The 230686-nt window shown below is 53.1% G+C and carries 213 protein-coding genes, 6 tRNA genes, 3 rRNA genes, 1 other RNA gene and 1 other annotated feature (2 of these 224 running past the window's edge); of the genes, 90 read left to right on the forward strand and 133 right to left on the reverse strand.

Going from position 1 to position 230686, the window contains the following annotated elements; all coding sequences use genetic code 11:
• A protein-coding gene (gene sseA / locus AC1MKH_RS18210) for a 3-mercaptopyruvate sulfurtransferase (RefSeq protein WP_276219400.1) crosses the window boundary here: on the forward strand, positions 1 to 437 show its 3' portion. 409 nt of this gene lie to the left of the window's left edge; the window shows 437 of its 846 coding nt (coding positions 410–846); its start codon lies off the left edge, out of view; the stop codon is at positions 435 to 437.
• 495 nt (positions 438 to 932) lie between these two features.
• Here the strand turns inward: sseA and sseB are convergent, their stop codons facing one another.
• The 11 genes from sseB to trmJ form a co-directional block, all read right to left on the reverse strand.
• Positions 933 to 1709, reverse strand: coding sequence for an enhanced serine sensitivity protein SseB (gene sseB / locus AC1MKH_RS18215; RefSeq protein ID WP_276219398.1), 777 nt, complete (start codon positions 1707 to 1709; stop codon positions 933 to 935).
• Positions 1710 to 1794: 85 nt separating this feature from the next.
• Positions 1795 to 3078, reverse strand: a complete 1284-nt coding sequence (gene pepB, locus AC1MKH_RS18220) for an aminopeptidase PepB (RefSeq protein ID WP_276219396.1) — start codon at positions 3076 to 3078, stop codon at positions 1795 to 1797.
• A gap of 53 nt (positions 3079 to 3131) precedes the next feature.
• A complete protein-coding gene (iscX, locus tag AC1MKH_RS18225) occupies positions 3132 to 3332 on the reverse strand; it encodes a Fe-S cluster assembly protein IscX (RefSeq protein WP_015963428.1) in 201 nt (66 codons plus the stop codon).
• Positions 3333 to 3343: 11 nt separating this feature from the next.
• The gene (fdx, locus tag AC1MKH_RS18230) at positions 3344 to 3679 is read right to left on the reverse strand and encodes an ISC system 2Fe-2S type ferredoxin (RefSeq protein ID WP_015963427.1); all 336 of its coding nucleotides are present in this window, start codon (positions 3677 to 3679) and stop codon (positions 3344 to 3346) included.
• A 1-nt stretch (position 3680) separates the two neighbouring features.
• Positions 3681 to 5531, reverse strand: coding sequence for a Fe-S protein assembly chaperone HscA (gene hscA, locus AC1MKH_RS18235; RefSeq protein WP_327621902.1), 1851 nt, complete (start codon positions 5529 to 5531; stop codon positions 3681 to 3683).
• A 15-nt stretch (positions 5532 to 5546) separates the two neighbouring features.
• The gene (hscB, locus tag AC1MKH_RS18240; protein ID WP_276219391.1) at positions 5547 to 6062 is read right to left on the reverse strand and encodes a co-chaperone HscB; all 516 of its coding nucleotides are present in this window, start codon (positions 6060 to 6062) and stop codon (positions 5547 to 5549) included.
• Between the two features lie 69 nt (positions 6063 to 6131).
• Positions 6132 to 6455, reverse strand: a complete 324-nt coding sequence (gene iscA, locus AC1MKH_RS18245; RefSeq protein WP_004104506.1) for an iron-sulfur cluster assembly protein IscA — start codon at positions 6453 to 6455, stop codon at positions 6132 to 6134.
• Positions 6456 to 6471: 16 nt separating this feature from the next.
• Positions 6472 to 6858, reverse strand: a complete 387-nt coding sequence (gene iscU, locus AC1MKH_RS18250; protein ID WP_004866383.1) for a Fe-S cluster assembly scaffold IscU — start codon at positions 6856 to 6858, stop codon at positions 6472 to 6474.
• A gap of 24 nt (positions 6859 to 6882) precedes the next feature.
• Positions 6883 to 8097: a cysteine desulfurase gene (gene iscS, locus AC1MKH_RS18255; RefSeq protein ID WP_015963424.1), complete on the reverse strand. Its 1215-nt coding sequence runs from the start codon at positions 8095 to 8097 to the stop codon at positions 6883 to 6885.
• Positions 8098 to 8232: 135 nt separating this feature from the next.
• Positions 8233 to 8724 (reverse strand): Fe-S cluster assembly transcriptional regulator IscR, encoded by a 492-nt coding sequence (iscR, locus tag AC1MKH_RS18260; RefSeq protein ID WP_015963423.1) that lies wholly within the window; start codon positions 8722 to 8724, stop codon positions 8233 to 8235.
• Between the two features lie 250 nt (positions 8725 to 8974).
• Positions 8975 to 9709 carry a tRNA (cytosine(32)/uridine(32)-2'-O)-methyltransferase TrmJ gene (trmJ, locus tag AC1MKH_RS18265; protein ID WP_276219385.1) on the reverse strand — a complete coding sequence of 245 codons (735 nt, stop codon included), beginning with the start codon at positions 9707 to 9709 and terminating at the stop codon, positions 8975 to 8977.
• Between the two features lie 121 nt (positions 9710 to 9830).
• Here trmJ and suhB point away from each other — a divergent pair, with 121 nt between their 5' ends.
• Both suhB and AC1MKH_RS18275 read left to right on the forward strand, forming a co-directional pair.
• Complete coding sequence (suhB, locus tag AC1MKH_RS18270) at positions 9831 to 10634, forward strand: inositol-1-monophosphatase (protein ID WP_276219383.1); 804 nt, start codon at positions 9831 to 9833, stop codon at positions 10632 to 10634.
• Between the two features lie 256 nt (positions 10635 to 10890).
• Positions 10891 to 11745 carry an alpha/beta hydrolase gene (locus AC1MKH_RS18275; protein ID WP_276219381.1) on the forward strand — a complete coding sequence of 285 codons (855 nt, stop codon included), beginning with the start codon at positions 10891 to 10893 and terminating at the stop codon, positions 11743 to 11745.
• Between the two features lie 3 nt (positions 11746 to 11748).
• Here the strand turns inward: AC1MKH_RS18275 and AC1MKH_RS18280 are convergent, their stop codons facing one another.
• Entirely contained in the window at positions 11749 to 12729 is a 981-nt protein-coding gene (locus AC1MKH_RS18280) for a nickel/cobalt transporter (protein ID WP_276219379.1), read from the reverse strand.
• Positions 12720 to 13358 carry a DUF1007 family protein gene (locus AC1MKH_RS18285; RefSeq protein WP_231826506.1) on the reverse strand — a complete coding sequence of 213 codons (639 nt, stop codon included), beginning with the start codon at positions 13356 to 13358 and terminating at the stop codon, positions 12720 to 12722. Before AC1MKH_RS18285 ends, AC1MKH_RS18280 begins: the two co-directional genes overlap by 10 nt.
• Before the next feature lie 122 nt (positions 13359 to 13480).
• Between AC1MKH_RS18285 and csiE the strand changes: the two genes are divergently transcribed.
• Entirely contained in the window at positions 13481 to 14758 is a 1278-nt protein-coding gene (csiE, locus tag AC1MKH_RS18290; protein WP_276219377.1) for a stationary phase inducible protein CsiE, read from the forward strand.
• On the opposite strand, the gene AC1MKH_RS18295 is transcribed toward csiE, so the two are convergent.
• Complete coding sequence (locus AC1MKH_RS18295) at positions 14755 to 15891, reverse strand: 3-phenylpropionate MFS transporter (RefSeq protein WP_276219375.1); 1137 nt, start codon at positions 15889 to 15891, stop codon at positions 14755 to 14757. The genes csiE and AC1MKH_RS18295 overlap by 4 nt on opposite strands.
• A gap of 128 nt (positions 15892 to 16019) precedes the next feature.
• Complete coding sequence (hcaR, locus tag AC1MKH_RS18300) at positions 16020 to 16904, reverse strand: DNA-binding transcriptional regulator HcaR (RefSeq protein WP_276219374.1); 885 nt, start codon at positions 16902 to 16904, stop codon at positions 16020 to 16022.
• Between the two features lie 133 nt (positions 16905 to 17037).
• On the opposite strand from hcaR, the gene hcaE reads away from it, so the two are divergent.
• The 6 genes from hcaE to AC1MKH_RS18330 all read left to right on the forward strand — a co-directional run bounded on the left by hcaE (position 17038) and on the right by AC1MKH_RS18330 (position 21764).
• Complete coding sequence (gene hcaE, locus AC1MKH_RS18305; RefSeq protein WP_231826503.1) at positions 17038 to 18399, forward strand: 3-phenylpropionate/cinnamic acid dioxygenase subunit alpha; 1362 nt, start codon at positions 17038 to 17040, stop codon at positions 18397 to 18399.
• Positions 18396 to 18914: a 3-phenylpropionate/cinnamic acid dioxygenase subunit beta gene (gene hcaF, locus AC1MKH_RS18310; protein WP_276219371.1), complete on the forward strand. Its 519-nt coding sequence runs from the start codon at positions 18396 to 18398 to the stop codon at positions 18912 to 18914. The genes hcaE and hcaF overlap by 4 nt, the downstream gene beginning before the upstream one ends.
• A complete protein-coding gene (gene hcaC, locus AC1MKH_RS18315; protein WP_276219370.1) occupies positions 18914 to 19234 on the forward strand; it encodes a 3-phenylpropionate/cinnamic acid dioxygenase ferredoxin subunit in 321 nt (106 codons plus the stop codon). The genes hcaF and hcaC overlap by 1 nt, the downstream gene beginning before the upstream one ends.
• Positions 19231 to 20043, forward strand: a complete 813-nt coding sequence (gene hcaB / locus AC1MKH_RS18320; RefSeq protein WP_276219368.1) for a 3-phenylpropionate-dihydrodiol/cinnamic acid-dihydrodiol dehydrogenase — start codon at positions 19231 to 19233, stop codon at positions 20041 to 20043. Before hcaC ends, hcaB begins: the two co-directional genes overlap by 4 nt.
• A gap of 9 nt (positions 20044 to 20052) precedes the next feature.
• Positions 20053 to 21255 (forward strand): phenylpropionate dioxygenase ferredoxin reductase subunit, encoded by a 1203-nt coding sequence (hcaD, locus tag AC1MKH_RS18325; RefSeq protein ID WP_276219366.1) that lies wholly within the window; start codon positions 20053 to 20055, stop codon positions 21253 to 21255.
• Positions 21256 to 21341: 86 nt separating this feature from the next.
• The gene (locus AC1MKH_RS18330) at positions 21342 to 21764 is read left to right on the forward strand and encodes a DoxX family protein (protein WP_276219364.1); all 423 of its coding nucleotides are present in this window, start codon (positions 21342 to 21344) and stop codon (positions 21762 to 21764) included.
• 102 nt (positions 21765 to 21866) lie between these two features.
• On the opposite strand, the gene glyA is transcribed toward AC1MKH_RS18330, so the two are convergent.
• Positions 21867 to 23120, reverse strand: coding sequence for a serine hydroxymethyltransferase (glyA, locus tag AC1MKH_RS18335; RefSeq protein ID WP_276219362.1), 1254 nt, complete (start codon positions 23118 to 23120; stop codon positions 21867 to 21869).
• 315 nt (positions 23121 to 23435) lie between these two features.
• Here glyA and hmpA point away from each other — a divergent pair, with 315 nt between their 5' ends.
• Positions 23436 to 24626: an NO-inducible flavohemoprotein gene (gene hmpA / locus AC1MKH_RS18340; protein ID WP_276219361.1), complete on the forward strand. Its 1191-nt coding sequence runs from the start codon at positions 23436 to 23438 to the stop codon at positions 24624 to 24626.
• Between the two features lie 120 nt (positions 24627 to 24746).
• Here the strand turns inward: hmpA and glnB are convergent, their stop codons facing one another.
• The 5 genes from glnB to purL all read right to left on the reverse strand — a co-directional run bounded on the left by glnB (position 24747) and on the right by purL (position 33109).
• Complete coding sequence (glnB, locus tag AC1MKH_RS18345) at positions 24747 to 25085, reverse strand: nitrogen regulatory protein P-II (RefSeq protein ID WP_003860685.1); 339 nt, start codon at positions 25083 to 25085, stop codon at positions 24747 to 24749.
• 67 nt (positions 25086 to 25152) lie between these two features.
• Positions 25153 to 26490 carry a two-component system response regulator GlrR gene (gene glrR, locus AC1MKH_RS18350; RefSeq protein ID WP_149464817.1) on the reverse strand — a complete coding sequence of 446 codons (1338 nt, stop codon included), beginning with the start codon at positions 26488 to 26490 and terminating at the stop codon, positions 25153 to 25155.
• On the reverse strand, positions 26487 to 27209 hold the full coding sequence (qseG, locus tag AC1MKH_RS18355; protein ID WP_276219357.1) for a two-component system QseEF-associated lipoprotein QseG: 723 nt from the start codon (positions 27207 to 27209) through the stop codon (positions 26487 to 26489). The genes glrR and qseG overlap by 4 nt, the downstream gene beginning before the upstream one ends.
• Positions 27206 to 28597 carry a two component system sensor histidine kinase QseE/GlrK gene (gene qseE / locus AC1MKH_RS18360; RefSeq protein WP_442961939.1) on the reverse strand — a complete coding sequence of 464 codons (1392 nt, stop codon included), beginning with the start codon at positions 28595 to 28597 and terminating at the stop codon, positions 27206 to 27208. The genes qseG and qseE overlap by 4 nt, the downstream gene beginning before the upstream one ends.
• Before the next feature lie 624 nt (positions 28598 to 29221).
• Entirely contained in the window at positions 29222 to 33109 is a 3888-nt protein-coding gene (gene purL / locus AC1MKH_RS18365) for a phosphoribosylformylglycinamidine synthase (RefSeq protein WP_276219354.1), read from the reverse strand.
• A gap of 256 nt (positions 33110 to 33365) precedes the next feature.
• Here purL and mltF point away from each other — a divergent pair, with 256 nt between their 5' ends.
• Positions 33366 to 34922, forward strand: a complete 1557-nt coding sequence (mltF, locus tag AC1MKH_RS18370) for a membrane-bound lytic murein transglycosylase MltF (protein WP_276219352.1) — start codon at positions 33366 to 33368, stop codon at positions 34920 to 34922.
• Here mltF and tadA read toward each other — a convergent pair.
• Positions 34916 to 35455: a tRNA adenosine(34) deaminase TadA gene (gene tadA / locus AC1MKH_RS18375; RefSeq protein WP_276219350.1), complete on the reverse strand. Its 540-nt coding sequence runs from the start codon at positions 35453 to 35455 to the stop codon at positions 34916 to 34918. The genes mltF and tadA overlap by 7 nt on opposite strands.
• A 27-nt stretch (positions 35456 to 35482) precedes the next feature.
• Positions 35483 to 36118 (reverse strand): phosphatidylglycerophosphatase C, encoded by a 636-nt coding sequence (yfhb, locus tag AC1MKH_RS18380; protein ID WP_276219349.1) that lies wholly within the window; start codon positions 36116 to 36118, stop codon positions 35483 to 35485.
• Between the two features lie 229 nt (positions 36119 to 36347).
• Here yfhb and AC1MKH_RS18385 point away from each other — a divergent pair, with 229 nt between their 5' ends.
• Together AC1MKH_RS18385 and AC1MKH_RS18390 are read left to right on the forward strand one after the other, a co-directional pair.
• Positions 36348 to 37196, forward strand: a complete 849-nt coding sequence (locus tag AC1MKH_RS18385) for a MurR/RpiR family transcriptional regulator (protein ID WP_015963399.1) — start codon at positions 36348 to 36350, stop codon at positions 37194 to 37196.
• An 85-nt stretch (positions 37197 to 37281) separates the two neighbouring features.
• On the forward strand, positions 37282 to 37542 hold the full coding sequence (locus tag AC1MKH_RS18390) for a YfhL family 4Fe-4S dicluster ferredoxin (protein WP_327621903.1): 261 nt from the start codon (positions 37282 to 37284) through the stop codon (positions 37540 to 37542).
• Here the strand turns inward: AC1MKH_RS18390 and acpS are convergent.
• The 12 genes from acpS to rseD form a co-directional block, all read right to left on the reverse strand.
• Positions 37539 to 37919, reverse strand: a complete 381-nt coding sequence (acpS, locus tag AC1MKH_RS18395; RefSeq protein WP_276223670.1) for a holo-ACP synthase — start codon at positions 37917 to 37919, stop codon at positions 37539 to 37541. The genes AC1MKH_RS18390 and acpS overlap by 4 nt on opposite strands.
• The gene (gene pdxJ / locus AC1MKH_RS18400; RefSeq protein ID WP_276223672.1) at positions 37919 to 38650 is read right to left on the reverse strand and encodes a pyridoxine 5'-phosphate synthase; all 732 of its coding nucleotides are present in this window, start codon (positions 38648 to 38650) and stop codon (positions 37919 to 37921) included. The genes acpS and pdxJ overlap by 1 nt, the downstream gene beginning before the upstream one ends.
• 59 nt (positions 38651 to 38709) lie before the next feature.
• Positions 38710 to 39417, reverse strand: coding sequence for a DNA repair protein RecO (gene recO / locus AC1MKH_RS18405; RefSeq protein WP_276223710.1), 708 nt, complete (start codon positions 39415 to 39417; stop codon positions 38710 to 38712).
• 133 nt (positions 39418 to 39550) lie between these two features.
• A complete protein-coding gene (gene era / locus AC1MKH_RS18410; RefSeq protein WP_276223675.1) occupies positions 39551 to 40456 on the reverse strand; it encodes a GTPase Era in 906 nt (301 codons plus the stop codon).
• On the reverse strand, positions 40453 to 41133 hold the full coding sequence (rnc, locus tag AC1MKH_RS18415) for a ribonuclease III (RefSeq protein ID WP_015963393.1): 681 nt from the start codon (positions 41131 to 41133) through the stop codon (positions 40453 to 40455). Before rnc ends, era begins: the two co-directional genes overlap by 4 nt.
• A gap of 216 nt (positions 41134 to 41349) precedes the next feature.
• Positions 41350 to 42324, reverse strand: a complete 975-nt coding sequence (gene lepB / locus AC1MKH_RS18420) for a signal peptidase I (RefSeq protein ID WP_149464830.1) — start codon at positions 42322 to 42324, stop codon at positions 41350 to 41352.
• 16 nt (positions 42325 to 42340) lie between these two features.
• Positions 42341 to 44140, reverse strand: coding sequence for a translation elongation factor 4 (lepA, locus tag AC1MKH_RS18425; RefSeq protein WP_276223680.1), 1800 nt, complete (start codon positions 44138 to 44140; stop codon positions 42341 to 42343).
• Between the two features lie 185 nt (positions 44141 to 44325).
• Complete coding sequence (rseC, locus tag AC1MKH_RS18430) at positions 44326 to 44802, reverse strand: SoxR-reducing system protein RseC (protein WP_276223682.1); 477 nt, start codon at positions 44800 to 44802, stop codon at positions 44326 to 44328.
• Positions 44799 to 45752 (reverse strand): sigma-E factor regulatory protein RseB, encoded by a 954-nt coding sequence (gene rseB / locus AC1MKH_RS18435; protein ID WP_015963389.1) that lies wholly within the window; start codon positions 45750 to 45752, stop codon positions 44799 to 44801. The genes rseC and rseB overlap by 4 nt, the downstream gene beginning before the upstream one ends.
• Complete coding sequence (rseA, locus tag AC1MKH_RS18440; RefSeq protein WP_015963388.1) at positions 45752 to 46402, reverse strand: anti-sigma-E factor RseA; 651 nt, start codon at positions 46400 to 46402, stop codon at positions 45752 to 45754. The genes rseB and rseA overlap by 1 nt, the downstream gene beginning before the upstream one ends.
• 31 nt (positions 46403 to 46433) lie before the next feature.
• Positions 46434 to 47009 carry an RNA polymerase sigma factor RpoE gene (rpoE, locus tag AC1MKH_RS18445; RefSeq protein ID WP_015963387.1) on the reverse strand — a complete coding sequence of 192 codons (576 nt, stop codon included), beginning with the start codon at positions 47007 to 47009 and terminating at the stop codon, positions 46434 to 46436.
• 56 nt (positions 47010 to 47065) lie between these two features.
• A complete protein-coding gene (gene rseD, locus AC1MKH_RS18450) occupies positions 47066 to 47161 on the reverse strand; it encodes a rpoE leader peptide RseD (RefSeq protein ID WP_144052231.1) in 96 nt (31 codons plus the stop codon).
• A gap of 270 nt (positions 47162 to 47431) precedes the next feature.
• On the opposite strand from rseD, the gene nadB reads away from it, so the two are divergent.
• Positions 47432 to 49051 carry an L-aspartate oxidase gene (nadB, locus tag AC1MKH_RS18455; RefSeq protein ID WP_276223688.1) on the forward strand — a complete coding sequence of 540 codons (1620 nt, stop codon included), beginning with the start codon at positions 47432 to 47434 and terminating at the stop codon, positions 49049 to 49051.
• On the opposite strand, the gene trmN is transcribed toward nadB, so the two are convergent.
• Entirely contained in the window at positions 49036 to 49773 is a 738-nt protein-coding gene (trmN, locus tag AC1MKH_RS18460) for a tRNA(1)(Val) (adenine(37)-N(6))-methyltransferase TrmN (protein WP_276223690.1), read from the reverse strand. The two genes, nadB and trmN, sit on opposite strands and share 16 nt — an antisense overlap.
• A 117-nt stretch (positions 49774 to 49890) precedes the next feature.
• On the opposite strand from trmN, the gene srmB reads away from it, so the two are divergent.
• The gene (gene srmB, locus AC1MKH_RS18465) at positions 49891 to 51219 is read left to right on the forward strand and encodes an ATP-dependent RNA helicase SrmB (RefSeq protein WP_276223692.1); all 1329 of its coding nucleotides are present in this window, start codon (positions 49891 to 49893) and stop codon (positions 51217 to 51219) included.
• Between the two features lie 48 nt (positions 51220 to 51267).
• Here srmB and grcA read toward each other — a convergent pair whose 3' ends face one another.
• Complete coding sequence (gene grcA, locus AC1MKH_RS18470; RefSeq protein WP_015963383.1) at positions 51268 to 51651, reverse strand: autonomous glycyl radical cofactor GrcA; 384 nt, start codon at positions 51649 to 51651, stop codon at positions 51268 to 51270.
• A 317-nt stretch (positions 51652 to 51968) separates the two neighbouring features.
• On the opposite strand from grcA, the gene ung reads away from it, so the two are divergent.
• On the forward strand, positions 51969 to 52658 hold the full coding sequence (gene ung, locus AC1MKH_RS18475; RefSeq protein ID WP_015963382.1) for a uracil-DNA glycosylase: 690 nt from the start codon (positions 51969 to 51971) through the stop codon (positions 52656 to 52658).
• Between the two features lie 43 nt (positions 52659 to 52701).
• On the opposite strand, the gene AC1MKH_RS18480 is transcribed toward ung, so the two are convergent.
• On the reverse strand, positions 52702 to 53760 hold the full coding sequence (locus AC1MKH_RS18480) for a tRNA/rRNA methyltransferase (protein ID WP_276223695.1): 1059 nt from the start codon (positions 53758 to 53760) through the stop codon (positions 52702 to 52704).
• Positions 53761 to 53964: 204 nt separating this feature from the next.
• Here AC1MKH_RS18480 and trxC point away from each other — a divergent pair, with 204 nt between their 5' ends.
• The 5 genes from trxC to AC1MKH_RS18505 all read left to right on the forward strand — a co-directional run bounded on the left by trxC (position 53965) and on the right by AC1MKH_RS18505 (position 59679).
• On the forward strand, positions 53965 to 54390 hold the full coding sequence (gene trxC, locus AC1MKH_RS18485; protein ID WP_108477201.1) for a thioredoxin TrxC: 426 nt from the start codon (positions 53965 to 53967) through the stop codon (positions 54388 to 54390).
• Positions 54391 to 54458: 68 nt separating this feature from the next.
• Entirely contained in the window at positions 54459 to 55157 is a 699-nt protein-coding gene (tapT, locus tag AC1MKH_RS18490) for a tRNA-uridine aminocarboxypropyltransferase (RefSeq protein ID WP_276223699.1), read from the forward strand.
• Positions 55158 to 55192: 35 nt separating this feature from the next.
• Positions 55193 to 57844, forward strand: coding sequence for a bifunctional acetate--CoA ligase family protein/GNAT family N-acetyltransferase (locus AC1MKH_RS18495; protein WP_276223701.1), 2652 nt, complete (start codon positions 55193 to 55195; stop codon positions 57842 to 57844).
• Between the two features lie 108 nt (positions 57845 to 57952).
• On the forward strand, positions 57953 to 59308 hold the full coding sequence (gene pssA / locus AC1MKH_RS18500) for a CDP-diacylglycerol--serine O-phosphatidyltransferase (RefSeq protein WP_276223712.1): 1356 nt from the start codon (positions 57953 to 57955) through the stop codon (positions 59306 to 59308).
• Positions 59309 to 59352: 44 nt separating this feature from the next.
• Positions 59353 to 59679 carry a YfiM family lipoprotein gene (locus AC1MKH_RS18505; RefSeq protein ID WP_276223704.1) on the forward strand — a complete coding sequence of 109 codons (327 nt, stop codon included), beginning with the start codon at positions 59353 to 59355 and terminating at the stop codon, positions 59677 to 59679.
• 2 nt (positions 59680 to 59681) lie between these two features.
• Here AC1MKH_RS18505 and AC1MKH_RS18510 read toward each other — a convergent pair whose 3' ends face one another.
• The 8 genes from AC1MKH_RS18510 to rluD all read right to left on the reverse strand — a co-directional run bounded on the left by AC1MKH_RS18510 (position 59682) and on the right by rluD (position 71154).
• A complete protein-coding gene (locus AC1MKH_RS18510; protein WP_276223706.1) occupies positions 59682 to 60980 on the reverse strand; it encodes an MFS family transporter in 1299 nt (432 codons plus the stop codon).
• Between the two features lie 341 nt (positions 60981 to 61321).
• Positions 61322 to 61437: ribosomal RNA gene (gene rrf / locus AC1MKH_RS18515) — 5S ribosomal RNA — on the reverse strand.
• 96 nt (positions 61438 to 61533) lie between these two features.
• Positions 61534 to 64440 (reverse strand): 23S ribosomal RNA (locus AC1MKH_RS18520).
• 191 nt (positions 64441 to 64631) lie between these two features.
• Positions 64632 to 64707, reverse strand: a tRNA-Glu gene (locus AC1MKH_RS18525).
• Positions 64708 to 64792: 85 nt separating this feature from the next.
• Positions 64793 to 66334, reverse strand: a 16S ribosomal RNA gene (locus tag AC1MKH_RS18530).
• Together the 16S, 23S and 5S rRNA genes with 1 tRNA gene alongside form the textbook arrangement of a ribosomal RNA operon.
• A gap of 409 nt (positions 66335 to 66743) precedes the next feature.
• Positions 66744 to 69317, reverse strand: a complete 2574-nt coding sequence (clpB, locus tag AC1MKH_RS18535) for an ATP-dependent chaperone ClpB (RefSeq protein ID WP_149461738.1) — start codon at positions 69315 to 69317, stop codon at positions 66744 to 66746.
• A gap of 128 nt (positions 69318 to 69445) precedes the next feature.
• Positions 69446 to 70177, reverse strand: a complete 732-nt coding sequence (gene yfiH, locus AC1MKH_RS18540; protein ID WP_276223342.1) for a purine nucleoside phosphorylase YfiH — start codon at positions 70175 to 70177, stop codon at positions 69446 to 69448.
• Positions 70174 to 71154: a 23S rRNA pseudouridine(1911/1915/1917) synthase RluD gene (gene rluD, locus AC1MKH_RS18545; protein ID WP_276223339.1), complete on the reverse strand. Its 981-nt coding sequence runs from the start codon at positions 71152 to 71154 to the stop codon at positions 70174 to 70176. Before rluD ends, yfiH begins: the two co-directional genes overlap by 4 nt.
• A gap of 132 nt (positions 71155 to 71286) precedes the next feature.
• Here rluD and bamD point away from each other — a divergent pair, with 132 nt between their 5' ends.
• The 4 genes from bamD to AC1MKH_RS18565 all read left to right on the forward strand — a co-directional run bounded on the left by bamD (position 71287) and on the right by AC1MKH_RS18565 (position 73545).
• Positions 71287 to 72030 (forward strand): outer membrane protein assembly factor BamD, encoded by a 744-nt coding sequence (bamD, locus tag AC1MKH_RS18550; RefSeq protein ID WP_015963371.1) that lies wholly within the window; start codon positions 71287 to 71289, stop codon positions 72028 to 72030.
• A gap of 268 nt (positions 72031 to 72298) precedes the next feature.
• A complete protein-coding gene (raiA, locus tag AC1MKH_RS18555; protein ID WP_015963370.1) occupies positions 72299 to 72637 on the forward strand; it encodes a ribosome-associated translation inhibitor RaiA in 339 nt (112 codons plus the stop codon).
• Positions 72638 to 72802: 165 nt separating this feature from the next.
• Positions 72803 to 73219, forward strand: coding sequence for a hypothetical protein (locus AC1MKH_RS18560; protein ID WP_327621981.1), 417 nt, complete (start codon positions 72803 to 72805; stop codon positions 73217 to 73219).
• Entirely contained in the window at positions 73219 to 73545 is a 327-nt protein-coding gene (locus AC1MKH_RS18565) for a hypothetical protein (protein ID WP_327621982.1), read from the forward strand. The genes AC1MKH_RS18560 and AC1MKH_RS18565 overlap by 1 nt, the downstream gene beginning before the upstream one ends.
• Positions 73546 to 74593: 1048 nt before the next feature.
• On the opposite strand, the gene AC1MKH_RS18570 is transcribed toward AC1MKH_RS18565, so the two are convergent.
• The 24 genes from AC1MKH_RS18570 to AC1MKH_RS18685 form a co-directional block, all read right to left on the reverse strand.
• Positions 74594 to 76273 (reverse strand): hypothetical protein, encoded by a 1680-nt coding sequence (locus AC1MKH_RS18570; RefSeq protein ID WP_276219181.1) that lies wholly within the window; start codon positions 76271 to 76273, stop codon positions 74594 to 74596.
• 2 nt (positions 76274 to 76275) lie between these two features.
• Positions 76276 to 76827, reverse strand: coding sequence for a baseplate complex protein (locus AC1MKH_RS18575; protein ID WP_276219184.1), 552 nt, complete (start codon positions 76825 to 76827; stop codon positions 76276 to 76278).
• On the reverse strand, positions 76799 to 77524 hold the full coding sequence (locus AC1MKH_RS18580; RefSeq protein WP_276219185.1) for a hypothetical protein: 726 nt from the start codon (positions 77522 to 77524) through the stop codon (positions 76799 to 76801). The genes AC1MKH_RS18575 and AC1MKH_RS18580 overlap by 29 nt, the downstream gene beginning before the upstream one ends.
• A complete protein-coding gene (locus AC1MKH_RS18585; RefSeq protein ID WP_276219187.1) occupies positions 77514 to 78029 on the reverse strand; it encodes a tail fiber assembly protein in 516 nt (171 codons plus the stop codon). The genes AC1MKH_RS18580 and AC1MKH_RS18585 overlap by 11 nt, the downstream gene beginning before the upstream one ends.
• A gap of 9 nt (positions 78030 to 78038) precedes the next feature.
• Entirely contained in the window at positions 78039 to 80057 is a 2019-nt protein-coding gene (locus tag AC1MKH_RS18590; protein ID WP_276219189.1) for a phage tail-collar fiber domain-containing protein, read from the reverse strand.
• Positions 80058 to 80062: 5 nt separating this feature from the next.
• On the reverse strand, positions 80063 to 80659 hold the full coding sequence (locus AC1MKH_RS18595; RefSeq protein ID WP_276219191.1) for a hypothetical protein: 597 nt from the start codon (positions 80657 to 80659) through the stop codon (positions 80063 to 80065).
• Positions 80652 to 81836, reverse strand: a complete 1185-nt coding sequence (locus tag AC1MKH_RS18600; RefSeq protein ID WP_276219193.1) for a baseplate J/gp47 family protein — start codon at positions 81834 to 81836, stop codon at positions 80652 to 80654. Before AC1MKH_RS18600 ends, AC1MKH_RS18595 begins: the two co-directional genes overlap by 8 nt.
• Positions 81833 to 82162 (reverse strand): DUF2590 family protein, encoded by a 330-nt coding sequence (locus tag AC1MKH_RS18605; protein WP_276219195.1) that lies wholly within the window; start codon positions 82160 to 82162, stop codon positions 81833 to 81835. Before AC1MKH_RS18605 ends, AC1MKH_RS18600 begins: the two co-directional genes overlap by 4 nt.
• On the reverse strand, positions 82162 to 84198 hold the full coding sequence (locus AC1MKH_RS18610; RefSeq protein ID WP_276219197.1) for a phage tail tape measure protein: 2037 nt from the start codon (positions 84196 to 84198) through the stop codon (positions 82162 to 82164). Before AC1MKH_RS18610 ends, AC1MKH_RS18605 begins: the two co-directional genes overlap by 1 nt.
• Positions 84195 to 84299: a DUF6890 family protein gene (locus tag AC1MKH_RS18615; RefSeq protein ID WP_488451008.1), complete on the reverse strand. Its 105-nt coding sequence runs from the start codon at positions 84297 to 84299 to the stop codon at positions 84195 to 84197. Before AC1MKH_RS18615 ends, AC1MKH_RS18610 begins: the two co-directional genes overlap by 4 nt.
• An 86-nt stretch (positions 84300 to 84385) precedes the next feature.
• The gene (locus tag AC1MKH_RS18620; RefSeq protein WP_202560984.1) at positions 84386 to 84643 is read right to left on the reverse strand and encodes a putative phage tail assembly chaperone; all 258 of its coding nucleotides are present in this window, start codon (positions 84641 to 84643) and stop codon (positions 84386 to 84388) included.
• Positions 84630 to 84818, reverse strand: coding sequence for a hypothetical protein (locus tag AC1MKH_RS18625; protein WP_276219199.1), 189 nt, complete (start codon positions 84816 to 84818; stop codon positions 84630 to 84632). Before AC1MKH_RS18625 ends, AC1MKH_RS18620 begins: the two co-directional genes overlap by 14 nt.
• Complete coding sequence (locus AC1MKH_RS18630; RefSeq protein ID WP_276219201.1) at positions 84790 to 85122, reverse strand: hypothetical protein; 333 nt, start codon at positions 85120 to 85122, stop codon at positions 84790 to 84792. Before AC1MKH_RS18630 ends, AC1MKH_RS18625 begins: the two co-directional genes overlap by 29 nt.
• The gene (locus AC1MKH_RS18635; RefSeq protein ID WP_276219203.1) at positions 85122 to 85463 is read right to left on the reverse strand and encodes a M15 family metallopeptidase; all 342 of its coding nucleotides are present in this window, start codon (positions 85461 to 85463) and stop codon (positions 85122 to 85124) included. The genes AC1MKH_RS18630 and AC1MKH_RS18635 overlap by 1 nt, the downstream gene beginning before the upstream one ends.
• Positions 85460 to 85756 carry a phage holin family protein gene (locus AC1MKH_RS18640; RefSeq protein ID WP_086626643.1) on the reverse strand — a complete coding sequence of 99 codons (297 nt, stop codon included), beginning with the start codon at positions 85754 to 85756 and terminating at the stop codon, positions 85460 to 85462. The genes AC1MKH_RS18635 and AC1MKH_RS18640 overlap by 4 nt, the downstream gene beginning before the upstream one ends.
• Positions 85757 to 85765: 9 nt before the next feature.
• Positions 85766 to 86221: a phage protein gene (locus AC1MKH_RS18645; RefSeq protein WP_148244191.1), complete on the reverse strand. Its 456-nt coding sequence runs from the start codon at positions 86219 to 86221 to the stop codon at positions 85766 to 85768.
• On the reverse strand, positions 86218 to 87345 hold the full coding sequence (locus AC1MKH_RS18650; RefSeq protein WP_276219206.1) for a DUF2586 domain-containing protein: 1128 nt from the start codon (positions 87343 to 87345) through the stop codon (positions 86218 to 86220). Before AC1MKH_RS18650 ends, AC1MKH_RS18645 begins: the two co-directional genes overlap by 4 nt.
• Entirely contained in the window at positions 87342 to 88046 is a 705-nt protein-coding gene (locus AC1MKH_RS18655) for a hypothetical protein (protein ID WP_276219208.1), read from the reverse strand. The genes AC1MKH_RS18650 and AC1MKH_RS18655 overlap by 4 nt, the downstream gene beginning before the upstream one ends.
• Positions 88043 to 88525 (reverse strand): phage tail protein, encoded by a 483-nt coding sequence (locus AC1MKH_RS18660; RefSeq protein ID WP_222200847.1) that lies wholly within the window; start codon positions 88523 to 88525, stop codon positions 88043 to 88045. Before AC1MKH_RS18660 ends, AC1MKH_RS18655 begins: the two co-directional genes overlap by 4 nt.
• The gene (locus AC1MKH_RS18665; protein ID WP_276219210.1) at positions 88522 to 88974 is read right to left on the reverse strand and encodes a head completion/stabilization protein; all 453 of its coding nucleotides are present in this window, start codon (positions 88972 to 88974) and stop codon (positions 88522 to 88524) included. Before AC1MKH_RS18665 ends, AC1MKH_RS18660 begins: the two co-directional genes overlap by 4 nt.
• Before the next feature lie 93 nt (positions 88975 to 89067).
• Entirely contained in the window at positions 89068 to 89259 is a 192-nt protein-coding gene (locus AC1MKH_RS18670) for a hypothetical protein (protein WP_276219212.1), read from the reverse strand.
• Position 89260: 1 nt separating this feature from the next.
• Positions 89261 to 89974, reverse strand: coding sequence for a phage terminase small subunit (gene gpM / locus AC1MKH_RS18675; protein ID WP_276219213.1), 714 nt, complete (start codon positions 89972 to 89974; stop codon positions 89261 to 89263).
• A 10-nt stretch (positions 89975 to 89984) separates the two neighbouring features.
• Entirely contained in the window at positions 89985 to 91013 is a 1029-nt protein-coding gene (locus tag AC1MKH_RS18680; protein ID WP_276219215.1) for a phage major capsid protein, P2 family, read from the reverse strand.
• A gap of 34 nt (positions 91014 to 91047) precedes the next feature.
• A complete protein-coding gene (locus AC1MKH_RS18685; RefSeq protein ID WP_240828239.1) occupies positions 91048 to 91884 on the reverse strand; it encodes a GPO family capsid scaffolding protein in 837 nt (278 codons plus the stop codon).
• Between the two features lie 186 nt (positions 91885 to 92070).
• On the opposite strand from AC1MKH_RS18685, the gene AC1MKH_RS18690 reads away from it, so the two are divergent.
• The 3 genes from AC1MKH_RS18690 to AC1MKH_RS18700 are packed head-to-tail and all read left to right on the forward strand — an operon-like array spanning position 92071 to position 95194.
• Positions 92071 to 93855: a terminase large subunit domain-containing protein gene (locus tag AC1MKH_RS18690; protein WP_276219218.1), complete on the forward strand. Its 1785-nt coding sequence runs from the start codon at positions 92071 to 92073 to the stop codon at positions 93853 to 93855.
• Positions 93852 to 94871, forward strand: coding sequence for a phage portal protein (locus tag AC1MKH_RS18695; RefSeq protein ID WP_276219219.1), 1020 nt, complete (start codon positions 93852 to 93854; stop codon positions 94869 to 94871). The genes AC1MKH_RS18690 and AC1MKH_RS18695 overlap by 4 nt, the downstream gene beginning before the upstream one ends.
• Before the next feature lie 53 nt (positions 94872 to 94924).
• A complete protein-coding gene (locus tag AC1MKH_RS18700) occupies positions 94925 to 95194 on the forward strand; it encodes an Ogr/Delta-like zinc finger protein (RefSeq protein WP_192575748.1) in 270 nt (89 codons plus the stop codon).
• A 27-nt stretch (positions 95195 to 95221) separates the two neighbouring features.
• Here the strand turns inward: AC1MKH_RS18700 and AC1MKH_RS18705 are convergent, their stop codons facing one another.
• The 6 genes from AC1MKH_RS18705 to AC1MKH_RS18730 are packed head-to-tail and all read right to left on the reverse strand — an operon-like array spanning position 95222 to position 99583.
• Positions 95222 to 95392, reverse strand: a complete 171-nt coding sequence (locus AC1MKH_RS18705) for a hypothetical protein (protein ID WP_276219221.1) — start codon at positions 95390 to 95392, stop codon at positions 95222 to 95224.
• 1 nt (position 95393) lies between these two features.
• Complete coding sequence (locus AC1MKH_RS18710) at positions 95394 to 98051, reverse strand: toprim domain-containing protein (protein ID WP_327621983.1); 2658 nt, start codon at positions 98049 to 98051, stop codon at positions 95394 to 95396.
• A 39-nt stretch (positions 98052 to 98090) separates the two neighbouring features.
• A complete protein-coding gene (locus tag AC1MKH_RS18715; protein WP_442961944.1) occupies positions 98091 to 98309 on the reverse strand; it encodes a ParE family toxin-like protein in 219 nt (72 codons plus the stop codon).
• Between the two features lie 2 nt (positions 98310 to 98311).
• The gene (locus AC1MKH_RS18720) at positions 98312 to 98881 is read right to left on the reverse strand and encodes a 3'-5' exonuclease (protein WP_327621984.1); all 570 of its coding nucleotides are present in this window, start codon (positions 98879 to 98881) and stop codon (positions 98312 to 98314) included.
• A gap of 9 nt (positions 98882 to 98890) precedes the next feature.
• Positions 98891 to 99226 carry a hypothetical protein gene (locus AC1MKH_RS18725; RefSeq protein ID WP_327621985.1) on the reverse strand — a complete coding sequence of 112 codons (336 nt, stop codon included), beginning with the start codon at positions 99224 to 99226 and terminating at the stop codon, positions 98891 to 98893.
• Positions 99227 to 99256: 30 nt separating this feature from the next.
• Positions 99257 to 99583, reverse strand: a complete 327-nt coding sequence (locus AC1MKH_RS18730) for a Cox family DNA-binding protein (RefSeq protein WP_327621986.1) — start codon at positions 99581 to 99583, stop codon at positions 99257 to 99259.
• A 95-nt stretch (positions 99584 to 99678) separates the two neighbouring features.
• Here AC1MKH_RS18730 and AC1MKH_RS18735 point away from each other — a divergent pair, with 95 nt between their 5' ends.
• The 4 genes from AC1MKH_RS18735 (at position 99679) to pheA (ending at position 102559) form a co-directional block, all read left to right on the forward strand.
• Positions 99679 to 99981 carry a helix-turn-helix transcriptional regulator gene (locus tag AC1MKH_RS18735; RefSeq protein WP_327621987.1) on the forward strand — a complete coding sequence of 101 codons (303 nt, stop codon included), beginning with the start codon at positions 99679 to 99681 and terminating at the stop codon, positions 99979 to 99981.
• Positions 99982 to 100080: 99 nt separating this feature from the next.
• A complete protein-coding gene (locus AC1MKH_RS18740; RefSeq protein WP_327621988.1) occupies positions 100081 to 101073 on the forward strand; it encodes a phage integrase in 993 nt (330 codons plus the stop codon).
• 168 nt (positions 101074 to 101241) lie between these two features.
• Positions 101242 to 101367, forward strand: a sequence feature (Phe leader region).
• A complete protein-coding gene (gene pheL / locus AC1MKH_RS18745; RefSeq protein ID WP_199538682.1) occupies positions 101243 to 101290 on the forward strand; it encodes a pheA operon leader peptide PheL in 48 nt (15 codons plus the stop codon). It overlaps the preceding feature by 48 nt.
• 31 nt (positions 101368 to 101398) lie before the next feature.
• A complete protein-coding gene (gene pheA / locus AC1MKH_RS18750; RefSeq protein ID WP_015963369.1) occupies positions 101399 to 102559 on the forward strand; it encodes a bifunctional chorismate mutase/prephenate dehydratase in 1161 nt (386 codons plus the stop codon).
• Here the strand turns inward: pheA and AC1MKH_RS18755 are convergent.
• From AC1MKH_RS18755 to aroF, 3 genes are all read right to left on the reverse strand, one after another.
• Positions 102556 to 103428, reverse strand: a complete 873-nt coding sequence (locus AC1MKH_RS18755) for an SMP-30/gluconolactonase/LRE family protein (protein WP_276223337.1) — start codon at positions 103426 to 103428, stop codon at positions 102556 to 102558. The two genes, pheA and AC1MKH_RS18755, sit on opposite strands and share 4 nt — an antisense overlap.
• A gap of 89 nt (positions 103429 to 103517) precedes the next feature.
• Positions 103518 to 104639 carry a bifunctional chorismate mutase/prephenate dehydrogenase gene (gene tyrA, locus AC1MKH_RS18760; protein WP_231826476.1) on the reverse strand — a complete coding sequence of 374 codons (1122 nt, stop codon included), beginning with the start codon at positions 104637 to 104639 and terminating at the stop codon, positions 103518 to 103520.
• 9 nt (positions 104640 to 104648) lie between these two features.
• Positions 104649 to 105719, reverse strand: coding sequence for a 3-deoxy-7-phosphoheptulonate synthase AroF (gene aroF, locus AC1MKH_RS18765; RefSeq protein WP_015963366.1), 1071 nt, complete (start codon positions 105717 to 105719; stop codon positions 104649 to 104651).
• A 436-nt stretch (positions 105720 to 106155) separates the two neighbouring features.
• Between aroF and yfiR the strand changes: the two genes are divergently transcribed.
• Genes yfiR through AC1MKH_RS18780 form a run of 3 tightly spaced genes read left to right on the forward strand, consistent with a single transcriptional unit; the run spans position 106156 to position 108437 of the window.
• Positions 106156 to 106725 (forward strand): regulatory sequestration protein YfiR, encoded by a 570-nt coding sequence (yfiR, locus tag AC1MKH_RS18770; RefSeq protein ID WP_276223336.1) that lies wholly within the window; start codon positions 106156 to 106158, stop codon positions 106723 to 106725.
• Positions 106718 to 107938: a diguanylate cyclase DgcN/YfiN gene (dgcN, locus tag AC1MKH_RS18775; protein WP_276223335.1), complete on the forward strand. Its 1221-nt coding sequence runs from the start codon at positions 106718 to 106720 to the stop codon at positions 107936 to 107938. Before yfiR ends, dgcN begins: the two co-directional genes overlap by 8 nt.
• Before the next feature lie 16 nt (positions 107939 to 107954).
• On the forward strand, positions 107955 to 108437 hold the full coding sequence (locus AC1MKH_RS18780) for an OmpA family protein (protein ID WP_276223334.1): 483 nt from the start codon (positions 107955 to 107957) through the stop codon (positions 108435 to 108437).
• Between the two features lie 3 nt (positions 108438 to 108440).
• Here AC1MKH_RS18780 and AC1MKH_RS18785 read toward each other — a convergent pair whose 3' ends face one another.
• From AC1MKH_RS18785 to ffh, 7 genes are all read right to left on the reverse strand, one after another.
• Positions 108441 to 109811, reverse strand: coding sequence for a PepSY-associated TM helix domain-containing protein (locus AC1MKH_RS18785; RefSeq protein ID WP_276223333.1), 1371 nt, complete (start codon positions 109809 to 109811; stop codon positions 108441 to 108443).
• A 56-nt stretch (positions 109812 to 109867) separates the two neighbouring features.
• Positions 109868 to 110266, reverse strand: coding sequence for a DUF2946 domain-containing protein (locus tag AC1MKH_RS18790; RefSeq protein ID WP_276223332.1), 399 nt, complete (start codon positions 110264 to 110266; stop codon positions 109868 to 109870).
• A gap of 132 nt (positions 110267 to 110398) precedes the next feature.
• Positions 110399 to 110746: a 50S ribosomal protein L19 gene (gene rplS / locus AC1MKH_RS18795; protein WP_002914145.1), complete on the reverse strand. Its 348-nt coding sequence runs from the start codon at positions 110744 to 110746 to the stop codon at positions 110399 to 110401.
• Positions 110747 to 110790: 44 nt separating this feature from the next.
• Positions 110791 to 111558, reverse strand: coding sequence for a tRNA (guanosine(37)-N1)-methyltransferase TrmD (gene trmD, locus AC1MKH_RS18800; RefSeq protein ID WP_276223331.1), 768 nt, complete (start codon positions 111556 to 111558; stop codon positions 110791 to 110793).
• A 30-nt stretch (positions 111559 to 111588) separates the two neighbouring features.
• Positions 111589 to 112137, reverse strand: a complete 549-nt coding sequence (rimM, locus tag AC1MKH_RS18805) for a ribosome maturation factor RimM (RefSeq protein ID WP_015963359.1) — start codon at positions 112135 to 112137, stop codon at positions 111589 to 111591.
• Positions 112138 to 112155: 18 nt separating this feature from the next.
• Positions 112156 to 112404: a 30S ribosomal protein S16 gene (rpsP, locus tag AC1MKH_RS18810; RefSeq protein WP_276223330.1), complete on the reverse strand. Its 249-nt coding sequence runs from the start codon at positions 112402 to 112404 to the stop codon at positions 112156 to 112158.
• Positions 112405 to 112519: 115 nt separating this feature from the next.
• Entirely contained in the window at positions 112520 to 113881 is a 1362-nt protein-coding gene (gene ffh / locus AC1MKH_RS18815; RefSeq protein WP_276223329.1) for a signal recognition particle protein, read from the reverse strand.
• A gap of 214 nt (positions 113882 to 114095) precedes the next feature.
• Between ffh and AC1MKH_RS18820 the strand changes: the two genes are divergently transcribed.
• Positions 114096 to 114887, forward strand: coding sequence for a cytochrome C assembly family protein (locus tag AC1MKH_RS18820; RefSeq protein WP_276223328.1), 792 nt, complete (start codon positions 114096 to 114098; stop codon positions 114885 to 114887).
• A gap of 20 nt (positions 114888 to 114907) precedes the next feature.
• Complete coding sequence (locus AC1MKH_RS18825) at positions 114908 to 116194, forward strand: HlyC/CorC family transporter (RefSeq protein WP_231826471.1); 1287 nt, start codon at positions 114908 to 114910, stop codon at positions 116192 to 116194.
• Between the two features lie 30 nt (positions 116195 to 116224).
• Here the strand turns inward: AC1MKH_RS18825 and AC1MKH_RS18830 are convergent, their stop codons facing one another.
• The gene (locus AC1MKH_RS18830) at positions 116225 to 117940 is read right to left on the reverse strand and encodes a sensor domain-containing diguanylate cyclase (protein WP_276223326.1); all 1716 of its coding nucleotides are present in this window, start codon (positions 117938 to 117940) and stop codon (positions 116225 to 116227) included.
• A 187-nt stretch (positions 117941 to 118127) separates the two neighbouring features.
• Positions 118128 to 118721: a nucleotide exchange factor GrpE gene (grpE, locus tag AC1MKH_RS18835; protein WP_276223324.1), complete on the reverse strand. Its 594-nt coding sequence runs from the start codon at positions 118719 to 118721 to the stop codon at positions 118128 to 118130.
• Between the two features lie 123 nt (positions 118722 to 118844).
• Here grpE and nadK point away from each other — a divergent pair, with 123 nt between their 5' ends.
• The 3 genes from nadK (at position 118845) to bamE (ending at position 121961) form a co-directional block, all read left to right on the forward strand.
• Positions 118845 to 119723 carry an NAD(+) kinase gene (nadK, locus tag AC1MKH_RS18840; RefSeq protein ID WP_015963352.1) on the forward strand — a complete coding sequence of 293 codons (879 nt, stop codon included), beginning with the start codon at positions 118845 to 118847 and terminating at the stop codon, positions 119721 to 119723.
• An 85-nt stretch (positions 119724 to 119808) separates the two neighbouring features.
• Positions 119809 to 121470, forward strand: a complete 1662-nt coding sequence (recN, locus tag AC1MKH_RS18845; RefSeq protein WP_276223322.1) for a DNA repair protein RecN — start codon at positions 119809 to 119811, stop codon at positions 121468 to 121470.
• A gap of 149 nt (positions 121471 to 121619) precedes the next feature.
• Positions 121620 to 121961: an outer membrane protein assembly factor BamE gene (gene bamE / locus AC1MKH_RS18850; RefSeq protein WP_015963350.1), complete on the forward strand. Its 342-nt coding sequence runs from the start codon at positions 121620 to 121622 to the stop codon at positions 121959 to 121961.
• A 63-nt stretch (positions 121962 to 122024) separates the two neighbouring features.
• Here the strand turns inward: bamE and AC1MKH_RS18855 are convergent, their stop codons facing one another.
• Both AC1MKH_RS18855 and AC1MKH_RS18860 read right to left on the reverse strand, forming a co-directional pair.
• A complete protein-coding gene (locus AC1MKH_RS18855; RefSeq protein WP_276223319.1) occupies positions 122025 to 122318 on the reverse strand; it encodes an RnfH family protein in 294 nt (97 codons plus the stop codon).
• Positions 122308 to 122745: a type II toxin-antitoxin system RatA family toxin gene (locus AC1MKH_RS18860; protein WP_015963348.1), complete on the reverse strand. Its 438-nt coding sequence runs from the start codon at positions 122743 to 122745 to the stop codon at positions 122308 to 122310. Before AC1MKH_RS18860 ends, AC1MKH_RS18855 begins: the two co-directional genes overlap by 11 nt.
• A 149-nt stretch (positions 122746 to 122894) precedes the next feature.
• On the opposite strand from AC1MKH_RS18860, the gene smpB reads away from it, so the two are divergent.
• The 8 genes from smpB (at position 122895) to AC1MKH_RS18900 (ending at position 143921) form a co-directional block, all read left to right on the forward strand.
• Positions 122895 to 123377 (forward strand): SsrA-binding protein SmpB, encoded by a 483-nt coding sequence (gene smpB, locus AC1MKH_RS18865; protein ID WP_015963347.1) that lies wholly within the window; start codon positions 122895 to 122897, stop codon positions 123375 to 123377.
• A gap of 827 nt (positions 123378 to 124204) precedes the next feature.
• On the forward strand, positions 124205 to 136486 hold the full coding sequence (locus AC1MKH_RS18870) for a BapA/Bap/LapF family large adhesin (RefSeq protein ID WP_276223315.1): 12282 nt from the start codon (positions 124205 to 124207) through the stop codon (positions 136484 to 136486).
• 77 nt (positions 136487 to 136563) lie between these two features.
• Positions 136564 to 137970 carry a TolC family outer membrane protein gene (locus AC1MKH_RS18875; RefSeq protein WP_276223313.1) on the forward strand — a complete coding sequence of 469 codons (1407 nt, stop codon included), beginning with the start codon at positions 136564 to 136566 and terminating at the stop codon, positions 137968 to 137970.
• A complete protein-coding gene (locus AC1MKH_RS18880) occupies positions 137967 to 140150 on the forward strand; it encodes a type I secretion system permease/ATPase (protein ID WP_276223311.1) in 2184 nt (727 codons plus the stop codon). Before AC1MKH_RS18875 ends, AC1MKH_RS18880 begins: the two co-directional genes overlap by 4 nt.
• 7 nt (positions 140151 to 140157) lie before the next feature.
• On the forward strand, positions 140158 to 141321 hold the full coding sequence (locus tag AC1MKH_RS18885; RefSeq protein ID WP_276223344.1) for a beta-barrel domain-containing protein: 1164 nt from the start codon (positions 140158 to 140160) through the stop codon (positions 141319 to 141321).
• Between the two features lie 117 nt (positions 141322 to 141438).
• Positions 141439 to 141802: a transfer-messenger RNA gene (ssrA, locus tag AC1MKH_RS18890) on the forward strand.
• Positions 141803 to 142006: 204 nt separating this feature from the next.
• The gene (locus AC1MKH_RS18895) at positions 142007 to 143248 is read left to right on the forward strand and encodes an integrase (protein WP_047358992.1); all 1242 of its coding nucleotides are present in this window, start codon (positions 142007 to 142009) and stop codon (positions 143246 to 143248) included.
• A 199-nt stretch (positions 143249 to 143447) separates the two neighbouring features.
• Positions 143448 to 143921 carry a hypothetical protein gene (locus tag AC1MKH_RS18900; protein ID WP_032724395.1) on the forward strand — a complete coding sequence of 158 codons (474 nt, stop codon included), beginning with the start codon at positions 143448 to 143450 and terminating at the stop codon, positions 143919 to 143921.
• Between the two features lie 88 nt (positions 143922 to 144009).
• Here the strand turns inward: AC1MKH_RS18900 and AC1MKH_RS18905 are convergent, their stop codons facing one another.
• From AC1MKH_RS18905 to AC1MKH_RS18915, 3 genes are all read right to left on the reverse strand, one after another.
• Positions 144010 to 144687, reverse strand: coding sequence for an inovirus Gp2 family protein (locus tag AC1MKH_RS18905; RefSeq protein ID WP_032733614.1), 678 nt, complete (start codon positions 144685 to 144687; stop codon positions 144010 to 144012).
• Positions 144688 to 144983: 296 nt separating this feature from the next.
• The gene (locus tag AC1MKH_RS18910; RefSeq protein ID WP_117380724.1) at positions 144984 to 146492 is read right to left on the reverse strand and encodes a DUF3987 domain-containing protein; all 1509 of its coding nucleotides are present in this window, start codon (positions 146490 to 146492) and stop codon (positions 144984 to 144986) included.
• A gap of 29 nt (positions 146493 to 146521) precedes the next feature.
• A complete protein-coding gene (locus tag AC1MKH_RS18915; protein ID WP_047358995.1) occupies positions 146522 to 146743 on the reverse strand; it encodes an AlpA family phage regulatory protein in 222 nt (73 codons plus the stop codon).
• Positions 146744 to 146841: 98 nt separating this feature from the next.
• On the opposite strand from AC1MKH_RS18915, the gene AC1MKH_RS18920 reads away from it, so the two are divergent.
• The gene (locus tag AC1MKH_RS18920) at positions 146842 to 148593 is read left to right on the forward strand and encodes a hypothetical protein (RefSeq protein ID WP_276223304.1); all 1752 of its coding nucleotides are present in this window, start codon (positions 146842 to 146844) and stop codon (positions 148591 to 148593) included.
• 565 nt (positions 148594 to 149158) lie between these two features.
• Entirely contained in the window at positions 149159 to 152095 is a 2937-nt protein-coding gene (locus tag AC1MKH_RS18925; RefSeq protein WP_181547652.1) for a DEAD/DEAH box helicase, read from the forward strand.
• A gap of 372 nt (positions 152096 to 152467) precedes the next feature.
• Here AC1MKH_RS18925 and AC1MKH_RS18930 read toward each other — a convergent pair whose 3' ends face one another.
• From AC1MKH_RS18930 to AC1MKH_RS18940, 3 genes are read right to left on the reverse strand one after another with little or no spacing between them, the layout of a single operon-like run.
• Entirely contained in the window at positions 152468 to 154663 is a 2196-nt protein-coding gene (locus AC1MKH_RS18930) for a DEAD/DEAH box helicase (RefSeq protein ID WP_047359258.1), read from the reverse strand.
• On the reverse strand, positions 154660 to 155976 hold the full coding sequence (locus tag AC1MKH_RS18935) for an ATP-binding protein (RefSeq protein WP_220439132.1): 1317 nt from the start codon (positions 155974 to 155976) through the stop codon (positions 154660 to 154662). The genes AC1MKH_RS18930 and AC1MKH_RS18935 overlap by 4 nt, the downstream gene beginning before the upstream one ends.
• Before the next feature lie 3 nt (positions 155977 to 155979).
• Positions 155980 to 158289 carry a tellurite resistance TerB family protein gene (locus tag AC1MKH_RS18940; RefSeq protein WP_047359256.1) on the reverse strand — a complete coding sequence of 770 codons (2310 nt, stop codon included), beginning with the start codon at positions 158287 to 158289 and terminating at the stop codon, positions 155980 to 155982.
• A gap of 636 nt (positions 158290 to 158925) precedes the next feature.
• Here AC1MKH_RS18940 and rdrA point away from each other — a divergent pair.
• The 14 genes from rdrA (at position 158926) to AC1MKH_RS19010 (ending at position 170987) form a co-directional block, all read left to right on the forward strand.
• On the forward strand, positions 158926 to 161613 hold the full coding sequence (gene rdrA, locus AC1MKH_RS18945) for an antiviral RADAR system adenosine triphosphatase RdrA (protein ID WP_220439130.1): 2688 nt from the start codon (positions 158926 to 158928) through the stop codon (positions 161611 to 161613).
• On the forward strand, positions 161613 to 164282 hold the full coding sequence (gene rdrB, locus AC1MKH_RS18950) for an antiviral RADAR system adenosine deaminase RdrB (RefSeq protein WP_047358926.1): 2670 nt from the start codon (positions 161613 to 161615) through the stop codon (positions 164280 to 164282). The genes rdrA and rdrB overlap by 1 nt, the downstream gene beginning before the upstream one ends.
• A 218-nt stretch (positions 164283 to 164500) precedes the next feature.
• Positions 164501 to 165364 (forward strand): GTPase family protein, encoded by an 864-nt coding sequence (locus tag AC1MKH_RS18955; protein ID WP_047358927.1) that lies wholly within the window; start codon positions 164501 to 164503, stop codon positions 165362 to 165364.
• A gap of 96 nt (positions 165365 to 165460) precedes the next feature.
• On the forward strand, positions 165461 to 166285 hold the full coding sequence (locus AC1MKH_RS18960; RefSeq protein WP_220439127.1) for a DUF932 domain-containing protein: 825 nt from the start codon (positions 165461 to 165463) through the stop codon (positions 166283 to 166285).
• Between the two features lie 208 nt (positions 166286 to 166493).
• Positions 166494 to 167204: a DeoR family transcriptional regulator gene (locus AC1MKH_RS18965; RefSeq protein WP_220439125.1), complete on the forward strand. Its 711-nt coding sequence runs from the start codon at positions 166494 to 166496 to the stop codon at positions 167202 to 167204.
• Between the two features lie 25 nt (positions 167205 to 167229).
• Positions 167230 to 167766 carry a DUF4339 domain-containing protein gene (locus AC1MKH_RS18970; RefSeq protein ID WP_181547644.1) on the forward strand — a complete coding sequence of 179 codons (537 nt, stop codon included), beginning with the start codon at positions 167230 to 167232 and terminating at the stop codon, positions 167764 to 167766.
• A 41-nt stretch (positions 167767 to 167807) separates the two neighbouring features.
• Positions 167808 to 168245, forward strand: a complete 438-nt coding sequence (locus AC1MKH_RS18975; protein ID WP_038434461.1) for a hypothetical protein — start codon at positions 167808 to 167810, stop codon at positions 168243 to 168245.
• A 66-nt stretch (positions 168246 to 168311) separates the two neighbouring features.
• Entirely contained in the window at positions 168312 to 168722 is a 411-nt protein-coding gene (locus AC1MKH_RS18980; RefSeq protein WP_220439124.1) for a hypothetical protein, read from the forward strand.
• A gap of 77 nt (positions 168723 to 168799) precedes the next feature.
• Entirely contained in the window at positions 168800 to 169036 is a 237-nt protein-coding gene (locus AC1MKH_RS18985) for a DUF905 domain-containing protein (RefSeq protein WP_181547640.1), read from the forward strand.
• Between the two features lie 85 nt (positions 169037 to 169121).
• Positions 169122 to 169580 (forward strand): antirestriction protein, encoded by a 459-nt coding sequence (locus tag AC1MKH_RS18990; RefSeq protein ID WP_276223291.1) that lies wholly within the window; start codon positions 169122 to 169124, stop codon positions 169578 to 169580.
• 8 nt (positions 169581 to 169588) lie between these two features.
• Positions 169589 to 170071, forward strand: coding sequence for a JAB domain-containing protein (locus AC1MKH_RS18995; protein ID WP_220439122.1), 483 nt, complete (start codon positions 169589 to 169591; stop codon positions 170069 to 170071).
• 8 nt (positions 170072 to 170079) lie between these two features.
• Entirely contained in the window at positions 170080 to 170301 is a 222-nt protein-coding gene (locus tag AC1MKH_RS19000) for a DUF987 domain-containing protein (protein WP_220439120.1), read from the forward strand.
• 18 nt (positions 170302 to 170319) lie between these two features.
• Positions 170320 to 170637, forward strand: a complete 318-nt coding sequence (locus tag AC1MKH_RS19005; RefSeq protein ID WP_220439118.1) for a type IV toxin-antitoxin system YeeU family antitoxin — start codon at positions 170320 to 170322, stop codon at positions 170635 to 170637.
• Between the two features lie 20 nt (positions 170638 to 170657).
• Entirely contained in the window at positions 170658 to 170987 is a 330-nt protein-coding gene (locus AC1MKH_RS19010) for a TA system toxin CbtA family protein (protein WP_181547632.1), read from the forward strand.
• Positions 170988 to 171305: 318 nt separating this feature from the next.
• Here the strand turns inward: AC1MKH_RS19010 and AC1MKH_RS19015 are convergent, their stop codons facing one another.
• The 5 genes from AC1MKH_RS19015 to AC1MKH_RS19035 all read right to left on the reverse strand — a co-directional run bounded on the left by AC1MKH_RS19015 (position 171306) and on the right by AC1MKH_RS19035 (position 174926).
• The gene (locus AC1MKH_RS19015; protein ID WP_276223288.1) at positions 171306 to 171896 is read right to left on the reverse strand and encodes a GNAT family N-acetyltransferase; all 591 of its coding nucleotides are present in this window, start codon (positions 171894 to 171896) and stop codon (positions 171306 to 171308) included.
• Between the two features lie 696 nt (positions 171897 to 172592).
• Entirely contained in the window at positions 172593 to 172982 is a 390-nt protein-coding gene (locus AC1MKH_RS19020; protein WP_276223286.1) for a hypothetical protein, read from the reverse strand.
• A 380-nt stretch (positions 172983 to 173362) separates the two neighbouring features.
• On the reverse strand, positions 173363 to 173959 hold the full coding sequence (locus tag AC1MKH_RS19025; protein WP_276223283.1) for a hypothetical protein: 597 nt from the start codon (positions 173957 to 173959) through the stop codon (positions 173363 to 173365).
• A 349-nt stretch (positions 173960 to 174308) separates the two neighbouring features.
• Positions 174309 to 174653: a DUF1294 domain-containing protein gene (locus AC1MKH_RS19030; protein WP_276223281.1), complete on the reverse strand. Its 345-nt coding sequence runs from the start codon at positions 174651 to 174653 to the stop codon at positions 174309 to 174311.
• Positions 174654 to 174695: 42 nt separating this feature from the next.
• Positions 174696 to 174926, reverse strand: a complete 231-nt coding sequence (locus AC1MKH_RS19035; RefSeq protein WP_231828420.1) for a helix-turn-helix domain-containing protein — start codon at positions 174924 to 174926, stop codon at positions 174696 to 174698.
• A gap of 107 nt (positions 174927 to 175033) precedes the next feature.
• On the opposite strand from AC1MKH_RS19035, the gene AC1MKH_RS19040 reads away from it, so the two are divergent.
• Complete coding sequence (locus AC1MKH_RS19040; RefSeq protein ID WP_015963335.1) at positions 175034 to 175288, forward strand: helix-turn-helix domain-containing protein; 255 nt, start codon at positions 175034 to 175036, stop codon at positions 175286 to 175288.
• Between the two features lie 75 nt (positions 175289 to 175363).
• Here the strand turns inward: AC1MKH_RS19040 and AC1MKH_RS19045 are convergent, their stop codons facing one another.
• Positions 175364 to 175999: an FMN-dependent NADH-azoreductase gene (locus tag AC1MKH_RS19045; protein ID WP_276223278.1), complete on the reverse strand. Its 636-nt coding sequence runs from the start codon at positions 175997 to 175999 to the stop codon at positions 175364 to 175366.
• Positions 176000 to 176097: 98 nt separating this feature from the next.
• On the opposite strand from AC1MKH_RS19045, the gene AC1MKH_RS19050 reads away from it, so the two are divergent.
• Both AC1MKH_RS19050 and AC1MKH_RS19055 read left to right on the forward strand, forming a co-directional pair.
• Positions 176098 to 177000 carry a LysR family transcriptional regulator gene (locus tag AC1MKH_RS19050; RefSeq protein WP_276223276.1) on the forward strand — a complete coding sequence of 301 codons (903 nt, stop codon included), beginning with the start codon at positions 176098 to 176100 and terminating at the stop codon, positions 176998 to 177000.
• 182 nt (positions 177001 to 177182) lie between these two features.
• Positions 177183 to 177539: a hypothetical protein gene (locus AC1MKH_RS19055; RefSeq protein WP_276223274.1), complete on the forward strand. Its 357-nt coding sequence runs from the start codon at positions 177183 to 177185 to the stop codon at positions 177537 to 177539.
• 119 nt (positions 177540 to 177658) lie between these two features.
• Here the strand turns inward: AC1MKH_RS19055 and AC1MKH_RS19060 are convergent, their stop codons facing one another.
• From AC1MKH_RS19060 to AC1MKH_RS19080, 5 genes are all read right to left on the reverse strand, one after another.
• Positions 177659 to 178645, reverse strand: coding sequence for an IS110 family RNA-guided transposase (locus AC1MKH_RS19060; protein ID WP_488450733.1), 987 nt, complete (start codon positions 178643 to 178645; stop codon positions 177659 to 177661).
• Between the two features lie 252 nt (positions 178646 to 178897).
• The gene (locus tag AC1MKH_RS19065) at positions 178898 to 180001 is read right to left on the reverse strand and encodes a fimbrial protein (protein ID WP_442961950.1); all 1104 of its coding nucleotides are present in this window, start codon (positions 179999 to 180001) and stop codon (positions 178898 to 178900) included.
• A gap of 11 nt (positions 180002 to 180012) precedes the next feature.
• On the reverse strand, positions 180013 to 182532 hold the full coding sequence (locus tag AC1MKH_RS19070; RefSeq protein ID WP_276222433.1) for a fimbria/pilus outer membrane usher protein: 2520 nt from the start codon (positions 182530 to 182532) through the stop codon (positions 180013 to 180015).
• Positions 182532 to 183194 (reverse strand): fimbrial biogenesis chaperone, encoded by a 663-nt coding sequence (locus AC1MKH_RS19075; protein ID WP_276222435.1) that lies wholly within the window; start codon positions 183192 to 183194, stop codon positions 182532 to 182534. The genes AC1MKH_RS19070 and AC1MKH_RS19075 overlap by 1 nt, the downstream gene beginning before the upstream one ends.
• Before the next feature lie 73 nt (positions 183195 to 183267).
• Complete coding sequence (locus AC1MKH_RS19080) at positions 183268 to 183852, reverse strand: fimbrial protein (RefSeq protein WP_276222437.1); 585 nt, start codon at positions 183850 to 183852, stop codon at positions 183268 to 183270.
• Positions 183853 to 184505: 653 nt separating this feature from the next.
• Here AC1MKH_RS19080 and AC1MKH_RS19085 point away from each other — a divergent pair.
• The gene (locus tag AC1MKH_RS19085) at positions 184506 to 185027 is read left to right on the forward strand and encodes a rhodanese family protein (protein ID WP_276222439.1); all 522 of its coding nucleotides are present in this window, start codon (positions 184506 to 184508) and stop codon (positions 185025 to 185027) included.
• Positions 185028 to 185109: 82 nt separating this feature from the next.
• Entirely contained in the window at positions 185110 to 185289 is a 180-nt protein-coding gene (locus AC1MKH_RS19090; RefSeq protein WP_276222441.1) for a hypothetical protein, read from the forward strand.
• Between the two features lie 42 nt (positions 185290 to 185331).
• Here the strand turns inward: AC1MKH_RS19090 and stpA are convergent, their stop codons facing one another.
• Positions 185332 to 185733, reverse strand: a complete 402-nt coding sequence (gene stpA / locus AC1MKH_RS19095; protein ID WP_276222443.1) for a DNA-binding protein StpA — start codon at positions 185731 to 185733, stop codon at positions 185332 to 185334.
• 637 nt (positions 185734 to 186370) lie between these two features.
• Here stpA and alaE point away from each other — a divergent pair.
• Positions 186371 to 186820 (forward strand): L-alanine exporter AlaE, encoded by a 450-nt coding sequence (gene alaE / locus AC1MKH_RS19100; protein WP_015963324.1) that lies wholly within the window; start codon positions 186371 to 186373, stop codon positions 186818 to 186820.
• Positions 186821 to 186852: 32 nt separating this feature from the next.
• Here alaE and AC1MKH_RS19105 read toward each other — a convergent pair whose 3' ends face one another.
• On the reverse strand, positions 186853 to 187197 hold the full coding sequence (locus tag AC1MKH_RS19105; RefSeq protein ID WP_276222447.1) for a DUF2002 family protein: 345 nt from the start codon (positions 187195 to 187197) through the stop codon (positions 186853 to 186855).
• A gap of 163 nt (positions 187198 to 187360) precedes the next feature.
• Here AC1MKH_RS19105 and AC1MKH_RS19110 point away from each other — a divergent pair, with 163 nt between their 5' ends.
• Positions 187361 to 187687 carry a DUF883 family protein gene (locus AC1MKH_RS19110; RefSeq protein WP_276222449.1) on the forward strand — a complete coding sequence of 109 codons (327 nt, stop codon included), beginning with the start codon at positions 187361 to 187363 and terminating at the stop codon, positions 187685 to 187687.
• A gap of 102 nt (positions 187688 to 187789) precedes the next feature.
• Here the strand turns inward: AC1MKH_RS19110 and pdxR are convergent, their stop codons facing one another.
• Positions 187790 to 189136, reverse strand: a complete 1347-nt coding sequence (gene pdxR / locus AC1MKH_RS19115; protein WP_276222591.1) for a MocR-like pyridoxine biosynthesis transcription factor PdxR — start codon at positions 189134 to 189136, stop codon at positions 187790 to 187792.
• Between the two features lie 90 nt (positions 189137 to 189226).
• On the opposite strand from pdxR, the gene AC1MKH_RS19120 reads away from it, so the two are divergent.
• The 12 genes from AC1MKH_RS19120 (at position 189227) to emrB (ending at position 202188) form a co-directional block, all read left to right on the forward strand.
• Positions 189227 to 189658, forward strand: coding sequence for a carboxymuconolactone decarboxylase family protein (locus tag AC1MKH_RS19120; RefSeq protein WP_276222450.1), 432 nt, complete (start codon positions 189227 to 189229; stop codon positions 189656 to 189658).
• A gap of 182 nt (positions 189659 to 189840) precedes the next feature.
• The gene (nrdH, locus tag AC1MKH_RS19125) at positions 189841 to 190086 is read left to right on the forward strand and encodes a glutaredoxin-like protein NrdH (protein ID WP_015963319.1); all 246 of its coding nucleotides are present in this window, start codon (positions 189841 to 189843) and stop codon (positions 190084 to 190086) included.
• Positions 190083 to 190493, forward strand: coding sequence for a class Ib ribonucleoside-diphosphate reductase assembly flavoprotein NrdI (nrdI, locus tag AC1MKH_RS19130; protein ID WP_149461698.1), 411 nt, complete (start codon positions 190083 to 190085; stop codon positions 190491 to 190493). Before nrdH ends, nrdI begins: the two co-directional genes overlap by 4 nt.
• Positions 190466 to 192610 carry a class 1b ribonucleoside-diphosphate reductase subunit alpha gene (gene nrdE, locus AC1MKH_RS19135; RefSeq protein WP_276222453.1) on the forward strand — a complete coding sequence of 715 codons (2145 nt, stop codon included), beginning with the start codon at positions 190466 to 190468 and terminating at the stop codon, positions 192608 to 192610. The genes nrdI and nrdE overlap by 28 nt, the downstream gene beginning before the upstream one ends.
• A 10-nt stretch (positions 192611 to 192620) precedes the next feature.
• Positions 192621 to 193583, forward strand: a complete 963-nt coding sequence (nrdF, locus tag AC1MKH_RS19140; protein ID WP_276222455.1) for a class 1b ribonucleoside-diphosphate reductase subunit beta — start codon at positions 192621 to 192623, stop codon at positions 193581 to 193583.
• Between the two features lie 354 nt (positions 193584 to 193937).
• Positions 193938 to 195140, forward strand: coding sequence for a glycine betaine/L-proline ABC transporter ATP-binding protein ProV (proV, locus tag AC1MKH_RS19145; protein WP_276222457.1), 1203 nt, complete (start codon positions 193938 to 193940; stop codon positions 195138 to 195140).
• Positions 195133 to 196191, forward strand: coding sequence for a glycine betaine/L-proline ABC transporter permease ProW (proW, locus tag AC1MKH_RS19150; RefSeq protein ID WP_276222459.1), 1059 nt, complete (start codon positions 195133 to 195135; stop codon positions 196189 to 196191). The genes proV and proW overlap by 8 nt, the downstream gene beginning before the upstream one ends.
• A 68-nt stretch (positions 196192 to 196259) precedes the next feature.
• Positions 196260 to 197255, forward strand: coding sequence for a glycine betaine/L-proline ABC transporter substrate-binding protein ProX (gene proX, locus AC1MKH_RS19155; protein WP_276222461.1), 996 nt, complete (start codon positions 196260 to 196262; stop codon positions 197253 to 197255).
• A 219-nt stretch (positions 197256 to 197474) separates the two neighbouring features.
• Entirely contained in the window at positions 197475 to 198656 is a 1182-nt protein-coding gene (locus AC1MKH_RS19160) for an MFS transporter (RefSeq protein WP_327622004.1), read from the forward strand.
• A 144-nt stretch (positions 198657 to 198800) separates the two neighbouring features.
• A complete protein-coding gene (mprA, locus tag AC1MKH_RS19165) occupies positions 198801 to 199331 on the forward strand; it encodes a transcriptional repressor MprA (protein ID WP_015963311.1) in 531 nt (176 codons plus the stop codon).
• Positions 199332 to 199460: 129 nt separating this feature from the next.
• Entirely contained in the window at positions 199461 to 200633 is a 1173-nt protein-coding gene (emrA, locus tag AC1MKH_RS19170) for a multidrug efflux MFS transporter periplasmic adaptor subunit EmrA (RefSeq protein ID WP_276222463.1), read from the forward strand.
• Positions 200634 to 200649: 16 nt separating this feature from the next.
• Positions 200650 to 202188 carry a multidrug efflux MFS transporter permease subunit EmrB gene (emrB, locus tag AC1MKH_RS19175; protein WP_276222465.1) on the forward strand — a complete coding sequence of 513 codons (1539 nt, stop codon included), beginning with the start codon at positions 200650 to 200652 and terminating at the stop codon, positions 202186 to 202188.
• A 115-nt stretch (positions 202189 to 202303) separates the two neighbouring features.
• Here the strand turns inward: emrB and luxS are convergent, their stop codons facing one another.
• The 14 genes from luxS to pncC form a co-directional block, all read right to left on the reverse strand.
• A complete protein-coding gene (luxS, locus tag AC1MKH_RS19180) occupies positions 202304 to 202819 on the reverse strand; it encodes an S-ribosylhomocysteine lyase (protein ID WP_015963308.1) in 516 nt (171 codons plus the stop codon).
• Between the two features lie 244 nt (positions 202820 to 203063).
• The gene (gene gshA, locus AC1MKH_RS19185; protein WP_276222468.1) at positions 203064 to 204620 is read right to left on the reverse strand and encodes a glutamate--cysteine ligase; all 1557 of its coding nucleotides are present in this window, start codon (positions 204618 to 204620) and stop codon (positions 203064 to 203066) included.
• 78 nt (positions 204621 to 204698) lie between these two features.
• The gene (locus AC1MKH_RS19190) at positions 204699 to 205127 is read right to left on the reverse strand and encodes a YqaA family protein (protein WP_108476423.1); all 429 of its coding nucleotides are present in this window, start codon (positions 205125 to 205127) and stop codon (positions 204699 to 204701) included.
• Positions 205124 to 205690 (reverse strand): fructose-1-phosphate/6-phosphogluconate phosphatase, encoded by a 567-nt coding sequence (gene yqaB / locus AC1MKH_RS19195; RefSeq protein WP_015963305.1) that lies wholly within the window; start codon positions 205688 to 205690, stop codon positions 205124 to 205126. Before yqaB ends, AC1MKH_RS19190 begins: the two co-directional genes overlap by 4 nt.
• A gap of 108 nt (positions 205691 to 205798) precedes the next feature.
• Positions 205799 to 205875, reverse strand: a tRNA-Arg gene (locus tag AC1MKH_RS19200).
• 32 nt (positions 205876 to 205907) lie between these two features.
• A tRNA-Arg gene (locus AC1MKH_RS19205) sits at positions 205908 to 205984 on the reverse strand.
• 31 nt (positions 205985 to 206015) lie between these two features.
• Positions 206016 to 206092: transfer RNA gene (locus tag AC1MKH_RS19210), tRNA-Arg, on the reverse strand.
• Between the two features lie 58 nt (positions 206093 to 206150).
• Positions 206151 to 206227, reverse strand: a tRNA-Arg gene (locus AC1MKH_RS19215).
• A gap of 4 nt (positions 206228 to 206231) precedes the next feature.
• Positions 206232 to 206324, reverse strand: a tRNA-Ser gene (locus tag AC1MKH_RS19220).
• Positions 206325 to 206661: 337 nt separating this feature from the next.
• Positions 206662 to 206847, reverse strand: coding sequence for a carbon storage regulator CsrA (gene csrA, locus AC1MKH_RS19225; RefSeq protein ID WP_000906486.1), 186 nt, complete (start codon positions 206845 to 206847; stop codon positions 206662 to 206664).
• 286 nt (positions 206848 to 207133) lie between these two features.
• Positions 207134 to 209761: an alanine--tRNA ligase gene (gene alaS, locus AC1MKH_RS19230; protein ID WP_276222486.1), complete on the reverse strand. Its 2628-nt coding sequence runs from the start codon at positions 209759 to 209761 to the stop codon at positions 207134 to 207136.
• Positions 209762 to 209891: 130 nt separating this feature from the next.
• Positions 209892 to 210392, reverse strand: coding sequence for a recombination regulator RecX (recX, locus tag AC1MKH_RS19235; RefSeq protein WP_276222489.1), 501 nt, complete (start codon positions 210390 to 210392; stop codon positions 209892 to 209894).
• A gap of 70 nt (positions 210393 to 210462) precedes the next feature.
• Entirely contained in the window at positions 210463 to 211527 is a 1065-nt protein-coding gene (gene recA, locus AC1MKH_RS19240) for a recombinase RecA (protein ID WP_276222491.1), read from the reverse strand.
• Positions 211528 to 211607: 80 nt separating this feature from the next.
• The gene (gene pncC / locus AC1MKH_RS19245; RefSeq protein ID WP_015963301.1) at positions 211608 to 212105 is read right to left on the reverse strand and encodes a nicotinamide-nucleotide amidase; all 498 of its coding nucleotides are present in this window, start codon (positions 212103 to 212105) and stop codon (positions 211608 to 211610) included.
• A gap of 199 nt (positions 212106 to 212304) precedes the next feature.
• Between pncC and AC1MKH_RS19250 the strand changes: the two genes are divergently transcribed.
• Positions 212305 to 212538, forward strand: a complete 234-nt coding sequence (locus tag AC1MKH_RS19250) for a hypothetical protein (protein ID WP_276222493.1) — start codon at positions 212305 to 212307, stop codon at positions 212536 to 212538.
• A 32-nt stretch (positions 212539 to 212570) separates the two neighbouring features.
• Here AC1MKH_RS19250 and AC1MKH_RS19255 read toward each other — a convergent pair whose 3' ends face one another.
• From AC1MKH_RS19255 to mltB, 4 genes are all read right to left on the reverse strand, one after another.
• On the reverse strand, positions 212571 to 213449 hold the full coding sequence (locus AC1MKH_RS19255) for a metal ABC transporter substrate-binding protein (protein ID WP_276222495.1): 879 nt from the start codon (positions 213447 to 213449) through the stop codon (positions 212571 to 212573).
• 9 nt (positions 213450 to 213458) lie between these two features.
• The gene (locus tag AC1MKH_RS19260; protein WP_276222496.1) at positions 213459 to 214322 is read right to left on the reverse strand and encodes a metal ABC transporter permease; all 864 of its coding nucleotides are present in this window, start codon (positions 214320 to 214322) and stop codon (positions 213459 to 213461) included.
• On the reverse strand, positions 214319 to 215005 hold the full coding sequence (locus AC1MKH_RS19265; protein ID WP_276222593.1) for a metal ABC transporter ATP-binding protein: 687 nt from the start codon (positions 215003 to 215005) through the stop codon (positions 214319 to 214321). Before AC1MKH_RS19265 ends, AC1MKH_RS19260 begins: the two co-directional genes overlap by 4 nt.
• 197 nt (positions 215006 to 215202) lie before the next feature.
• A complete protein-coding gene (mltB, locus tag AC1MKH_RS19270) occupies positions 215203 to 216282 on the reverse strand; it encodes a lytic murein transglycosylase B (RefSeq protein WP_276222498.1) in 1080 nt (359 codons plus the stop codon).
• 230 nt (positions 216283 to 216512) lie between these two features.
• On the opposite strand from mltB, the gene gutQ reads away from it, so the two are divergent.
• On the forward strand, positions 216513 to 217487 hold the full coding sequence (gene gutQ / locus AC1MKH_RS19275) for an arabinose-5-phosphate isomerase GutQ (RefSeq protein ID WP_276222500.1): 975 nt from the start codon (positions 216513 to 216515) through the stop codon (positions 217485 to 217487).
• On the opposite strand, the gene norR is transcribed toward gutQ, so the two are convergent.
• The gene (norR, locus tag AC1MKH_RS19280; protein WP_276222502.1) at positions 217484 to 219004 is read right to left on the reverse strand and encodes a nitric oxide reductase transcriptional regulator NorR; all 1521 of its coding nucleotides are present in this window, start codon (positions 219002 to 219004) and stop codon (positions 217484 to 217486) included. The genes gutQ and norR overlap by 4 nt on opposite strands.
• A gap of 186 nt (positions 219005 to 219190) precedes the next feature.
• Between norR and norV the strand changes: the two genes are divergently transcribed.
• Complete coding sequence (norV, locus tag AC1MKH_RS19285) at positions 219191 to 220639, forward strand: anaerobic nitric oxide reductase flavorubredoxin (protein WP_149463445.1); 1449 nt, start codon at positions 219191 to 219193, stop codon at positions 220637 to 220639.
• Complete coding sequence (gene norW, locus AC1MKH_RS19290) at positions 220636 to 221769, forward strand: NADH:flavorubredoxin reductase NorW (RefSeq protein ID WP_276222504.1); 1134 nt, start codon at positions 220636 to 220638, stop codon at positions 221767 to 221769. Before norV ends, norW begins: the two co-directional genes overlap by 4 nt.
• 206 nt (positions 221770 to 221975) lie before the next feature.
• On the opposite strand, the gene hypF is transcribed toward norW, so the two are convergent.
• From hypF to AC1MKH_RS19310, 4 genes are all read right to left on the reverse strand, one after another.
• Positions 221976 to 224192: a carbamoyltransferase HypF gene (gene hypF / locus AC1MKH_RS19295; protein WP_276222506.1), complete on the reverse strand. Its 2217-nt coding sequence runs from the start codon at positions 224190 to 224192 to the stop codon at positions 221976 to 221978.
• Positions 224193 to 224195: 3 nt separating this feature from the next.
• Complete coding sequence (gene fdhF, locus AC1MKH_RS19300; protein ID WP_276222508.1) at positions 224196 to 226346, reverse strand: formate dehydrogenase subunit alpha; 2151 nt, start codon at positions 226344 to 226346, stop codon at positions 224196 to 224198.
• Positions 226347 to 226382: 36 nt separating this feature from the next.
• A complete protein-coding gene (hydN, locus tag AC1MKH_RS19305; protein ID WP_015963289.1) occupies positions 226383 to 226928 on the reverse strand; it encodes an electron transport protein HydN in 546 nt (181 codons plus the stop codon).
• A gap of 144 nt (positions 226929 to 227072) precedes the next feature.
• A complete protein-coding gene (locus AC1MKH_RS19310; RefSeq protein ID WP_276222595.1) occupies positions 227073 to 228086 on the reverse strand; it encodes a LacI family DNA-binding transcriptional regulator in 1014 nt (337 codons plus the stop codon).
• Positions 228087 to 228309: 223 nt separating this feature from the next.
• Between AC1MKH_RS19310 and ascF the strand changes: the two genes are divergently transcribed.
• On the forward strand, positions 228310 to 229749 hold the full coding sequence (gene ascF, locus AC1MKH_RS19315) for a PTS cellobiose/arbutin/salicin transporter subunit IIBC (protein WP_276222512.1): 1440 nt from the start codon (positions 228310 to 228312) through the stop codon (positions 229747 to 229749).
• Between the two features lie 27 nt (positions 229750 to 229776).
• Positions 229777 to 230686 carry the 5' portion of a 6-phospho-beta-glucosidase gene (locus tag AC1MKH_RS19320; RefSeq protein ID WP_276222514.1) on the forward strand. 515 nt of this gene lie beyond the right edge of the window, so the window shows 910 of its 1425 coding nt (coding positions 1–910); the start codon lies at positions 229777 to 229779; its stop codon lies beyond the right edge, outside the window.

Genomic DNA, 230686 nt, shown 5'->3' on the forward strand with positions numbered 1-230686 from the left:
ATGTCGATATGGTCGAAGGCGACTTCGAGGTGAAATTCGACGCACAGAAAATTAAGCGCCTGACCGACGTGCTGCTAATTAGCCACGAAGGCACTGCGCAAATCGTCGATGCCCGCCCGGCACCACGCTTTAACGCCGAAGTTGACGAACCTCGCCCGGGCTTACGTCGTGGGCACATTCCCGGGGCACGTAACGTGCCGTGGGGCGATTTAGTCTTCAACGGTGAGCTGAAAACCGTTGATGAATTAACCGCGATTTTTGACCGCGCAGGCGTTGACCTCACCCGCCCAATCGTCGCCAGCTGTGGTTCCGGCGTAACGGCGGCAGTGGTTGTACTGGCTCTGGCGACGCTGGAAGCCGATGATGTGACGCTGTATGACGGCGCCTGGAGCGAATGGGGCGCACGCGATGACTTGCCGGTTGAGCCGGTGAAATAACCCGCATTGCAGCAATAAAAAAACCGCCCATAAAAAGGCGGTTTTTTTATTGCTGGTCTGGTTCGCGGCCTTTCCAGCGGGTTGTGTTGCGAAAGCAACGCAGGTACTCCCCAGTGGGGAAATAATCCGTTTTCAGAGCGCTGAAGTCAAGTCCACTTATGGAATAACCTTGCAAAAAGAGAGTATTATTTACTCGGCCCTTTCCGCCGTCTCGCAAACGGGCACTGGCTTAAGGGAAGGTCGTTCCGTGGCCGTATGCGCAGGTACCCCCAGTACTTGCTATCGCGTCATTATCGCCAGTGGTGCTGCCGTGATGCGGTCTTTGCATGGACCGCGCAATGAAACGATACGTTTGTATCGTGCTTATTGTAACCAGCACGCTGTTTGCTCACGTTAACGAAGACTGGGATCTTTCAGGCTACGCTTTTCGCAACGCAATCAATGTAATGGGCAGGTAAGCCAGGATGCCGCCCTTCGGGGCGGCCTTCCTCAAACTTAGATAATCCGATTCTGTTTAAAATCACGCAGGAATCCGCCCCAGCGGCGTTCGTAGAACGGGGTGATATGTTCGGTAATAAAGTGGCTGATACCCTTCTCCCCTTTTACCACCTGACAGATATCAATCGGTTCATCACCCGGTAGCGTATCCGTTGCCACGCTGCCTGCGGCGTGAATAATCTCTTCAATATCCCCGTCGGCTTCAATACCAATCAGCAGGTTCGCCTCGCCTTCTGCGCTCTCTTTGATTGAACAGATAAACGCGCGTTTCACCGGTTTAATGGTTTTAAACAGCGTGGTGAGCGAATCCACCATCTGCGCGGGCGGCTCCGCCACTTCGGAGAGAATCAGCGATTCGCCGCCTTCCAGAATTTCCTGGGTACTGAGCGGGTTTCCCTCTTCACCAATCAGATGGCTGATTTCGCGCGGAGTGAACTCTTTCCCGGTCGGCAGTTTGGCGTTGAGGAACAACGTTTCGCCGAGAGTCATTTCAAACAGCGTGCGAACGGGCATTACCACGAACGCCTGTTCCTCTTCCACAGCCTGCTGCAAGGCTTCCAGCGAGGTGAAAAACGGAATGACGGACGTTCCGTCATCTTTTTCCCAGTGCTGTAAATCGAGCGCGCTGTCTTCCACAATTTGCTCGCCTTCCGCCGCTGTGCCGGGCACCCAAACGGTGGATTCCAGCAGCGTGCGGAAGAACGCAGGGCGATGCGCCGGTTCGGTCGCCGCCTGTTCAAGCAGAGTTTCTAATTCGTTTTTGGTTTCGGACATAAGAATCACAGATAAAAAAACATGTAGGGCGGGCAAGCGAAGCGCCCCCGCCGTTATTTGCCGGATGGCGCTGCGCTTATCCGGCTTACGCTGTCAGCAGATTCGCAATCGTGCGCACGCCCAGCCCGGTCGCCCCGGCAGCCCACTGCTCTACCGCGCCTTTACGATAGGTAGCGGAGCAGTCGATGTGCAGCCAGCCCTGGTGATAGTTTTCAACGAAGTGAGACAGGAAGCCCGCTGCGGTGCTTGCACCCGCCGGATAGGTGGCGTTCGCGGTGTTGTTCAGCTCGGCAAAGTTGGACGGTAACTGATTACGGTGGAACTCCGCCAGCGGCAGGCGCCAGAACGGTTCGTTTTCCGCCGCCGCGCTCGCCATCATACGATTGACCAGGCCATCGTCGAAGCTAAACAGCGCGTGATAATCGTTACCCAGCGCAGTTTTCGCCGCGCCGGTGAGGGTAGCTGCATCAATAATCAGCTCCGGTTTCTGCGCAGAGGCGTCGATCAAACCATCGGCCAGCACCAGACGACCTTCCGCATCGGTGTTCATCACTTCGACATTCTTACCGTTGCGATAGTGAATGATATCGCCCAGTTTGAAGGCGTTGCCGCTCACCATGTTGTCGGCGCAGCACAGGTAAAGTTTCACACGTTTGTTCAGACCACGGGTGATCGCAAACGCCAGCGCGCCAGTGACCATTGCCGCGCCGCCCATGTCGGACTTCATCGAGTCCATGAACGCGCTTTGTTTCAGGCTGTAACCGCCGGAATCGAAGGTGATGCCTTTGCCGACCAGGCAGGCGTAGACCGGCGCTTCTTTATCGCCGGTTGGGTTGTAGTCCAGCGCCAGCAGCACCGGTGCGCGCTCAGAGCCACGGCCTACGGTGTGAATCCCCATGTAGTTCTGCTCGCGCAGATCTTCGCCTTTAGTGATGCGATAAGAGACGTGATCGCAAGCCACGCTGCACAGCAGATCAACCGCACGCTGCGCCAGTTGTGACGGGCCAACCTCTTCCGCCGGGGCGTTGATGGTGTCTCGCACCCAGTCGATGATAGTCAGGCGGTTATCCAGTTCCTGACGCTGTGCGTCATCCAGTTCCGGCCATTCCACTTTGCGCGTGCCTTTCGGCCCCTTATAGCCGGCCCAGAAGGCCCACGCGCTGTCGGTGCTCCAGCCTTCGCCGGTCAGCGCCACGTGTTTAATACCCAGACCATCAATTTTACGCGCCGCGCGCTGAATCAGGCCCAGGTCGTCCTTACCGGTCAGGTGCAGGGAGATTCCATTATCGTTAATGCTATAAGTCGCTTTTTCGCCCCAGCGCGCATCGGCGGGCTGCGTGGTAAGCGTAATGTTCATCGCTTCGGTCATTTTAGTTATCCTTATTAGTAAACGGGCCACCCGAAGGCAGCCCGATATGTGACTTATTCAGCTTCGTCTAACCAGACTAGCAGAATTGCCTCAAGGATTTTTTCATTTGATGCCTGAGGGTCATCATCAAAATCCTCAAGGTCGCAAATCCATTGGTGCAGGTCAGTAAAGCGCACGGTCTTCGGATCGGTATCCGGGAAGGTGTCGTAAAGCGCTTCGCCGATTTCACGGCTGTCGGTCCACTTCAGTCCCATACTATCCTCTGTTAGTGCTCGCGTGCGTGGTTAATAGTGTAACGCGGAATTTCGACCACCAGATCTTCGTCGGTGACGCGCGCCTGACAGCTCAGACGGCTATCCGGTTCCAGCCCCCAGGCTTTATCCAGCATATCGTCCTCGTCTTCAGTGCTTTCCGGCAGAGAGTCAAAACCTTCACGCACGATGCAGTGGCAGGTGGTGCAGGCACAGGATTTTTCGCAGGCGTGTTCAATCTCGATACCGCTACGCAGCGCAGCATCCAGAATGGTTTCACCGGTCTCAGCTTCCACAACTACGCCATCCGGACACAGGTCCTGGTGGGGCAGAAAAACAATCTTTGGCATATTAAACCTCGTCCACGGATTGGCCTTTCAGCGCAGTACGGACAGATTGGTCCATACGGCGAGCGGCGAATTCCTGGGTTTGTTTATCAACGTTTTTAATGGCTTGTTCTATGGCGTCAGTGTCATTGCCTTCAGCTACCGCGCTCAGATGCGCAGCGGCTTCATCAATCACCTGACGTTCTGCGGCGCTTAACAGCGCGGCATCGGCGGCCAGAGCACCGGTCAAACTCTCCAGTACGCGTGCTGCTTCTACTTTTTGCTCCGCGAGCATACGGGCTTTGACATCGTGCTCGGCGTAGCTCATGGAATCCTGAATCATGGTGGCGATTTCACCATCGGTCAGACCGTAGGACGGTTTGACCTGAATTGAGGATTCCACCCCGGTGGATTTCTCCATCGCGGTGACGCTTAACAGCCCGTCGGCATCCACCTGGAAGGTGACGCGAATATGCGCCCCACCCGCCGGCAGCGCCGGAATACCACGCAGCGCAAAACGGGCCAGCGAACGGCAATCCTGCACCAGTTCGCGCTCGCCCTGCATCACGTGAATAGACATCGCCGTCTGACCATCTTTAAAGGTGGTGAACTCCTGCGCGCGCGCCACTGGAATAGTGGTGTTACGCGGGATCACTTTCTCCACCAGGCCGCCCATCGTTTCCAGACCGAGCGACAGCGGAATAACATCCAGCAGCAGCATTTCGCTGTCTGGCTTGTTACCCACCAGAATATCAGCCTGAATCGCCGCGCCAATGGCAACGACTTTATCTGGGTCAATAGAGGTGAGCGGCGTGCGGCCAAAGAATTCACCCACGCGTTCACGCACCAGCGGAACACGCGTTGAACCACCGACCATCACCACTTCCAGCACCTCATCCGCTTCCACGCCCGCATCTTTCAGCGCGCGACGGCAGGCCATCAGGGTGCGTTTAACCAGTGCGGAAATCAGGTCGTTAAACTGTTCGCGAGTGATCTCGCCTTTCCAGCCTGCAACCTCAACCGTCACACTCTGAGCATCGCTCAGGGCGATTTTAGCGGCAATAGCGGCATCCAGCAGTTCGCGCTGCACGCGGTTATCGCTACGATCGGCAATGCCCGCCAGTTCACGAATATGATCGGCCAACAGGTGGTCGAAGTCATCGCCGCCGAGCGCAGAATCACCGCCCGTCGCCAGCACTTCAAACACACCGCGGCTTAAGCGCAGAATAGAGATATCAAATGTCCCGCCGCCCAGGTCATACACGGCAATCACGCCTTCCTGACCGGAATCCAGGCCATAGGCAATTGCCGCAGCGGTCGGTTCGTTAAGCAGACGCAGCACATGCAGGCCCGCCAGACGCGCGGCGTCTTTGGTGCCCTGACGCTGTGCATCGTCGAAGTAAGCCGGAACGGTGATCACTACGCCGTCGAGTTCACCGGCGAGCGATTCAGTCGCCCGCGCCGCCAGCGCTTTAAGGATATCGGCAGAGACGCGAATCGGGTTCAGCACACCGGCCTCAGTAACCAGCATCGGCAGGCCATTTTCGCTCGCCTCAAACTGGTACGGCAAATGCGGGTAACGCGCCTGAATGTCGGCCAGCGAGCGGCCCATCAGGCGTTTGACGGAACTGACGGTGTTAGCAGGGTCCTGCGCGGCATTGGCGCGCGCGTCATAACCCACGACGTGGCCCTGCGCCTGGTAATGGACAACAGAGGGCAGCAGGTGACGACCCTGGCTGTCAGCCAGTGTTTCCGCCTGACCGCTACGGACCGTCGCAACCAGAGAATTGGTGGTGCCTAAATCGATGCCAACCGCCAGACGACGCTGATGCGGCGCGGCACTCAGACCAGGCTCACTAATTTGTAATAAGGCCATATTGAGCTTCCGAAATTAATAGTCGAGCAGTTTTTCTTCGAGTTGTTCAGCACTGCTGCGCAGTTTATCGAGAAAACGCAGTTTACGCACGGTATCCGCCGCCGTCTCCCACGCTTCATCGTCTAATTCTTTCACCATCTGCTGATGGCGGGTGTCGAACATCGCTTTGACGCGTTTAATAAACCCTTCCAGACGCGCTTCATCCTTCGCCTGTTCAATCTCGTCCAGCTCTTCGCGCAGTTCCAGTTGTTCCATCAGAAAGGCGGTATCGCGCACCGTGTGCTGCTCGCTGGCTAAATCAAAACCGTGCAGCGACAGGAGATATTCTGCGCGCAGCAGCGGATGACGCAGCGTTTGCCAGGCCTGATTGATGGTTGCGGAACGTTGCACCGCAGCGAGTTGTTCGGCCGCGCTGGCGCTGGCGAATTTGTCGGGATGGTTCTGACGTTGCAGATCCTGAAAACGGGTCGCAAGGGCCTGAGTATCGACGTGATAGTGGGCGGGTAACCCGAAGAGGCTGAAGTAATCCATAACAATCTCAGGGTAAATAAAACAAAACCCCACCCACAGATGGCCTGCGGTGGGGTTGGTGACGTTCAGTTACACGTTAAAGCTTTCGCCGCAACCGCACTCATCTTTGACGTTCGGGTTAGTGAATTTAAACCCTTCGTTCAGGCCTTCTTTGACGAAGTCCAGTTGAGTGCCGTCGAGGAATTGCAGGCTTTTACCGTCGATCACCACCTTCACGCCTTTGTCTTCGAACACGGTATCTTCTGCCGCAGGTTCATCAACAAATTCCAGTACATACGCCATACCCGAGCAGCCGGAAGTTCTCACGCCCAGACGCAGACCAAACCCTTTACCGCGGTTGGCCAGGAAGGTATTGACTCGCGCTGCTGCACTGTCGCTCAATGTAATCGACATAACAAAACCTCAATTCTTATTTTGCTTCACGTTTGCTTTTGTAATCCGCAATGGCGGCTTTAATCGCGTCTTCTGCCAGGATAGAGCAGTGAATTTTCACTGGCGGCAGTTCAAGTTCGTCTGCGATGTCGGTGTTTTTAATCGCCTGCGCTTCGTCCAGAGACTTGCCTTTTACCCATTCGGTAACCAGCGAGCTGGATGCGATGGCGGAACCGCAGCCGTAGGTCTTGAAACGCGCGTCTTCAATGATACCTTCATTGTTGACTTTAATCTGCAACTTCATCACGTCGCCACACGCTGGCGCGCCAACCATGCCGCTACCCACGCTATCATCGCTGTTGTCGAAGGAGCCAACGTTGCGCGGGTTCTCGTAATGATCAATAACTTTTTCGCTGTATGCCATGATTGAATTCCTCTTATCTACCGATTAGTGATGTGACCATTCGATGCTGTTCAGATCCACGCCCTGTTTGAACATTTCCCACAGCGGAGAAAGGTCGCGCAGACGGCCAATGGAGTTACGAACCAGTTGAATGGTGTAGTCAATCTCTTCTTCGGTAGTAAAACGACCTAAAGAGAAACGGATAGAGCTGTGTGCCAGCTCGTCGGTCATGCCCAGCGCACGCAGCACGTAGGATGGCTCGAGGCTTGCAGACGTACAGGCGGAACCGGAAGAAACGGCCAGGTCTTTCAGGGCCATAATCAGCGATTCACCTTCAACAAAGTTGAAGCTGACGTTAAGAATGTTCGGCGCGCCCTGCTCGAGGTCACCGTTCAGGTAAACTTCTTCCATATCCTTCACGCCGTTCCACAGACGGTTACGCAGACCGCGCAGACGGGCCATTTCGGTTTCCATCTCTTCTTTCGCGATACGGTAAGCTTCGCCCATGCCGACGATCTGGTGAACAGGCAGGGTACCAGAACGCATGCCGCGCTCGTGACCGCCGCCGTGCATCTGCGCTTCAATGCGGATACGCGGTTTACGACGCACATACAGCGCGCCAATCCCTTTCGGGCCATAGATTTTGTGGCCGGAGAAGGACATCAGGTCAACTTTCAGCTGGCTCAGGTCGATAGGCAGTTTGCCCACGCTCTGGGTCGCATCAACGTGGTAAACAATACCGCGCGCACGGCACATTTCGCCGATGGTCGCGATGTCCTGTACCACACCGATTTCGTTGTTCACGTGCATGATAGAAACGAGGATGGTGTCATCACGCATCGCCGCTTCGAGTTCTTTCAGGTCAATGATACCGTTGCGCTGAGGGGCAAGGTAGGTGACTTCAAAACCTTCACGCTCAAGCTGACGACAGGTGTCCAGCACGGCTTTGTGTTCGGTTTTGCTGGTAATAATGTGCTTGCCTTTTTTCTGATAAAAGTTGGCTGCACCTTTAATTGCCAGGTTGTCAGATTCGGTTGCACCGGAGGTGAAGACGATTTCGCGCGGATCCGCACCGACCAGATCGGCAATCTGATTACGGGCGATATCTACCGCTTCTTCAGCCTGCCAGCCAAAACGGTGAGAACGGGAGGCCGGGTTACCAAAGGTTCCGTCCAGGGTTAAAAACTGCATCATTTTCTCGGCAACACGCGGGTCCACCGGCGTGGTTGCGGAGTAATCGAGATAAATCGGTAATTTCATTGCTCTTAAACTCCGTACATCGCTTCAATGCAAGGAATCAGGCTATCGGCTGGATGTACGACCGAGGAGACGGAGCGCGGTACGCTCCGGCCTGATTCTGAAATCTCTTTATTATCCGTCGCGCGGATATTTATATTACGCGCGCAGTTTGACGTCGATTGCGTCTTGCGCACGGGTGCTGCGCGTTGTTTCATGGGTGTGCTGGCGACCAGACACATCCAGTACTTCCTGGTTATTCACCAGTTCGCCCAGCGTAATGTTGTTCAGGAAGCCGGTCAGGCGATCGCTCAGGTCGCGCCACAGCGCGTGAGTCAGGCATTTATCGCCCCCCTGACAGCCGCCTTTACCCTGGCAACGGGTCGCGTCAACGGATTCGTCAACTGCGCTGATAACTTCGCCAACCGCGATGTGGTTAGCTTCTTTACCCAGCAGATAGCCGCCGCCAGGGCCGCGAACGCTGGATACCAGACCATTTTTACGCAGACGGGAGAACAGCTGCTCCAGGTAGGAAAGTGAAATTCCCTGTCGTTCTGAAATATCGGCCAACGGCACCGGGCCCGCTTCGGAGTTGAGTGCAACGTCCAGCATCGCGGTCACGGCGTAACGCCCTTTAGATGTCAGTCTCATGTCTTACTTAACCTCAAACTCGCCCCTGCCCGGGGTTTTTAATAATATATGTGTGGGTATTGCATAGCAGGACCAAGTCTGACATTCCCGAGTAAAATGGTCAACTATTTACTTGAGTAATTTAGTCAGGTATTTAACATTCAGTGCGGTCTGATGCCCTCACCCCGGCCCTCTCCCACAGGGAGAGGGAGAACACAATGCACAGTCTGTCCCCTCTCCCTCAGGGAGAGGGTTAGGGTGAGGGTGGCCCTTATGACTTCTTATTCTGCTGCTCAATCGACGCCAGAATCCCGCGCAGGATGTTCAACTCCTGGCTTTCCGGACGCGCGCGGGTAAACAAACGACGCAGTTTGTTCATCACCTGCCCCGGATGGTTTTCGCGGATAAAACCGGTACTCAGCAGCGTTTGTTCCAGGTGACCATAGAAACGCTCCAGGTCATCAACCAGCGGATACGGCGTTTCGTCGTGCTCAACGTTTGTTTCACCGTTTTCCTGCGCCGCCAGCCACGCCATGCGGACCTCATAAGAGATAACCTGCACCGCCATCGCCAGGTTCAGCGAACTGTATTCCGGGTTAGCGGCAATTGCGACGTGATAATGGCACTTTTGCAGCTCTTCGTTAGTCAGGCCAACGCGCTCACGGCCAAACACCAGCGCCACCGGCGCATGTTCAGCTTCAGCAACGCTTTTCAACCCGCATTCGCGCGGGTCGAGCATCGGCCACGGCAGCGTGCGCGAACGCGCGCTGGTGCCCACCACCAGGCTACAACCCGCCAGCGCTTCATCGAGCGTATCGACGATATTGGCGCTACCGATGACATCGCTGGCCCCGGCGGCCAGGGCGATGGCCTGGGAGTCAGGTTTTACCAATGGATTCACCAGCCAAAGATTGGTTAAGCCCATGGTTTTCATCGCGCGGGCCACAGAGCCCATATTGCCGGTGTGAGAGGTTTCAACCAGCACAATTCGAATATTTTGCAGCATTGTCTTTCTTCTTCTAAAGATTATTCGACCATATTACCATAAACCGAAGACAGAGTCTGAATTCGCTGTTATGATGTGCGCCGTTTTTCCCCGTTCTTTAACATCCAGTGAGAGTAACCTGATGCATCCGATGCTGAACATCGCCGTGCGCGCAGCGCGCAAGGCAGGTAACCTGATTGCCAAACATTACGAAACGCCAGATTCTGTTGAAACCAGCCAGAAAGGCAGCAACGATTTCGTGACCAACGTTGATAAAGCGGCTGAAGCCATTATCATCGAAACCATTCGCAAATCTTACCCGCAACACACCATTATCACCGAAGAAAGCGGTGAACATGTTGGCGACGATCTGGATGTTCAATGGGTTATCGATCCACTGGATGGCACCACCAACTTCGTTAAACGTCTGCCGCACTTCGCGGTCTCCATCGCGGTACGCATCAAAGGCCGTACCGAAGTTGCGGTGGTTTACGATCCAATGCGTAACGAACTCTTCACCGCGACCCGTGGCCAGGGCGCACAGCTGAACGGCTACCGTCTGCGTTGCAGCACCGCGCGTGACCTCGACGGCACCATCCTGGCGACCGGTTTCCCGTTCAAAGCAAAACAACACGCTCCGGCGTACATGAACATTCTCGGCAACCTGTATACCGAATGTGCTGACTTCCGTCGCACCGGTTCCGCAGCGCTGGATCTGGCTTACGTAGCCGCTGGCCGCGTAGACGGTTTCTTCGAAATCGGCCTGAAGCCGTGGGATTTCGCCGCAGGTGAACTGCTGGCACGTGAAGCAGGCGCCCTGGTGTGCGACTTCACCGGTGGCCACAACTACATGATGACCGGCAACGTGGTTGCAGGTAACGCACGCGTCGTGAAATCGATGCTGGCGAACATGCGTGACCAGTTGAGCGAAGCGCTGAAGCGCTAAGCGATTGTTGTGCCCGGTGGCGCTCGCGCTTACCGGGCCTACAAGATTGCTGCAATATATTGAATTAGCACTATTTTGTAGGCCGGATAAGGCGGTTACGCCGCATCCGGCAAGAACAAAGCGCACGTTGTCAGCAAGCTGAGCGATCCCCCGAGCGCTTTTCCTAAACTGGTTGTCCCCTCTTTACATTGCCACCCCCTTTTATGACGATCGTGCGCTGTTCACACAATCCCAAAGCAGCCAAAGGGAAATTGCGATGCGCTTTTTACGTGGGAAATTCGGCATAGAGTGCTTTTTCGTTCTCTGTATTATCGGCGTCTGTATTTATCTGCTGCCGCGCATTGCGATTAACGCCTTCTATTACCCGGATAACAAAGTTTACGGCCCGGAACCTTACAGCGTAGAGCCCGTCATTTTTACCGCGAAAGACGGCACAACACTCCACGGCTGGTTTATCCCTTCCGCAAAGGGGCCGAGCGAACACGCCATCGCCACGGTTATTCACGCCCATGGCAACGCGGGCAATATGTCCGCTCACTGGCCGTTGGTAAACTGGCTGCCGGAGAGAAACCTCAACGTATTTATGTTTGATTACCGGGGTTTTGGTGAGTCGCAGGGCACGCCATCTCAGTCGGGTTTGCAGGATGACACCCTCAGCGCCATCGACTACGTCCGCCACAGACCGGATATTGATCCGCAGCGTCTGGTGCTTCTGGGGCAAAGTTTGGGTGGAAACAATATTGTCGCCGCCATTACGCATGGCGATCGCTCGGGCATCCGCGCCGTTATTCTGGATTCCACCTTTTCGTCTTATTCGGCGATAGCCAATCACATGATCCCCGGCAGCGGCCTGTTACTTGACGATAGCTACAGCGCCGATCGTAACATTGCCGATATCAGCCCTATTCCACTGCTAATTCTGCATGGTACGGGCGACCACGTTATCCCGTCAGAACACAGCCAGACACTTTATGCGCTGGCGAAAGAACCCAAAACGCTCGAACTGATCCCGGGCGGGCAGCATATCGACGCATTCTCTACCCGCTATGGCGATCGTTATCGCGATGAGGCTGAGCGTTTTATTCTTAACGCCCTGAAAAAGCCGAAATAGCTTTTAAAACGGCCGCATTCCCCGCCCAACAGGTACCGCACTCAGCCACATCACCACCGCCGCCGCGATCAACAGCGCGCCACCGGCCAGGGCCAGCGTTGTCCAGCCCACCTGACGCCATAATACCGGCGCACGATTTCCACTTAGCCGCACCGCCAACTGGCGGAAACTGTGCACCAATAGCGCAAGTGACGAAATAGTCAGTGACGTTCCCGCCGCCATCGCCAGCGCCGATGCCATTCCCCAGGCAAATACGCCAATCACTTTACTGAACAACAGCACCATAATTGCGCCAGAGCACGGTCGCATGCCCATCGACAGCACCACCATCAGGCGCGCGCGCCAGTCATCGCCGCTGCGAATTTGCTCCGGGTCGGGCAGATGTTTACGCCCGCATCCGCAGTGTTCATCATGGATGTGAACCGGTTTAAACGCGGTGAAAGTGGGTTTACGCAACAGCCGTCGTAGCGTTTTCAATGCTCGCCAGCACAGCATCAGCCCCAACACGCCCACCAGCGCATAGCTGGCTTTCTCCAGCCAGAACCCGCTCACGTGAAGCTGTCGCGCGGGTAATTGCAGCAGCGTTAACACCACCACGACCAGCGCAATCGCCACCAGCCCCTGTAACAGTGACGAAGCCAGCGTTAGGCCAATACTTGATTTGAGCTTCGAGGGATGCGTAGCCAGCCAGGTGGCTATCACTACTTTGCCGTGCCCCGGCCCCAGCGCATGCAGCACGCCGTAGATAAAGCTAAACAGCAGCAACGAACCGCCTGCCTGGGTCGGGTTTTCCGCTACCGCTTTGAGCAGGCCGCTCATCTGCTGATTCACTTCGCGCTGCCAGATGATGCTTTTTATCATGATTTGCGGCCATGCCTGCCACAGCCAGAAACCCGCCAGCACGCTCAGCAGCAGAAAAATGGCCAACGGCCAGAGCGCCAGCCAGCGGCGCGACGGGCGTTTTACAAGAGCGTTCACTGACATGTTAACGTCACCTTCTGGGCAAATTGCTTACCCAGCTCCATGTCTTCATCCGGCGCGTCTTCTTTATCAAGCGACAACGCATAAGACATCATTTCGTCACTGGGCTGCGGCGTATGCACCGCCAGTTTGCAGGTCGATTTCAAACTCGCCGGTAACGAAACATCACCGTCGTTCTCATAGCGCATATCGACGTAATAGGTCGGGTCAAACGTCGAGAAGGTATAGGTCTGCCCGGCTAGCGTCTGGGGATTTGCCAGCGGCAGCGTGAACGTCAGCACCGCCTGATGCCCCTCCCGCGCAAGGCCATAGTCAGTGGGCAGATTGTCAAATTTCACCTTTTTACCGTTGTGCCAGAATTCCGTGAAGTAGTGCTGTCCCAGCACGTTGGCCATCACTTCCGCCGCCAGTTTTTTCCACACTTCATCGCCCGGTTTAGCCTTCCCGGCGTCATACAACAGATCTGCTGATGTTAATTCATCCATTACCCAGCGCATTTTCAGCCCGCTCATCTGCCCATCCTGCGCCACAACGTCCGTCGTCAGGGTGATAAAGCTATGCGGGTGCGCCTGGACGCTAAGCGATAAAACCGCGAAAAATACCAGACTTACGCTTTGTTTCACTCTCTTCATCCGTTCCTCAGTGAAAAATTCTGTGACCGACGCCGATATTCCTTACGTAAACAGGCTGAGCACGCGTACGAAAGACTATCCTTTAGCTATTCTTATCAAAAACGCAAACTGGAATCTTTCAGATGATGACGCTCATGGAACCTCCATCTGTGCTTTCCAGTCCACAGCGCCGCTGCCAGGTGCTGCTGATGTTCTACCTTCCCGGCCACACCATTACGCCCGAATTCATTGGCGAAGTGAATGGTGTCGATGCAAATACTGCCCGGCAAGATATAGCCGAGACCGGAGAGGAGATCCAGCGTTACCATCGTCTGGCGATTGCCAGCGGAGCGGACGGCAGCTATCGGATTGAAGGCACCACGCTTGATTTACGCCTGTGCTTGCTGCACTGGCTGCGGCGTGCCTTCCGTTTATGTCCGCATTTTGTCAGCCATCATTTTACCCCGGCGCTTAAAACGCAGCTTAAACAGCAGGGCATTGCCCGCACGCTGTATGACGATACCAATCTGCAGGCGCTGGTAAACCGCTGCGGGCGCAACCTGCAACGCCAGTTCGAGTGTCGCGATACGCAGTTTTTGCGCCTCTACCTGCAATACTGTCTGCTTCAGCATCATCAGGGAGAGAGCCCCACCTTCAATTCGCTGCAAAGTACCTGGACCCGTACCACCCAGGAGTTTCAGGTGGCCGCCGAGATTGTGCGCCACTGGCAGCGTCGCATTCACCGGCAGCCTCACTGTAGCGAACAACAATTTCTGGCACTGCTGTTTATGCTGATGCGCACGCCAAACCCCGTTTACGATGGCCATGCGCAGGACCGTCAGTTACACCTGGCGATTGACCAGCTTATCGATCGCTTTCAGCAACTGGCCGGGCGTCAGTTGGGTGATGAACAAAGCCTGCGCGATCAGCTCTATATTCACCTGGCGCAGGCGCTGAATCGCTGTATTTTCGGCATCGGTATTGATAGCCAACTCACCGAAGAGATTCATCGGCTATACCCGCGCTTAATGCGCACCACGCGTGAGGCGCTGGCCGATTTCGAGACGCGTTATACCCTGCAGTTCAGCCATGAAGAAGCGGCGCTGATTGCCATTATTTTTGGCGCGGGGCTCATGCAGGAGAGCGAGTTACATGAGAAAGAAGTGGTATTACTGACGGGCGATAACCCGACGCTGGAGCAGGAGATAGAGCAGCAGCTACGGGAACTCACCCTGCTGCCGCTCAATGTAAAATATCTGGCGGCGCGAACCTTCCAGAAAGAGGGTGCGCCGAAAAGCGTCAGCCTGGTGGTGTCGCCCTATGCGATCGCCCTGCCGTTGTTTTCACCACCGCTGATCCATGCCGATCGGCCATTAAGCGATCATCAGCGGCAGCATATCAGCAAGATCCTCGACGCTTAAGCGGTTACCGCTTTCGGACGCAGGATCAACGCTGGCAACGCAACCAGCGCCATCACCCAGAACACACCCTGATGCAAATGCTGGTACAGGAAACCGGCAAACACGGTCATCACCGCAATACTGCCGCCCATCGCCACCGCAGAGTACACCGCCTGCAGGCGAATCACTTCGCTCCCCTGACGCGCGGCGATATAGCGCATCGCCGCCAGGTGGCAAACGGTGAAGGTGCCGCAGTGCAGGATCTGCGCGACAATCAGCCACGGCAACTCCGTGGTCCAGCCCATGATTCCCCAGCGGATCACACCACATACGGCGGATAGCAGCAGCAGGTCGCGCGCACTAAAGCGGCGGAAAACTTTCTTGCTCAGGGCAAAAATGACCACTTCTGCCACCACGCCAAGCGACCAGAGATACCCAACCGCCGACGCCGAATAGCCCGCACCCTGCCAATAAATGGCGCTGAAACCATAGTAGGCCGCATGCGCGCCCTGCAACAGACACACGCAGGCGAGGAAGCGCCAGCTCTGCATCACCAGCGTACGCCATGCTGGCCACCCCGCCGCTTCCTGATGACGCGCTTCCCCCTGCGGCATAACGGAAGGTCGCAACAGCATGCCGAGCAGCATTGAAGCTATGCCTAAGCTCAGCAGCACAAGGATGGCATGATAATCAAACAGGCTAACCAGTTTGCCCGTCAGCGCCGAGCCAATCACAAAGGCAATTGAACCCCACAGACGCACGCGGCCATAATCCATGGTGATTTGCTTTTGCCAGGTGTTAGCAAGCGCATCGGTCAGCGGTACCAGCGGCGAGAAAAAGAGGTTAAAGCCAATCATTACCGCCATCAGCCAGGCAACGTGGCTACCGGCCCAGAAAGCCATCGCAAACAGTAGCGTCAGTAGCGCCAGAATGCGCAGCACGCTGATTAATCGGGAGGGATCGCTAACGCGCGGTGCAATCAGCAGGCTACCAAGAAAACGTGCTACCAGGCCCGCGCCAAGCAGAACGCCGATGGTTTCAGGCGTGAGCCCCGCCCCCTTGAGCCAGACGCTCCAGAAGGGCAGAAAAATACCGTAGCTGAAAAAGTAGGTGAAGTAACTGAGCGCCAGCCAACGCGTTGAGTGCAAGACCATGATTTCCTCCAGAATGGAGGCGACAGTCTGGCGGTAAAACGTTTGCCTGGCGCGAATACGGGTTAAAAATCGTGATCTCCATCACTTATTTTCGATGACCGCACACCGGATTCACAAAAATGTGAGAGCTACAGCAACTCACACCGCGTCTTCACAATATCGATAAAATCGCGCAGCGCCGGTTTCAGCTCGCCCTTTTTCCACGCCATCAGCAGGGCAATGGTCGGCGCATCGCCGGCCAGCGGGCGAAACACCACCTGCCCGGTGTTGAAACTCTGCATATAACCAGGGATCAGCGACACGCCGAGCCCCATGCCCACCAGATTCATGGTGACCAGTATATTGGTCGCCATCTGCACAATCTTCGGCTGACACTGCTGATCGGTAAGCCATTTATCGACGATCGACGCCAACGCGCCGGAATAAGCGGGATCGGTACTGATAAATTCGACGCCGTTCAGCTGTGCCGCGCTGATTTTGCGCTCACGCGCCAGCGGATGTGTGGCGGGCATCACCACCGCCAGCGGTTCATGGAACAGCTCCAGATAATCAATTTCCGGGTTGTAGATGGGATGGCGCATCAGGCCGACATCCAGCTCGCCGCTGCGCAATTTGTCTTCCTGCTGAGTGGTTATCAGGCTCACCAGTTCAATTTGCGTTTCCGGTTGACGCAAGCGCAGCAGCGGCATCACCTTCGGCAACAAATTGACTTCCGCCGAGGGCACAAAACCAATCACCAGATGATTCCCCAGAAGCGCGGCGTTGCGCGCGCGGGCTTTCGCCTGCTCCGCCTGGTCAAGGATCGCCAGCGCATCGGTCAGAAAGCATTCGCCCGCCGTGGTCAGCGTGACTTTGCGTTTATCTCTTTCCAGCAGCGAGACGCCCACGCACTGTTCCAGGTCGCGAATCTGGCTACTGAGCGACGGCTGCGAGGTATGCAGTTTTTCCGCCGCGCGCGTGAAGTTCAGCTCCTGCGCAACGGCCACGAAGTAGCGAAGGTGTCTCAGTTCCATGCCCTTCTCCCTGTCATAGATAAAACGTCTCAGCTGGTAGAAATTAAGTATTTCACATAACAACAACCAATTAGCAACATAGTAAAGACACAAAAACCAGAAGGTCAATACCTCTTACCCACGAGATAACGATATGACCACGAAAACACCTGTAGACATCTACTCTCTGATCGACACCCACAACGGGAGCGTCACCCCGCGCATTTACACCGATCCTGACATCTATCAACTGGAGCTTGAACGCATTTTTGGCCGCTGCTGGCTGTTTCTGGCGCACGAAAGCCAGATCCCGAAAGCGGGCGACTTTTTTAATACCTATATGGGCGAAGACGCGGTCGTTGTCGTGCGCCAGAAAGACGGCAGCATCAAAGCCTTTTTGAACCAGTGCCGTCACCGCGCCATGCGCGTGAGCTATGCCGATTGCGGCAATACCAAAGCGTTCACCTGCCCCTACCACGGCTGGTCTTACGGCATTAACGGCGAGCTGATTGATGTACCGCTGGAGCCTCGCGCCTATCCGCAGGGTTTGTGTAAATCCCATTGGGGATTAAACGAAGTACCCTGCGTAGAAAGCTACAAGGGGCTCATTTTTGCCAACTGGGATACCTCCGCCCCGCCACTGCTGGATTATCTGGGCGACATGAAGTGGTACCTCGACGGCATGCTGGATCGCCGGGAAGGGGGTACCGAAATCGTCGGCGGCGTGCAAAAATGGGTGATCAACTGCAACTGGAAATTCCCGGCAGAGCAGTTCGCCAGCGACCAGTATCACGCTCTCTTCAGCCACGCCTCCGCCGTACAGGTGCTGGGCGCGAAAGATGACGGCAGCGATAAACATCTCGGCGACGGCCAGACCGCCCGCCCGGTGTGGGAAACGGCGAAAGATGCCTTACAGTTCGGCCAGGACGGGCACGGTAGCGGCTTCTTCTTCACCGAAAAACCAGACGCCAACGTATGGGTGGACGGCGCAGTCTCCAGCTATTACCGCGAAACGTACGACGAAGCCGAACAACGACTGGGCAAAGTGCGCGCCCTGCGGCTGGCTGGTCATAACAATATTTTCCCAACCCTCTCGTGGCTGAACGGCACCGCCACACTGCGCGTCTGGCACCCCCGAGGGCCGGATCAGGTGGAAGTCTGGGCCTTCTGTATCACCGATAAAGCCGCCTCTGATGAGGTGAAAGCGGCCTTTGAAAACAGCGCCACCCGCGCCTTCGGCCCGGCGGGCTTTCTGGAGCAAGATGACTCGGAAAACTGGTGTGAAATCCAGAAGCTGCTGAAAGGCAACAAAGCGCGTAACAGCCAGCTCTGCCTGCAAATGGGGTTGGGCCAGGAAAAACGTCGCGAAGACGGCATTCCGGGCATTACCAACTACATCTTCTCAGAAACCGCCGCACGCGGGATGTATCAGCGCTGGGCCGATCTCCTCGCCAGTGAAACCTGGCAGGAAGTGGATGAGAAAACCGCCGCCTACCAGCAGGAGGTGATGAAATGAGCAATCCCGTCTCTTTAGAACTGCATCATCGCATCGCCCAGTTTCTCTATCTGGAAGCGTCCCTGCTCGACGACTGGCGTTTCCGCGACTGGCTGGATCAGCTTGATGACGAGATCGTCTACACCATGCGCACCACGGTAAACGCGCAAACCCGCGATCGCCGTAAAGGCAAACAACCGCCGACGACCTGGATCTTCAACGACAACAAAGATCAGCTTGAGCGCCGGATCGCCCGTCTGGAAACCGGCATGGCCTGGGCCGAGGAGCCACCGTCACGCACGCGCCATATGATCAGCAATATCCAGGTGAGCGAAACAGAGCAGCCGGATGTGTTTGCCGTTCGCGTGAATTATTTGCTTTATCGCGCGCAAAAAGAGCGTGATGAAACCTTTTACATCGGAACGCGCTTTGACAAAGTGCGCCGCCTGGATGGCGAACAGTGGCGTCTGCTGGCACGTGAAATCGTGCTCGATCAGGCGGTGATCACCTCCCACAACCTGAGTGTATTGTTCTGATGAGCCGTGTATTTGCCTGCTCCACTGCGGAGCTGCCGGAGGGCGAAGCGCTCCGGCTGGAAACGACCCCCGTTATCGCCCTGTTTCACGTCGGCGGGGAATTCTTTGCCATCAACGACCGTTGCAGCCACGGCAACGCGTCAATGTCTGAAGGGTATTTGGAAGACGATGCCACCGTGGAATGCCCGTTGCATGCCGCCAGCTTCTGCCTGAAAACCGGTAAAGCGCTGTGCCTGCCCGCAACCGATGCTATTGCCACCTATCCGGTGTATGTGGAAGGCGACGAAGTGTTTGTTGATATTCCGCAGGAGGCATCATGAGTGATTTAAAAGATGAGGTGGTTTTCATCACCGGCGGCGGCTCCGGCCTGGGGCTGGCGCTGGTCGAGCGCTTTATTGAAGAGGGGGCGAAGGTTGCCACACTCGAACTGTCGGGCGCCAAAGTTGCCAGCCTGCGCCAGCGTTTTGGCGAACATGTGCTGGCGGTTGAGGGTAACGTCACCTGTTACGCGGATTACCAGCGCGCGGTTGACCAGACGCTGACGCAGTTTGGCAAGCTGGACTGTTTTATCGGCAATGCGGGCATCTGGGATCACAACGCCTCGCTGGTGAACACGCCTGCCGACGCGCTGGAGAGCGGCTTCTACGAGTTGTTTAACGTGAACGTGCTCGGTTATCTGCTGGGTGCGAAAGCCTGCACCCCGGCACTGATTGCCAGCGAAGGCAGCATTATTTTCACGCTCTCCAACGCTGCCTGGTATCCCGGCGGCGGCGGCCCGCTGTACACCGCCAGCAAACACGCGGCGACGGGGTTAATTCGCCAGTTGGCCTATGAACTCGCGCCAAAAGTGCGCGTCAATGGCGTCGGTCCTTGCGGGATGGCGAGCGATTTACGCGGCCCGCAGGCGCTGGGGCAAAGCGATACCTCGATTATGCAGTCGCTGACGCCGGAAAAAATCGCCGCCATTCTGCCGCTGCAATTCTTCCCCGACCCGGCAGACTTCACCGGGCCGTATGTGATGCTGGCGTCACGGCGTAATAATCGGGCATTGAGTGGCGTGATGATTAACGCCGACGCGGGCCTGGGCATTCGCGGCATTCGCCACGTTGCCGCCGGACTCGATCTCTAAGGAGCCGCCATGAATAACGAAATTATTGCCATTATCGGTGGTGGTCAGGCAGCGGCAATGGCGGCTGCCTCGCTGCGCCAGCTGGGTTTTGGCGGCGAAATACACCTTTTCTCCGATGAACCGCAACTGCCCTATGAACGTCCACCGCTGTCGAAAGCCATGCTGCTTGACGATAACCCGCAGTTGCAGCCGGTCCTCGCCGCCGACTGGTGGCTGGCAAATAATGTGCAGTTGCATCTGGGCGTGACAATCCGCCAGCTCGACCGCCAGGCCAAAACGGTGGTGCTGGCGGACGGTCAACGCTACCCCTGGACGAAATTACTGATAGCCACCGGGGCGGCGGCGCGTCCTCTGCCGATGCTGGATGCGCTGGGCGAACGCTGCTTTACGCTGCGTCATGCCGGGGATGCTGAACGCCTGCGCCCGGTGCTGGACGCCGGTAAATCACTGGTGATTGTCGGCGCGGGAACCATTGGCCTTGAGCTGGCGGCCAGCGCCACCCAGCGCGGTTGTCAGGTTACGGTCGTCGAGCTTGCGCCTACCGTGATGGGCCGAAACGCCCCGCCGCCGGTACGCGATTATCTGATTCATCGCCATCAGCAGGCGGGTGTACGTTTGCTGCTCAACAGTGCTATCGAGCACGTTGATGTGGGCGAAATGCTAACGCTGACATTGCAAAGCGGCGAACCGCTTCAGGCCGACGCGGTAATTTACGGCATCGGTATTGTGGCGAATGACACCCTTGCCCGCGATGCCGGGCTGGAAACGGCCAACGGTATCGTAGTGGATATCCGCTGTAGTACTGCCGACCCGGCAATTTTTGCCGCCGGTGATGTGGCGATAACGCGTCAACCGGACGGCTCCCTGCATCGCATTGAAAGCTGGGAAAATGCCAACTTTCAGGCGCAAACCGCTGCGGCAGCGATGCTGGAGCAGCCGCTTCCCGTCGCCACGCCGGGCTGGTTCTGGACCGATCAATTCAGCGATAATCTGCAATTCGTGGGTGAGATGCAGGGCGAAAACTGGATCTGTCGCGGTAACCCGGATGAGCGAAAAGCTATTTGGTTTCAGCTGCGCGATGGGGCGCTGGTTGGGGCTGTGGCGCTTAATCAGGGGCGCGAAGTACGCGTGCTGCGCAAGCTGATTCAGTCGGGCAAAAAGCTTGCGGTCGATGCGCTGACCGATGAAAGCATGGTGCTTAAGTCGCTGTAAGTCAGTAAACATAACGGCGCGTCGCGTGGCAGAGTGTCACATTGTGTATTACGTTTTAAGAACACGTCTTAACACAATGGAAGACTATGAACACACTACGTTATTTCGACTTTGGCACATCGCGTTCGCTGATGTTGCTTATCGCGCGCATCGCTCTCGTTCTGCTGTTTATCCTTTTCGGTTATCCGAAAATGCTGGGCTTTGAGGGCACGGTTCAGTATATGGCGTCCTCGGGCGCGCCAGTGCCAACGCTGTCGGCGATTATCGCCATCATTATGGAAGTGCCGGTCGCCATTCTGATTGTACTGGGCTTCTTCACGCGCCCGCTGGCGGTTATCTTTATTTTCTATACGCTGGGTACGGCGGTGATTGGTCACCATTACTGGGATATGACCGGTGATGCGGTGGTGCCAAATATGATTAACTTCTGGAAAAACGTCAGTATCGCGGGCGGTTTCCTGCTGCTGGCAATTACCGGGCCGGGCGCGATTTCGCTGGATCGCCGGTAAACAAATTTGTAGGCTGGATAAGGCGTTTACGCCGCCATCCGGCAAAATGATGGACACAAAAAAGGCCGCTTGCGCGGCCTTTTCTTATTCTGCAAAACAGAATTATGCGTAAACCGGGAAGCGTGCGCAGATATCCAGAACTTTACCTTTGATGCGCTCGATAACCGCTTCATCATTGATATTGTCCAGAACGTCACACATCCAGCCAGCCAGTTCCTTCGCTTCCGCTTCTTTGAAGCCACGGCGGGTGATTGCCGGAGAACCGATACGGATACCGGAGGTCACAAACGGGCTCTTCGGATCGTTCGGCACGCTGTTTTTGTTGACGGTGATGTTGGCGCGGCCCAGGGCGGCGTCAGCTTCTTTACCGGTCAGGTTTTTGTCAACCAGGTCCAGCAGGAACAGGTGGTTTTCAGTACCGCCGGAAACCACTTTGTAGCCACGGTTCAGGAACACTTCAACCATCGCTTTGGCGTTTTTCGCAACCTGCTTCTGGTAAACTTTGAACTCAGGTTCCATCGCTTCTTTCAGTGCTACCGCTTTACCGGCAATCACGTGCATCAGCGGGCCGCCCTGCGCATTTGGGAAGACAGCGGAGTTCAGTTTTTTGTACAGCTCTTCGTCACCGCCTTTCGCCAGGATCAGGCCGCCACGCGGACCCGCCAGGGTTTTATGGGTGGTGGTGGTCACAACGTGCGCGTGCGGAACCGGGTTCGGATAAACGCCCGCGGCAATCAGACCCGCAACGTGGGCCATATCGACAAACAGATATGCGCCGATGCTGTCAGCGATTTCACGCATTTTTGCCCAGTCAACGATACCGGAGTAAGCAGAGAAACCACCGATGATCATCTTCGGTTTATGCTCTTTAGCCTGCTTCGCCATGTCTTCGTAGTCAATTTTACCGGACTCATCAATACCGTAAGGGATGATGTTGTACAGTTTACCGGAGAAGTTTACCGGGGAGCCGTGAGTCAGGTGACCGCCCTGCGCCAGGTTCATACCCAGAACGGTATCGCCCGGCTGCAGCAGTGCGGTGTAGACCGCGAAGTTAGCCTGTGAACCGGAGTGCGGCTGAACGTTAGCGTAGTCTGCGCCAAACAGCTCTTTCGCACGGTCGATAGCCAGTTGCTCAACGATATCCACATACTCGCAACCGCCGTAGTAGCGTTTGCCCGGATAACCTTCAGCGTATTTGTTGGTCAGCTGAGAACCCTGTGCCTGCATAACGCGCGGGCTGGTGTAGTTTTCGGAGGCGATCAGTTCGATGTGCTCTTCCTGACGTACTTTTTCCTGCTCCATAGCCTGCCACAGTTCGGCATCATAATCGGCAATGTTCATTTCACGCTTTAACATCCGCATCTCCTGACTCAGCTAACAGTAAATTTTTTAAGCCCTGATGGACAACGGCCAACAGTATAACTGATTAGTTCTGCGATAACAGGTCTTGACAAAGGATTTTACGCAAACGTTTTCCTTCACGCCGCACAAGGGCTTGAGGAATAAAGGCTCGCCAAATTTCAACGGATATCTTTTCAGGTTTGTGATGCAAATTCTTCACGTTGTAACCAACATGATGCATTGTTACAAAGAACCATTTACAAAGCAGGGGTATTTTTATAAGATGCATTCAATATGCAACAATAGATAATTGTAAAAAGGAAGCCTGCCATGCTTGATGCTCAAACCATTGCTACCGTCAAAGCCACTATTCCCCTGCTGGTTGAAACCGGCCCCAAACTCACCGCCCACTTTTATGACCGGATGTTTACCCACAACCCGGAACTGAAAGAGATTTTCAATATGAGCAACCAGCGCAACGGCGACCAGCGTGAAGCGCTGTTCAATGCCATTGCAGCCTACGCCAGCAATATTGAAAACCTGCCTGCCCTGCTGCCTGCGGTCGAGAAAATCGCGCAGAAACACACCAGCTTCCAGATTAAACCTGAGCAGTACGACATCGTGGGCGCGCACCTGCTGGCGACGCTGGACGAAATGTTCAGCCCGGGTCAGGACGTGCTGGACGCATGGGGGAAAGCCTACGGCGTGCTGGCGGGAGTATTTATCAACCGTGAAGCAGAAATCTACCAGCAGAACGCCAACAAAACCGGCGGCTGGGAAGGCACACGCCCGTTCCGCATCGTGGCGAAAACGCCGCGTAGCGCCCTCATCACCAGCTTTGAATTTGAACCGGTGGACGGCGGCGCGGTCGCTGATTATCAGCCGGGCCAGTATCTGGCGGTCTGGCTGAAACCGGAAGGCTTCCCGCATCAGGAGATTCGTCAGTATTCTCTAACCCGTAAAGCGGACGGCAAAGGCTACCGTATTGCGGTGAAACGCGAAGACGGTGGCCAGGTATCAAGCTGGCTGCACAACTCCGCGAATGTCGGTGATGTGGTGCATCTGGCGGCACCTGCGGGCGATTTCTTTATGTCCGTGGAAAACAACACCCCGGTGACGCTGATTTCCGCCGGTGTCGGTCAGACGCCAATGCTGGCAATGCTTGATACACTGGCGAAATCCAGCCATACCGCGCAGGTGAACTGGTTCCACGCGGCGGAAAATGGCGATGTGCATGCCTTTGCCGACGAAGTGAAAACCCTGGGTTCCAGCCTGCCGCGCTTTACCGCGCACACCTGGTATCGCCAACCGACCGAGGCAGATCGTCAGGCGGCCGCGTTTGACAGCGAAGGATTGATGGATTTAAGCGCGATGGAAGGTGCGTTCAGCGACCCGGCAATGCAGTTTTATCTCTGTGGCCCGGTCGGCTTTATGCAGTTTGCCGCGAAGCAGTTGGTTGAGCTGCGCGTGAAGCCGGAAAGCATTCATTACGAGTGCTTTGGGCCACATAAGGTGCTGTAATTTTTGCCCTCACCCCGCCCTCTCCCACAGGGAGAGGGAGAAAACCAGCGCAAGAATTGACGCCTGCACAAACCATTCCTTCTCCCTGCGGGAGAGGGTTAGGGTGAGGGGCATACGGCGTTAAATCGCCGCGTCGTCCTCTTCACCCGTACGAATACGGATCACGCGCGCCACGTCAAAGACGAAGATTTTGCCGTCGCCGATTTTGCCCGTTTGCGCCGTGCGAATAATAGTATCCACGCAGGTATCGACGATATCGTCGCTGACCACGATTTCAATTTTGACTTTCGGCAGGAAGTCCACCATGTATTCCGCACCGCGATAGAGCTCGGTGTGGCCTTTCTGACGACCAAAGCCTTTCACTTCGGTTACCGTCATCCCGGTAATACCGACTTCCGCCAGCGCTTCACGTACATCATCCAGTTTGAAGGGTTTAATAATCGCATCAATTTTTTTCATGGTGTTCCTGTTTTTCAGTCGCGTAACCGGTTGCTCACCGTATCATAAATCACGCAAAAGTACGGTGCTACTCTTTAAAATCATTTGCGTCCAGTTCGTGGCGCGAGAGCAGCTTGTAAAACTCCGTACGGTTACGCCCCGCCATTCTCGCGGCGTGGGTCACATTCCCTTTGGTAATTTGCAGCAGCTTGCGCAGGTAGTTGAGTTCAAACTGATTACGCGCTTCGACAAAGGTTGGCAGCGCGGTATTCTCACCTTCCAGCGCCTGCTCGACCAGCGCGTCGCTGATCACCGGCGACGACGTCAGCGCCACGCACTGTTCAATCACGTTCACCAGTTGGCGCACGTTGCCTGGCCAGTTAGCTGCCATCAGGCGTTTCATGGCATCGGTAGAAAACGCGCGCACGAACGGCTTGTGTCGATCGGCGGACTGGCGCAGCAAGTGGTTTGCCAGCAGCGGAATGTCTTCCGTACGCTCGGCAAGCGTAGGAATTTTCAGGTTGACCACGTTAAGGCGATAGAAGAGATCTTCACGAAACTCACCGCGCGCCATCGCTTTTGGCAGGTCGCGGTGAGTCGCGGAGATAATCCGTACGTTAATGTCGAGATCACGGTTGCTGCCCAGCGGGCGCACCTTACGCTCCTGCAACACGCGCAGCAGTTTGACCTGCAGCGGCGCGGGCATATCGCCGATTTCATCCAGGAATAGCGTGCCGCCTTCCGCCGCCTGAAACAGCCCTTCCCGATTGCTTACCGCGCCGGTAAACGCCCCGCGCGCGTGGCCGAAGAGTTCGGATTCCAGCAACTGTTCCGGCAGCGCGCCACAGTTTATCGCCACAAATGGCTTGCTGTTGCGCGGGCTGGCGTTGTGAATCGCCTGCGCCAGAATCTCTTTCCCGGTGCCGCTCTGGCCATTAATCAGCACGCTAACGTCAGACTGCGCCACCATCTGCGCCTGCTCCAGCAGCCGCAACATAATTGGGCTACGGGTCACAATCGATTCCCGCCAGCGCTCATCTACCGCCGGAGCGGTTCGCGCCAGCGCTTCATCAATGGCTTTATACAGCGCGTCTTTGTCGACCGGTTTGGTCAGGAAACTAAAGACGCCCTGTTGTGTCGCGGCGACCGCGTCAGGAATCGAGCCGTGGGCGGTGAGGATAATTACCGGCATACCCGGCTGCACTTTCTGAATTTCGCTGAACAGCTGCAAACCGTCCATTTCATCCATTCGCAGATCGCTGATCACAAGGTCGATACGCTCTTTTGCCAGCACGCGCAGCCCCTGCTGCCCGCTTTCTGCGGTATCCACCTGATAACCTTCGCTGGTCAAACGCATACCGAGAAGCTTCAGCAGCCCTGGGTCATCATCCACCAGCAGCAGGCGAGCCGTTTTCCGTGGTGTCATTGTTTCTCCTCCGTGTCAGCGGGCGTATCCGTGCCGTGTGTACTGTCCGGGTTAAAGCCGGACGAGGGTTTACGGCTGGAGAGCTGGCGTTCAATGTCGGTCAGGTTTTGCAGCTTACGGGTCGTCAGATCAAGTTCGCCCTTCAGCGCCTGCTGCTGCTGACGCAGTTCATCCAGCGCGGCATCGCTCGTTTCCTGAAGCTTGCTGTAGCGCGTGCGCTGGTCAGACAGCTTCAGTTGCAGCATCTGATTATCTCGCCACACCTGGTACAGTGGACGGATGCGCGTTGGAATTTGTGCGCTTTTGGCATCAAGGCGTGAAACGATCAGCTGACGTTCGGATGGCGTGATTTTCGCATTAGCCAGCAGCACACCACGCTTGAAAGCATCTGACCAGCTTTCATCGCCTAATTGGTTAGCCTGCGCCCGCGCCTGCGTGGGAGTGAGACGCTCGGCGCAATCCATGCCGCGCAGCCAGTACAGCGGATTGTTCTCCGCCACGGTTCCGTCAAGCGTCCAGAGTTCGTCACAGGTGGTTGAAAGGTAATCCGCCACCTGTTCGTGGGGAACTTTCTCTTCGCTGATGCCAATATGTGGCGTCAGGCCAGAGCTACAGCCAACGAGCGCCAGACAGGATAAGCCCGACAGCCAGAAGCGGCGGGCGCCCTGTACGACGCGCGTACTTAAAAAGTGGGACATATGCACCCGATATGTAGTCATGTGTTTGTTTTATCCGGCCCGGGGACAGGGAGTTCAATGCGAAAACAGATATCGCCCGCGCTATCGTCAATAAGATGAAGCTCGCCGTGCATCTTGCGCACGCAATCGCGGGCAATACTCAACCCAAGACCACTGCCCTTCACGGCCCCTTTTCGCTGGCGACTGCCCTGGAAAAAGGGCTCAAAAATCATTGCTTTTTCGGCATCCGGGATCGGCGTCCCTGTATTGGCCACATCAATAGCGATTCGCCCGCTGGAGACGTGGCTACGAATATAAATGTTACCGGATTCAGTACCATAGTGCACCGCATTGGAGTAGAGATTATCCAGCGCACTCATCAATAACGTCGATTCGGCCAGGCATGCCGGGGCTTCCAGAGAAACCCGGGTATGCATCATTTTAGCTCGCGCCGGCAAACTGTGCGCAGAAACAACGGCTTCCACCATTGGGGCCAGCTCGACGCGGCTCATGGGCACCGCGCCATCGCTCAGTTTGCGGTTGTAATCCAGCAGTTGTTCAATCAGCTTTTGCAAATTGCGGCTGCTATCATCAAGGATATCCACCACTTCTTTTTGCTCCGGCGTGAGTGGGCCGACAACCTGGTCCGCCAGCAATTCAGTCCCTTCACGCATGCTGGCGAGCGGCGTTTTGAGTTCGTGGGAGAGATGGCGCAGAAACTGATGGCGCTGCGATTCCAGCCAGGAGAGCCGCTCGCTCAACCAGACGATACGTTGGCCGACGGATCGCAGTTCGCGCGGGCCACGGAACGTGACGCCCTCTTTGAGGGTTTCCCCCTCGCCCAGGCGATTAATCATACTCTCAATGCCTTTGACCGGGCCGATAATCATGCGGGTAAACAGCAACACCATCGCCAGGCTCACCAGGAACAGCACCAGCGCCTGCCAGCCAAAGAACTGGCCGCGCTCGGCGATTTCCTGCTGCAACTGCTGGCCGCGCGAGAAGACTACCGTACGCGTCGCCTGAACCATTTCGGTATTGGCATTGGCAAAGGCTTCCAGCCTGGCCGCCGCCAGCTTTTCCGGGCCACTATTGAGACACTGTAGCTTGGCCAGATCGTTAAGATCCTGCCTGAGCGCCTGATACAGTTTTTCATCGGGCAGCACACCCGCATGCGCGTCGAGCATATCGCTGTAGCGCTTACGCTGGCTCTGGTAAACACGCGCCAGCGTCGGGTCATCGAGCACGCAGTACTGGCGATAACTACGCTCCATTTCCAGCGCAATGTTGGTCATTGCTTCGCTGCGACGCGCGTCAATCAGGGTGGTTCGGTTAGTTTTTTCCGCCTGTGCGCTAAGCGCATTCAGGCTCTGCCATGCCTGCCAGGCCAGCACCAACAACGGCAAGAGGATCAACAGAAACGCCAGCATAACCAGCTGTCGCAGCGAACGGGGAGAAAGAGAGACGCGTTTCACAAGGAGTTCCCAAAAAATCAGCCTGTAAGGATGCTAACTGAGGAAGTGACGCGGGGAAAGGCCGAAATAACAAAGCCGGGTCGAAACCCGGCTTTGTTCTGGAATAAGGCGGTGCCTAACTCAACGTTTCGCCCGATGGTTGATATGCAAAGATATCAGAAGCTGGACGGCAGGCACCTTGTTGTGCGTCATTCGAAGTTTATGTAGCACGTCCCGAAGGGGCTGACATAAGAGGGTGAATGAGCCACTGAGTATATTAATGCAGGATGTGTGCCAACATGGAAAATAAAATGTTAACTTAATGATAATTAAAGATAATATTGATTTTATCAATCCTTGAGAAAATGATTACTTTTTGTTCTTTGCGTCGCTGATTAGCAACACTTTATGCATCGTTAAATAAAATAGATTTTAATCAATGAGTTAGATGTCGCCATTTAGAGACATCTATAATAAGGATTGTCTGTCATTCACGACACTTGAAAACGCCGGATGGCGGCTGCGCCTTATCCGGCCTACACGTCGATGCGAATGATTGCGGTCATCCAACAAAAAGGGCCGCTTTCGCGGCCCTGTCTCTTAACCTAACTGCTTACGCGCATTGCGGAAGATGCGCATCCACGGCCCGTCCTCGCCCCAGTTTTCCGGGTGCCAGGAGTTTGCCACGGTACGGAAGACGCGTTCCGGGTGCGGCATCATGATGGTGACGCGACCACTTTCGTTGGTCACTGCGGTGATCCCGTTCGGAGAACCGTTCGGGTTCGCCGGATAGGTTTCCGTCACCTTGCCGAAGTTATCAACGTAGCGCAGCGCCACCAGCCCCTTGCTCTCAAGCGCGGCCAGATGCGCCGCATCGCGGACTTCCACACGCCCTTCACCGTGAGAAACGGCAATCGGCATCTGCGAACCGACCATGCCCTGCAGCAGCAGCGACGGGCTTTGCGTCACTTCGACCAGGCTGAAACGCGCTTCAAAGCGGTCAGAGTTGTTACGCACAAAGCGCGGCCACAGGTCGCTGCCCGGGATCAGTTCGCGCAGATTAGACATCATCTGGCAACCGTTGCACACGCCCAGCGCCAGCGTTTGCGGACGATGGAAGAAGGTTTCGAACTCATCGCGCACGCGATTGTTGAACAGGATGGACTTCGCCCAGCCCTCACCCGCGCCCAGCACGTCCCCGTAAGAGAAACCGCCACAGGCGACCAGCGCATCAAAACGCGCCAGCCCGGTGCGACCGGCCAGCAGGTCGCTCATGTGTACGTCGATAGCATCGAAGCCCGCACGCTGGAACGCCGCCGCCATTTCAACATGAGAGTTGACGCCCTGCTCACGCAGTACCGCTACCTGAGGACGCGCGCCTTTCGCAATGTACGGCGCGGCGATATCGTCGTTGATATCAAAGGTCAGCTTCACGTTCAGGCCAGGATCGTTGTCGTTGGCTTTCGCGTGATGCTCCTGATCGGCGCTTTCCGGGTTATCGCGCAGACGCTGCATCTGCCAGGTAGTTTCTGCCCACCACATACGCAACGTGGTGCGGCTTTCGCTAAAGACCGGCTGGCCGTTAGCGGTCAGCACGAAGCGGTCACCCGCTACGGCATTGCCCAGATAGTTCACGCAATCACCGAGGCCGTGTTTCGCCAGCAGCGCTTCAACCGCCTCACGGTCAGCCGCGCGAACCTGAATCACCGCCCCCAGCTCTTCGTTGAACAGTGCAGCCAGACGGTCATCGCCCAGCGCGGCGATATCCGCCTCAACGCCGCAATGACCGGCAAAGGCCATTTCCGCCAGCGTCACCAGCAGACCGCCATCAGAACGGTCGTGATAAGCCAGCAGTTTACGTTCTGCCACCAGCGCCTGAATGGCGTCATAGAAGCCTTTCAACTGCGCGACGTCACGCACATCGGCAGGTTTGTCGCCCAGTTGACGGTAAACCTGCGCCAGCGCGGTGGCGCCCAGCGCGTTATGGCCTTTCCCAAGGTCAATCAGCAGCAGGGCGTTATCTTCCGTAGAAAGCTGCGGCGTAATGGTATGACGCACATCTTCCACGCGAGCAAACGCGGAAATCACCAGCGACAACGGCGAGGTCATTTCACGCTGTTCGTTGCCTTCCTGCCAGCGGGTTTTCATCGACATGGAGTCTTTACCGACCGGAATCGTCAGGCCCAGCGCCGGGCAAAGTTCTTCGCCAACCGCTTTCACCGCTTCGTACAGACCAGCGTCTTCGCCAGGATGACCGGCAGCAGACATCCAGTTCGCCGACAGTTTGATGTGTTTGATATTGCCAATTTGCGTTGCCGCAATGTTGGTCAGCGCTTCACCGACTGCCAGACGGGCAGACGCCGCGAAGTCGAGCAACGCAACCGGAGAACGTTCACCAATCGCCATCGCTTCACCGTAGTAGCTGTCGAGGCTGGCGGTAGTCACCGCACAGTTAGCCACCGGGATCTGCCACGGGCCAACCATCTGATCGCGAGCCACCATGCCGGTGACGGTACGGTCGCCGATGGTGACGAGGAAGGTTTTTTCCGCCACGGACGGCAGGTGCAGAATGCGGTTAACCGCATCGGCAATCGTAATGCCTTCGCGAACCAGCGCGTCGCCCTTCGCTTTCAGGGTGGTGACGTCGCGGGTCATCTTCGGCGTTTTGCCCAGCAACACGTCCAGCGGCAGGTCGATAGGCTGATTGTCGAAGTGTTTGTCATTCAGGCTGAGGTGCAGTTCTTCAGTCGCTTCGCCAATGACAGCATACGGCGCGCGTTCACGCTTGCAAAGTTCATCGAACAGCGGCATCTGCTCAGGCGCAACTGCCAGCACGTAACGTTCCTGCGATTCGTTACACCAGATTTCCAGCGGGCTCATACCCGGCTCGTCGCTCAGGATGTCACGCAGTTCGAATTTACCGCCGCGCCCACCGTCGCTCACCAGCTCTGGCATCGCGTTAGAAAGGCCGCCCGCGCCGACGTCGTGGATAAACAGGATCGGGTTCGCGTCGCCAAGCTGCCAGCAGCGGTCGATCACTTCCTGGCAACGACGTTCCATTTCCGGGTTATCGCGCTGGACGGAGGCGAAATCGAGATCCGCGTCAGACTGGCCGGATGCCATGGAAGAGGCTGCGCCGCCGCCAAGGCCGATATTCATCGCCGGGCCACCGAGGACGACCAGCTTCGCGCCCACGGTGATCTCGCCTTTCTGCACGTGATCGGCGCGGATGTTGCCGATCCCGCCTGCCAGCATGATCGGTTTGTGATAACCGCGCAGCTCTTCACCGTTGTGGCTGTTTACTTTCTCTTCATAGGTACGGAAGTAGCCGTTCAGGGCCGGGCGACCAAATTCGTTGTTAAACGCCGCGCCGCCCAGTGGGCCATCGGTCATGATATCCAGCGCGGTGACAATGCGCTCCGGCTTGCCGAAATCTTCTTCCCACGGCTGTTCAAAGCCCGGGATACGCAGGTTAGAAACGGAGAAACCGACCAGACCGGCCTTCGGTTTTGCGCCGCGCCCGGTGGCGCCTTCATCACGAATTTCACCGCCGGAACCGGTTGCCGCGCCCGGCCACGGAGAAATCGCCGTCGGGTGGTTGTGGGTTTCGACCTTCATCAGGATGTGCGCAGGCTCCTGGTGGAAATCGTAGCGACCCGTTTCGTGGTCAGCAAAATAACGCCCCACTTCAGACCCTTCCATTACTGCGGCGTTATCTTTATAAGCAGACAGCACGTGATCCGGCGTGGTTTCAAAGGTGTTTTTGATCATCTTGAACAGCGATTTCGGCTGCTGCTCACCGTCGATAATCCAGTCGGCGTTGAAAATTTTGTGTCGGCAGTGCTCAGAGTTAGCCTGCGCAAACATATAGAGTTCGATATCGTTCGGGTTACGCCCAAGCTTAGTGAAGGCATCCTGCAGATAGTCGATTTCATCATCCGCCAGCGCCAGCCCCAGACGCAGGTTAGCGTCAATGAGCGCCTGACGCCCCTCGCCCAGCAGATCCACGCTGGATACCGGTGCAGGTTGATGATGAGCAAACAGTTTTTCCGCATCCTGCAGCGAGTCAAAGACGCTTTCCATCATGCGGTCGTGCAGCGTCGCCGCCACTTCACGCCACTGCTCCGCCGTAAGCGTAGAGGCTTCCACATACCAGGCCACACCGCGTTCCAGGCGCAGAATCTGAGTCAGGCCGCAGTTGTGAGCGATGTCGGTTGCTTTTGAAGACCAGGGGGAGATGGTGCCAGGGCGGGGAGTCACGAGCAGTAATTTACCGGATGGCGTATGGCTGCTGAGGCTCGGGCCATACTTTAACAGACGTTCAAGTCTGGCGCGCTCTTCGTCGTGAAGCGGAGCATCCAGATCGGCAAAATGGACATACTCAGCGTAAATATTGCTTACCGGGAGGTTGGCTGCCTGAAAACGCGTCAGCAGTTTGTTAATACGAAATGCAGACAGTGCAGGCGAACCACGCAGAATTTCCATCATAAGTCTCTCGTCTTCTAAGCTTTCAGTGTGCGCAAGGGGGGAAAACGGGCGCTATTATAGATAATCCTGCGCCCTGACGAAACCGTTTGCGTAGAAATAAAATCACTTCCTGCTTTTACCAATAGATGTGACGTATCTCTCGAATTAGTTGCCAACTGGCGCAATCTTAAGCAAAATGCCGCTCATTCTGTTCCAAACCATAGTCTTCTTATGGTCACTGCACACAGTGATTTTGTTAGCGCAGAGAATTAACTATTTGAAAAAATTAAAGATTAATTATCTGCTGATCGGCATCGTCGCACTGCTGTTGGCAGCAGCCCTTTGGCCCTCCATTACGTGGATCAACCAATCGGCCAATCGCATTGCCGCCATTCAGGCGCGGGGGGAACTTCGCGTCAGTACCATCGTGTCTCCTTTAACCTACTCTCGCGTTGATGATAAAGAGTACGGGCTCGACTACGCCCTTGCTGAACAGTTTGCCGATTATCTTGGCGTAAAACTGAAGGTGACCGTGCGGCAGAACATCAGCGAACTGTTTGACGATCTCGACAACGGCAAAGCAGACCTGCTGGCCGCGGGCCTGGTTTATAACAGCGAGCGCGTCAAAAACTACCACGCAGGCCCGGCCTACTATTCCGTTTCTCAGCAGGTGGTGTATCGCGTCGGCAGCTATCGCCCGCGCTCATTGGGAGAACTGAACGCCGAGAATCTTTCCATTGCGCCAGGACATGCGGTGATCAACGACCTTCAGTCACTGAAAGAGACGAAGTATCCCGATATCAGCTGGCAAGTGGATGAAAAGCGCAGCAGCGAAGCCTTAATGGAAGAAGTGCTGGCGGGCCGCCTGAATTACACCATCGCAGACTCGGTGGCGATCAGTCTGTTCCAGCGCGTGCATCCTGAACTGGCCGTGGCGCTTGATATCACCGACGAGCAGCCGGTAACCTGGTTTAGCGTTAACGACGAAGACGACACGCTTTCCGCCGCGATGCTCGACTATTTCAACAGCATAAATGAAGACGGCACCCTCGCCCGCCTGGAAGAGAAATATCTGGGGCACGGTGGCGATTTCGATTATGTCGATACGCGCTCCTTCCTGCGCGCCGTCGATAGCGTGTTGCCTGACCTTCAGCCGCTGTTTGAGAAACACGCCAAAGAGATAGACTGGCGACTGCTGGCAGCTATCTCGTATCAGGAGTCGCACTGGGACGCGCTGGCAACCTCCCCCACCGGCGTGCGCGGCCTGATGATGCTCACCAAGAATACGGCCCAAAGTCTGGGTCTGACGGATCGTACCGATGCGGAACAAAGCATTGGCGGCGGCATGCGATATCTGCTGGATATGATGGAGAAAGTGCCGGATACGGTGCCGCAGGATGAGAAAATCTGGTTTGCCCTCGCCGCTTATAATATGGGTTACGCGCATATGCTTGATGCCCGTGCATTAACGGTTAAGCAGAAAGGCAACCCGGACAGCTGGACGGATGTAAAACAGCGTCTGCCGCTGCTGAGCCAGAAACCTTATTACAGCAAGCTCACTTACGGATATGCGCGTGGACATGAGGCCTACGCCTATGTCGAAAACATCCGTAAGTATCAAATTAGTCTGGTGGGGTATCTGGCGGAGAAAGAGAAGAAAGTGGCCCAGGAGATGGCGATTGCCGCCGATTATCCGGCGGTGACGATGGACGAACTGAACCGCAACAATGCTGACTTCTTACCGTTTATTTCCCTTTCGCCACGCGATTATCTGCACAGCGTGCAGGGATCGACGTCAAGCGAACTGGTCGACGCCGCACATACTCATCATTGATTTTCGGCTTTCTGCGCTTTGCGCAATGCCTTGATTTGTTCGCGGCGTTCGCGGAAAAAATCACTCAACATCCCGGCGCATTGATCGCGCAATACGCCTTCGGTGACCTCGACTCGGTGATTCATTCCCGGATGATGCAGGACATCCATTAACGACCCGGCAGCGCCAGTTTTGGCATCGCGCGCGCCAAACACGACGTGTCCAATGCGGCTATGCACCATTGCGCCTGCACACATCACACACGGTTCCAGCGTAACGTACAGCGTGGCGTTAATCAGGCGGTAGTTTTGCAGCACCATGCCGCCCTGACGCAGCGCCATAATTTCGGCGTGAGCCGTCGGATCGTGACGACCAATCGGGCGATTCCAGCCTTCGCCAATCACCTGATTATCGAGCACCAGCACCGCGCCAACCGGCACTTCTCCTTCATCCCAGGCGCGCTGCGCAAGCGTAAGCGCATGGCGCATCCAGTATTCATGGTTGAATTCATTGTCGGACAAAGTGGGCACTCCAGATGATAAATCGGGGCGCATTATACATAGAGAGAATAAGATTACCCACTATTCCAGCCGCTGAAGTTCACCGCGCGGCGTTACCCGCCAGCGATGCTGGCAAAAATAGAGCAGCGGGTTATCCTGTTTGCTGTCGCTGTAACCGCTAAACAGACGCAGCGGCGTACCGATTTTGCGTTCCAGTTGCACCACTTTTTCATGCCCCAGGCAGCGCAGCGACAGCACCCAGCCGCCATGAGCCCGCGTTATCTGACTGGCGATGAGATTCACGCGCGGCAGCCAGGGCGTATCAAAATAGACTTTCTCCACCAGCGACTGCGGCGAGCCGGTAATCAGCCATACATCCGCATCGGTGCTGATGAGGTATTCGGTCAGGCGCTTGTGCACCACCGGGAAAGTCACCACATTTGCGCGAAACCACGTGGCAAAATCTGCTTCCAGCGCGCGCAGTTTGGCTTCGCTGTGTCCAAAGGTACAACCCCACAGCAGCAAACTCATTGGCCAGCGCGCAGCGCGCCCTTTTACCAGCAGCGCGATACCAATAATCGGCAGCAGAGGCAGCACCAGCAACGTATTAAGCGGCAGTCTCCGCAGCAGATAGCGCAGAAACGTGCCGAACATATCCTGCTGATGCAGCGTGCCATCCAGGTCGAAAAAAATAACTCGACGGGGGTCGTTTGCCAAACCAGACTCCTTTAAGCGATGAATTTCCGTTAACTCATTACAAGCGTAACAGATAGCGCGGGTGATTTCTGGAAACATCACCTCAACGGCGAGATGCAAAAAGTGTTCAATATTTTGCGCCAGGTGGAATATTTAATTCAGGTTATTCCGTTATAATCGAATAATAATTCTTTCAGGCGAGCAGAATTGTTGTCGGGAGAGGTAGCGTAATTTTGCCCTTGAGGAGCGTATGAATTGTTTAATCCGTATTCGCCAGCGATATCCGCATCTGGCGCAAAGTGATAAAAAACTGGCCGATTTTATCCTGGCGCAGCCTGACCTGGCGCGTCATCTCAGCTCACAGCAGCTGGCGAGCCAGTCGGGTGTCAGCCAGTCCAGCGTGGTGAAGTTCGCGCAAAAGCTGGGCTTTAAAGGTTTTCCGGCCCTGAAACTGGCGCTAAGCGAAGCGCTGGCCAGCAATCCGAATCCGCACTCTATTCCGGTACACAACCAGATTCGCGGTGACGATCCGCTGCGTCTGGTGGGTGAAAAGCTCATCAAAGACAACGTTGCCGCGATGCATGCCTCACTCGACGTTAACGACGAAGAGAAACTGCTGGAGGCGGTGAATATGCTGCGCGGCGCACGGCGCATCGTGCTGACCGGGATTGGCGCCTCGGGCCTGGTGGCGCGCAACTTTAGCTGGAAACTGATGAAGATTGGTCTTAATGCCGTTGCTGAGCTGGATATGCACGCTCTGCTCGCCAGCGTTCAGGCATTAAGCGAAGGCGACCTGCTGTTAGCGATTTCCTACTCCGGTGAGCGTCGAGAGATAAACCTGGCGGCGGATGAAACCCTGCGCGCGGGTGGCAAAATTCTCGCCATCACCGGATTTTCACCCAATGCGCTCCAGCAGCGCGCCACGCACTGCCTTTATACCATTGCGGAAGAACAGGCCACGCGCAGCGCAGCGATTTCCTCAACCAGCGCACAGATGATGCTGGCGGATGTGCTGTTTATGGGGCTGGTGCAGCAGGATCTGGAAAACGCGCCGGATCGCATTCGTCATAGTGAAGCGCTGGTGAAGAAGCTGGTGTAGCGGATTACCCCGGAAAAAGTATGGTCTGCGCAGAAAATGCGCGTATAATGCGCGGCCCGAATAGGTTGTTTCTGAGAGTTTCCTGATGGCGTTGTTAATCACCAAAAAATGCATCAACTGCGATATGTGCGAACCGGAGTGTCCGAACGAAGCCATTTCGATGGGTGATAGCATCTATGAGATCAATAGCGATCGCTGCACCGAGTGCATCGGCCATTACGAGACGCCAACCTGTCAGAAAGTGTGCCCGATCCCGAATACGATTCTAAAAGATCCGGCACACGTTGAGAGCGAAGAACAGCTGTGGGATAAATTCGTGACGATGCATCACGCCGACAAAATCTAGCTTTCCAGAATGACCGTCGCGCAGGCGTAGCGGCGTTCATCCGCCAGGGTGACATGCATATGCGCTACGCCCAGCCTTTCCGCCAGCTTCTGCGCTTCGCCCCACAGGCGCAGCTTCGGTTTACCCATTTCGTCGTTGTACACTTCAAACTGGTTAAACGCCAGGCCATTACGGATGCCGGTGCCGAAGGCTTTTGCCGCTGCTTCCTTCACCGCGAAACGTTTGGCCAGAAAACGCACCGGCTGCTGATGCGTTTCCCAGATAGCCCACTCATTGTCAGTGAGTACGCGTCGGGCGAGGCGATCGCCGCTGCGGGCAATCACCTCTTCGATACGCGTAATTTCGACAATGTCTGTTCCGAGCCCAAGAATCGCCATTATTTGCGCGCTTCCAGCATCAGGCGTTTCATTTCGGCAACAGCATCTTTCAGACCGGTCATCACCGCGCGGCCAATGATGGCGTGGCCGATATTCAGTTCGTGCATTTCTGGCAGCGCCGCGATAGCTTTCACGTTGTGATAAGTCAGGCCATGCCCGGCATTGACTTTCAGCCCCAGGCTTGCGGCATAAGTTGCGGCGTGAGCGATACGCTCCAGTTCTTTAGCCTGCTCTGCGTCGGTTTGAGCATCGGCATAACAACCCGTGTGAATTTCGATATAAGGCGCGCCCACTTCTGCCGCGGCTTTAATCTGCTCGTTATCGGCATCGATAAACAGGGATACCAGAATACCTGCGTCGGCGAGGCGTTTGCAGGCATCGCGCATTTTGTCACGCTGACCAGCAACGTCGAGACCGCCTTCGGTGGTCACTTCCTGACGCTTTTCCGGCACCAGGCAGCAGAAATGTGGTTTGGTGTCGACGGCAATGTTCAGCATCTCTTCGGTGACCGCCATCTCCAGATTCATGCGCGTGTCGAGCGTCTGACGCAGGATACGCACGTCGCGGTCGGTGATGTGGCGACGGTCTTCACGCAGATGAACGGTGATGCCGTCCGCGCCCGCCTGTTCGGCGATGAATGCCGCCTGAACCGGGTCCGGATACGCTGTGCCGCGCGCGTTACGCAGGGTGGCAATGTGGTCAATATTGACGCCTAACAGTAATTCAGCCATGACAATCCTCGGTTTTAAATCGATGCTCGTTTTTTCACTCTCATCGTGAAAGTGAACGTTTATTTTTTCGGCAAAAACTGCCTGAATAATTCCCGGCTTTTTAGCGGTTTGCCACCAAGATACGGCTTCAGCGCCATACGGGTAAAGCGTTTTGCGGCACGCAGCGAATCCACATCCGGAAACTCGCGGCTGGCCAGCGCTTTAAGGTGATGGCCGGTAAAGGTGTAGTTATCAATCACCACGCTGGCGATAAAGCCTTTTTCTTCACGATAGCGATAGGTCATCGTGTCATCCACTTCCTCGCCGCTTCCCGCGCAGTGCAGGAAATCGACGCCGTATCCCAGATGCCCCAGCAGCGCCAGCTCAAAACGACGTAGCGCGGGTTCGGGCGAACCGGAGGTGCCCGCCAACGCCTGAATGCAGTGCAGGTAATCGAAGAAGAGTTCAGAGAAACGAGTTTCGTGCTCCAGCACGCGGGAAATGAGTTCGTTAACGTAAAGGCCGCTGTAAAGCGTAATGCCGCTCAGGGGGAGCGCCAGCGACACGGCTTCCGCGCTGCGCAGGGTTTTGACTTCACCGCGCCCGCCAAAGCGAACTAACAGGGGGGTAAAAGGCTGAAGTGTGCCTTTCAGGTTGGAACGTTTGGAACGTGCGCCTTTGGCAACAAGGCGCACACGACCCGACTCTTCCGTGAAGACGTCCAGCATCAGGCTGGTTTCGCTCCAGGGGCGACTATGCAGGACAAATGCGCGCTGCCAGCCTTCCATCATACCCGTCGTCTTTCAAGCCGCAGGTGCGTTGGCTGCGACTGTTCACCCCAGTCACTTACTAATGTAAGCTCCTGGGGATTCACACTCTTGCCGCCTTCCTGCACCATGAAAGCCATAGGGTATGAGAAACTTACAGATCGTCGCCATAGCCAAGACTACGCAACGCGCGCTCGTCATCAGCCCAGCCGGATTTCACTTTCACCCACAGTTCCAGGTGAACCGGGGCTTCGAACATTTCCTGCATGTCTTTACGGGCTTCGATACCGATGGTTTTGATTTTGGAACCTTTGTTACCAATCACCATCTTCTTCTGCCCGTCACGCTCAACGAGGATCAGGCCGTTGATGTCGTAACCGCCGCGCTCGTTAGTCACGAACCGTTCGATTTCCACGGTAACAGAATACGGCAGTTCTTCGCCCAGGAAACGCATCAGCTTTTCACGGATGATTTCAGACGCCATAAAACGCTGAGAACGGTCGGTGATGTAATCTTCCGGGAAGTGATGAATCGCTTCCGGCAGATGTTTACGCACGATCCCGGCGATGGTGTCGACGTTCAGCCCGGTTTCCGCAGACATCGGTACGATGTCGAGGAAGTTCATCTGGCTGCCGAGGAACTGCAGGTGCGGCAGAAGATCTGCTTTTTCCTGCACGTTATCGACTTTGTTTACGGCCAGAATCACCGGCGCTTTGCCTTCGCGCAGTTTATTCAGCACCATTTCGTCGTCCGGCGTCCAGCGGGTGCCTTCCACGACAAAAATCACCAGTTCAACGTCACCGATGGAGCTGCTCGCCGCTTTGTTCATCAGGCGGTTGATGGCGCGTTTTTCTTCCATGTGCAGGCCAGGGGTATCAACATAGATTGCCTGATACGCGCCTTCCGTATGAATACCGACGATGCGGTGACGGGTAGTCTGCGCTTTACGCGAGGTAATGGAAATTTTCTGCCCCAGCAGATTGTTCAGCAGGGTAGATTTGCCGACGTTCGGGCGACCGACGATGGCGATAAATCCGCAGTAAGTTTTGTCTTCGTTCATTCCAGCTCCAGTTTTTTCAACGCCTGTTCGGCGGCAGCCTGCTCCGCCTTGCGACGGCTGGAACCTGTGCCAACCACCGGTTCACTCAGGCCGCTAACCTGGCAGTGGATAGTAAATTCCTGATCGTGTGCTTCCCCACGCACCTGCACCACCAGATAAGATGGCAGCGGCAGATGGCGGCCTTGCAGATACTCCTGCAAGCGTGTTTTTGGATCTTTCTGTTTATCGCCTGGGCTGATTTCGTCCAGACGCGTTTGATACCAGGAGAGGATTAACTTCTCGACATTCTGAATATCGCTGTCGAGGAACACCCCGCCAATCAACGCTTCAACCGTATCCGCGAGGATAGATTCGCGACGGAAGCCGCCACTTTTCAGCTCGCCCGGCCCTAAACGCAAGCATTCGCCCAGTTCAAATTCACGGGCAATTTCTGCCAGTGTATTTCCACGAACCAGCGTCGCACGCATACGGCTCATATCGCCTTCATCCACACGCGGGAAACGGTGATAAAGGGCGTTAGCGATCACGTAGCTTAAAATGGAATCGCCCAGAAATTCTAAGCGCTCGTTATGTTTGCTGCTGGCACTGCGATGGGTTAATGCCTGTTGCAACAACTCCTGATGAACAAAAGTGTAGCCCAGCTTCCGTTGAAGCCGATTAATTACGATGGGGTTCATGCGATACCAATAAATGAATGCGTCAAAAATTCAGCACACGAAACAGATCTGAAAGCACCAATACGGTTTCGTGTGCCGTGTCTATTAAGAAAGACATGTGTAACTTCGGGGGGATATTCTATACGCAACGACAAGGGATGTCGTTAGTTTGGAGAGATTTAACTGCTAAATAATTTATGCGGAGGCACTAATGCCCCCGCATAGGTCTGACAAGGATTAGTGGATACCACCAATACGGCTTAAACGTACGCCGGTCGGCCATTCACCTTCCTGTTTTTCGAAGCTCATCCAGATGGCCGTCGCCTTCCCGACCAGGTTCGCTTCCGGCACGAAGCCCCAGTAACGGCTGTCGGCGCTGTTGTCGCGGTTATCACCCATCATGAAGTAATGACCCGGCGGCACAATCCACGTAGCCGGCTGTAAACCAGACTGGCGATAGTACATGCCGACCTGATCCTGTGCGATTGGCACGGTCAGAATACGGTGATTTACCTCGCCCAGCGTCTCCTGACGTTCGGTCAGGCGAATGCCATTTTCTTTGGTTTCGCCTTTCGGCAATTCAAAGAAACCGCTGGTCGCTTCGCCGCCGTTACGACGGGCAAAGGTCTGCACGAAATCGCTCGGTTCAACGTTCGAGTAGGTGACCGGCAGCGCGTTACCGCAAGCCTGACCTGAACTGCAGTTTGGTTGAATAGTGACTTCTTTGCTGATCGGATCGTAAGTAACTTTATCACCCGGCAGGCCTACCGCGCGTTTGATGTAATCAAGGCGCGGATCTTCCGGATATTTAAAGACCACGATGTCGCCACGTTTCGGGTGACCCGTTTCGATAATCGTTTTCTGGTAAATAGGATCTTTGATGCCGTAGGCGAATTTTTCCACGAGGATAAAGTCACCAATTAACAGCGTCGGCATCATTGAACCGGATGGGATCTGGAACGGCTCATAAATAAAAGAACGCACGATGAGCACAATCGCCAGCACCGGAAATACGGACGCGCCAGTTTCCAGCCAGCCCGGTTTCGGGCCCACTTTTTTCAGCGTTTTTTTGTCCAGCGCATCTCCGGTTGCGACCTGCGCCGCAGCCTGACGTTCCCGACGTTTGGGCGCGAAGATAAATTTATCAACGCACCACAAAAGGCCCGTAACCAGTGTGGCAATCACCAGAATCAGGGCAAACATATTCGCCATGCCAACTCCTTAAGAATTATTTACCGTCTTTACCGACGTGCAGAATGGCGAGGAACGCTTCCTGCGGCAGTTCAACGTTACCGACCTGCTTCATGCGTTTTTTACCGTCTTTCTGTTTTTGCAGCAGTTTTTTCTTACGGCTGACGTCACCGCCGTAGCATTTCGCCAGGACGTTTTTACGCAACTGTTTCACCGTAGAACGCGCGATAATGTGGTTGCCAATGGCCGCCTGAATCGCGATATCAAACTGCTGACGCGGGATCAGCTCTTTCATCTTCTCAACCAGCTCACGACCACGGTACGGCGCATTGTCGTTGTGGGTGATCAGCGCCAGCGCATCGACGCGATCGCTGTTGATAAGAACATCAACACGCACCATGTTAGACGCCTGGAAGCGTTTGAAGTTGTAATCCAGCGACGCATAGCCGCGAGATGTTGACTTCAGACGGTCGAAGAAGTCGAGCACCACTTCTGCCATCGGGATTTCATAGGTCAGCGCAACTTGTTTACCGTGGTAAACCATGTTGGTCTGCACACCGCGTTTTTCGATACACAGGGTGATAACGTTGCCCAGAAACTCTTGCGGCAGCAGCATATGACACTCAGCAATCGGCTCACGCAGCTCCGCGATGTTATTCAGCGGCGGCAGCTTGGACGGGCTGTCGACGTAGATGACCTCTTTGTTAGTGGTCTCGACTTCGTAGACTACGGTCGGCGCGGTGGTGATGAGATCCAGATCGTATTCACGTTCCAGACGTTCCTGAATGATCTCCATGTGCAGCAGACCGAGGAAGCCACAGCGGAAGCCGAAGCCCAGCGCGGTAGAGCTTTCCGGCTCGTAGAACAGGGAGGCGTCGTTCAGGCTCAGTTTGCCCAGCGCATCGCGGAAGTTTTCGTAATCGTCAGAGCTTACCGGGAACAGGCCCGCATAAACCTGCGGTTTGACTTTTTTAAAGCCTGGCAGCGCTTTGTCAGCCGGGTTACGCGCCTGGGTCAGCGTATCGCCAACCGGAGCGCCCAGAATGTCTTTAATGGCGCACACCAGCCAACCCACCTCGCCGCATTTCAGCTCGGTACGGTCAACCTGTTTCGGGGTGAAGATGCCCAGACGGTCGGCGTTATAGACCTGGCCGGTGCTCATCACTTTGATTTTATCGCCTTTACGCATGGTGCCGTTTTTAATACGCACCAGCGAGACCACGCCCAGGTAGTTATCGAACCAGGAGTCGATGATCAGCGCCTGCAACGGGCCTTCCGGATCGCCTTCCGGCGGCGGAATATCGCGCACCAGACGTTCCAGAACTTCGGTTACGCCCACGCCGGTTTTCGCTGAGCAACGTACAGCGTCCGCCGCGTCGATACCGACGATATCTTCAATTTCTTCCGCCACGCGCTCAGGATCGGCTGCCGGGAGGTCGATTTTGTTCAGAACCGGAACCACTTCCAGGTCCATTTCCATGGCGGTGTAGCAGTTCGCCAGGGTTTGCGCCTCTACGCCCTGCCCGGCGTCAACCACCAGCAGTGCGCCTTCACAGGCCGCCAGAGAACGGGAAACTTCGTAGGAGAAGTCGACGTGACCAGGGGTGTCGATAAAGTTCAGTTGATAGGTTTCGCCATCAGCTGATTTAAAGTCCAGGGTGACGCTCTGCGCTTTAATGGTAATGCCGCGTTCGCGTTCCAGATCCATCGAGTCGAGAACCTGGGCTTCCATTTCACGATCAGAAAGGCCACCGCAAATCTGGATGATACGGTCAGACAGCGTCGACTTACCGTGGTCGATATGTGCAATGATCGAAAAGTTACGTATATTCTTCATATATTAAGATAATTATGCCTTACGAATACTTTGAGGCCGCTGTTCTGTGCCTGACGTTTGTGTCGTTCGAAAACGCCGCATTCTACACTACAACTGCGCAACCAGGAAATGCTCTTCCAGCAAGCATAGCGGTTCCGCTCACGGCTTTCTCATACCAGATGTAAATAAAAATAAAGCCAGTGCGATCACTGGCTCAATTCGGAAGAGGTGGAGGTTCGCAGGAGGTCAGGCGGCAGGCCAACGCTAATGATGACGGGTTGCCACGTTTCGCGTTTCGCAAGCGTCGGCGAAAAACCGCGCGCCAGTAAAAAGCCACCCACACCGCCTAACAGCGCCCCGCACATGGCAGCGATGTCTGTGCCGAACAGCACCTGGAACAGAGAGGCCATGAGAAACAACCCCACCAGCGGTGACAGGTAAACCAGCATAGCGGAACCCAGCAGGCTGCTTTCGCTTATTCCCAGCTCCACTTTTTGCCCGGCCACCAGCGGTTCGGCGCTGGGAACGGTAATGGTGTGGCTGGTTTGTGGCCCCAGCTTATTCAGCACGCGGCTGCCGCAGCCCGCGCGTGACGCGCAGCTGCTGCATGACGCTTTCACGTCACAGTGAACTTTCGCTACGCCGTTCTCCCAGGAGACAACGGTCGCCCACTCTTTAATCATTGTGCGCCCTTGAAGCTAATACCGTCGGCAATACGTTTCGCCGTTGGCGGCGGCAGTTCACCGACGATAGTGATTTCAGCCTGGTTGCGCACGGTGGTGCTCACCGTGCGGCGACCGGTACGCAGCATTTGTTCGCTGCTGTTGGCCGTGGCCCGGCTGATGTTGATGGAGAAACTGAACAGACCGTCCGAGAAGAGACGAGATTCCACTGCGGTATCAATAGTAGGTAACGTGCGGCGGCTGCTGGAGACTTCACTGAAGCCCTGAGGCACCCAGGTCGGCGACCAGTTGAAGTTCACTTTACTGCCCGCCGGAACGGAGAGCAGCGGTGGCAGGCTGGCTTTCGCCAGTTTATCCATGCTGCTACCCACTTGATCGCCCACATTAAACGCAATGACGCGGAACTGCTCCAGCGTTTCGCCGTCGCGATCGAGCAGGTCAACGCGCATCGGCAGTTTGCTTTCAGAGTCCATCCAGACGATGTAGCTATAACGGGTTCCATCGCGCGCAACGACGCGGATCACTTCACACAAGCGATCGGCAATACGGGTGCGGCCAACGGAGATAAAATCGTAATACGGTGCCAGGCGTTTAAAGTCGGTATAGACCAGCGACGGCAGGGAATCGACGATGTAATCGCCATTGAGCGTAAACGGGTCGAGGCCCGGCTCAAAATAGCTGATTTCATTGCCGCGTTGCACCACTTCACGACGCGGACCATCAAGCTGCAAGAGCTGCGCCAGCGCCTGATTATTCAAACGCGCGTGACGATAGCGTAGCGATTCGACACCGGCTTTATTGATGCTGACGAATGACAGCTCATAGTTGAGGGACTGACTGGCCAGATTCATCTGCTGCAACAACGCCCCGGACGAGACATCAGCCGAGGCGTTGACAGAGAAGAACAGGCTGCCAGCCACAAGGGACATGGCACACCAAAGTTGCTTCATTACTGCGATTGCGTTCCTAAAGTTTGATAGCCCGGCACCTGAACAGCAGCCTGCTGGGTTTGTGCCTGTTCAAACTGAAGTTGCTCAGAATGCAGGCGGCGCTGCAATTCATAATCCTGCAACATTGCGTTGATGCGACGGCGTTGTTCCTGAACCTGCTGTTGCTGGCCAGTACCCGCAGTGGCATCAGACGGCACGCCCAGGCTAACCGGACTTGCTTTGCCCATCATCGGTAAGGTATTAAAAACCGGTGTTTCGGGCTGCTGAGTAGAATCTGATTGCCCATTATAGTGCTGGACACCGACAATAACTGCAAGCGATACGCAAGCCGCAACGCCCATTTGAGTGAGTGAACTCGCCCACGGACGTACTTTTTTCCAGAATGGCATATTCTGCCATTGATGCGGCGCTGGCTGGGCTTCAGGAATGAGCGGCGTCGCCTGACGAGCGGGCTCATTTTCGATGGCAGCCATGACGCGAGAAGAGATATCAAAATGAAGCACATCCGCCGTATCGCCGCGCAGCGAATCACGGATGAGATGATAGCTCTCCCAGGTTTTTTGCATTTCCGGCGAACGAGTTAATTCGGTGAGCAACTCGTTATCCAGCGTTTCACCATCCATTAAGGCGGAAAGTTTTTCTTTCTGCATGCCTAATACCTTTTCCAGTATCCCGCTACCGTCAACGCCTGATAAGCGGTTGAACTTTATTATCAATAGCTTCTCGCGCACGGAAGATACGGGAACGAACTGTACCAACCGGGCAATCCATAATTGCAGCTATCTCTTCATAGCTTAGGCCATCCAGCTCTCGCAGGGTAATTGCCATGCGTAAATCTTCTGGAAGGCTTTCAATGGTGCGAAAAACTATCTGTCTCAGTTCTTCTGACAACATTAAGTTCTCAGGGTTCGAAATTTCTTTCAGTGCGCCGCCACTTTCGAAGTTTTCTGCTTCCATTGCGTCCACATCGCTGGACGGTGGGCGTCGCCCCTGAGCAACCAGGTAATTTTTTGCCGTATTGACTGCAATACGGTACAGCCACGTATAGAAAGCGCTATCCCCCCGGAATGAATCCAGCGCACGATAGGCCTTTATAAAAGACTCTTGCACCACATCAGGAACGTCACCTGACGGCACATATCGGGAAACCAGGCTCGCCACCTTATGCTGGTAGCGCACCACCAGTAGGTTAAAAGCTTTCTGGTCTCCTTTCTGGACCCGTTCAACCAGGACCTGGTCCGTTAACTGCTCGCTCATCCGAGGTAATGTCTCCCCAAACCCTATTCCAATGCGTAATCAAAACGCCACTCCGTTCACTGCACTATGAGCAAGCACAGGGTTAGAGTGTCTGATGATTGTAAAGTTCCGTTACGCCTTTGTTTTTTGTTTGTCAGTTGTAGACCGTTCATTGTCTCTCATTATAAGTCTACGCATGCACTACGTTGTCTAAGTTGCGAAAGAAAAACGCAATTCTCGCAAGAGTAACGTAACCCGCCTTTTATTTCACCATAAATACTGGTTTCCGGAGTCAGAGATTCGATTATTTTCCTTCGTTTACAAAGTCCGTTCAGACGCTGTTATGTTTAGCCGTTACAACTTCCGCTAAAAAAATGTGTGCGCCAGCGCGTTTTATGATGCTATGCTGACCAAACCGTGTTTAGTAAATTAAACAAACCATCATGAACACTCTTCCAGATCTATCCTGTGATGTCCTGATCATCGGTAGCGGTGCTGCCGGTTTATCTCTCGCGCTGCGCGTCGCCGAGCAGCATTCTGTCATTGTGCTCAGCAAAGGCCCGATCAGCGAAGGTTCAACCTTCTATGCACAGGGCGGAATTGCAGCCGTTTTTGATGAAACCGACAGTATCGAATCCCACGTCGAAGACACGCTCATCGCCGGTGCCGGGATTTGCGATCGTGACGCCGTGTCGTTCGTGGCCAGCAATGCCAAAAACTGCGTCCAGTGGTTGATTGACCAGGGCGTGCTGTTTGATACGCAAGTACAAAGCAACGGCGAAGCGAGCTATCACCTGACGCGCGAAGGCGGCCACAGCCATCGCCGCATTCTGCATGCGGCGGATGCCACCGGCAAAGAAGTGGAAAACACGCTGGTCAGCAAGGCGCTGAATCATCCCAATATTCGGGTGATTGAGCGCTGCAATGCCGTAGACCTGATCATGTCCGATAAGATTGGCCTGCCCGGCACACGCCGCGTAGTGGGCGCGTGGATCTGGAACCGTAATAAAGAGAGCGTGGAAACCTGCGCGGCAAAATCGGTGGTGCTGGCGACGGGCGGCGCGTCCAAGGTCTATCAGTACACCACCAACCCGGATATCTCCTCGGGTGACGGCATCGCCATGGCCTGGCGCGCGGGCTGCCGCGTGGCGAATCTGGAGTTTAATCAGTTCCATCCCACCGCCCTGTTCCACCCGCAGGCACGTAACTTCCTGCTCACCGAAGCGCTGCGCGGAGAAGGCGCGATGCTCAAGCGCCCGGACGGCAGTCGTTTTATGCCCGATTTCGATGCGCGGGGCGAGCTTGCGCCGCGCGATGTGGTAGCGCGGGCTATCGATCATGAAATGAAACGGCTCGGTGTGGATTGTATGTATCTGGATATCAGCCACAAGCCCGAAGAATTTGTCCGTCATCATTTCCCGATGATTTACGAGAAACTGCTTGGGCTGGGTATCGACCTGACAAAAGAGCCAGTGCCGGTTGTTCCGGCGGCGCACTATACCTGCGGCGGCGTGATGGTAGATGATAACGGACGCAGCGACGTTGACGGCCTGTATGCGATCGGCGAAGTGAGTTATACCGGCCTGCACGGTGCAAACCGTATGGCCTCTAACTCCCTGCTGGAGTGTCTGGTCTATGGCTGGTCAGCGGCGGAAGATATCAATAAACGAATAGCCAGCGCGCGTCAGGTGGAAACCCTGCCCGCATGGGATGAAAGCCGGGTAGATGATTCCGACGAGCGGGTGGTGATTCAGCACAACTGGCATGAGTTACGTTTGCTGATGTGGGATTACGTCGGCATTGTGCGCACCACGAAACGGCTGGAGCGCGCCCTGCGTCGCATTACCATGCTTCAGCAGGAGCTCGACGAGTATTACTCACGCTTTCGCGTGTCTAATAATTTGCTGGAACTGCGCAATCTGGTACAGGTGGCGGAGTTGATTGTCCGCTGTGCGATGATGCGTAAAGAGAGCCGGGGCCTGCATTACACGCTCGATTATCCGGATCTCATGCAGGATTCCGGACCATCCGTGCTCTCGCCGCTCACTCACATAAAGAGATAAAACGCCTGGGTCAGCGCGGTATACGCTTCGGAGTATTGCTGCTCTGGCCCACGAATCGCCATTCTGTCGCTAAAGCCTTCGCCATTTTGTGGCGAGAACGCCAGCAGGACGCGATGCGGCGGGCGCGTATCATATTCGGCGATATCCGTGCGCAGGCGTAAATGCCAGCCCATCGACAGAGCCAGTTCGGTAAAACTCTGGCCGATGTTCTCCGGCAAGACCACGCAGAAAAACCCTTCTTCCGTAATGGCATCCGCCGCGCAGGTAAGCAACGTTTGATGATCGAGGGACGTGGTGTAGCGCGCCTGCTCACGTTGCGGCGTGGCGCACTCGACGCCCTGCTCGTAGTAAGGAGGATTGCTGACGATCAGGTCATAGCGACTATTAACGCTCGCGACCCAGGACTGAATATCCGCCGTGTGGACGGCAATTTTCTGCGGCCACGGGGACTGCGCGACGTTCTCACGCGCCTGATCTGCGGCATTTTCATCCAACTCAACGGCGTCGATATGCGCACTCGCCTCGGTGCGCTGTGCCAGCATCAACGCCAGCAACCCGCTTCCCGTACCAATATCCAGCACGCGCGTTACATGGGCAATCGGCGCCCATGCGCCCAGCAAAATGCCGTCCGTCCCCACTTTCATGGCACAACGGTCATGCGCGACAAAAAATTTTTTGAAGGTAAATCCATTACGACGCAGCGTGGGTTTCGAGTCAGACATAGTTATTTTGAGTATCCGGTTTTGGCTCAGCACAATACCTGAGAACAGATAGCCATACAAACAGATGAAGATTAGAGCCGTAACGTCTATAATCACCGCCTCACACTGAGGTAGACAATGACTGTAACGACTTTTTCCGAACTTGAACTTGATGAAAGCCTGCTGGACGCCCTCCAGAGCAAAGGCTTTACACGCCCGACTGCCATCCAGGCTGCCGCCATTCCGCCTGCGCTCGATGGACGTGATGTTTTGGGTTCTGCGCCCACCGGCACCGGTAAAACAGCGGCGTATCTGCTGCCTGCGTTGCAGCATCTGCTCGACTTCCCGCGCAAAAAATCCGGCCCGCCGCGCATCTTGATCCTGACGCCAACGCGTGAACTGGCGATGCAGGTTGCCGACCACGCGCGCGAGCTGGCCAAAAATACCCATCTCGATATCGCCACCATTACCGGCGGTGTCGCGTACATGAACCACGCTGAAGTCTTCAGCGAAAACCAGGATATCGTGGTTGCCACCACCGGTCGCCTGTTGCAGTACATCAAAGAAGAAAACTTTGACTGCCGCGCCGTCGAGACCTTAATTCTTGACGAAGCTGACCGTATGCTGGATCTCGGCTTTGCGCAGGACATCGAACACATCGCCGGCGAAACCCGCTGGCGTAAGCAGACGCTGCTCTTCTCCGCCACGCTTGAAGGCGATGCGATTAAAGATTTTGCCGAGCGTCTGCTCGAAGATCCGGTTGAAGTTTCTGCCACGCCTTCCACTCGTGAACGTAAGAAAATTCATCAGTGGTACTACCGTGCAGATAACCTGGAGCACAAAGTTGAGCTGCTTAAGCACCTTCTGAAACAAGAAGATATGACGCGTGCTATCGTGTTTGTTCGTAAACGTGAGCGTGTGCATGAACTTGCTGAAATGCTGCGTGCCGCCGGGATCAACAACTGTTATCTCGAAGGCGAAATGGCACAGATCAAGCGTACCGAGGGGATCAAACGACTGACGGAAGGCCGCGTAAACGTGCTGGTTGCGACCGACGTTGCCGCGCGCGGTATTGATATTCCGGATGTCAGCCACGTGATTAACTTCGATATGCCGCGCACCGGCGATACCTATCTGCACCGTATTGGCCGTACCGGCCGCGCGGGTCGTAAAGGTACGGCGGTTTCTCTGGTTGAAGCGCATGACCACCTGCTGTTGCAGAAAATTGGTCGTTATATCGAAGAGCCGCTGAAAGCGCGCGTTATCGATGAACTGCGCCCAACGACGCGTGCGCCTAGCGAAAAAATGACCGGTAAGCCGTCGAAGAAAGTGCTGGCAAAACGTGCAGAGAAGAAAAAAGAGAAAGATAAAGACAAACCGCGTGTGAAAGTACGCCATCGCGACGCGAAGAATGTCGGTAAGCGTCGCAAGCCAAGCGGCGCTGAACCGCAGTCGACAGAAGAGTAAAAAAAACGCCGGGTCTCCCCGGCGTTTTTATTTCCTGCGACTGAAAACTTACAGGCTTTCAGTGAAAGTACGAGCGATAACGTCGCGCTGCTGTTCCGGTGTCAGGGAGTTAAAGCGTACCGCATAACCTGAAACACGAATGGTCAGCTGCGGATATTTTTCCGGATGTTCAACCGCGTCCAGCAGGGTTTCACGACGCAGAACGTTAACGTTCAGGTGCTGACCACCTTCTACGCGAACTTCTGGTTTCGCTTCAACCGGGATTTCACGATATTCGATGTCGCCAAGCGCTTTCACAGCAACCACTTCATCTTCTGCATAACCACCTTTGGCAACCAGGCAGCGAGCTTCACCTTTTTCGCTATCCAGCAGCCAGAAAGAATTCAGCAGGTCGTCGTTAGCGGCTTTAGTAATCTGAATACCAGTAATCATTTGATGCCTCCCTTAGGCTATTCATATTCATTTAACCGGCCAGTTCCCGGCCAATTGGTAAAACCATTGTTGCTTGAGTGTATATATACCCCTCAAACACCCGGCATTCTTTGATTTAAATCAATAAAAACCACACCACAAAAGTGGTCATGCGCTAATTTACTTGTTTTATATCAAGTTACGCTCCCCAGCGATGCCAAATTTTATCTGTAAATTTTCAACTTTTTTTAGGGGTAGCGTGCTTTTCCCGCTGACCGATTTTGTGATGGAGAAAGAAGCAGTTAAGCTATCCGCATGACAATTTCCAGGAGAGCGAGATGAGCGCCCTTTTAACCTGGCACGATGTGCTGGCCGACGAAAAGCAACAACCCTATTTTTTGAACACGCTGGCGACGGTGGCGAATGAGCGCCAGGCTGGCACAACGATTTATCCGCCGCAGAAAGATGTGTTTAACGCCTTTCGCTTCACTGAACTGAGCGATGTAAAAGTAGTGATTTTAGGTCAGGACCCGTACCACGGGCCGGGTCAGGCGCACGGGCTGGCCTTTTCTGTTCGCCCTGGTATTGCCACGCCGCCGTCGCTGCTGAATATGTATAAAGAGCTGGAAGGTTCAATTCCGGGCTTTACCCGCCCTCAGCATGGCTATCTGGAAAGCTGGGCGCGCCAGGGCGTGCTGTTGCTTAACACGGTGCTGACGGTGCGTGCAGGTCAGGCGCATTCTCACGCCAGCCTTGGCTGGGAAACCTTTACCGATAAAGTGATCAGCCTGATTAACGAACATCGGGAAGGCGTGGTCTTTTTACTGTGGGGATCGCATGCCCAGAAGAAAGGCGCGATTATCGATGCGCAGCGTCATCGGGTGCTGAAAGCCCCGCATCCGTCACCGCTTTCTGCCCATCGCGGCTTTTTTGGCTGCAACCACTTTGTGCAGGCTAACGAATGGCTGGCGCAGCGCGGTGAAGCGCCCATCGACTGGATGCCGGTACTGCCGGCGGAAAGCGAGTAAAAAAAATGCCAGCGCGATGCTGGCATTCTTTTATGGCTTACGCTCAGGCTTTATTCTGACGCCACCATTCACTCAGCAGTACGCCGGTTGCTACGGAGACGTTCAGGCTTTCTACCGCGCCGGTCCCTTCGATCGATACGCTCAGATCGGCGCTCGACAGTGCAGCATCAGACAGACCATCGCGCTCCTGACCTAACACCAGCACCATTTTCTTCGGCAGCTCAGCTTTAAACAGCGGCGTACCCGCGTGGCTGGACGTGGTCACGATGGCGTAACCCGCTTTGCGGAAATCATCCAGCGCATCAATGAAGCTATCGCCGGTAATCGGCTGAACGTGCTCAGCGCCGCCTTCTGCGGTACGGATTGCCGCGCCGGATTCCAGCACGCCGGCATCCTGCAACAGCAGGCCTTTAATACCGAAATGCGCACAGCTACGCATCATCGCGCCCAGATTGTGCGGGTTGCCGACATCTTCCAAGGCCAGCACACAATCGGTATCGCCGCTTTTAGCAACCCAATCCTGTACGGACGTGCCGCTGCGTTTTTTGATCAGGAAGCATACGCCGCCGTGGTGTTCGGTTCCGGACGCTTTCGCCAGTTCCTCTTCATCAACCACGTGGTACGCTTTGCGGTTTGCCGCCATCCAACGCAGCGCTTCTTTAAAGCGCGGCGTTACGCTCTGGATAAACCAGGCGCGTACAATGGCGTCCGGGCGGCTCTGGAACAGCGCCTGGCAGGCGTTTTCACCGTAAACGCGCGTCTCTTCCGCACGCTGACGACGCAGGACTTCCGGGTCGATAAAGCTTTTACCGCTAATGCCACCGTGATCGGCTTTTACCGGGGTCTCATCACCCGGTGCGCGGGAAACCGTGCGCCACGGTGAGCTATCGCGTTCACCGCGATCGTCACGCTCGCGGCTGCGTTCGCGGTTCGGGCCTTTTCTGTCGTCACGGGCAGGACGGCGACCACCTTCGGCACGTGTACCAGGACGGCCACCGCCTTTTCCTGTACGCGGATTATGGGTGCGTTTATCCGAGTCATCGTCACTGCGGACATACATCACTTTGACTTTGCCGTTTTTGTTCTTCAGTTCGTCGCTCATATTTTTCTCCACCTGCGCTGCGCGAAGCGCGCAGATTACCTGATGTAGTAGCGCATAGCCATTACTTCATATCAAAGACAGTGACTATTGTACCCATTGAGTAAACCGCATTGTCGAATAAAACAGTCTCATCGATAATATGTAACATTACAGAAACATCCGGCGACCTCGCCGATCAGCAACCCTACTACCCAGAGGTTAGTTATGAATACCGTTTGTGCCCACTGTCAGGCTGTTAACCGCATACCTGAAGATCGTGTAAACGATGCGGCGAAATGTGGACGCTGTGGTCATGATCTGTTTGATGGCGATGTGATCAACGCCACCGACGCCACGCTGGACAAGCTGCTGAAGGACGATTTGCCTGTCGTTATTGATTTCTGGGCGCCGTGGTGTGGCCCTTGCCGCAATTTCGCGCCGATCTTTGAAGATGTGGCGGAAGAGCGCAGCGGCAAAATGCGCTTTGTGAAAGTGAACACCGAGGCCGAACGCGAGCTCAGCGCCCGTTTTCGCATTCGCAGCATCCCGACCATTATGATCTTCAAAAATGGCGAAATGATCGACATGCTCAATGGCGCGGTACCGAAAGCGCCGTTCGAGAGCTGGCTTAACGAAGCCCTCGAAGCATAACATCTGCGGGGCGCATCTTGTGCCCCGTTTTCACCTCTGCGACAATAGCCTTTTTCTACGCTATTGCCATGACTCCAAACGCTGTACTGCAACTCCGGGCTGAACGCCTGGCCCGCGCCACGCGCCCTTTCCTCGCCCGTGGCAATCGTGTTCGCCGCTGCCAACGTTGCCTGCTGCCGCTTAAACAGTGTTTATGCGAAACCCTGCAACCCAGCTCCGCCACCAGCCGTTTTTGTCTGGTGATGTTCGATACTGAACCGATGAAACCCAGTAACACAGGCCGCCTGATTGCCGATATCCTTCCCGATACCGCCGCATTTCAGTGGTCGCGTACCGAGCCGCCTGCCGCGCTGCTGGAGCTGGTTCAGGATCCCGCATATCAGCCGGTAGTGGTTTTCCCGGCGTCGTATGCCGGCACAGAGCGGGAAGTAATCGCCGCGCCGAAAGCGGGCAAACCCCCGCTGTTTATTATGCTCGATGGCACCTGGACCGAAGCGCGAAAAATGTTTCGCAAGAGCCCGTGGCTGGATAGCTTGCCGGTGATTTCGGTCGATTTGTCGCGCGTTTCCGCCTATGGTCTGCGGGAAGCGCACGCGGACGGTCAGTACTGTACCGCCGAAGTGGCGATGGCGCTGCTGGACCTGGCGGGCGATACTGGCGCTGCTCACGCGTTAGGCGAACACTTTACGCGTTTTCGTACCCGTTATCTGGCAGGAAAAACCCAGCATAAGGGAAGCATCACAGCACAACGCGAGGAAAGCGTTTAGACTCATACGGATGCTTATACCTGAGGGAAGCCGGAATGAGTCAACGAGGGCTGGAAGCACTTCTTCGACCAAAATCGATTGCCGTGATTGGCGCATCCATGAAGCCGCAGCGCGCCGGCTTTTTGATGATGCGTAATCTGTTAGCCGGTGGGTTTAACGGCCCCGTTATGCCCGTTACGCCCACCTGGAAAGCGGTGCTCGGCGTGCTGGCCTGGCCGACCATCGCCAGCCTGCCGTTTTCACCCGATCTCGCCGTACTCTGCACACATGCCAAACGCAATCTGGAACTGCTGGAAGCGTTGGGCGAGAAAGGATGTAAAACCTGCATTATTCTCTCTTCACCGCCCGATCAGTTTGCCGAATTATCAGCCTGCGCCGCGCGCTACCAGATGCGCCTTTTAGGGCCAAACAGTCTGGGGCTTTTAGCGCCCTGGCAGGGTCTGAACGCCAGTTTTTCTCCGGTGCCGATTCGCAAAGGCAAACTGGCGTTTATTTCGCAGTCCGCGGCCGTTTCCAATACCATTCTTGACTGGGCGCAGCAGCGCGAGATGGGCTTCTCCTACTTTATTGCGCTCGGTGATAGCCTGGATATCGATGTGGACGACCTGCTCGATTTCCTCGCGCGTGACAGCAAAACCAGCGCCATTCTGCTCTATCTGGAGCATTTGAGTGACGCCCGACGCTTTGTTTCCGCCGCTCGTAGCGCCTCACGTAATAAACCCATTCTGGTGATTAAGAGCGGACGTAGCCCGGCGGCGCAGCGGTTGCTTCACGCTAACGCGGGTCTGGACCCCGCCTGGGACGCCGCGATCCAGCGCGCCGGTCTGCTGCGCGTGCGCGATACTCACGAACTTTTTTCCGCCGTTGAAACCTTAAGCCATATGCGCCCTTTGCGCGGCGAGCGTTTAATGATTATCAGCAACGGTGCTGCCCCGGCAGCGCTGGCGCTCGATCAACTCTGGGCGCGCAACGGCAAACTGGCGACCCTCAGCGATGAAACGCGGGCCAAATTGACTGAACGGTTGCCGGATTCCGTGCAGGCCGGAAACCCGCTGGATCTGCGTGATGATGCCAGCATCGAGAGCTATATCGCCGCAGTCAACTCGTTACTCGACAGCCCGGATCTGGATGCGCTGCTGGTGATTCACTCCCCCAGCGCCACCGCAACCGGCACTGAAAGCGCCGTGGCGTTAATTGACGCGATCAAACGCCATCCACGTGGGCACTACATCAGCGTGCTGACCAACTGGTGCGGTGAGTACTCTTCTATCGAGGCCCGACGCCTGTTCAGCGACGCCGGTATCCCCACCTATCGTACGCCGGAAGGCACGATTACGGCATTTATGCATATGGTGGAATATCGCCGGAACCAGAAACAACTGCGGGAAACGCCCGCACTGCCGCAGAATTTAACGGCCAACACGGCGCAGGTTCACGAACTGCTCGCGCAGGCTATCGATAGCGGTATCCGCGCGCTGGATACGCATGAAGTGCGTCCTGTGTTGCAGGCGTACGGCATGCACACGCTTCCCACCTGGATCGCCGCTGACAGCGCGGAAGCGGTACATATCGCCGAACAAATTGGTTATCCGGTGGCGCTGAAACTGCGCTCGCCGGATATCCCACATAAATCGGAAGTTCAGGGGGTGATGCTGTATCTGCGTACCCCGGCGGAAGTGCAACAGGCGGCGGATGCGATTCTCGATCGCGTTAAAATGACCTGGCCACAGGCGCGCATTGACGGCCTGCTGGTACAAAGTATGGCTAACCGCGCAGGTGCACAGGAACTGCGCGTGGTGGTGGAACATGATCCGGTCTTTGGCCCGCTGATTATGTTAGGTGAAGGCGGCGTGGAGTGGCGGCCTGAAGAACAGGCCGTGGTCGCTCTGCCGCCGCTGAATATGACGCTGGCGCGCTACCTGGTGATTCAGGCAATTAAGAGCAAAAAGATTCGTGGGCGCAGCGCGCTGCGACCGCTGGATATTCCCGGCTTGAGCCGTTTGCTGGTTCAGGTCTCAAACCTGATTGTTGATTGCCCGGAAATTCAGCGGCTGGATATTCACCCTCTGCTGGCCACAGGTAATGAATTTACCGCGCTGGACGTGACGCTGGATATCGCGCCGTATGAAGGCGACAGCGAAAGCCGCCTGGCGGTAAGGCCGTACCCGCAGCAGCTCGAAGAGTGGGTCACCATGAAAAATGGCGAACGCTGCCTGTTTCGGCCTATCCTTCCTGAAGATGAGCCGCTTTTACAGCAGTTTATCGCCCGGGTGACGAAGGAAGATCTTTATTACCGCTACTTTAGCGAGATCAACGAATTTACCCACGATGATTTAGCGAATATGACCCAGATCGACTACGATCGTGAAATGGCTTTCGTTGCGGTACACATCACGGCTGAACAGACGGAGATCCTTGGCGTCACCCGCGCCATCTCCGACCCGGACAACATAGACGCTGAATTCGCGGTGCTGGTGCGCTCCGACCTGAAAGGATTAGGGCTGGGTGGACGATTGCTGGAAAAGTTAATCAACTATACGCGCGATCACGGTCTGCAACGCTTAAACGGCATTACTATGCCCAACAACCGTGGGATGATAGCCCTGGCTCGTAAGCTGGGCTTTGACGTTGATATCCAACTGGAAGACGGTATAGTCAGCCTGTCTCTGAAGCTAAGTCATGACTAAGTTGCTGGAAATACTACCCTTGACCGACAGAGATGGTATTATTGACCGCTTACGTCGTCTGCCTGGTACAGAGGACCCTTCACTAAAACAGAGAAGAAACGCACTGTGATGTTGTCAAAATTTAAGCGTAATAAACATCAACAACACCTTGCCCAGCTACCCAAGCTTTCTCAGTCAGTTGATGATATTGAGTTTTTCTACGCGCCTGCCGATTTTCGGGAAGCGCTGCTGGCAAAGATAGCCGGCGCTACGCGACGCATCTGCATCGTCGCGCTGTATCTGGAACAGGACGATGCCGGGAAGGCGATTTTACAGGCGCTGTATGACGCAAAACGTCAGCGGCCTGAGCTGGAAGTAAAAGTACTGGTTGACTGGCATCGCGCACAGCGTGGACGTATTGGCGCAGCGGCGTCGAATACCAACGCCGACTGGTACTGCCGCATGGCGCATGAAAATCCGGGTGTGGACGTGCCGGTGTATGGCGTGCCAATCAATACCCGCGAAGCGTTGGGCGTTCTCCATTTCAAAGGCTTTATTATTGATGACAGCGTGCTGTACAGCGGCGCGAGCATCAATGATGTCTATCTCCATCAGCATGATAAATATCGTTACGACCGCTATCAGTGCATTCGTAATCCGCAAATGGCGGACATCATGTATGACTGGGTGGGGCAAAATTTAGTGGAAGGTCGTGGCGTTAACCGTCTCGATGATAGCTGCCGCCCGAAAAGCCCGGAAATTAAAAACGATATTCGCCTCTATCGCCAGGAGCTGCGCGATACGGGATACCATTATCTGGGCAACGCCGACGACGAACAGCTCTCCGTTACGCCGCTGGTAGGCCTGGGTAAAACCAGCCTGCTGAATAAAACCATTTTCCATCTGATGCCGTGCGCCGAGCATAAGCTGACGATCTGTACCCCTTATTTCAACCTGCCTGCGCTGTTAGTGCGCAATATCATTCGCCTGCTGCGTGAAGGCAAAAAGGTCGAAATTATCGTTGGCGATAAAACGGCGAACGATTTCTTCATCCCGGAAAATGAACCGTTCAAGATTATCGGCGCGCTGCCGTATCTGTACGAAATCAACCTGCGTCGATTCCTGAGCCGTTTACAGTACTACGTCAACACAGACCAGCTCGTTGTGCGTCTGTGGAAAGATGACGATAACACCTATCACCTGAAAGGGATGTGGGTGGATGACGAGTGGATGCTGCTGACCGGCAACAACCTTAATCCACGCGCCTGGCGTCTGGATCTCGAAAACGCCGTACTCATTCATGACCCGCAACATAAACTGCGGGAGAAACGCGAGAAAGAGCTGAAGCTGATTCGCGCCCATACTACCGTGGTCAATCACTATCGCGACCTGCAAAGTATCGCTGATTATCCGGTAAAAGTGCGCAAGCTGATCCGCCGTCTGCGACGCATCCGTATCGATCGCCTTATCAGTCGTATCCTCTAAATATCAGCCCCGTCCAGTGCGGGGCTTTTTTTCAGGAGAGATTTATGCGAACCCTCCTTCCTCTGATTGCCCTTTTCACTCTGAGCGGTTGTAGCCATATGGCGAACGACAGCTGGAGCGGGCAGGATAAAGCCCAACACTTTATTGGCTCCGCGATGCTTTCCGCCGCTGGCAATGAATACTTCCAGCATCAGGGCATGAGCCGCGATCGCAGCGCCGCATTGGGGGTGATGTTTTCATTGAGTCTGGGGGCATCAAAAGAACTGTGGGATAGCCGCCCCGCAGGGAGCGGCTGGAGCTGGAAAGATTTTGCGTGGGATGTTGCAGGCGCCACGACCGGCTATACGGTGTGGCAGCTGGCCCAACATTAATCCTACAGGCGTAATCCTTTTCCTTTGCGATGCAGCATCAGCGACACCAGGAAAGCCAGCGCCGTCATCGCGGTGACGTACCAGAAGAAGGCCGACTCCACGCCAAATGATTTCAGTGACAGTGCGACATACTCCGCAGAACCACCAAACAAGGCATTAGCCACTGCATAAGATAACCCCACCCCTAACGCGCGAACCTGCGCCGGGAACATCTCTGCTTTCAGGATCCCACTGATCGAGGTATAGAAGCTGGTGATCAACAGTGCGCACATCACCAGTGCAAAAGCGGCAAACGGAGAGGTGACATTCTGCAGGGCGGAGAGAATCGGTACGGTAAACAGCGTCGCCAGTGAACCAAAGCACAGCATTGAAGCGCGACGACCAATCCTGTCAGAGAGCAACCCGAACAGCGGCTGGGCGAGCATGTAGACGAACAGTGCGGCGGTCATGATGATGCTGGCGACCTTCGGGTCCATCCCGGCGGTGTTGACCAGATACTTCTGCATGTAGGTGGTGAAGGTGTAGAAAATCAACGAGCCGCCGGCGGTAAAACCGAGCACCATGACGAAGGCTTTACGGTTACGCCACAGGCCCTTGAAGGAACCCGCTTCTTTCAGTGTACGCGTTTCTTTATGCGACGTTTCATCCAGCTGACGACGCAGCCACAGCGCCACAACCGCTAACACCGCACCCATTGCGAACGGGATACGCCAGCCCCAGCTGTGCAGATCTTCGCTGCTCAGGACATTCTGCAGAAGCACGACAACCAGCAGCGCCAGCAGTTGGCCACCGATCAGCGTGACATACTGGAATGAAGCATAGAATCCTTTACGGCCTTCTACCGCGACTTCACTCATATACGTTGCGCTGGTGCCGTACTCCCCACCGACGGAGAGTCCCTGGAACAACCGTGCCAGCAGAAGCAGCGCAGGAGCCCAGGTTCCGATCGTGTCGTATCCCGGCAGGCAGGCAATGACCAGAGAGCCAAAACACATCATACAGACAGAGATCAGCATCGACCTTTTACGTCCATGACGATCCGCAATACGACCAAACATCCAGCCGCCAATGGGACGCATTAAAAAGCCTGCGGCAAAAACACCCGCCGTTTGTAACAGCTGGGTCGTGGTATTTCCGGTTGGGAAAAAGATGTGGGCAAAGTAGAGAGAACAGAAGGAATAGACGTAAAAATCAAACCATTCGACAAGGTTCCCTGATGAAGCCCCGACGATGGCCATAACCCGGCGACGGGTGTCATGATCGGTGAGCGACTGCTCGGCGGCTACGCTGGTTTCGGTCATTATAATTATGCTCCTGCTGCAGGTTTTTTATCTGTCTTACCGGGCGTAACTCGTCACGCAGATAAATTTTCAGTGAACGAAATGTTATATAATTGTTATTAACTATTTTGCGATATCTATCACGTTTTTTGTTAGCAAGGTAACAAATTAGGATTAGCTGTAGCGGGAGTATTTTGGGGTGGGGGTAGTGCGCGCTGTGTTGCCCGGTGGCGCTTGCGCTTACCGGGCCTACAGTGTGCACCGTACCCGTAGGCCGGATAAGGCGCAGCCGCCATCCGGCAGGTTTTTTTCGCACCAACGCAAAAAGGCCATCCTTTCGGATGGCCTTCTGCTTATTTGATGCCTGGCAGTTCCCTACTCTCGCATGGGGAGACCCCACACTACCATCGGCGCTACGGCGTTTCACTTCTGAGTTCGGCATGGGGTCAGGTGGGACCACCGCGCTAGTGCCGCCAGGCAAATTCTGTTGTATTAACCCGCTTACGCCGGTTAATTTAATCTGTTATCAAGCTTACTTATCGATGTCTCTTCGCCAAAACATCTTCGGCGTTGTAAGGTTAAGCCTCACGGTTCATTAGTACTGGTTAGCTCAATGCATCGCTGCACTTACACACCCAGCCTATCAACGTCGTAGTCTTCAACGTTCCTTCAGGACTCTCAAGGAGTCAGGGAGAACTCATCTCGGGGCAAGTTTCGTGCTTAGATGCTTTCAGCACTTATCTCTTCCGCATGTAGCTACCGGGCAATGCCATTGGCATGACAACCCGAACACCAGTGATGCGTCCACTCCGGTCCTCTCGTACTAGGAGCAGCCCCCCTCAATTCTCCAGCGCCCACGGCAGATAGGGACCGAACTGTCTCACGACGTTCTAAACCCAGCTCGCGTACCACTTTAAATGGCGAACAGCCATACCCTTGGGACCTACTTCAGCCCCAGGATGTGATGAGCCGACATCGAGGTGCCAAACACCGCCGTCGATATGAACTCTTGGGCGGTATCAGCCTGTTATCCCCGGAGTACCTTTTATCCGTTGAGCGATGGCCCTTCCATTCAGAACCACCGGATCACTATGACCTGCTTTCGCACCTGCTCGCGCCGTCACGCTCGCAGTCAAGCTAGCTTATGCCATTGCACTAACCTCCTGATGTCCGACCAGGATTAGCTAACCTTCGTGCTCCTCCGTTACTCTTTGGGAGGAGACCGCCCCAGTCAAACTACCCACCAGACACTGTCCGCAACCCGGATCACGGGTCTACGTTAGAACATCAAACATTAAAGGGTGGTATTTCAAGGTTGGCTCCATGCAGACTGGCGTCCACACTTCAAAGCCTCCCACCTATCCTACACATCAAGGCTCAATGTTCAGTGTCAAGCTATAGTAAAGGTTCACGGGGTCTTTCCGTCTTGCCGCGGGTACACTGCATCTTCACAGCGAGTTCAATTTCACTGAGTCTCGGGTGGAGACAGCCTGGCCATCATTACGCCATTCGTGCAGGTCGGAACTTACCCGACAAGGAATTTCGCTACCTTAGGACCGTTATAGTTACGGCCGCCGTTTACCGGGGCTTCGATCAAGAGCTTCGCGTTGCCGCTAACCCCATCAATTAACCTTCCGGCACCGGGCAGGCGTCACACCGTATACGTCCACTTTCGTGTTTGCACAGTGCTGTGTTTTTAATAAACAGTTGCAGCCAGCTGGTATCTTCGACTGATTTCAGCTCCACGGGTAAACCGCTTCACCTACATATCAGCGTGCCTTCTCCCGAAGTTACGGCACCATTTTGCCTAGTTCCTTCACCCGAGTTCTCTCAAGCGCCTTGGTATTCTCTACCTGACCACCTGTGTCGGTTTGGGGTACGATTCAATGTTACCTGATGCTTAGAGGCTTTTCCTGGAAGCAGGGCATTTGTTACTTCAGCACCGTAGTGCCTCGTCATCACGTCTCAGTGTTAACAGAAGTCCGGATTTACCTAAACTTCCCACCTACACGCTTAAACCGGGACAACCGTCGCCCGGCCAACATAGCCTTCTCCGTCCCCCCTTCGCAGTAACACCAAGTACAGGAATATTAACCTGTTTCCCATCGACTACGCCTTTCGGCCTCGCCTTAGGGGTCGACTCACCCTGCCCCGATTAACGTTGGACAGGAACCCTTGGTCTTCCGGCGAGCGGGCTTTTCACCCGCTTTATCGTTACTTATGTCAGCATTCGCACTTCTGATACCTCCAGCATGCCTCACGACACACCTTCAACGGCTTACAGAACGCTCCCCTACCCAACAACACATAGTGTCGCTGCCGCAGCTTCGGTGCACAGTTTAGCCCCGTTACATCTTCCGCGCAGGCCGACTCGACCAGTGAGCTATTACGCTTTCTTTAAATGATGGCTGCTTCTAAGCCAACATCCTGGCTGTCTGAGCCTTCCCACATCGTTTCCCACTTAACTGTGACTTTGGGACCTTAGCTGGCGGTCTGGGTTGTTTCCCTCTTCACGACGGACGTTAGCACCCGCCGTGTGTCTCCCGTGATAACATTCTTCGGTATTCGTAGTTTGCATCGGGTTGGTAAGTCGGGATGACCCCCTAGCCGAAACAGTGCTCTACCCCCGAAGATGAGTTCACGAGGCGCTACCTAAATAGCTTTCGGGGAGAACCAGCTATCTCCCGGTTTGATTGGCCTTTCACCCCCAGCCACAAGTCATCCGCTAATTTTTCAACATTAGTCGGTTCGGTCCTCCAGTTAGTGTTACCCAACCTTCAACCTGCCCATGGCTAGATCACCGGGTTTCGGGTCTATACCCTGCAACTTAACGCCCAGTTAAGACTCGGTTTCCCTTCGGCTCCCCTATTCGGTTAACCTTGCTACAGAATATAAGTCGCTGACCCATTATACAAAAGGTACGCAGTCACCCCATAAAGAGGCTCCCACTGCTTGTACGTACACGGTTTCAGGTTCTTTTTCACTCCCCTCGCCGGGGTTCTTTTCGCCTTTCCCTCACGGTACTGGTTCACTATCGGTCAGTCAGGAGTATTTAGCCTTGGAGGATGGTCCCCCCATATTCAGACAGGATACCACGTGTCCCGCCCTACTCTTCGAGTTCACAACATATGCATTTTGGTGTACGGGACTTTCACCCTGTATCGTGCGACTTTCCAGACGCTTCCACTAACACACATGCTGATTCAGACTCTGGGCTGCTCCCCGTTCGCTCGCCGCTACTGGGGGAATCTCGGTTGATTTCTTTTCCTCGGGGTACTTAGATGTTTCAGTTCCCCCGGTTCGCTTCATTACGCTATGTATTCACGTAATGATAGTGTGACGAATCACACTGGGTTTCCCCATTCGGAAATCGCCGGTTATAACGGTTCATATCACCTTACCGACGCTTATCGCAGATTAGCACGTCCTTCATCGCCTCTGACTGCCAGGGCATCCACCGTGTACGCTTAGTCGCTTAACCTCACAACCCGAAGATGTTTCGTAAAACACCATCGTGTTGCGAAAATTTGAGAGACTCGAACACACTTAAAAGTGTGTCGTTTCAATTTTCAGCTTGATCCAGATTTTTAAAGAGCAAATATCTCAAACAAGACTTAACAGTCTGTTTTGAGATATTAAGGTCGGCGACTTTCACTCACACATACCAGCAAGTGGCGTCCCCTAGGGGATTCGAACCCCTGTTACCGCCGTGAAAGGGCGGTGTCCTGGGCCTCTAGACGAAGGGGACACTGAAGTCTCAATCGCAAGACGCCTTGCTATTTACTTTTCATCAGACAATCTGTGTGGACACTTCAAGGAACGGTTCTTTAAGGTAAGGAGGTGATCCAACCGCAGGTTCCCCTACGGTTACCTTGTTACGACTTCACCCCAGTCATGAATCACAAAGTGGTAAGCGCCCTCCCGAAGGTTAAGCTACCTACTTCTTTTGCAACCCACTCCCATGGTGTGACGGGCGGTGTGTACAAGGCCCGGGAACGTATTCACCGTAGCATTCTGATCTACGATTACTAGCGATTCCGACTTCATGGAGTCGAGTTGCAGACTCCAATCCGGACTACGACATACTTTATGAGGTCCGCTTGCTCTCGCGAGGTCGCTTCTCTTTGTATATGCCATTGTAGCACGTGTGTAGCCCTACTCGTAAGGGCCATGATGACTTGACGTCATCCCCACCTTCCTCCAGTTTATCACTGGCAGTCTCCTTTGAGTTCCCGGCCGAACCGCTGGCAACAAAGGATAAGGGTTGCGCTCGTTGCGGGACTTAACCCAACATTTCACAACACGAGCTGACGACAGCCATGCAGCACCTGTCTCACGGTTCCCGAAGGCACCAATTCATCTCTGAAAAGTTCCGTGGATGTCAAGAGTAGGTAAGGTTCTTCGCGTTGCATCGAATTAAACCACATGCTCCACCGCTTGTGCGGGCCCCCGTCAATTCATTTGAGTTTTAACCTTGCGGCCGTACTCCCCAGGCGGTCGACTTAACGCGTTAGCTCCGGAAGCCACGCCTCAAGGGCACAACCTCCAAGTCGACATCGTTTACAGCGTGGACTACCAGGGTATCTAATCCTGTTTGCTCCCCACGCTTTCGCACCTGAGCGTCAGTCTTCGTCCAGGGGGCCGCCTTCGCCACCGGTATTCCTCCAGATCTCTACGCATTTCACCGCTACACCTGGAATTCTACCCCCCTCTACGAGACTCAAGCTTGCCAGTTTCAAATGCAGTTCCCAGGTTGAGCCCGGGGATTTCACATCTGACTTAACAAACCGCCTGCGTGCGCTTTACGCCCAGTAATTCCGATTAACGCTTGCACCCTCCGTATTACCGCGGCTGCTGGCACGGAGTTAGCCGGTGCTTCTTCTGCGAGTAACGTCAATTGCTAAGGTTATTAACCTCAACACCTTCCTCCTCGCTGAAAGTACTTTACAACCCGAAGGCCTTCTTCATACACGCGGCATGGCTGCATCAGGCTTGCGCCCATTGTGCAATATTCCCCACTGCTGCCTCCCGTAGGAGTCTGGACCGTGTCTCAGTTCCAGTGTGGCTGGTCATCCTCTCAGACCAGCTAGGGATCGTCGCCTAGGTGAGCCGTTACCCCACCTACTAGCTAATCCCATCTGGGCACATCCGATGGCAAGAGGCCCGAAGGTCCCCCTCTTTGGTCTTGCGACGTTATGCGGTATTAGCTACCGTTTCCAGTAGTTATCCCCCTCCATCAGGCAGTTTCCCAGACATTACTCACCCGTCCGCCACTCGTCAGCGAATCAGCAAGCTGATTCCTGTTACCGTTCGACTTGCATGTGTTAGGCCTGCCGCCAGCGTTCAATCTGAGCCATGATCAAACTCTTCAATTTAAGTTTGATGCTCGTGAATTAAACTTCGTAATGAATTACGTGTTCACTCAGAGACTTGGTATTCATTTATCGTCTTGCGACGTTAAGAATCCGTATCATTGAGTGCCCACACAGATTGTCTGATAAATTGTTAAAGAGCAGTGCCGCTTCGCTTTTTCTCAGCGGCGCGGGGTGTGCATATTAAGCCATCCCGCTACAGAGTCAAGGTTTATTTTCACTCTGTTGACCCGGCGGCATGTTGGCCGTTGTTCCGTGTCAGTGGGGGCGCATTATAGGGAGTAATTGAGATCTCGCAAGCATAAAATACAAAAAACTTTTTACTCGCTCACTTTTCATTCAATTTACTTATTTTTGCCTGGTTTATAAACAAAAACGAGCCCCTGAGGGCCCGTTTTTGCATTTTTGTGACTTACTGCACTGCCACAATATGATCGTCTTTAACGTCCAGACGTATCGTTTTCCCCGGAACCAGCTCACCGGATAGGATCTGCTGCGCCAGCGGGTTTTCAATTTGCTGCTGAATAGCGCGTTTCAACGGACGCGCGCCATATACCGGGTCATAACCGTTTTTACTCAACAGATGCAGCGCCTCATCAGAAATTTGCGTTTCATAACCGCGTTCTTCCAGACGTTTGTACAGACGTTGCAGCTGAATCTGTGCAATTGAGGCAATGTGTGCTTCACCCAGCGGATGGAACACAACCACTTCATCAATACGGTTGATGAATTCCGGACGGAAGCTCTGACTGACCACGCCCAGCACCAGATCTTTCATGTGCCCGTAATCCAGCTCGCCAAAGCGTTCCTGAATCAGATCGGAACCCAGGTTAGAGGTCATAATGACCACCGTATTACGGAAGTCGACCGTTCTCCCCTGCCCGTCGGTCAAACGACCATCGTCCAGCACCTGCAGCAGAATGTTGAACACATCCGGGTGCGCTTTCTCAACTTCATCCAGCAGGATGACCGAGTAAGGGCGACGGCGTACGGCTTCGGTCAGATAGCCGCCCTCTTCATAACCGACATATCCCGGAGGCGCACCGACCAGGCGAGACACGGAGTGTTTCTCCATAAACTCGGACATATCGATACGCACCATCGCGTCATCGCTATCGAACATAAAGTTCGCCAGCGCCTTACACAGTTCCGTTTTACCGACACCGGTCGGCCCCAGGAACAGGAACGAACCGATTGGGCGGTTAGGATCGGACAGCCCGGCGCGGCTACGACGAATCGCGTTCGATACCGCTTCCACCGCTTCGTTCTGACCAATCACCCGGCTATGCAGGTCTTGCTCCATCCGCAGCAGTTTTTCGCGCTCGCCTTCCAGCATGCGTGCAACCGGGATCCCGGTCCAGCGAGCCAGCACTTCGGCGATTTCCGCATCCGTTACGCGGTTACGCAGCAGACGCATGGTTTTACCTTCGGACTGAGTCGCCGCCGCCAGCTGTTTTTCCAGTTCCGGAATTTTACCGTACTGCAGTTCAGACATCCGCCCCAGGTCACCCACGCGGCGCGCCTGCTCGATGGCGATTTTCGCCTGCTCAAGCTCCGCTTTAATTGTCTGCGTACCGGAAAGCGAGGCTTTCTCGGCTTTCCACTCTTCTTCTAATACCGAATACTGGCGTTCTTTGTCTTCCAGCTCTTCATTCAGCATATCGAGACGTTTCAGGCTGGCTTCGTCAGACTCTTTCTTCAGCGCCTGTTGTTCCAGTTTCAACTGGATGATACGGCGATCGAGCCGGTCGAGTTCTTCCGGCTTCGAGTCAATCTGCATACGAATGCTGGACGCCGCTTCATCAATCAGGTCAATCGCTTTATCCGGCAACTGACGGTCGGCAATATAACGATGCGAAAGCGTTGCCGCCGCGACGATAGCCGGGTCGGTGATTTGCACGTGGTGGTGCAACTCATAACGTTCTTTCAGACCACGCAGGATCGCGATGGTATCTTCAACGGACGGCTCGGCCACAAACACTTTCTGGAAACGACGTTCCAGCGCCGCATCTTTTTCAATGTACTGGCGATATTCATCAAGGGTGGTCGCGCCCACGCAGTGCAGTTCACCACGGGCCAGCGCCGGTTTCAGCATGTTCCCGGCGTCCATTGCGCCATCGGCTTTACCTGCACCCACCATGGTGTGCAGCTCATCGATAAACAGAATGACGTTGCCTTCCTGTTTCGACAGATCGTTCAGCACGCCTTTGAGACGTTCTTCAAACTCACCGCGATATTTCGCCCCGGCCACCAGCGCGCCCATATCCAACGCCAGTACACGGCGGCCCTTCAGCCCTTCCGGCACTTCACCGTTCACGATACGCTGCGCCAGCCCTTCGACGATCGCCGTTTTACCGACGCCAGGCTCACCAATCAACACCGGGTTGTTTTTAGTACGACGTTGCAGCACCTGAATGGTGCGGCGAATTTCTTCATCACGACCGATGACCGGATCAAGCTTGCCCTGCTCGGCACGCTCGGTCAGATCGACGGTATATTTTTTCAATGCCTGACGTTGGTCTTCGGCATTTTGATCGTTCACGCTCTCCCCTCCGCGCATCTGTTGAATCGCCTGAGTAATGTTGGCAGTCGTCGCCCCTGCGGATTTCAGCAGGTCGGCCAGTGAACCGCGAGACTCAAGCGCGGCCAGAACGAACAGTTCTGACGAAATAAAGTTGTCGCCCTGTTTTTGCGCCAGCTTGTCGCAAAGATTCAGCACGCGCACCAGATCCTGCGAAGGCTGGACGTCGCCGCCGGTGCCTTCCACCTGCGGTAATCGGCTTAATGCCTGATCGATAGCCGTGCGAAGCTGGCCCGCATTAATGCCGGCAGTGGTTAATAAAGGACGAATCGACCCCCCTTCCTGATTCAGTAAGGCGCTCATTAAATGAAGGGGTTCGATAAACTGGTTGTCGTGCCCCAGTGCGAGAGACTGGGCATCGGCGAGAGCAAGCTGGAATTTGTTAGTAAGACGATCCAGACGCATAATTCCTCCCATAACAGGTCAATTTTGCTACTGGAGATTAAATGAGGTCATCCCTCAATTATTCAAGGTTAATGACCTGTTTAATGCGAAAAATAAGTCAGCCTTCTGGATCGTCTTGATTCTTTAGGTTATATCAGCCAAATGAAACTTGCCATACGACCTGTAGTACGGTCACGACGATATGAGAAAAAATCATCGTTTTGGCTGAAGGTACAGCGGTCACCGCCGTAGATGCGCTGCACACCGACATTTCCCAGACGCTGACGCGCCAGTAGATAAATATCAGCATAGTACTTTTCACCCGCTGCGCGGAACGCGGCGTCAGCCTGATGGTCTTTCGCCATAAAGGCGTCACGCACTTCCGGCCCCACTTCAAACGCCGTAGGGCCAATCGCCGGGCCAAGCCACGCCATGATATTTTCAGGGCGATCGTTAAAGCAGGCAACCGTCTCTTCCAGCACGCCCTCACACAGCCCGCGCCAGCCCGCATGCGCCGCAGCCACTTCTGTTCCGTCGAGATTACAGAACAGTACCGGCAGACAATCGGCGGTCATTACCGCACAAACGGTGCCCGGCATATTGCTGTATGACGCATCGGCGCGTTTTGATTCATACGGCCCGCCGCTTAAGCGCAGCACATCTTTACCGTGAACCTGTTCAAGCCAGACTGGTTTAGAGGGTAAGCCGCCCGCCGCAAACAAGCGGCGGCGATTCTCTTCTACATCGTCCGGATTATCACCGCAATGCGCGCCCAGATTCAGAGAATCGTAAGGCGCTTGACTCACACCGCCTTTACGGGTGGAACTACAGGATGCCACGCCCTTCGGCTGCGGCCACTGCGGGATAATCAATGACGTCATAACCAGTCCACATCGTCCTTATGTTCTTCGAAATCGGCGCGCATTGCGTCGATAAGATCGACCATATCCTGCGGGATAGGCGCATGCCATTCCATCTCAATACCGGTGATCGGATGATAAAGACGCAGCATGGTGGCATGCAGTGCCTGACGGTCAAATTTACGCAGTGCGGAAATGAACTCATCCGACGCGCCTTTCGGTGGACGCGGACGCCCGCCATAAACCTGATCGCCCACCAGCGGGTGCGTGATATGGGCCATGTGCACGCGGATCTGGTGCGTACGTCCTGTTTCAAGACGCAGCCGCAGACGCGTGTGCACACGGAAGTGTTCCATAATGCGATAGTGCGTGACCGCCGGTTTACCCATTGGGTGCACCGCCATATGCGTACGTTTGGTTGGGTGACGGCTAATCGGTTCTTCAACCGTACCGCCCGCCGTCATATGGCCAATCGCTACCGCTTCATATTCACGGGTGATTTCGCGCAGCTGCAGCGACTCTACCAGACGCGTTTGCGCCGGAACGGTTTTCGCCACAACCATCAGACCCGTGGTGTCTTTATCCAGACGATGGACAATGCCCGCGCGCGGCACATCGGCAATCGGCGGATAATAATGCAGCAGCGCGTTCAGCACCGTGCCGTCCGGGTTACCGGCGCCAGGGTGAACCACCAGATCGCGCGGTTTGTTGATAACCAGAATGTCATCATCTTCATAGACGATGTTCAGCGGGATATCCTGAGGTTCAAAACGGATATCTTCATCAATTTCAGCGTTGATCGCGACGGTCTCGCCACCCAACACTTTTTCTTTCGGTTTGTCGCAAATTTGACCATTAACCTGCACGCGCTGGTCAAGAATCCATTCTTTTATGCGAGATCGCGAATAATCAGGGAACAATTCGGCCAAAGCTTGATCTAAGCGTTGACCCAGTTGATTTTCTAAGACCGTTGCGGTGAGTTCTACTCGTTGTGCCATATACAGCTTCTTCGTTAACGTTGGGTTTTTACGGCTTCGCCGTTTAATATAGTGTGCTATTGTAGCTGGTCTTAATCGGGAACAGGAACTGCGAATATCCCGTACAAACATTTTGAGGAAAGTCAAAACGTCATGACGCGCATGAAATATCTGGTGGCAGCGGCCACGTTGAGCCTGGCTTTGGCGGGGTGCTCTGGTTCAAAGGAAGAGGTGCCTGATAATCCGCCTAACGAAATCTACGCAACTGCTCAGCAAAAGCTGCAGGACGGTAACTGGAAACAAGCGATAACGCAACTGGAAGCGTTGGATAACCGTTATCCGTTTGGCCCGTACTCTCAGCAGGTGCAGCTGGATCTGATCTACGCGTACTACAAAAATGCCGATCTGCCGTTGGCTCAGGCTGCCATTGATCGTTTTATCCGTCTTAACCCGACGCACCCGAACATTGATTATGTCATGTATATGCGTGGCCTGACCAATATGGCGCTGGACGACAGCGCACTTCAGGGCTTCTTTGGGGTTGACCGTTCTGACCGCGATCCGCAGCACGCACGTGACGCCTTCAATGACTTCTCTAAGCTGGTTCGCGGCTACCCGAACAGCCAGTACGTCACGGATGCGAACAAACGTCTGGTGTTCCTGAAAGATCGTCTGGCCAAGTACGAGCTGTCAGTCGTTGATTACTACACTGACCGTGGCGCATGGGTTGCCGTGGTAAACCGCGTTGAAAACATGCTGCGCGATTTCCCGGATACACAGGCCACCCGCGATGCGCTGCCGAAGATGGAAAACGCGTACCGTCAGATGCAAATGACGGCGCAGGCAGACAAAGTAGCGAAAATCATTGCGGCAAACAGCAGCAGCACGCAATCCTGATTTCGAACGCAAGCAAAACGGCAGCCCTGGGGCTGCCGTTTTTTTATCCGTTTCACCTGCCCGCTGAACCGCTTTAGCGGCAAGTCATCTCATCAAATATGACCGCCTTTTTCCCTTTCGACAAGGAAAATATCGCCTGTTCCTGCCCTGCCTCACAAAACAGTTTCCTTGACAAAAAGTGACAAAAAAACGTGATTTAAATCACACATTTTGACATTAGGAAAGGTATGCTGGAATCACCAAGACGGAAAGACAAGAGGTAAAATTTATGACAATGAACATTACCAGCAAACAAATGGAAATTACTCCGGCCATCCGCCAACATGTCGCAGACCGTCTAGCCAAATTAGAAAAATGGCAAACTCATATTATTAACCCGCACATCATCCTGTCCAAGGAGCCGCAGGGTTTTATCGCTGACGCCACCATGAACACGCCGAACGGGCTTCTGGTTGCCAGCGCCAAGCATGAAGATATGTATGCTGCAATCAACGAATTGATCAACAAGCTGGAACGGCAGCTCAATAAGGTGCAACACAAAGGGGAAGCCCGTCGCGCCACAACATCGGTGAAAGACGCAAGCTTCGAAGAAGTTGAAGAAGAGTAAAACTGAACTTTGAGTGTATCGCCAACGCGCCTTCGGGCGCGTTTTATTTACCTGTAGCACATTGAAATAAAAGGAATTATTTCAAACAACGTCCACATATCGACCACATTAACAACAAAAAACCCCAAATCTGGGGTTTTTTGCCATGCAGCAAATGGAGTAATAATGAGTAAGTCAGATCACAAAGATGATCCCGCACGCAACGCATACCATCGTTTACGGCTGGTTACACCACAACTTTTCGCCCAGTATCTTGCTGAGAAGGGAGTCAATAAAGTCTGCTTAGCTTGCGGTCACGATCAGCTATCCACACCGGAAACAATGAGCCTGGATTCATCACGTAGCCCGTTCAAAGACAAAAAACCGTCCGAACTAACCGAAGAAGAATCCCGGCAATATGTCGATGCGACCGCAGTTCACTTTGTCACTCCCTCACTTATTGATGAGTCAAAAGCACCATTAGTTTCTAATCATCAATACCGACTTATCTGCCAGAACTGTGGTTTTATCAGCTATTTCCGTGCAGCCAATGTCGTTTATTGGGTGGAAGACCGTATTCATGACCAGGGAGATCAGCCATAATGCAACCAGAATCTGATAACCTTGTATTACTTGATTTTCCAGAGAAGAAAAATGGCGATGGCGGGGGTGGCGGTGTGCTCGAACGATTAGAAAAGAGAGTTGAAAAACTAGAGTCTGAGCTTTCAGCCACACGCCTGGATATTGCTACGTTGAAGGAACGGACTGAGCATTTTGCCACAAAAGCCGAACTACAGGCCGGCTTTGCAGGCGTTTACAAAGAGATTACCGGGGTTCATAAAGAGATACGCTTACAGACTATCTGGCTTGTAGGTGCACTATTCACAAGTATGGCGCTCTTATTTACTGCTATTAAGCTGTTTAATTAACCTCCCCTGCTCCCTATACCCATAAGCTCCGACCATTCGGGGCTTTTTTTGCGCCTGCTTGTTGTTAACTCATATGCTCTTCTACCTAACCTATTTTTAAGTCGGCCATCGGAAAACCGTCACAACCATCACGCACCACTAAATAACCTATTAACCATATGATTATCATGAATAAATCTTGTGACGGTAAAACCATCACAAAACGCAACACAAACCGTCACACATAATAAATTCAATAAGTTATAAAACAGAGTTGTGATGTTTTAAGACCGTCACACTGTGATGCTTCTGTGATGCTTTTGTGATGGTTTTAGATATCCATATTTATTATTAAATATCATATAGATAGATAATGATTTTTAATATTGTGATGTTTGTGACGGTTTTCCGATGCCCCCCATCAATTTTTGAAAAAACTCAGAATGGTCAGAAATCACCCTGATTTGTTGGTGAGTTTGTATCTCTCTCTGTTACTGATTTGGTCACTGATAGCGGCATGTGTGCGCATGGATGGGCGCGGACGGAGCTGTGCAAAGTATTTCAGTAGCGCCAGTTCGTACGGTTCCCCGCAAACCCGCGCCAGCAACGGCTCTCTGTTTTTAAGCGCTAACGAGATCCCGCTCCGACCGTTACGTAAAAAGTTACGTAATCACACCTGACACCGTATGGCGCAAGACTTTCCCTTCTGAGGCGACTAGCTGGCCATCGTCCAAAAACTGAAATCTCTGAAATCTGTTTCACACATTTCAGTTTGGGATCTTACGTCAAAGCCCCAGCGCTGGCGCGGCCTGCCGATGTATTTTGAACCACCGGAAAAACTGAAATCATTCTCAACACGAAAACCGCAGGCGGGTGCGGTGTAGCGCCGTTTTCGTCACTTCCGCCGTTATTTCGTCGCCGTCAGGATTCACAGACGCAGGCGTGCGCCGCTGCGCTGAGTGCTGGGAGGTGTTTGCCTGGGTGTAATGATGCGCTGCGCTGGGAGCGTTCTGTGGCGTTTGATAGGGGAACAAAAAAACCCGCTACGATGAGCGGGTAGGATGAGGTGTTACTTGCCGATTACGGGGGAGTATTTACCGTTCAGTGTATCGGCTTGTGCGCCGGTGCTGCGAATGTCGCCGGCGTTCGTCGGTGCGCCAGTATTACTATGCGTATGGCTGGCGGTCAGTTCTGCCAGCTGCTTGACCACATCAAGCGTATCCAGCATCAGCTGCGCCACATTTATACTATTGGAACCTATCCACACTACCGGCGCGATAATCTGCTGCTGTACGGCCGCAACGCTTTTTCGAATCTGGCCAATCTGCTCCGTCAGGTTTTTTCCAGCCGTAACCATGACGTCTTCGGTCACGGCCAGCTCATCACTGCCGCCGACAGTGGCCAGCCGGCTACCCTGAATCGCCTGGCTGAACTTGCCGGTGCTAACCTGCTGAATGGCTCCAGCCATCAGCGTGGACGTGCCGATAACGCTGGTTTTATCCGTAGCTTTGATGGTCGTTTCACGGCTCACCAGTTCCCGGCTTTCAGTATCGGCCTTAACCGTTCTGGCCATCGATGTTTCGCTGATTGTCTGATCAGTCTGCCGCACCCAGTCCCCGGCTCGCGTCACGCGCTGGGAGACTTCAGCCCGCTGCTGCTGGAGCTGCTCACCGGGTTTGATATCCGGCAGGCTGGTACCATCCGGCACGGTCTGGCGGATAAATGGCTTATCCGGCCGGCCGTCAGTAAAAGCGACTTCGACAAGCGTCCCTTCAGGCGGAAACTGGTACATGCCGGAATCATTACCGGCCATCGGTACCGGTAGTGGAACGGCAGAATAAACGGGTGTTTGCGCGTCGGGTTTACCGTCTGCGTCTAGCAGCTGCACGTCCACGGCATAGCGCGGACGGAAAGGATCCGAAAAGTTGCCACTCTTTACGGCCTCTGTAGGCGCTATGACCCTGGCGAACTTCGGCAGGTGTAGCCCGGATGCCAGCTCCGGAAAATGGCTTTCAATCTGTCGCTGTATCGGTGATTTCTGCAATGGCTGGCCAGTTGCACGGTTACGAGGTGTCCAGGTAACGGCCATTGTATCATTGGTCAGATGAACCTTTGTGACACGCTCGCCGTTCATTTCAACCCCAGGCCGAAGGCTCTGGACAACCGGTAACGTCATGGTATTGCCGCCAGCAGCCCCCTGACTGAACCCGGCCGGGATATCCACCGGTTTACCGGCAAAGAGGGACTTTTCTGCGCCTCCCACATACAGCCCGCCATCCGGTAACTGGTACCAGATGTAATCCGTAATGCCAAAGGCTTTACCCAGATTATTCAGCAGTTGGTACCCGCTGCCACTGTGGGTAAAGTGGGGGATCGGTTTATCAGCGTAACCGGCATCGGGTACCATCACCGTAATGCCGCTGTTCTCTTCCAGCCAGCTGGCCACGCTGCGCAGTGTCGGGTGCTGAAGTGAGCATGGCCACAGGCGTTCAAACACACCAACCAGCTCACGAACAAAAAGCCGCTGGAAGCCGTTATCAGCCGGCTGCGACCGTTCCACATACCCAGTAAACCACCGCAAAAGAAGGTCGGTATACCCGACATTAAGTCGTACCAGCTTGCCGGTATAGTCCTGGTCAGTTTCGGCCGTAATGAATCCCCGGCCGCAGGCGTTCAGCTCCAGCACCAGACTGGCATCAGCAAGATGTACCTCGTCCGTTGACAGGTACAGCCGTTTTATCGGTTTCATCCTTACCCCAGTGCATCGTTAACGGGTTTCAGGACTTTGCGCTCAAACCACGTCATTTTCTCATCATCTTCATCAGCGGACTGACCTGCCCCACCGGCAGCGCCACTGGAAGAGCTTCCCTGCTTTTTCGCTGACACTTTACTGCTTGCCCTCGCCTCACGCTTTTCCTGAACACTGATATGTTCGGTCAGCGTAAATGTCACCAGCCAGGACATTTTCCCGTCCTGCTGCGGGGCATCCAGCGTGCCGGTGAAGGTGGCTTCACGAAAATTGACAGCACGCGCCTGCTCATGGGCGACGCGGTATTTCTGACGCTGGCCGCTGGCATCAGTGGCGCTGGCCAGCTCAAAGATGCGGCGCAATATCTCTTTATTTTTGAATGGAACCTCGCCGGATACGCGCAGCTCTTTACCCTTCATGCCCTGCTCGGACTTCGTGGTAGAGCTGGTCTGTCCGGACTGGTCTTTGTCCTGAAACTGCTGCGTTATCGTTACACGCATGTTTTTCAGCTGGATCGCTTCTCCGTTAAGCGCCAGCGTCGGATTCGAGGTCATGTATCATTCCTTTTATGCCATCGAGATTATCGCCAGTCAGCATCATGGCCGCAGAGTAAACCGCCGATTGCAACGGGATGCCTTTTACCAGATCCAGCAATGTGGTACCCAAATCACCGCTGGCAGTGAATACCCAGGCTCTGGCGCTTTTCCCCTGTAAATCAGCCAGTCCACCGGCAATATCGCCCAGCAGACCATCGCGCAGACGGGTAAAGTCGTCGAGTTGTTTCTTAAGCGCCCCGATATCAACCACTGCGGCCGCTTCTTCCTGTGCTTTCTTGACTGCCGCTGCGGCAAGAGCTGTCCGACTGGTTGGTACTGACAGTGGAAGCACATCAGCCAGCCCGGCGCTGTACTTTGCCGGAATTTGCATCTTTTCCATCGCCAGTTCTGCCGCAGAAAGCGCCAGGCGCTTTACCTGAGTGAAAGCTGGCGCCGGAAAAACATCAACCAGCTGATTAAGACTGTTTATGAAGCTGTCATGCGTCTGGCCAGCAACCATCATAATGATCACATCAGCGTTTCCGCCCGTCCCGGCCAGCTTTTCAGCCAGGTAAGAAATGGCGTTAACCGGGCTGAGATATGCACCATTCTCGGTCTGCTGCCCCAGTCCGTATATCCACGGATGCGCCGGCACAACCGTACAATTGATAGCCGTTACGCTGTCGTTAAAGGCCAGCTTAGCTTCACGCCACATCACATGGCACCTCTGGCCATTCAATGTCAGGAGCATCTGAAGTATCAACCCGATTAAGTAGCACACGGGCTTTTTTCAAAGCCAGCAGCGAGGCACGCTCCTGGTCAGTGGCGATATCTAAATCAACAGCATCCTGTAACGGGGCAATAGCCTCTGTCACAGCCTGAATACGTCGAGTTTTCTCAGCATCTGCTATCGCAATATAATCAACTGGCATCTGAATTATTTTTTTACCGTTATATTTCCACTGGCCATTGATAGAAATGCCGTCAGGAACAGCGACATTATTAATTTCTGCAACAGATAACCCTACTGGAAATAATAATTCTACGTTGTAAGTCAGCGAGCGAATGATTCCCAACGCGTCATACGCTATTTTCAGAGTGCCACTTTTAAAATCTGCCTGATTTTCGTACCAGTCATTCCCATCTTCATCACGTAAATAAGCAATGTTGTGCGGATTATCTCCACTCCTGGTATATGCGGTAAAATTCTTATTTTTCATTCTCTTGTCCTACTGCTGAGAAACGGTTCGCCAGGCACCATTAACCCGAATCTGTAGTGGCCTGGTAATAATGGCGTCAGAGTCTTTAACCTCCGGATTTTGTGAATTAATATCGACAATCCCAGAAATAAAAGAACCTGCCGGTGCCCTTATTGTCCTGTCGCCATTTATCAGAGTGGTCGCCGTTACAGTAACCTCAGCGCCAAGCTGTACACCATCAACAGCCCCAACATCAGAGGCAGTCGGCTTATTGCCTGTGTGATAGAGTTCGAACCACGGACTATACGTCGTCCCGGCGATATTCTGATAAAAAAGACGTGGTGCCGATTGGTTGGCATAATCCATTGCAAGTCGTGTTCGATATGTACCTGACACACCAATATTTAAATACGAAAAACCGCGATTTTTATCAGGTGCATACGCCGTACCAACACCGCCAAAATAGACACTGGTAATTGCATCTGTTGGGGAGCTGGGTGCAAGCCCTCCCCACCCCCACGCCCCAACCTGCATGACATTCCCTCCCGCCGTACCGACATCGCGGGTCGCAGCTGAGCCTAATCCGAGGTTGTTACGTGCTGTGCCTGCGTTGCTTAGGTCTGAGAGATTACTCTCACGTTGTAATGCATTAACGATTCTGCTGTCATTGCCCGCCGCTACCGTTCCGGCGCCAGTTCCAACATCCTGTGTTGCAGCGTTTTTCAGTCCCAGATTAGTACGAGCGGTCGTAGCATTCGTTAAATCTGACAGATTTTTAGATTTCGCCAGATAGTTTCCATCGGCAATGTTGGTTGTCAGCAGCTGTAACCAGGCATTTTTATCATCACCAAATATCGTTCTGACATAGACAGCAGGCGATGTTACAGAATACTGAATCGCCAGACGAACAGAGTAATAACCTGACGGCGCGATACAGAGTTGTGCATATCCCATGCCGTCAGGATTATCCGGATTCCCTGCGCCTGCTGTATACAATCCGCCAACAGAGGCATCTACATTCGGAGCCACACCACCAACTCCCCATGCACCATTCATCATGAGTGCCCCGCCAGTATTATCCGTTGAGCTGGTCTGGCGGTTAGCGGTCGCAGCAGTTCCAAGCTCCAGGCTCTTACGGGCTGTCACCAGATTAGTCAGGTCGGACAGATTTTTACTCTTAACCAGGTAGCTACTATTTGCCTGCTGGTTATCAAGTGTACCTTTCGGCCGCAAATCAGTGATATTCCCGTTGGCATCAATGCTGGCCAGCGCAAAAACATAATGTTTCACGCCGTTCTGCTCGTACCCCACCAAGTTAGCGGCCACTGTCACCTTACTCTGTACCGACCAGACACTGGTCAGTGCGCCTGACCAACACACATCCAGCCAGACTTTGACCGGTTTTGTGGTTACAGTGATGTTTTGGTTAGCTGCCTGCACAGAACGCAGTCCTGCAACATACCCCGTCCCTTTCGTGACAAAGTACTGATCGCCGCTTTTGGCCACCAGATAGCCATCATCAAAAAATGCACCGGCACCGTAAAGGTCGATATTTTCCAGACGCTGACGCTCGTCCATCCCCGCCATACGGGCTGTGAAATCAATCTGCCAGGTCTCAGCAGGCGTGTTAATGGCCGTTTCTGCCTGTGCACCAGTAAACTCCATCAGGAAAGAACGGGTCAGGACGTTACCCTGCTGCCCTTCTTTCGTCTTTAATTTCTGCTGCTCCGGCGCATGAACAATCATCGCAAGCGTACCGGTGGCCTTATTCGTCAGCCCGATCCAGTTGAAGGAAAAATCACCCACATCCGCACCCAACACCGCCGAATGCACAACAGCATTTTCATTTACCACCCCTTTACGGGTGACTGATTCGCGGTGAACAATTTGCGCAGCAGGTGGCAGCGTTTCACTGCGATCGACAGGCAAATCCGGGTCAAGCCCCGGCACCAGTGCAAAAACGAACTCATCAAGCAGAACAGGTTCACCCGTAGCAGCCTGCTGCGCTTTCCACTGCTCAAACGCCAGCGTGATAGCGGTCTGTGACATAATAACTACTCTCCCTGTAAGCTCGCGCTGAATGTCGCGCTGCTGGTTTCCGTGCCGGCAATCTTCGCCGGATAAACCACATATTCGCCCTGATCCCATCCTGCACGGATGGATAAATTTTCAGAGGTGATAACCTCAAACTGATAGCGCCGGCATGTGCGGCCATACTGCCGGATAATCTGGATCATCAGTTCAGTGTTATCCGATATCTGACTGTCGGTGACTCGAACCAGTATCACATCCCAGTCAATACCCGGCTGGCGCTCCATCAGTTCAACATACCCAATCCCCAGCCGGTCAAAGATATTGATAAACCCCTCAACGGAACCGGCATCTGCCGCATTCACAAAGGCGAAAGCAACGCGCCGGCGAAACAGCGTCAGCGGTTCGCCGTTAAAGCGGCTGATATCCCTGTCCCATGCGATAAGACCCAGTATCGTTTCGTTGCAGGTCAGCGGGTCAAACTGACGCAGCGGCCACGTAATCCAGCTGTAAACGTCCGCCCAGAATTTTTGCGCCACTTTGAGAAGCTTTTGTGGCTCGCCTTTATCCATCCAGGACGGCAGCACCATGCTGGCCAGTTTATTCAGAAAATCATTCATCTTTCAGTTCCACCGTCAGCGCGTTAAGTCGCGGCACGCTGAGTTCACTGGTGATATCTTTGAGTGAAAATTCCAGCGAATCCGTGTCCGGGAAAGTCTTATGGATCTCCCGCCCCAGCTGTGAAAAGGAAAAACGCGAGTATGGCCACGTCTTCTTCACGTCATAGTCCGTATTTTCACGAAAAGCGCAGCGGATAAGGTTTTCAACCCCCGCTTTCAGGCTGTCACGCTGATCCTGTTCCAGGTTACTCAGATTTTTGACCCAGACCGTCACAATCAGATCGTGACGGGTTTCTGGCATGGCAAAACACTGCATATCATCGCCGTGGCCATGATGCCCCTGCGTGTTGATATAGTCGTTTACGGCATCAATAAACGGGTCAGAAGTAACACCGCTGTCCAGCAGAAGATACGCGTTCGCGGTACCCGGCCCGCGCGGCGCGTCATGCTCAAAGAAAATCCTGTCAATGCTCAGACTGGCCACACCGGCAATCATCGAACGATAAACCGCGTCGGTATGATAATTTCCCACCAGGTTGAACTGATTGCGGCAGCGTTCGCGCAGTTCGTCGTCGCTCTCCTCGTCAGCGCCTGGCACCGTCAGCCAGTTTTCTTCACTGGCCACATGGCTGATACCGTCCACCGCCACCGGCAGAATACGGTAGTATCCCGGCGCAAGGTTGTACGCCCCGCCCGTTCCCGTCGCTTTTACTGCCAGCAAAGCGCTGGCGGTACCGGATGGGAGCGTTACATCCGCAACGGTGGATAAGGCATAGACTTTTCCGTTGATACGCTCCGTCTGAACTACCGTGCCGGTTTTCACCGTCACCGCCTGCTTAACGTCTTCTTTGAAGAAGCGGATCACACCCTCGGCTGCGCTGGCTGGCTTCGGCGTAACGTTTACCGCCCATGCCAGCAGGCGCAACATCTGACCAGTGGCCGTGGCCACAAACATACCGGGCAGCACCACCGCTACCAGCGCATCTTTCAGCCACATCACCGGCGCGGTCACAATCGCCGTAATCAGCCGCCAGAATGGCGACATGCGGGACGTATTGGTAATCATCCCTTCATCGGCCACAACGGTGTTAAAACGGGTGCGCACCTCATCTTCCGTGGTCGGCATCCCGCTGGTTTTTACCACTTCTTCAAAATCGACCTGCGGCTTTTCCGTCATAGATTCACCTGATAAGTAATACTGCCAAAATCATACGTACCGGCTGTCACCCACAGGCGTCTGGTGCTTTCCTCGCTGATTTCCACCGTACCCGGCACAATGCGATCGTCACTTTCAACAAGCAGCTCCAGCTGAGTAAAAATATCTGCGCGTAAGGTCGGGCTACGTTCGGCAATTAACTGCGTGGCCAGCCCGCTTTCGATAATTGAATGCACAACATCCTGCCCGATACTTTTTCGGTTATTGCACAATTCAGGCTCGCTACCTGTATTAAGCACAAAATTACGCCCCTCAATAAGCAGGTCGATATAAAGCACATCACTCATTAATTTAGCTCCTGCCATTCCATTAGCTGAGCAGGTGAAAGTGCTTCTTTGGTATGGAAATGCACTTCACCAATCTTTTTGCTGTTGTCCGTTACAGATTTTGAATTTTTGCTGATAGTGCTACTGATACCGCCCCGGTCAACATCTTTTAATTGCCCCCCGGTTGAAAGGGTATTTGTTGTCAATAATTGTTGAGTATTACCTGCGTAATTGTTCTGCATCACTGGCGGAATAACTTCGGCCGCAGTTTTATTGTTTCCGGGAGTCACGACAGGTGATAGCTCAATATCCACGCCGGGGATTTTATTGAGCTTCCCGACAATCCAGTTCCAGGACTTCAGGAACCCGCCTTTTATGGTCTGCCAGATGTTATCAAACATCGTCACAATACCGCTGGCCATACCGCTTAACGCCTTTGACGGAGAAAAACCGGTAAGCAGCGCGATGAAGCTGTTCCAGCCGGCGACAATCGAATCCCAGGCTGAACCGAACACACCCGCCAGCCACTTCACAACCTCCGCAGCAGCCTTAAAGGCGGAGCTGTCCATAACGGCGGCTTTAATGGCGTCCCAGTGCTTAACCAACAGATAGCAGCCCACGACCAGCGCCGCAATGGCCGCTATGACCAGCAGCACCGGCCAGCTCATCAGGTTGATACTGATACCAGCCAGCATCGCGGCCATACGCACCGCCAGCAACACGCCACGCAGAGTCTTCAGCACAATGTTCCAGGCCAGAACGGCTTTCTGTGCCAGCCAGATAACAAGGGTGTATGACTTCACGACAGCGACCAGCAAGCGCCATACGCCGGTCAGCCCCATAATGATGAATTTAGAGACCCCCATCACGATATTGGCGCTTGCGCCCACGGCAGCAAAGCCCAGCAATGCCAGCGTGGCATACCCGATAACGCGCGCGATATTGGGAAACATCTGCATCCAGCGGGCAAAGGTCTGCCCCATGTCGGCCAGCCGGTTCAGCACCGGATACAGTACGGGGATCAACGTCAGACCAATCACCGTCTGAATGGCTTTCAGGATTTGCACAAAGCGATCCCACGGCTTCACCATTTTCGCCGCCATTTCCTGCGTGCGCTTCAGTCCGTCAGCACCGCCCAGCTCGGTGATATTGCGTTGCAGTAAGGCAACATTGCCATACAGTTGCTTGACCACCGCCGAACTGTCACCAAAGGCGGCATCCAACTCCGCCTGCGCTTTCAGGTTGCCATCCAGGCTTTTACCGTACTTGTTCTGAAGCTTCGTCAGCATGTCCGGCATGGACAGCATTTTGCCGTTCACGTCGGTAAACGAAAGTCCAAGCTTTTTAGCGCCATCAATCGCACCGGTCATAAAGCCTTCGTAGGCGCTGCTGGCCTCCGTTCCCAGCGTACGCTGAAGCTGCCCCAGTACCGCCAGCTGTTCATCCATCCCGACGCCGTAGTTCGTCCCGACGCCTCGCGCACCTTCCATCAGGTCTTTGATGGTTCCCATCTCGGTACCGAAGGTTTTGCGCATGTACACCATCTTGCCCGCCAGTTGTTCGGCAAACGGGACTTTCCCCAGCCTTGCCACTTCAGCGGAAAAGTTGCCGAACATCTGCCCCATAAATTCCGTGGTTTCGGCAGCGGTGGATTTCATGGCAAACGCCAGCGTATTGGCGACTTTCGTCACCTTTGGCAGCTCGGTATTGCTCAGGCCGGCAATAGAGGCGTTAATGTCTTCCGTAGACTTCACGAACTCCACAGCACTGGCACCGTAGGTCATGCTGAAGCGCAGCGCATCGCGCTGCACGGTCTTCAGTGAGGTATCATCAATCCCTTTCGCGGCGGCATCGTTCAGCGCGTCATACATCTCAATTGCCGGCGACAATGCCCCCTGAATGGCCTGAGCAACGCCCCACATGGCCAGAGAGCCGGCACCAATCTGCTTAAAGGCATTCTTTGATTTTTCAGCAAAGCCGGACACGCTGCCCTGCGCCTGTTTTAACGGGCGGGTCAGTTTATCAATCAGGCTTAATGTAAAATCTAATTGTTTCATTCCGTGCCTTTAAATGCCGTGCTAATTCCGTTAGCCACCGCAACGCGCATATATTCCCAGTGACGATTATCCAGCCAGATAGCAGCGGAAATATCATCCACGGTATCTTCCCCGTGAGGGAGATAATAACGACGCAATATCAGATATTGTTCGAGTCCATTCTCTTCAATAGCCTGGACTCGTCGGGTTAGTTTTTTACTTCAATTTCCAGTTCTGGCGCATAGAGTTCGTTAACCTTACCCGCGAGCTGAAGCGCAGCGCCCGGACGTTTCAAAATATCGGCCAGTGCTTCTTTGCTTTCTGTCGCCACAATACGCGTCAGATAATTGTGCGCCGGCACGACCTTATTATCCATCGCCATTTCATTAATGAACTTGTTATAAGCCGTCTGATTAGGCTCAAAGGTAATATCCTGACCACAAACAGTAAGATTAATCTTTTCCATGAATAACGCTCTCTCTTAAATTAATTTCATCAACAAGCTGGTTATGCCGTGCGGCACACTGGCCATACAGTTCAGGGTAAATTGTTAAAATTTCCGCCGCGTCTTTACCCTGAGTACCTTTCAGGCGCGGCAACTGCGTGACGCATTTAGTCAGCAGATTTTCCTGATAACGCACGTTCGGTGCCGGCTGCGGCCTCGTTGTACATGCGGACAAAATCATCAGACATGCACACGCTGGTAAACACCGGCTTAACCACTTCGGTACGAATTTCACGCGGTTGCGCCTCCCTTATTGCCTCCAGCTTTTCTTCGAGCCGGCGACCGGACGAGCTGGAAATATCTGCCAGCTCTTTACCCGTGGCGGCGACGGTATTCCGGATGGTCAGGTCAATGCTATCCCGCTGCCATCCTGCCACTGTCCAGCCACAGGCGAACGCCAGCGCTGCCAGCAGCACAATTCCGACCACCGTCCTGTCCATCAACGAACCCCGTTATGTTCCAGGCTGAAGTGATTGCCGTCCGGACGGGTTTTAAAGCGACCGCCCCACGAACCGCCAAGCGTCTCCCAGTACTCGCCCAGCGGCAGATATGCCGCGCTGTTGGTCTGATACTGGCCGTTAATGAACAGATTGAAGTCCACGGCCAGACGCTGGGTATGCAGGCTGTTGGTGATACCGCTGCCTTTTTTCGCATTCAGCGCGGCCTGCTCCGGCGTGCGGTACGCTTCACCGAACGTCAGACGGTAGCCGTGTTCTTCCGCCCACTGAATAAGATTTGCCACCATCACGGTGAAAAGCTGCTGTTTTTCGCTCAGAGTCATTTCCCTGCCCCTTTATTCAGAAAACCGCCGATCCCTTTTTTACGCAGCCAGGCCTCCACACCGTTAAGACCCAGAATCCCCAGCCCCGAACCAATGCCGACCAGCGCCAGCGGATGAATGTCCGGTACCACATACAGCGCCACGCCGGCCAGCAGTGAAAGCGCACTGCCGACAATCAGACGACCGGCCAGTAAACGAACGGTAATCGGCTCACCGCTGTTCAGCATCTTTCCCAGCGCAATCAGCGCCCCCATGATGGCCAGTGCAATAAATCCCTTTTCGTACTCCTGCATCCCTGCCTCTTATCCAATCAGGTTTTCTGTGGCTTCCGCTTCCAGATACGGAATACCGTCAATGTTGATAAATTTAGGGCTGGTCACGAGAAACTTAATTTTTCGCGTGGACAGCGCCCCGCCTTTGGGATCGAGATCCAGAAGATTGTTCAGCAGCAGCTTGCAGCCGAACGCCTCAACTTTGGTTTCTTCGTTGCCGGCTTTGGCATAGAAGAGAAAATCCAGCTCAGGAATGCCGCGCCATGACCCGGCAGATTGTGCGCGGGCTTTGATGGAGGCCAGCGCCTTAGTAGCCAGTTCCAGCTCACCCTCGGCGGACACATCACCATCCACCCAGCCATCCGGCACGCCGCGCGTCTGCGCTGCGGCGGTGTTGTCGGTGATATCGAGCGAAATTTTCTCCGCATGTACCAACTCGCCATCCATATAGAAGTCGAAGGACATGCCCGAAATACGTCTGGTCATGAGTTTGTCTCCAGGCTGGCATCCAGCAACAGGCTGATCGTGATTTGCAGCGGCACTTCATACGTACGCACCACCATGTAAATATCCACCGCCTTTTTGGTCTTCCAGACGATCGTGATATCGCCGTCCTGCGGCGGCTTCACTTCACCGGGGAAGGACACGCCGTTAATGTTCGCCGCTGTGGACATTTCACGCAGCGGACGCGCAAACAGCGTCTGGTGTGCGGCAATGCTGCCCGGTGTACTGTTAAGCGAACGGTCGGCAATTTTGCCGATTGCCAGCAAACGCACACGACGCGCGGCTTTATCCACAATACGCAGCGTTTCAATGGACTGATAATCGCCACCCTCAACATCAAGCGTACGGCCGTCAGACCAGTAGTAACCGTCATAGTCCGGGTACCACATCGGCACGCTGTAGCGCTGTGCTTCCAGCGCCTGAAGTGTTGCCAGTTCCAGCACCGCACCGGTACCATCCTTCGGCAGCTCATCGCTACCCATGCTCAGCAGCGCCCCGGTCTTCACCCGCGCGGGACTGTCGGCAATAGTGACAGCACGGTTACACAGACGGCCGGCAAGAACGCCCGGTTCGTTACCCCAGAGACGGGGAACAAGCTGTACAGATTTCTCGGCAATACCTTCCTGAAGCGTGGACAGGCGGGTCAGATAGTCGGCCTGCGCCTCCTCATCCTGCATCCCCTGTACTGCCAGAATGAACCAGACCCAGCGGCCATATTTCGCCGTCAGTTCCGATCGCAGCGTTACCGCCTGGTTAATGGTTGCTTTAGCGGAAACATCATCCGACAGCACCACCCCTTCCACCGAACAGGACACCTGCGCAGCGTTAACTGCCGCCACCCAGGCGTCCGGCTCACTGTCTGCGGCCAGCACATGGACAAATCCCCACCAGTTCTGGCCGGCGTTTGCCAGCGCGGCCAGTACATCGTTCTTTAACGGGCTGTCATCTTCACCCAGGAGCGTGTCAAAATCGCTCTGCGCGTTGACGGCCAGCGTCTTCCCTACATTCTTTGTTCCGGTACCGATAAACAGCAGCGTGCGCTCCACCTCATTGGTTTCGCCAAGCAACTGGTTTACCTGGTTAACGGTTACAATTGGCCAGGTCATGTTCTCCCCCTGATATCCTGCGCGTTAACATCCAGACCGAACCCGACAGCCTGAAGCTGTCGTGCCAGCGCTTTGTTAAAATCATCCTGACCAATACCCAAAAAAGCCCTGGCAGGTAAATCAATCTGCCAGGAGGTTTTGACCGGCTTATCCTCCAGTATCCGGATAAGCAGACCAGCCTGACGGGCGGTCATTTTTTCCTGTATTTCCTTATAGCCGGGCTTGCGCCAGCGCTTACCGCGCCTGACTTTGTACCCGGCTTTGCGCAGGCGCTTCGCCTGTCGCAGTGAGGCAGGTTTATCCCCCTGCTCACGGCCTGCCACCTGCTTACGGTTGACGGTGACGCTCATCCCGTTTTGCTGGACATATCCCACGACGCCGGCAGAGAGTTTCCCCTTTGCGTTGCGGTAATGACCTCCGGCAAGGTAAAGCCTGACCGACTCGGTCTCCGGCATCTCCCGGATGCGGATAAGTTTTGGCATGTTGCGCAGCATCTTGCCCTTACGCCGCGTCTGCCTTGCCGGCCACTTATCCCCTTCCGGGGACTGCTGATTACGCACATTGCGCTTAGACGCAGCCTCTACGCCATATTTGGCCATGCGCCATAACAGGCGGCGGCGCTTCGGTGGCGGTAGCTCCAGGCTGGCCAGCGCGGCCTGAAGCTGCCGGAACTGCTCCTGATTCAGTTCTCCCTGAATCATTGCTGCCCCTCAGTAAGCGGGATAATGGTCACTTCCTCCGCCGTCCAGATATCCGGCTCAGCCAGTCGCCAGCGCTCGCCATCAAAAGGGATTTCACCTTTGGGATCGGGGATCATATTCAGTTCTTCCGCCATCGGGAGCGTCACCACCATGATGGCCGTCTCCTGGTCGATGGTTTCGATATCGAACTCCGGCAGCTCGCTGTCAATGCCGGTTTCCTCCAGCAGCCCCCGCTCATCCTCCGTCAGCCATGACATAAACAGCGCCATCAGGATTTTGGGATCGTACTCGCGATAGGGGTATCGCTCCCACGTCAGGACGGCGTTATAGCGGATAATGGCAAGGCGATACTGCCCCAGCCCGTTATCCCGCTGCGCCGGAATAAACGTGATTTCGTCCATCTGGCTGTCAAAACCCTGCATGGCACGCTTCGGCATGTTTGCAATGAGAAAATCGGTCAGTTGCTTCAGCTGGCTCATATCATGGCCACCGTAATACGTTTCAGCCCCTTGATACGCCGTACCGTCAGTGTGGATTCGGCAATCAGGCTGGAGCGGGTTTCGTCGCTCTCCTGCCCCGGATGGCTCTCACGCCGCCCAATGGACGCAAACTCCCCCATCAGGTCAGCTTTGGCGCGGGCATACACCGCCTTGCGGTAGCGGGCGCACAGCAGATTTTCGCCGTCGATTTCCACTCCCGGCACGGTCTCCGCGCTGGTGTGGCCATCGCCCTGATATTTCGCGGCAACCTTAACGAGATCGTCATTGATTTCGCCGGCTGCGGTCAGCAGCGCCTGGCGGATGGTGGCCGCGTCGATATCGGCCGGAATGGTGCGCTGGGACTGAAAATCCTTCACGCTCAGGTCTGGCCAGAAGCCATCATTCGTCAGAATGGCATCATCAAAATCAATAGAGGTTCCGCTGAACATCCTGTTTCTCCGGAAAAAAGCGGGCTGGCCGGTTTCCACGGGCGATACGCTTATGCGATCCCCTCCACCGCGCCCGCTTTCGGGTCGGTAGTCTTACTCGCTGCGTTTTGCTGCCTGAATCTCACCTTCTTCAAACCACGCATCAGATGCGCGGCCATCAGCAGTCTGGTAGTGGATCAGATACTGATTGCAGCTGTTGGTATATTCCGCGCGGGCTTTGATATGCCCCTCTTCACCGCTAATGGAAACTTCAACAACCTGGCCTAACTCATGCTTAAACGACATATCAAACTCCCTTGGTCTCTTTCTCCAGCGCCCGCAGACGCGCAGCGATACGCTGCAACATCGTGCCGACACCACATTTAGGGTCGAATCCCTTCGCATGCTCCAGCAGTTCCTTAGCCCGGAGCAATACTTCCCTGTCTTCCGTTGCCGCTGCGCGTGGCTCTCCGTTTTCATCGCGTAGCAGGTGCAGACCGGCAAACTTCAGGTATTTAGCCTTGATGACCTCATACACATTCCAGTGCTGCATCACGTTTTCCAGCGTGCGGCTGAAATACGGCTCTACATCATGTCCCTCAACGGCTTCCGCTTCCGCCCAGGACAACACCGTATCCGCCACAAAAACCGGGAACGTACTGCCGAACGCGGCCGGGGTTTCCTGCCCCCGTTGGATGGCCACATCCGCCCAGTCCAGCGCCTGGTCAAACTGGCCTGTATCAAACAGCCAGACAACACACCAGGCAAAAACAGGATTCTGCTGCACACTGTCACCCTCCAGCCAGGATTGCGCGGTAGGCATCCAGCGCGGTAGCAGCACATCACGCTTAAACTCCATGCGCTCAGCACGGCTTTCAATCGCTGCGGCCGCGGCAACATCTTTCTCCAGCGCGACAATCTGAATGTGCAGGCTGGTTTCCGTGTCCAGAGACTGCTGCTGTCGCAGTAACCGCTCCGCTTCAATTCGTGCGCTGTGGCGCTGTGCCGGTGACAGTTGCATCAATTTCCCCTTACTCGCCTGCCGGAGGCGTGACAGGTGCACCGATAGTTACCGCGCTTTCATCAAATGCGGCGTACAGTTCCGGATACTCAACCGCATAACCTTCGTTACGCAGGTATTTGTTTTCGTACTGTTTACGGTCTTCCACAAACTCCGCCTTACGCTGGCGCGTGCCGCGCTGGGTGTAGATGTGCAGGTTCGGCAAAGTGGTGACGATCATACGTTTGCCCGGCATAAACGGCGGAACGTAAGCCGTGCGGCCGGCGATACTGTCAGACAGCAGCTGTGCGGCAATCTTCTCGGTCGGCTTATCCGCTTTCTGGTACAGGCGGAAAGATTCAGCCGCCACAAGGTCAGCACCAACCAGCACCACCAGACGCGGGTCATTGCGGAACTGTGCAGGGATTTTGGCGTTGATAAGGTCGGAGGCCATCGCATCGAGTGACACATAATCGCCTTTACCGTCGCCATCGAGCACAACCGCATCAGTGATGATCTGCTGGCCCTCCTTCCAGTCTTTGACGATTTGGTGCCAGCCCTTGTTCACATCTTCGCCGTTCGGGTTCTTCTCGGCGTCAGTGGTTTCCGCAACATACTTACCGTTAAAGCCGATACGCAGCATATCCAGCGCAAAAGACTGGTTGGTAAACTCCTGCACGCGCTGGAAGAACTCATTTTCATCGCCGGCATTCGCCCAGACAGAAAGCAGTTGCCAGGTCAGTGCAGCACAGGAATCGGTTTCGACCAGCTTGTAGTCATTGCCGCTCACGCCCACTTTCTTACGGAAGCGGCCATCCAGCACGCGGCCGGTATACAGTCCAGAACTGCCGACCGGCACCACCTGCCCCTGTAACTGGTCAACATCAGCAACGGTGATCAGATTCAGGAAATCAGACTGCTCCATCAACGCATTGCGCAACTGGGTTTCTTTCGGGTCGCTCAACGCAAACCAGCGGTCTTCTTCACTGGCATCGTAGGATTCACGCAGCCCGGTGTGGTACTGACGCAGAAACTGACGGGCTTTTGCATTCAATTGCATATTTATTTTCCTTAAAGAAAATCAGCATCATTCCTTACAGGAAGTTGAAGCCTTTTTTGCCCTTGCTGAACTGCTTATTCGGCAGCTTAGTAACTTTGGCATCCAGCTTACTGAAGCCCTTCACCAGCTCCGGCAGGTTGCCAACCAGACGCGCAAAATCTTCGGTATCCACCACATCTTTCACGGTTTCCACATCGTCCTGCACATCGGATACGGCTTCTTCAGCAGTATCAAGACGCGTTTCAATCGCCGTCACACGGTCTTCCAGTGCGGCCAGCGCATCAGCCAGCGCCTGCATGGCATCAGATGGCACCGGATCCGGTTCAGTAGTTTGTTCCGGTTCTTCGATACTGAAAAAATGACGCCAGCCTTTTTTCGCTTTAGACATTCCCTTTTCCCTTTTAAATTCCCTTACTTCGTCAAACGCCAGCGGCTTATATGGGCCGATGCGCTTTCCCTTTGTGCGGCTGAAACGTAGCCGTGTGGTGCTTACCCCGGCCGGACTGTCAGTAATGGCCAGACCCTCAAGATAGGTTTTCCCGGTGTTTCTGAAATTCCCGTCCGGTGTAAACTCCGGTGATAAAAATAAAAGCTGCCCTTTCGCATTCGCCTGAAGCAATGCAATAGCCGGACAGAGTCGGGCATATAAACGAAGAATACCTTCATCATCCCGCTCTGCTTTTACTTCCAGCACTTCCCCCATATTCCCGAAATTGCGGGTATGTTCCGGCCATAACAGCGCGGTATATAAGTTGGGGTCATATAATTCAGCGGCATCAAGTAACCATTGTTCTTCAATGGTTCTTTTATCGACCGTTTCACCCGCAGTGGCGATACAAATCCAGTTTGTTGCCAGTTGTGAACCTGACATATTGCCTCCGTTCATTCTGCGAGACTCAGTATCACCAATAAAAGACACCCACGCATTCCAATTATTTCGTATGAATTCGGTTATAAGCACATTACCGAACTAATAAGATTTTAAATTCAAAAATCACGCCTGATTTGCTGAATAATTCGCTTATTAATAAACATATAAATTCTGGCAAGGAAGCCAATGGCAAAATACAGTGAAGAACTAAAAGGAGTGGCAAGGGCGCTATACCTGAAGCGCTATACACCGCAGGAAATTGCCAGCGAACTTAACTTACCCAACCGGCGAATTGTTTATTACTGGGCGGAGAAATATTGCTGGGCGGAACTGCTCAGTCATGAATCGACGGAAGACGCGCTGAATCGCCGCGTGCAGTCGCTGACGCTGCGTGAGGGCAAGTCAGAGCTGGAGCTGCGCGAGCTGGACAGCCTCGTAGCCCATCTGGTTAAACTCCGTGCGCAGCATAATAAGCATCAGGAAAAGCTGGCAGAGATTAAATACAGCGATGGTGATGCAGCTGCACCGCGACAGTCTGGCAACGGTGATAAATCGCGTAAACGTGGAAAATACAAAAAGAATGATATCAGCAAGCTCACCCAGGAGGACTTTGACCGGTTCGCGCTGGAGCATCTTTTTGGATACCAGAAGCATCTGCGAGCCAATCTTCACCAACAGATAAGGAATATCCTCAAGAGCCGTCAGATTGGCGCGACCTGGTATTTTTCGATAGAAGCCTTTGAAAATGCGGTGATGACGGGCGATCCGCAAATCTTCCTTTCGGCATCCAAAGCCCAGGCGGAAGTCTTCCGCAGCTACATCGTGAACATCGCAGAGCAGTATTTCGGCGTGGAACTCACAGGCAACCCCATCCGCCTGTCCAACGGCGCGGAGCTGCGCTTCCTGTCCACCAACAAGAATACCGCCCAGTCCTATAGCGGCCATCTGTACTGCGATGAATATTTCTGGGTACCGAACTTCGCAAAACTGAATGAAGTGGCCAGTGCGATGGCCACGCACGACAAATGGCGCACCACCTACTTTTCCACACCCAGCAGCAAGACCCATCAGGCATATCCATTTTGGACGGGGGAAGAGTGGAAGCGTGGAGACAAGAAACGCGCACGCGTTGAGTTTCCAACAGAGAAGGAGCTACGCAACGGCGGGAGACTCTGCCCTGACGGTCAATGGCGCTACATCATCACACTGGAAGATGCGATCGTAGGCGGCTTTAATCTGGCCAGCATCGAGAAGCTACGCAACCGCTACAACCGCGACACGTTCAACATGCTTTACATGTGCGTGTTTGTTGACAGTAAAGACAGCGTATTTTCGTTCTCCCGTGTCGAAAAATGCTGTGTCGATCCGGATACGTGGGAAGACCATGACGAAGACCTGCCCCGCCCGTTCGGCAACCGTGAGGTATGGGCGGGCTATGACCCCGCCCGCAGCGGCGATACGTCCACCTTTGTGATTATCGCGCCGCCAATAATGGCCGTCGAAAAGTTTCGTGTACTGCGCGTTTTTCACTGGCAGGGGATGAACTGGAAATGGCAGGCGGCACAGATTAAGAAGCTGTTTGGCCAGTACAACATGACCTACATCGGTATTGATATCACCGGGCTGGGAAGCGGTGTCTTTGAAGACGTTCAGCACTTTGCCATGCGTCAGGCAGTGGCGATCCGCTACGGCGTCGAGACCAAAAATCGTCTGGTGATGAAGATGATCGACGTTATCGAAGACGGCCGCGTGGAATGGGATAAGGAGAAGACCGAAATCGCCGCCAGCTTTATGACCATCCGCCGCACGTCCACGGCCAGCGGCAACGCGATGACGTTCGTCGCAGATCGCACAGCAGAAACAGGACACGCAGACAGTTTCTGGGCTATCGCCCACGCTATCGACAATGAACCACTCAATTACGGAAACCAGCGCAAATCTCGCTGGGGAAACTTAGGGAAAGCAGCATGAAGAAACGCAAATTCAGGGAACGCCGCAGCGCCCCAAAACCGCGCCATATGAGCCTTATCAGCCTGGGTAAACCTGAACCAATTCTGACCACTGGTACCAACTATACCGATGTGTGGTACGACAACGAGGCGGAGCACTGGACGCTGCCGATTGACCGATTGGCACTGGCGCAACTGGTTAACCTCAATGCACAGCATGGCGGTGTACTGTATGCCCGCCGCAATATGGTGACGGCCAACTACGAAAATGGCGGGCTGACGCATGAACAGCTGGGTGCAGCAGTATTCGACTGGCTGACGTTCGGAGATGTGGCCATTCTGAAAGTGCGTAACGGATGGGGGGATGTGGTGGCGCTGTACCCGCTGCCGGCGTTGTATACCCGCCAGCGCAAAACGGGGGAATTCGTCGTGCTGCAACAGGCTGAACCGATGATTTACCCGCCTGAAGATATCATCTTCCTGAAGCAGTACGACCCACAGCAGGCCGTCTATGGCCTGCCGGACTATATCAGCGGTATTCACTCCGCACTGTTGAACGGTGAGGCGACAATCTTCCGCCGTCGCTACTACCACAACGGCGCACATACCGGGGGCATTATCTATTCTAATGACCCAAATATGACCGACGAAGTGGAAGAAGAAATTATCAGCAAGCTGGAACAGTCTAAGGGGATCGGGAACTTCAGCACCATGTTCGTGAACATTCCCAAAGGCGATCCGGATGGCATCAAATTTATCCCGATTGGCGATATCAGCGCCAAAGATGAGTTTCAGAACATCAAGAGCATCAGCGCCCAGGACGTTCTGACCGCACATCGCTTCCCGGCCGGGCTGGCGGGGATTATCCCGACGAACGGCGCAGTAATGGGAGATATTGAGAAAGCGGCTAAAACCTACCGTAAGGCTGAAATTTTACCCGTTCAGCGTATGTTTGCGGCGGCGATTGCTGGCCAGAGCGATATTCCACAGCATTTGTACCTGAATTTCCTGAAAGACAGCGAGCTGGAAGGTGATTAATGCCACTAAAAAGGCTAAAATATAGGCGTTTTCAGGGTCATGGAGCGCGGAATATGCGGGTACTAAAAGTAAAATGTCCGGAGTGCGGGGCAAAGGCGATCATCAAAAAGACGAATCCCAAGCACCCGCATATTTCAGATATCTATTGCGCCTGTTCAGACGTGGAGTGTGGCCATACCTTCGTACTTAACCTGACGTTCTCCCATACGTTAAGCCCCAGTGCCAAGACCGGGGACTTGATGGTGCAGACGATCCTCAATTCCTTCTCGCCAGAGCAGAAGCAAATGACGCTGGATTTGCTCAAGGCTGGCCTTGCTGCATAACCTTTGGTGTGGGGGCATTCCCCGCACTCACCCGCCCCTAAGCATATTTAAAAATGACCACGTAGCAAAAAAATAACCTGTAGCACAGGCCGCCAGAACACAAGCCATAGCAACAAGAGAATGACTTGTATTTCTCGCAGCCAAGGAAAGTAAAGCCAAAACCAGCGAGACACCCCATAACAACAATTCATGAATCATGCTATTTCTCCCTACGAAATATCCAGCAGCGGAAGGTATCTGGCATACGTTGCATTTCACCTTTGCCACGGTTATGGCGTTCACTCACTGCACTGCGCGTGGTTTTTGTGTCAATAAAACGGCGCTCATTGCCGTTTTTAAGTAGCTTCTTAATCTCGGTTAGCGTAAACGGAATACGCTGCCGGTGGGCGGCGGCGACTTCCTCCAGATGGTTAAAGTTGACCGCAATTTCCCCTTCATCCGATGAATGGTTAATGCCGTGCGGTGCCAGCTCATCAAGGTAATCAAACAGCTCCCAGAACTCCTGTACAAGAGGGTGATCCTTTTTAAGTGCCTGGCAACGTTCCACAGCCAGCGCGGTGATGGCCTCGCGGGTCTTCTCAATACGTTCCACCGGTACCGGCACAACCAGCGCCAGCGCTTCCAGCAAACCAACCAGCTGCGCGTGATTTTTGGCGATACGAATATGCCGAATGTTGGTATTGGACTCCAGCTCACTACGGGCGCGTTCGTAGCCCTGGCCAAACACCTTCATAACTTCTTTTTCGCGCATGGTGGCCAGCAGTGTGAAGCCGGATACCTGACTGACGGGTATCTGCTCAAGGCGTTCAGCGGCGTAGCGGGTCTGAATGGACTGGCCGCGCTTGTCGGTATAGATGTGGATGATACGCTCCAGAAACGCCTTGCTACCGTCTGTGTCGGCATTCTGCGCTATCACTATGCTGCCCCTGAATGGCGGCTCGTAGGTCTCGTTATTGTTTGATTTAATACCCACGGCACGGGAAGCACGACCGTTATACAGTGATTTGAGTTCGTCCCAGTCGAAAGCACGTTGTTTAGCGTTATCTGTGGTGCGGTCGCCCTCAATCAGCACAACCGGCAGATTGCCGACCTGCGCAAAGTTACGTCCGCGCGCGGCAGCAGTGGATTTAGAGGGATCGAACCCTTCATACTCTTCACGGCCGGCAAGTTTCCACAGGAATTCAATCAGCGTGGATTTACCTGTGCCGGGTTCACCCACGATTTCAAGGAACGGGAAAGACTTGTCACGCTCGCGGATTTGTTCAGCGAACAGCGACCCCAGCCAGAACGCCAGCGCCACATACCCTTTTTCACCAAACGCCGTCCAGATATCGTCAACCCAGCCCGTGGTGAATTCGTTCAGCTTCGGATTCAGATCCAGCGCCGGCGTGAGGCTCAGGCTCTTAACGCTGGCGCTGTTGATTTCGAAATAATCCTCGTCATTCATCTCATACAGCCGGCCATCACACACGGCCACACGGTTAAACAGCCAGGCGGCATAATCTTTGTTGTAACCAATGAAATTCTGCGTCTTAACTTCTTTGATTTCAGGCAGACGCATCTGGATGAACTTATCCAGCTGTTTGGTACTGCCGGTGTATACCGCCCCTTTGGCGATGTGCAGCAGACGCTTTTTGAACTCGGCGGAGCTGGTGAGTTGATTGGCCGTGAAAGTATCTTTCACGGCTGGCCGGTTCGGCATATTGACCTTAACGTAATACCAGGACTCGTCCGTAGGTTCAGACCGCTGAAAGTAAAGTGGTGTCAGCCAGCAGTTGGCTATTTCGGTCACACCGCCTGACTCTTTAACCGCCCGTTCTTTGGCCTCCCACTCCATCACCACTTCGGTACCGGTATTGGTGATGCGCTCATAGGCTCGCATGTACCTGTCCAGATCCAGTTCAAACCAGTACATGCGGGAGTTATGCTCAAAGTAGAACGAATGCCATTCGTTATGCTGATGCATGAGCAGCGCTTTTTCAGTCGGGCTTTTCGCCAGCAGGATATCGCCATAGTAGCGATAATTTTTGATGTCCGATTTGCTGAACCGACCACGTAAAAGCAGGTCATTCCAGTCCAGACTGGAGGATGATTTCACCGGCTGCGCCGCGCGAACCTTCCAGCCGGTTTCCTCGCTACGGGCAGCAAAGGCCAGCGTGTGCTTAGTGCCGGCTTTGTCGCCATCAAACGCCCATATCAGACGTGGGCGGGGTTTCTCGCCCAGCTCTTTAGCGAGCGTATCCAGCGCCGCGAGTGGGTAATTGTTGCTACTCAGTGTGGCCACAGCAGGTAGACCCGCCTGGCACAAACTCAGCGCGTTAAATATGCCCTCGGTGATCCAGATTTCATTCACTTCCAGCAGGTTTACAGACGGCGGAACCCACCAGTGGCCAACATAGCTACCTCTGATGTTCGCTTTCTGCTTACCGAAGCGCTGCGGCTGGTCGATGATGCGCTCCCATGTCGCACCACAGGCCAGCTTAAATCTGACGGTTGCCGACCCCATCCCCTCTTTAGCAAATGCGCCCTGAGTAAAGCAACCTTTCAGCGGTTCAGTATCCAGCCCCCGAGCCTCGCGCAGATACGCCTCAGCAGCGGCGTGCGGGGTTTCGGGGGTATCCTGGTACCGCTTAGACCAGTCCTCAAAGATTTCAGGGTACTGCTCTTTGACAACAACCTGATGGCCGCAGTTGTTTTCGCGGCCACACTTCAGGATCCAGGGCTTATCTATGCTGGTGAACAGTTCGCGTTTATGGCATTTAGGGCAAACACCCTGCTGCAAATATTTATCCCGTTCCTTAAATTCAAAATCCTGAACGAGCCGGCGCACAACGTCCTGCTGTATTGTGGCATTCATAATTAATCCAGATGTAGAAAGGTGTGAAAGGCAAAAAAACTATATTCGGTATTGTTTGTTATATCGCTCATGCGTCATTAATTCCCAATGCCTACCCTTATCTTTACTCAGTAACCGCCAGCGATAAGAGACATGCACAGACAAATAATGATGTGGTTTTATAACCTGATATACTTTTTTGCCGCTGTAATATTCCGTCAGCACAGAAAATGCCTTTGCAATGACACTTTCACTTGCATGAGAGGTCACTGTAATCATCGTTATTTCACACTGGCTATTTTTACGAGGTACATCCAGACGTAAGAGACAATCTTCACCTGATGAATGGCATCATCCAGTGCATGGTGAGGAATACCTTCAAATCTGATAACTTTATTGATATTCAGACCCAAGTCTTTTGCCAATTGTTCAACCGTTCTAACATCACGGTCATTCCAGAAATTCCAGAATGGAAATTTATAACCACATTTCTCGATTGCATGCCGAAGAATGACATTATCAAAACTTGGTCCCTTACCCCACACCTGTAGAGTATGCATATCACAATTATTATTGATAAATGCAAGAAAATCCTCAATTACATCACGCAAATCCTGGCATCCTCCATAAAGCCATGCACGACTCGCCTCCGGTTCTTGCCGCATCCACCAAAGAACGGTCTCAGCACCTACAGTACAGCCATGAGCAACACTGCTCTCCAGCATAATATTACGATAAAATGTTGCGCCCATTTCACCAGTTTCAGGGTTAAAAAATACAGCACCGATAGAAGTAATCGCCGCAGTTGGTTTGTTATCCATAGTTTCAAGGTCAATCATTAAATGTTTCATATCGTTTCCTTAACGTTGGGAAGCTGCAACAGATTTAAGATGCGAGTTATTACTTTTTAACGCTGTGGTAGCCAGCGACATAAGACCGGAAATGTTATTTTCAGTTGGTATATTTCCACCAAATACCATCAATGTGATTTTGTGCAACTCTTCAAAATCATCACTATCATTATTAAAACGAGCAGTAGAGGTTATTCCCTCAAGGCATTTCGCCAGCTGGATATTTAATTCCATTAACTGCAAGCCATCGCTATGGACAGAGAATGTTTCTTTATCAATAGCTTTTGCCTGTGCATGATAATTTTGCAGCAGACTGCGTATGAGAGTGGCGTATTTGGTTTTCATAGTTATCCTCAAAATTAAGTGAATGATTCTTTAGTGCAAATCTTGTTCGCCACTTCTTTGGAATACCTTTTCTAATTTCTTGGATTTTTTCAGCCACTTAATTTTCCAATCGTAGCGCTCAGGTGGTAAATCTCTTGTCGCCTCATACACCATTTCGCACCACTCGTTCCACAGGATAAGGAAACGTCGGGAACTCCCCGATTCACCCAAAACCTCGCGTTCAGTTACAAGTGGTAACTGACGGCGGTCTATCATACGGCGCACGGCGATTTCAGTCTTACCTGTACGCCTTGCAAACTCCTCAGAATTGATGGGGTCTGGAATTTTCCAGAGCATTTTCAACTGCGCGTTCGTCATGTGATATTCTCCTTCATTGGTGTGTGTTAACAACCAAACACACCACAAACACAACCAATGAATGAAGATTACTTCACATGTAGGAGAATTGCAACATGAGTATGAACATTGCGGAGAAACTAAAGATTATGCGAGAAAGTGAGCGTATTACGAGCCTTCCTGAAGCAGCAAAGATGCTTGGCTTGAATAGGGATGCGCTTTGGAGGTACGAGACTGGCAAGACCATTCCTAACGCTGAAGTGGTGATGAATATTCTAAAGCACCCAAAATTTGAAAAGTACACCCTCTGGTTTATGGCAGATAAAATCGCCCCTGAATCCGGCCAAATAGCGCCGGCGCTCGCACACTATGGGCAAGAAGAAACAAACTCACAGCAATCAGACCAAAAGATTGGTTAATCATTCACCTGGCATATTTACAGGCACATACATGCTATTCATTCGTTAGCAATTTAAATTCAATCTTTACAATATGTAACCACACCGGAGGGCTTCGCCATGGCGATTAAAAAGCTTGATGGTGGTCGTTATGAAGTGGATATCAGACCGCGCGGAGTTTCAGGACGGAGAGTCCGGCGAAAATTTGACAAGAAGGCGGATGCATTAGCCTTTGAACGATATGTTCTTGCTAATTGCCACAATAAAGAGTGGCAGGATAAACCTACAGACCAAAGGCTGCTTTCTACCATGATCGCATTATGGTGGAGTTATCACGGAAAAAATCATAACTATGGCGATTCGTACCGTAAACGTCTGGAGAAAATTGACCGGGAGCTGGACAGCCCAAGAGTGCATATGCTGACACGCAACCGCCTGATGAGGTACCGGGCAGACAGACTGCAAAGCGGGGCATCTGCTGGAACCGTCAACCGTGATTTCTGCGCTATGTCGAGCATGTTTACTCTGTTGGCAGAGGTCGACGAGTTTCACACCGATAACCCCTTCCAAAGCGTGCGCAAACTGAAGCTTGAAAATACAGAGATGTCATTCCTATCTTCGGATGAGGTCACGGCATTACTGAATGCACTCAGCGGGGATGACAGGCGTATTGTTGTACTCTGCCTGAACACCGGTGCCCGCTGGGGTGAAGCCAGGAACCTGAAAGCAGAACATGTGATCAGCAACAAAGTGACATTTGTTAAAACGAAAACAGGGCCAGCGCGAACAGTTCCAATTTCCGAGGAAGTGGCCAGCTACATACTGACCTGCCAATCTGGTCGATTATTCGAGACGAACTATACACGCGTGCGCGACATCCTGCGTAGGGTCAAACCCGACCTGCCAAAAGGACAGGCACTGCATGTACTGCGCCATACGTTCGCCACGCATTTCATGATTAACGGCGGAAATATCATCACCCTCCAGCGAATACTTGGACATACTACCATCGAACAAACAATGACGTATGCCCATTTCGCACCGGATTATCTTACCGATGCTATCCGCTTTAATCCGATGAAAGGGAGTGTCCATATAATGTCCACCAAATAAGGTTTTTTTGGGGTGTTTTTTAGCATTCAAAACACCATAACAAACTGAAATATATACACTTTACACACCAAAGATATATATAAAAATGCGCCTTCGGGCGCGTTTTTTATTGACAGAAGGAAAACGGAGCAGGTACTGTTACCTGACTCACTGTAAGGAATCATCATTCGTGAAATCTGTTCTGTTTTTCTTCGCATTCTTTTTTACCTTCCCCTGAACGGGAGGCGTTTCGTCGTAAGATAAAGAATGCGAAGACGAACAATAAGGCCTCCCACTCCGGGGGGCCTTTTTTATTGGCAAGATTGATAACAATAAAGGCACAACTATGACAGCGGAAAACCCGTTACTGGCTCTGCGCGATAAAATAAGCGCGCTGGATGAAAAATTACTGACGTTGCTGGCCGAGCGTCGTGGTCTGGCGGTGGAAGTGGGCAAAGCGAAGCTGGCCTCCCATCGCCCGGTTCGCGATATTGACCGCGAGCGTGACCTGCTGGAACGTCTGATTGCGCTGGGTAAAACGCATCACCTTGACGCCCACTACATCACCCGCCTGTTCCAGCTCATCATCGAAGATTCCGTTCTCACGCAGCAGGCGTTACTTCAGCAGCATCTTAATAAAATTAATCCACACTCTGCGCGTATCGCCTTCCTGGGGCCAAAAGGCTCTTATTCACACCTTGCGGCGCGCCAGTATGCCGCACGCCACTTCGAGCAGTTTATCGAGAGCGGCTGTGCGAAATTCGCCGATATCTTTAATCATGTGGAAACAGGCCAGGCTGACTACGCCGTTGTGCCAATTGAAAACACCAGCTCTGGCGCCATTAACGACGTCTACGATCTGCTGCAGCACACCAGCCTCTCGATCGTCGGCGAAATGACGATCGTTATCGATCACTGCGTACTGGTATCCGGGTCAACGGATCTCGATACTATCGACACGGTTTACAGCCATCCGCAGCCGTTCCAGCAGTGCAGCAAATTCCTTGCTCGCTACCCGCACTGGAAAATTGAGTACACCGAAAGCACTTCGGCGGCGATGGAGAAAGTCGCGCAGGCCAACTCACCGCGCGTTGCGGCGCTGGGTAGCGAAGCCGGCGGCGCGCTGCACGGTTTGCAGGTTCTGGAACGAATTGAAGCCAATCAGACGCAAAACATTACCCGCTTCATCGTGCTGGCGCGTAAGGCGATTGATGTCTCAGACCAGGTTCCGGCGAAAACCACATTGCTGATGGCGACCGGGCAACAGGCGGGCGCGCTGGTAGAAGCGTTGCTGGTGCTGCGCAACCATCACCTGATCATGACCAAACTGGAATCCCGCCCGATTCACGGCAACCCGTGGGAAGAGATGTTTTATCTCGATATTCAGGCCAACCTGGAATCGGAATCAATGCAAAAAGCGCTCAAGGAGCTGGGCAAAATTACCCGCTCCATGAAAGTGCTGGGCTGTTATCCGAGCGAGAACGTCGTTCCGGTTGATCCGGCTTAACGCTCGATAAACGGTAACTTCTTCATTCCTGCCACACTCACTGGCAGGGTGAAGATGGCACCGGAAAGGGGATACTGCGCCACTTCTGCCGCCGACATGTTTTCCCGCGTGGTGGTAATAAAGAGCGTGCGCATATCTGCCCCGCCAAAACAGACCATTGTCGGGCAACGTACCGGCATCCGGTACTCTTCCAGCTGTTCACCCTGCGGGGAAAAACGCGCAATACGCCAGCCATCAAACAGCGCACTCCAGTAACAGCCTTCTTCATCGACCGCCGCGCCGTCCGGAATCCCCTCCCCGGCCGCAAACTGATGAAAGATTTCACGGCTGCCCGGTTCGCCCTCGTCATCAAGCGGCGTTCGATAAATCACACCGTTCGGCGTATCCGATGTGTACATCCAGCGTTTATCCTCGCTGAACGCCAGACCATTGGCACCATGGATATCGCACTGCACCACCTTCGGCTGCAAATCATTATCAATTCGTACCAGCAACGCGCCGTTGTAATCGCCCGGCCCCCAGAAGCTCCCTGCGTAGAAACGGCCGTCCCGGTCCGTACCACCGTCATTGAAGCGGGCCAGCGCTGGGTTGCTGGGGTTATCGCAGATTTTTCGCACCAGCAGGCCATGTTTATCCGCCAGCCAAATGGCGCTACGTAGCGCCACAATAAACCCACCCTTTTCGCGCAATGCAAAACAGCCGACCTCTTCAGGAAACTGCAAAACCTGATGCTCGCCGCTTTGCGGATGATAGCGATGGATTTCGTATTCCAGGATATCGGCCCAGTACAGCGCCTGCTCCGACTCACTCCAGGTGGGGCATTCCGGCAGATGTCCGGCGTAATCAAACAGCGGTTGTGGCTCAGTCATGCGTCTCATCCCTATAAAAAAAGCCAGCGGGCTACCCACTGGCTTTTAAGTATATACAGAATTTGTTAACGCTATGTGTGACCGTGCTCTTAGGCGCGACTGTCGTTGGCCTGGCGCAGCAAGGTGCGACTTTCACTCTGGAAGCGCTGTGCGTAATCGCCAAACCAGTGCTCCACTTTACGGAAGCTGTCGATAAACGCCTGCTTATCGCCCTGCTCCAGCAGGCTGATGGCTTCACCAAAACGCTGGTAGTAACGCTTAATCAGCGCCAGATTATTGCCGGAAGACATAATAATGTCGGCGTAAAGCTGCGGATCCTGGGCAAACAGTCGGCCAACCATCGCCAGTTCCAGGCGATAGATAGGCGAAGAGAGGGCCAGCAACTGTTCCAGTTGCACATTCTCTTCCGCCAGATGCAGGCCGTAAGCAAAGGTCGCGAAGTGGCGTAGCGCCTGAATAAAGGCCATGTTCTGATCATGCTCGACAGCGCTGATGCGATGCAGACGCGCCCCCCAAACCTGAATCTGTTCAAGGAACCACTGGTACGCTTCCGGCTGACGCCCGTCACAGTACACCACCACCTGTTTTGCCAGGCTACCGCTGTCCGGCCCGAACATCGGGTGCAAGCCAACAACCGGGCCCGGATGCGCTTCCAGCATCGCCTGTAACGGCCCGGCCTTCACCGATGCCAGATCAACCAGAATGCAGTCGGCAGGCAACGGCGGCAGCTTCGCGATGATCTGCTCGGTGACGTGAATCGGCACGCTGACAATCACCATGCCCGCATCGGCAACAATCTCCTGCGCACGCGACCAGTCGTCACGTTCGAGAATGCGTACCTGGTAGCCGGATAGATTCAGCATTTTTTCAAACAGCCGCCCCATCTGCCCACCACCGCCGACGATAACGACAGGACGCAGCCCAGGATGCAGGGTTTTGAAGCCTTTATCATTTTCGCTGGAGTACGACTCACGCATCACGCGACGCAGGACATCTTCAATCAAATCGGGCGGAACGCCAATCGACGCGGCCTCTTCCCGGCGCGAGGCAAGCATCGTCGCTTCACGCTCAGGAACATAAATCGGCAGGCCATATTTGCTTTTGACCTCGCCAACTTCAGCCACCAGTTCAAGGCGACGTGCCAGTAAACCCAGCAACGCCTTATCCACTTCATCAATTTGATCGCGCAGCGCGGTCAGTTCAGCAACCATACAATCCTCTTACGCCAGTCGTGCTGCCAGATGGCCACGTAAATCCTTGTCTAACTCACGCAGCAGCGCATCGGTGGTTTCCCAACTGATGCAGGCATCGGTCACCGAAACGCCGTACTTCATATCGCAGCGCGGTTGTTCAGAAGACTGATTGCCTTCGTGAATGTTACTTTCAATCATCAGGCCGATAATCGAACGGTTACCGTCTTTGATCTGAGCGACAACGGATTCCGCCACCGCAGGCTGACGGCGGTAGTCTTTATTGGAATTACCATGGCTGCAATCTACCATCAGCGACGGTTTCAGTCCCGCCTGTTCCATCTCTTTTTCGCACTGGGCAACATCTTCTGGCCCGTAGTTTGGTGATTTACCGCCGCGCAGAATCACATGACCATCCGGGTTACCCTGCGTTTGCAGTAAGCAAACCTGGCCGGCCTGGTTGATACCCACAAAACGGTGCGGCATGGCAGCCGCGCGCATGGCGTTGATCGCGGTTGCCAGCGAGCCATCAGTACCGTTTTTAAAGCCTACCGGCATAGAAAGACCAGAAGCCATTTCGCGGTGGGTTTGTGATTCGGTGGTACGCGCACCGATTGCAGACCAGCTAAACAGATCGCCCAGGTATTGCGGGCTGTTAGGGTCCAGCGCTTCCGTTGCCAGCGGCAGGCCCATGTTGACCAGTTCCACCAACAGACGACGCGCAATTTTCAGGCCGCCTTCCACGTCAAACGAACCGTCCATGTGCGGGTCGTTGATCAGACCTTTCCAGCCAACGGTCGTACGTGGTTTTTCAAAATAGACGCGCATCACCAGGTAGAGGCTATCGCTGACCTCCTCGGCAAGGCTTTTAAATCGACGAGCATATTCGATGGCCGTTTCAGGGCAGTGAATCGAGCACGGGCCACAGACAACCAGCAGACGAGGATCGCGCCCGGCGATGATGTCAGAGATGGTTTTGCGTGACTGCGCGATTTGCGCTTCCTGTTCAACACTCAGCGGGAATTCCGCTTTCAGTTGTTCTGGGGTGATCAGAATTTGTTCATCGGTAATATGTACGTTATTCAGCGCGTCTTTTTGCATGGTGGCTTACCTGTATAGCTCGTTTGCGATAGTGGTTTCCTCGGTGAGGTGAAATAACAATATCATAAAAAGTAAAGATTTCAATCCAAATTCCGTAAATATTACTTTACACATGACTATTTCAGGCAAATTTCACCACCTCAAACAGTAAACATATCGTTACAACCAACAAACTTTGATGTTAACCCTCTGATAACCGCGCTCGTGGCGATAACTGGTTCACCCGCTTGCCCGGTCTCCTTAACATCGCTGAAATTGCAAACTGAGTGCCTGTAAAATCAATTAACTAAGAGATATCCTTACTTTTAATATATTTATTTCTAAGCATGTGATCGCCACCAAATCATTCAGCTGAGATTTAACTTAACTAATACGTAATCCATTTCATGATCTAATGACGGGTCGGGCGAAAAATGATAGTCTGCACTGAGAAATTATGGACGCAGAAATCAAAGCTTTACGGCGGATTCCGATGAGCAACCCGTTCTTAAAACTTTCATACCCGCTTTTGCTGGTATTGATATTTTTTTCTCTTAGCAGACCTCTTCTTGCCGCTGCGCTAACTGATATGGATAAATCGGTACGTTCAATGGTTTCCGGTATTATCAGCTACACCCGCTGGCCGCAGCCTGTGCAGCCGACAACGCTCTGCATTTTTAGCACCGCACGTTATCGCGATGCGCTGAGCACAGCTGAAGGGCCGCCCGTTACCTATAACCCGGTAATGGTGCATTCCAGCCAGGATGTTCTTAACGCTGGCTGTGCTGCTATCTATTTTGGCTCGGAATCACCTGAACAACAGGTGGAATTACAAAATATGCTTAACGCGAGGCCAACATTATTAATTTCCGAACAAAACGCCGAATGTCGTATTGGCAGTTCCTTCTGTCTGCTATTCAATACCGATAAAGTGACATTCGCTGTAAACCTCGATTCCCTTTCTCGTAGCGGTATCAGGGTCAATCCGGATGTTTTGATGCTCGCACGGAATAAGAATCATGAATAAGGACTATTCAACCCCACCGCGCCCAACGTTTAAGCGCACGCTCCGGCGTATTAGCGTCACCAGCGTATTTATTACCATGACGCTGATTTGGCTACTATTGTGCGGCGCATCCATTGTGACGCTGAAGCAGTACGCGCAGAAAAATCTTGAGCTGACCGGTTCGACCATGAGCCATAGTCTGGAAGCAGCACTGGTCTTTAAGGACAATACCGCCGCCAATGAAACACTGGCGATGCTGGGCAAGCAGGGTCATTTCGCCACCGCAGAAGTGGTGAGCACCGGCAATAAGCGCTTTGCGTACTGGCACTACAATGCGTCTGCCGAGCGGGACACGCTGAACAGATTAGTCAGCCAATGGTTATTTCCTTTACCTGTCACGCAGCCCATCACTTACAACGGTCAGACCATTGGTGAGTTACGCTTAACGGCCCGCGACAGTTTGATCAGCCACTTTATCTGGCTATCACTTGGCGTTCTGACCGCCTGTATCGTCTTCGCATCAGCGGTCGCCTTACTGATTACCCGCCATCTGCACGAAGGCGTGGTCACCGCCCTGCAAAGCATTACCGATGTGGTACATGATGTGCGCACGAATCGTAACTTCTCTCGCCGCGTCAGCGCCGAACGCATTGATGAATTCCACCGTTTCGCCCTCGATTTCAACAGCCTGCTGGACGAAATGGAGGAGTGGCAGCTCAAGCTGCAGGCCAAAAATGCCCAACTTCTGCGCACCGCGCTGCACGATGCGCTGACGAGCCTGCCCAACCGTGCGGCTTTTCGAACCCGCATTGCCTCGCTGATGAGTAATCCGCAGATGAAAGCCAGCTCGGCGCTACTGTTCCTCGACGGCGACAACTTTAAACGCATCAATGATACCTGGGGCCACGCCGCAGGCGATTGCGTGTTGATCGACGCGGCGAAGCGGTTGATGGAGTTCAGCGGGAATCGTCATGCGGCGTATCGTCTGGGCGGCGATGAGTTTGCGGTTATTTTATCGGGCGTGAACAGCGAAGATGAAGTCCAGCGGATCTGCGCCGCGCTGTCGCAGCAGTTCATTCGCCCCTTTGATTTACGCAATGGGCATTATGTGCCGCTGTCACTGAGCGTCGGCTATGCCTTAACGTGGGAACATAATTCCGTCGAAGATTTACAGGAACTTGCCGATAAGAACATGTATGTCATGAAAAATCAGCGTTCCAAAAACTCATTATGAGAAGCAAGGAAAGAGAATGTTAAAGCGTTACATCGCCGCCGCGTTGCTATCGACCACTCTGCTGGCAGGCTGCCAGGCCCCGCAGGGGAAATTTACGCCAGAGCAGGTTGCCGCCATGAAATCATACGGTTTTAGCGAAGCCAATGGTGACTGGTCACTCGGCCTCTCTGATACCATTCTGTTCGACAAAAATGATTTCCGCCTGCGTGCAGATAGCCAGCAGCAAATCCACACCATGGCCGCACGCCTGGCATCAACCGGGATCACGCATTTGCGTATGGACGGACACACGGATAACTACGGGGAAGCGAGCTATAACGAAGCTCTTTCCCTGAAACGCGCCAACGCCGTCGCCGACAGCTGGGCTGAAGGCGCGCGCATCCCGCGCAGCAATCTGACCACTCAGGGTCTGGGGCAGAAATACCCGGTTGCCAGCAATAAAACCTCGCAAGGGCGCGCCGAAAACCGCCGCGTCGCGGTGGTGATCAGCGCCCCTTAAGGCTTATTGTACTGGCTGCGTTTGCGTCGCTCCCTGATGACTCCGCCAGCGCAGCCAGTCAATGACCACAAACAGCAACAAACTGACGCCCATCACCGGTAGTGCGAACCCAAACAGGACAGCAATCCCCAACGTCATAAGGCGACCGGCCCAGGATAACGCCAGCCAGCTCTGAGACAAGGTCTGAAGCGGATCTGCTACTGCCTGCGCCGGGCGCTTGATCCACCACAGTCGATATCCCATCACGATCGCTACGCACAGTGCCAGCCCGAAAGCGATCAACAGCAGCTGGTTAGGCAAACCCAATAAAATCCCCATATGGAAATCGACACCCCAGCGGGTCAGCTTCGCCATCAGTGGGAAATCAGCAAAACGCGTGCGGTCGAGGATCGCAAGCGATGTGCCATCTACCGCAACGGCATCCACCTGGGTCGGCCAGCGACGGTCTATTTCCGTTACCGTCCAGGCGCGGTCCTCACTGCGCGGCGGGCGAATCTCCAGCAGAGACGCATCAATACCCGCTCGCTGTGCCGCAGCCAGTACGGAATCAAACTTTTCTCCGGCGATAACCGGCGGTGACATGCCAGGCATGGCTGCCATATGGCCTTTATGTTCCGCATGCGGGTCTGCCATTTCCATTTTGCCGTGCAGCTGCGTGTTCACCTGCGGCGTCATCCAGCCGAATGCCGCGCGCATCTTATCGACGTTGCCGCCCGCCCACTGCGACCAGGTCAGCCCGGTTGCGGAGAAGAGCAGCATCCCCGCCAGCAGTAGCCAGCCAAGCGTGACGTGCACACGACGCGTGTTCTGGAAGCGGTTATTAACACGGCGTTTTGGTCGGGTAACGGCCCACAGCGCAATACCGCCCAGCGCCGCCACCCACATCCATGATGCCGCCAGCTCGCTGTAGAGTCGCCCCACATCGCCCAACAGTAATGAACGGTGGGCGTAATCAATCCACTGACGCAGCGGCAATATACCGCTGGTGCCGTAGACGGTCATATCGCCCGTGACGGCCAGCGTCACCGGGTCGATAAAAATCGCCCGGTTTTCAGACTCGCCGAGCGAAGGATCGGCGAACATCACGCGGGTGGTTTCCCCGGCAGTCAACGCCGGACGAACCGCATGCAGACGAAGTTCACCACCGGAGGCCCGCTGCGCAACCGCGATTTGATCGGCAAGCGGAAGGCGCTCGGAGCTCATCGTGCCGTGCAGCGCGTGCTGGTAGAGCCTATTTTCCAGCTGTGGCGTGGCGACATACAGCGTGCCGGTTAACGCCGCCACGAAGATAAACGGCCCAACAAACAGGCCAATAAAAAAATGCAGGCGACGAAGCAGGTGTACCCATGCCGCCCGTGAGGTGCAGGTTGTCATACTTTTCCTTAATGCAGACGAAAAGAGTCGTGGCGCATGACGCCATTTATTATGTTTTAACGAGGAAAAGCAGACAGACGCGGCGGCGCGCGAGTATCAGGGAAAAGCCAGGGGAAATAGTGCCAGTGTTTAACCGCAGGCCGCGCCAGCCTGACACGGCAGCGCAGCAGCAACCCGCACAGCAGGATGACCAGCGCCAGAATCAGCCCCGGTACGTGCGCCATTAAAACGCAGTAGCCGCAGGCCTCGGCATGGTCAACTGGCATACTCTGCGAAGAGGAGTGATGCTCTGCATCCATACCCATTGCATGATGCATACCGGGCATCGCGCTCATCGGATCTTTTTGCAGCGACACGGAGACGAGCGGTGCCACGATAATCAGCGCAATAGCAAACAGCGCGAACCAGGCCGCGTGCCGTTTTAGCGCTATACCATGAAACCGATTGCTGCTCACAATACCCTCCGATAAGGAGCGGATATTGTAAATGAATTATCTCAAAACAGTTAACACGAAGTGCCCAGCGCGAAAAAAAAGGGCCAGCCTTTCGGCCAGCCCTTTTCTAACAGGATGTCGCTTACGCGAATCTTAGTTAAGACGCTCTTTGATACGAGCAGACTTACCAGTACGTTCACGCAGGTAGTACAGTTTAGCTTTACGCACAGCACCACGACGTTTAACAGCAATGCTGTCAACAACCGGAGAGTGAGTCTGGAAGACACGCTCAACGCCTTCGCCGTTGGAAATTTTGCGAACAGTGAATGCAGAGTGCAGACCGCGGTTACGAATAGCGATAACCACGCCCTCGAATGCCTGCAGACGTTTTTTGGAACCTTCAACAACCCATACTTTCACTTCCACGGTATCACCCGGACGGAAGGAAGGTACGTCCTGCTTCATCTGTTCTTGTTCAAGTTGCTTAATAATGTTGCTCATAATTTAATCTCTTATCCTGGGTAAACTGATATATCGGGCGCGTATTACGCTTGCCCATCATGTTTATGTTGCTGTTGTGCGTGCTCCTTTTGGAACTCCGCCAGCAACCTTGCTTGCTCTTCAGTCAGAGCCAGGTTTTCCAGAAGTTCAGGTCTTCTAAGCCAGGAGCGGCCCAGCGACTGTTTCAAACGCCAGCGACGTATCTCGGCATGGTTCCCCGACAGCAATACCGGCGGTACTTCCATTCCTTCTAACACTTCAGGACGCGTATAGTGGGGGCAATCCAGCAACCCGTCAGCAAAGGAATCTTCCGTTGCCGATGCTTCGTGACCCAGTACACCCGGAATAAACCGGGAAACGGAGTCAATCAGCGTCATTGCCGGTAACTCACCACCGCTGAGAACGTAATCGCCGATTGACCATTCTTCATCAATTTCGGTCTGAATCACGCGCTCATCAATACCTTCGTAGCGACCACACACCAGAATCAGTTTCTGATTCGTTGCCAGTTCGCTGACGCCTGCTTGATCAAGCTTGCGTCCCTGAGGTGACAGATAAATCACCTTTGCGCCTTCACCTGCCGCGGCTTTTGCTGCATTGATGGCATCCCGTAAGGGTTGCACCATCATTAACATCCCCGGTCCGCCGCCGTAAGGACGATCGTCCACGGTACGGTGCCGGTCATGCGTGAAGTCACGAGGACTCCAGCTCTGGATGTTCAGCAGGCCATTTTTTACTGCCCGGCCAGTTACCCCGTAATTGGTAATTGCGCGGAACATTTCAGGAAACAGGCTAATTATGCCAATCCACATAGCGCCGTCTTTTACCGTTTATCCGGTGGTTTAAAAACCAGGATCCCAATCTACTTCGATTGAACGAGTAGCGAGATCGACTTTCTTGATAACCTGCCCATCGAGGAACGGAACCAACCGCTCCTTGATACCAAATGCATCTTTCAGGTTTGCCTTAATGACGAGAACGTCATTCGAACCGGTTTCCATCATATCGATGACTTTACCGAGATCGTAACCTTCGGTTGTGACTACCTGGCAGCCCATCAGGTCTTTCCAGTAGTAATCACCCTCTTCCAGTTTTGGCAACTGCGATGAATCTACGATAATTTCGCAATTAGTCAGCAGATTCGCAGTATCACGATCATCAACGCCTTTCAGCTTAATGATGATGTCCTGATTGTGGTGGCGCCAGCTTTCCAGCTCAACAACCTGCCACTGACCCGCCTTCTGGATTAACCAGGGCTGATAGTCAAAAATGCTTTCGGCGTCTTCGGTGGAGGAAAACACTCTGAGCCAACCACGGATACCGTAGGAAGAACCCATTTTGCCCAATACGATGGGATCAACAGGTGCCTGTGCGGTGAGTTGCTTGCTCATCATGACCACCGTGACAGATTAAGCTGCTTTTTTAGCTTCTTTGATCAGCGCAGATACGCGATCAGAGATAGTTGCGCCCTGGCCAACCCAGTGTGCGATGCGATCCAGATCCAGGCGAGTGCCTTCTTCTTTTTCGCTAGCCAGCGGGTTGAAGAAACCAACGCGCTCGATGAAGCGACCGTTACGTGCATTACGGCTGTCAGTAACAACAACCTGGTAGAACGGACGCTTTTTAGCGCCGTGACGAGCTAAACGAATAGTTACCATAACATCCTCTTGTGTGAATAGAACAACCGGGCCCCATCGAGGGAAGGGGCCCGGTGTCATATTAAAAGCCCGAAAATTTTACTCATTTTCGTATAAATTGCAATCTTTAAAGCAATTATCGGCCTGGGAAACCTGGGGGCATCATGCCTTTCATGCCGCGCATCATCTTCGCCATGCCGCCTTTCTTCATTTTCTTCATCATGCGCTGCATGTCGTCGAACTGTTTCAGAAGGCGGTTGACGTCCTGAACCTGCATGCCGCAACCGGCAGCAATACGGCGTTTGCGGGAACCTTTAATGATTTCCGGCTTCGCGCGCTCTTTCAGGGTCATGGAGTTGATGATGGCTTCCATACGCACCAGCACTTTGTCATCCATCTGTGCTTTTACGTTGTCAGGAATTTGGCCCATGCCCGGCAGTTTGCCCATCAGGCTGGCCATGCCGCCCATATTTTTCATCTGGCGCAGCTGCTCCAGGAAATCGGTCAGGTCGAAGCCGTCGCCTTTTTTCAGCTTGGAGGCCAGTTTCTCAGCCTGCGCACGGTCAACCTTGCTTTCGATATCTTCGATAAGCGACAGCACATCGCCCATGCCGAGGATACGGGAAGCGATACGATCCGGGTGGAACGGCTCCAGCGCTTCGGTTTTTTCGCCAACGCCGAGGAATTTAATCGGTTTACCGGTGATGTGACGAATAGAGAGCGCCGCACCGCCACGGGCGTCACCGTCGACTTTGGTCAGCACCACGCCGGTCAGCGGCAGCGCTTCGTTGAAGGCTTTCGCGGTATTCGCCGCATCCTGGCCGGTCATGGCGTCAACAACAAACAGGGTTTCAACCGGATTAATCGCGGCATGCACCTGTTTAATTTCGTCCATCATCGCTTCGTCTACGTGCAAACGACCGGCGGTATCCACCAGCAGCACGTCGTAGAATTTCAGCTTCGCTTCTTTCAGCGCGCCGTTAACGATGTCGATAGGTTTCTGGCCTACGTCAGACGGGAAGAAATCGACTTCAACCTGTTCGGCCAGAGTTTCAAGCTGTTTGATCGCCGCAGGGCGATAAACGTCGGCAGACACCACCAACACTTTCTTCTTGTGCTTTTCGCGCAGGAATTTACCCAGCTTGGCGACACTGGTAGTTTTACCCGCACCCTGCAAGCCCGCCATCAGCACCACGGCTGGCGGCTGTGCGGCCAGGTTCAGCGTCTGGTTCTCTTCGCCCATCGCCGAAACCAGCTCGTTACGGACAATTTTGACGAACTCCTGACCCGGAGTCAGGCTTTTGTTCACTTCATGACCAACCGCTTTCTCTTTTACGCGGTTGATAAACTCACGCACCACCGGCAACGCGACGTCGGCTTCCAGCAGCGCCATGCGCACTTCGCGCAGCGTCTCTTTAACGTTGTCTTCGGTGAGGCGGCCACGGCCACTGATATTACGCAGCGTCTGTGACAAACGATCGGTTAAATTATCAAACATTGTCTCTCGCCTAAGGTGGAAACGGTTGGTCGCTGTGCGACACAAAATTAGAAATTTGCCGGAGTATAACACGACAGCGCCCGAGTTGTGATGCCGCGGTTTACCTCAAAGCGCCCGATGTTTTGCCCAACGCCCTGCGCCTTGATACAACTCGAATGATTTTGCGTATATACTGCCCTTCTGACACTCTATTTGACGATTGCCGACACACTCTATGCCCGTTTTTGCCCTGCTCGCGCTTGTCGCCTACTCCATCAGCCTGGCGCTGATCATCCCCGGTTTGCTGCAAAAAAACAGCGGCTGGCGGCGTATGGCTATTCTTTCTGCCGTTATCGCGCTGATCTGCCACGCTTTCGCGCTGGAAGCCCGCATTCTGCCCGGCGGCGAGAATGGTCAAAATCTGAGCCTGCTCAACGTCGGTTCTCTGGTCAGTCTGATGATTTGTACGGTGATGACGATTGTCGCCTCACGCAATCGCGGCTGGCTACTGTTGCCGATTGTTTACGCCTTTGCGTTAATTAATCTGGCCTTTGCGACGTTTGTCCCGAATGAATTCATCACGCATCTGGAAGCCACGCCGGGGATGATGGTGCATATCGGCCTGTCGCTGTTCGCCTATGCGACACTGATTATCGCCGCGCTCTACGCACTTCAACTTGCGTGGATTGACTACCAGCTGAAAAACAAAAAGCTAGCCTTCAGCCACGAAATGCCACCGCTGATGAGCATTGAACGTAAAATGTTCCATATCACGCAGGTGGGCGTGGTGTTGCTTACGCTTACCCTGTGCACCGGCCTGTTTTACATGCATAACCTCTTCAGCATGGAGAACATCGACAAAGCCGTGCTCTCTATCGTGGCCTGGTTTGTCTACATCGTGCTGCTGTGGGGTCACTATCATGAAGGATGGCGTGGACGCCGCGTCGTGTGGTTTAACGTCGCGGGCGCGGGCATTCTGACCATGGCGTATTTCGGTAGCCGGGTCATTCAACAGCTTGTCGGCTAGACACAACTAAGGAACACCTTTTGGAACATATCTCCACCACCACACTGATCGTCACACTGATCATTATGGTGGTCATCTCCGCCTATTTCTCCGGTTCGGAGACAGGCATGATGACGCTCAACCGCTATCGTCTGCGTCATCTTGCCAAACAAGGCAATCGCCAGGCGAAGCGCGTGGAAAAACTGCTGCGTAAGCCAGATCGCTTAATTAGCCTGGTCCTGATTGGCAATAACCTGGTCAACATTCTGGCCTCCGCGCTGGGCACTATCGTCGGGATGCGTCTATACGGCGATGCGGGCGTGGCGATTGCCACCGGTATCCTGACGTTCGTGGTGCTGGTATTTGCCGAGGTCTTGCCGAAAACCATCGCCGCGCTCTACCCGGAAAAAGTGGCCTACCCCAGCAGTTTCCTGCTCGCCCCATTACAAATTCTGATGATGCCGCTGGTGTGGCTGCTTAATATGATCACCCGCCTGCTGATGCGCATGATGGGGATAAAAACTGACATTGTGATGAGCAGTTCTTTGAGCAAAGATGAACTGCGCACGCTGGTGAATGAATCGCGCTCGCAAATCTCGCGCCGCAATCAGGACATGCTGCTGTCGGTGCTGGATCTCGAAAAAGTGAGCGTCGATGACATTATGGTGCCGCGCAATGAAATCGTCGGCATCGACATCAACGATGACTGGAAGTCGATTGTTCGTCAGCTCACCCACTCTCCGCACGGGCGCATCGTGCTGTACCGCGACTCGCTGGACGATGCCATCAGCATGCTGCGCGTACGTGAAGCCTGGCGCTTAATGCAGGAGAAAAAGGAGTTCACCAAAGAGGTGATGCTGCGCGCCGCCGATGAAATTTACTATGTGCCGGAAGGCACGCCGCTCAGCGTTCAACTGGTAAAATTCCAGCGTAATAAAAAGAAAGTCGGCCTGGTGGTCGATGAATATGGCGATATTCAGGGGCTGGTGACGGTCGAAGATATTCTCGAAGAGATTGTCGGCGACTTCACAACGTCGATGTCACCGACTCTGGCGGAAGAAGTCACACCGCAGAATGACGGCTCGGTCATCATTGAAGGCAGTGCCAACGTCCGTGAACTCAACAAAGCATTCAACTGGCATATGCCGGAAGACGAAGCGCGCACTATTAACGGCATGATCCTCGAAGCGCTGGAAGAGATCCCGGCGGCAGGCACCCGCGTGCGTATTGGCCTGTACGATATCGATATTCTTGATGTACAGGACAACATGATTAAGCAGGTCAAAGTGGTACCGGTGAAACCGTTACGCGAAAGCGTGCAGTCCTGATCATCCCCAAACGGCCCCTCGGGGCCGTTGTTATATCCACTTCTCCAGCCACGCTTCCAGCTGTGCTGCCGTTTTAGGTCGCGCAAAGAAATAGCCCTGCGCTTCATCGCACGCATAGTCACTGATAATCCGCGCGGTGGATTCATCCTCCACCCCTTCCGCCAGCACCCGATAACCCAGCTCTTTCAGCATGCGAATAACGTTACGCACAATGACGCGTCGCGAAGGCTCTTTGAGCAGATCGTCAATCAGTGATTTATCCAGCTTGATCGTATCAAGCGGAATACGCAGCAGATAATTCAGGTTGCTGTAACCCGCGCCAAAATCGTCCAGCGAGACCGAGAAGCCGTTCTGGCGCAACAAGCGTAGCTCTTCCAGTACCTGGGAGCTCGCCAACAGTTTCTCCGTCTCCAGACATTCCACGCCCAGCATGCCGTTATCCAGCCCGGCCAGCGCCATTTTATCGTGCAGCCGCAGCGTGAAGTTATCCCGCTTGAGATCTAACACACTAATGTTAATCGACGCGGGTAAGGCAATCCCTTTCGGCCTCCACTCCGCCAACTGCATAATAGCGTGATCTATCACCCAATCGGTGAGCTCAACCATCAGGCTGGTATTCTCAATCAGCGGCAAAAAGCTTCCGGGTGGGATGATTCCGCGCTCCGGATGATTCCAGCGAATCAGTGCTTCAAGCGCCACCGGCTGCCCGGCTGGCAGCGATACCTTCGGTTGCCAGACCAGATAGAGCCCGCGATCTTTACGAATGGCTTCGGTCAGGTCGTTGAGCAGATAAAAATCTTCGTTACGACGGCAATCATCGTCCTGATTGTAAATCCCCCAGCGCAGCCGGTTATGCCGGGCTTCATACAGCGCGCTCTCAGCCTGACGCAGAATTTCATGTCCGGAGCAGATAGGCAATGTAATCGCCGTTTCGCCGACGTAGATCTTCAAATCAATGGTGACGGCATCAGAAAGATGCGCCTGCAGGGCCATTAGCTGCTGCTCACGGCGCTGGCGGTCAGGCGGTGTCAGGGGTTTTGAATAGAGCGCAAAGCGCCCTGCGCTCAGCATATACAGCTTTTCGCATCGCGAAAGTTGCAACACCCGCAGCAGCGCCTGGCTAATATCTCTCACCAGCGTGTTCAGCCGACTGGTGCCCATCACCCGGGCGATATCGTCAGATTGCGTCACGCCAATACACTCAATCACCATCAGCGAGTTGCCGGGGCACTCTTCCGCAAACGATTCATCCTGCAAGTCATTGATCAACTGATGCATATTTGGCAGGCCGCTATTGAGATCGGTCAACGCCACATCCAGCCATGACTCAATAAAGCTGGAAACCAGTTCTGCAATGAAGGTCAGCGAGGCCAGCTCGTCGCAGGTTAAATCACGTGGAACCGTATCAACCACGCAATAGGTGCCCATTGTGCAGCCGTTTTTAAAGGTCAGCGGCATACCCGCGTAAAAGCGCAACCCAGGGTCGCCCACCACCATCGGGTGCTCACAAAAACGTGCATCCTGCAACGTATCGGGCACAATGACCGGCTTTTGGGTATCGACCACATACTGGCAAAACGTGAACTGTCGTGGCTTCGGTGCCATCGAAATCTGATGCGATACGATCACATTGCGCGTCTTGTCATCCAGCACAGAAATGTAACCCGCTGGCATATGGAAAAGTGATGTGGTGAGTTGCAAGAAATGACGAAGAACATCGTCGCGCGTTTTATCCTGACGTACCAAAACCCCCACCTCATCGGGAGGAAGCGCTCGGGTCTTTACATCCGACTCCAGCATAAATGTCCCTCTTCATGTGAGCCTGTGAAGAGGCAGTATAAAACGCCAGCAACGGCGGACAAATATCAGGCCTAAGCCATCTAAAACAAAAAGCCCTCACGAGGAGGGCTTCTGGAACAGGGCGACTGTGCGGTTACGCTTTCGCTTTCGCAACGGAAACCATCGCGGCGCGAATGGTGCGGCCATTCAGCGTGTAGCCTTTCTGCATCACCATCAGTACGTTACCTGCTGCGACGTCATCAGACTCCACCATCGCAATCGCCTGGTGTACGTTCGGGTCCATCGGCACGTCGATCGCGTCAACAACCTGAACGCCGAATTTACCCACCACATCAAGCATGGATTTACGGGTCAGTTCGATACCTTCGATCATCGCCGCCATATCGGTGTTGTCTTTGTTCGCCACTTCCAGCGCGCGGTCGAGGCTATCCAGCACCGGCAGCAGTTCGTTGACGAATTTTTCCAGCGCAAATTTGTGCGCCTTTTCGACGTCGAGTTCAGTACGGCGACGCAGGTTTTCCATTTCCGCTTTGATACGCAACACACCGTCACGCTCACGCGTCTGGGATTCAGCTAACTGAGCTTCCAGATTCGCAATTTTTTCATCGCGCGGATCCACCTGCTCAGCAGACGCGTCAGACTCTACAGCTTCAACGTCATCATGCTGTTCCGTGATAATTTCTTCCGGGGCTTGCCCCTCAGGCGTTTTCTGTTCTTTACTGCTCATGAATTTCTCCGCGTTTTTTTTCGCAATCATCTCGCTAACTTGGCTTATTATGGGGATAAGATTCCGCGTTTCAAGGGAAGCTCTCACATTGTCATCAATCTTCGGCACAAGGACCTTCAGAAAATGAACAATCATTTCAAGTGTATCGGTATCGTAGGGCATCCTCGCCATCCGACCGCGCTGACCACACATGAAATGCTCTATCGCTGGCTGAGCACCAAAGGCTACGAAGTGATTGTTGAACGCCAGATTGCTAAAGAGCTGAAACTGGAGAACGTGCAAACCGGCACGCTGGCAGAAATTGGCCAGAAGGCCTGTCTCGCGGTGGTGGTGGGCGGCGATGGCAATATGCTGGGCGCGGCGCGCACCCTTGCACGCTACGATATTAAAGTGATCGGTATTAACCGTGGCAACCTCGGTTTCCTGACCGACCTCGACCCGGACAACGCCCATCAACAATTAGCCGACGTGCTGGAAGGCAATTACATCACCGAGAAGCGTTTCCTGCTGGAGGCGCAGGTCTGTCAGCAGGATTGCCAGAAGCGCATCAGCACCGCCATTAATGAGGTGGTTCTGCATCCGGGTAAAGTGGCGCATATGATTGAGTTCGAGGTGTATATTGATGAAACCTTCGCCTTCTCGCAGCGCTCCGATGGCCTGATTATCTCGACGCCAACCGGTTCTACCGCCTACTCCCTTTCGGCAGGCGGTCCAATTCTGACGCCATCGCTGGATGCCATCACCCTGGTGCCCATGTTCCCGCACACGCTCTCGGCGCGTCCGCTGGTGATTAACAGCAGCAGCACCATTCGGCTGCGTTTCTCGCATCGCCGCAATGACCTGGAGATCAGCTGTGACAGCCAGATTGCCCTGCCGATTCAGGAAGGGGAAGATGTATTAATTCGTCGCAGCGATTATCACCTGAATCTCATTCATCCGAAAGATTACAGCTATTTCAACACATTAAGCACCAAGCTGGGCTGGTCAAAAAAATTGTTCTAAATTTGCCAACAGCACTTTACTGTATAAAAAACCAGTTTATACTGTATGAAAACACAGTTATGGTTTTTCATACAGGAAAGCAGCTATGTTGGCACAACTGACCATCAGCAACTTCGCAATCGTTCGTGAACTTGAAATCGACTTTAACGGCGGTATGACGGCCATCACCGGTGAAACCGGGGCCGGTAAATCTATTGCTATTGATGCCCTCGGTCTGTGCCTGGGTGGCCGCGCGGAAGGCGACATGGTGCGCGCAGGTGCCAGCCGTGCCGATCTCTGCGCTCGCTTTGCCCTGAAAGACACGCCCGCCGCGCTGCGCTGGCTTGAAGAAAACCAGCTTGAAGATGGCCGCGAATGCCTGCTACGCCGCGTTATCAGCAGCGACGGGCGCTCACGCGGCTTTATCAATGGCACCGCCGTGCCGCTGTCGCAGCTTCGCGAACTGGGCCAGTTGCTGATTCAAATCCATGGCCAGCATGCGCACCAGCTTCTGGTCAAACCCGAACATCAGAAAACTCTGCTCGACGGCTATACGGGCGAATCCGCCCTCACCCGCCAGATGGCCGACCATTACCATCTGTGGCATCAAAGCTGCCGCGATTTAGCGCAGCATCAGCAGCAAAGCCAGGAACGCGCCGCGCGCGCCGAGCTGCTGCAATATCAGCTTAAAGAGCTTATCGAATTCAACCCGCAGCCGGGCGAATACGAGCAAATCGACGAAGAGTACAAGCGTCTGGCGAATAGCGGGCAACTGCTCTCCACCAGCCAGCATGCACTGGCGCTGCTGGCTGACGGTGAAGATGCCAACCTGCTAAGCCAGCTCTACACCGCAAAACAGCTCACCACGGAGCTGGTCGGCATGGACAACAAACTCGCAAGCGTGCTCGATATGCTGGAAGAAGCCTCCATCCAGCTAAGCGAAGCCAGCGATGAGCTGCGTCACTACTGTGACCGTCTCGATCTCGACCCGAATCGCCTCTATGAACTGGAGCAACGCCTGTCGCGGCAAATCGCGCTGGCGCGTAAACACCATATTTCGCCAGAAGCGCTGCCCGACTTCTACCAGTCGCTGCTCGATGAACAGCAGCAACTCGACGATCAAAGCGACTCGCTGGAAACCCTGAAACACGCGGTATCACGCCATCACGAACTGGCGCTGGAAACCGCGCGTCAGCTTCATACTTTGCGCCTCAACAGCGCACAGGAACTGGCGGGGCTTATTACCGACAGCATGCATGCGCTCTCTATGCCGCACGGCATCTTTACTATCGACGTCAGCTTTGAAGAACAGCACCTCACGGCAGACGGCGCGGACCGCATTGAATTTCGCGTCACCACCAACCCTGGCCAGCCGCTTCAGCCTATTGCTAAAGTGGCCTCTGGCGGTGAGCTGTCGCGTATCGCATTAGCCATTCAGGTGATCACCGCGCGTAAAATGGAAACCCCGGCGCTCATCTTCGATGAAGTGGATGTGGGGATCAGCGGCCCGACCGCCGCCGTTGTCGGGCGCTTGCTGCGCCAGCTTGGCGAATCAACGCAGGTCATGTGTGTGACTCACCTGCCGCAGGTGGCCGGTTGTGGCCATCACCACTTCTTTGTCAGCAAAGAAACCGACGGCGAAATGACCGAAACGCACATGCAGGTGCTTGATAAACGCGCGCGTTTGCAGGAGCTGGCACGCCTGCTTGGCGGCAGCGAAGTCACGCGAAACACGCTGGCAAACGCGAAAGAGTTGCTGGCAGCGTAAACTTTTTCGCATCCCAGGAGTCTGAGTTCACAATAAAAACGCCGTGTGACCTGACAGCAAAAGGTTTTAAACTGACGTCAGGTCTATTATCATCGGCATATTACATATGAGCCGCGTACTGCTCGGGCCCGAAAAGGAATGAAATCACTATGCGCTGTAAAACGCTGACTGCTGCCGCAGCGGTTCTTCTGATGTTGACCGCAGGCTGTTCCACTCTGGAGCGAGTGGTTTACCGTCCTGACATCAATCAGGGAAACTATCTGGCACCTAACGATATTTCAAAAATCCGCATCGGCATGACCCAACAACAGGTCGCCTATGCATTAGGTACCCCGATGATGTCCGATCCGTTCGGCACCAATACCTGGTTCTACGTGTTCCGCCAGCAGCCGGGTCATGAAAAAGTGACGCAGCAGACGCTGACGCTCACCTTCAACAGCAGCGGTGTGCTGACCAACATCGATAACAAACCTGCGCTGACCGGCGAGTAAGTTCAGGCAATAAAAAAGCGCTCAGTGAGCGCTTTTTTTGTTTCTGGCGGCTGAAGAGTGGCATCAGTCTTTCCCGGCTGACTTCTCCGCTCGCTGGCGACGCAGTTCTTTCGGGTCGGCAATCAGTGGGCGATAAATCTCAACCCGGTCGCCATCCTGCACCACGTCCTGCAATTTCACCGGACGGCTATAGATCCCCAGCTTATTTTTAGTGAGATCGATATCGTCACGCAACGTCAGAATGCCGCTGGCCAGAATCGCCTGCTCGACGGTGGCGCCCTCTTCCAGCGCCACACGTTGCAAATACTGTTTTTGCGGCAGCGCGTAGGCCACTTCAACCACAATCTTACCCGGCACTGTAAACCTCTCTGGCGCGCATCGTGAATGCCTGAACCATGTTCAGCGCCAGCTCTTTGAAGATGCGCCCAAAGGCCATCTCAATCAGCTTATTGGTAAATTCAAAATCAAGATGGAACTCGATTTTACAGGCATCCTGACTGAGGGGGATAAACTTCCAGCCACCAATCAGTTTCTTAAATGGCCCATCTACCAGCTGCATCAAAATGCTCTGGTTGCTGGTGAGGATATTCCGCGTCGTGAACGTCTTGCTGATACCGGCCTTCGACACGTCCACCGCCGCCGTCATTTGCGTCGGGCCCGACTCCAGCACGCGACTTCCGGTGCAGCCAGGTAAGAAATCAGGATAAGCATTAACGTCGTTGACGAGGGTATACATTTGCTCCGCGCTATAGGGCACCAGCGCAGTACGGCTAATCTGAGGCATAGCAATTTCCATGTTCGAACACGGGCTAAATAGTATCATTTATCTACGGTTAAAAAAAACGTTCCGCGGCAACTCGTGCTAAGATAGCGCATTGCGCCTCGCGGGAGCTTGAGGCAGATGTGTACGAACTGCGATGACTTCAGGATATTATGACTAAGAAAAAAGCACACAAACCTGGATCGGCCACCATTGCGCTGAACAAACGCGCCCGCCACGATTACTTTATCGAAGAAGAGTACGAAGCGGGCCTCGCGCTGCAGGGCTGGGAAGTAAAATCCCTGCGAGCCGGTAAAGCCAACATTGGCGATAGCTACGTGATCCTGAAAGATGGCGAAGCCTACCTCTTTGGCGCAAACTTCACGCCGCTGACGGTCGCGTCATCCCACTACGTTTGCGATCCAACGCGTACCCGTAAACTGTTACTGAATCAGCGTGAACTGGATACCCTTATCGGCCAGATCAACCGCGACGGCTATACGGTCGTTGCTCTGTCGCTGTACTGGAAGAATGCCTGGTGCAAAGTCAAAATCGGCGTGGCAAAAGGTAAGCAGCAACACGATAAGCGTAACGATGTGAAAGATCGCGAGTGGAAGCTGGATAAAGCGCGCATTATGAAAAACGCCGGGCGCTAAAAACGTTATGCACCCGTATCCTGAAAAGGTGCGGGTGTTCATCAAAACTTTTCCTGCCAATGTTACCTTCCTGAATCACAACAGTTAATTCCCCATCCCAAAGAATATATTCTTCACCGCAACTTCTCAGTTCTGATTAACTCATAACTTAATTTCATAATATATTTTTTATCGTCAAACCCTCTTCCTGTGAATAAAAAATAATTCCACTCATGCATCAATTACGCGTGCGATCACGGATATATCATATTTTCTATTCATGATTTTCATCAAATTAATAATGAAAAAGTCCTGGAATATGAATTCAGACATTTCCTAAAACCCGCTTTTTGTCGTTTTTTTTGCACCAGTTTCCGGTGACTTACCTAAAATCATTAACAGTCACTCTGCGACAGAGAAAATATAAAAACATACAAATTCATGGTGTTAAAAAATGGTGCATCTGCATTTCATGCTAAAAACCACACGAACAAAAGCGCTATTAACCCTTCATAAAATGCTGGTTTAACTGATAGTTAGCAAGCTTGCGGTTTATCGCTCGTTTGCGATTTATCTTATATCTGGCTATATCAACAACAGTGCTTCAACGTTTAAAAGACCATTTAGAGCAAGGAATTAAATTTCAGATAGAAATTATTTAATTATTCGCCAGTCAATATTTTAAGAATATTCCTAATCACTATTTCGATAGTGAGCGCTACCGCTTTTGCCTGAATTTATGGCGAGCTGAATATCACAACAAATATGCCGGCGTGAAAGTCCTGAGCTGCTGAATAACCGAATATCGCCATTGCGATCAACCTGTTCACCTCGAATGGAGTGACACCATGCGTTCTGTATCGATTATTTCAAAAATGACTACCGTCGCCACCACGGCTGAAACCGACAGTGTGACATTGACTGCCCCATCGATTGTTAAAATTAAGGTCGATCGCGCCGATATTGCCTCGATGCAGCGTTCCAATCAGGATTTGGTTATCACCCTGAAAGACGGTGAAACCGTGACGGTAAAAAACTTTTACGTCACCTCAGATTTAGGGCAGAGCCAGCTTGTACTGGAAGATGCGAACGGCGCGCTCTGGTGGGTACAGGACACGGATGGCGCATTCCACTTCCAGCAAATCAGCAGCATTGATGAACTGCTGGTTGCCGGAGAGGGCAGCAACGAAAGCGGCGGAGCTGCCTGGGCGTGGATTCTGGGCGGAGCCGCCGCAGCCGCCGGGATTGGTATCGCCGCCTCCAACAGCAACGGTAGCGGAAGTCATCACAACGATGACAACAATGGTGGAGAAACGAACCCGGGCAACCCGGAACCTCCCGCAGATACCACGCCGCCCGATGCGCCAACCAATCTCGCCATTTCCCCCGATGGCAAAACGGTCACCGGCGACGCCGAACCGGGCAGCACCATTATCATTCGCGATCCCAACGGCAACATCATCGGTACCGGAAAAACCGGCGATGATGGCAAGTTTACCGTTGGCCTCGATAAGCCGCAGTCTAACGGTGAACACCTGACCGTCGAGGCGAAAGATCCGTCGAATAACACCGGGCCGTCCACGCCAATTACCGCGCCAGATACTACCCCGCCCAATGCGCCAACCGACGTTGCCGTTTCAAACGATGGTAAGACCGTCACCGGGAATGCCGAGCCCGGTAGCACCGTCACCATCCGCGACCCCAATGGCAACGTTATTGGCACCGGCACCGCCGGCAGCGATGGGAAATTTACCGTTGATCTCAACAAACCGCAGACCAACGGCGAACATCTGACAGCGGAAGCGAAAGATCCCGCCGGAAATACCAGCCCCACCACCAGCGTCACCGCGCATGATACTACCGCGCCAGGCGCGCCGAGCGACCTGAATATTAACGCCGAAGGCACAACGCTTACCGGGAAAGCAGAAGCCGGAAGCACGGTAAAAATCACCGACAGCGAAGGCAATGTGCTGGGCACCGGGAAAGCCGATGGTAACGGCAACTTCACGATAACCCTGACCTCGCCGCAAACCGATGGCGAACGTCTCTCGGTAACCGCGACCGACGCCGCAGGGAACCAAAGTTCCCCTTCGAATATCACCGCCCCCAATGTGATTGAAGAACCCGTTAACCTGCTGCGCAGCGTGGTCGATGACGTCGGTTCTATCACCGGGGCGCTCACTTCCGGGCAGAGCACCGATGATTCACGCCCGACCTTTAGCGGACGCGGTACGGCCGGAACCACCATCAATATTTTCGATAACGGCGTAAAAATAGGCTCCGTTCAGGTTGGCAGCGACGGCAACTGGAGCTATACGCCAGCAACGCCGCTTAAAGAGGGTAATCATTCAATCGTGGCGACTGGCGCACAAACGCCGGACAATTCAATTCCGGGCTTCAAATTTGCCGTGGATACCACCCCACCCACAGCTCCCTCAGGCTTAACGCCTTCAGCGGATGGAACGCATCTGAGCGGTAAAGCGGAGCCGGGTAGTGAAGTAATTATTCGTGATGCTGGCGGAAAAGAAATCGGCAAAGGCACGGCGGACGCCAGCGGGTCGTTTAACATCACCCTCAACCCCGCCCAAATTACCGGTGCACCGCTCACCGCGACGGCATCGGACAGCGCAGGGAATATCAGCCCGGAGAGCAAAGTACTTTCCGTAGATAAAACGCCTCCCGAAACACCGGAGGAACTCATCATTAACGCTGCGGGTACGCAGTTAACCGGTGAAGCTGAGCCGGGTAGCAAAATTACGATTAAGGATAGCGCGGGCAACACCATTGCAAGCGGGGTCACGGACAGCAATGGTAATTTCGCCATTACCCTCACCCCTGCGTTGACTCACGGTGAAAAATTAACGGCCATCGCCACCGATGCGGCAAACAATTCCAGCGCCCCCGGGAACGTCACTGCTCCGAATTTCGATGTTTCCAGCCAACCAACCATCATTTCCGCCACGGATGACATAGCACCTGATACGGGCAATGTCGCCAACAATGGGCAAACCAATGACACCCGCCCAACGCTAAATGGTCACAGCGATGCCTGGGCGACAATTACCGTTTATGAAGGCCAGACCAGGCTGGGGACGGTACAGGCAGACGGCAAAGGCAACTGGAGTTTTACGGTAGCTAATACCTTAAATGATGGTCAACACAGCTTCACTGCTACGGCAACTAACATCGCAGGCAAGGTGAGCGATGCATCGGCTGATTTCACATTAAATATTGATACAGCGGCCCCTGAAGCCCCGTCGATTCAGGCCGTAATTGATGATCAACCCGGTATCGTCGGCGCAATCGAGAATGGCAAATCGACCAACGATACCACGCCAACCTTTAGCGGCGCAGGCGAACCTGGTAGTACTATCACCCTGTACAACAACAGTAGCGTCATTGGCACCGCAAAAGTTGATGAGTCAGGGGCATGGACGTTCACACCATCGACTCCGCTAACCGATGGAAGCTATAGCATTCGTGTTACCGCCACCGATGCAGCAGGCAATATCAGCTCGCCCTCCGCTAGCTTCACTTTTACCGTCGATGCCAAAGCGCCCGTGGCACCAACCTTTACGGCGGTGATCGATAATTCAGACGGTACAAACGTAACGGTCGCCAACGGAGGCGCGACAAACGACGCAACCCCGACGATTACGGGCAAAGCGGAGCCTGGCAGCACCGTGACGCTTTGGGCCATGCTCAATGGAAGCCGCGTAGAATTGGGCACTGCAACCGTCAATGCGCAGGGTAACTGGAGTGTCACGCCCGGCACACCGCTGGCAGAAGGCACCTATACCCTGAGCGTGACCGCAACAGACAGTGCGGGCAACGTTAGCCCGGTGACATCAACGCAAAGTTTCACCCTGGATCTTTCCGCGCCAGCCGCACCGAGCGGCTTAGCCGTATCGCCAGATGGCGGCAGCGTGACGGGTACCGCTGAGGCGAACAGCACCGTAACGGTTAAGGATGCCAGCGGCACAGTGCTGGGAACCACCACCGCTGATGGCACGGGCAAGTTCACGGTTACTCTCAACCCAGTACAAGATGATAATCAGGTGCTTTCAGTCACCGCCACCGATAAGGCAGGTAACACAAGCCCGCCTAATGGCGTTCAGGCGCCAGACCTTATCGCTCCCGATGCGCCAGAAAATTTACAGGTGTCAGATAACGGTACAATCGTTACAGGTCAGGCCGAACCGGGTAGCACAGTGACCATTACCGATGCGAATGGTAACCCACTGGGCAACGCGGAAACCGACAGCAGCGGAAACTTCAGCGTGACGCTGACAACCCCACAAACCAATGGCGAAACGCTGACCGCGATTGCGACGGATAAAGCGGGTAACCCAAGCGACGACGCCAACGTCAACGCACCGGACATCACCGCCCCAGAACTCCCGGTGATCGGTTCAGTCGTGGATGATGTACCGGCATTGACAGGGAATTTAGAGAACGGACAAAGCACTAATGATCCACGCCCTACTCTGAACGGCACGTCAGAAGCCAACGCTATTATCACGCTCTACGACAATAACGTCATTATTGGTACGACAACCGCCGATGCGCAGGGCGTCTGGAGCTTTACGCCGGGCTCGAATCTCGGCAGCGGCAGCCATAGCTTTACTATTACGGCGAAAGATGAGGCTGGCAACACCAGCGACACATCAGCGCCCTTCACCATTATTGTCGATACTACCGCCCCAACCCGACCAACGATCACTAGCCTGACGGACGACCAGGAGCCGAATACGGGCGCGGTGAGCAATGGGCAAACCACGAATGATAATTTGCCTGTTATCAACGGTGCCGGCGAAGTGGGATCAACCCTCTCCGTCTTTGATGGCGGTAAATTGCTGGGAACAGTCGTTGTCGGTAGTTCAGGTACCTGGTCGCTCACGCTCACCGCACCATTGAGCGACGGCCCGCACAGCCTGACGCTGAGCGCGGCGGATGCAGCAGGAAACTCGACAACCAACACTACACCCTTCACGTTTACCGTTGATACCAGTACACCAGATGAGCCAATCATTCTGGAAGTCCGCGATGATGTGGGCCCGGAAGTCGGGGTTCTGAATGATGGTGACACTACCGACGACACTCGCCCAACGTTTTCAGGGAAAGCGGAAGCCAACGCGCAGGTTAACGTTTATGAAGGAGATACGCTGCTTGGCACAGCCAACGTCGATGCCAACGGAAACTGGACACTCACTCCTAACGCGGCGCTGGATGAAGGTAAGCACGACTTCACCTTCGTCACGGTGGACGCCGCCGGCAATATTGGGGCTGAAACTACCTTCACGCTTACCGTCGATACGCTTGCGCCCGAGGCGCCGCTGATCGCTACCGTCAATGATGATGTGGGCGCAATCAAAGGCAATCTCACCAACAACCAGGTCACCGACGATACCCGTCCAACCCTTAGCGGAACCGGAGAAAATGGGGCGACTATCACGGTGTACAGCAATGGAATCGTACTGGGTACAACAACCGTCGTAGACGGTAAATGGTCATTCACACCGAATAGCGATCTGAACGATGGTGAAAATATCTTCACCGTAACCGCTACCGATGCTGCGGGTAACGTCAGCGCGGAATCGCCTTCCTTCACCATCACCGTGGATAATGACGCACCTATCAAACCGGTGATTGGCTCGGTCGTTGATGACGTGCCGGAATATACCGGTGCGCTGGCCTCAGGAAGCGTAACCAACGATACCCAACCCACCTTCAACGGCACAGGCATCGAGGGCGATACCATCACGCTCTATAACGGCACCACCGTGTTAGGTACCGCCGTCGTCGGGGAAGATGGAAAATGGAGTTTGACGCCGACTGCGCCTCTGGGGGAACAGACCTATACGCTTCACATTACGGCGACCGATCCGGCAGGTAACGTCAGTGTGCCATCGGATAACTTTGTCATTACCGTGGATACCACACCGCCTGCGATACCACCCGCTTTCAGCGTTCAGGATAATGTCGGCGACGATCAGGGCGCGCTGCAAAGCGGCGACCGCACTGACGACAACACGCCAACGCTGAACGGCACAGCCGTGGGCGGTAGTATTGTGACGATACTGGTTGATGGTAAAGCGATTGGCACAACCACCGCTAACCCGCAGGGCGGCTGGAGCTTTACACCTTCTCCAGCCCTGACGGATGGCACTCATACCCTGACCGTTACGGCAACCGATCCGGCGGGCAACACCAGCCAACCGACACCGCCCTTTACCCTCACCGTGGATACCACTGGCCCGGACGCACCAGCTATCGTTACCATTGTTGACGATGTTGGCTCGATCACGACTGACCTGATAGACGGTTCCTATACTGATGACTCTCGCCCCACGTTCTCTGGCACTGCCGAGGCGAATGGCACCGTCATCATCTTTGCCAACGGCGTAGAAATTGGTCGAGCCAACGTCAATGACGAAGGCGGCTGGAGTTTTACCCCTGGTACTAACACGCCGTTGTCCGATGGGGATAACGTACTGACCTTCCAGGCGCTGGACGACCTTGGTAACGCGGGTCCGCTTTCGGATGGCTTAACTCTGCACGTTGATACACAGGCCCCTGTTGCACCGGTCAATCTGGCGGTGGCTGATGATGGTCTCATCGTTACCGGACAGGCAGAGGCTAACAGCACGATTATCATCCGCGATGCCAACGGTGATGAAGTGGGTCGTGGCATCACCAATGGCCTGGGTTACTTCACCGTTGAGCTTAATGAAGTGCAGGCCGCAGACTCGGTACTGTCTGTTTATGCGCAGGATCGCGCGGGGAATATCGGCGATGGGGCAGATGTCACCGTCGCGCCTCCGACTGAGCCAGCCGTCCCGGTGATTATAGAAATTCTGGACGAAACGGGTCCGAATACCGGCCCACTAAACGACGGAGACAGCACCGATGATACGCAACCGGTCATCAGTGGTACGGCAGCTGATGGCGCTACCGTTTATGTATTGATTGACGGGGTGCGTTCTGAAGGTATCACAGTGGTCGATGGCCGCTGGACCTACACCCCACAAGAAGCACTAGGCGAAGGCGAACACACCATTTCAGCCATCGCGGAAATCAACGGCGAAACCAGCGCTGAATCCACTGAAATTACCATTACTGTGGATACCATTGCCCCTGACTCCGCCATCATTGTCAGCGTGACGGATGATGTCGGCGTAGTCACCGGGCCCATTATCAATAATGGCGGCACCGACGACACACAGCCCACTCTGCGCGGCACCGCTGCCGACAGCGCCCGTGTGGAAATCTTCAATGGAACCACGTCACTCGGCTTTGCGACGGTGAATGCTCAGGGTAACTGGACATTTACACCAACCACGCCGCTGGCAAACGGTATCTATAACTTCAACGTTGTGGCTATCGATGCTGCTGGTAACAGAGCAGATGCATCCAACACCTGGACCGTAACCATCGATAACGCCACGCCAACCGCCCCAACACTTACGGGCGTGGAAGACAACGTGGGTACCCTCGTTGGGCAAATAAACGAGGGTAGTAAAACCGATGACACCCAGCCAACGCTTAGCGGCACGACCTCGCCAGGCTCAACGGTCATTATCTATGACAACAATGTCGAAATTGGTCGCGTCACCACCAGCGATGGTAACTGGAGCTTTACCCCAACCACACCTCTGGGCGAAGGAAGCCATAGTCTGACGCTGACGACCACCAACAGCGCAGGGAACACCAGCCCGGCAAGCGAGCCGTTTGAATTCAGTGTCGATACCACGGCACCGTCGCGCCCGATACTCAATAGTGTTAACGACAACCAGGGGCCGGTCACTGGCGATCTGCTGAATAATCAGACGACCAACGATGCAACCCCAACGCTCAGCGGAACCGCCGAAGCCAACTCAACGCTGAAGATTTACGACAACGGTAATCTGGTGGCGATCATTACCGTGCCGGAAACAGGCAACTGGACATGGACACCCGCCACGCCACTGAGCAATGCATCGCATGCATTCACCATAAATACCACCGATGAGGCTGGTAACGTCAGTGCAACAACACCGGCATTTACGATTGTGGTTGATACGGTGGCTCCTAACACGCCATCGGCAATCACGGCGACGGATAATACACCGCCGAATACGGGTGCGATAACTGAGGGCCAGCAAACCAATGAAACACGTCCGGCCCTGAGCGGTACCGCTGAACCTAATGCCACCGTGCAAATTCTGGATAACGGTACTGTCATTGGCACCGTTAAGGCAGATGCTGGCGGTAGCTGGAACTTCACACCGAGCACCGCATTGCCACCAGGCGAACATCAACTGACCGTCACGGCCACTGATAGCGCGGGTAATGTTAGCCCGCCATCTCCGGCATTGAACTTTGTCGTCGACACCGTCGCGCCTGATGCGCCAGCCATCGTCAACGCCAGCGACAACGTCGGCAGCATTACCGATACGCTGACGAACGGAAAAACCACCGACGATACGACCCCTACGCTAAATGGCACCAGCGAAGCCTTTGCCTCTATTCGCATTCTTGATAACGGTGTGCAAATCGGTACCGCCACCGCGGATGTCAACGGCAACTGGAACTTCACGCCAGGCAGCGCATTGGGAACCGGCAGCCACGTGTTTACGGCCATTGCGACTGACAGGGCGGGTAATACAGGCAGCACATCGACATCGTTTACGTTGATTATTGATACCACCGCCCCGGGCGTACCGACGATCATCCAGGCCAGTGACAACGTCGGCACGGTGCAGGGAACATTGCTGTCAAACCAAACGACAGATGACACTACGCCAACGCTGAGCGGTACAGGTGAAGCAGGTGCCACCATCACCATTCGCGATAATGGCACCGTGATAGGAACTGCTATTGTTGGCGATAACAATGCCTGGACCTTCACCCCCGAGGGCGCACTTGGTGCGGGTACGCATAACTTTACCGCAACGGCAACGGACAGCGCCGGGAATACCAGCGTACCATCAGGCAGTTTCGTGCTGACCGTCGATCTTACCCCGCCCGTTGCGCCAATTATCACTGGTGCGGCGGATGATATTGGGACCATTAAAGGGCCAATTGCGAACGGCCAGGTAACCGATGACACCCGTCCAACGCTCAGCGGGACGGGAGAAATTGGCGCAACTATTAACGTCTATGACAACAATGTACTGATTGGAACCACGACCGTAGGCAGCGGGGGAACCTGGAGCTTTACCCCAACGCAGGATCTCACTACCGGTTCGCATAATCTGACGGCGACAGCAACCGATCCTGCTGGTAACACTGGCCCGGCATCAGGCGCCTGGAATGTGGTTATCGATACGGCTGCACCAAACGCACCGTTTATCACCACAGTCACCGATAACGCAGGAACTGTGACGGGCACACTTGCAGCCGGTCAGCCTACCGATGACACCACCCCAACGCTGAACGGTACAGCTGAAGCAAACGCCACCGTGCGTATTTATGACAATGGCGTAGAAATTGGCAGCGTACAGGCGGATGGCGGCGGTAACTGGACCTATACCCCGACGCTCACTGAAGGTACGCATACTCTCACCGCAAAAGCCGTGGATGCGGCGGGCAATACCAGTTCGTCCTCCACGGTGACGACGGTGACCGTCGACCTTACACCACCCGCCGCACCAACGGATTTAACCGTCAACGCCACGGGCAACGTGGTGACAGGCCGCGCCGAAGCGGGTAGTACCGTGACCATTTACAGTTCAACGGGGACCGTGCTGGGCACCGGAGTTGCCGATGGGCTCGGCAACTTTACGGCTAACCTTTCCCCAAGTCAGGTTGACGGAGAAGACCTACAAGCCAGAGCAACCGACGTAGCCGGGAATCAGGGCATAGCAGCAGATTTCAATGCCCCATTCACCGGCTTGCCCGGCTCACCGGTTATTACCACGATTGTGGATAATGTGGGGCCTGTTTTAGGCAATGTTGGAAACAACCAGAGCACAAACGATAACCAGCCGGACATCAGCGGTACTGCTCAGGCACGTTCAACGGTCAACATCTATAACAACGGCGTGCTGCTGGCGACCGTTGTGGCGGATGACACCGGGGCGTGGAGCTATACACCGACGACAGTTTTAACCGAAGGTCTGCATGTTATTACCGCCACCGCCACGAATACCAACGGTACCAGTAGCCCATCCACCGCCATTAACATTACGGTAGACACTATCGCGCCGGACGCGCCGACTGCCACGATCAGCGGTGATGGCTACACCATTAGTGGCACAACGGAAGCCAACATTACCATCAGTGTGACGGTACCAGGCCAGGCCAACCCTGTCACGGTAACGACAGACGCCCAGGGTAACTGGTCTGTCGGGCTACCGACGCGTCTGGTCAGCGGTGAGCAGGTGACAGTGATTGCCACCGATGCGGCCGGAAACGTTTCATTGCCGGGGACAACTAACGCACCAACGCTGCCCATTGCGGCAAGCGACAACGTAGTGAACCTTGAGCTGGAAACATCTGCAACGGTTACCACAGAAGAGCATAGTGACTACGGCTTCCTGCTGGTCGGTGCGCTGGGCAATGTAGCTTCTGTGCTGGGGGATGATACTGCGCAAGTGACGTTTACCATCGATGCTGGTGGTAGCGGTGTTGCCGTCATTGAAGCAGCGGCAACAGGGGCAGTGCTCTCGTTGCTAAACACCCTTGAGATCGCCGTACAGAAATATGATACCAACCTTCAGGCATGGGTCACGGTCATCGATACCTCGTTGCCGCAATTCGCCAACCTGTTAACTATCGGCGCTTCAGGCGTGCGCCTGAATCTCGACAACCTCACGGGCGGCGAGTATCGCGTACTGAGCTATAACACCAGCCTGTTGGCCGTTGGCTCTTACACAAGCCTTGATGTTTCTCTTGTCAAAACCAGCGCAGGCACTGTCGCTGCGGGTGCGATAGAAAATGGGAACGTTATTACCGATGCCGATCCGACAAACGGTAGCGATGTTGCCCCTCCGAATACAAACGTCACGTCAATCACCAACTTCAATGGTACGACAACCGTTGTTGGGACTGGTGGCGCGGATATCGCGGGCAAGTACGGCACGCTGCATATTAACCAGGACGGTAGCTACACCTATACGCTGACATCAACCAGTTCCAGCGTGATTGGTCGCTCGGAAAGCTTTACCTATACCATTACAACTGCCGGTCAGAACCCGCAATCTTCTTCGGCGAATCTGGTTATCACCCTCGGTTCAACCGTACCGACCAGTTCGGTTACCGCCGCCGATGACAGCGCCAGCCTGCAATTTGACACCTCGGTTGCCGCAGTCAACAACGGCCCGAGTTCCACCACCGGCTTTACGCTCGTCGGGCTGAATCTGGGGAATGTGATTGACGTCGGCCTGCTGAACAACATGCAGAACCCGATTCTCTATAACGTCGATGCGGGTACCACACGTACGCTCTCCCTGGGCGCCAGCGTCGGCGGCGTAGCGGTTGGCGCAGTCTTTGACCTGTATGTCTATCGCTACAACGCGGAAACCGGTAATTATGAGCAGTATCGCCATGTTCCGAGCTGGCTCCAGGCGGCTCTGCTGGGCGGCTCCACGGCGCAGGATCTGGTCATCACCCTGCCAGATGGTAAATATCTGTTCACGCTGAATGCGGTTTCCGGCCTGACCGTGGCAACCGGCTTTACGCTGAGCGTCAACGCCGACCACACCTACAGCGTGAAAAGCGCGGGCGCCAGCACCACAGGCGACGTGCTGGATAACGATGCCGGTGCGGCAAACGGTCATGTTACCGAAGTGAACGGCGTGGCGGTGGCGGCTAATGGCACCACGACCATTAACGGCCTGTACGGTACGCTAACCATTGATGCGCAGGGGCATTACACCTACACCCTGAAATCCGGCCTTGGTGCCGACAGCATCAAAACGCCGGACAGCTTTGTTTATACGGTCACGGCGGCCAACGGCGACACCAGCAAAGCCTCGCTCAACGTACAGCCAACGGCGAAACCGGTCGATGCGGTGAATGACACCAGCAGTACAATGGCGTTGGCGACTAACCAGGTAACGGCAAACTACTCGGACACGACCGTCGGTTCAGCCACCATCGCGCAAGGTAGCAGAAGCGCGACGGGCAGCGGCACCTTTGATGTGGCAGAGGGCATGGCGCTGAAAGCGATCTCCGTAACCTTTAATACCTCCGCATCCGGGTTAGCCGGGGTTGGCGGGTTGAGTGTGGCGTGGTCGATTCTGGAAAACGGGCAAACTGTTTATACCGGAACTACGCTGCCTTCCGGCACGTTTGGCCTGCTGAATGGTTCTAAAACGCTGACCCTCAGCGGGTTTGAGCTGGATGCCGGTACCTATACCCTCGCCATCACCACCAATTTGACCAGTACCCAACTGGGTAACGTAAGCGTTACCCCCGTGGTGAACGCAACCTCGTACGATCTGGATAACTTCCTGATCAACAACAACGCGCACACGGTGACCGGCAACATCTACAACGGCCACGACTCCGCAGGCGCCGTCGATCAGATTGCTTCCGCGCAAACCGTGCTGACGGTCAGCGGGAACAACAGCACGCAGACGCTCAACCCAACGGTTGACAGCAACGGCGCGGCGACGGTTCAGGGAACCTACGGCTCACTGCGCATCGCCATCGACGGTTCGTACACCTACACCCTGAAAGCGGGGCTGAATCCGGGCGACATCACCACCAAGGAGACCTTCACCTACACCCTGAACGATCAAAAAGGCCACTCGGACAGCGCGACCTTAACCATCAACATGAACCCGCAGTTCACCAGCACGTCGCAGTCAGATGTGATCCACGGCTCGGCCTATGGAGACACTTTAATTTATGACCTGCTGAATAATGCCGATAACAGAGGAGGCAACGGGGCCGATCGCTGGGACAACTTCTCGCTCGCTCAGGGCGACAAAATTGATATCGGCGACCTGCTGGTCGGCTGGAATGGTCAGGAATCGTCGCTCGGTAACTACCTGAGCGTGACCACCAGCGGTAATAACACGGTTATCTCCATTGACCGTGATGGCACCGGTACCGCCCACAGTTCAGCCACCTTAATCACCCTGGAGAACGTGCAAACCACGCTGAATGAGCTGATCGAACAGAACCACATTGTGACCTGATAGTTAACAAAACCCCGGGCGCGAAGACGCCCGGGGTAATAACAAATACACCTGCGCTATTTTAAAAGGGATCGACAATGGGAAAGTTAACATCTATCGCATGGGGGCTGGCGAGCTGTCTCTGCACAGCCGCCCTTCACGCCGAAGAGACGCCACGGTTTATCTCTTCGCAGACATTGCACGAACAGCAGGAGCTACCGTCGTTATCCGGTAAAGTGGATCTGCCGCTCGACCCTGCCGCGCCGGGTACCTTAACGCTGAACAACGCCGTCGATCGCGCGGTGAGCTGGCATCCCTCTATTCAGGAAGCCGTTGGCAAACTGCTCGCGCAGAATGAGCAGGTCGATGTCGCTAAATCAAAATACTATCCGCAGATAAGCGCAGGCATGAACAACGGCTACGCCAATAACTATGTCGACCACGGCTTCAGCCCGTCGCTGGTGGTATCGCTTTCCCAGATGCTCTATGACTTCGGCAAAGTGGCAAGCCAGGTGCGCGCCGAAAGCGCGGGCGTCGCGCAGGAGCAGGCGAACGTGCTGGTCAGTATTGATAACGTGGGCTACAGCACCGCCGTCGCCATGGTGCAGGTGCAAACCTGGCAGCAAATGGTGGATGTCGCCGAAGAACAGCTCACCGCGCTGAACCACATTGGTGGGCTGATTCGCCAGCGCAGCGATGAAGGTGCAGCATCGCAGTCTGACGCGGTGCAAACGGACGCGCGTATTGAGTCCGCGCGCTCGCAGCTGATTCAGTATCAGGCAACGCGCGACAGCGCTCAGGCCACGCTGATGAGCTGGCTCGGCTGGAATACCCTCAACGGCATCAGCAACGACTTCCCCGACAAACTGGCGCAAAGCTGCAATATCGCGCAACCGGACGACCGCCTGGTGCCGTCGGTGCTGGCGGCGTGGGCGCAGTCGAACGTCGCGCAGGCCAATGCCGATTACGCCAACGCGCAAATGACGCCGACCATCTCACTGGAACCGCAGGTTCAGCACTACCTGAACGACAAATATCCCAGCCATGAAGTGCTGGATCGCACGCAGTATTCGGCGTGGGTGAAAGTGGAGATGCCCATCTACCAGGGCGGCGCAATGACCGCCCGACGCAATGCCGCCAACTATGCGCTGAGCGCGGCGCAATCGACCATCCAGCGCGTGCGTCTGGAAGTGCGGCAAAAACTGCTGGAGTCACAAAGTCAGGTGATGAGCCTGGTGAACTCTCTGCAAGTGCAGCGCCGCCAGCAGGCGTACAGTGCGCGCACCCGCGAACTCTATCAACAGCAGTATCTGGAGCTGGGCTCGCGCCCGCTGCTGGACGTACTGAACGCCGAGCAGGAAGTGTATCAGGCGCGCTTTTCCGAGCTGCAAACGCTTAACCAGCTGCATCAGCTTGAGCTGAATTGCCTCTACAACACCGGACGCCTGCGCAACGCGTTCCGCCTGGAAAATCGCAGCATTCAGTCAGTGGAGATCCAGCCATGAACAACGCCGATACCGCCGACACCTTTTTAACCGAACAGACGCTGCAACGCTGGGCGCTGGCGATAAGCCATATCGCCAACCACTACCGCATCGCCTGCTCGCCGGGCACCATTCAGGCCAATGCCCCGTGGTTTCACGATAAAAGCCTGCTGCCCGCGCTGACCCAGCTCTCTCGTCAGGGCGGGCTGTCGTTTCGCCTGCTGGAGGCCAACACGCAAACCCTCAACAGCTGGCGTCTTCCGGTTGTCGCCGCGCTGAATAACGGCGAGCTGGTGATCGTCGAACGCTTCGATGGCGACAGCACCGTCGAGGTGCGTTTTGTCGATGACACCTCGCACATCAACCGCCTGTCGATGGACGAACTGCTCGGCAAAATCGACTATCTCGCCGCCCTGCGTCCGCTTTCCGCGATGCGCGATAGCCGGGTCGACAACTATATTTCCCGCTTCAGCCCCGACTGGCTGAAATCGCTGGTCTTGCAGGACATCCGCCCCTACGGCCCGGTGATGTTCGCCGCCTTTCTGGTGAACGTGCTGTCGCTCGGCGGCATTGTGTTCTCGATGCAGGTCTATGATCGGGTGATCCCCGCGCAGTCTTACCCGACGCTTTACGTACTGGCATTCGGCGTGCTGCTGTCGGTGATTTTTGGCTTCCTGCTGCGCGTGGCGCGTGGACACATCATGGACGTACTCGGTAAACGCGCCGACATGCGCGTCTCTGACCGCGTGTTCAGCCACGCGCTGCGCCTGCGCAACAGCGCGATCCCCCGCTCGACCGGCAGCTTTATTTCGCAGCTGCGCGAGCTGGAGCAGATCCGCGAGATGATCACCTCCTCGACGATCTCGACGATCGTCGATCTCCCCTTCTTTTTCCTGTTCGTGATCGTACTGGCGATCATCTCGCCGCAACTGGCGTGGATCGCGCCCGTCGCCGCCGTGATGATGGTGCTGCCCGGTATTCTGTTGCAGAAAAAGCTGGCGGTACTCGCCAACCAGGCCGCGCATGAATCAACGCTGCGCAATGCGGTGCTGGTGGAGAGCGTTCAGGGGCTGGAGGATATCAAACTGATGCAGGCCGAGAACCGCTTCCTGCAACAGTGGAACAGCTATATTCGCATTACCGCCGAGTCGGGCCTGCGCACCCGCCAGATCTCCCAGGGGCTGATCAGCTGGGGGATCACCGTGCAAAGTCTGGTTTATAGCGCGGTGATCCTGTTCGGTGCGCCGATGGTTATCGAGGGCGAAATGACTACCGGTGCGGTGGTTGCCGCGTCGATGCTGGCTTCACGCATGATCGCCCCGATGGCGAACCTGTGCGGCGTGCTGGCGCGCTGGCAGCAGGTCAAAGCCGCCAAATCGGGCCTCGACAGCATTATGCAGCTCCCCACTGAAACCCAGCGCGACGATAGCGTGGTGCATCGCGATATTTTCCACGGCCACTATCTTTTTGAAAACGCACAGTTTCGTTATCACAACGACGACCAGAACGTGCCGCTCAAAATCGGCCGCCTTGAGATTCAACAGGGCGAACGCATCGCCCTGCTCGGGCGTAACGGCGCGGGGAAATCAACCCTACTTCAGGCAATGGCGGGCGGCGTGGAACTGATTAGCGGCGAAGCGCGGCTCGACTCCCTGAGCATCGCGCAGATTGATATGGCCGATTTGCGCCGCAACGTCGGCATGCTCAGCCAGAACGCGCGCCTGTTCTTCGGCACCCTGCGCGAGAACCTGATGCTTGGCGCACCGCGCTCCAGCGATGACGACATCTTTGCCACCCTTGAAGTGTGCGGCGCGGCAGGCTTTGTGCGTCAGTTGGCGAAAGGTCTCGACCACCCGATTATGGAAGGCGGCGCAGGCCTGTCCGGCGGCCAGCGGCAATCGATTCTGCTGGCGCGTATGCTGCTGCGCTCGCCCAACATCGTCCTGCTCGATGAACCCACCGCCTCCCTCGACGACCACACCGAACGCGAATTCATCCAACGGCTAAATCAGTGGCTGGGCAACCGCACGCTGATTGTCGCCACTCACCGCGTCCCGGTGCTCGAACTGGTGGAGCGCGTGGTGGTGCTGAAAGATGGGCAAGTGGTGATGGATGCACCAAAAACGCAGGCGCTGGGCGGCAACCGTATTGGCACACCGGCAACCGGACGGGAGTGGAAAAATGAAAACCAATCAGCATGATGTGGTGATGGATGACCCGGACATTAGCCGCGAACGGGAGTTCTCCGGGGCCAGCCGCATCATTATTATCAGCACCGTGTTATTCGTGCTGCTCGGCATCTGGGCATGGTTTGGCACGCTCGATGAAGTCACGACCGGCACCGGGAAAGTGGTGCCCAGCTCGCGCGAGCAGGTTTTACAGTCGCTCGACGGCGGTATTCTGGCAGAACTTTCCGTGCGTGAAGGCGACAAAGTGCAGGCCGGGCAAATTGTCGCCCGCATGGACCCGACACGTTCAGAGTCCAACGTGGGTGAAAGCTCCGCACGCTATCGCGCATCGCTGGCCTCCAGCGTTCGCCTTTACGCCGAGGTGAACGACCAGCCTCTCGTCTTCCCCGACTCACTGAAAGCCTGGCCCGATCTCCTCGCCAGCGAAACCCGGCTCTATCGCTCACGCCGAGCGCAACTGGCGGACTCCGAAGCAGAGATTAAAGACGCGATGGTCTCGGTTAACAAAGAGCTGGCGATCACCCAGCGGCTGGAAAAAAGCGGCGCGGCAAGCCACGTGGAAGTGCTGCGACTGCAGCGCCAGCGCAGCGACCTCAGCCTGAAACTCACGGATTTGCGCTCGCAGTATTACGTGCAGGCGCGGGAAGCGCTCTCCAAAGCGAACGCCGAAGTCGATATGCTGCTGGCCATCATCAAAGGCCGCGAAGACTCCGTCACCCGTCTGACCATCCGCTCGCCGGTGCGCGGCATCGTAAAAAACATCCAGGTCACGACCCTGAACGGCGTCATCCCGCCCAACGGCGATCTGATGGAGATTGTCCCGGTCGACGATCGCCTGCTGATTGAAGCGCGCCTCTCGCCGCGCGACATCGCCTTTATCCACCCCGGCCAGCGCGCCTTGGTGAAAATCACCGCCTATGATTACGCCATCTACGGCGGGCTGGAGGGCGAAGTGGAGACCATCTCCCCGGACACCATCCAGGACAAAGCCAAGCCGGAAGTTTTCTACTACCGCGTATTCATCCGCACCCACCAGGATTATCTGGTGAACAAAGTCGGACACCATTTCTCCATCGTGCCGGGGATGATCGCCACCGTGGACATCAAAACCGGCGAAAAAACCATCGTCGACTACCTGATCAAACCGTTTAACCGGGCGAAAGAGGCGCTGCGTGAGCGATAAATGAACGACTATCTGCCTGTTGGCAATGGATTTTTGCCCAAAATGCAGGCAGAGAGTATTTATGCAGGGGGGTGGCAGAGCGCATAGCAACTCTGTTATACTTGCTGCAACACTATTGGGGCTGATTCTGGATTCGACGGGATTTGCGAAACCCAAGGTGCATGCCGAGGGGCGGTTTGCCTCGTAAAAAGCCGCAAAAAAATAGTCGCAAACGACGAAAACTACGCTTTAGCAGCTTAATAACCTGCTAAGAGCCCTCTCTCCCTAGCTTCCGCTCTTAAGACGGGGATCAAAGAGAGGTCAAACCCAAAAGAGATCGCGTGGAAATCCTGCCTGGGGTTGAAGCGTTAAAACTAATCAGGCTAGTCTGGTAGTGGCGTGTCTGTCCGCAGGTGCCAGGCGAATGTAAAGACTGACTAAGCATGTAGTACCGAGGATGTAGGAATTTCGGACGCGGGTTCAACTCCCGCCAGCTCCACCAAAATTCTCCATCGGTGATTACCAGAGTCATCCGATGAAGTCCTAAGAGCCCGCACGGCACAAGCCCTGCGGGCTTTTTTGTGCCTTCAATTTGTCCCGCGAAGTCCGAAGAGAACTAATTAAATCCGAACCTTTTAGGCCCATTGATAGGCCCAACGAAAAGCTCTATTGTTTTCGTTGGGCCTAAACGCATGGAGACTCCCCCATGGCAAGAAAAACCAAGCCGTTAACCGATACGGAAATCAAAGCCGCCAAACCTAAAGCTACCGATTACCAGCTGTATGATGGTGACGGGCTTACTCTATTAATCAAGTCCAGTGGTAGTAAGCTCTGGCAGTTCCGTTACTATCGGCCTCTGACCAAGCAGCGAACCAAACAGAGCTTCGGTGCATACCCTGCCATATCCCTTTCTGATGCGCGTAAACTCAGAGCTGAATCTCGAGTTTTGTTGGCGAAAGACATTGATCCTCAGGAACATCAGAAAGAACAGGTAAGAAATTCTCAAGAGGCTAAAACCAACACTTTCTTGCTAGTTGCCCAGCGTTGGTGGAATGTGAAGAAAGCCAGCGTAACAGAAGGCTATGCCGACGATATCTGGCGCTCACTTGAGAGAGATATTTTTCCAGCAATCGGTGATATCAGTGTCACTGAGATTAAGGCCCATACTCTGGTTAAAGCAGTGCAGCCGGTCCAGGCCAGAGGTGCATTAGAGACAGTCCGACGCCTTTGTCAGCGTATTAACGAAGTCATGATTTATGCGCAGAACACAGGCCTGATTGATGCAGTTCCCAGTGTAAATATCGGAAAAGCGTTCGAGAAACCGCAAAAGAAAAACATGCCGAGTATCCGTCCGGATCAGCTTCCACAGTTAATGCAAACAATGCGTACAGCAAGTATCAGTGTGTCAACGCGGTGCTTGTTCATGTGGCAGCTTCTCACCATTACCCGCCCTGCCGAAGCTGCTGAGGCTCGATGGGATGAGATCGATTTCAATGCTAGCGAATGGAAAATTCCTGCAGCTCGAATGAAGATGAACCGGGACCATACGGTTCCACTATCCAATGAGGCTCTCTCTATTCTGGAAATGATGAAGTCACTCAGTGGTGGCCGTGAATTTATCTTTCCCAGTCGCATCAAACCAACCCAGCCAATGAACAGCCAAACAGTTAATGCCGCACTGAAGCGTGCTGGCTTAGGAGGCGTACTCGTTTCACACGGCTTACGTTCTATCGCCAGTACAGCACTCAATGAGAAAGGATTTCCGCCTGATGTCATTGAAGCAGCACTGGCTCATGTGGACAAAAATGAGGTTCGTCGCGCTTACAACCGCAGTGATTACCTTGAGCAACGTCGTCCGATGATGCAGTGGTGGGCTTACTTTGTGAAAAAGGCAGATAGTGGCAGACTCACTGACGTTGAATTAACAACATTAAAGCTAACTGGATAAGACCAATTCTTAATCCACACAAGCGAAAAACAGGAGTGTGCGGTAATGGCGCAATCCAGTTATATAAAGTCTAACTCCCTAGGCTTCACGTATGATTCGACCGGACAGCATTGACTCATACTACGCTGAATAAATCCTAAGGAGCCTGCCATTGGTACGTATGCTTACAAACACTCGTATGCTAAATCAGGGGATAATATTGTTTACCATTGAGACTGCACGTGAAGAGGCGAATAGGTTTCGAAAGATACTCGAAACATGTGATCCGTCAACAACCTACCTTGTACCTCACGGCTTCCCGGTAATGAGTTGCAAGCTTTGCTCAATGTTACTTTCCTTCCACTTTCTGCAATTATGGCCCGAACTGGAATTGAAAGGGGTCACTGGAGTCACCGGTAAAAATGGCGCAATAACTCACTTCTGGCTGGAAGTGGAAAATTACGTTATTGATATCACCGGAGATCAATACAACATCATCAACGCCAGTAAACTAAACGAAAATATCGTAAGAAACAGGCCCTTTATGCCTGTTCACGTCGCTAACCAAAAGGATAGCTATCTCTATAATTTATTTGAAATTAAAGGGAAAGAGCATTTGAGCTATGGCTTTCCGACAATCGGTGATGATTTCATCGATGAGATGGAATGTGATTATCGCCAGCTTGTCAGGTGATGGTGGAAATAGAATCAAGAAATAGATGCAAACCTGCGCTTTTATCGGCAAGTCTGCATCATAAGCTCTAAAGGCCTCTCAGCTGCCGTCATATTAACTGACTAGTGCCAAAGTTACGATAGCCGTCATGGGAATCTTTACTGTACGTTTTTGCTAGGTAAGCAACACGTAGCAGGAAGTCGTAATAATCGGGACTTAACGTTAACGCATCCTGCCGGGTGAACCAGGCGCTGTGATTTTTCGGGAATTCAACCCGACTGGCATAGTAAGGATAACTTAGCCCTATTGCACTGCACCAAGCTTTCTGAATACGGGTCCCCATATTATCAGCGTCAGGCTTTGTATAATCTCCCAGATAACCATAAACGTCTTTGTTGAATAGCAGAACCAGATGGTAGTGAGGGCGTTCCCCGGTAACACGTTCCCTGGCCCAGATATAGCCGAGTGGTGTAGGCTCACCAGCCCTGCCAGAGCGCTTGTGCTCTTCCCGTAGCTGGCTTTTCAGGGATTCTATAGCCCGAGTAATGGCTTTCTCATCATCTTTCTGAAAGCATATCGGCATATCTGGCTCTCCAGGCACATGGGACTGAGCAAACCGAAAGTCGGCCCGTAACGTGAACATCCGGTCATGTTTCTCTGAAAAATTAGATGTCACGTCATATGCTCTACGGAGCATATAGCTTGATATAAGGGAGTTATATTTTTCCGCTGCTTCCTGTTGCAGGAACTTAAACTGCTTTTCAGTTAATTTATACGGTGATTTCATAATATGAGTTCACTGAGTAATGGGTAGCCGATAACTACCCAGGTTATTGTGGGATGGTTTAAGCTAAGGTTACGATGCCCTTTTACATTAGACTCACCTTGACTACTGACATGTTCTACTATGTTTTATATGCTTATTCATGATTGATATAGATACCTATACAATGCAGATATATATTACATATACCGGACCTTTCTAGGTGCCCAAGGCAACTACGTGGTGATGAGGGAAGCCGCAGTATGCTTGGGTAAAAAATATATCTAACTAGCTGATATAAAATCAAAATAACTCTGAAGTTATTCTGGTCGAGCTAACTTACTCAGTGTCAGCGAGCCAGTCTGGTGTATTGGCGTGTTGGTCCTCGCTGCCAGTTCGACAGGGTTCATTGTTGAACCGATAAATTTGACATAATTGATACCTGCCTCTTCGAATAGCTGCACCATTCCTTTTGATTCAAGCTTTTCTAATGCTGGCATAAGCCGCTCAGAGCATCTTATGGATCTTGGACCCTTTTTGATAATGTCATTTCTTCTGAAATCGTAGGAACCATTTTCGACAAGTTGCGATTCCATCCAGAATAATATTTTCTCTTCATCACTAAGCTCTCTTGCAGAATCAATTTTTGCGATTGCATGATTGACAAACCAATCCATCAAGTTCAAAGCTGATAACAAATTTTCCTCTGTTATTATTGTCGAACCGGGTTCACCAGAAACCTGAAAAATGCCTGCCATTCTGAGTCCCTGCTCGATAATCCGGGCACCTACATCATCGTAGTGATACAAGGAACCTCCAGGTTTCATCTTTTGCTGCAAACTTAACGATGTTTTATCCAGCAGTTCCTGGGCATCCGGGGCCAGAGTAAGTGTTATTAGTTCATCACCATTTTCTCTTCGCTTCACCCCCGCTTTTATATGCCGCGTTATCACTGAGTACAATTCAGAAAGCACCGCCTCGCTATGAGTGTAATGACCATTGATGATGCACGGTTCAGTAATCTGCTCCATGTCTATCATCTGTGTACGTGCCTGCAATCCAGTCTCTCTCATGTTTGCTTTTTTCTGTCTGCTGGTATTGTCATATGGTTGAGGCTGCATCGCTAAAAAAAATGAAAATACATAATTTTCAATAACAAAGCTTTCAGTGGCAGCCCTGTCTATTGTAACTTTGTCTCCACACCAGTATGTATTGAGAAGCGCGGGATTGTTGAACACACTCCCCTTGAACACTGCGGTTGCCTCGTCATTAAAAAGCGCCTTATTTTGATACCCCAGCCCAATTGATTTTGCGAGCGCTTCGCTTGTCGGATTCGTTGTGATAATGACCTTTCTTACTGGCGCTTTCGGTTGTCGGCCAATACATTCTTCAATTTTCTTACTCGTTTCGGTAGTATCTTCCCCCTTGCTCAGAGACTTTTTATAAAGCCTTTTTAGTACTTTAAACTCTGCCTCCCAAAGAATATTTATTCGCTCAAATGCTTTAAGCTCAGCACGATAAGCATCTTCAAACTCCCGCTCTTGTTGTGCAAAGGGGGCCTTCAACAATCTGAATATTGTTGATTTTCCACTGCCAGATCTTGAAAGCAGCAGCAGGTATAAGGCCAGAAGGGATCGCTGCTTGTTCTTTAACTGAACACAGTACAAATCCTGACAGGCCAGCCCTAAAAAGGCTAATAACGTAACAATGATTATCTCAATAGCCACTCCAGTTATGTATTGCAAATGCGAAGCCCAATGCCTGATATGACGTGGCAGAATGTCAAATTTCAGGTTAAGCTCATGATTAATTTTGTTTTTATTTCTCATTGCATCATCCTTTATTTTTTTGCAAAAAATTAAACGGTTCGGGAAGCGATCCACTCGTCAATAGCAGTAGATCGCCATCCTACTGATGCGGCCCCTAGTCGGACCGGTTTAGGAAACTCGGCATCGTAATACTTGGATTTTGGATTCAGTTTTTCGTAGATGCTTGAGCGAGATATCCCAAGCATCATGGTCAGCTCAGTCATGCGCAGGATGCGCAGCGGGTGTGCTTTTTGTTCACTAATATTCGGCATTTTCACTCCTCCTGTTGGACCTCTTTAGCTGGATTCGACTTTCTCACACCATCTGAGATACTGTCCCCGTCAAAAAACGGAAACCAACCGGAGGGAACGTGGGGACTCATGCTTTTGCTGATATGATGTATCGTCTTTACCAGTGCTTTGGCCTGTTTGAAAAAGATGACGAACGGCGTGAAGTGCGTGGAAACAGCAGTTTTTCCTTTCATCAGAATTTTTTCGATCAAGGCTATAACGATTTAATAAGAATAATTGACAGCAATGAAGTCTTCAGCCTCGAAGAAAGACGCGAAGTATTTTACAAATACGAGCAACTATATAACGCGCTAATGCATATTCCGGTCTTTTCTCATCTAGATAATAGCCAAATCACAAAGCGATACCTTCAGGTCGCATTGCCTCCCATAGTAGCATTAGACGTCTATAATTCTCTTCCCCCCGATGATGAAATGCATTTCTATTACCATATTCATCGTTTTTTAATCAGCATACACTGCCCACACGGAAGCGCTGATAAAAGAAAGATTTATTCAGGAGTAAAGGAATACCTTCGCGAATATATTCGCACACTTGAGTTTCACTACACGGATCATCTGGCACCACTAATTAGTTTCATTAATGACATTAAAGCAAGTAGTGGACAGAAGGAAGCGACTATAAGGAGAATAATAAAAGATTGCCGTTTAGAGTATGATGAAAGTTACATCTCTGAAAAGAACATAAAACTCAATTTTCTGAATTTAAATAAAATTGAAAAAGCTTATCTTTCACTTAACGTGTTACTTGCATTTGAACGCAAGACCTCTGCTGTCGCAGCAATATCCATGCATTACCGACATACGGTGAGCAATGGCGTTAATTACAACACTAGCTTTGGCATTCTATGTCGATATCTTTATTCCAAAGGGTATGATGAACGACTATTACACTATATCACACTCCCATTTTATAACGAAGCAGTCCGACCGATTTCGGTAATGATAGAGGAGAAACCGTATCGCTACGTTCACGAATTAAAATGGCTTATTTTCAACATTAGTGAAGGCAACAAATACACTAAGTGGGATTTAGCCGAAATGGAATCCAGTCTCAATGCCGCCACTAACTCAGATGTACTAAAGCCTTACTCCCAACTTTTGCAAATCATCACTTTTCTCAGTCAAAATAAAATATACGAAGCCTTCTGTCTTGTAAACAAAATCCCATTAGATAGCTTACCTATTGGTTATCTGCCTTCAGCCTTTTCAGTTATCAAAATGGCATTAAAAGTAAAACTGGAAAGAAAAAAAATAAGAAACAAAACATTACTATCCGTGATAAACAGTACTTTGAGTAATCAAGGTACCCTTACTGATTTTATACCTGTAACTACAGGAGAAACTGATAGTAATGTTGTACTATCTGCAGATAACATGACGATCATGCGTGCAATAAAAATGTACAACCACATGATAAGAAAGGTAAGTTACTTATCTGAGGATTCACCGTCTGAAGTCTGTCCGCAATCTATATTCGGGCTTCTTAATGAAATAGAATTTGCGCTGGGTAAGCTAAATTCCCTGGTTTGCGAAACAGGTGATAGTATTGATAGTAATGAACTGGCCGGGTTTATAGTAAAAAATAAAACACTAACAGCTCGCGAATTGAATGAAAACCTGGTTGGCGTACTTGATAAATGCACACTTTATAATTTCCTGAGTAGCATCAATGTTTTTATTAGTTATTTGAGATGCCCTGGAGAAGAACTAGGACACATTAGGACATTTGCCGGAGTAACAGAGAAGCCAAAACGTCTTCGGGAAAAGGTATGTGGGGCTTTGAGAATTGCATCAGAAAAACGTAGATAGGGAAAATTATGGAAAAGGGAAACGTATCCATACGTCAACAGAGAAGTACTGGTTCAGTCAGAAAAAGTAAATAACGCTTTATGTTTCCCCTGCTACAGCTGCTACGTGTAGCAGCTGTAGCAGGGGTCAGAGATAGATGAGTATGTTATTTATTTCAGCTAACGGGTCGATCATATTTCATGCCTACTGGCGTTTCCTGATTCGACTGGCGTATCTGGCGTAAACCAGTACCAAGAATATTTACAGCGATTACCGTAATTTTGGCACAAGCCAGTGTTCACGCTTAGGCGGATTAGCCTGTTAATAGCACTCTGAGTGAGGTATTTATCCTCACTCAGAGTGCTATTAACATAATTGACACATTTCTCCGTGAAATTTCTATAGTCTGCCTCGGTACCCTGCTACAACTTGCTACATGTAGCAGGTTGTAACAATCCCTACAAAATTAAGATATGTTTTTCGCTCAATTATCGGGTTCGTCACAATATACCTCTAAAAGAGGTATTAGCCTCATGGTAATATAGAGATCCGAATTCTTCCTTTGTCGTTAACCTAGGAAAAGTCTATGAGCGAAGTAGCTAATTATACGGATGTCTTTCAAAGTTGGCAGGATCACCGATTTAATTTCAGTCTTGCAGTACCCTTGACCAACACTCCCGGTCTACGTAAGCCCCAATTAGCTGCTATTTATGCAACGCTGGGGCATCTGGTGGTTGACCCTTCCTCCCCGGCAACGGTCGTAATGCCTACGGGTACAGGAAAAACTGACACAATGCTTGCCCTGCTCATTGCAGGCAAAATGTCTAGAACCTTAATTCTGGTTCCATCAGATGCTCTGAGAACTCAAATATCTGGTAAATGCGAAAAATTCGTAACACTTCGCACTGTGGGAGCCATATCTGATACGGCTTTAAACCCTGTAGTCGAAGTAATCAACTCGGGAATGTCTGAACAAGAAGTTCTTCAGCTTGCTAAAGCAAATGTTATTGTAGCTACTCCGCAAGCCCTCCAACTATTCGATAAGGATGCACTGCAAGCTTTGGTAGGAATCTGTAGTCACCTTCTAATAGATGAAGCCCATCACGTTGCAGCAACAAGTTGGGGCCGTATCAAAAAATCTTTCAACGGGAAACCATGTATTCAGTTTACCGCAACTCCATTTCGAGAAGATGGTTTAGCATTAGAAGGAAAAATTATTTATAACTACCCTCTTCGCGATGCTCAAAATGATGGCTATTTCAAAAGCATCGAATTTCACCCAGTACGGGAATACAATTTAGATCGCTCTGACCAAGCTATAGCAGATCAGGCTGTAGAGCTATTGAGAAAAGATATACAAGCGGGCTATAACCATCTGATGTTAGTGCGGGCTAAATCACAAAAACGAGCTGAAGCCCTCTTCGAAATTTACAGGACTCATGCGGATCTTAACCCGGTATTAATACATAGCAAAGTTCCAAACCAAGCTAGAATTTTCGAAGAGATTGTCCTGAAAAAATACCGAATCATCGTTTGTGTGGACATGCTAGGGGAAGGTTTTGATTTGCCTGAACTTAAAATCGCTGCTATTCATGATCAGCACAGAAGCCCTGCAGTCACATTACAGTTTATTGGCCGGTTAACTAGGGTTGATAATTCTCTTGGGAACGCAAAATTTGTTGCCAACATTGCAAACCAAAAGACTGATCACCAAATGTCAGAGCTCTATAAAGAGAGTGCTGACTGGGGTTCTGTGATCCGGGATGTTAGTCAAGAAAAAGTTAGTAAGGAAATAGAAAAAGAGTCATTCAGTGGGCAGTTTTCAGATGAGAAAGACGCAGATACTATCTTTGGGTTGAATCCAAATCCAAAGATTAGTGCAACAGCCTATCATCTTTCCCCCAAGAACTGGATGCCGGAAAGAGCAAATGAAATGTCTGGCAACAGAGAGAAGTTACAATATATTTCCATTAATGATGAAGCAGATACAGTCATCGTAGTAACAAAACGAGAAACACTTGTTGGATGGGCTCAAACTGAAGCTATTTTCGACACCAACTGGCTCTTATATCTGGCATTTTACAACAAACCCGAGAACACACTTTTTATTCACACATCGGGTGATGACATGCAATCTAACCGATTCCTTAATTTAGTGGCTAAAGAACCTGTACGTATTAATGGTGAACCGACATTTCGCTCGCTCCACAATATTAAGTTAATGAAATTGCAAAACGTAGGCTTATCTCGTGCCCGAAAGGATCTCCGATTTACGATGCATGTAGGTCACGACATCAATCAAGTAATCAGTGAGATTGAAAAAGGTAGTGCAAAGAAATCCAACGTTTTTGCAACTGGTTTCGAACAAGGTGATAGAACTACAGTTGGTTGCTCGCACAAAGGTAAAATTTGGGAGATGAACTCATCACCAATTAATTATTGGGTCGAATGGTGTAAAAATATCTCTAAGAAACTTAATGATAAAACAATAGACCCAAGTGATTTATTGAAGAATGTCATGCGAGCAGAGAAAATTGAGCAAAAATGGCCTGATGGCCTTTTTTACTCAGACTGGCCTGAGTCCATAGCAATCGAGAATGAACAAAAAATATCTCTTATTTTTCAGGGAGAGAGGTTCAACCTTCTTGATATTGTTCTGGGCAAGCCAAATTATGATGATGACCTAACTTTAAGTATTCCTGTGTACGTCGCAGATACAGATGGATTGGAACATCTAATTACAAAGATCAATATTAAGCTATTGGAGGATGGCTACAAAACACACTGCCCCGGTTTGAAAATTTCATTATCTCAAGAGGTTCCGTTAGATGAATACTTGGATAGCGAACCACTGGTGCTACTAAGTGTCGATGGGTCAATGCTTCTAGGTAATTATCGTTATTTCTCGCCCAACAGTGTAGATATAAAACTGCCAATCTCTCTACTTGAGGTATGGGATTGGGGGACAACTAAAATTCATCAGGAATCAATGCGTGCAGAAAAACGCTTTGATAGTGTACAGGGATTTACTTACAACAAGATTGCTGATGATTACAGTATAGTATTCAATGATGATGGTGCAGGTGAAATCGCCGATCTCGTTGCAATTCGTGAAAGTAAAAATGTCATTCATATTGATTTATTTCACTGCAAATATTGTTCCTTGACTGATGGAGTGGCTATACCAGGAGCCCGCGTGAACGATGTTTACGAAGTGTGTGGTCAGGCATCCAGATCTGTAAAATGGTTATATACGGGTGAGAAGTTTTTTGATCGTTTGATGGATCGTTATCAAAAGTCGCTTCCAATCGGTTTTGATAGAATCCTAAAAGGACTCCCAGAACAACTCGAGATATTGCGAAATAAGTGTCATGATCACGAACTGGTTTTCAGGTTTGCTATAGTACAACCTGCTATTTCAGCTACAAAAATTTCTAGCGGTCAGTTAGCAGTGCTTGGAACGAGTTACTCATACATTAAAAGTATTTCCGGATCGGATATAAGAGTTATCGTTAGCCCTTAAACTTATAAATATATTATATTTTGGGACTAAGTGGTCAGTTCCATCAGATCTAACCACTTAGTCCCTAAAGCTGACACTGTTCGCATATTTAGAGTTAATTATTGAAACATTGCTCGCTTCCATTGATAATTTTCAAAACATCAATAATATTGATGCTGAGAGTCTTTCTCTTAAATTTCAAAAGGAAAACTATCATGGGTCTAAAACCAGGTCCAAAGCCAATTGCTAAATCGACAGGAAAACCGGATCAACGTCGACGTGATAATAAAGATACACCTGGCAACCCCCCGGGGTTGAAGCCTAGCAAATCAACAGGTAAATAAATTTAGGATATAGTTAACTTATTTAAACCCTAAATACAACATTATATTACTAAAGATTTTTTTGCAGCCAGATGCGTGCACCTGCTATATCATACGCCCTTTCCCCAAATCCCTTCGCAAGAAGGGATTCTGGTAAATAATCATCATATTTATCCAAGTGCTTTTCTGGAACATCTGTAGCAAGATCAAATGCAGATGGCAAGCCTGACAACAGTATTTCTTTAAGCGCGTGCTGAACGGAAGCTACACTTGAATTATCGATTTCTATAACACCAGCAAACGAATTTGCTTTAAAACCACAGCGTAGGAGCAAGGCTGTAATCGTATTCACAACTTTATCCCCCATCCAGGGAATTACGTAACAGTGTTGCCCGCTCGTAATAAAATATTCATTTTGCAGGTCATAATGCCGAAAGTTACTACAGCCTTCAGCAAATAGATTTCTGGCGGCAGAATCGGCATAATCGACTCTCTTGCTACCTATCGCTATGCGGTAATCACTTTCCCTATAGATAGCGAGCATTTCCTGACGTACGGCATCATGAACAGACATTCCTCCCCCACTAAATTGTGGTGGCTGACCGCCTTTGGTCGCCTCTACATAGATAACTTTTTTCTCTGTCTCGATCTCTGTCACTTTCCAGCGCCGCCCACCGAAGATGATATGTTGGTCTGGTAGCAGTGGGGAGTCCACAGGCACTGTTCCAAGGGTTCTGTTTCCGGTGACAATGCGGAACTCTTCCGGTGTATTGAACACGGCATAAAACGTGTAATGGTTAGTCAGTTTCTCACCCTCTGCCCCAACAACCATTTCGCCGCTAGCAAGTTGAGTGAGCAGGCCACAGGTTCCCATATGTTTAAGCAGACTTTTGAAATCGTTTAAATCTACATTTCTAAACGGCCCTGTCTGGCATAGTTGTGACCAGAGCTGGTCGGCACGAACTCCGCCCCATTGTGCCGTAATAGCAAGAATCTGGTGCAACAGCGTGGAATAATGCATCTGTCGAGCATCTGCTGGTTCAAACCATTGTTTAGAGATCATCAATCTGATCATTGCCATCGACTGGACCAACTGCAGCCGTAGGTGGTCAACGATACTGCTAGTTACAGTAAGCTCATTTTCTGTAATTAGCATTCTTAGAACTGATGGGGAGTCGCGTCGCCCAGAACGTCCCATACGCTGACGCAGACTGGAAACAGAATGCGGAGGCGTAACTTGGATAACCGACTTAACCTTACCGATATCAATTCCCAACTCAAGCGTCATTGTACAAACAGCAGTTGTGGGCAAATTACCTTTCTGAAGACGAGATTCAAGCGCCTCACGTAATTCCTTGGCAAGGGAACCATGGTGGGGGAAAAATTCATTCGGAACAATTTGTTCCTCACACATGTCGCTCAGCGTTGCCGCAATACTTTCAGTGCGCTTTCGGCTGTTTGCAAAGACCAAATGAGAATCGCCACGGCAAAGTCTAAAAATGTCAGCGCAAACGTCATGTTCAGCTGAACTCTGAAGTTCTTCCTCTTTTTGGTTCACTCGCTCCAGGTACCCTTTGACCTGTACCTGAAGAGTGGCCGTGCTATTACTATCTGTAACAGTTACGCAGGGAAGTCGTTTGTCCGGGCGCAACATTTCGGGCACTTTCTCCAGTTCCCCCAGCGTGGCACTCAACGCAACGCGGGGAATTGGATTTACCTGGCGTCCTAGCACATGGTCAATTCTATTGAGCAGAGAAAGCAGCTGTACACCACGCTCTGAGCCAATAAAAGCATGAAACTCATCAATAACGATGTATGCGACTGAAGAAAACGCCTGTTTGAGCCAGCCCATTGAATTTATGAGCAAAGACTCAAGTGACTCAGGTGTAATCAGTAAAATGCCAGCAGGGTTTGTCCGAGCCTTCTTCTTTTTGCTTTGTGGCACATCCCCGTGCCAGGGAGTCACTGGCATTTCCAATGCATCTCCAAGGCTCTCAAGACGACGGTACTGATCGTTAATCAATGCCTTCAACGGACTGATATAGACGATGCCAAATCCATTAGTGAGATCTGCAACTGCCGAACAGGCAGGAAGAAAGAAAGCCTCTGTTTTACCCGCTGCTGTGCCTGCACTGATTAGCACGTCTCGATCACGGGCTAAAATTGCCGGGATAGAACTCTCCTGCAAGGGCCTTAATGTAGACCACCCCTGCTTGTAAACCCACTTACGGACGCGGGGATCGAGACTATCATAGGCACTGCTCATAGTTTGAAGTTCGCCAGTCCGTCATCGTCATCGCTTTCCTCTACAATGGCGTCATCCATATCGCTGGGCCTGTCCTCTTCAATCGCCACACCCTCGATTAGTGTTTGCCAATTCATCGTTCTGTTTTGTTCCAGCACGGCCAGCATGTCCAAGAAACCTTTTATGGTATTACGGGGGGTACGGAAGTAAGCATCTCCAATGGTTTTACTACAGTGATGCAGAAATCCAGTCAGTGCCTCATCTGGAATCAGATAATTCTCTGGATCTCCGCCTGCATAAACATGGCGAAGATTTCTCAGTAAAATATACAGTTCCTCAGGGGTGAGGCTGGCAAGATGCAAAGTAGGAGACGAGTAGTCAATCACTCCTGCTTTTTGCGCGAACCGATTTTCCGCCAGACGTGATTGGAGCGCCTCATAGCTGTAAAGACCTTTGCGCGGATCGAAAAGGAACTCTGGCGTCCCCCCGAGGATAAAACCAATGTTCTCGGCTGAACCTTGCAGGCAGTCATTCAGGATCCGCAAAATCTGTTCGTAGTTCGCTGTTCTTGCTTGCGTATTATTCAGTTTAAAGAGGTTCACCATTTCGTCGAGGCTGACCAAAAGACCGGCATAGCCAGCCTGGCGGACAAAAAGGCTCATCAGCTTCAAAGAGTCATAGAATGAAGCGTCTGAGATAATAGTCCGAACGTCGAGATCGTGACGGGCATCAGTTTTAGTATTGTACTCTCCACGCAACCAGCGAATGGCATTGGATTTTAGCGTTTCGTTATCCTGCTCATGCCCCCGCCAGAATGCATCAATGACCTTCGCAAAGTCATATCCACCGACCATATCTGATAGTGCTGCCAGGCGTTTATGAATAACTGATGAAACCTCGGAGCCGTCCGTGTCAGCTTCCTTCCTTGCCTCCGTAACGAACCTTTCAACAACGCTAAGTAACGCATTACCATCCGGCTTGTTTCTGGTGGACATGTTTTTCATGAGCTCAGAATAAAGATTACGAGCCTGACCTCCCGATGAGTGAATACGTCTGTCAGGAGAAAGGTCAGCACTGACTGACACCAACTTCTTCTCCAGCGCAATAGAGCGCACAACACTCAGAAAGAACGTTTTACCAGAACCATATTCACCGATGATAAGTCTGAAGCTTGCACCACCGTCAGCAATCCTCTCAATATCCTGATGGAGAGCGGTGATCTCATTCACGCGGCCAACCTGGATATGCTGAATGCCTATCCTTGGCGTTACACCTGACTTAAGTGACTGAATAATAGCGTCGCGTTCTTTCACTCTTATACGTGTTACAGACATTCACTATCCCTCTAATTCTTTGGCAATTTCCAGGTCAACCCAGATATCATCATCGGTATCGTCCAGTACCGGAGCATCAACCACCGCATAGGACCAGTCATTGATCACCTCAAGCGCACCGCCGAGCATCAAGTTCAAATTTCCGCACAATTCTGTCGCCTCTTTCCGGGACCACTGTTCTTTCTCCAGCAAACTGCGATAAAGCTGGCTATGTGCGGAATCAAGGCCCCCCGCCTCCGTTAATGAGGCAGGTGCGCTTTCTGGCTCTTCCGGTTCTTCTTCGGTGAAAATTGTGTTCAGTAATTTACGAACATCATCCGTGGCAGATTCGTGTCGGGCAAGTACATTAGCATCCAGTGTGAACCCTGCCGTTGGCTGATCAGTTGGTACAGACGAGACGAGATCATGTTCAGTTGCAGAATGCTGATGGATATTGCTCGAGACAGATGAGGGATCCAGACCCAAACTTGAATAAATCTTCTCAAGCTGTTTAATTTCGGCAGGCGCTATTGTTCCATCTGAGCAGGCAACACTAACGATAACTTTACCCACAGCAGCCTTTTCCGCAGCCCCCATCAACTCAACCCTGCTTTTCATTCCCGTCATATTGGCTGGGGTATGAAGTTGCCACGTTAAGTACGCATGTAGAGAGCGCTTTTCATCATCGGTGAAGACAGGATTGTTGTTGATGGCATTCTCAAGAACTTTCTGTTCAGCTTGATCAAGGGAATCGTCAATCAAGGCGACCATCGCCCCTAATCTGAGCGTCATTACTGCTGAGATAAATTCAGGAGAAGGTGAGAAGCGTCCACCTTCGGCGGCAGGGAATAGAACAAGTGTCCCATCAACATCCGCCTTCACATGGTGATAATACGGGTCAGGTGCCAGACCGTAACCCATCTTCAGAGCAAAGGCCTGCATCAAGTCGGCCTCTTTTTTATTGATTTTAGTTGGACAGCTGGCATTCATATGTGCCCAAAAGTCAGCAACTGATACTCGCCCCTCTTTTTCGAGGATCGCCTCATCAGCCCAGCGTTTGAATGAGCTTAATATTTTTTCTGCGCTTTCATTAACGATCTCTGAAGGGAGCAACATAATTGCAGCCGTATCATTGACTGACGTACCTTTCCGGCCAAGGTAGCGACTGTAAGCATCAAGTTCATCTGTACATATGTCAGCAAGGGCCATAATTTTTTGGACAGGTCCCTTCAATGCACTTGGATCAGGCAGGTCAGGAACAGGAAGTCGGACACCTCGCAAACTAGGACTTGCTGGTGTGTAATCTAACCTTAGGCGCGTTTTATTCGCCTTAACGACCATCCCTTCACCATATTTGAGGGTGTAACGCCGTTTGAAAAGCGCAGCAAACTCTTTAGCACAGCGGCGAGCCGGGGTACGCAGCGAATACTCGGTATGGTTTATTACCCAGTTCAATGCCAGTTCAGCTGATACAGGAACTCCTTCATGTACAGTTTTTGCCAGAGCCAGCTTAAATTGCATGCCGTTGCTGAAACCAGAATCGCTATCGAGCACAGTGGTTAAACCCAAATCCGGACGCAGAATAGACATGGCTTCGAGCAATTGCGTCGAATATACACGGAAGGAGCGGTTCTCAATGAATACCGATCTTAACCGAGCGACTTCATTGAACAGGCTGCTGAACTCAGCAGCAGGGAATTTTTGGTAAGTGGAATCTACAAGCGCTTTTCTTTCCAGACCGTAGAGGTATATAAAAACATAGCCTATAGGACACGATGGGTCGGACCTATCGCTGGCAAGCCAACTAACATACGCACCGCGTGCTTCAGGGGAAAGAGAGGAAAAACTGGGCCAGTATCCTAATGAACTGTCTTCGTAAAGATACGAAGTGGGTTGTATCTTACATGTATCATCAATTAATGATGCCTCACTTCCATCGTCATAATAGCCGCCTGACTCCTGACTAGAGGGCTTCATACGTTGCCCCATGTAAATGTGGCCACCGCTAATTGTTACACCAGCTACAGTTATCATTTCACCCGGAAGTACCCAGCGAGCTAATGCACCTACTGACTTTGAGGTGCTCTGGTAATGATTGGTTGTCTCCCGAAGTTCAACACCCCGGCCACCACTCAATGTAAAGGTTGCAAGGTTGTTATCTTCACTATCATCGTTTCGCACAACCGTCTCTTTTTTCTTGATGTCAGCGATCCATTCTTTTGGCGGTGCTTTCACGGGGCTTGAAGCATAAGACTTTGGAGATTTACGTTTTTTCTTTCTAAAAAACAACAAGTAAATTACTAAAATCGCTGCCAGAAACTTCAATAACTCCATGATATATAACCTTAAAATCATTCCTCACGCACACTCACAAGCAGCAATGAAGGTTGGGCAAGTGGATTAATCTTAAAATAATACGTCTAAATCGCAAGGGTTCAAACCAAAATGCAATCAAAATTAATTCATTGATTTAAAAGAAATAATTATTGATTAAGCATGTGAACCAGAAGGTGTGTTCAAAATGTACGAATTTCTGTTGGGCTATTCGCCTCCGAATCGGGTTGTGTTGCTGCTGCTTTAATATGCAAGCGATTGCTCCAAAGAGCTAGAGCTGGTCGCTACATCGTGAAACTTCCCGATACGCTGAGCAGAGTGACAATGTGTTTAGCTGCAAAATCTTTTAGGCCAGATCAACATCATCTCTAATCTCCCCATTTCACTCATGGGGCAAGAAGCAATTCACTTTGCCCTCTTAATACCAAAGCGGACATTGGTGGCATTTCCGTGACTTAAAAATGAGACATAGATCACATATAACTAAGTATCTCCGCTGACTTATGTCAGTAATCTGAATATCAATCATGAAAATACTTTTGTCATCTAACAATCTTTACGACGTTAATTGTAAGATAATAGATAGTTATTACATGCCGCGGCATATTGCCGAGAGGCTTATACCAGGTGCCGCATATGACTCAGCAAGAGAAAAACAAATATATCCCACTCAATGTCGGCGAAACTGCCGTGCTTCATGACGCCAATACCTTGCTACCTCGTGAGGAAATTTACGAGCAATTGGCAGTACTGATCCGGCAAGCGAGGAATCGTGCAATCGAGGCAAAAGACAAATCATTAAACGAGTTGCGAGCACACAATGCTATCTCGATCGATGGAGCACGTGGCACTGGCAAAACAGCCGTGCTGGTAAACCTCAAACGTTATCTTGAACTGGAACATAATGATCTGCTTTCAGATATCCACATTATGGAACCGATCGATCCAACCCTTCTGGAGGACGGCGAATCATTGTTCCTTCATATCATAGTGGCGGCAGTTCTGCACGACGATGGGATAAAACAGGCTCAATGCAACAAACCTGAACAGTCACGTGCGCTCAACCGAGCTTTAGACAAGCTCGCACACACGTTGGAAGCGGTCGATACACAGAAAGAACACTCTGGCATGGACAAAGTACGTGCTATGTATGGTAATAAACACCTAGCCGACAGCGTGCAAGACTTTTTTCGTGAAGCTGTGCATCTTCTAGGTAAAAAGCTGCTGGTTCTACCGATTGACGACGTAGACACTTCTCTTAATCGAGCTTTTGAAAACCTAGAAATAATCCGCCGCTATATGACAACGCCTTATGTACTACCAATCGTCAGTGGTGACCGGGCTCTATATCATGAAGTGACTTGGCGTGATTTCCATGGACGTTTGATAAAAGACTCGGACTACCTAGCGGAGTCAGCGTATGAAAGGTCACTGGAATTAGCTGAAGAATACCAAAGAAAAATTCTACCTTTCCCGCGTAGACTGACTATGCCAGCAGTCAGCAGCTATTGGCAACAGACAGACATCTATTTACGTAGCGAAAAGTTCGGTGACATTATGCCATTGCGTAATTTCATCGCCTGGTTGGAAATTTTTATATCTGGACCTGTAAATGGACAAGAGGATAGCCGTATTATTTTACCAATACCGTCTATTCGCAGCTTAACCCAACTGATTGGCCATTGCAGCAGTTTTATTGCTTTATTACCTGATGCAATTCGTACCGCTAAAAATGAATTGGAAGTTCGCCGAGTTTGGCAGATGCCAACGGTGCCATTAGAAGTAATAGCAGCGTTTCAGGATAAGCATAAAGAGCTAAGCGAAAAATCAAAGCGAGAGTATACCGATGCGTACAAACTATTTACCGAAAAAATGAAAGAACTATCGCCAGTTGATTATTCATTTGACAAGGTAGAGAATGATAATAAAAACAACATAACGAAAAATGATCTGGCCGTAAAAATGGCGGACTATTTCCGTTTTGAATCCAAAGCTGGTGCGGTTTATCTGGTGCTAATCGCCAAACAATACTGGCAAAATTGGACAAATACTGATTCATTAGTACGTCAAGGCAGTATTTTTGATACACCTCTATTCCAACCACTAACACATAATACAGCTAACCTTGCTTTTTTTGACAAAACTTCTGATCTATCAGCATGGGCAAGTGCACTGGAAGAACGCTTACCTGAAGAATGGCTTATTGGTCTAAAATCTCATCAAACCATTTTACCTTATCCTGTGGCAGAAGTCGGCATTAATGCAGCTACAGCATGGGATTATCAAGGTATGATTGAGAGGATTGTTCTAAATGATGAAGGGAAGAAGAAGGCTACATTTTTGATCAACCTGCTTGTTCAGTACAACTTCTATACCAATGCTAAACAAACCATGCTTCTGAATATTGGTCGTATCTTTGAACTAATTATTTCCAGTATTGCAGGCCCTATTTCTCGTGAAGACTTGCAGACTATATTGAGTCGTGCACCATTCTTTTCCACCCGAGCATTGGCCCCCACTAAAACACTGTTGATTGATTACTTAAAGACTGAAAATAGAAGCACAACAGGAGTACAAAATATAACTGGTGAAGCGGAAACAGTAGCAGAGCCTAGTGATGAATTTGATCCAATTGTTGTTTTGCAAAATGATATTGATAATTGGCGCAAAGAGCACAATCTTGAGCAAGTCGAACTTTCACCCTGGCTGGTCTATAAAGTGTTTAACAAGGTATATAGCCAACTTGCTAGTAACGAGAAAATCCCTAGTGGCATGAAAAATGTTGGGATTGCAATGAATATGGTGGCTCATACTTTTTACGCAACTTGGTCTGCATTTGGCAGTTTTGAAAAAGGTGAATTATTTGGTTTACCTAATGTGGTTGCAACTACCAATCTAAATGCAGACAAACTAAATAATTTTGAAAAGAATGACCATTTCAACATCAATGTGGGCCCTTTTGCACCTAGTAATTCGCAAATTGAAAATGATAATGAGCCCTACCAAATTCGAAGTACATACGGAAAAAGTACCCGAACTATCAGTTATTGTCTGGCAGAACACCCTCTGAGAAAATGGATTGATGAGTTGATTGAGGTTGAATGGCCCTCTGTACGCACTGCCAAAGAGGTATTGTTAGAAGAACTTAATTTACCTGAAACAGACAGGATCCCTTGGACGAAAATCGAACTTCAACTAAAAGATGATCCTGATTCAGCAAGGGAGCTCTTGGAAAATCTTGAAGCTCAATTTGGGGTAAATGATATTATCGTGAAAAATCTCAAAACACGGTTAACTAAATTGCATCCGGAAAATAATAGCTAATGCTCCAGAGAACCCTAAGCGAACACGCCGCCGAATGCTTTTATGGTGATGAAAGATTGGCTGCATGGTTGTGGCAAAGTTTACAGCCAACATCTGAAGGATTTATAGCTGGTTTTTGGGAAAAACTTCAAGATCGTTTCTACCATTTACTAGTCGAGGGTGTAGAGGCTCGTTATCCGAGAGAGCATCGACTTACCGATGTTCGTCAGCTGATGGGGAAAATGTGTGCTGGTGAGTTGTTGCTGACACCAGAGTTACCTTGGCTGCATGACTTACAACAACGACTATTGCTGCGAAATGGCGATCTGCTCAGTTACCGAGAGCGTGAGGTTAAGGCATATGTGCGTCTTGCGGCAGGGTTGGATCCAACTCTTCTGGTTGGTTGGCACTTGGCTCAGTGGTTGGAAGATATCCCGCAGCCAGCCATCCATGATATTCACCGCGTTCTATCTGCCCAAACAACGTTTTTCGCACCTTCGAGCAATCCCTCCCAGCCTTTTGCTGAAGGGCATGTACATTGGGGAGGGATCACTACTGATTGCATTATCCTTGATGGTCATTTATTAAGCAAAAATGAGAAGACACTTAGTCAAAGAGATGGATTTTGGCAAGAAGAACAACACGAGATTTTGCAGCCTCTACAAAGAAGGGCGCGGCAGTTATTGATTTTGCTCCTTGATAAGGAGCAAGGATGGCCAAGTATTCTTAATACCCTATCCACTCGAATGGATGAACCAAAAGAATTACCCAACTGGGAAGTGCTCGCCAATCGATTCGTTGCGGCTAAAATTGGTTCGTCCGAATGGCTGTTGGGTGAATTCGCTCGTACTATGCAATATGGTCGAGCCAACCGTTGGTTATGGCTATATTTGTATCTGTGCAGCCTCTACCGTTCACCTAATACCCACCCACTCCAACGTGCCGCCACTTTGTGCTTTTGGCAGACCGTTAACCTTCTACGCCGTACTCTGATTATGGATGGTCAAGGGCTAACACGTTTTGTTGAACGTTACTTCAAACCAGCACTTGGACGTGGAGGTGATATTGCAAGCAGAGTCCAGCGTGTATGGATGGGGCAGGGAGACGTGGCAGAGATAAAAAGCACACCTTCAGTCTTTGCTCCAAAATTCGCTAAGAGAATCGCCAAAGAATTAATAGCGAGAGAAGGACTGCAATTACCCAAGCCACCATATATTTTTGGCGAACATGAGATACCACTGGATACAAAGGCGTTAGCGAGCATGCACGCGCTGGAAAAGTGGCAGTTTTGCGGCCATTTCTTGCGTTCTGCCACACATCAAAAAAACCAGCATGCGAGACCGGATATTAAGGGGTTATGGAAACAAGCTGAAGACCTCGTATGTAATCTGCAAAGCGGGTCTGGCTGGGTTGCATCCGAATTCATGGGAGGAAATCTAAACTCTAATTTCCGCTTTCAGCCAGCGCGATGGTTTCGCGGGTTGGACGTGGCTGGTGATGAAAATGCGTTGAAGATCGAATGGTTTGCACCGGTACTACGCTGGCTGCGCAGTGGCTTCAAATCGAAACAGGCTGGTGAGTTGGCTTGCTCTGGTTTTCATCTGAGCATCCATGCCGGAGAAGATTACGCCCATCCCGCCTCAGGAATGCGACATGTAGACGAAACAGTGCAGTTTTGTCAAATGCGCGAGGGAGATCGACTAGGACATGCCTTAGCGCTAGGCATTGACCCCAAACGTTGGGCAAAACGGCAAGGTGAGATGATCCTGACGCTTGATGAGCATCTGGATAATCTTGTATGGCTATGGCACCACGCTAGCCTACTGAGTGCATGTTTGCCCTTGGCTCAGCAGGTATTACCGCTGCTTACTAGGCGTATTGCCCGTTTTTGGCGCGAGTCCTGCTGGTGGCAGGTACCGGATCCAATGAGTCTACATAGTTTGGGTTCTAGCCCTGCTGATTTTGATAGTTCACCTTTAAGATCCGCGACAGCAGATGATTTATTTGCATCATGGTTATTGCGACGAAACTGCCATTACAGCTGGCAAGGACTACGTAATGATTGGCCATTGCAATCAAAGGAAAGTATCGCTCTACCGGACCATAAACAATTAGTCAATGGTACGAGTATGGCAAGTAAACTGTATTTTGCACGTCATGAATGGTTGAGTAGTGGGAAGGAAAAACAGTTAGTGGTTATTCGAGTGGGTGATGAAAGCCTAGTGCAAGCCCATTTTGGTAGTAAGCACAACAACGATCTTCTCGAGGATGTGGAAACCACAGCCGAACTAGATTTTATGCATGCATTGCAGGACTGGTTGCTGAACGAATACGATCAGTTGGGACTAATCATAGAGGCTAATCCAACATCCAATGTTTATATTGCGCGGTTAAAGTCGCATGCTGAGCACCCAATCTTCCGGTGGCATCCACCTGATGAATCTGTACTTGATAACGGTGCGGAAGCCAATCTTTATGGCTTGCGGCGTGGGCCGGTACGAGTGCTTGTGAATACCGACGATCCCGGTATTATGCCGACTACACTACGCACAGAATTCCTATTGTTACGTGAAGCTGCACTGGAGTTGAAGGTTGGCCGCACTGTAGCCGAACGCTGGCTGGAAACACTGCGACAGTACAGTCTTGAGCAATTTCATCGCAACCACCGGCAAGTATTTGAGCCAATTTAATTAGTGAGAGCATGTTGCCAAAAAAAAATTTTAAATTGACTATGTCTAGCGACTCTAAGTCTTCGCGAAAATATGCAATTTATATTATTCGGCGCACTCCTCTATCAAAGCAAATACTAAACTTTTAAAAATATTCAAATATATATTATTTCTCTGAACATAACGGCAGAACTTCACTGTTCTGCCGTTTTTTTATTCTATATTTTAAAGGAGTTGCGATGAAAAATTCTGACGGCCTGCTGCCCATGCAGAACTCGCTTTCTGGTCTGCCCCAGTGGGTATCTGAACGCATTCTGCAGCAGATAAATCAGTTAACCCACTACGAGCCTGTAATAGGCATTATGGGGAAAACCGGCGCGGGTAAGAGCAGCTTGTGCAATGCACTGTTTGCCGGGGAGGTGTCGCCAGTCAATGATATTACAGCCTGCACACGCGAGCCCTTGTGCTTTCGCCTGCAGCTGGGAAAGCGCTATATGACCATCGTGGACCTGCCCGGAGTGGGCGAAAGTGGCGTTCGCGATAGCGAGTATGCCACGCTGTACCGTGAACAACTTCCCCGGCTCGACTTGATACTGTGGCTGATTAAGGCCGATGACCGGGCACTGGCGGTGGATGAATATTTTTACCGACAGGTGATAGGTGAGGCATACCGGCATAAGATGCTATTTGTTATCAGTCAGGCAGATAAAGCTGAACCCACCAGCGGTGGTGATAAATTATCCACTGAACAGAAACAAAACATCAGCCGCAAAATCGGCCTGTTACATGAGCTATTCCAACCTGTAAACCCTGTCTGTGCGGTGTCGGTACGTTTGCAGTGGGGGCTGCGGGTGATGTCTGAACGGATGATCCGTTGCTTACCACGTGAGGCCAGCAGTCCGGTGGCAGTACAGCTTAGTGCTCCGCTTCGTACCAATGCCGTTAATAAAAAAGCGCGTGACGATTTTGGTGAAACGGTCGGCTCGGTACTGGACACAATAAGTTCCATGCCACTGATACCACCCCCAATACGGGCAATCATTCAGGCTGCACGCGACACCGTGGTATCGGTCGCTCGTGCCGTCTGGAATTTCTTCTTCTGAACACTTACTCCCTCTAACCCGTAGTTTCCTGAGCCCTGCCGCGATTGAGCGGCAGGGCTTTTCTGTCTTTATTTTCCCATCATGAGGAGTCTGCTTATGACACGTCTGGCTTCGCGCTTTGGCGCATCAAATCTTATCCGTCGTGACCGTCCGTTAACCCGCGAAGAGCTATTTCGTGTAGTGCCCAGTGTTTTCAGCGAGGACAAACACGAATCCCGCAGTGAACGATACACATATATACCCACCATATCCCTGCTGGATAGTCTGCAGTGCGAAGGCTTTCAGCCCTTCTTTGCCTGTCAGACCAGAGTGCGTGACCCAGGTCGCCGCGAGCACACAAAGCACATGCTGCGCCTGCGTCGGGAGGGGCAAATTACCGACAAGCAAGTCCCGGAAATCATTCTGCTCAACTCTCATGACGGCACCAGCTCGTATCAGATGCTGCCGGGATTATTCCGTGCGGTGTGCCAGAACGGACTCGTCTGCGGTGAGTCGTTTGGCGAGGTGCGGGTGCCGCACAAAGGAGATGTCGTGAGTCAGGTGATTGAGGGGGCGTATGAAGTGCTGGGTATTTTTGACCGTGTGGAAGAGAAGCGAGATGCCATGCAGTCGCTGATGCTGCCGCCACCAGCACAACAGGCTCTGGCACAGGCTGCACTGACGTACCGTTTCGGTGAGGACCACCAGCCGGTGACAGCACCTCAGATACTATCCCCACGCCGCTGGCAGGATGAGAGCAATGATCTATGGACCACATACCAGCGTATTCAGGAGAACCTGATTAAGGGCGGGCTCAGTGGTCGGAGTGCAAAAGGCGGGCGAACGCATACCCGTGCCGTGCGTAGTATCGACGGAGATGTGAGGCTCAACCGGGCTCTCTGGGTGATGGCTGAAGCGATGCTGAGTGGGTTTCAGTCCTGAGCTTGTTATCAGCATGTTAGGAAAGGACACTCCCTGTCCGTTTTGCCTCCATTGGATTGAGTGTTTTTTCACCGCATCTCACGGTGTGCCGCGTCGGGCCTGCTTCCGGAGGCAGATAAAAAATAGTTCATCCCGTGTCCATAACCTGTCCGCCCCCCTCTTTAGAATCATTTCATATTCAGTCAGTTAACTATTACGGAGATTTAAGATGACACAGGCAGAGCGCCGTCATGACCGGCTGGCTGTCAGGCTGTCACTGATAATCAGCCGCCTGGTTGCCGGTGAAACGCTGAACATGGCGCGGCTTGCTGCAGAGTTTGGTGTGTCAGTCCGTACCCTGCGACGGGATTTTCGCGAACGGCTGATATACCTCGACCTTGAGTATCGACGGGGGCAATGCCGCCTGCGCAGCACCGGTGGGGGCGTACAGGGCGAGTTGGATGCACTGACCTTTGCTCACCGGGCAGGACTGGCCGATATTTTTCCGGGGCTGGACCGGCGTCTGGCTGGCATGCTGCTCACTGCCGGAGGGATGCCGTGTCTGGTATGGCAGCCGCCACATTCTGTGTCCCCGGCCATCTCACTGGTGTTCTACCGTCTCGTCAGTGCCATTACCGCCTGCCAGCGGGTACTGCTGCTGGCCGAGGGAGAGCGCTGTGACGGGCTGGCCCCATACCGCCTGATATCACTCGACGGCTGCTGGTACCTCACTGGTGAACTTAACGGGTATATCACCGTGCATCCTCTGGCGACCATCCATGCGGTGACAGTTCTGAACACCACTTTTACCCCGCGAAAACGTCTCTGCCAGTTAACCACACAGGCGGGCTTTATCCAGGCCCTTCCGCACTTCAGCTGTATCCGCGAAGTCCTGTCTCCTGGTCCCTCTGAGGAGAAGCCGGACAACACAATGATTTAATTACCTCTGTTAAGAAGGAAAAGCTATGACCTGGCATTACGAGAAAAATGGCATACGTCACGACAATGTGACCGAGGACGACATCACTGGCCTGATTGCGCGCGGTGAACTCACCGCTGCCACGCTGGTGTGGCGACAGGGCATGCCGGACTGGCAACCGGTCTCCGCCACCCCGCTGGCTTCAGCGCTACTCCACAGCACCACACCACCAGCGCTGCCGGGGAACCGCATTCCGGGTGGAGTGGCATGGACGCTGGCATTTGCTCCCTTCATTGGTTATGCGCTCGAGCTGTGGACTGCAGGGCTGAACGGAATGTCTTTTGACGAGGCATATGAGGCTGTCTCGGGCGGGCAGTACTGGTTTATCACGCTGCTGCTCAATATCGCTCTGGGGTATCTCGATGAGCGACGCCTGCGTAATGCCGGAGTGGATACCACCATGTTCGGCAAACTGGCCTGGCTGGTGCCGTTCTATTTGTGGCGTCGGGCGAAAACCCTCGGTCAGAAACCGGCTTACTTCTGGGTATGGATTGTGATGCTGGCCCTGACCGTATGGGCCTGAATCACCGCTACCTGATACTTTCTCTGTTAAGGACCAACGTAATGAAAACACTAATTAAAATACTGGGCATTACCGGCAGCCTTCTGCTTTGTGCCGGGGCTCAGGCCCAGCCCTATAACCGGACGCTACCTGCAGTCGTCAATGACAACAATGGGAATATTTTCTGGTGTGATGCGCATCGTCAGGTTACCGGAAAATGCGAAGCCATGTCTGTTGACCGTCAGGGCGGGATGGTCACGGTGCGTTCAGCACCTTTTAAAGACTGCGAAGGTGGCCTGTGGGGCTGGATAACTATCATGCACAACGATGTGTCGAAGGGATTCACCATTACTCCGGACAAGAAATTCGGTCTCACCGTAAAAGACCTGTGCCGTCCGGGCACGGTAGTGACCTTTAAGCCCAACCAGAAGAAGCCGGAATATGACGACCTGGTGGCACTTTACCAGGGCAAAGAGCTGTTTCGCTACCGGCGCTTCTGATAACACCCGATATCAACCACTCTTATTTTGCCCCACTGTGGGCTGGATTAATTCAGGACGAAGACCATGCTGAAAATACTGACCTCTGCTATACCCGCCCTCATTCTGTCACTTACCGCCTTCAGTGCCGGTGCCGCTCAGCTTCCGGCAAGCCTTATGGATAAAGACAATCCCGGCCAGGAGTACTGGTGCCAGGGAAACGACATCAATACCTCCATGTGCTCACTGACCGGTGTCAGCGACGACCATAAATTTGCCCTGATTCACGACCTGCCGGGCCCGGCCTGTGAAGACTTAAGCTTCGGGATTATCGACCTCGTGCGCCAGACCGGTGTCAACATTCCTTACGATGGTGGTGACTGTAAGGGCGATGTGCAGGCCGGTTTTGTGCGTGGCACGAAAGATAATGCCCTGTATGTGAAAATTGTACGGGGCAGCAAAACCCTGCGGCTGTATAAGGTACAAACCGGTTACTGACAATCACCCGACACCTGCATACTCCCAAAGCCCCTAACGCGTCTGCGTCAGGGGCTTTTGCTTTTAAGGTACACCGAATGTCTGAATCTCATATGTTGCCACCGGGACCGTTCACCCGACAGCAGGCTGAAGCGGTTACCCGCCGGTATAAAAATATCGCTGTTGAAGATGACCAGCGCAGCCACTTCCGCCTGGTGGTTCGTGACTCTGAAGGTCGAATGGTCTGGCGGGCGTGGTGCTTTGAACCTGATGCTGGTGAAGGGCTTAACCGTTATATCCGCAAGTCAGGCATCCTCAGAGCATCCTCCTACTGACCACACCTATTCATCATCCCTGCATGTCCTTTATTTCCCATACGCCAGCCATCGTCGCTGGCGTTTTTATTGACGGAGAATATCCATGACGACACAAACTAAGCGCGAATTGATGTCCGCTAATGAACCTCAATTTGACCTTACTGCAACCCTGGTACCTGACGAGCAGCGTCTCGATTTCTGGCCGCTGTATTTTGGCGATATCCCGCAGTGGATATCGCTGGAACCCCGTATTTTCGCCTGGATGGAGCGCTTTTGTGATGAGTACAGCGGTGGTATCTGGTCCTTTTACACGCTCCGTAATGGCGGCGCGTTTATGGCCCCTGATGCTGACGGTGACGATAAATGGTATCTGTTCAACGGCATGAACGGCAATGGTGCGAAAATGAGCGCAGAAGCCGCAGGTATTGCTATCTGCATGATTGAATACAGCCATCACGCCTGTCGCACCGAATGCGATGCCATGACAGAGCACTATTACCGCCTGCGGTATTACGCCCTGCAGCATCCTGAATTCCACGCCATTTTTCGCATTATTGATTAAGGATATTCATGATGGAACAGTCACTTATCCCACAGGCTCCGGCACTTCCATTGACCGCAAAACATATTGTAAAACGCGCCTTAACCCTGCTTGACCGACACCTGCGCGAAACAGGCGTGGCATTCACCTCTACTCAGGCCGCCCGCGACTGGCTTCGGTTGAAAATGGCGGGGCTGGAGCGCGAAGAGTTTATGGTGCTGTATCTGAACCAGCAGAACCAGTTGATTGCCCACGAAACTCTGTTTGCCGGTTCCATTAGCAGCACCGAGGTGCATCCCCGTGAGGTGGTCAAACGCGCCCTGTACTTCAATGCGGCAGCAGTGATACTGGCGCATAACCATCCCTCCGGTGACACCACACCCAGCCAGGCAGATAAGTCCATCACGCAGCGTCTGGTGCAGGCGCTTCAGCTCGTTGATATCCGTGTTCCTGACCATCTCATTGTCGGTGGCACGCAGATATTGTCGTTTGCTGAACACGGTTTGCTTTGAGGTATGACATGAAAATTATCAGTAAACGCCGGGCGATGACGATTTACCGTCAGCATCCGGCCTCCCGCATTTTTCGATACTGCACCGGCAGATACCAGTGGCATGGCAGTATCTGTCATTACACCGGTCTGGCCGTTCCTGACATTCCCGGCGTGCTGGCGGTATACGCCGAACGCCGCCAGGACCGCAACGGTCCCTATGCCTGTCTGATGGGTATCACTCTGAACTGACAATAAAGGTGGTTATAAATGAGCAACATTACATGGGGCCTGCAGCGGGATACCACGCCGCGTCTGGGAGCCCGTCTGGTACAGGAGGACAACCGGCTGTACTATCTGGCTGACCGGGCCAGTATCACCGGTAAATTCAGTGACGCTGAATGCCGGAAGCTGGATGAAACATTCCCGCACTTTATCAGCCAGATGGAATCGATGCTGACCACTGGTGAAATGAATCCCCGCCATGCCCACTGTGTCACCCTGTACCACAACGGTTTCACCTGCGAAGCCGACACTCTTGGCAGTTGCGGCTATGTATACATCGCCGTCTATCCCACTCAACGCTAACGAATTTCACGAGAGCAAACATGAAAACTCTACCTGCTACAATTTCACGGGCGACGAAGCCCTGTCTGTCGCCCGTGGCTGTCTGGCAAATGTTACTGACACGCCTGCTGGAACAACACTATGGCCTGACGCTAAACGACACGCCGTTCAGTGATAATACAGTTATTCAGGAACATATTAATGCTGGAGTATCGCTAAGCGATGCGGTGAACTTTCTTGTCGAAAAGTACGAACTGGTTCGTATCGACCGAAAGGGATTTTCGTGGCAAGAACAAACCCCGTATATTTCCGTAGTGGATATTCTACGAGCAAGGCGCTCTACCGGCTTGCTAAAAACTAATGTGAAATAAACGCTTAAATACAGAGCAGATTAATGGAAAGCAAAATGCTAATCTCGTAGACGAAGAGACTCCTGCTGTAACCTCCCCTCCCCTGCAAAAAACCTGACATTTTCTTTTAGGACCAACAATGGGACCAAAATGAAAATTGAACTGAAGGTTTTCAGCCAATAAACAACAATTTACAAAACCAATTCAGACTCCGCCAGCCCACCAAAATCTTTAGCGGCGATTCCAGAGTCGACCGCAGAAGTCGAAAGCCCGCAAGGCGTAAGTCTTGCGGGCTTTTTTGTTGGGTTTTATTTATGGATATCTTTATAAATCAGCAACCTAAAAGATAAGCCTCATCGCTACCCGGCGCGCCGGGTCAAAACCCTTTGCAATTTCATCCTCGCTTATTGCCCCCAAATGCGGCGGCCGCGCATCGGCTTCCACAATCTCAAAACCTAACGTGGCGTAAAATCTGGCATTAAATGCTGCCATTTTGTCGGTGGTTAACGTGGCACCCGTCAGGCCGCGTTGCTGTCCATTACGGAGAATTGCATACATGAGTTGTTTGCCGATCCCGCGGCGCTGCCAATTCGGATGCACATCCATTTCTGCGATATGCAGCCATTCATCAGCGATTTGCCCTGCTATGAATCCGACGGGAACCGAGTCTGGTATATACGCCGCAAGCAGTAATCCGTTACGGCTGAAATCGCTGAGTTCTTCAATGCTGCTGGCGCTGGCGGGACCGGTCATTGCACCTGCGTGGCGTAGCGTTTCAAAGGCGGCCAGCTCGATGGCGCGGAGAGCGGCAAAGTGCTCGGGGTGTGCGGAGGTTATGGTGACGTTTATGTTCGGGCTCTCCGTGAGGGTTGTGGGGGTGATTTTCTTGGGCTGAAGGTTGGGGAGAACGGTTCGGCTATAAGGTAGCATATATATGCAATGTTGATAGTTAATAGTGAGCGAGTAGTTTTGGAAGATGAAAGGGCAGCTTTGAGCGAGGAGCGGACATATCCTGCAGCTTGAATACAACTCATAGCCGATTGCTCATGGATGCCAGCAACGTAGCACTTCAGCGGAAACGTAACTAGCCAAAATCTGGTGGGAAACATTGACCAGAAGTGGCAGGACAGGCAGGTAGTGTCAAGTTATTACTTACCTGTACGTCCATGTGTTTTTGTACATTCTCACTACCATTTCAATGTTTTGGTTAAGTATCCAATGTGTTGACCGATGAATTTCTTAACAGACTCTGGAAATCCATAAATGGGACGAATCCTGCGTACTGGAACGATAATATTCCATAAGAAAGCATGAGTGATGTATATGATGAACCATACATTGAAGACTCAGCCTAAAATGATCTTAACTTCACATATAACCGTTTTGTTAAATTTAATAACTATGTGACATGTGCGCTTATTGAAGGGCGTATGTCTTATAAAACTAATTTGTAGAAAAACAAAGGATAAGTATTGGTAACAAGTATCAATCAAGAACCACACCGTTGTGAAGTAATAAAACAACTGAGGAAATTTTCCTTGCTGTTTTTACGGGAAATATGTCGAAAGGGGTGTGACCACCCCATGACTTGTTAGAATAAATATCCTTTATAAATCCTATAAATCATCAACTACATTTGCTATATGATCCACCCCCAATGCAAAAATACCCAGGATTATTACTAATACAATGACCACTCGCACTATCACACTTACAATCTTGATAAACATCAAAAATATGTTCGGACAACCCAAATTCTGACAAGGCGAGAATGAAATCCTTATTATTTAGCTCATTCTTTAGTATGGAATAATTAAAATGACAAATCCTCATCATTTCTTCACTAAATCCAACCTCATCCAAAAACTTCGTTCTAGCGGCATCAGGAAGTTTTGAAAATTGAGAACTGTCCAACAACATCCTTTTCGACAAATCGTTCATATTCCTTATAATATCAATTGATTTGTTTTTTGCTAATTCATCCAACTCTTCACGTGTATTTGCTGTTAAAGTCATACATCCCCCTTAGCAAGAGACTACTGTATTAGCCTTTAAAATAAGGCACCATTTTTATGATTGCCCTTCAAGGCGAATTCCGCCATATCCTTTTGTTGTATTTTTATTTTCTATAATAATAGATAAGCATGAGTGTGGCTCAACCCTGCAGGTTTTGTTGCTCATAGACTTAATGAGAATTCACCTGAATTTATTAGCGAACCGTGGTGGTTGTACTGTCCGCTCCTGGCACGGAGCGGACAAGCTAACTGAGCTGAAGGTCTGCTCTAAGCGAATAGCGGAAGCTCACTCATGGTTGAAATACTAACATTGTCATGTTGGGTGCAAGTCAGTTAGGCCGCCCAAGTGACCACAGTGAACGATTAGAATCAATTATACGTTTAATGTTCAATGCCTATCCGAAGCTTCGCTATTTCAAAAGAAAATATAAATCCAAACGTTGCTAGCAAAGCCATGCATTTGGCTTTTTCATCTTCGCAATTTTTTAAGCATGCATGCATGTCAGGTCGTCTTTTCTTAATATAAGAATCCACTTGCTTAAATGTACTATAACCAAATATAGGCTGCGTGATATCGTGAGCTAGTGAATTTCGGATGCTTTTTATTTCGTTTAGAGGCTGTATCAGCAAACGATACTCCTCAATGCTTTCATCTTCTTCTGGTTCATACATCTTCAAGAAGTCTTTGAAAATATCTATTTTTTCACCAAGCATTCTACTGTCAATGTGCTCATCAATAACTGCTAGAAGGTTTATCATTTTGTGCTCAATAAGTAGCACAATTGTGAAGAACATACCTATAAGCTGGTAGTAATCTTCTCCTTTATTTCTAGCCCATTCATTGCCTTGCGCTGTGAGCTCAATAAGGCGCTGGCTATTTTCTTCAGGAGCGCCTGGGGTCCTGTACTCAATTTTTTTGTATTGTCTTACTGGTTTCTTTCTTTTGAAATAACCAAATTTATTCAGGATTCTTTCCAATTGTACTCCCATCATATTTAATGGTTTGTCAAGATCAATAGAACGCCGTATACGACCCTAGCCGCGACAGAAACCTTTGATAGGTGTCAAAGCGCTTTTGCGAATACGACGTTTCTCAAGAAAAAACGATATGCGGTCTAAAGGATTTGAGAGTAAGGTATCGTTTTGCCGATATTCTGTCTACCAACGAGTTTGGGCCGATTCTGACTTAGCGAACGGCGGCTATGGGTCGATAGACCGTAATCGCACACATCTATCGCCTATGCAGACAGCACCTCAGTAGTGATCTGCTCCCCGCAGATTAATGCATCTCGATGTTAGCAACGTCCCCTCCTGTCACAAACCCGCCCTACCCCCACCAATACCCCATCCCATAAACCACACCCACCAGCACCACAACATTCACCACCACGCTCCCAACAAACCAGCGTTTAAACGGCTGTTTCTGCGTTTTATGCCTGAACAACTGCTGAGCGGCTAACCCGCCGGGCCATCCACCAACAAGGCCAAATGCCAGCAATGTCTTTTCCGGTACGCGCTGCCAGCTTCGTCGTGCAGCAAATTTATCCGCGCCATAGATGAAAAAGGTCAAAACATTGACCATCAAAAACCACGCCCAAACGGGATGCAAAAACCAGAAGCTGGAAATGAATGATGCGGCTAGTAAGCCATAACAAACTTGATTGAGTTTCACTTGGCTAATCTGCTTATGAAAGGAAAAAGTAACACGCTGCTTTTATGCATCGCCGTCAAAATCAAATAGCCCTTTCATCTCTTTACCCAAACCTTTAGCTAAAACGTGAATGACTTCAAGAGTAGGATTCCGGACACCTCGTTCAATACCACTGACATAAGTGCGATCAAGGCCGCACTTATCCGCAAAGGCTTCCTGAGACAACCCGGCTTCAAGCCGTAATTTTTTGAGATGCGCGCCAAAACGCGACTGAATGCTGGACATGTTTTTCATCATGCCAGCATGACTTTATGTCGTTTATCAGACCACGGACTATAAGTCACATAACGAAAGTGCTAGCATCATAAAACTGTGACTTATATTCTACAAAGGTGATAAGTATGCCCCCAAAAAACTGGCACCCCGCCGACATCATCGCCGCACTGCGCAAGCGCGGTACCACTCTGGCGCGCGTATCCCGCGAAGCCGGGCTGGCGTCCTCTACGCTAGCCAATACGCTGAATCGACCATGGCCAAAAGGCGAGTGGCTCATTGCTAACGCGCTTAATCTGCATCCTTCGGTGATTTGGCCTGCACGCTATCAAAACTGTCACGATACGCGCCTGCCCAGAGAAACGATCGACCCTGAAAAATAGCGTCTGGCGTTGGGGCCTGGAATATTATTCCGTCCAGGCGCCCAGCCAGCTCAATCAGGCAGTCGACAAAAGAGATTATTTTATTGATTTGTTAAATACATAACTCAGCAAATCCGGGATCTGCGCCAGCGCGCCCTTTTCCGCCTGCTCACGTCCGGGATGGGTTTTATCGACGCCCTCGGCAGGAAGAACATGTACGTCCTCGATACCCATCAATTTTAAAGTAGAGATCAAATAACTTTCCTGATGATCCATCGCCCGATGCTCCTCTGAGGAATACACGCCACCGCGCGTCGAGATAATAAACGTCGGTTTATCCTTCACCAAACCCTGTGCCCCTTCCGGCGTAAAACGGAACGTCATTCGCGCCTGGCAAACCTGATCGATCCAGGTTTTCAGTGCCGATGAAACGCTGTGATTGATCATCGGCGCGCCAATCACCAGCACATCACATTCATTCAGCTCACGAATCGCGTCATAAATATCGCTGACTTCTTTACGCGTCCGATCGTCTGGCGCGTCGAGGATTCCGGTCAGCGCCAGAAACGTCTCTTCACGCAGGTGAGGCGGCGGCGTCCGCCCGAGATCGCGGTGGGTTACGCTCGCGTCCGGATAACGCAGACAAATCGCGTCGGTAAGGGCCTGGCTCAGTTTGCGCGAGCTTGAGGCGCTCAGCATCGGGCTACTGTCGATATGCAGTACTTTCATCATTTTTATCTCATTAACGGGAATACGTTAATGTTAACCGTTGCATTAATGATGATTAAATAGACAATAATGAACATCACTGTTGTATAAGAAGAACAATCATGATCGACTGGAATGATTTTTATTACTTCTCACTTATCGCCGAGGAAGGCAGCTATACCCAGGCCGCTGTACGGGCCGGAATTTCTAAGTCAATGCTTAGCCGCCGGATGTCTGCGCTGGAGGAGCGTCTTGGCGTGCGGTTGATTCAACGCACGACCCGGCGGCTGTCGCTCACGCCAGCCGGAGAACAATTTGCCGCAGAGTGCCAAACGCTGGTGAACCAGGGGAAACAGGCTCAGGCAACGGTCATGGCGGAGCAGGTGCAGCCACAAGGTTTGCTCAGAATCAGCGCACCGGTGTTTGTTGCGGAGAGCTGGCTTGGGGAGTTTGTCAGCGATTTTATTCTGCGCTGGCCACTGGCAAACGTGCAGTTGCTGGCCGTCAATCGCCCCGTGGATATGATTTCTGAAGGTATTGATATTTCTATAGTGGTTACCACCACCGCGCTTAACGATTCCACGTTTCATGCGCGAAAATTGCAAACACAACGCGATATTCTGGTGACCAGCCCGGCGTGGCTTGCGCAGAACGCCAAGCCGGAAACGGTGCGTGATCTCGCTCAGATACCGGCGTTAGTTCGTCTCAGCGGAAACAGCATCCCACGCTGGCATCTGGTTTGCGGGCAGGAGGCGTTCGAATTTGAACCTAAGCCACGCCTGCAAAGCAACAATTTGCGCGTATTACTGAAAGCGGTTCTGGGCGGGAATGGCGTGGCAATGATGCCCGCCTTCGCCTGCCAGAAAGAGCTTGAAGCAGGCAACCTTCAGCCATTGTTTCCTGACTGGAGCACACCGCCAAGAGATCTTCTGGCGCTCTATCCGGCGCGCAAAGGGATGCCTGCCATCACGCGTATTTTCATTGATGAACTGGCCGACTGGCTTGCGTCGTATCCCCCTCAATAACGACGGAAAAACACAGCCAGATGAAAGGTATCTGTACAATGATTTAGCAGCGATCTTTCACTGCTAAAATCACTCAATGCAGAACATCCTGATCCAAATACAGTTTTTTCCTAATGCATCTCCCGGCTCGCTCTGCCATGCTGAATACAGCTCATACAGCCATAACGATAGATGAGGATATTATGAAAAAAACAATGATCGCATTATCTGCCCTGCTGCTGGCTTCTCCTGTTTTTGCCGCAACCACCCACGCAACTGACGATACCGTTGCCGCGGCGCATGAGAATGCGAATACCGCCAAAGAAAAGCTGCATCAGTCGCAGCATGAAGGCGAAGAGCTGAAGCTGAAATCTAAACATGCTGCTGAAGGTAAAGCAGACAGCACCGGGAGCAAAGTGAGCGAAGGCTCGCAAAAAGCCTGGAATAAAACCAAAGAAGGTACTGAAAAAGGCTGGAACGCCACCAAAGAAGGTACCGAGAAAGGTTGGAATAAAACCAAAGAAGGTGCTGAGTCGCTGAAAAATAAAGTGACTGAGTAATTTCTTAGAGTGATAAAAAGGCCGCTTCGCGGCCTTTTTGCTTTGGTGCCCATGCCGGATGCGCTTCGCTTATCCGGCCTACAGGTTTATTGCAGTATTTGTAGCTACCGTCTTGAACGTCAAGCGGTAGCTGCATAATTTTCGTCCCAGAGAAGCCGCGTTTTTAACACTCCGAAGCATAAATGCACCAGTTTGCGCATAACCGCTCCCAGTGCGGCTTTTTTGGCTTTACCCTTTGCGACCAGTCGTTCATAAACAGCTTTTGCCTGTTTGTTCCAGCGGCACGCGCTCAGCGCTGCAACATACAGCTTAGCCCGTACTTCCGACGGCCCTGTCTTTGACATATGGGGTCTGCCACGTACCGAACTCCCCGACGTTTTCTCTACCGGCGTGATACCCAGATAAGCCGCGACCTGTGAGGCGCTTTTGAACGTCCCGTCTTTCAGCAGTGCCAGCATCTCCCGCCCGACCTGATCTTTAACGCCCTTGATCGATTTCAGTAAATCAAGATCAGCCTTCAACCCCGGATCGTTATCTGTATGATCGGTTATGAGTTTTTCTATCCGGGCCAGTTCATCGCTCAGCCAGCTTTTCGTCCGCTCAAGTGAACGGATGACCTCCTGCGGAGTGGTTGTGGAATTCGCTTTTTCCAGCCGGTTCACCGTGCGCTGAACATCCTCTTTCAGGGCATCCCGCTGGCGCAGCAGCGCCCTCAGCTTGCGGACTTCGGGCGAAGGTGGAACCCAGGCATTCGGGTGTTTCAGCTCGCCATAACAGGCCAGAACGAAGGCATCCACAGCATCATTCTTGTTGAGAATACCCATCCCGCTGGCAAATTCACGAACACGATAGGGATTAGCCATGCAGACTCTGACACCGGCTTCATGCAGGCCATATGCCAGATTTTCATGGTAGATACCCGTCGCTTCCAGCACGACCGTCACACTTTCCGGAACGCATTTTTGTGCGCTCAGCCAGTCGATAACTTTGCTGGAGACGTCGGGTTCATTGGTCAGAACTTTGTGTTTTTTTTTGCCGCCGGGACCGGCAGTAAGCAGACAAACATCGATTTTATTTTTACTGACATCAATACCGAGAGTACACATCGAGAATCTCCTTTCACCTGAGCCAACACGTCATTCCAGCCTTGTACATACGAAGTCAGAGCTTCTGGTTACCGTTCGGATTTTGAGTGACGTGAAAGGTGAAACGGGAGGCTTAAGCTACGTCGAAAGATCGATGTCTTCAGGCCGGATACAAGCTTCTCCCGTTTCATGTAGCTGATAGCTAATCAGCTACCAGTTCAAGATACAAGGCCGGATAAGCGAAGCGCATCCGGCACAGGGCTGGCTAACAACTCAGTTATACACCAGCGCAAACGTCACAATACTGTTCGCTTCCCCTGCCGTTACGCTGCCTTCCGTCTGAACATACTGCGCCGAAAAATTCACGTTCTCCGCATTACCCGCACTTGCCGCCGTCACATGCTTCAGAATGGGCAGGTTAGACGCTTCATTAATTTTTACCGATGTGCCCGCTGAAGGCGCAGAGGCATCATTGTTGCCATAAGTTAGCTTAACGCCAACGCCCGTTGCCGCATCGCCGCTTTTCGTCAGCGCCAGGGTATCCGGGGAATCGCTGGCGGCAAGAATACCGAAAAAGCCCACTCTGACGTCGCTCGGCGCCGTGCAATAAACCGGAATATCAAACGAACGGGCGGAGCCTGCCGTCAGCCCTTTGCCCTTAAATTCGGCGCGATTGACGGACCCCAGGTTCACCTGAATGCTGGAGGTGCTGACCTGACAGCTGCCGCTGGCGCCGATATCAACGTTAAGCGCTGCCAGGTCAATCGATACCGGGCTGCTTTTCACGCTGGTCGCGCCATCGGTGCGATCCTCAATATAGAGTTCCCCAAAATGCGGCTGCGATTCCACGTTGGTGTGGTTGCCGCCGCTCATCGTCACCTCACCGGTTTTATAGAAAGTGATATACATTTTGACGATGGGTTCGCGTTCACTGAGCAGGTCCGGCAGTTCATCGCTGTCGCATACCGTCACCGACTCACCGCCTGCCGGAGCCGTGCTGTCGCCGATATAGCGAATCGGCCCACCGTTGCACTGAAATCCTGCTGAGTAGCTCACGCCATCCAGCTTTGAGGCAAACACGTGATGCCCGTTGATCACTGTCCCGGAACCGGTGGTCTCTTTTTGTTGATAAACAATACGTTTCCAGTTCGCCAGCGGTGCCTGTAAATCACAGGAAAAGTGGATCCCATTGCCGTTATCCGCCAGTTGATTGGACATCTGCGTGTTCACGGGCAGTGTCGGTAAATAGGTCAGGTTCTGCGTATTCAGCGTCATCTGCCCGACGCTCGCCATGCAGGTTTCCGCATGCGAAGCGTGGCTATAAAAACCCGCAATCAGCAGGAAAAAGAAAAACAGCGCGCCGTCACGATGTCGCATATCGCTCTCTCTTATAAGCAAAGGCCAGTGACTGTTTTCACCGGATTTTGCTGTAGGTTACTGGAAATATGGAAATGCAGCGTGCAGTGGTGCGAGATGTTATCGGTTTCCCATTGCGCCTCCAGCGTGCCCTCTTCGGGCACGCCGCTCAGATACACTTGCCCCTGTTCGGCGACAATACCGCTGGCAGGCGTCGCGTCATCATCGCTGGTTTTGCGTACCTGCGCGCTGGCACCGAAAGGCAGTGGCCCGTGGTTATCATGGAGGGTAAACAGAACGCGGTTACCGATGTGCGTCTGATAATTTGCCATCACTACTGCACCACCGCCGGGGATCACCGTCTGGCCCTGAAGATCGACGTCGGTGTCATCTTTGAGCGACTCGGTGTCGAGGGTAATGTAGTTTTTGCGATACGCCGTTAAGGTGGGCACCACCGCATAACCGCGCCAGTCCGTATGCACGTTCGTCCCATTCTGGATGGCCACGTCCGAGGCTCCCGGCGCGCGAACAATCGCAAAGCTATCGCCCGTACTCTGCCCAAGCGTAATTCCGTGCGGATGGGCAACAATCGAGCCCGATGCGCCCCAGGTCAGCTGGTTACTCTGCTTATCGTGGCGATAACCAAGCTGAGTGCTGCCGTACCCCCCACGGTAATCAAGCGCAACGCTGCTGTTCGCGCCCTGGCCGTTATTGCCGTAGCCCTGCTGGACGGTGTAGTAAAGATTTTGATTTTCCGGCACCGAGCCATACAACGAAACCTGCTGCGAGGTATAACCGTTGTTATCTGAGGTGGTGTTATAGCTCACCGAGCTGTTTGGTAACCACTGGCCGAGCGGGATGGTGACGTTAAATGACAATGAACGGTCAGATTTATTCTGCGCGGAAGATTTGGTGTAGTAGTAACCCACGCCCCACGACACGCCCTGCCAGGTGTTATAAAACCCGAAATGCACCGTCTCATCGTGACGCCCGGTGCGCCAGTATCGCTGCGAATAGGCGGATGCAGTCAGGCTGGTGCTACCGCCAAGGGGCTGCGAAATCGAAATCTCTTCACGACTACGCTTGTTGTCCACCAGACCGTTTTCACTCTCCAGCGCATTGGCTTCGCTGAAGTCATAAAACCCGCTGGATGAGTAGCGATAGCTGGCAAGGTTAAAAGTTGTACCGGTCAGATTCACATCTTTTTGGTACTGCACGCGGACAGAGTGACCTGCATAGCGCTTACCGGAAGGCGTACGCGTGTCGGCCCACGTGACATCCGCCCCCAGTGAGCCAAAATCGCCAAACCCGTGCCCCACACCGCCCGCCCAGGATTGATAATCCTGCGCCAGCTGGCTGCCGCCGTAGAGCGTAAGACTCGCCGGTAACCCGTAAAACAGCGTCGACTGAATAAACTGCGGGGAACGATTACCGTCCAGGCCTGAATGATAGTGGCCTGCGCTGACGCTGTATTTCAGCCGCCCCTCGCGCAGCATAAAGGGGATCGCGGAATAGGGCTGGGTAAACTTGCGCTCGGAACCGTCGCTCTCTTTTACCGTGACCTCAAGATCGCCGCTTTGCGCGGTCGGATAGAGATCTTTCAGGGCAAACGCCCCTGGCGCGACATAGGTTTCATAAATCACATAACCATGCTGCGAGACGGTGACTTTGGCGTTGCTGTGGGCCATCCCGCGGATCACCGGCGCAAAGCCGCGCATGCTGTCCGGCAGCATTTCGTCATCAGAGGAGAGCTGCGCCCCACGAAACTGCACGCTATCGAAAACGTCGCCGGAGGTATAGGTATCCCCCACGCGCAGCAGGCTTTTTAACGACTTCACGTCACGCTGCAAATAGGTGCTTTGTGAGCGCCAGTGGCTGGTTTTGTCGTACTGCATCGACGAGACGTTGCGCAGCCGCCACGCGCCAAGGTTCATGCCGCTGCGTAAGCTTAAATAGTTTGAGTTATGCTCGCCGTCGCGATATCGCGATTGCGCACCGGTCAGATTGTAATTTACAAAGGCGGCCGGTACGCCATCATCCCAGCGCGCCGGGTCAACGTAGCCACGGCTTTGCAGGTTCATGGCCGCCTGCGGGATACTGAGATTCAGCCGCTGTTCGCTAAAATCGAAAGTACTGCTGGCATCAGGAATATAGCGGCTAATCTGAGCAAATGTCTCGCCATCATGCAGCTGATTAAAAGCAGAAAAAGCGCTGACGTTGACGCCAAATTCCGCCAATTGCGCCGCCGTCAGCAGGGGTTGCAGAGTGCCATTGTCCTCGACAAAAGTCACATTCCCCTGCCCGACCTGCTGGTTGTTCACCCAGATAGCCACCGGGTACGTACCGGGTTGCTGGCCGCCATTCTTTTCAAAATAGTGGAGATCGGCGGTTTTCTGCTGCGGATCGGTCACCTCCAGCGCAGCCGGGTCGAAATAGTCGTCGGCCAGCGCCAGACGGTGATGACACAGCAGAAACAGTGCGGTTGGCACCGTTGCCAGCAGCAGTACCGCGCCCGTCGGCTTATGCGAATGGCTGCGTGGGAACTGGCGCATTACTGCTGCGCAACGTCAGTGATGCCGCCGAAATCATTAATTGCACGCCATTTCACCGTCCCCGAACCGCTAATCGGCCACGTTAACGAGGACATTGGCGCAACCATTCCTGGCTCATCAACCTCTTTTCCCGCAACGGAAACAGAAAATAATGAGACAAAATAGGGCGTTGGGTTATTTACCACTAACTGATTACCCGTCGTGTGAAATTGCAGCTGCTGCCATGCTTTACCGGGATCGCCCGCCAAATTTTCTGGGCGATAAAAAATCTTAAATTTAGATTTAATGTTTACCTGTAACTTATTCACATCCCCTTTCTGGGAAGGTGAAATAGTCTTCACATTCAACCAAAATACGGACTCCCGGTCATGCGGCAACTCCATCCCGGTAAAGCTGATGCGCAGCATATTTCTTTTTTCAGGATCAAGGCGGAACAGCGGCGGCGTAACAATAAAGGGCACCGGGCGTTTGTCATTTTCGTTAAAATTCTCAGCCCAGGATTGCACCAGATACGGCGTGTGGGTATCAGCATTCGTCACCGAAATAGAGGCCTCACGCTTCCCTTCCTCATATATTACGCGGGTTCCCCCCACGACCACTCCCGCCTTAGCAGCAGTAACCAATAAGAATGAAAGAGCAACGCCTGCGATAATACGTTTCATAAATAGCAATCATTTGTCAGGGGAAACGAGAAAAGGATTAATGAGCAGGAGAAATCCCCTGCTCAGATTCGACTTAGTTGTAGACCATTTCGAAGTTGGTCACGCCGTCAGCGTTACCTGCCGTGACTTTATCAGCGGTGGCGCGATAGTCAGCGTAGAACAACAGATCGGCGGTACCCGCCTCACCGTCACTGCCTGCATCAATCGGGTACTCTTTGGAAATCGTACCCAGTTTAACCTGCGTGGTTTCATCCGCTTCAATCAGCTTAATGCCGACGCCAGTGGCATCACCGTCAATCGCCAGCAGATCGGCTTCATTGGCATCATGCGTACCGTCAAACAACACAGCAACTTTGCTCACTGAAGACGGGCAATCTTTCACATTGATATGGAAAGGTGTTTTGGTGGTTTCCGTACCGGTTGCTTTAAAGTAGCTGCTTGCCCACTTGCCCAAATCGACCACCTGATTGGTACTATTGGTATCGATATCGCACGCGGCGTCAGTAATTTCCCCGGTAAATTTCACCTGGCCGCCAGCGCCCTGAGCACCATCCGCAGCGGGCACGGTAGTGGTCATGTCGTTGGCAATAGCGGAAAGCGTGGTACCTGATGCCAGAGCCGCGATAACGACGGCCATAATACGGAACTGCGATTTCATTTTATTTCTCTCTTCTTTGACGGCTATCCAATGCGGTATACGCGAGGCAATAAAATGCCAAACGGTACCGCCAGTTCTTCCGTGTTGAAGTTAATCGTCGTTCCATCGGTAGGATATTGTGCACAGTCTTTATCTCAGTTTTATCAACCGAACAATATCGACTTTATTGAGTGTCAGACCCGATGAACATATTAGGTCTGCGAATAAATGATATCGGCAGTAGCACGAATTGCAACAACAAATTATGTGGTCTATGCGTTGCGAAATTTAAACATTTCCAGGTTAATCGTTAAATACGAATGATATGTTTAATTGCGGCTATCAGAGAATGACTTATGAATTACACCATGAATCATTAAAATTAACACAACTGTCAATAAGCACTGACAATTAACATAAAATTGATCTTTAGAGTGAATAATATTCATCCACAAGCTTTCAATATTTACATTAAGTAAGAACATTCCTATTAAAAATATTAACCATAGCTATAACGTGGATAAACCATGATCTTACTAAGAATTCAAATTCAAATCATGATTATTTTACTCTTTTTATTAATCATGAATGCCGAATAGTGCACAGTTCTCATACTCGTTATTTACCTGTATATACATTAAGATAGGAACAACCCTGCATAAGGTACCAGGATAATGACAACAGAGATGATTTCCCCCCAGCAGGCGCTGACGCAACTTCATGAAGGCGCAAAGCTGGTTGATATCCGCGATGCGGATGAATTTGCCCGCGAACATATTGCCCAGGCTCAACCGTTCCCGTTAAGCGCCATTGAGCAGGGTTCGACGCTGCCTGTGAACGCCGATGACGTCGTTATTTTCCATTGCCAGTCCGGAAACCGCACCCGCAACAATCTCACCCGGCTGCTTGCCGCCGCTGCGCCTGCTAAAGTTATGGTGCTGGAAGGTGGCATTCAGGCATGGAAAGCCGCCGGGCTGGAAACAATCGAAGATAAAAAACAACCATTACCGCTTATGCGGCAGGTGCAAATTGCGGCCGGTGGATTAATTCTTCTGGGCTGCGTGTTGGGTTACACGGTTTCAGAGGCATTCTTCCTGCTGAGCGCCTTTGTCGGTGCTGGCCTCACCTTCGCGGGTATCAGCGGATTTTGTGGCATGGCCAGACTGTTGGCTGTCATGCCGTGGAATCGTCGTTAAGGATAACGACACTCTGCATTTACTATTTCGTTACACCAGCTTAATCTTAGGTAACGTTAACAAATAGAGCAGGAGTATCGCGATGTATTCACTAGGTGATTTTGTACAACCGAAAATGGGTGGGCCAAAACTCAAAGTTCTGGAAACGCACAACGATCATATTGTAGCGGTACAGGCAAGCAATGAGCAGGGAGAGAAATATACCCTGAAGCTGGAAGACGTTACGCCATATACCGAAGAAGGTGATTTTGGCGTTTGCTAAAAATTGTGCGGTGAGACTCTTCTCACCGCTTTGCCCGATCACTTAGATCAGAAAATCATCCAGTGATTTACCGTTAGCCAGCCCCTGCGCGATAGGTTTTGGCGTACGGCCCTGGCCGGTCCAGGTTTTTACTTCACCGTTGAAATCGGTAAAACGATATTTTGCCGGACGCGATGCGCGTTTTTTCGGCGCGCCAGCAATCGCCGCTTTCATATCCGCCAGCTCTTCCGGCGAAATACCATCAGCCTGCATTAACTCCAGCCAGGTATTAATTTTTTCTTGCTGCTCAGCGCGTTGCTGCATCGCTAACTGCTCTTCATTTCTCTTTTCTTCAGTGACGATCCTGACTTTTTCCAGCATTTCTTCAAGAACGTCAATGGAGAAATCTCGCGCCATTGCACGCAAAGAACGGATGTTATTCAATTTTTGTAACATAACAGACATAGGGCTATAAAATTCCTTATTCAAAACAAAATACATTACTACAGCGGCTAATTATATTGTATTTAAGAATATATTGCCACCGCCGAAATATTACTGAATATATCCTCACTCTGTTTCGAAATTATATTTAAATATAGCCAGCAAATACTAAATTAATATTCCCGGAAGCGATGCGCATTTGCCGCATATCGCAACGTCTTGTTAACAAAACAACAAAATGAATAATCACCCACGTTCAGTGCATAATTACAAATTAATGACATCAGAACTAACTGCTGCAAAACTCCGTTAACTGGCATAAAAAACACCAAAAATGACAAAGATCACACTTATAAACCGTATCCTAAGCTTACTGACCTCAGCAGCACATCTCAGTTATCTGCAATACAGTGCGTATGAAAACATAACTAATTGATTTTAAAACAATAAAAACAATACATAACTAAAAATAATGCCAACAGTTAAAATCATCCACCAGCAGAGTATTTTATTGACAAAAAGCGTTTAAATAAAAATATTTCACTAGTTGTTAGTTTTAACCCAGACAGATAATCTATACACATCAACAAAGGCAACCCAAAACGCCTTTAGACACCCCTTTAATAACGGTTTTCGTTACTTTTCGAGGAGCATACCGATGTTCTCTGCGCAGTCACGCCTGCGTCACGCAGCAGCAGACACTTTCGCCATGGTGGTCTACTGTTCCGTCGTGAACATGATGATTGAAATTTTTCTCTCCGGAATGACCTTTGAGCAGTCGCTTTCTTCTCGTCTGTTAGCGGTGCCGGTAAACATTATTATTGCATGGCCGTATGGTATTTATCGCGACGCCATTATGCGCCAGGCACGTCGCATTAGCCCGGCAGGCTGGGTGAAAAACCTCGCTGATACGCTGGCGTATGTTACGTTTCAGTCGCCGGTATATGTGATTATCCTGCTGACTATCGGCGCAGACTGGCATCAGATTGCCGCCGCCGTAAGCTCGAATATCGTGGTTTCAATGGTGATGGGTGCGGTGTACGGCTATTTTCTCGATTTCTGCCGCCGTCTTTTTCGTGTCAGCCAGTACAGTCAGGCAAAGGCATAATGCACAGCGACTGGCCAATGCCAGTCGCTCGCTTAGTGAAATTCGCCAAATAAACCGTTCAGGTAACGCTCCAGCGCAATGCGCGAACTGAAGCCATGAGGAATTCCATAGTGTTGCTGTTCATTTCCGCCTAAATAGAGGGGGAATTGCTGATAGTGATCGCAGGTTTTCATATCAGAAGCGGGTTCGGCCAACGAATTGCTTCGCTCTTTTAACGCCGGATGGATAATCAACGCCGTGCGTCCCATCCGCGCTTCACGATTCACATAAACATAATTCTCCCCACGGCGATAGCCATAGGCTTTTTGGGTTACCACATCCACAGTGAAGCCCACTTTTTCAAGAACGCGCGCCACCTCATCAGGTCGTAAATACATTATTTTTTCCTCGTCATCTTTTACTGCACCGCCACCTTACAGTAATCAGCATTAACCCCGCCTTCAGAAAAATCCACAAACGCGTCGATTCGCTGTGATTCGCCCCAAAGGATAAAAATTTTGCCTACACTTAATTTCGTCCCCACTTAAAAAGGAGAAGCACATGCCTAATCGATTTGGCCGCAATGACGTAGTTGATGAGACGCAGGATATTCAGGATCAAGTCAATCAGTTAGCCGACAGTCTTGAGGATGTACTGAAAAGCTGGGGTAGCGATGCAAAAGGCGAAGCTGACGCCGCACGTCGTAAAGCACAGGCGCTGTTGAAAGAGTCCCGCGCCAGACTGCATGGCCGCAGCCGTTCGCAGCAGGCCGCCTGCGATTATCTGAACTGCGCCAGCACCTATGTGCGTGATAAACCCTGGCAGAGCTTAGGCGCGGTTGCCGCCGTTGGGATATTTGTTGGCGCATTATTAAGTTTGCGTCGATAATTGAAGTGAAACAGTGAAGATAATAAATGCGCCGTATCAGGAAAATTGAGATCAGTTTCTGAACGGCTACGCGTCTGCACCCCGGCTTTTACGCCGGGGTTTTTAATTTAAGGCCTGCTTTAACGCTAACACCTGCTCCCTTGCCATCGCCTGCGACGTAATATTGGTAAAGCTCATGATGAGCCCTGGCGCACCGCTTCCGCGAATCCGCCAGTCATTCACCGCCTGCACGGCCAGCCCGGCATCACGCGCGCGCCGCGCCTGTAACCTATCGTCACCGGAAATATTGACCACCAGTTGAATGCCCCCTTGCTGCGCCACCACGTCAAAACCGTGCGCCTGTAAGGCCTCCTCCAGCCAGCGCCGCCGCTCGGCGTAATGCACGCGCATCTTCTTCAGATGCCGCCAGAAGTGGCCTTCATGGATAAAATCACCCAACGTTTGCTGCCACAGCAGCGGCACCGGGCAGGCAATTTTTTGTACGTGGCGGCGAAACTGCGCCACCAGCGGCACAGGCACCACCAGCCAGGCGGTGCGCAGCGCCGGAAACATCGCTTTGCTGAAGGTACCGGCGTAAATGACGCGTTGCGGCGCATCCAGGCTTTTAAGCGGCGGTAGCGGTTTACCCTGATAGCGAAACTCACTGTCGTAGTCATCTTCTATGATCCACGCCTGCTGACGCGTTGCCCAGTCCAACAGTTGTCGGCGACGCGGCAGAGAGAGCGCCACGCCCAGCGGGCTTTGATGTGCCGGGGTGAGAAGCGCAAAACGGGCGTCTGGCACGTTAGCAAGCGCCCACTCCACATTCATCCCTTCGCCATCTACCGGAACTGGCAACAGGTTTACCCGCTCCTGCGCAATCACCGGGCGGATTAACGGAAAGCCGGGATCTTCCACCCACATGCCCTGACCATAGCCATCTAGCGCGCGCAGAATCAGACTCATCGACGCCGCATAGCCCGACGTAATAAAAACCTGTTCCGGCTGGCACTCAATGCTGCGCGACAACCGCAGATACTCGACAATCGCCTGACGTAGCGCCATCTCGCCACACACATCGCCCAGCGCCAGGTCAAAACGCGTCTGAGTACGCAACCGCCGTCCCATCACTTTTGCCCACAATGCGCGCGGGAAGAGATCCAGCGCAGGCAGCCCCAGCTGAAAAGGTTGCGGATGCGGCTCCTCGCCGCCAAACCAGGTTGGTTCTGCCACCACCGGTTTGAGCGTGAGATGTTCACTGACAAACGTCCCGGCCTGGCCGCGCCGTTCAAGCCAGCCCTGCGCCACCAATTCACCGTAGGCATTTTCCACCGTCACGCGCGACACGCCCAGCTCCTGGGCATATACCCGGCTGGACGGCAGTCGCCTGCCGGCCGTGAGCTTGCCTTCCTCAATCGCCGTTTTTAACTGCCAGGCTATCTGCCGATAGCGTGGGCCATCACTTTGCATCATGGTCTGCTTTTTTACTCATAATATGGCTATCGGATGCAGACCATTATAGTGCTACTTTTACGCACATCGACAACGAGGAGAGACAATATGACCCTGCTGCGCCAACCCTATAACGAATTAAGCCCGGACGTGTACAAAGGTATGGTTCAGGCGAGCCTGGCTCTGGAAAAGAGTTCGCTGGACCGCACCCTGCTGGAGCTCGTCTACCTGCGCGTTTCACAGATTAACGGCTGCGCCTTCTGCCTGGAGATGCACAGTAAAACGCTGCGCAAAGCGGGTGTGGATCAGACCAAACTGGACGCCCTGGCTGGCTGGAGAGTGAGTAATCACTTCACTGAAGCGGAAGCCGCTGCGCTGGCCTGGGCAGAAGACGTGACGCACATCGCCGAGCATCATGCGGAAGATAGCGTCTATCAACCGTTGCTTACGCACTTTAGCGCCGAGCAAATCAGCGACCTGACCTTCGCCATCAGCCTGATGAACGCTTTTAACCGTCTGGCAATCGCTATGCGTATGTAATTTTTAGGCAAACCTCCCCGGCCTCCACCGCATTACGCGCTGGGGGCTTTTTTTGTTCAAACATCTATATATTGTATGGTTGAAGTTTTCAAAAACTACATCTAGTATTCCTTTCAGGTAACCACTCCCGGACCGACGCTCTTAACTGCGCCCTATTGTCATTTTAAATGGAAATACGAATCATGCGCATTACTATTTACACTCGTAATAACTGCATCCAGTGCCACGCCACCAAACGGGCAATGGAGAGTCGTGGCTTTGATTTCGAGATGGTCAATCTCGACCAGCATCCTGAGATGGCCGACACCCTGCGTGAACAGGGCTTTCGCCAGCTTCCGGTGGTGATCGCGGGGGAAACCCGCTGGTCCGGCTTCCGCCCGGATATGATCAATCGCCTGCGACCTGATGCCATTGCCGCTCACGCATGAGCCGCCTCGTCTACTTCTCCAGCAGCTCTGAGAACACGCACCGCTTTATGGTGCGTCTCGGGCTGCCTGCGATACGTATTCCGCTGAATGAGCGGGAGCGAATCCAGGTCGAGGAGCCGTACATTCTGGTCGTTCCCAGCTATGGCGGCGGCGGTACGGCAGGCGCAGTTCCGCGTCAGGTGATCCGCTTCTTAAATGACCCGCAGAACCGGGCGTTAATCCGTGGCGTGATTGCGGCGGGAAACCGAAACTTTGGCGATGCTTACGGCCGCGCGGGCGCGGTGATCGCTGAAAAATGCCACGTTCCCTGGCTCTACCGCTTTGAGCTGATGGGCACGCAACACGATATTGATACAGTGCGAAAAGGAGTGAGCGAATTTTGGCAACGACAACCGCAGAACGTGTAACCCAGGCCGTGCCTGACTATCATGCGCTTAATGCGATGCTGAATCTGTATGACCGGAACGGGCAGATTCAGTTTGAAAAGGACAGCGAGGCCGTAGATGCCTTTATGACCGCTCATGTTCAGCCGAACAGCGTCACGTTTAATGATGCAGAGGAGCGTCTGCGCTGGCTGGTCGCGGAAGGCTACTACGATGATGTCGTGCTTAAACGTTATCCACGCGCGTTTGTCACTGCGCTGATTAAACACGCGCACGCCAGCGGTTTTCGTTTCCAGACCTTCCTCGGCGCCTGGAAGTTTTACACCAGCTACGCGCTGAAAACCTTCGACGGCAAACGCTATCTGGAACACTTCGCCGACCGCGTTTGTATGGTGGCGTTAACGCTTGCCCAGGGCGACGAAGCGCTGGCCTGCCAGCTTACCGGTGAGATGCTTTCCGGTCGTTTTCAGCCCGCGACGCCGACCTTCCTCAACTGTGGTAAACAGCAGCGCGGCGAGCTGGTTTCCTGCTTCCTGCTGCGTATCGAAGACAATATGGAGTCGATTGGCCGCGCGGTGAACTCGGCGCTCCAGCTTTCTAAACGCGGCGGCGGCGTGGCCTTTTTACTGTCGAATCTGCGTGAATCCGGTGCACCGATTAAGCGCATTGAAAATCAGTCATCCGGTGTCATTCCGGTGATGAAAATGCTGGAAGATGCCTTTTCCTATGCCAACCAGCTCGGTGCGCGTCAGGGCGCGGGGGCCGTGTATTTACACGCGCATCACCCGGACATTTTGCGTTTCCTTGATACTAAGCGGGAAAATGCCGACGAGAAAATTCGCATCAAAACGCTCTCGCTTGGCGTGGTGATCCCCGATATCACGTTCCAGTTAGCGAAAGAAAACGCCGAAATGGCGCTCTTCTCGCCTTATGATGTCGAACGTCTGTACGGCAAACCATTTGGCGACATTGCCATCAGCGAAATGTATGCCGAGCTGGAAGCGGACACCCGCGTGCGCAAAAAATATATTAATGCGCGTGATTTCTTCCAGACGCTGGCCGAGATCCAGTTTGAATCCGGTTATCCGTACATCATGTACGAAGATACGGTGAACCGCGCGAACCCGATTGCCGGTCGCATCAACATGAGCAACCTGTGCTCGGAGATTTTGCAGGTTAACAGCGCTTCAACCTACGATGAGAACCTCGATTATGCCGCCACCGGGCATGATATCTCCTGTAATCTCGGCTCGCTGAACATCGCGCACACCATGGATTCGCCCAACTTTGGCCTGACCATCGCCACCGCAATACGCGGGCTGACGGCGGTATCCGATATGAGTCATATCCGTTCGGTGCCATCGATTGAAGCAGGTAACGCCGCCTCACACGCCATCGGCCTTGGGCAGATGAATCTGCACGGTTATCTGGCGCGGGAAGGCATCGCCTACGGTAGCCCGGAAGCGCTGGAATTTACCAACCTCTACTTCTACACCGTCACCTGGCATGCCCTGCATACCTCAATGCTGCTGGCGCGCGAGCGCGGGCAACGCTTCGCCGGGTTTGAGCAATCACGCTATGCCAGCGGCGAGTACTTTACGCAATATCTGGAAGGTGACTGGCAACCAAAATACGACCGTGTTCGCGCCCTCTTCCAGCGCTCAGGCATTACCTTACCGAGCCACGAAAACTGGCGGCAACTGCGCGAAGCGGTGATGTGTTACGGCATCTATAACCAGAATTTACAGGCGGTCCCGCCGACGGGGTCGATTTCCTATATCAACCACGCCACCTCAAGTATTCACCCGATAGTCTCGAAGGTGGAGATTCGCAAAGAGGGAAAAACCGGGCGTGTTTACTACCCTGCGCCGTTTATGAATAACGACAATCTGGCGTTCTATCAGGACGCCTACGAGATTGGCCCGCAGGCGATTATCGACACCTACGCAGAAGCGACGCGGCATGTCGATCAGGGGCTGTCATTAACGCTGTTCTTTCCTGATACCGCCACCACGCGCGATATCAATAAAGCGCAAATTTACGCCTGGAAGAAAGGCATCAAAACCCTCTACTACATTCGCCTGCGCCAGCTTGCGCTGGAAGGCACTGAAATTGAAGGCTGCGTGTCCTGCGCGCTGTAAGGAGAAAAGGATGAATCGTTTATCGCACGTCAGCGCCGTCAACTGGAACAAGATTCAGGACGATAAAGATCTGGAGGTGTGGAACCGCCTGACCAGCAACTTCTGGCTGCCGGAAAAAGTGCCGCTCTCCAATGATATCCCCGCCTGGCAGAGCCTGACGCCCGCCCAGCAGCAGCTGACCATCCGCGTGTTCACCGGCCTGACGCTGCTGGACACCATTCAGAATACGGTGGGTGCCCCGTCGCTGATGCCTGATTCGCTCACGCCACACGAAGAAGCGGTGATGTCGAATATCAGCTTTATGGAAGCGGTCCACGCCCGCTCCTACAGCTCGATTTTCTCGACGTTATGCCAGACGAAAGATGTCGATGCCGCCTACACGTGGAGCGAAGAAAACGGGCCGTTGCAGAAAAAAGCGCACCTGATGCTGGCGCGTTATCAGGCCAATGAGCCGCTGAAGAAAAAAATCGCCAGCGTATTTCTTGAATCATTCCTCTTCTATTCCGGCTTTTGGTTGCCGATGTACTGGTCGAGCCGGGGCAAGCTCACCAATACCGCCGATCTTATCCGCCTGATTATTCGCGATGAAGCCGTACACGGTTACTACATCGGCTATAAGTATCAGAAAGGGCTGGAGAAAGTGAGCGAAGCAGAGCGTGAAGCGCTGAAAGATTTTGCCTTCGATTTGCTAATGGACCTCTATGACAATGAACTGGCCTACACCGAAGCGCTTTATGTCGACAGCGGTTGGGTTGATGAGGTAAAAGCGTTTCTCTGCTACAACGCCAATAAGGCGCTAATGAATCTGGGCTATGAGGCGCTGTTCCCGGCAGAGATGGCCGAGGTTAACCCGGCTATCCTCGCCGCGCTCTCCCCTAACGCTGATGAAAATCACGACTTTTTCTCCGGATCAGGTTCCTCCTATGTGATGGGAAAAGCCGTCGAAACCACCGACGACGATTGGAATTTTTAATCACGTTTTCCGGCAAAAATAACCCTCATTTTTTGCCGGATTATTTTACGAATAACGCAATTAATCACACAAATATTTTCAGGTCATCTACACTGTTATTTACCGTTTCATTTCATCTGAATTTATCGCTTTCAGGTGAAATTTACGGTGGAAGAACGTAAAAATATCAGAAAAGTTCGAATTGCTCTCAGCCCTTATATCACGGGAAGCCCCGGCAATTCTCCCTTCCCATTTCGGCAAGCAGAATCCTCCCAAGGGTTGTCACAGAATCTCAGTATGTTAGGGTATACCCGTGTAATTATTTCCATCAGGAATCATATCGATATAAATAAATAACGGGAATTCTATTATTGCATGGCAATTAAATTAGAAGTGAAGAATCTTTATAAAGTATTTGGTGAGCATCCACAGCGCGCATTCAAATATATTGAGAAAGGCCTCAGCAAAGAACACATTCTGGAGAAAACAGGATTATCGCTTGGCGTTAAAGACGCCAGTCTGGCCATTGAAGAAGGCGAGATATTTGTCATCATGGGATTATCCGGTTCCGGCAAATCAACCATGGTACGCCTTCTCAATCGCCTGATTGAACCAACCCGCGGGCAGGTGCTGATTGACGGCGTAGACATCGCCAAAATCTCTGACGCCGAGCTTCGCGAGGTGCGCAGAAAGAAAATCGCGATGGTCTTTCAGTCGTTCGCCCTGATGCCCCATATGACCGTGGTCGACAACGCCGCTTTCGGCATGGAGCTGGCGGGCATTCCAACTGCCGAACGTCAGGAGAAAGCCCTGGACGCGCTGCGTCAGGTCGGGCTGGAAAATTATGCCCACTCTTATCCGGACGAACTCTCTGGCGGTATGCGTCAGCGTGTTGGTTTAGCCCGTGCACTGGCTATCAACCCCGATATCTTATTAATGGATGAAGCCTTCTCGGCGCTCGACCCATTAATTCGAACGGAAATGCAAGATGAACTGGTAAAATTACAGGCCAAACATCAGCGCACCATCGTCTTTATTTCTCACGATCTCGACGAAGCCATGCGAATTGGCGATCGCATCGCTATTATGCAAAATGGCGAAGTGGTACAGGTCGGTACACCGGATGAAATTCTCAATAATCCGGCGAATGATTATGTGCGCACCTTCTTCCGTGGCGTCGATATCAGCCAGGTATTTAGCGCGAAAGATATCGCCCGTCGAAGCCCGGCAGGAATTATCCGAAAAACGCCAGGATTCGGCCCGCGATCTGCCCTGAAATTATTGCAGGATGATGACCGTGAATATGGTTATGTCATCGAACGCGGGAATAAGTTTGTTGGGATTGTCTCCATTGATACGCTGAAAGCTGCCCTCAGCGCAGGCCAGGGAATTGAAAGCGCCTTGTTGGATCCGCCATTAGTGGTTGACGCAGAAACACCGCTCAGCGAATTGCTCTCTCACGTCGGCCAGGCACCGTGCGCGGTCCCGGTTGTTGGGGAAGAACAGCAGTACGTTGGCGTTATTTCTAAACGCATGCTTCTTCAGGCTTTAGATCGCGAGGTGACAAACAATGGCTGATCAATCCAATCCGTGGGATACCGCACCGGCGGCCGATAACGCCGCACAATCCGCCGACGCCTGGGGCAGCGCGCCTGCCGACGGCGGTGGCGGCGCAGACTGGCTGACCAGCGCACCCGCGCCGCAGCCAGAGCATTTCAATATTATGGATCCGTTCCATAAGACGCTGATCCCGCTGGATAGCTGGGTGACGCACGGGATCGACTGGGTCGTGCTGCACTTCCGCCCGCTGTTCCAGGGCATTCGTGTTCCTATCGATTACATTCTCAGTGCCTTCCAGCAGTTGCTGCTGGGGATGCCGGCACCGGTTGCGATTATCGTTTTCGCCCTGATTGCCTGGCAGATGTCGAGCCTCAGCATGGGTGTCGCCACGCTGGTGTCGCTGATTGCCATTGGCGCAATTGGCGCCTGGTCTCAGGCGATGATCACCCTCGCGCTGGTTCTGACCGCATTGTTGTTCTGTATCATCATCGGGCTACCGTTGGGGATATGGCTGGCGCGAAGCCCGCGAGCGTCGAAGATTATTCGCCCGCTGCTGGATGCGATGCAGACCACGCCAGCGTTCGTTTACCTGGTGCCCATCGTGATGCTGTTCGGTATCGGTAACGTTCCGGGTGTCGTAGTGACGATTATCTTCGCCCTGCCGCCAATTGTGCGTCTGACTATTCTGGGGATTAACCAGGTGCCGGCGGATCTGATTGAAGCCTCGCGCTCATTCGGTGCCAGCCCGCGTCAGATGCTGTTTAAAGTCCAGCTGCCGCTGGCGATGCCGACCATTATGGCGGGTGTGAACCAGACGCTGATGCTGGCGCTCTCTATGGTGGTTATCGCCTCGATGATCGCCGTGGGCGGCCTGGGGCAGATGGTTCTGCGCGGTATTGGCCGTCTTGATATGGGCCTTGCTACCGTGGGCGGCGTCGGGATCGTTATTCTGGCGATTATCCTCGACCGCCTGACGCAAGCCGTCGGCCGCGATTCCCGCAGCCGTGGCAACCGTCGCTGGTACACCACCGGTCCTCTGGGTCTGCTGACCCGTCCTTTCAGCAAGTAATCCTGTTTTTACCCGGCGCATTGCGCGCCGGGCTCTCAAACCTTACTCATCATAAAAAAGGAACAACGATGCGACATAGCGTAATGTTAGCCACAGCCTTCGCCACCCTTGTTTCCACCAGCACCTTTGCGGCGGATTTACCGGGCAAAGGCGTTACCGTACAGCCGATTCAGAGCACCATCACGGAAGAAACCTTCCAGACCCTGCTGGTCAGCCGCGCGCTGGAAAAACTGGGCTACACCGTCAATAAGCCCGATGAAGTCGACTACAACGTCGCGTACACCTCGCTGGCGTCCGGCGATTCCACCTTCACCGCCGTCAACTGGCAGCCGCTGCATGACGATATGTATGCCGCCGCCGGTGGCGATAAGAAATTCTACCGTGAAGGTGTCTTCGTGAACGGTGCGGCTCAGGGTTATCTGATCGACAAGAAAACCGCCGATCAGTATCACATCACCAATATTGAGCAGCTTAAAGATCCGAAAATCGCCAAACTGTTCGACAGCAATGGCGACGGCAAAGCAGATTTAACCGGCTGTAACCCAGGCTGGGGCTGTGAAGCGGCGATTAACCACCAACTGGACGCCTACGACCTGACCAAAACCGTCACCCACAACCAGGGTAACTATGCGGCGATGATGGCCGATACCATCACCCGCTACAAAGAAGGCAAACCGGTGCTTTATTACACCTGGACGCCGTACTGGGTAAGTGACGTGATGAAGCCGGGTAAAGATGTTGTGTGGCTGCAGGTGCCGTTCTCTTCCCTGCCAGGCGTGCAGAAAGACATCGATACCAAACTGCCGAACGGTGCGAACTATGGCTTCCCGGTTAGCACCATGCACATTGTTGCCAACAAAGTCTGGGCCGAGAAAAACCCGGCGGCGGCAAAACTGTTCTCTATTATGAAACTGCCGGTTGCTGACATTAACGCCCAGAACTCGATGATGCATGAAGGTAAAGCATCCGAAGGCGATATTCAGGGTCACGTTGATGGCTGGATCAAAGCGCACCAGGCGCAGTTTGATGGCTGGGTGAAAGAAGCACTGGCGGCGCAGAAATAACACCCTCACCCCTGCCCTCTCCCACAGGGAGAGGGAGAAAACCGGTGCAGGACGTGCAGATATGCACACTCAGTCCCCTCTCCCTGTGGGAGAGGGTTAGGGTGAGGGGCTTCCCCACAGAAACCGCACGTCTCGCCACTATTCATTTCACTTAATTCCCTCTGCTTCCGTTATTATTGGTAACATCAATAATAATCACCACGAAAATAATTTACCCCAATGACCAAAACCTCACACGGGCTGAGTCCCGCGCTGATTGTCCTGATGTCTGTCGCCACCGGGCTTGCCGTTGCCAGCAACTATTATGCGCAGCCGCTGCTCGAAGCCATTGCGCGCGCATTTTCTCTGAGTGCGAGCCAGGCGGGCTTTATCGTCACGGCGGCACAGCTTGGCTATGCGGCCGGGCTGCTGTTCCTGGTGCCGCTGGGCGACATGTTTGAACGTCGACGGCTGATTGTGGTGATGACCCTGCTTGCCGCTGGCGGGATGCTGATTACCGCCAGCAGTACATCGTTGGGAATGATGATTCTGGGTACCGCTCTGACCGGCCTCTTTTCGGTGGTGGCGCAGCTGTTAGTGCCAATGGCGGCCACGCTCGCTGCGCCGGAAAAGCGCGGCAAAGTGGTCGGCACGGTGATGAGCGGCCTGCTGCTTGGGATCTTACTGGCGCGCACCGTTGCCGGGCTGCTGGCAAGCCTGGGAGGCTGGCGCACCGTGTTCTGGGTGGCAAGCGTATTAATGGCGGTTCTGGCGCTCGCGCTGTGGCGGGGTTTACCGAAGCTCAGGCAGGAAAATCACCTGAGCTACCCGCGAATTCTGGGCTCAATTTACCATCTGTTTGCCCATAACAAACTTCTGCGCACCCGCGCGCTGCTGGGCTGCCTGACCTTCGCCAGCTTCAGCATTCTCTGGACATCCATGGCATTCCTGCTCGCAGGCGCGCCCTATCACTTCTCCGAAGGCACCATTGGTCTGTTCGGCCTGGTGGGTGCGGCCGGCGCGTTAGGCGCGCGTCCGGTGGGGACGCTGGCTGATAAAGGCAAAGCGCATCTGACCACCACGGTAAGCTTGCTGGCGCTGCTGCTCTCCTGGCTTGCTATCTGGTACGGGCAGGTCTCCGTGGCGGCGCTGATCGTCGGTATTCTGGTGCTCGATCTGATGATTCAGGGCGTCCATATCACTAACCAGACGGTGATTTATCGCGTGCATCCCGATGCGCGTAACCGTCTGACCGCAGGTTACATGACCTGCTATTTCATCGGCGGCGCGGCCGGGTCGCTGATTTCCGCTTCCGCCTGGCAACACGCAGGCTGGAACGGGGTTTGTCTGGTTGGCGCATGCATTACGCTGCTCAATCTGTTGGTGTGGTGGCGCGGCTACCGGCACCAGCCGCAGGAGTAATTCCCTGCACTGCTTGCACCGGGCTGCGGAACGGCCCGGCCTTCACTTTGATAGATTCGTCATATAAATTCGAATCAATAATTCATTTACTTTATTTGTCACCGTCGTTACTATATCGGCTGAAATTAATGAGGTTATGCCCAAATGGATAGTTCGTTTACGCCCATTGAACAAATGCTAAAATTTCGCGCCAGCCGCCACGAGGATTTTCCGTTTCAGGAGATTCTTCTGACTCGTCTTTGCATGCACATGCAGGGCAAGCTGCTGGACAACCGCAATAAGATGCTGAAAGCTCAGGGGATTAACGAGACATTGTTTATGGCGTTAATTACGCTGGAGTCTCAGGAAAATCACAGCATTCAGCCTTCTGAGCTGAGCTGCGCGCTGGGCTCGTCTCGTACCAATGCAACCCGTATCGCCGATGAGCTGGAAAAACGCGGCTGGATCGAGCGTCGTGAAAGCGACAACGATCGTCGTTGCCTGCACCTGCAGCTCACCGATAAAGGTCATCAATTCCTGCGTGAGGTTCTGCCTCCGCAACATCATTGCTTACACCAACTCTGGTCTTCTTTAAGCGCTGCTGAAAAAGACCAGCTTGAGCATATCACCCGGAAGCTCCTCACCCGTCTGGATCAGATGGATGAAGATGGCGTTGTCCTTGAGGCACTGCGCTAAGTCCGGATATCGCTCAATTATCCTGATTGATAACAGAAAACTGACAGGCCAGCAGATTAATCCCTGCTGGCCTTTCTGATAAACAGGTCGGCTCAGCCGATGTGAAATAATAAGATCGTGGAGAATAACATGAGCGCAAATGCGGAGAGTCAAACCCCGCAGCAACCGGCCAACAAGAAAGGTACGCGTAAGCGCGCCCTGATGCTGTTGACCTTGCTCTTTGTCATTATTGCTGTGGCATATGGGATTTACTGGTTTTTAGTACTGCGTCATTTTGAAGAAACCGATGACGCATACGTGGCAGGGAACCAGGTACAAATTATGGCGCAGGTGTCCGGCAGCGTGACGAAAGTCTGGGCCGATAACACCGATTTCGTACAAAAAGGCGATGTACTGGTGACGCTCGATCAGACCGATGCGCAGCAGGCCTTCGAAAAAGCGCAAACCGCGCTGGCGTCTACCGTACGTCAAATGCGTCAAACGATGATCAACAGCAAGCAATTGCAGGCGAGCATCGACGTGAAAAAAACCGCACTGGCGCAGGCGCAAACGGACTTAAACCGCCGTATTCCGCTAGGCAGTGCCAACCTGATTGGCCGCGAAGAGCTGCAACACGCGCGTGATGCCGTTGCCAGTGCACAGGCGGAACTCGACGTCGCTATCCAGCAATATAACGCCAACCAGGCGATTATTCTGGGGACGAAGCTGGAAGACCAGCCGACCGTCAAGCAAGCGGCGACAGAAGTGCGTAACGCATGGCTCGCCCTGCAACGTACCAAAATTGTCAGCCCGATGACCGGTTACGTGTCGCGTCGTGCCGTACAGCCTGGTGCGCAAATCAGCCCAACCACCGCGTTGATGGCGGTTGTTCCGGCGAACAATTTGTGGGTTGATGCGAACTTCAAAGAGACGCAGCTGGCGCACATGCGTATTGGCCAGCCGGTCACCGTTATCTCTGATATTTACGGCGACGACGTGGAATATCACGGCAAAGTGGTCGGCCTCGATATGGGGACCGGTAGCGCCTTCTCGCTGCTACCTGCGCAGAACGCCACCGGGAACTGGATCAAAGTGGTTCAGCGTCTGCCGGTTCGTGTTGAGCTGGACGAAAAACAGCTGGCGGAACATCCGCTGCGTATTGGCCTCTCCACGCTGGTGAAAGTGAATACCTCTAACCGCGACGGTCAGATCCTGGCAAGCCAGGTACGCACCAGCCCGGCTTACGAAAGTAACGCACGTGAAATCAGTCTCGATCCGGTCAACAAGCTGATTAACGACATCGTGCAGGCCAACGCCAACTGATCCCGGGGTGAGTGTAATGCAACAGCAAAAACCGCTGGAAGGCGCGCAACTGGTCATCATGACCATTGCGTTGTCGCTTGCGACTTTCATGCAGGTGCTGGACTCCACCATCGCAAACGTGGCGATCCCAACGATCGCCGGTAACCTTGGCTCATCATTGAGCCAGGGCACCTGGGTTATCACCTCATTCGGCGTGGCAAACGCCATCTCCATTCCGATTACCGGGTGGCTGGCGAAGCGCGTCGGTGAGGTGAAACTGTTCCTGTGGTCCACCGTAGCCTTTGCTATCGCGTCGTGGGCCTGCGGCGTCTCCAACAGCCTGGGCATGCTGATCTTCTTCCGCGTGATTCAGGGGATTGTTGCCGGGCCGCTTATCCCGCTGTCGCAAAGCTTGTTGCTCAGTAACTATCCGCCTGCGAAACGCTCTATCGCGCTGGCGCTGTGGTCGATGACCGTTATCGTTGCGCCGATTTGTGGGCCTATCCTTGGCGGGTATATCAGCGATAACTATCACTGGGGCTGGATCTTCTTCATCAACGTGCCGATTGGTATCGTGGTGGTGCTGATGAGTATTCAGGCGCTGCGTGGGCGTGAAACGCGTACCGAACAGCGTCGTATCGACGGTATTGGTCTGGCGCTATTGGTTTTGGGTATTGGTAGCCTGCAGGTGATGCTCGACCAGGGGAAAGAACTCGACTGGTTCAACTCCACCGAGATCATCGTGCTGACCATTGTGGCGGTGGTGTCGCTAAGCTTCCTGATCGTCTGGGAACTGACTGACGATAACCCGATAGTCGACCTCTCGCTCTTTAAGTCGCGAAACTTTACCATCGGCTGTTTATGTATCAGCCTGGCCTATATGCTCTACTTCGGCGCAATCGTTCTGTTGCCGCAGCTATTGCAGGAAGTGTACGGCTATACCGCGACGTGGGCAGGGCTGGCTTCTGCGCCGGTGGGCGTGATACCGGTGATTCTGTCGCCGATTATCGGTCGCTTTGCGCATAAGCTCGACATGCGTCGTCTGGTCACCTTCAGCTTTATTATGTATGCGGTCTGCTTCTACTGGCGCGCATACACCTTCGAGCCGGGGATGGATTTCGGCGCGTCGGCCTGGCCGCAGTTTATCCAGGGTTTCGCGGTGGCGTGCTTCTTTATGCCGCTGACGACCATTACGCTCTCCGGTTTGCCGCCTGAGCGTCTGGCCGCGGCGTCGAGTCTGTCGAACTTTACGCGTACGCTGGCGGGCTCTATCGGGACGTCTATCACCACAACGTTATGGACCAACCGGGAATCGTTGCACCATGCGCAGTTAACGGAGTATGTGACGCCGTATAACCCGGATTCTCAGGCGATGTACAACCAGCTTGAGGGGATGGGCATGTCGCAACAGCAGGCTTCGGGATGGCTGGCGCAGCAGATAACCAACCAGGGGCTGATTATCTCGGCGAACGAGATATTCTGGGTGTCGGCGGGGATATTTATTATTCTGCTGAGTCTGGTGTGGTTTGCCAGACCGCCATTCGGTGCCGGAGGCGGCGGCGGTGGCGCGCACTAATATGTCGATATAAAAAAAGGGCCGATGGCCCTTTTTTGTTGCCCGGTGGCGCTTCGCTTACCGGGCCTACGTTGTCCGTAAGATCATGTTGGCCGGATTAACCGGCACAACCAAACTAAATGTGCAATTCCTGTAACTTCTCTTTCGGCAGCGCCAGCTCATCGTTGCTGTTCACACGCACGTCGCGGTCGAGAATGTGGCGCGCGATGTCCTGCGCTTCTGCCAGGGAGTGCATCTGATACGTACCGCACTGGTAAACGTTCAGTTCCGGGATCTGATTCTGATCCTGAACCTTCAGGACGTCTGCCATTGCCGCTTTCCACGCATCCGCCACGCGCTGTTCATCCGGCGTACCAATCAGGCTCATATAGAAACCAGTGCGGCAGCCCATCGGGGAGATGTCGATGATCTCAACACCGTTACCGTTCAGGTGATTACGCATGAACCCGGCAAACAGGTGTTCCAGCGTGTGAATGCCCTTTTCCGGCATCACTTCTTTGTTCGGCACACAGAAGCGCAGGTCAAAAACGGTAATCGCGTCACCATGCGGCGTGTTCATCGTTTTGGCTACACGGACGGCTGGGGCTTCCATACGGGTGTGATCGACAGTGAAGCTATCTAACAACGGCATTTCGTAACCTCCGGTGTATCCCTCATCCTCGGCATTTTATTTTTTCATCGTAACGGATTGAAAAATAAAAAAATTTAAGCCATTCCGGTCAGGATTTTTGGGGATAAAGTGATTTTTTTTAAAAAAAACTGAACTCTTCATTCCAGTGCGAGTCTGAGTATATGAAAGACGCGCATTTGTTATCATCATCCCTGAATTCAGAGATGTATATTTGGCCACAGTGATGTGGCCTTTTTCTTTTCTGTCAGGCGTGTTTTGCCAGCAACGCTTCAAATGATTCCGTATCCGATGCTTCAAGCTTACGCTGACGTTCAACGGATGCATCACGTTCCGCAGCAAACTCCTCTTCTGTGAGGATCTCCAGCGGCTCTTCACGCAGCATATTTCGATACTGCTCCGCCAGCGCCTTACCGGTTCCGCCAATCCCTTCATCAAGCATAGAACGCAGAATGCGGGCTGAGAAAGTTAATTCCGGATTATCAAAGCAGGCGACCAGTTCATCGCACACTTTCTGGTAGGCATTCCCGCCATCAATACCGTCCATGGTCTGCGCCACGCGTTTCAGATCGCGGAACAGATCTTTACCCACTTTCGGCAGCGGGAACTGTGCGGTTTCGCAACCGATGCCCAGCGTCAGACCCGGTTTACGCCCTTCCAGAATCACGCGATTCCAGTTGGTACGCGTACATTGCAGCTCCTGGCTGCTCATTTCTGGCGCATCGGCCAGCACGCACCAGACCATAAACAGGTCAAGGAAACGAATCTGCTGCTCGTCCACGCCAATTGGCGAGAACGGGTTGATATCCAGTGAGCGCACTTCGATATACTCAATACCGCCGCGCAACAGCGCATCGGACGGATTCTCACCGCTGCGGGTGACGCGTTTTGGGCGAATCGGCGCGTAAAGCTCGTTCTCAATTTGCAAAATATTGCTGTTGATCTGCAGACGCTTACCGTCTTTCTCAACACCAATACGCGCATATTCTTCCGATGGCGTTTTGATAGCCCGCTTTAATCCTGCCACGTATTCGTGCAATTCGTTAAACGTAATTCCGAGATTGCTTTGCGATTTATTGGTATAGCCCAGGTCGCTCAGACGCAGAGACGTCGCGTAAGGCAGGTAATACATGCCGCATTCGGTTTTTTCAAACGGCAGCGCGCTCTCTTTCCCTTGCAGGAAGGAAGAACAAATCGCCGGAGACGCACCAAACAGATACGGGATCACCCAGCCAAAACGGTAATAGTTGCGGATCGCGCGGAAGTAACCGGCAGAGATCGCCTCTTTACCGCTCTCCGCATCCGTCACGCCGCATTTCGCCTGCCAGAATGCCATCGGCAGAGAGAAGTTGTAATGCACGCCAGAGATGGTTTGCATCAGCGCGCCATAGCGGTTCTTCAGCCCTTCACGATACAGCGTTTTCAGACGACCGACGTTTGAGGTGCCGTACTGCGCCAGTTCGATATCCTGGCCCGGCGCGATATAGCACGGCATACTCAGCGGCCACATCCGTTCATCGCCAAGATGACGCGCCGTATAACGGTGAACGTCACGCAGGAAAGTGAGCATATGGTTGACGTCGCCATCAACCGGAGTGATAAATTCCAGCAGCGCTTCGGCGAAATCGGTGGTGATCCATTTATGGGTCAGCGTCGAGCCCAGCGATTCCGGGTGTCCGGTCGTTGCCAGTGAACCATCGGCGTTAACGCGTAGCGTCTCACGCTCAAGACCACGATTTATCCCTTTCAGTGCTTCAGGGTGTTTTTCCAGCCAGGTCAGCGCCTGTGATACATCCGGGATCAAATTGACCTCCCGCCTGTCGATATCATTTTATTAAGCATAATTGTAATGGTTGACGATTAAAGGTCACAAGCAATCCAATTAGTGCCACCACGTCATACCCTGGAGCGTCGCCGCCGCTACAGCGATGTAGCGTAACGCTTTTCCAAGGCATAAAAAAAAGAGCACCGGTCCCCAGGAGATGCGCATCCATCCCGCCAGCAGACACAGTAAATCACCGATAACGGGCATCCAGCTCAGTAACAGTGTGGCTGCGCCGTAACGTTTTAACCAGGATGTCGCTTTTTCCTGCCAGCGCGATTGCTTACGCACGGGAAACAACCGTCCAAGGATAACGTTTGTTGCCCCACCAAGGCTATTACCCATTGTTGCTATTAATACTAAAAGCCAGGGGTGACTGAGGCCAGAGACGAGAAGCGCCACAAGTACCGCTTCGGAGTTGCCCGGCAGCAGCGTGGCGCTCAGAAAGCTGCTAGCGAATAACGACGCCAGCGCCAGCCCGTCACTCACAGCAGACGAACGTCAACAGCGTCCATACCGGCGCTTCTTGCCGCCTGCAGGCCAAAATCCGCATCTTCAAACACGACGCATTTTTCCGGCGCCACGCCTAAGCGTTGTGCGCAAAGCAAGAAGGTATCGGGCGCGGGTTTGTGATTCTTGACGTGATCGGCAGCGACCACCGCAGAAAAGTAGTGTCGCAGGCCCAGATGCGCCAGCAATGCTTCAGCAATAGCGCTCTCGCTGCCTGTACCGACCGCCATCGGGCGACGTCCGTGCCAGGCTTTCACCACATCAATAAGCGGTAACGGCGTCACAGAGTCCAGCAGCATCGCTTTAACGGCGGCTGTTTTTTCCTGTGCCAGAAGATGAGGGTCGAGATCGGCCTGATGAAGTTCAATGATGGCCTGCGCGATACGCCAGGTTGGAGAACCGTTAAGGGCGACCATCGCTTGCTCGTCGAAACGCATACCATAACGCCCCAGCACCTCGTGCCACGCTTTACGGTGCGTAGGTTCGGTATCCAGGATGGTGCCATCCATATCAAAGATTAATCCCGCGTAGCGTTCGTACATCACGTTCTCACAGACAAGATAAAGTGAGATGTTACTTTAACGTAAAAGGCGGTTTTTGTCGCTGACTTGCTGAATCGTTGGAGAAGAAGAAAAACAGAAGGGAGAAGATGGTGCATCCGGGAGGATTCGAACCTCCGACCGCTCGGTTCGTAGCCGAGTACTCTATCCAGCTGAGCTACGGATGCATCGGGAAATGCTATTCGTTGAAAACAAGAGATGGTGCATCCGGGAGGATTCGAACCTCCGACCGCTCGGTTCGTAGCCGAGTACTCTATCCAGCTGAGCTACGGATGCATCGGGAAATACTATTCGTTAAAACAAGAGATGGTGCATCCGGGAGGATTCGAACCTCCGACCGCTCGGTTCGTAGCCGAGTACTCTATCCAGCTGAGCTACGGATGCATCGGGAAACTTGCTTTACTACGCTGATTTAACATCACTAATGCAATGTTAAGTAAGATGGTGCATCCGGGAGGATTCGAACCTCCGACCGCTCGGTTCGTAGCCGAGTACTCTATCCAGCTGAGCTACGGATGCAAAATGGCGGTGAGGCGGGGATTCGAACCCCGGATGCAGCTTTTGACCGCATACTCCCTTAGCAGGGGAGCGCCTTCAGCCTCTCGGCCACCTCACCACACGCCTCTTACGAGTGCTTCGGAGAACTCGTTAAAAGCTCTTCGTCGCTGCGTGGCGCACATATTACTTTCTGGGCTTTATAAGTCAAACAATTTTTCGAGACCTTTTATCGTTTGCACACTTCGCGCACAATTAGGCGTTAAAAACGGCAAAAAGCCTGTTTTCTCAACAGTAAAATCGCTAACTCACGGTAAAACAAAACAGAAAGAATGCGGCACAACAGACGCGACAAAATCACGACGGGACGAAAAAGAGAAGAAAGCGAGAAGAAAACGAAGAGGTAAAACGGGAAATCTGGGAAGGATGCGTCTCACCGGGAGGTGAGACGCGAGAACTTAGTAACTGGACTGCTGGGATTTTTCAGCCTGGATACGCTGGTAGATCTCTTCACGGTGAACGGATACTTCTTTCGGAGCGTTAACGCCGATACGCACCTGGTTACCCTTCACCCCTAAAACTGTCACAGTGACCTCATCTCCAATCATGAGGGTCTCACCAACTCGACGAGTCAGAATCAGCATTCTTTGCTCCTTGAAAGATTAAAAGAGTCGGGTCTCTCTGTATCCCGGCATATCCATCATATACACACTCATCATCAGGCTTCCTTGATTTGACCTGAACGCTTCGTGCATAACGCCAAACGTACGCTGTGACAAACACCTGGTGCAACTGTCACGGCATCACATTCTGTTAAACGTAAGTTTAGCCGATATACATGACTTCAACCTGACTTTATCGTTATCAGTACTCCATATGCAAGGCGTCTTAACAATTAACGTTAAGACGCCCACACAGGATTTATTTTTGTTACAGCTTAGCGCTTACCCAATCTTTCACACTGGACAATGCTGCTGGAAGTGCCGTCGCATCGGTACCACCGGCTTGCGCCATGTCCGGGCGACCACCGCCTTTACCGCCAACCTGTTGAGCCACCATGCCGATGAGCTCCCCTGCTTTTACGCGGTCAGTGACATCCTTAGACACCCCCGCAATCAGAGAAACCTTATCGTCAGCCACGGTCGCCAGCACAATAATGGCGGAACCAAGCTGGTTCTTCAGATCGTCAACCATCGTACGCAGCATTTTCGGCTCAACGCCGGAAAGCTCGCTCACCAGCAGCTTAACGCCGTTGATGTTTTCTGCTTTGCTGGAAAGGTTTGCACTCTCCTGCGCTGCCGCCTGCTCTTTCAGCTGCTGCAGCTCTTTTTCCAACTGACGGGTACGTTCCAGCACGGTGCGCACTTTCTCCGTCAGGTTATGGCTATCGCCTTTCAGCAACTGGGCGATATCGCCCAAACGATCGCTTTCTGCATGCAAGCTGGCAATCGCGCCTTCACCGGTTACCGCTTCGATACGGCGAACACCCGCAGCCGTACCGGATTCAGACACAATACGGAACAGACCGATGTCACCGGTGCGTGAAGCGTGAGTACCGCCGCACAGTTCGGTAGAGAAATCGCCCATGCTCAGCACACGTACGCGGTCATCATATTTTTCGCCGAACAGCGCCATTGCGCCCTTCGCTTTTGCCGCGTCGAGATCCATTACGTTGGTCTCAACAGGCAGGTTACGACGGATCTGGGCATTGACCAGATCTTCGACCGCGCGAATCTCTTCCGGTTTCATCGCTTCGAAATGCGAGAAATCGAAACGCAGGACTTTGTCATTTACCAGAGAACCTTTCTGCGCCACGTGCGTGCCGAGAATCTGGCGCAGCGCCGCGTGCATCAGGTGCGTAGCGGAGTGGTTCAGACGGATACGCGCACGACGCGCTTCATCAACGTCGGCCTGTACCGCGTCGCCCACTTTCAGGGAACCCGCCGTCAGTTTGCCGAGATGACCAATCGCCTGACCATATTTCTGCGTATCGTTCACGCTGAAACTAAAGCCCGCGCCTTTCAGCTCGCCTTTATCGCCAACCTGACCGCCCGATTCCGCATAGAACGGAGTCTGGTCCAGAATGACCACCGCTTCCTGACCGGCCGCCACGCTATCAACTGCTTTACCGTCGATAAAAAGCGCCGTCACTTTGCCGTTCAGTTCCAGATGATCGTAGCCTTTGAATTCTGACGCGCCATCAACGCGAATCATCGCGTTGTAGTCTGCGCCGAAACCGCTGGATTCACGCGCACGACGGCGCTGTTCTTCCATCGCGGCTTCAAAGCCCGCTTCATCAACTTTCAGGCCGCGTTCACGGCAAACGTCCGCCGTCAGGTCAACCGGGAAGCCGTAGGTGTCATACAGGCGGAAAGCGGTTTCACCATCCAGCGTGTCGCCAGTCAGCTTAGACAACTCTTCGTCCAGCAGCGCCAGGCCGCGTTCCAGCGTACGGGCAAACTGCTCTTCTTCAGTTTTCAGAACCTGTTCAACCTGCGCCTGCTGGCGTTTCAGTTCTTCACCGGCAGAACCCATCACTTCGATCAGCGGGCCAACCAGTTTATAGAAGAAGGTGTCTTTCGCGCCCAGCATGTTGCCGTGACGAATGGCGCGACGAATGATGCGACGCAGCACGTAGCCACGGTTTTCATTCGACGGCGTAACGCCATCAGCAATCAGGAACGCGCAGGAACGAATGTGGTCCGCAATCACGCGCAGTGACTTGTTCGTCAGGTCAGTCGCGCCGGTGACTTTAGCCACGGAATCAATCAGCTTACGGAACAGGTCAATTTCATAGTTAGAGTTGACGTGTTGCAGTACCGCAGTGATACGTTCCAGGCCCATACCGGTGTCGACAGACGGTTTTGGCAGCGGCTCCATGGTACCGTCAGCCTGACGGTTGAACTGCATGAAGACGATGTTCCAGATCTCAATGTAACGGTCGCCGTCTTCTTCAGGCGTTCCCGGAGGGCCGCCCCAGATGTGGTCGCCGTGATCGTAGAAGATCTCGGTGCACGGGCCGCATGGGCCGGTATCGCCCATCTGCCAGAAGTTATCGGAAGCATACGGCGCGCCTTTATTGTCGCCGATGCGGATGATGCGCTCACGCGGGATTCCGACTTCTTTTTCCCAGATTTCGTAAGCTTCATCATCGGTTTCGTAAACGGTCACCCACAGACGCTCTTTCGGCAGGGCGAACCAGTTTTCACCGGTCAGCAATTCCCACGCGTACTGAATAGCGTCGTGTTTGAAGTAGTCGCCGAAGCTGAAGTTACCCAGCATTTCGAAGAAAGTGTGGTGGCGCGCGGTGTAACCGACGTTTTCCAGATCGTTATGTTTACCACCCGCACGAACGCAACGCTGCGCAGTAGTTGCGCGAGAATAATTACGTTTGTCGAGACCAAGGAAAACATCCTTGAACTGGTTCATCCCGGCGTTGGTAAACAGCAGGGTCGGGTCGTTATTCGGCACCAGGGAGCTGCTGGCAACTACCTGATGTCCCTTGCTATGGAAAAAGTCGAGAAACGCCTGACGGATCTCAGCGGTGCTCTTGCTCATAATTATCCTGAAATCAAGCTAACGAATGGTCGCCGTCGTAGCAGGTCATTTATTGTTCAACTTGCTACCAGACGGAAAAAGTGGGAATAAGATAAGTTTTCTTTAAAGGGAAGTAAAATCCCCCGTGCGGTCAATCGGCAAAATTTCGCCATATTTCCTGGATATCTTCCATCAAATAGCCGCGGTAAAGCAAAAAGCGCTGGATTTTCACTTTTTCGGCAAATGTGGTCGGTAACGGTTCACCGTATTTCCGCTCCGCCTGGTCACGCGCCAGCTTGCACCAGTCGATATCACACTCGCGCATCGCCTGCTCGATGTCATTACGCGCAATGCCTTTCTGCCCGAGTTCCTGACGAATACGCGCCGGGCCGTAGCCTTTGCGGCTACGGCTGGCGATAAACTGCTGCACAAAGCGCAGGTCATCGAGATAGCGATTCTCGTGACACCAGGCGATCACTTTCTCGACCTCTTCTTCCGGCGCATCGATGGGCTCGGGGCCGTTTTTGGTCATCACCGGGGCCGTCAGTTTGCGACGCAGCTCCTGTTCGCTATGGTCACGCATCGCCAGAATACGAATGGCACGATCCAACAAACGCGCGTAGGCGGAGCGGCGTGGTGCGTTCTCGTTCATAACCCTCCCGGTCGTTTAAATGCAAAAAAGGGCTGCATTGGCAGCCCTTCTGTTTTCTGATGAGAGGTTATCAGAAATCTTCGTTGGTTTCTTTCGCGTGGGTGTCGTTTTCATCGACCACGAAATCCGGCGAAGAATCCTGATTGCTGAGCAGCAGCTCGCGCACTTTCTTCTCGATTTCTTTCGCCGCCGCCGGGTTCTCTTTCAGCCAGGAGATAGCATTCGCTTTACCCTGACCAATTTTGTCACCGTTGTAGCTGTACCAGGCGCCCGCTTTTTCGATCAGCTTCTCTTTCACGCCCAGGTCTACCAGCTCGCCCAGGAAGTTAATGCCTTCACCGTAGAGGATCTGGAATTCTGCCTGTTTGAACGGTGCGGCGATTTTGTTTTTCACCACTTTCACGCGGGTTTCGCTACCGATGACGTTATCGCCCTCTTTCACCGCGCCGATACGACGGATGTCCAGACGAACGGACGCGTAGAATTTCAGCGCGTTACCGCCGGTCGTGGTTTCCGGGTTACCGAACATCACACCAATTTTCATACGGATCTGGTTGATGAAGATAAGCAGGGTGTTGGACTGTTTCAGGTTACCGGCCAGCTTACGCATCGCCTGACTCATCATACGTGCCGCGAGGCCCATGTGAGAGTCACCGATTTCGCCTTCGATTTCCGCTTTCGGCGTCAGTGCCGCAACGGAGTCGACAACCAGCACGTCAACCGCACCAGAGCGCGCCAGCGCGTCACAGATTTCCAGTGCTTGTTCACCGGTGTCTGGCTGGGAGCACAGCAGGTTGTCGATATCAACGCCTAACTTACGTGCATAGACAGGGTCCAGCGCGTGCTCTGCATCGATAAAGGCACAGGTTTTGCCTTCACGCTGTGCCGCAGCAATAACCTGCAGGGTCAGCGTCGTTTTACCGGAAGATTCAGGCCCGTAGATTTCGACGATACGCCCCATCGGCAGACCGCCTGCACCCAGCGCGATATCCAGTGAAAGCGAACCGGTGGAGATGGTTTCCACGTCCATGGAACGGTCTTCACCCAGGCGCATGATGGAGCCTTTGCCGAATTGCTTCTCAATTTGGCCCAGTGCTGCCGCCAACGCTTTCTGTTTGTTTTCGTCGATAGCCATTTTTACTCCTGTCATGCCGAGCAAGCCCGGGGAATGAATTCTGTTCTGTTGAAGCAATTATACTGTATGGTCATACAGTATCAAGTGTTTTGTAGAAATTGTTGCCAGAGCAGCTGCAAGGCAAATGCCGTGGCCTGTCGGCGTACCGATTCCCGGTCGCCCGCAAAGCATTCACGCTGAGTGACGCCCTGCCCGGTCGCACTTGCCACGCCAAACCACACGGTGCCGACGGGCTTCTCATCGCTGCCACCATCCGGCCCGGCAATGCCGCTGACCGATACCGCATAAGAGGCGCGCGCAGCCCGCAATGCGCCCACGGCCATTTCGACCACTACCGGTTCGCTCACCGCGCCGTGCTGTTCCAGCGTCACCGCGCTGACGCCAATCATTTGTGATTTGGCTTCATTGCTATAGGTGACAAAGCCGCGCTCAAACCACGCGGAGCTTCCCGCGACATCGGTCAGGGTTTTGGCAATCCAGCCGCCGGTGCAGGATTCTGCCGCGGTTACCGTTGCGCCCTGCGCTTTCAGCGCCTGCCCGACCTTTTCGCTCAGTTGAAATAATTCGCTGTCAGTCATCACCACTCCTGTCAGGTAGATATCTGTCGGACAAGATAGCACTTTCCCAACACAGATGGGGGCGAGGTGTCGATTTTACGAGGGGGGTTCAGAAAATGGATCTCAAGCATAACCCTGGTGCTTTTCGGATAGCAGCCTGAAAAACGTGGTGAGATAATTTTACCGGGACCCACCACGGAAAAATGGAAAGGATAGGGATATGGCGAAACCACGAACTGCAGCGGAAAAAAAACTCAAGCAAACTGAACAATTGCGCTTAATTACGATTATTTGCGGCCTGTTTACATTACTGAATGTGGTGTTACGTGTCAGTACAGGTCCGTTTGATTTATTGTTTATGGCAGTTGAAGTGTTGCTTGGTCTGGGGTGTCTGATTTATGGCCTGCATTTGGGTAAAACAGTGAAATCATTAAAAGCCAGCAAGACACAGTGAAATATGTGTCGGCCCTCACGGGCCGACCGATATTACTGCATACTGGCAACAATAGTCTCCACGTTATGCCGCACCATCTTCACATAGCTGTCCGCTACGCCGCCCGGTTTCGATAACGCTTCCGGATAAAGCTCGCCGCCTGCCTGCGCACCGGTTGCGGACGCAATCTGTTTGACCAGTCGCGGGTCGAGCTGATTTTCCATAAACCAGGTGTGTACCCCATCGGCTTTGATTTGTTTAATCAATGCGCCGACCTCCGCCGCGTTCGCTTCGCTTTCTGATGACAGCCCCTGCGGCGAAAGGAAATCCACCTGGTACGCTTTGGCAAAATAGCCGAACGCATCGTGGCTGGTCAGCACCTTACGCTTCTCGCGCGGAATAGGGCTGAAACGCTGCTTCACCCAGCTATCGAGCGCCCTGAGCTCATCCACATATTTCGCACCGTTAGCTTTAATTACGCTGGCGTCCTGCGGGTCCGCTTTAGCAAGGCCTTCGGTAATGTTCTGCGCATAAATGACGCCGTTCGCCAAGTTATTCCAGGCGTGTGGGTCCGTCACCGTTTGTCCATCCTCTTCCAGCGTTTGCGTGGCGACGCCCTGCGAGGCAACGATCAGTTTCCCTTTAAACCCGGACGCTTTGACTAATCGATCAATCCATCCTTCCAGCCCCAGACCGTTCACCACCACCACATCCGCTTTACTCAGCAACGCGCTCTCTTTCGGCGATGGCTCAAAAGTATGCGGATCGCCGTCCGGCCCCACCAGCGTCGTTACCTTCACCGCATCGCCGCCAACCTGCTGCGTGATATCGCCCAGCACCGAAAAACTGGTGACCACATTGAGCGTTTTCGCCATTGCGCCCTGCGCGATTAACCCCAGCGCCAGCGCCAGAATCACCTTCTTCATTTTCATACCATCCCCTCAGTTAAAAAGCGCCCGCAGACGATAGGCCAGCCTGCTGCGCGTGCCAAAAATTAGTGAAAAAAGAAAAACCAGGCTGGCGGTCAGCACAATAGCCGGCCCGGCTGGGAGGCTCGCCGCCCACGAGAAACTCAACCCTATCCAGGCGCAAAGTACACCGCAAAGCCCCGCCAGCCCGAGCATGGCTGGCAGCGTTTGCGCCCAGCAGCGAGCCGCTATCGCGGGCAGCATCATCACGCCCACCGCCATCAAGGTACCCAACACCTGAAACCCGGCCACCAGGTTCAGCACCAGCAGTGCGAGGAACAATCCGTGCAGCGCCGAGGGCAGCCAGCGCGCATTCACCTGTAACCAGCTGCTGTCGAACGCTTCAACCACCAGGCCGCGATAGCACACCGCCAGCGCGATCAGCGTGATGCTGGCCACCAGCGCGACAAACAGTGCAGACGGCCCATCCACCGCCAGAATGGAACCGAACAGCAGATGCAGCAGATCAACGTTTGAGCCGCGAAGCGACACCAGCGTGACGCCCAGCGCCAGAGAGCCCAGGTAGAATCCGGCAAAGCTGGCATCTTCTTTCAGAAGCGTGCGGCGACTCACCCAGCCCGCCCCCAGCGCCACGGCGATCCCTGCCACGAAACCGCCGATCGTCATTGCCAGCAATGACATTCCATTCATTAAGTAGCCCACGGCAACGCCGGGAAGAATGGCGTGCGAAAGCGCATCGCCCATTAAGCTCATTCGCCGCAACAGGAGAAATACGCCGAGCAGCGTGGTGCTCAGTGAGAGCGCGAGGCACACCATCAGCGCGCGGCGCATAAAGCCAAACTCAATAAACGGCAGAAAAAAGGTGTGCCAGATCATGCTGACCTCGCAGGTAACATCGGGGATATTGCGCGCATGCCGCCCAGCTCAAGCACCTGTGGAAAAAAGCGCGCCACTTTTTCGCTGTCATGCAGCACCGCCAGTACCGTTTGCCCATTCCGCTGCATATCAAGGATGAGCGACATCAGCATCTCCGTAGTCGTTTCATCGACACCGGTAAAGGGTTCATCCAGCATCACCAGCGGGGCCTGCTGAACGAGGATGCGGGCAAAGAGCATGCGCTGAAACTGGCCGCCGGATAAGCTGCCTATCGCTGTTTTCGCCATCGACAGCAACCCTACCCGATCCAGCGCATCAGCTACGCGTCGGCGCACCATCCGATCAATGCCGAAACACAATGAGATGCGCGGCCACGCTCCCTGGCACACGACATCCTGCACCGTAAACGGAAATTGCTGATCCATCAGCTGTCGCTGCGCCAGCCAACCGATAACCGGGCGGCGCGTCTGCCAGTGCACACGCCCACTTACAGGAGGAATAAATCCGGCGAGGGTTTTTAGCAGCGTCGATTTACCGCAACCATTCTCACCGACGATCGCCATCAGGCTGCCACGTGTGATGCATCCATCGACGGGCGGCGCAATCGCCTCGCCGTCATAGCCGACACAAAGGTTATTCAGAACGATCATGGCAGCGATACCGCCCACCAGGCGACCAGCCAGATAAACGCCAGCAGCAGACAAACGCCTGCCAGCCGTCTCAGGCTGGATAGAGAGAAAAGCGAAGATGTCATCAATAGCGCCTCAATCATTATGTTATAACATAACAATAAACAGTGAGCAGATAGATGTAAATCCTTGTCAGCGCCTGAGGGTGTATCGAAATGTAACTCCCCTCCCGGACGGGAGGGGAAGCGGGATTACTGAACGCGAGCCAGCGCGACGGCCTGACCAAGCTGCCAGACAGCCATTGCATAGTGCGTGCTGTGGTTATAGCGGGTGATGGTGTAGAAGTTCGGCAAGCCGTACCAGTACTGATAACTGGTGCCGACATCCAGACGCAGCAGGCTCGCCTGCTGATGGTTGCCCAGCGAATCCATCGGCGTCAGGCCCGCAGCAGAAAGCTGCGACACGCTGTATTTAGTTTTAAAGCCGTTTTCCAGCCCTGGTGCCTGGCCCATCGCCTGCACCGCTACCTGGTCGCCCTTCACCCAACCGTGCTGTTTGAAGTAGTTTGCCACGCTGCCGATGGCATCTTCCGGATCCCACAGGTTAATGTGTCCGTCACCATTAAAATCAACAGCGTACTGTTTGTAAGAGGACGGCATGAACTGGCCATAGCCCATTGCGCCTGCGAAGGAACCTTTCAGATCCAGCGGGTCATCGCTTTCGTCGCGTGCCATCAGCAGGAAGGTTTCCAGCTCGCCGGAGAAGTACTCCGCGCGGCGCGGGTAGTTAAAGGAGAGCGTCGCCAGCGCATCGAGGATACGGGTTTTGCCCATCACGCGGCCCCAGCGGGTTTCAACGCCAATAATGCCGACGATAATTTCCGGCGGCACGCCGTACACCTGCCATGCGCGTTTCAGCGCCGCTTCATGTTGGTTCCAGAACGCTACGCCGTTTTGCACGTTGTCCGGAGTAATAAACTGTTTGCGATAGCGCAGCCACGCACCGTTTGGCCCGCTCGGCGGCAAGCCGGTCGGTGCCTGGCGATCCATCAGACGCAGCACGTAATCAAGACGTTTCGCCTGGGAGAGAATTTCGTGCAGCTGTTGTCGGTCAAAGCCGTGCTTGCTCACCATCTTATCGATGAACTGCTCTGCCGCCGGGTTATTGGCAAAATCACCGGTTGGGATCAGCGCATTGTGCTGCGGCTCCAGCAGGAAACCGCCGGAAGGTGTGCCAGCCGTTGCCGGTGCGGCGGCGGTTTTCGGTTTGCTGCTACAGGCAGCGAGCAGGACACACAAGGGCAGTAAGGCGATATAACGACGCTTCAACATGGGACATCCATTTAACAATATCGGCAAGAGTTAATTATGGTAAAGCAATCGCAACGCCTCAAGGAAGCGCCTTCGCGTGTCGCAGAGAAAAAAACTTCGCCCTAAGCAAAACGCCCAGACCTTGATCGCGCTATTGGTATTAGGGGCAAGAAATCATTACCCTTACGCCGCACGTCGGTAAACGCCGAACCCTACACCTACGACATACAAAAATGACAGGATGCAACGCCATGATTGCGGATAAAAATTTTTTACTTGAAGCGGGCCGTCAAACGCTGGTGCTGGAACTTCATGAAGCCAGCCAACTGCCGGACCGCCTGGGTGATGACTTTATCAAAGCCGCCGAAGCCATCATTAATTGCAAAGGCAAATTGATTGTTTCCGGTATCGGTAAATCGGGCCATATTGGTAAAAAACTCGCCGCAACCTTCGCCAGTACTGGCACCCCCGCATTCTTTGTTCATCCGGCAGAGGCGCTGCACGGCGATCTCGGTATGGTAGAAAGTCAGGATGTGATGCTGTTTATCTCCTACTCCGGCGGCGCGAAAGAGCTGGATCTCATCATCCCGCGTCTGGAAGAAAAATCCGTTGTTCTACTGGCGATGACCGGAAAATCCCACTCGCCGTTGGGTTTAGCCGCAAAAGCCGTTCTTGATATTTCCGTGGAGCGTGAAGCCTGCCCGATGCGTCTGGCCCCCACTTCCAGCACCGTGAATACGCTGATGATGGGCGATGCGCTGGCGATGGCCGTGATGCAGGCGCGGGGTTTCAATGAGGAAGATTTTGCCCGTTCGCATCCGGCTGGCGCGCTGGGCGCGCGCTTACTGAATAAAGTGCATCATCTGATGCGCCGCGATGCCGAGGTGCCGCAGGTGAGCATTCACGCCAGTATTATGGACGCGATGCTCGAACTGAGCCGCACCGGGCTGGGCCTGGTTGCCGTATGCGATGAGCAGTTGCAGGTGAAAGGCGTGTTTACCGACGGCGACCTGCGCCGCTGGCTGGTTGGCGGCGGCGCGCTGGCGGATAACGTGAGCCTGGCGATGACGGTGAACGGTACGACGCTGAATGCGCAGAGTCGCGCCATTGATGCTAAAGAACAACTGATGAAGAAAAAAATCAGCGCCGCGCCGGTGGTGGATGACAACGGCCAGTTGGTCGGCGCGATCAACCTGCAAAACTTCTATCAGGCCGGAATTCTTTAATCCTTCATTCCCAGACGTTTCGCCAGCCGATGCAGGTTGGCGACGTCTGTCTCCAGCGCCCGCGCGCTGGCGGCCCAGTTATTGTTGTTTTGCGACAGCGCCTGACGAATCATTTCACGCTGGAAGTGCTCGGTCGCGTCACGCAGGTTGTGACACACGGGTAACGCTGGCGCTTCACTTTCAAGGACTGGCGCAACCGTGCTTTCTTCAAACGTGAAATGCTGAGCTTCCAGAATCACTTCGCCACCGTTGCGCGTTGCGCGCGCCAGCACCACCGCGCGATGCACGGCATGTTCCAGCTCTCGCACGTTGCCCGGCCAGCCATAACTCAGCAAATGCGCCCGCGCCCCGGAGCTTAGAATCACGCGGGACAACCCGAGACGCAACCGACACTGTTCGCAGAAATAGCCCGCCAGCAGCACCACATCATCACCACGTTCACGCAGCGGTGGAACGGAGAGCGGGAAGACGCTCAGACGATGGAACAGATCGGCACGAAAACGCCCGGCCAGCACCTCTTCGCGTAGGTCGCGGTTGGTGGCCGCCAGAACGCGCACATCGACGCGCAGGCTACGGTCATCGCCGACGCGCTGAATATCGCCATACTGCAATACGCGCAGCAATTTGGCCTGCAACGCCAGAGACAGTTCGCCAATTTCATCGAGGAATAGCGTACCGTTATCGGCCATTTCAAACTTACCGCTACGGTTGCTGATTGCCCCGGTAAACGCGCCCTTTACATGGCCAAAGAGCTCACTTTCCGCCACGCTTTCCGGTAGCGCCGCACAGTTGAGATAGACCAGCGGGTTAGCCGCACGCGGCGATCCTTCATGAATCGATTTCGCCACCAGCTCCTTCCCGGTACCCGTTTCGCCACTAATCAACACATTGAGAGCGGACGCCGCGACGATTTCTATCTCTTTTTTCAGCTGCATCATATTCGGCGACAGGCCAATCATATCGGTATTGGCAACCGGCTCAAAGGCGGCAGGCGTTCCCGGCAGCATATTCTGACTTTCCAGCTGTTCAATCAGCAGCGCGTTGCTGAGTGCCCCGGCGGCCAATGCAGATATCAGTCGCAGCTCTTCATCGCTGAAGACATCAAACTGTGCCGGCTCCATCGCATCGAGCGTCAGCGCGCCAATCAGATTCTGCCCGGCAAACAGCGGCAGCCCGACACAGGCATGCACTTTCAGGCTCTCCTGACCGGGAATTAATCCATCATAGGGGTCGGGTAAATCGCTGTCTGCGGGGAAGCGGACGACATCTCCGGCGCGGGCGATGGCTTCCAGACGCGGATGCCCTTCCAGAGTAAAGCGACGACCCAGCACATCCTGCGCCAGCCCGTCGATTGCCAGCGGGATAAATTGCCGCGCATCGTAGCGAAGCAGCGCCGAGGCGTCGCATTCCAGTATCTGACGCAGCGTGGTGATTAAACGCTGAAAGCGATCCTGATGCCCAACCCCACTTTGTAGCTCGATGGCGATATTCGCCAGTACATCGACCGAGAAACTCATGATGACCTCATTGTCTTTTTGACAATGCATATTGTCATATCGACCATACCAATAACAGTCATTTTGACAATAAAAATGCACGATAAAATATTAAAAATATATAAAACAACAAGTTAAAAAGTTGGCACGCAACCTGCAATAAGCAAAACATCTTTTTTAAAAACACTGCATTTGATTGAGGTTGCTATGTCTATTCTGGTTAAAAATAACATTCATTGGGTTGGCCAACGTGACTGGGAAGTGCGTGATTTTCACGGTACCGAATATAAAACGCTGCGCGGTAGCAGCTACAACAGCTATCTGATCCGTGAAGGTAAAAATGTCCTGATCGACACCGTTGACCACAAATTCAGCCGCGAATTCGTGCAGAACCTGCGCAGCGAAATCGACCTGAACGACATCGACTACATCATTATCAACCACGCGGAAGAAGACCACGCCGGTGCGCTGACCGAGCTGATGTCTTACATTCCGAACACCCCGATTTACTGCACCACCAACGCCATTGATTCCATCAACGGTCACCACCACCATCCGGAATGGAATTTCCATACGGTGAAAACCGGTGACAGCCTGGATATCGGTAACGGCAAACAATTGATCTTCGTTGAAACCCCGATGCTGCACTGGCCGGACAGCATGATGACTTACATGACTGGCGACGCGGTTCTGTTCAGTAACGATGCCTTTGGCCAGCACTACTGCGACGAACGTCTGTTCAACGACGAAGTGGATCAGACCGAACTGTTTGAACAGTGCCAGCGCTACTACGCCAATATCCTGACGCCGTTTAGCCGCCTGGTAACGCCAAAAATTACCGAGATCCTCGGCTTCAACCTGCCGGTCGATATGATTGCCACCTCCCACGGTGTGGTATGGCGTGACAATCCGACGCAAATCGTTGAACTGTATCTGAAATGGGCGGCCGATTATCAGGAAGACCGCATCACTATTTTCTACGACACCATGTCGAACAACACCCGCATGATGGCGGACGCGATTGCTCAGGGCATCAACGAAGTTGACCCACGCGTGGCGGTGAAAATCTTCAACGTTGCCCGCAGCGATAAAAACGAAATCCTGACCAATGTTTTCCGTTCTAAAGGTGTGCTGGTCGGTACTTCAACCATGAACAACGTGATGATGCCGAAAATTGCCGGTCTGGTCGAAGAGATGACAGGTCTGCGTTTCCGTAACAAACGCGCCAGCGCATTCGGTTCACATGGCTGGAGCGGCGGCGCGGTTGACCGTCTCTCTACCCGCTTGCAGGATGCGGGCTTTGAAATGTCACTGAGCCTGAAAGCCAAATGGCGCCCGGACTTTGACGCGCTGGAAGTGTGCCGCGAACACGGTCGGGAAATCGCCCGCCAGTGGGCGCTTGCGCCGCTGCCGGAGGTGAGTGCCAAAGTCACAACCGCGCAGGAAGAATGCGCCTGTGCCGCAGCGGCAGCCGCTGACCTCGGCCCAAGCATGCAGTGCAGCGTCTGCCAGTGGATTTACGATCCGGCAAAAGGCGAGCCGAACCAGGATGTCCAGCCGGGCACGCCGTGGAGCGACGTGCCAGACAACTTCCTGTGCCCGGAATGCTCACTGGGTAAAGATGTCTTCGATGTGCTGGCCACGGAGGCAAAATGAATAATGGCATCGTGATCATCGGGTCGGGCTTCGCGGCCCGCCAACTGGTGAAAAATATTCGCAAACAGGATGCTGCCGTGCCGCTGACCTTGATCGCCGCCGACAGTATTGATGAGTACAACAAGCCAGACCTCAGCCACGTCGTCAGCCGGGGGCAAACCGCCGCCGACCTGACGCTGCAAACCGCGGGCGAGTTTGCCGAGCAGTACAATCTGAATCTCTTTCCACAAACTTGGGTAAGCGACATCGACGCACGGGCCAAAGTGGTGAAAAGTCAGGACAGAGAGTGGCGCTACGACAAACTGGTGCTGGCGACAGGCGCATCAACCATCGTACCGCCGGTTCCCGGAAAAGAGCTGATGCTGACCCTCAACAGCCAGCAGGAATTCGGGGCCGCGCAGAGTATCCTGCGTGATGCGCAGCGTGTACTGATTATCGGCGGCGGGCTGATTGGCAGCGAGCTGGCGATGGACTTCAGTCGCGCTGGTAAAGCGGTGACAGTGGTGGATAACTCCGCCTGCATTCTGGCGTCACTGATGCCGCCGGAAGTGAGCAGCCGTCTGCAACATCGTCTGACCGACATGGGCGTGCATCTGCTGCTGAAAACCCAGTTACAGTCGCTTGAGCAAACCGCCACCGGGATTGTGGCGCAGTTTGACCGCAATCGTCAGATTGAAGTGGATGCGGTCGTCGCCGCCACCGGCTTGCGCCCGGAAACCGCGCTGGCCCGTCACGCGGGAGTGGAGATCAATCGCGGCGTGAAGGTCAACAGCGCGATGCAGACCAGTAACCCGGATATCTACGCGTTGGGCGACTGCGCGGAAATCAACGGAGCCGTGCTGCCCTTCCTGCAACCGATTCTGTTAAGTGCGATGTGTCTGGCGAAGAACCTGCTCGGCCAGAGCGGCGAGCTGAAACTGCCGCATATGCTGGTGAAGGTGAAAACGCCGGATCTGCCGCTGCATCTGGCGGGGGAAACGCGCCGTCAGGATCTGGACTGGACCATCGCCACCAGCGCGCAGGGCATGCTTGCCCAGGGCTATGATGACAACCAGCAGCTTCGCGCCTTTGTGGTCAGTGAAGAGAGAATGAAGGAGGCATTTAGCCTGTTGAAGTTATTGCCGAGCTGATTTGCTACGCCATTGCTGAACTTAACCTTGCTCGCGAATTTTGCAGAGCCCTTCTTAACCTCGGATACATGGACGTATCGCGTCTGATTTTTGCCCCGGTCACCGGGGCTTTTTTTTGGCTCCGTGCGCACATTATTGTCGGGTGGCGGCTACGCCTTACCCGACCTACCTATTTGCACCATCAGGCAAGCCCAAACCATCCGGCATCACGCGTAGCGGGCCGCGGCCACCACCGCCTGCCCGAACGCAATCGCCCCATCTCCTGCGGGCAAACTGTGAGGGAAAAACAGCGTAAAATCAGCCAGATGGTGCTGCAAGCGCGCACGCAGCAGCGCGTTATGCAGCACACCGCCACCAAATACCAGCGTCGGGATACCCCGCGCCTGTGCTTCGCGACGCATCATACCGCCCAGCCCCTGCGCCAGCGCATCGTGAAACGCCCACGCTTTCTCCGCCGGACTGGCCTGCCAGGCTAACCAACTCGACCAGAATTCAACAAGGTCAAACGACTCACTTTGCAGCGGATGTTCAACGCCATCACACGTCGCCGCCAGCGCTTCCAGGCGACAGGCCGCCTCACCTTCATAACTCAACGTCAGCGGCGCACAACCCAGCGCACAAGCCACCGCATCAAACAATCGCCCGCACGATGACGCACGTGGCGCATTAATACCGCGCTCAATCGCCCGCGCCAGCAGCGGCCAGTTTTGCTCGCGCACGGTGGCGGTTGCCGGATAACTTTCCCACTCCGGCACAAACGCCAGACAGTGCGCCAGCAGGTTACGCCACGGCTGACGTGCCGCAAGGTCGCCCCCCGGCAACGCTACCGCAGGCAGGCCGCCAAGATGTTCACACTCGCGGTAGTTCACCCGCAGACATTCACCGCCCCACAACGCGCCCTCTTCCCCCATGCCAATGCCGTCCAGCGCCAGCGCGATTACATCACCACCGTCCAGCGGCCAGTTGTGTTCCGCCAGGCACGCGGCAATATGCGCGTGGTGATGGAGCACCGTTTGATGGGGTAAATCGCGGGCGGCGGCCCACTGCGAGGAGTGGTAGCCAGGATGCGCATCCGCCACCACCGCCTGCGGGGTAAAATCGTAGATAGCCTGCATCAAACGCAACGACTGCTGCCATTGCGCCTCGACACCTTCATCAGTGAGATCGCCAAAATGCTGGCTCAACACCGCCTGCTCGCCGCGTACCAGGCAGAAGGTATTTTTGAGATCTGCCCCCAGGCAAAGCATCGGCGGAATATCGTGAAAACCCGGCGGCAGTGGAATGGCGTCCGGTACATAGCCGCGCGATCGACGCAGCATTTCGCCATTTTGCCGCACCACCGAGTCATCCATCCGCTGCACAATATCGCGATTATGCAGCAAAAATCCGTCGGCAATATCCGCGAGATCCGCCAGTGCCAGCGCATTGGTCAGCGCGGGCGGTTTACCGCTAAGATTCCCGGATGTCATCACCAACGGGCGATTCAACGCCTGCATCAGCAAATGCTGAATTGGGTTAGCCGGGAGCATGACGCCCACTTCCGCCAGCCCCGGCGCAATGTCATCACACAAGCCGCTGACGCAGGATTTATCCACCAGCACAATCGGTGCTGCGGGCGTGCGCATTAATCGGCTGGCGTCATCGGGGAGATTCGTCGTAGTGGGGATCATCACAGCCAGTGGTTTCGCCGGGCGATGTTTGCGGGCGCGCAGTGTCGCCACCGCGCGGGCATTACCCGCATCACAGGCCAGATGAAAACCACCCAGCCCCTTGATCGCCACAATACCGCCCGACGTGAGAAGCGCAATCGCCGCCTGTAGCGCCGCCTCGTGATGCAGCGGTTCGCCCCCGGCATACCACGACAGCCACGGGCCGCACTCGGCGCAGGCCACCGGCTGGGCGTGAAAGCGACGATCGTAAGGATTGCGGTACTCCGCCTCGCAGGCAGAGCACAGCGGAAACGCCGCCATCACCGTCAGCGGACGGTCGTACGGCATGGCGTTGATAATGGTGAAACGTGGGCCACAGTGGGTACAGTTGATAAAGGGATAACGATAACGGCGCTCCTGCGGGTCATTCATCTCCGCAAGACACGCCGGGCAGGTTGCCGCATCCGGGACAATCTGCGTGCTCATCGCCCCCGCGCCGCTTTCGCGGATCACGAAATCGTCAGGCACGTTCTGCCACACATAAGGCTGCACCTGCGTCTCATCAATGCGCGCCAGCGGCGGGCAGTGTTGATGAAGCGCGGCAAGGAAATCCGCTTCTTCACCCAGCAAACGAACGAGCACCCCCGCACCGTCGTTGCAGACATCGCCCACGCGCGCCTGCTGCTGAGCCAGTTGCCAGACAAAGGGGCGGAAGCCCACCCCCTGTACTTTACCGCGAATGCGGATTTCGACGCCGTTATGCGTTATCGTCATTCATTACCCTGCTACCGCCTCGCGCAGGCGGGATTTCATCGACTGGTAGCTTTCCAGCGCGTAGTTTTCCGCCCAGTTTTGATCCTCAATCGCACTGATATTCACCGCACAGTACTTGGTTTCCGGCGTTTTAGAGATGGGATCGAGGTTGTCCTGGGTCAGTTCGTTACAGGCGCCAATCCACCACTGGTAGGTCATATAGACACTGCCGTGATTGATACGCTCGTTGACGTTGGCGCGCGTGATCACTTTACCGCGACGCGACGCCACCCACACCAGTTGTTTGTCTTTGACGCCCAGCTTCTGCGCATCCTGCGGGTTAATCTGCACAAAGCCAGGTTCATCGGCCAGCGATTGCAGCGCCGCACAGTTACCGGTCATCGAACGGCAGGAGTAGTGCCCCACTTCACGCACGGTGCACAGTACCAGCGGATATTGATCATCCGGGCATTCGGCTGGCGCACGCCACGGTGCAGCAAACAGATGCCCTTTGCCATCCGGGGTATCGAACTGATTGCCTGCGTAAAGATACGGCGTGCCTGGGTGATCAAGCGTCGGACACGGCCACTGAACGTGCCCCATGTCGCCCATTTTATCGTAAGTCACGCCAAAGAAGAGCGGGCAAAGCTCACGCATTTCGTCCCAGATTTGCTGGTTATTGTCGTAATGCATCGGGTAGCCCATTTTCTGGGCAATCAGGCTGATAATTTCCCAGTCGCGTTTGACGTTGTATTTTGGTTCGATGGCTTTTTCGAAACGCTGGAAGCCACGGTCGGCACAGGTGAAGACGCCACCGTGTTCGCCCCAGGAAGTGGCGGGCAGCAGCACATCGGCCTGCTCGGCGGTTTTGGTCATAAAGATGTCCTGCACCACCACGAAATCAAGCGCTTCGAACCCTTTGCGCACCAGGCCTAAGTCGGCTTCGGTTTGCAGCGGATCTTCACCCATGATGTAGTAGGCTTTCACCTTCCCTTCCAGCGCCAGATGCGGCACTTCAGTAATGCGCACGCCCACTTTGTCGTCCATCAGGCTGGCGTCAATACCCCATGCTTTGGCGAATTTCGCCCGCACGTCGGCATCGACCACGTCCTGATAACCGGGGAACTGGTTGGGGATCACCCCCATGTCGCACGCGCCCTGCACATTGTTCTGACCACGCACCGGGCCGACGCCGACATGTTCACGTCCCAGATTACCGGTGAGCAGCGCAAGCGTTGCCAACCCTTTGACCACATCCACGGCCTGACCAAACTGAGTGACGCCCATGCCCCACATAATGGTGGCGCTTGGTGCCGCCGCGTAGGTACGCATCGCCTGACGAATTTGTTGCGCCGTCACGCCGGTCAGCGCTTCCACCGCTTCCGGCGCATAATCTTTCACGATTTCACGCAGCTCGTCGATGCCGGTGGTGTAGCGCGCAACATATTCTTTGTCGTAGAGATTTTCTTCCAGCAGCACATGGGAAAACGCATTCACCAGCGCCATGTTGCAGCCGTTTTTGATTTGCAGATGTTGATCGGCGATACGCGCGGTTTCAATGCGACGCGGGTCGCAGACGATAATTTTCGCGCCTTTCTCTTTGGCTTTGATTACGCGACGCGCCACGATAGGGTGCGAATCGGCGCAGTTGTAGCCAAAGACCAGCAGACAGCTTGAGTTTTCAATGTCTTCGATGGAGTTACTCATCGCGCCGTTGCCGAGCGCTTCCTGCAAGCCTGCGACAGAAGGACCGTGGCAGACGCGCGCGCAGCAATCGACGTTATTGGTATTCAGTACGCCGCGCGCAAATTTTTGCATCACATAGTTGGTTTCATTCCCGGTACCGCGCGATGACCCGGTGGTCATAATGGCGCGCGGACCGAATTTCGCTTTGATCTCGCCTAAGCGTTTTGCCGTATAGCTGATGGCTTCATCCCAGCTCACTGGCGTCAGCTTGCCGCCTTTTTCATAGCGGATCATCGGCTGCGTCAGGCGCGGCGTCAGCAGTTTGGTGTCGTTCAGGAAATCCCAGCCGTAATAGCCTTTCAGGCACAGTTCATGCTGGTTAGTTTTCCCGTCGGCAGCTTCCGCGCGGATGATTTTATTGTTATCGACAACCAGCTTCAGTTTGCAGCCAGCACCACAATACGGACAAACACTTGTAATTTTTTTCATCAGTAACAGACCTGTTAAAAGTGAAACGGAGGATCATTAAAACGACAGGGAAATAGATGTATCGAGCGCAGCGCGGCGACGTTTTTCGGCGCTGATTTGCTCAAGCTTGTCGCGGTCAACGCAGAAAATAGCGTGCGTCGGGCAGGCTTCCATACAGGCCGGGCCTTGCTCGCGGTGGAAGCAAAGGTCGCATTTGTTGGCTTCGGCTTTTTCGGCACGCACGTTGAGACCCGCGCCGCTGTTGCGGACAACCGGGCGCACGACCACTTCCATCGCGCCATACGGGCAGGCCACGACGCAGGTTTTGCAGCCGATGCAGCGTTCCTGCATCACATGCACAAAACCTTTTTCGCGGCGAATCGCGCCGTTCGGGCAGACGTTCGCGCACGGCGCGTCTTCGCACTGTCGGCACGCGGTCGCGGTAGAGACGTTCACGCCTTTAATGACGTGAATTCGCGGCAGGAAAGATTCCGGCGTCAGCGCGGCGCAATCCTGTTCGGCCTGGTGGCTGACCACGCATGCCACTTCGCATGTCCGGCAGCCTATACATTTACTCGCATCTGCAATGATGAAACGGTTCATCAAATTCTCCAGCAATGACAATGAATGAGCCGGAGAATGCATTATTCGCGCCAACTTTTATTACGCTGTTTATTAAGGATTTTTTATTTGAAGCGCTGTGTCTAACCCTGTCATCGTCACGAGTGACGATGACAGGTGACGAGATTAACCCTGCGGGCCTGTGCCGAGGGAATCGCGTGCGATAAGCTCGCCGAGGAAGGAAGGTTGTGGTTTGAATTCGCCGCCGTCGAGCATGAAAATCAGGCGATGGATAATCTCCTGAATCATCTCTGTCACCGGGATTTTAACGCTGGAGAGCGATGGCAGCATGTACGGCGCAAGGGCGATATCATCAAAACCGACGACGGAGACCTGCTCCGGCACGCGCAGGCCGCGCGACTGAAGCTGTTTCATCGCCCCGATGGCCATGTCATCGTTGCTGGCGACCAGCGCGCTAAAGTTAACGCCGCGCTCAAGCAGTATATCAACACCCGCCAGACCGGTCGCTGGCGTCCATTTCCCTTCGACAATCAGCGCATCACGCAATGGAATATGGTGTTCAGCTAAAGCGGCTTTGTAGCCCGACAAGCGTTCAATGCCGGTTGGCGAATCAAGCGAACCGGTGATAAATGCGATATCGCGATGCCCCTGTGCAATCAGCTTCTCCACCGCATTCTGGCTGGTACGCGCCTGGTCGCAGTACACACAGTGGCTGAGGTTACGGCGCAGGCGACGGTTGAGCACCAGCACCGGCTGTTCATGCTGCTGAATCAGCTCGTCGATTTCGTCAACGCTGAGAAAACGCGGGTAGATGATGATGCCGTCGCAGCGCATATCGAGCAGATACTGAATCGCCGCCCGCTCCTCTTCCGCGCTGTGTTTACCGTCGGCGAGGATCAACTGGCGGCCCTGGTTTTCCGTCATCCGCGCGGCGTGAAACAGCAGCTCGCTGAAATAGACGCCGTGATACAGGGTATTGGTGACAACCAGCCCCAGCGTTTGCGTGCGTTTGGTCGCCAGATTGCGCGCCAGCAGATTAGGCCGATAGCCGCACTCTTCAATCGCCTGCCAGACCCGGTCTTTGGTCTCCTGACCCACATAGCCGTTGCCGGTCAGTACGCGTGAGACCGTCGCTTTCGACACGCCAGCCAGCTTTGCCACCTCCAGCATCGTCGCCATTTCGCTTCCCTCGTCAAAAATGATGGGCGCAGTGTACTTCAGACACTGCCCTTTTTCAGCTTTTGCCATACACGGCGATCGCCATCACAAATTTAAAAAATGAATTTTTACTCTCTTGCCATAGATTATGAAACTCTTCATGATTTTGTGGAACCGGTTTCCTATGCAACGTTTCATCGCCCAGGCGGTGAGTCCCCTACAGATAAAAACAGGATAGAATCCGATGTCCAAAAACTACGCGGCGCTGGCGAAGTCCATCGTCGATTTACTCGGCGGCGTCAGCAACATCAGCGCAGTGACCCACTGCATGACGCGTCTGCGCTTCGTGTTGAAAGACGATTCACGGGTGGATAGCCCCGCGCTGAAAAGCCTGAGCGGCGTGCTCGGCGTGGTGCGCAGCGTTAACCAGTGCCAGGTGATCATCGGCAACACCGTTTCCCAGGCATATCGGGAAGTGGTGAGTCTGCTACCGGGGGAGTTGCAGCCTGCCGTACCGCAGGGGAAACCGAAGATAACGCTGAAGCGCATCGGCGCGGGGATCCTTGATGCGTTGATCGGCACCATGTCGCCGTTGATCCCGGCGATAATCGGCGGATCGATGGTCAAGCTGCTGGCGATGATCCTCGAAATGTCCGGCGTGCTCACCAAAGGCGCACCGACGTTGACTATCCTGACGGTGATTGGCGACGGGGCATTCTTCTTCCTGCCGCTGATGGTTGCCGCCTCTGCCGCCGTGAAATTCAAAACCAACATGTCGCTGGCCATCGCCATTGCGGGCGTGCTGGTGCACCCGAGCTTTATCGAACTGATGGCGAAAGCCGCGCAGGGCGAGTACGTGGAATTTGCCTTCGTGCCGGTCACGGCGGTGAAATATACCTATACGGTTATTCCGGCGCTGGTGATGACCTGGTGCCTGTCGTACATCGAACGCTGGGTGGATCGCATCACCCCGGCGGTAACGAAAAACTTCCTTAAGCCGATGCTGATTGTGCTGATTGCCGCCCCGCTGGCGATCCTGCTCATCGGCCCGATTGGAATCTGGATCGGCAGCGGCATTTCTGCGCTGGTTTACACTATTCACGGCTATCTCGGCTGGCTGTCGGTCGCCATTATGGGCGCGCTGTGGCCGCTGCTGGTAATGACCGGGATGCACCGCGTCTTTACGCCCACCATTATTCAAACCATCGCCGAAACGGGTAAAGAGGGCATGGTAATGCCGTCGGAAATTGGCGCGAACCTGTCACTGGGCGGCTCATCGCTGGCGGTGGCGTGGAAAACCAAAAACCCGGAACTGCGCCAGACGGCGCTGGCTGCGGCGGCCTCGGCAATTCTGGCGGGTATCTCTGAACCGGCGCTGTACGGCGTGGCGGTCAGGCTGAAACGCCCGTTAATCGCCAGCCTGATCAGCGGCTTTATCTGCGGTGCCGTTGCAGGTATTGCCGGGCTTGCCAGTCACTCGATGGCGGCTCCCGGCCTGTTCACCAGCGTGCAGTTCTTTGACCCAGCAAATCCGATGACCATTGTGTGGGTCTTTGGCGTGATGGCGCTGGCGGTGGTGCTCTCCTTTATTTTGACGCTGATCCTGGGCTTTGAAGATATCCCGGTCGAAGAAGCTGCCGCCGATGCCCGCACGCGTCAGGCCGCAGTGCCAGCAACTGTTTGATTAACAAAACATTTAATGAGGAAACGCATGTCGACATTTCCAGAAGGATTTTTATGGGGCGGCGCACTGGCCGCCAACCAGTGCGAAGGGGCTTATCTTGAAGGCGGTAAAGGCCTGACCACGGTCGATATGATCCCGCATGGCGCAAATCGCCTGCCGGTTAAGCTGGGACTGGAAAAACGCTTTAGCCTGCGTGACGATGAGTTTTACCCCAGCCATCAGGCGACCGATTTTTATCATCGCTACAAAGAAGATATCGCCCTGATGGCGGAAATGGGCTTTACCGTGTTTCGCACCTCCATTGCCTGGGCGCGTCTTTACCCCAACGGCGATGAGCTGACGCCGAACGCGGAAGGCATTGCGTTTTACCGCGCGGTATTTGAAGAGTGTAAAAAGTACGGCATCGAACCGCTGGTCACGTTATGCCACTTCGATGTGCCAATGCATCTGGTGACAGAGTACGGCTCGTGGCGCAACCGCAAAATGGTCGAGTTCTTCACTCGCTACGCGCGCACCTGCTTTGAAGCGTTTGACGGGCTGGTAAAATACTGGCTCACCTTCAATGAAATCAACATCATGCTGCACAGCCCCTTCTCCGGTGCCGGGCTGGTGTTTGAAGACGGTGAAAATCAGGATCAGGTGAAGTATCAGGCGGCGCACCATGAGCTTATTGCCAGCGCGCTGGCCACCAAAATCGCCCACGAGGTTAACCCGCAAAACCAGGTTGGCTGCATGCTGGCGGGCGGCAATTTCTACCCTTACTCCTGCAAGCCGGAAGATGTGTGGATGGCGCTGGAGAAAGACCGCGAAAACCTGTTCTTTATCGATGTGCAGGCGCGTGGCGCGTATCCCTCTTACTCCGCCCGCGTATTCCGCGAAAAAGGCGTGGTGATTGAGAAAGCCGAGGGCGATGACGAGATCCTGAAAAATACCGTCG

This window comes from Pseudocitrobacter sp. CD920760, assembly GCF_057782505.1.

Coding starts and splice junctions, on each gene's coding strand:
- sseB (WP_276219398.1), bottom strand. CDS start 1,709: ATGTCCGAAACCAAAAACGAATTAGAAACTCTGCTTGAACAGGCGGCG.
- pepB (WP_276219396.1), bottom strand. CDS start 3,078: ATGACCGAAGCGATGAACATTACGCTTACCACGCAGCCCGCCGATGCG.
- iscX (WP_015963428.1), bottom strand. CDS start 3,332: ATGGGACTGAAGTGGACCGACAGCCGTGAAATCGGCGAAGCGCTTTAC.
- fdx (WP_015963427.1), bottom strand. CDS start 3,679: ATGCCAAAGATTGTTTTTCTGCCCCACCAGGACCTGTGTCCGGATGGC.
- hscA (WP_327621902.1), bottom strand. CDS start 5,531: ATGGCCTTATTACAAATTAGTGAGCCTGGTCTGAGTGCCGCGCCGCAT.
- hscB (WP_276219391.1), bottom strand. CDS start 6,062: ATGGATTACTTCAGCCTCTTCGGGTTACCCGCCCACTATCACGTCGAT.
- iscA (WP_004104506.1), bottom strand. CDS start 6,455: ATGTCGATTACATTGAGCGACAGTGCAGCAGCGCGAGTCAATACCTTC.
- iscU (WP_004866383.1), bottom strand. CDS start 6,858: ATGGCATACAGCGAAAAAGTTATTGATCATTACGAGAACCCGCGCAAC.
- iscS (WP_015963424.1), bottom strand. CDS start 8,097: ATGAAATTACCGATTTATCTCGATTACTCCGCAACCACGCCGGTGGAC.
- iscR (WP_015963423.1), bottom strand. CDS start 8,724: ATGAGACTGACATCTAAAGGGCGTTACGCCGTGACCGCGATGCTGGAC.
- trmJ (WP_276219385.1), bottom strand. CDS start 9,709: ATGCTGCAAAATATTCGAATTGTGCTGGTTGAAACCTCTCACACCGGC.
- suhB (WP_276219383.1), top strand. CDS start 9,831: ATGCATCCGATGCTGAACATCGCCGTGCGCGCAGCGCGCAAGGCAGGT.
- AC1MKH_RS18275 (WP_276219381.1), top strand. CDS start 10,891: ATGCGCTTTTTACGTGGGAAATTCGGCATAGAGTGCTTTTTCGTTCTC.
- AC1MKH_RS18280 (WP_276219379.1), bottom strand. CDS start 12,729: ATGTCAGTGAACGCTCTTGTAAAACGCCCGTCGCGCCGCTGGCTGGCG.
- AC1MKH_RS18285 (WP_231826506.1), bottom strand. CDS start 13,358: ATGAAGAGAGTGAAACAAAGCGTAAGTCTGGTATTTTTCGCGGTTTTA.
- csiE (WP_276219377.1), top strand. CDS start 13,481: ATGATGACGCTCATGGAACCTCCATCTGTGCTTTCCAGTCCACAGCGC.
- AC1MKH_RS18295 (WP_276219375.1), bottom strand. CDS start 15,891: ATGGTCTTGCACTCAACGCGTTGGCTGGCGCTCAGTTACTTCACCTAC.
- hcaR (WP_276219374.1), bottom strand. CDS start 16,904: ATGGAACTGAGACACCTTCGCTACTTCGTGGCCGTTGCGCAGGAGCTG.
- hcaE (WP_231826503.1), top strand. CDS start 17,038: ATGACCACGAAAACACCTGTAGACATCTACTCTCTGATCGACACCCAC.
- hcaF (WP_276219371.1), top strand. CDS start 18,396: ATGAGCAATCCCGTCTCTTTAGAACTGCATCATCGCATCGCCCAGTTT.
- hcaC (WP_276219370.1), top strand. CDS start 18,914: ATGAGCCGTGTATTTGCCTGCTCCACTGCGGAGCTGCCGGAGGGCGAA.
- hcaB (WP_276219368.1), top strand. CDS start 19,231: ATGAGTGATTTAAAAGATGAGGTGGTTTTCATCACCGGCGGCGGCTCC.
- hcaD (WP_276219366.1), top strand. CDS start 20,053: ATGAATAACGAAATTATTGCCATTATCGGTGGTGGTCAGGCAGCGGCA.
- AC1MKH_RS18330 (WP_276219364.1), top strand. CDS start 21,342: ATGAACACACTACGTTATTTCGACTTTGGCACATCGCGTTCGCTGATG.
- glyA (WP_276219362.1), bottom strand. CDS start 23,120: ATGTTAAAGCGTGAAATGAACATTGCCGATTATGATGCCGAACTGTGG.
- hmpA (WP_276219361.1), top strand. CDS start 23,436: ATGCTTGATGCTCAAACCATTGCTACCGTCAAAGCCACTATTCCCCTG.
- glnB (WP_003860685.1), bottom strand. CDS start 25,085: ATGAAAAAAATTGATGCGATTATTAAACCCTTCAAACTGGATGATGTA.
- glrR (WP_149464817.1), bottom strand. CDS start 26,490: ATGACACCACGGAAAACGGCTCGCCTGCTGCTGGTGGATGATGACCCA.
- qseG (WP_276219357.1), bottom strand. CDS start 27,209: ATGACTACATATCGGGTGCATATGTCCCACTTTTTAAGTACGCGCGTC.
- qseE (WP_442961939.1), bottom strand. CDS start 28,597: ATGCTGGCGTTTCTGTTGATCCTCTTGCCGTTGTTGGTGCTGGCCTGG.
- purL (WP_276219354.1), bottom strand. CDS start 33,109: ATGATGGAAATTCTGCGTGGTTCGCCTGCACTGTCTGCATTTCGTATT.
- tadA (WP_276219350.1), bottom strand. CDS start 35,455: ATGCGCCCCGATTTATCATCTGGAGTGCCCACTTTGTCCGACAATGAA.
- AC1MKH_RS18385 (WP_015963399.1), top strand. CDS start 36,348: ATGAATTGTTTAATCCGTATTCGCCAGCGATATCCGCATCTGGCGCAA.
- AC1MKH_RS18390 (WP_327621903.1), top strand. CDS start 37,282: ATGGCGTTGTTAATCACCAAAAAATGCATCAACTGCGATATGTGCGAA.
- acpS (WP_276223670.1), bottom strand. CDS start 37,919: ATGGCGATTCTTGGGCTCGGAACAGACATTGTCGAAATTACGCGTATC.
- pdxJ (WP_276223672.1), bottom strand. CDS start 38,650: ATGGCTGAATTACTGTTAGGCGTCAATATTGACCACATTGCCACCCTG.
- recO (WP_276223710.1), bottom strand. CDS start 39,417: ATGGAAGGCTGGCAGCGCGCATTTGTCCTGCATAGTCGCCCCTGGAGC.
- era (WP_276223675.1), bottom strand. CDS start 40,456: ATGAACGAAGACAAAACTTACTGCGGATTTATCGCCATCGTCGGTCGC.
- rnc (WP_015963393.1), bottom strand. CDS start 41,133: ATGAACCCCATCGTAATTAATCGGCTTCAACGGAAGCTGGGCTACACT.
- lepB (WP_149464830.1), bottom strand. CDS start 42,324: ATGGCGAATATGTTTGCCCTGATTCTGGTGATTGCCACACTGGTTACG.
- lepA (WP_276223680.1), bottom strand. CDS start 44,140: ATGAAGAATATACGTAACTTTTCGATCATTGCACATATCGACCACGGT.
- rseC (WP_276223682.1), bottom strand. CDS start 44,802: ATGATTAAAGAGTGGGCGACCGTTGTCTCCTGGGAGAACGGCGTAGCG.
- rseB (WP_015963389.1), bottom strand. CDS start 45,752: ATGAAGCAACTTTGGTGTGCCATGTCCCTTGTGGCTGGCAGCCTGTTC.
- rseA (WP_015963388.1), bottom strand. CDS start 46,402: ATGCAGAAAGAAAAACTTTCCGCCTTAATGGATGGTGAAACGCTGGAT.
- rpoE (WP_015963387.1), bottom strand. CDS start 47,009: ATGAGCGAGCAGTTAACGGACCAGGTCCTGGTTGAACGGGTCCAGAAA.
- rseD (WP_144052231.1), bottom strand. CDS start 47,161: ATGAACGGTCTACAACTGACAAACAAAAAACAAAGGCGTAACGGAACT.
- nadB (WP_276223688.1), top strand. CDS start 47,432: ATGAACACTCTTCCAGATCTATCCTGTGATGTCCTGATCATCGGTAGC.
- trmN (WP_276223690.1), bottom strand. CDS start 49,773: ATGTCTGACTCGAAACCCACGCTGCGTCGTAATGGATTTACCTTCAAA.
- srmB (WP_276223692.1), top strand. CDS start 49,891: ATGACTGTAACGACTTTTTCCGAACTTGAACTTGATGAAAGCCTGCTG.
- grcA (WP_015963383.1), bottom strand. CDS start 51,651: ATGATTACTGGTATTCAGATTACTAAAGCCGCTAACGACGACCTGCTG.
- ung (WP_015963382.1), top strand. CDS start 51,969: ATGAGCGCCCTTTTAACCTGGCACGATGTGCTGGCCGACGAAAAGCAA.
- AC1MKH_RS18480 (WP_276223695.1), bottom strand. CDS start 53,760: ATGAGCGACGAACTGAAGAACAAAAACGGCAAAGTCAAAGTGATGTAT.
- trxC (WP_108477201.1), top strand. CDS start 53,965: ATGAATACCGTTTGTGCCCACTGTCAGGCTGTTAACCGCATACCTGAA.
- tapT (WP_276223699.1), top strand. CDS start 54,459: ATGACTCCAAACGCTGTACTGCAACTCCGGGCTGAACGCCTGGCCCGC.
- AC1MKH_RS18495 (WP_276223701.1), top strand. CDS start 55,193: ATGAGTCAACGAGGGCTGGAAGCACTTCTTCGACCAAAATCGATTGCC.
- pssA (WP_276223712.1), top strand. CDS start 57,953: ATGTTGTCAAAATTTAAGCGTAATAAACATCAACAACACCTTGCCCAG.
- AC1MKH_RS18505 (WP_276223704.1), top strand. CDS start 59,353: ATGCGAACCCTCCTTCCTCTGATTGCCCTTTTCACTCTGAGCGGTTGT.
- AC1MKH_RS18510 (WP_276223706.1), bottom strand. CDS start 60,980: ATGACCGAAACCAGCGTAGCCGCCGAGCAGTCGCTCACCGATCATGAC.
- clpB (WP_149461738.1), bottom strand. CDS start 69,317: ATGCGTCTGGATCGTCTTACTAACAAATTCCAGCTTGCTCTCGCCGAT.
- yfiH (WP_276223342.1), bottom strand. CDS start 70,177: ATGACGTCATTGATTATCCCGCAGTGGCCGCAGCCGAAGGGCGTGGCA.
- rluD (WP_276223339.1), bottom strand. CDS start 71,154: ATGGCACAACGAGTAGAACTCACCGCAACGGTCTTAGAAAATCAACTG.
- bamD (WP_015963371.1), top strand. CDS start 71,287: ATGACGCGCATGAAATATCTGGTGGCAGCGGCCACGTTGAGCCTGGCT.
- raiA (WP_015963370.1), top strand. CDS start 72,299: ATGACAATGAACATTACCAGCAAACAAATGGAAATTACTCCGGCCATC.
- AC1MKH_RS18560 (WP_327621981.1), top strand. CDS start 72,803: ATGAGTAAGTCAGATCACAAAGATGATCCCGCACGCAACGCATACCAT.
- AC1MKH_RS18565 (WP_327621982.1), top strand. CDS start 73,219: ATGCAACCAGAATCTGATAACCTTGTATTACTTGATTTTCCAGAGAAG.
- AC1MKH_RS18570 (WP_276219181.1), bottom strand. CDS start 76,273: ATGAAACCGATAAAACGGCTGTACCTGTCAACGGACGAGGTACATCTT.
- AC1MKH_RS18575 (WP_276219184.1), bottom strand. CDS start 76,827: ATGACCTCGAATCCGACGCTGGCGCTTAACGGAGAAGCGATCCAGCTG.
- AC1MKH_RS18580 (WP_276219185.1), bottom strand. CDS start 77,524: ATGTGGCGTGAAGCTAAGCTGGCCTTTAACGACAGCGTAACGGCTATC.
- AC1MKH_RS18585 (WP_276219187.1), bottom strand. CDS start 78,029: ATGAAAAATAAGAATTTTACCGCATATACCAGGAGTGGAGATAATCCG.
- AC1MKH_RS18590 (WP_276219189.1), bottom strand. CDS start 80,057: ATGTCACAGACCGCTATCACGCTGGCGTTTGAGCAGTGGAAAGCGCAG.
- AC1MKH_RS18595 (WP_276219191.1), bottom strand. CDS start 80,659: ATGAATGATTTTCTGAATAAACTGGCCAGCATGGTGCTGCCGTCCTGG.
- AC1MKH_RS18600 (WP_276219193.1), bottom strand. CDS start 81,836: ATGACGGAAAAGCCGCAGGTCGATTTTGAAGAAGTGGTAAAAACCAGC.
- AC1MKH_RS18605 (WP_276219195.1), bottom strand. CDS start 82,162: ATGAGTGATGTGCTTTATATCGACCTGCTTATTGAGGGGCGTAATTTT.
- AC1MKH_RS18610 (WP_276219197.1), bottom strand. CDS start 84,198: ATGAAACAATTAGATTTTACATTAAGCCTGATTGATAAACTGACCCGC.
- AC1MKH_RS18620 (WP_202560984.1), bottom strand. CDS start 84,643: ATGGAAAAGATTAATCTTACTGTTTGTGGTCAGGATATTACCTTTGAG.
- AC1MKH_RS18630 (WP_276219201.1), bottom strand. CDS start 85,122: ATGGACAGGACGGTGGTCGGAATTGTGCTGCTGGCAGCGCTGGCGTTC.
- AC1MKH_RS18635 (WP_276219203.1), bottom strand. CDS start 85,463: ATGACTCTGAGCGAAAAACAGCAGCTTTTCACCGTGATGGTGGCAAAT.
- AC1MKH_RS18640 (WP_086626643.1), bottom strand. CDS start 85,756: ATGCAGGAGTACGAAAAGGGATTTATTGCACTGGCCATCATGGGGGCG.
- AC1MKH_RS18645 (WP_148244191.1), bottom strand. CDS start 86,221: ATGACCAGACGTATTTCGGGCATGTCCTTCGACTTCTATATGGATGGC.
- AC1MKH_RS18650 (WP_276219206.1), bottom strand. CDS start 87,345: ATGACCTGGCCAATTGTAACCGTTAACCAGGTAAACCAGTTGCTTGGC.
- AC1MKH_RS18655 (WP_276219208.1), bottom strand. CDS start 88,046: ATGATTCAGGGAGAACTGAATCAGGAGCAGTTCCGGCAGCTTCAGGCC.
- AC1MKH_RS18660 (WP_222200847.1), bottom strand. CDS start 88,525: ATGAGCCAGCTGAAGCAACTGACCGATTTTCTCATTGCAAACATGCCG.
- AC1MKH_RS18665 (WP_276219210.1), bottom strand. CDS start 88,974: ATGTTCAGCGGAACCTCTATTGATTTTGATGATGCCATTCTGACGAAT.
- AC1MKH_RS18670 (WP_276219212.1), bottom strand. CDS start 89,259: ATGTCGTTTAAGCATGAGTTAGGCCAGGTTGTTGAAGTTTCCATTAGC.
- gpM (WP_276219213.1), bottom strand. CDS start 89,974: ATGCAACTGTCACCGGCACAGCGCCACAGCGCACGAATTGAAGCGGAG.
- AC1MKH_RS18680 (WP_276219215.1), bottom strand. CDS start 91,013: ATGCAATTGAATGCAAAAGCCCGTCAGTTTCTGCGTCAGTACCACACC.
- AC1MKH_RS18685 (WP_240828239.1), bottom strand. CDS start 91,884: ATGTCAGGTTCACAACTGGCAACAAACTGGATTTGTATCGCCACTGCG.
- AC1MKH_RS18690 (WP_276219218.1), top strand. CDS start 92,071: ATGGCAAAATACAGTGAAGAACTAAAAGGAGTGGCAAGGGCGCTATAC.
- AC1MKH_RS18695 (WP_276219219.1), top strand. CDS start 93,852: ATGAAGAAACGCAAATTCAGGGAACGCCGCAGCGCCCCAAAACCGCGC.
- AC1MKH_RS18700 (WP_192575748.1), top strand. CDS start 94,925: ATGCGGGTACTAAAAGTAAAATGTCCGGAGTGCGGGGCAAAGGCGATC.
- AC1MKH_RS18705 (WP_276219221.1), bottom strand. CDS start 95,392: ATGATTCATGAATTGTTGTTATGGGGTGTCTCGCTGGTTTTGGCTTTA.
- AC1MKH_RS18710 (WP_327621983.1), bottom strand. CDS start 98,051: ATGAATGCCACAATACAGCAGGACGTTGTGCGCCGGCTCGTTCAGGAT.
- AC1MKH_RS18715 (WP_442961944.1), bottom strand. CDS start 98,309: ATGATTACAGTGACCTCTCATGCAAGTGAAAGTGTCATTGCAAAGGCA.
- AC1MKH_RS18720 (WP_327621984.1), bottom strand. CDS start 98,881: ATGAAACATTTAATGATTGACCTTGAAACTATGGATAACAAACCAACT.
- AC1MKH_RS18725 (WP_327621985.1), bottom strand. CDS start 99,226: ATGAAAACCAAATACGCCACTCTCATACGCAGTCTGCTGCAAAATTAT.
- AC1MKH_RS18730 (WP_327621986.1), bottom strand. CDS start 99,583: ATGACGAACGCGCAGTTGAAAATGCTCTGGAAAATTCCAGACCCCATC.
- AC1MKH_RS18735 (WP_327621987.1), top strand. CDS start 99,679: ATGAGTATGAACATTGCGGAGAAACTAAAGATTATGCGAGAAAGTGAG.
- AC1MKH_RS18740 (WP_327621988.1), top strand. CDS start 100,081: ATGGCGATTAAAAAGCTTGATGGTGGTCGTTATGAAGTGGATATCAGA.
- pheA (WP_015963369.1), top strand. CDS start 101,399: ATGACAGCGGAAAACCCGTTACTGGCTCTGCGCGATAAAATAAGCGCG.
- AC1MKH_RS18755 (WP_276223337.1), bottom strand. CDS start 103,428: ATGACTGAGCCACAACCGCTGTTTGATTACGCCGGACATCTGCCGGAA.
- tyrA (WP_231826476.1), bottom strand. CDS start 104,639: ATGGTTGCTGAACTGACCGCGCTGCGCGATCAAATTGATGAAGTGGAT.
- aroF (WP_015963366.1), bottom strand. CDS start 105,719: ATGCAAAAAGACGCGCTGAATAACGTACATATTACCGATGAACAAATT.
- yfiR (WP_276223336.1), top strand. CDS start 106,156: ATGGACGCAGAAATCAAAGCTTTACGGCGGATTCCGATGAGCAACCCG.
- dgcN (WP_276223335.1), top strand. CDS start 106,718: ATGAATAAGGACTATTCAACCCCACCGCGCCCAACGTTTAAGCGCACG.
- AC1MKH_RS18780 (WP_276223334.1), top strand. CDS start 107,955: ATGTTAAAGCGTTACATCGCCGCCGCGTTGCTATCGACCACTCTGCTG.
- AC1MKH_RS18785 (WP_276223333.1), bottom strand. CDS start 109,811: ATGACAACCTGCACCTCACGGGCGGCATGGGTACACCTGCTTCGTCGC.
- rplS (WP_002914145.1), bottom strand. CDS start 110,746: ATGAGCAACATTATTAAGCAACTTGAACAAGAACAGATGAAGCAGGAC.
- trmD (WP_276223331.1), bottom strand. CDS start 111,558: ATGTGGATTGGCATAATTAGCCTGTTTCCTGAAATGTTCCGCGCAATT.
- rimM (WP_015963359.1), bottom strand. CDS start 112,137: ATGAGCAAGCAACTCACCGCACAGGCACCTGTTGATCCCATCGTATTG.
- rpsP (WP_276223330.1), bottom strand. CDS start 112,404: ATGGTAACTATTCGTTTAGCTCGTCACGGCGCTAAAAAGCGTCCGTTC.
- ffh (WP_276223329.1), bottom strand. CDS start 113,881: ATGTTTGATAATTTAACCGATCGTTTGTCACAGACGCTGCGTAATATC.
- AC1MKH_RS18820 (WP_276223328.1), top strand. CDS start 114,096: ATGCCCGTTTTTGCCCTGCTCGCGCTTGTCGCCTACTCCATCAGCCTG.
- grpE (WP_276223324.1), bottom strand. CDS start 118,721: ATGAGCAGTAAAGAACAGAAAACGCCTGAGGGGCAAGCCCCGGAAGAA.
- nadK (WP_015963352.1), top strand. CDS start 118,845: ATGAACAATCATTTCAAGTGTATCGGTATCGTAGGGCATCCTCGCCAT.
- recN (WP_276223322.1), top strand. CDS start 119,809: ATGTTGGCACAACTGACCATCAGCAACTTCGCAATCGTTCGTGAACTT.
- bamE (WP_015963350.1), top strand. CDS start 121,620: ATGCGCTGTAAAACGCTGACTGCTGCCGCAGCGGTTCTTCTGATGTTG.
- AC1MKH_RS18860 (WP_015963348.1), bottom strand. CDS start 122,745: ATGCCTCAGATTAGCCGTACTGCGCTGGTGCCCTATAGCGCGGAGCAA.
- smpB (WP_015963347.1), top strand. CDS start 122,895: ATGACTAAGAAAAAAGCACACAAACCTGGATCGGCCACCATTGCGCTG.
- AC1MKH_RS18870 (WP_276223315.1), top strand. CDS start 124,205: ATGCGTTCTGTATCGATTATTTCAAAAATGACTACCGTCGCCACCACG.
- AC1MKH_RS18875 (WP_276223313.1), top strand. CDS start 136,564: ATGGGAAAGTTAACATCTATCGCATGGGGGCTGGCGAGCTGTCTCTGC.
- AC1MKH_RS18880 (WP_276223311.1), top strand. CDS start 137,967: ATGAACAACGCCGATACCGCCGACACCTTTTTAACCGAACAGACGCTG.
- AC1MKH_RS18885 (WP_276223344.1), top strand. CDS start 140,158: ATGGATGACCCGGACATTAGCCGCGAACGGGAGTTCTCCGGGGCCAGC.
- AC1MKH_RS18895 (WP_047358992.1), top strand. CDS start 142,007: ATGGCAAGAAAAACCAAGCCGTTAACCGATACGGAAATCAAAGCCGCC.
- AC1MKH_RS18905 (WP_032733614.1), bottom strand. CDS start 144,687: ATGAAATCACCGTATAAATTAACTGAAAAGCAGTTTAAGTTCCTGCAA.
- AC1MKH_RS18910 (WP_117380724.1), bottom strand. CDS start 146,492: ATGAGAAATAAAAACAAAATTAATCATGAGCTTAACCTGAAATTTGAC.
- AC1MKH_RS18915 (WP_047358995.1), bottom strand. CDS start 146,743: ATGCCGAATATTAGTGAACAAAAAGCACACCCGCTGCGCATCCTGCGC.
- AC1MKH_RS18925 (WP_181547652.1), top strand. CDS start 149,159: ATGAGCGAAGTAGCTAATTATACGGATGTCTTTCAAAGTTGGCAGGAT.
- AC1MKH_RS18930 (WP_047359258.1), bottom strand. CDS start 154,663: ATGAGCAGTGCCTATGATAGTCTCGATCCCCGCGTCCGTAAGTGGGTT.
- AC1MKH_RS18935 (WP_220439132.1), bottom strand. CDS start 155,976: ATGTCTGTAACACGTATAAGAGTGAAAGAACGCGACGCTATTATTCAG.
- AC1MKH_RS18940 (WP_047359256.1), bottom strand. CDS start 158,289: ATGGAGTTATTGAAGTTTCTGGCAGCGATTTTAGTAATTTACTTGTTG.
- rdrA (WP_220439130.1), top strand. CDS start 158,926: ATGACTCAGCAAGAGAAAAACAAATATATCCCACTCAATGTCGGCGAA.
- rdrB (WP_047358926.1), top strand. CDS start 161,613: ATGCTCCAGAGAACCCTAAGCGAACACGCCGCCGAATGCTTTTATGGT.
- AC1MKH_RS18955 (WP_047358927.1), top strand. CDS start 164,501: ATGAAAAATTCTGACGGCCTGCTGCCCATGCAGAACTCGCTTTCTGGT.
- AC1MKH_RS18960 (WP_220439127.1), top strand. CDS start 165,461: ATGACACGTCTGGCTTCGCGCTTTGGCGCATCAAATCTTATCCGTCGT.
- AC1MKH_RS18965 (WP_220439125.1), top strand. CDS start 166,494: ATGACACAGGCAGAGCGCCGTCATGACCGGCTGGCTGTCAGGCTGTCA.
- AC1MKH_RS18970 (WP_181547644.1), top strand. CDS start 167,230: ATGACCTGGCATTACGAGAAAAATGGCATACGTCACGACAATGTGACC.
- AC1MKH_RS18975 (WP_038434461.1), top strand. CDS start 167,808: ATGAAAACACTAATTAAAATACTGGGCATTACCGGCAGCCTTCTGCTT.
- AC1MKH_RS18980 (WP_220439124.1), top strand. CDS start 168,312: ATGCTGAAAATACTGACCTCTGCTATACCCGCCCTCATTCTGTCACTT.
- AC1MKH_RS18985 (WP_181547640.1), top strand. CDS start 168,800: ATGTCTGAATCTCATATGTTGCCACCGGGACCGTTCACCCGACAGCAG.
- AC1MKH_RS18990 (WP_276223291.1), top strand. CDS start 169,122: ATGACGACACAAACTAAGCGCGAATTGATGTCCGCTAATGAACCTCAA.
- AC1MKH_RS18995 (WP_220439122.1), top strand. CDS start 169,589: ATGATGGAACAGTCACTTATCCCACAGGCTCCGGCACTTCCATTGACC.
- AC1MKH_RS19000 (WP_220439120.1), top strand. CDS start 170,080: ATGAAAATTATCAGTAAACGCCGGGCGATGACGATTTACCGTCAGCAT.
- AC1MKH_RS19005 (WP_220439118.1), top strand. CDS start 170,320: ATGAGCAACATTACATGGGGCCTGCAGCGGGATACCACGCCGCGTCTG.
- AC1MKH_RS19010 (WP_181547632.1), top strand. CDS start 170,658: ATGAAAACTCTACCTGCTACAATTTCACGGGCGACGAAGCCCTGTCTG.
- AC1MKH_RS19015 (WP_276223288.1), bottom strand. CDS start 171,896: ATGCTACCTTATAGCCGAACCGTTCTCCCCAACCTTCAGCCCAAGAAA.
- AC1MKH_RS19020 (WP_276223286.1), bottom strand. CDS start 172,982: ATGACTTTAACAGCAAATACACGTGAAGAGTTGGATGAATTAGCAAAA.
- AC1MKH_RS19035 (WP_231828420.1), bottom strand. CDS start 174,926: ATGAAAAACATGTCCAGCATTCAGTCGCGTTTTGGCGCGCATCTCAAA.
- AC1MKH_RS19040 (WP_015963335.1), top strand. CDS start 175,034: ATGCCCCCAAAAAACTGGCACCCCGCCGACATCATCGCCGCACTGCGC.
- AC1MKH_RS19045 (WP_276223278.1), bottom strand. CDS start 175,999: ATGATGAAAGTACTGCATATCGACAGTAGCCCGATGCTGAGCGCCTCA.
- AC1MKH_RS19050 (WP_276223276.1), top strand. CDS start 176,098: ATGATCGACTGGAATGATTTTTATTACTTCTCACTTATCGCCGAGGAA.
- AC1MKH_RS19055 (WP_276223274.1), top strand. CDS start 177,183: ATGAAAAAAACAATGATCGCATTATCTGCCCTGCTGCTGGCTTCTCCT.
- AC1MKH_RS19060 (WP_488450733.1), bottom strand. CDS start 178,645: ATGTGTACTCTCGGTATTGATGTCAGTAAAAATAAAATCGATGTTTGT.
- AC1MKH_RS19065 (WP_442961950.1), bottom strand. CDS start 180,001: ATGCGACATCGTGACGGCGCGCTGTTTTTCTTTTTCCTGCTGATTGCG.
- AC1MKH_RS19070 (WP_276222433.1), bottom strand. CDS start 182,532: ATGCGCCAGTTCCCACGCAGCCATTCGCATAAGCCGACGGGCGCGGTA.
- AC1MKH_RS19075 (WP_276222435.1), bottom strand. CDS start 183,194: ATGAAACGTATTATCGCAGGCGTTGCTCTTTCATTCTTATTGGTTACT.
- AC1MKH_RS19080 (WP_276222437.1), bottom strand. CDS start 183,852: ATGAAATCGCAGTTCCGTATTATGGCCGTCGTTATCGCGGCTCTGGCA.
- AC1MKH_RS19085 (WP_276222439.1), top strand. CDS start 184,506: ATGACAACAGAGATGATTTCCCCCCAGCAGGCGCTGACGCAACTTCAT.
- AC1MKH_RS19090 (WP_276222441.1), top strand. CDS start 185,110: ATGTATTCACTAGGTGATTTTGTACAACCGAAAATGGGTGGGCCAAAA.
- stpA (WP_276222443.1), bottom strand. CDS start 185,733: ATGTCTGTTATGTTACAAAAATTGAATAACATCCGTTCTTTGCGTGCA.
- alaE (WP_015963324.1), top strand. CDS start 186,371: ATGTTCTCTGCGCAGTCACGCCTGCGTCACGCAGCAGCAGACACTTTC.
- AC1MKH_RS19105 (WP_276222447.1), bottom strand. CDS start 187,197: ATGTATTTACGACCTGATGAGGTGGCGCGCGTTCTTGAAAAAGTGGGC.
- AC1MKH_RS19110 (WP_276222449.1), top strand. CDS start 187,361: ATGCCTAATCGATTTGGCCGCAATGACGTAGTTGATGAGACGCAGGAT.
- pdxR (WP_276222591.1), bottom strand. CDS start 189,136: ATGCAAAGTGATGGCCCACGCTATCGGCAGATAGCCTGGCAGTTAAAA.
- AC1MKH_RS19120 (WP_276222450.1), top strand. CDS start 189,227: ATGACCCTGCTGCGCCAACCCTATAACGAATTAAGCCCGGACGTGTAC.
- nrdH (WP_015963319.1), top strand. CDS start 189,841: ATGCGCATTACTATTTACACTCGTAATAACTGCATCCAGTGCCACGCC.
- nrdI (WP_149461698.1), top strand. CDS start 190,083: ATGAGCCGCCTCGTCTACTTCTCCAGCAGCTCTGAGAACACGCACCGC.
- nrdF (WP_276222455.1), top strand. CDS start 192,621: ATGAATCGTTTATCGCACGTCAGCGCCGTCAACTGGAACAAGATTCAG.
- proV (WP_276222457.1), top strand. CDS start 193,938: ATGGCAATTAAATTAGAAGTGAAGAATCTTTATAAAGTATTTGGTGAG.
- proW (WP_276222459.1), top strand. CDS start 195,133: ATGGCTGATCAATCCAATCCGTGGGATACCGCACCGGCGGCCGATAAC.
- proX (WP_276222461.1), top strand. CDS start 196,260: ATGCGACATAGCGTAATGTTAGCCACAGCCTTCGCCACCCTTGTTTCC.
- AC1MKH_RS19160 (WP_327622004.1), top strand. CDS start 197,475: ATGACCAAAACCTCACACGGGCTGAGTCCCGCGCTGATTGTCCTGATG.
- mprA (WP_015963311.1), top strand. CDS start 198,801: ATGGATAGTTCGTTTACGCCCATTGAACAAATGCTAAAATTTCGCGCC.
- emrA (WP_276222463.1), top strand. CDS start 199,461: ATGAGCGCAAATGCGGAGAGTCAAACCCCGCAGCAACCGGCCAACAAG.
- emrB (WP_276222465.1), top strand. CDS start 200,650: ATGCAACAGCAAAAACCGCTGGAAGGCGCGCAACTGGTCATCATGACC.
- luxS (WP_015963308.1), bottom strand. CDS start 202,819: ATGCCGTTGTTAGATAGCTTCACTGTCGATCACACCCGTATGGAAGCC.
- yqaB (WP_015963305.1), bottom strand. CDS start 205,690: ATGTACGAACGCTACGCGGGATTAATCTTTGATATGGATGGCACCATC.
- csrA (WP_000906486.1), bottom strand. CDS start 206,847: ATGCTGATTCTGACTCGTCGAGTTGGTGAGACCCTCATGATTGGAGAT.
- alaS (WP_276222486.1), bottom strand. CDS start 209,761: ATGAGCAAGAGCACCGCTGAGATCCGTCAGGCGTTTCTCGACTTTTTC.
- recX (WP_276222489.1), bottom strand. CDS start 210,392: ATGAACGAGAACGCACCACGCCGCTCCGCCTACGCGCGTTTGTTGGAT.
- recA (WP_276222491.1), bottom strand. CDS start 211,527: ATGGCTATCGACGAAAACAAACAGAAAGCGTTGGCGGCAGCACTGGGC.
- pncC (WP_015963301.1), bottom strand. CDS start 212,105: ATGACTGACAGCGAATTATTTCAACTGAGCGAAAAGGTCGGGCAGGCG.
- AC1MKH_RS19250 (WP_276222493.1), top strand. CDS start 212,305: ATGGCGAAACCACGAACTGCAGCGGAAAAAAAACTCAAGCAAACTGAA.
- AC1MKH_RS19255 (WP_276222495.1), bottom strand. CDS start 213,449: ATGAAAATGAAGAAGGTGATTCTGGCGCTGGCGCTGGGGTTAATCGCG.
- AC1MKH_RS19260 (WP_276222496.1), bottom strand. CDS start 214,322: ATGATCTGGCACACCTTTTTTCTGCCGTTTATTGAGTTTGGCTTTATG.
- mltB (WP_276222498.1), bottom strand. CDS start 216,282: ATGTTGAAGCGTCGTTATATCGCCTTACTGCCCTTGTGTGTCCTGCTC.
- gutQ (WP_276222500.1), top strand. CDS start 216,513: ATGATTGCGGATAAAAATTTTTTACTTGAAGCGGGCCGTCAAACGCTG.
- norR (WP_276222502.1), bottom strand. CDS start 219,004: ATGAGTTTCTCGGTCGATGTACTGGCGAATATCGCCATCGAGCTACAA.
- norV (WP_149463445.1), top strand. CDS start 219,191: ATGTCTATTCTGGTTAAAAATAACATTCATTGGGTTGGCCAACGTGAC.
- norW (WP_276222504.1), top strand. CDS start 220,636: ATGAATAATGGCATCGTGATCATCGGGTCGGGCTTCGCGGCCCGCCAA.
- hypF (WP_276222506.1), bottom strand. CDS start 224,192: ATGACGATAACGCATAACGGCGTCGAAATCCGCATTCGCGGTAAAGTA.
- fdhF (WP_276222508.1), bottom strand. CDS start 226,346: ATGAAAAAAATTACAAGTGTTTGTCCGTATTGTGGTGCTGGCTGCAAA.
- hydN (WP_015963289.1), bottom strand. CDS start 226,928: ATGAACCGTTTCATCATTGCAGATGCGAGTAAATGTATAGGCTGCCGG.
- AC1MKH_RS19310 (WP_276222595.1), bottom strand. CDS start 228,086: ATGGCGACGATGCTGGAGGTGGCAAAGCTGGCTGGCGTGTCGAAAGCG.
- ascF (WP_276222512.1), top strand. CDS start 228,310: ATGTCCAAAAACTACGCGGCGCTGGCGAAGTCCATCGTCGATTTACTC.